We start from the raw sequence: 230686 nt of genomic DNA, 5'->3' as shown, positions 1-230686 counted from the left end.
GCCCTTATCGCGTAACAGGGTACGCAACGCCAGCATCAGATAAAACGCCACGCCCACACCGGCGAGAGATTTCGAGGGGAAATCGCAGTCGCGCAGGTTTGGGTTGATGATCGCTTCCGCAGCTGGCAGCGTTTCGCCCGGCAGGTGGTGATCGGTGACCAGTACCGGGATCCCCAGCTGATGGGCATGATCGACCCCCGCATGGGAGGAGATGCCGTTATCCACGGTCATGATCATCTGCGCACCGCGGGCGTGGGCCTGATCGACCACTTCCGGGCTGAGGCCGTAGCCGTCTTCAAAACGGTTCGGCACCAGATAAGTGACGTTATCGCAGCCCAGCGCGCGCAGGCTGAGTACGCTCAGCGCGGTGCTGGTTGCGCCGTCGGCATCGAAATCCCCTACCACCACAATGCGCGTGCCTTCGCGTAGCGCGTTGTAGAGCATTTCAGTGGCTTTTTCGATACCGTTCAGCTGCTGCCAGGGCAGCATCCCTTTCACGCTGCGTTCAAGATCCTCAGCGGAACGCACGCCACGGCTGGCGTAGAGGCGCTTCAGCAGCGCAGGGAGATCGTCCGGCAAATCAACCTGCTCAACCGCCTCGCGGCGGCGCAATTTTATGGGGGCTTTCACGCGGATTATTTACCACCAAACTGTTTCTGGTGCGCGTCGAGGAACTCTTTCATCTCTTTTGGTCCCTGATAGCCCGGAACAACATAGCCGTTGCTCAGGACAATCGCTGGAGTACCGCTCACGCCAAACTGCACGCCCAGCGCGTAGTGGTTAGCAATGTCAATGTCGCAGGAAGCGGGTTTAACCCCTTTACCGTTCATCGCATCATCAAACGCTTTGTTGCGGTCTTTCGCACACCAGATAGCCTTCATGTCCTGCTCCGGCTGGCTCTGCACGCCCGCGCGCGGGAAGGCCAGGTAACGCACGGTAATGCCCAGTGCGTTGTAATCTTTCATCTCTTCATGCAGCTTGTGGCAGTAGCCGCAGGTGATGTCGGTGAAGACGGTAATAACGTGCTTTTCCTGCGCCGCTTTATAAACGATCATCTCTTTTTCGAGCGCGTTCAGGTTTTTCATCAGCAGCTGGTTGGTGACGTTGACCGGCTGTGCGCCGCTCACGTCGTACATTGGCCCCTGAATAATGTGTTTGCCGTCTTCGGTGACGTACAGCACGCCGCTGTTGGTCAGTACTGTTTTCATGCCGGCAACCGGGGCTGGTTGAATATCGCTACCGGTGACGCCAAGCTTGGCCAGCGACTGTTTGATGGCGGCGTCGTCAGCATGGGCGAAACCGGTAAATGAGGCTGCCAGCAGGGTGAACAGCGCGAAAGACTTTTTCATATTTGATCCTGTTACAATTCGTCGGCACTCACGCACGAGGGTGGTGCTGTTGGTGTAGCTGCCGCAGGCGTTCCGTCGCGACATGGGTGTAAATTTGCGTCGTGGAAAGATCGCTGTGTCCCAGCAGCATCTGCACCACGCGTAAATCAGCGCCGTGGTTTAACAGATGCGTCGCGAAGGCATGACGCAATACGTGCGGCGACAGCTTTTCACTGTCGATACCGGCCAGTGTGGCGTAATGCTTAATGCGATGCCAGAACGTTTGCCGCGTCATCTGCTGCGCGCGCTGGCTCGGAAACAGAACGTCGATAGACACGCCATTGAGCAACCACGGGCGACCATGCTCCAGATACGTTTCCAGCCAGTAAACCGCCTCTTCCCCCAGCGGTACCAGTCTTTCCTTGTTTCCTTTACCGATGACGCGCACCACGCCCTGACGCAGGCTGATGTCGCTCATCGTCAGGCCAACCAGTTCCGAAACGCGCAAGCCGGTAGCATACAATAGCTCAAGCATGGCTTTATCGCGTAACTCCAGCGGCAGGTCAACAGCCGGTGACTGTAATAATCTCTCAACTTGTGCTTCGCTGAGATCTTTCGGCAGCCGCTGCGGGAGTTTGGGGGATGCCAGCAGCGCGCTGGGATCGTCTTCGCGAATTTTCTCACGGTAGAGGTGCTGGAACAGGCGACGCATTGCGCTGAGCAAACGCGCGGAGCTGGTGGCTTTGTAGCCCCCCGCGATACGTTCCCCGAGCAGCGCCTGCAGGTCGTCACTTTGCGCGCTCGCAAGGGATAACCCGCGGTGCGCAAGCCACTCCACCAGCATGGTGAGATCGCGACGGTAGGCACTGAGCGTATTCTCGGCCAGATTTTTCTCCAGCCACAGTGCATCGAGAAACTGTTCGATCAGTGCGAGATCCTTTTCCACATCAGCCCCTTTGATTCAGCAGTCAGGCCATTATGCCTGATTGCGACCTGTTTCTGGTACACTACGCGCAAAGTCAAAGCAAGAATTGAGATAGATACGCGATGAATATTGGTCTGTTTTATGGTTCCAGCACCTGCTACACCGAAATGGCGGCAGAGAAAATTCGCGACATCATTGGCCCGGAACTGGTGACGTTGCATAACCTGAAAGACGACGCGCTCACGCAGATGGAGCAGTACGACGTGTTGATCCTCGGCATCCCGACCTGGGATTTCGGCGAGATACAGGAAGACTGGGAAGCAATCTGGGACCAGCTTGATACGCTCAACCTCGACGGCAAAATCATTGCCATGTACGGCATGGGGGATCAGCTGGGTTACGGGGAATGGTTCCTGGATGCGCTCGGCATGCTGCACGACAAACTGGCACCGAAAGGGGTGTCGTTCATCGGCTACTGGCCAACTGAAGGCTACGAGTTCACCAGTAAAAAACCGATTATTGCCGACGGCGAGCTGTTTGTTGGACTCGCGCTGGATGAAACCAACCAGTACGATCTCAGTGATGAGCGCCTGCAAACCTGGTGCGAGCAGATTCTGGGCGAAATGGCAGAAAAGTTTAGCTAACGCGCATTACCCCTGCGTCGTCTGTTGCAATAACATCCGGCGCAGGTCTCGCCACTCGGCAGCATCCATACTGTCAGCCGCCAGCCACAAATGCTGGCAACGCCCGCCATCCACCTTGCGTAACCGTAACATCATGCCGGAGTTGAGCATCCAGGGCATACCGAGAATATCCCACTCTTTTCCCTGCCAGCGCAGGCGGGAATCCATCAGTAATTTGATCTCTCCCTGACGGGCATGGATGCGGCGCTGACTGCGTACGCTGTCAAAAACGACAAACGAGAGTAGCAGCAGCCACAGAGGCGTATAGCTCAGCGGCCATGGCATCAGTAACACAAAGGCCGCGACCAGGCCGTGGAGCAATAAAGACATCCACTGCGAGCGCCACGAGACGCGAAGATCAGATTGCCACAGGACCACGTTCCCGATTCCGTGTTTGAATTAATTGCACCATCCGTTGCAACTCGGTGTCGGCGGGTTTGCCGTGGTTCATCAGCCAGTTGAATAAATCCGGATCGTCAGACTCAAGCAGGCGAACAAACAGACGCTTATCCTCATCGCTTAAGCTGTCATACTCATATTCGAAGAAAGGCATGATGGAAATATCAAGTTCACGCATGCCGCGACGGCACGCCCAGTGAATACGGGCCTTGTTGTTAATATCCATGTTCAGTTTCCTGCATTACGTTTGGCACAGTCGGCACCCCGTTCCGTGTTCTTAATTTCTCTACGGGGACACCAGCTAGTGTAACGTGTTTTTGACCGTTTCTTTACTGGAATATTGCGATCAACGAGCAGCCTTCCAGAATAAACCCTACAAAGACAGCGGATTACATTATTTTGCGTGGCGCTACGCATAACGGGTTTATGGCACAAATGGCCTGCTGAAAGCGCTTGCATTGCCTGCAGGCTCTTTTACCATTAGGCATTATCAAAGCGTTAAGCAATTCAGGATATCGTTATGGCATTTACACCATTTTCTCCTCGCCAGCCCGCCGCCTCTGCGCGTCTGCCGCTGACGCTTATTTCTCTTGATGACTGGGCGCTGGCAACGCTCACCGGTGCCGACGCCGAAAAATACCTGCAGGGCCAGGTGACAGCGGACGTCAGCCAGATGACCGAACACCAGCACCTGCTGGCGGCGCATTGCGATCCAAAAGGCAAGATGTGGAGCAACCTGCGTCTGTTCCGTCGTCAGGACGGATTTGCCTTGATTGAGCGCCGCAGCCTGCGTGATGCACAGCTCAAAGAGCTGAAAAAGTACGCCGTCTTTTCCAAAGTCACCATCGCCGCGGACGACGAACATGTCCTGCTGGGCGTGGCGGGCTTCCAGGCTCGTGCAGCATTGAAAAATCTCTTCAGCGAACTGCCGGATGCAGAAAAGCAGGTGGTCAGTGAAGGCGCGACCTCGATCCTGTGGTTTGAACACCCGGCGGAGCGTTTCCTGTTAGTCACGGATACCGCCACTGCCGAACGCGTGACCGAGGCGCTGCGCGGCGAAGCGCAGCTGAACAACAGTCAGCAGTGGCTGGCACTGAACATTGAGGCGGGTTTGCCGGTCATTGACGCCGCAAACAGCGCGCAGTTTATTCCTCAGGCAACCAACCTGCAGGCGCTGGGCGGCATCAGCTTTAAAAAAGGCTGTTATACCGGCCAGGAGATGGTCGCGCGGGCAAAATTCCGCGGGGCAAACAAGCGTGCGCTATGGACGCTTGCGGGCCATGCCAGCCGTGTACCCGAAGCAGGTGAAGATTTAGAGCTGAAAATGGGTGAAAACTGGCGCCGTACCGGCACCGTTTTGGCCGCCGTACAGCTGGATGATGGACGTATTCTGGTGCAGGCCGTCATGAACAACGACATGGAAGCCGACAGCGTGTTCCGCGTGCGTGACGACGCGAATACGCTGAGTATTGAGCCGCTGCCGTATTCTCTGGAAGAGTGATGTTGTATCGCCCGGTGGCGCTGCGCTTACCGGGCCTACAGATCCCGTAGGTCGGGTAAGGCGAAGCCGCCACCCGACAAAAAACTACACCTGCCCCACATACAAATAAATCGCCAGAAAGTGGCACACGCTACCCCCAAGCACAAAGCCGTGCCAGATGGCATGGTTGTAGGGAATACGCTTGCAGACGTAGAAAATTACGCCGAGCGAATACACTACACCGCCTAAGGCCAGAAGCGTCACGCCCCCTACCGCCAGTTTGATTGCCAACTGATACACTACAATCAGCGACAGCCAGCCCATCGTCAGATAGGTGACCAGCGACAACACCTTAAAGCGGTGTGCAATGGTCAGCTTAAACAGGATCCCCAGCAGCGCCAGGCTCCAGATAACAATCATCAGGCCACGCGACAGCGGCGAATTGAGCCCCACCAGCAGAAACGGCGTGTAGGTGCCTGCAATAAGAAGATAGATAGCGCAGTGGTCAAATTTCTTGAGCCACATCTTGGCCCGCTGATGCGGAATCGCGTGATACAGGGTCGACGCCAGGAACAGCAGGATCATACTCCCGCCATACAGGCTGTAGCTGGTAATGGCCATCGCGCTGGCATTGGCGTCAACCGCCTGCACCAGCAATAACACTAAACCGACAATCCCAAACACCAGGCCAATGCCGTGGCTGATGCTGTTGGCTATTTCCTCAGCCAGAGAATATCCCTGTGCGATTAATGGTCTACTCACCATACAAAACTCCGGGAAAACAAAAGATGATTATTCATCGCAAGACTATGCTAACTGAGAATGATTCCAGTGAACACCTGTTAGCTAAAATAAAGTTAAACATAACATTTCTAAATTATAATCAGAGAGTTACATTTTAATTTCAGCGAACGCGCGTTTCTAATTAAATTATAGACGTTTAAAATCAATCACATAAAACTGGTTCTGGTTGGGGTAGATCTCTGCGATCACGCTTTTCAGTGTAGCCAGGGTCATATTCTCCTGTTCAGCATGTTTTTTCGTCAATGTGGCGAGCGTAACGGTTGACGTCCCTGTGACTTCAATGGTGCAAAAGTAACCATCATCCTCATAACGCCCCACCCGCAGGATATCGCCGGTTTTGAAATGGGATTCACTTTTATCCCGGATAGTGATGGTTTTACGCCCGGCCAGAATGTCGTCCTGAAAGCGCTGAAAAAAAGTGATGTCGTTTGGCTGCATGTTATTATTCCCTGAAGAAAAGTCTGATGAGTGAGTGTAGTCATTGTGAGCATGTTCTCCCATTCCGCCATTGCCAGCCTCAATAACCTGGAGATGATGGTCTACAACTATGTCATTAAAAACCGTGACAAAGTGATGTACATGACCATCCGCGAACTGGCGGATGCGGCGGGCGTCTCAACCACCACTATCCTGCGCTTTTGCCGCAAGCTCAACTGCGAAGGCTACTCGGAGTTTCGCGTACGCTTTAAGCTCTATTTAGAGCAAAATGAGCCACAGCAGGCTAATTTTGGTGCCAGTGAAATTATCAGCTTCTTTAAAAGCGTTAACAATGAAGAGTTCGATACATTATTAGATGAGGCGGTGGAGATTATATTGTCTTCCGAGCGAATTATATTTGTCGGTGCGGGAACATCGGGCTCGCTGGCAAAATATGGCGCACGCTTCTTTTCTAATATTGGCAAATTCAGCAACCATATTGACGACCCTTATTTCCCGGTCACCAATGATATGGCGAAAAATGCGCTGGCGATTGTGCTCTCTGTTTCGGGCGAGACCGAGGAGATCCTGCGCTTCGCCAGCCAGTTCAGCCTGCATCACTGCAAGGTGCTCTCCATTACCAGCCACGAGCACTCGCGTCTGGCAAAACTGGCGGACTTTAATCTCTCCTGGCATGTGCCCCAGACGCGTATTGGGGGCGTCTACGATATTACCACGCAAATTCCCGTCATCTATATTCTGGAATCGCTCGGGCGTAAACTGGCGAAGAAACTCACAGAATAAAACACCCTGTTTTTTAGATGTAACAAATCACATTATGCCCAATTTGTTATATCGTGACATTTAATTTCGCTTTGCTAGACTCGATGCCAATAAGCCATTTATTGAGAATAGCAGCGATGAAAAAATTGACCTTACCAAAAGATTTTTTATGGGGTGGCGCCGTTGCCGCTCACCAGGTTGAAGGCGGCTGGAACAAAGGCGGTAAAGGGCCCAGCATTTGCGACGTGCTTACCGGTGGTGCCCACGGCGTGCCGCGTGAAATCACGCAGGACGTGGTGCCGGGTAAATATTACCCGAACCATGAAGCCATCGACTTCCACGGCCACTATAAAGAAGACATCAAGCTGTTTGCCGAGATGGGTTTCAAGTGTTTCCGCACCTCTATTGCCTGGACGCGCATCTTCCCGAAGGGTGACGAAACACAGCCAAACGAAGAAGGGCTGAAGTTCTACGACGACATGTTCGATGAGCTGCTGAAATACAACATCGAACCGGTGATCACCCTCTCCCACTTCGAAATGCCCCTGCACCTGGTGCAGGAGTACGGTAGCTGGACCAACCGCAAAGTGGTCGATTTCTTTGTGCGTTTTGCGGAAGTGGTTTTTGAGCGCTACAAAAACAAGGTCAAATACTGGATGACCTTCAACGAAATCAACAACCAGCGCAACTGGCGTGCGCCGCTGTTCGGTTACTGCTGCTCCGGCGTGGTCTATACCGAACACGAAAATCCGGAAGAGACCATGTATCAGGTGCTGCACCACCAGTTTGTGGCCAGCGCCCTGGCGGTGAAAGCCGCGCGCCGTATTAACCCGGAGATGAAAGTCGGCTGCATGCTGGCCATGGTGGCGCTCTATCCGTTCTCCTGCAAACCGGAAGACGTGATGTTCGCCCAGGAATCGATGCGCGAGCGCTATGTCTTTACCGACGTCCAGCTTCGTGGTTACTACCCGTCTTACGTCCTGAATGAATGGGAGCGTCGCGGGTTCTCCATCAAGATGGAGGCAAATGACGAGCAGATCCTGCGTGAAGGCACCTGCGATTACCTGGGTTTCAGCTACTACATGACCAACGCGGTGAAAGCGGAAGGCGGTACCGGGGATGCGATTTCTGGCTTTGAAGGCAGCGTGCCAAACCCGCACGTGAAGGCGTCCGACTGGGGCTGGCAGATTGATCCGGTAGGCCTGCGCTATTCTCTGTGCGAACTGTATGAGCGTTACCAGAAGCCGCTGTTTATCGTGGAGAACGGTTTCGGCGCTTACGATAAAGTTGAAGAAGACGGCAGCATCAACGATGACTATCGTATCGACTACCTGCGTGCCCACGTAGAAGAGATGATCAAAGCCGTGACGCACGATGGCGTGGAGCTGATGGGCTATACGCCATGGGGATGTATCGACTGTGTGTCGTTCACTACCGGCCAGTACAGCAAGCGCTACGGCTTTATCTATGTAAACAAACACGACGACGGTACGGGCGACATGTCGCGCTCCCGCAAGAAAAGCTTCGAGTGGTATAAAAGCGTGATTGCCAGCAACGGCGAGACGCTGTGATTTTTGCCCGGTGGCGCTGCGCTTACCGGGCCTACGATTGATCCCCTCTCCCTTTGGGAGAGGGGTTTACTTCCCGCCCGCTAGCTCAATAAAACTTCCCGTCACGTACGACGCCTTCTCGCTCAACAGCCAGACAATCGCCTGGGCCACCTCTTCCGGCTGGCCGCCGCGCTGCATCGGCAGCAACGATTTCACGCGATCCACGCGCCCCGGTTCCCCACCTGAGGCATGAATGTCGGTATAAATCAGTCCCGGTCGCACGCAATTTACGCGAATGCCCTGCGCCGCAACCTCCAGCGCTAAACCGGTTGTCAGAGAGTCAACGGCACCCTTGGACGCGGCATAATCCACATACTCACCCGGCGCGCCCAGGCGGGACGCCGCCGATGAGACATTCACAATCGCCCCGCCCTTGCCGCCGTGTTTGTGCGACATACGCTTAACAGCTTCACGACAGCAGAGGAAATAGCCCGTGACGTTGGTCGCCAGTACGCGGTTAATGCGCTCTGCGGATAGATTTTCGATAGTCGATTGCTCAAACAGAATCCCCGCATTATTGACCAGCGCGGTAAGCGGCTCGCGTTCACGATCGAGGCTGTCAAACATCGCCAGCACCTGGGCTTCATCGCTAATGTCTGCGCGAACGGCGAAGGCTTTACCGCCCGCATCGACAATCTGCCTGATAACGTCCGTCGCAGCCTTAATGTTGTGATGATAATTCACCGCCACGGTATAGCCTTCGCGTGCCAGCTGCAGCGCGGTGGCTTTCCCAATGCCGCGGCTGGCGCCGGTCACAAGTGCAATGCCCATTCTTTTCTCCCAATAAAAAAGCCGGGTGGCGGCTTCGCCTTACCCGGCCTACGTTACTGCATAAGTGCGGTTACTGGTATTCGCTCATCGGTACGCAGGAGCAGAACAGGTTACGGTCGCCGTATACGTCATCAAGGCGCTTCACGGTCGGCCAGTATTTGTTTGCCACGCCTGCCGGGAAGACCGCCAGCTCGCGGGAATAGCCGTGGTTCCACTCTGCCACCATTTCGTGCTGGGTGTGCGGGGCGTTAACCAGCGGGTTATCTTCCAGCGTCCATTCGCCGTCCTGCACGCGGTCAATCTCCATGCGGATGGCCAGCATCGCGTCGATAAAGCGGTCCAGCTCGGCTTTGCTTTCAGACTCCGTTGGCTCCACCATCAGCGTACCCGCTACCGGGAACGACATGGTTGGCGCGTGGAATCCGTAGTCGATCAGGCGCTTGGCGATATCCAGCTCGCTAATGCCGGTCTGCTCTTTAAGCGGACGAATATCCAGAATGCACTCGTGCGCCACGCGACCATCGCGGCCGGTATAGAGCACCGGGAAGGCAGACTTCAGGCGAGTCGCAATGTAGTTGGCATTCAGGATCGCCACCTGGCTCGCCTGCTTCAGCCCTTCCGCGCCCATCATGCGGATGTACATCCAGCTGATTGGCAGAATAGAGGCGCTGCCGAACGGTGCCGCAGAGACCGCGCCCTGACGGGTCAGCATGCCTTCAATCTGCACAACGCTGTGGCCTGGGACAAACGGTGCCAGGTGCGCTTTCACGCCGATAGGCCCCATGCCCGGGCCGCCACCGCCGTGCGGGATGCAGAAGGTTTTGTGCAGGTTCAGGTGCGACACGTCTGCGCCGATAAAGCCTGGAGAGGTAATGCCCACCTGAGCGTTCATGTTCGCGCCGTCGAGGTAGACCTGACCGCCGAACTGATGCACCACTTCACACACTTCGCGGATGGTCTCTTCGTATACGCCGTGGGTGGACGGATAGGTCACCATGATGCAGGAAAGCTTGTCGCCCGCCTGCTCGGCTTTCGCACGCAGGTCGGTCAAATCGATGTTGCCATTCTTATCGCACGCCACGACCACCACTTCCATGCCCGCCATCTGGGCAGAGGCCGGGTTGGTGCCATGCGCGGAGCTTGGGATCAGGCAGATATCGCGGTGCCCTTCGTTGCGGCTTTCGTGATAATGACGGATCGCCAGCAGGCCCGCGTATTCCCCCTGCGCTCCTGAGTTTGGCTGCATGCAGAGCGCGTCATAGCCAGTCAGCTTCACCAGCCAGTCGGAAAGCTGGTTGATCATCATATGATAACCTTCCGCCTGCTCTGGCGGGCAGAACGGGTGCAGCTCGGAGAATTCAGGCCAGGTGATAGGGATCATCTCTGCCGCAGCGTTCAGCTTCATGGTGCAGGAGCCCAGCGGGATCATCGCCTGATTCAGCGCCAGATCCTTGCGCTCCAGAGAGTGCATATAACGCATCATCTCGGTTTCGCTGTGATAGCGATTAAAGACCGGGTGCGTCAGGATGGCATCATTACGCAGCATGCTTTCCGGAATGGAGCGGCTGTCGAGCGCGACCTCTTTGTCGAGCGCATCAATATCCAGACCGTGCGCGTCACCCAGCAGCACGCTGAACAGGTTCAGGATATCGTCACGGGTGGTGCTTTCATCCAGCGTAATGCCGACGGCGTTGTGGATGTCGCTGCGCAGGTTGATCTCTGCCGCATTCGCGCGGGCCAGCACTGCCGCTTTGTCTGCCACTTCCACACACAGCGTGTCGAAGTAGTGGGCATGGCGCAGCTTAAGGCCTTTCTGCTGCAGGCCGCAGGCCAGAATATCGGCCAGACGGTGAATGCGGCTGGCAATGCGTTTCAGGCCAGCCGGGCCGTGGAACACGGCGTACAGGCTGGCGATGTTTGCCAGCAGCACCTGAGAGGTACAGATGTTGGAGTTCGCTTTCTCGCGGCGGATGTGCTGCTCGCGAGTCTGCATCGCCATGCGCAGCGCGGTGTTACCGGCAGCATCTTTTGAGACGCCGATAATACGGCCAGGCATGGAGCGTTTGAATTCATCTTTTGCGCCGAAGAACGCCGCGTGCGGGCCACCGTAGCCCATCGGCACGCCGAAGCGCTGCGCTGAACCGAATACGATATCCGCGCCCTGTTTGCCCGGCGCCGTTAGCAGGACCAGCGCCATAAAATCGGCGGCGACGCTGACAACCACTTTGCGGGATTTCAGCTCGGCAATCAGCGCGCTGTAGTCGTGAACTTCGCCGGTGGTACCTACCTGCTGAAGCAGCACGCCGAAGACGTCCTGGTGATCCAGCACTTTGTCAGCATCGTCGACAATCACGTCAAAGCCGAAGGTTTCCGCACGGGTGCGCACCACGTCCAGCGTCTGCGGATGTACGTCCGCCGCGACGAAGAAGCGGTTGGCATTTTTCAGCTTGCTGACGCGCTTAGCCATCGCCATGGCTTCAGCGGCGGCGGTCGCTTCATCCAGCAAAGACGCGGAAGCGATATCCATACCGGTCAGATCCAGCGTTACCTGCTGGAAGTTCAGCAGCGCTTCCAGGCGGCCCTGGGAGACTTCTGGCTGATACGGGGTATAGGCGGTATACCAGCTCGGGTTTTCCAGCATGTTGCGCAGGATGACCGGCGGCAACTGCACGTTGGTATAGCCCATGCCAATGTAAGACTTAAAGCGCTTGTTCAGGCTGGCGATAGCCTTCAGCTCCGCCAGCGCGGCGAATTCCGTGGTAGCTTCACCCACCTGAGGCGGCGTGGCAAGCTGGATGTCTTTTGGCACAATCTGGCCGATCAGTGCGTTTAATGAATCCGCGCCAACTGTCTTCAGCATCTCCTGCTGTTGCTGAGCATCCGGCCCAATGTGACGTTCAATGAAGGCGCCACGGTTTTCAAGCTGGCTTAAAGTCTGTGTCATGAGCGATGGTTCCTGAAACGTGCAGTGAATCGTAGTTATCTGTAACGCTGTTGCCCGGTGGCGCTAACGCTTACCGGGCCTACGTTGACCTGTAGGCCGGATAAGCGCAGCGCCATCCGGCACAACGTTATTCGTCTTCCAGTAGTGCTTCGTACGCGGTCGCATCCAGCAGCGCGGCGACCTGAGATTCGTCACTGGCTTTGATCTTGAAGATCCAGCCGCCTTCATAAGGCTCGCTGTTGACCAGCTCCGGGGAGTCGCTCAGCGCGTCGTTGATGGCGACAATTTCACCGCTAACAGGTGCGTAGATATCGGATGCTGCTTTTACGGACTCCGCTACGGCGCAGTCGTCGCCCGCGCTAACGGTCGTGCCCACGTCAGGCAGGTCAACAAACACCATGTCGCCCAGCAGCTCTTGCGCGTGCTCGGTGATCCCTACGGTGTAAGTGCCGTCCGCCTCTTTGCGCAGCCACTCGTGTTCTTTGCTGTATTTCAGTTCTGCTGGCACATTGCTCATTGAAGTTCTCCTGATAAAAAATGATTAGGCGACCGGCTTACCGGCGCGAACAAAAATCGGTTTGGTCACGTTGACCGGCATTTCGCGGTTGCGGATTTGCACCACCGCCGTTTCGCCAATGCCCGCCGGCACGCGTGCCAGTGCAATACTGTAACCCAGCGTCGGAGAGAAGGACCCGCTGGTGATCACGCCTTCACGCGGATTGCCATCAGCATCGGTAAAACGTACAGGCAGTTCACCGCGCAGCACGCCCTTCTCGGTCATCACCAGACCCACCAGTTGTTCAGTGCCCTTCTCGCGCTGCATCTCCAGCGCTTCACGGCCAATAAATTCACGCTCAGCAGGTTCCCACGCGATGGTCCAGCCCATATTGGCCGCCAGCGGTGAGACGCCTTCATCCATCTCCTGACCGTAGAGGTTCATGCCCGCTTCCAGACGCAGCGTATCACGCGCGCCCAGGCCCGCTGGCTTCACGCCCGCTTCCACCAGCGCACGCCAGAAATCAGCAGCTTTTTCGTTTGGCATCGCAATTTCGTAGCCCGCTTCACCGGTGTAGCCGGTGGTGGCGATGAACAGATCCCCCGCCTGTACGCCGAAGAACGGCTTCATGCCTTCGGTGGCTTTACGCTGCTCGTCGTTGAACAGAGACGCGGCTTTCGCCTGCGCGTTTGGCCCCTGCACGGCGATCAGTGACAGATCGTCACGGACGGTGATGTCGATGGCATAAGGTTCGGCGTGTTGGGTGATCCAGGAGAGGTCTTTTTCGCGGGTGGCGGAGTTTACAACGAGGCGGAAGAAATCTTCAGTGAAGTAATAGACGATGAGGTCGTCAATCACGCCGCCGGAGGCATTCAGCATGCCGGTATAGAGCGCTTTACCCGGCGTCTTCAGTTTGGCGACGTCGTTTGCCAGCAGATAGCGTAAAAACTCCCGGGTGCGGCTGCCGCGCAGATCGACAATTGTCATGTGGGACACGTCGAACATACCGGCATCGGTGCGCACCGCGTGGTGCTCATCAATCTGCGAGCCGTAGTGCAGCGGCATCATCCAGCCGTGGAAGTCCACCATGCGGGCGCCGCATAACACGTGTTGTTCGTACAAAGGAGTCTGTTGAGCCATCTTGTCCTCGTTGAAAAAATTCACCGTGAAACCCGGTATCGGCCCCGTTATCAGGCACCGACGCAAACGTTCTCTTTAACCTGAACTTACCACCGAAATCGGCGGTTAACCATAAGGTAAAACGGGTCATCACATTAGCTTATGACCAAAAAACGCTAAAAAGCCTACAGAGTTATTCACTGGAAAAATGCGATTAAACCCGCACAAAATTAACAATGATCTAACAGGATTTAGCACATGGTGATATTTCATGCGGAAAAACGGGCCGAATTTCCGTGACGGGAAAAACACGACATTAGATTATCTAATGCGAAAAAAGCAGTGAAATTAGATTATTTCAAACGAGGGAATTTCCCCGGCGCAGAGGCCGGGAAAATAAAGTGTGACGGGGGTCTAAATTAACGTAGCCAGTCCGGGAGGTCGTTAAGACCCATTGCCTGACGAAGGAGCTGAGGCTTAACACCCGGAAGGGTGTCGGCAAGCTTGAGGCCGATGTCGCGCAGCAGTTTTTTCGCCGGATTGGCGCCGGCAAACAGCTCGCGGAAGCCCTGCATGCCCGCCAGCATCATCGCCGCGCTATGCTTGCGGCTGCGTTCGTAGCGACGCAGATAGAGATGCTGACCGATGTCCTTCCCTTCGCGATGCAGACGACGCAGTTCTTCCACCAGCTCCGCCGCGTCCATAAAGCCAAGGTTAACGCCCTGCCCGGCCAGCGGATGAATGGTATGTGCCGCATCCCCCACCAGCGCCAGACGGTGCGCCGCGAACTGACGCGCATAGCGGCCGGTTAACGGGAATACCTGCCGTTCGCTTTCAAGCGTGCACAAGCCAAGGCGGTTATCAAACGCCACGCACAGCGCCTGGTTAAAGGCGTCCGGTGTAGCCTCCTGCATCAGCCGGGCTTTTTCCGGCACCAGAGACCAGACAATCGAGCACAGGTGAGGATCGGCAAGCGGCAGGAATGCCAGAATACCGTCGTTGTGGAAAATCTGCCGCGCCACGCCCTCGTGCGGCTCTTCGGTACGGATCGTCGCCACCAGAGCATGATGACGGTAATCCCAGTAAGTCAGCGGAATATCGGCCTTGTTGCGCAGCCAGGAGTTCGCGCCATCAGCCCCCACCACCAGACGCGCAGTCAGCATGTCGCCGCTTTGCAGGGTGATAAACGCCTCGTTTTCGCCCCACGCCACCTGCTGGATTTGCGCGGGTGCCATCAGGGTGACATCGCTACAGGACTGCGCTTTTTGCCACAGCGCGTGGTGGATCACCGCGTTTTCGATGATGTGGCCCAGATGGCTATAGCCCATGCTTTCATCATCAAACGCAATATGACCAAAGCTGTCTTTATCCCACACTTCCATGCCGTGATAGCAGCTGGCGCGCTGCGCCACGATATCTGACCAGACGCCAAGGTGCGTCAGCAGCTTTTCGCTGGCCGCATTTATTGCCGAGACGCGGAGTTCCGGCGGTGCATCCTGGGCAACGGGCTGGGGCTGCTTTTGCTCCAGCACCGCTACTCGCAGGCCGCTGCCCTGTAAACCACAGGCCAGCGCCAGTCCTACCATTCCGCCGCCAACGATAGCGACATCAACATTTTGCACGGTGATAACTCCTTAACGCGCGACCCAACCGAGGGTCCGCTGCGCCAGCACGTCACGTGCCGGAATGAATAATTCCATCGCCATCAGCCCGAGGTTGCGGCCCGCAACCAGCGGCGCCCAGCGATTGGCAAACAGATGAACCAGGCCATCGGTGACACCAATCGTCGCCTCTTTATCCGCCTGGCGGCGCTTCTGGTAATGGCTGAGCACCGGGTATGCACCACAGTCTTTTTGCTCGCCCCACGCCTGAGAAAGCGTTTCCGCCAGACTCATCACGTCGCGTAACCCAAGGTTGAACCCCTGACCCGCGATGGGGTGCAGCGTCTGCGCAGCATTACCGACAAGCGCCAGGCGATGGGAGATGGACTGCGAGGATGTGGTCAGCGAGAGCGGGTATACCGTCCGCTTTCCGGCATGGGTAATACGCCCCAGCCGCCAGCCAAAGGCTTTTTGCAGCTCGGTACAAAAACGTTCGTCTGACCAGGCCTTAACCTCTTCAGCCCGATCCTGCGGGTGGCACCAGACCAGGGAGCAACGTCCATCCGACATCGGCAGCATCGCCAGCGGGCCGTGCTGCGTAAAGCGCTCAAACGCACGGCCGTTGTGTTCAGCTGCGGTAGAGACGTTCGCAATGACCGCCACCTGCCCGTAAGGCTGCTGACGCCATTCCACACCACACTGGGTGCCGAGCGTCGAGCGCGAACCGTCCGCAGCAACCAGAAGCTGGCCATCAAGCACGGTGCCGTTTTCCAGCGTCACGCTGACCGACGATTCACTGCGGCTCACGTTGGCCACGCGTGCCGGACAATGCAGCGTGACGCCCGGCGCGTCCTGAAGCAGACGGAACAGGCGTAATCCAACGTCGTGTAGCTCAACGACCTGACCCAGGGCATCAATACGGTAATCCTGCGCGTCCAGCGTGACAAAGCCAGCATGGCCGCGATCGCTGACGTGAACGGTACCGATCGCGGTGGCACGGTCGGCTATCGCCTGCCAGATACCAATGCGCGAAAGCTGCTGACATGTTCCCTGCGCCAGCGCAATGGCGCGGGCATCAAAACCAGGATGGTTAGACGCCTCTGGCGCAACGGCTTCCACCAGATGCACCGGAAGCTGGCCCTGCGTCAAATGCGAAATGGCCAGCGCCAGCGTGGCCCCGGTCATGCCGCCGCCAACGACGATCACGCTCATGCGCGCGCCGCTGCCATCAGCGCCTCGATATCGTCAGCGTTTTTCACGACGCTCGCGGTCAGGTTTTCGTTACCGGTTTCTGTAATAACGATGTCGTCTTCAATACGAATGCCAATCCCGCGGTACTCTTCAGGCACGTCGGCATCCGGGGCGATATACAGACCAGGCTCCACGGTTAACACCATGCCCGGCTCCAGCACGCGCGAGCGGTCGGTGCCATACGCCCCAACGTCATGCACATCCAGTCCCAGCCAGTGGCTCAGGCCGTGCATAAAGTACGGTCGATGCGCATTTTCAGCAATCAGGGTGTCCACATCGCCTTTCAGGATACCGAGCCTGACCAGACCGGTAATCATGATGCGCACCACTTCGCCGGTCACTTCCTGCATGGAGGTCCCGGGGCGATACAACCTGAGCGCCGTTTCAAGCGATTCCAGGACGATGTCGTAAATCGCGCGCTGTGCCGGTGAGAATTTACCGTTCACGGGGAAGGTACGGGTGATGTCCCCCGCGTAGCCCTGATACTCGCAACCGGCATCAATGAGTACCAGATCTCCGTCGCGCAGCGCACTTTCATTTTCGGTGTAGTGCAGAATGCAGCCGTTTTCTCCACCGCCGACAATGGTGTTGTAGGAGGGATAACGCGCACCGTGGCGGTTAAATTCGTGGAGGATTTCGCCTTCCAGCAGGTATTCGAACATACCGGGGCGGCACTTCTCCATGGCGCGAGTGTGCGCCAGGGCACTGATTTCGCCCGCACGACGCATCACGTTCAGCTCTTCTTCAGACTTGAACAGGCGCATCTCATGCACCACCGGACGCCAGTCCGTGAGGGTCGCGGGCGCGGACAGGTTCTGCCGCGAGCCTTTGCGCAGCTTATCCAGCGCGTTAAAGACAATCTCATCGGCATAGGCATATTCGCCCTGCGCGTGATAGAGCACGTCGAGGCCATTAAGCAGTTGATAGAGCTGCTGATTGATTTCGCTAAACGCCAGCGCCCGATCGACGCCGAGCTTCGCCGGTGCGGCCTCCTGGCCCAGGCGGCGGCCAAACCAGATTTCGGCCGTCAAATCGCGCACGCGGTTGAAAATCACGCTGTGGTTGTGGGTGTCATTGCTCTTAATCAGCACCAGTACCGCTTCCGGCTCGTTAAAGCCGGTGAAATACCAGAAATCGCTGCTCTGGCGATAGGGATATTCGCTGTCGGCGCTGCGCGTCACTTCGGGCGCAGCAAAAATCAGCGCGGCGCTGCCCGGCTGCATTTTCGCCAGCAGCGCCTGACGGCGGCGCGAATACTCTTGACTCAAGATAACCATGACACCCTCCTGTGCGTTATTTTTATTAATGTAAGGTTGGCTTGCGGACTTCCGGCGCGGTCGGCTGCGAGCGCGTAAAGTTGTCGTGGCACAGCAGTGCCGCCACACGCACGTACTCGATAATCTCTTCGAGAGACATTTCCAGCTCTTCCTGGTCTTCGTCTTCATCGTAGCCAAGCTGGGCAATGTTGCGCAGGTCGTCGATCGCTTCACCCGCTTCGCCGGTCACTTTATCCAGTTTAGGCTGCGTTACGCCCAGACCCAGCAGATAGTGGTTTACCCAACCCGCCAGCGCATCGGCGCGATCGAACACGCTGACGTCGTCGCCTTCAGGCAGATAAAGCTGAAAAAGGAAGCCATCGTCTTCCAGCGAATCGCTGATAGCGGCGTGCATTTTACGCAGCGCTTCCGCCAGCTCGTGACCAAACGCCAGCCCTTCATTCGTGAGGTCGTGGATCAGCGGCTGCCATGAGCTGTCGCTGTTTCCGCCACACAACATGCCACTGATCAGACCGTGCATTTCGGCAGAGGTTAAACCGATTCCCTGCTGGTTCAGTAACTGGTTTAAATCCTTGTAACCAGGCATTTCGTTCTGTATAGACATGAGCATTCGTCATCAAAGGGGGAAGTTTCATGATATGCTACCACTTTGGACCCTGGTGATACCAGAAAAGGGCTTGTATCTTCACATCAGGGTAGCTATAGTGTCGCCCCTTCGCAGCCCCCGGGGCAGTAAGCGAAGGCAGCGCAGTCAATCAGCAGGAAGGTGGCATGTCTGCACAACCCGTCGATCTCCAGATTTTTGGCCGTTCACTGCGAGTGAATTGTCCGCCTGAACAAAGGGATGCTTTGAATCAGGCAGCGGACGATTTGAATCAGCGGTTGCAAGATCTAAAAGAACGCACTAGAGTCACAAATACTGAGCAGCTGGTTTTCATCGCCGCGTTGAACATCAGCTATGAACTGACTCAGGAAAAAGCGAAGACCCGCGACTACGCGGCAAGCATGGAGCAACGCATTAAAATGCTCCAGCAGACCATAGAACAGGCATTGCTTGATCAAGGTCGCACTCCCGAAAGACCGGGACCAAAGTTTGAATAACACTTCTCAGTTGACTATGGTAGAGTAACTGTGAAGACAAAATTTCTCTGAGATGTTCGCAAGCGGGCCAGTCCCCTGAGCCGATATTTCATACCACAAGAATGTGGCGCTCCATGGTTGGTGAGCATGCTCGGTCCGTCCGAGAAGCCTTAAAACTATGACGACACATTCACCTTGAACCAAGGGTTCAAGGGTTACAGCCTGCGGCGGCATCTCGGAGATTCCCTCTCTTTTCTTCTACCGACTACCATGACTCAATTCCCTGAAGTTTCTGCTTCACGGCAGGACATCCGTCAGTTAATTCGTCAGCGCCGTCGTGCGTTAACCTCCGATCAGCAAGCGCATTTTGCCCAGCAGGCCGCCGCCCGTATGATGGCGTATCCCCCTGTCGTGATGGCGCACACCGTTGCTCTGTTTCTCTCATTTGACGGGGAACTGGACACCCAACCGCTCATCGAGCAGCTCTGGCGCGCCGGGAAAAAGGTGTATCTGCCGGTGCTGCACCCGTTCAGCGAAGGCAATCTGCTGTTCCTGCACTACCACCCGCACAGCGAGCTGGTGGTGAACCGTCTGAAAATCACCGAGCCGAAACTCGACGTGCGTGACGTGCTCCCGCTGTCACAGCTGGATGTGCTTATCACGCCGCTGGTGGCGTTTGATGAGCAGGGTCAGCGCCTCGGAATGGGCGGCGGTTTTTACGACAGAACGCTGCAAAACTGGCAGCAGTACGGGTTGCAGCCGGTGGGTTACGCACATGATTGCCAGGGCGTGGAGGCGTTGCCGGTGGAGAAGTGGGATGTGCCGCTGCCGGCTGTGGTGACGCCCAGTAAAACGTGGCTTTGGTAGAATTAAGCCGGGTGGCGGCTACGCCTTACCCGGCCTACATAAATCCTCGGACGTTGTAGGTCGGGTAAGCGTTAGCGCCACCCGACACCACAGACCGCACATTAGTAAAGCAGACGCGCGCGAATAGTCCCCTGAATCGCCTTCATGCTCTGCAACGCTTTCTCGGCAACATCTTCATCCGCTTCGATATCAATAACCACGTAACCCATCTGCGAATTGGTCTGCAGATACTGCGCGGCAATGTTGACGCCCTGCTCGGCAAAGATCTGGTTGATGGCGGTCAGCACGCCTGGACGGTTTTCGTGGATGTGCAGCAGACGACGGCCACCGTGCAGCGGCAGAGACACTTCCGGGAAGTTCACCGCAGAGAGCGTAGAACCGTTGTCGGAGTATTTGCTCAGTTTGCCCGCCACTTCCAGACCGATATTCTCCTGCGCTTCCTGAGTTGAACCACCAATGTGCGGCGTCAGGATCACGTTGTCGAACTCGCACAGCGGAGAGGTAAACGGATCGCTGTTGGTCGCTGGCTCCGTCGGGAACACGTCAATCGCCGCGCCCGCCAGATGCTTACGTTTTAGCGCATCCGCCAGTGCCGGGATATCGACAACCGTACCGCGCGCGGCGTTGATCAGCAGCGAACCTGGCTTCATCAGCGCCAGCTCTTCTGCACCCATCATGTTTTTGGTGGAGGCATTTTCCGGCACGTGCAGGCTCACCACGTCGCTCATGTTCAGCAGGTCAGAGAGGTGTTGAACCTGGGTCGCATTGCCCAGCGGCAGTTTGCTTTCAATGTCGTAGAAAAACACGTGCATACCCAAGGATTCTGCCAGAATGCCCAGCTGCGTACCGATGTGGCCGTAACCGATAATCCCCAGCTTTTTACCACGCGCTTCATAGGAGCCAGACGCCAGTTTGTTCCACACGCCACGGTGTGCCTTGGCGTTAGCTTCTGGAATACCGCGCAGCAGCAGCAGCAGTTCGCCAATCACCAGCTCCGCCACGGAACGGGTGTTGGAGAACGGGGCATTGAAGACGGGGATACCGCGTTTGGCGGCCGCATTCAGGTCAACCTGGTTGGTACCGATGCAGAAACAGCCGATAGCCACCAGCTTTTCCGCCGCAGCAATAACATCTTCAGTCAGATGAGTACGGGATCGCAGGCCAATGAAGTGGGCATCACGGATGGACGCTTTCAGCTCTTCAGTATCGAGCGCGCCTTTGTGAAATTCGATGTTGGTGTAACCTGCCGCACGAAGGCTATCGATTGCTTTTTGATGCACGCCCTCGACCAGCAGGAATTTAATCTTGTCTTTCTCCAGTGATACCTTTGCCATTTACCCGACCCTGTTTTTGTCTGAACTGATGTTGTGCTGGATATGAATCCGCTGTAGCCAACATATCAAAAAAAACTATTGCAGCAATATGAACGTTTGCGTCGGCACTCTGAAGAAAAGTCATACAGAGCAAAATGTCAGAGGAAAATGCTATGGAAATTTACAAACGCGGCAGGATCGGCAAAAGAGGCGGAAAAACGTGACACAAGTCACCGAATTTAGCTTTTCAAATTTTTTTTAGCGGGGGGAGGTCTCCCCCCGTCAGATCATTTTACGATGGTTTTCACGCCGTCAGCGGTGCCAATCAGCGCCACATCCGCGCCACGGTTGGCGAATAGCCCTACGGTCACTACGCCAGGAATGCCGTTGATGGCATTTTCCAGGGCAATCGCGTCGAGAATTTCCAGACCGTGAACGTCGAGGATCACGTTACCGTTGTCGGTGACTACGCCCTGACGATATTCCGGACGACCGCCCAGCTTCACCAGTTGACGGGCAACAGCGCTACGCGCCATCGGGATCACTTCGACCGGCAGCGGGAAATTACCCAGAATGTCGACCTGCTTGGAGGCGTCCGCGATGCAGATAAACTTGTCCGCAACGGAGGCGATGATTTTTTCGCGCGTCAGCGCCGCTCCGCCGCCTTTGATCATCTGCATGTGGCCGTTGATCTCATCCGCGCCATCAACGTAAATCCCCAGACGATCCACTTCGTTGAGATCGAAAACGGTAATGCCGAGGCTTTTCAGCTTTTCCGTGGAAGCATCAGAGCTGGACACCGCGCCCTCGATCTGCCCTTTCATCGTGCCAAGTGCATCGATAAAGTGTGCCGCGGTTGATCCCGTACCGACACCGACAATGGTACCCGGCTGTACGTACTGGAGAGCGGCCCATCCTACTGCTTTTTTCAGTTCATCCTGCGTCATGATCGTTTTGCCTGTGGTGTGAAAACTCAGGGCGCATTATAGAACACGTCGAATGGAATTCGTCTGCCACGAAGGGAAAATTGTGTCATAGTGCAGATTAAGCAAAATTAAGGAGTCAGCCAGAGCAATGAAACGTCCGGACTACAGAACACTACAGGCACTTGATGCAGTTATTCGTGAACGAGGTTTTGAGCGCGCGGCGCAAAAGCTTTGCATCACGCAGTCCGCCGTATCGCAGCGTATCAAACAGCTTGAAAACATGTTTGGCCAGCCACTGCTGGTGCGTACCGTGCCGCCTCGCCCAACGGAGCAAGGGCAAAAGCTCCTCGCCCTGCTGCGTCAGGTTGAACTGCTGGAAGATGAGTGGCTGGGTGACGAACAAACGGGCTCCACGCCGCTGCTGCTCTCTCTGGCGGTCAACGCCGACAGTCTGGCAACATGGCTGCTGCCGGCTCTTGCGCCGGTCTTAGCGGATTCCCCTATCCGCCTGAATTTGCAGGTTGAAGATGAAACCCGTACCCAGGAGCGCCTGCGTCGCGGTGAAGTGGTCGGGGCGGTCAGTATCCAGCCTCAGGCGCTGCCAAGCTGCCTGGTGGATCAGCTCGGCGCGCTGGATTACCTGTTTGTCGGTTCAAAAGCCTTTGCCGAGCGCTATTTCCCCAACGGCGTGACCCGCGCCGCGCTGCTGAAAGCACCTGCCGTGGCGTTCGACCATCTGGACGATATGCATCAGGCTTTCCTTCAGCAAAACTTCGATCTGCCGCCGGGCAGCGTGCCGTGTCATATCGTCAACTCATCCGAAGCGTTTGTGCAACTTGCGCGCCAGGGCACGACCTGCTGCATGATCCCGCATCTGCAGATTGAGAAAGAGTTGAAAAGCGGTGAGCTGATTGACCTGACGCCGGGGCTGTATCAGCGCCGGATGCTCTACTGGCACCGTTTCGCGCCAGAAAGCCGAATGATGCGCAACGTCACCGACGCGCTGCTGGCGTTTGGGCATAAGGTGTTGAGGCAGGATTAATCGCTTGAATTCCCTCTCCCTGTGGGAGAGGGTTAGGGTGAGGGCAAATTACTGCGCCTTAGCCGCCTCAGTTTGCTGAGTTTTAGTTGGCTCCAGCTGGAACACCACATCCACCTGATCGTCGAACTGGATCGTCGGCTGCTCGTAAGTTTCCTGAGCGGATACCGGCGCCGCATCGGCCTTCATCATCCGTACCATCGGGCTTGGCTGATAGTTAGAGACGTGGTAACGCACGCTGTATACCGGGCCGAGCTTGCTGTTAAACCCGGACGCCAGCTGCTGCGCCTGGTGAATTGCATCATCAATCGCCGCTTTACGCGCTTCGTCTTTGTATTTCTCCGGTTGCGCAACGCCCAGCGACACAGAACGGATTTCGTTCAGCCCCGCCTTCAGCGCGCCGTCCAGCAAGGCATTCAGCTTATCCAGCTGACGCACGGTCACTTCAACGGTGCGCACGGCACGGTAGCCTTTCAGGATGCTTTTGCCATTCTGATAGTCGTAATCGGGTTGAGTACGCAGGTTCGCCGAGTTGATATCTTTTTTACCGACGCCGTTCTGCTCGAGGAAAGAGAGATATTGCGCAACACGATCGTCAGCCTGCTTCTTGGCAGACGCCGCATCTTTCGCAGCCACATTCACTTCAATTGCCAGCGTTGCAACATCGGGTACCGCATCCACGCTTGCGGTGCCTGAAGTGACGATGTGCGGGCCATCCGGCAGTTCACTTGCCTGCACCGACACCGCACCTAAACTTACTAATGCCGCCAGGGCCATCACTTTAAACTTCACTGTTATTCCTCCATGTTGCAAAGAGTGCCCGATAACAGGGCGCATGCCAGCAAGCTTAGCGGGTCCTGGTCAGTTGTCCATAAGACAAGGATTAGTTGAACAATTCCTGAACGTGGTGAATGCCCTCTTTTGCCAGTTGAAAAGCAATAAACCACATCACCAGCCCCACCAGGGTATTAATGATGCGCTGGGCTTTGGCAGTCCGCAGACGAGGTGCCAGCCATGCCGCCAGAATGGCGAGACCAAAGAACCAGAGGAACGAGGCGCTGACCGTGCCGAGCGCAAACCAGCGTTTCGGCTCAACGTCCAGCTGCCCACCCAGGCTGCCCAGCACCACGAAGGTATCAAGATAGACATGCGGGTTAAGCCAGGTCACCGCCAGCATGGTGACGATGATCTTCCAGCGCCCCTGCTTCATCACTTCTGCACTCGCCAGTTCGAGATTGCTACTCATCGCCGTTTTCAGGGCACCAAATCCGTACCAGAGCAGAAACGCCACGCCGCCCCAGGTAACAAGCGCCAGCAGCCAGGGAGACTGCATCAGCAATGCGCTGCCGCCAAAAATCCCGGCGCAGATCAGGAGTAAATCGCTTACCGCACACAGCAGGGCAATCATCAGATGATACTGGCGGCGGATGCCCTGGTTCATCACGAACGCATTTTGCGGGCCAAGGGGAAGGATCATGGCCGCACCTAAGGCAAGCCCTTGAAAGTAATACGATAACATGACGAAACTCTCACAGTATTGTTCTGGAAGCAGACTATACTGCGGGAATAACATTAGAGGAAATGGATAATATTAATTGGGGATTAGCTAGTCTAATAAAAGAAAAGCCCGGTGGCGGTGGCGCTTACCGGGCCTACGGGAGACGTTATTCTGCTTCTTTGACTTTTTTGACGTTTACGTCCATCTGCGGGTACGGGAAGCTGATGCCGTTAGCGTCGAAGTCGCGCTTAATGCGTTCCAGCACGTCCCAGTAGACGTTTTGCAGATCGCTGCTCTTGCTCCAGATACGCACCACGAAGTTGATGGATGACGCGCCCAGCTCGTTGAGGCGAACGGTTTGCTCTTTATCTTTCAAAATACGATCGTCTGAGGCAATGATATTGCTAATCAGCGACTTCACCTGATCGATATCCGAATCATACGCCACGCTGATAATCAGCTCGTTACGACGCACCGGCTCACGGGAGAAGTTAATGATGTTGCCGGCGATGATTTTCCCGTTCGGCACCACCACGATGCGGCCATCGACGGTACGCATGGTCGTTGAGAAAATCTGTACCTGCAGCACGGTTCCGGCAATGCCACCAAGATCAACGTATTCGCCGGAGCGGAACGGACGGAAGGTCACCAGCAGCACGCCTGCCGCCAGGTTTGAAAGCGAGCCCTGCAGCGCCAGACCAATAGCCAGACCGGCAGCACCGAGAACGGCAATGACGGAGGCGGTCTGCACGCCCACACGGCCCAGCGCGGCAATCAGCGTAAAGGCGATAATACTGTAGCGCACAAGAGCAGAGAGGAAGTCAGCCACCGTGGCGTCAATGTGACGGGCCAGCATCACGCGGTTAACCGCGTTCGATACGATACGCGCAACAATCATCCCGACGATGATGATGGCAATCGCCGCGACGATGTTCACGGCGTAGCTCAGCAACAATGCCTGGTTACGCGCCAGCCAGTTACCGGCGTGATTGATGCTGTCTACAACATCGAGTTGTTCCATTTATTCTTCCTTTTGTTAAACCAAAACACAAAATCCATCCCCCATGGAGACAGGCAGGTCCGTAAAGGGTAAACAAAAAGCACCGGGTTTGCCAAACAGATCACAAAAACTGCTCTGGCAGGGTATTGAAAAAGCATAAAAAAAGGCCCGCATTTGCGGGCCTTCAGATGCTGTTAGCAGCTCAAATTACAGAACGTCAACCGCGTTCAGCTCTTTGAATGCCTGCTCCAGACGAGTAATCATTGAAGTCTGTGCAGCACGCAGCCATACGCGTGGATCGTAGTATTTCTTGTTCGGCTGGTCTTCGCCTTTCGGGTTGCCCAGCTGACCCTGCAGGTAAGCTTCGTTGGTTTTGTAGTATTGCAGGATGCCGTCCCAGGTTGCCCATTGGGTGTCGGTATCGATGTTCATTTTCACTACGCCGTAGCTTACGGAGTCTTTGATTTCCTGAGCAGAAGAACCGGAACCGCCGTGGAAGACGAAGTTCAGGCTGTTGTGCGGCAGGTTGTGTTTCTTGGAAACATATTCCTGAGAATCACGCAGGATGGTTGGGGTCAGAACCACGTTACCTGGTTTGTAAACGCCGTGCACGTTACCGAAGGACGCTGCAATCGTGAAGCGTGGGCTGATTTTGCTCAGCTCGGTGTAAGCGTAATCAACGTCTTCTGGCTGGGTGTACAGTGCAGAAGCGTCCATGTGGCTGTTGTCCACGCCGTCTTCTTCACCACCGGTGCAACCCAGTTCGATTTCCAGGGTCATGTCCATTTTGGACATACGCGCCAGGTATTTGGAGCAGATTTCGATGTTTTCGTGCAGTGACTCTTCAGACAGGTCGATCATGTGAGAAGAGAACAGTGGCTTACCGGTAGCTGCGAAGTGTTTTTCACCCGCATCCAGCAGACCGTCGATCCACGGCAGCAGTTTCTTCGCGCAGTGGTCAGTGTGCAGGATAACCGGAACACCGTAGTGCTCAGCCATCTGGTGTACGTGGTGCGCACCAGAGATAGCACCCAGGATTGCAGCGCCCTGAGGAACGTCAGTTTTCACGCCTTTACCTGCGATGAACGCAGCGCCGCCGTTAGAGAACTGAACGATAACCGGTGCTTTTACTTTTGCAGCGGTTTCCAGTACGGCGTTGATGGAGTCGGTACCCACGCAGTTAACTGCTGGCAGAGCGAAGTTGTTTTCTTTAGCTACCTGGAACACTTTCTGTACGTCATCACCAGTGATAACGCCAGGTTTTACGAAATCAAAAATTTTAGACATGTTGCTTAGTCCTGTATCTTCGGCCGTTAGAAAAGGTGCGAGCTCTTAAAAGCGCGCTGAAAATTGGGCAGGTTTCCCTGCCCTTGAATGGCTTACTTCTTAGCGCGCTCTTCGAGCATTGCTACTGCTGGCAGTACTTTGCCTTCCACGAATTCGAGGAATGCACCGCCACCAGTGGAGATGTAGGAGATCTTGTCAGCGATACCGAACAGATCGATTGCTGCCAGGGTGTCACCACCGCCTGCAATAGAGAACGCTTCGCTGTCTGCGATAGCGTTAGCAACGATTTCAGTACCTTTGCGGAAGTTCGGGAATTCGAACACGCCAACAGGGCCGTTCCACAGGATGGTTTTTGCGTTTTTCAGGATTTCAGCCAGTTTCTGTGCAGAAACGTCGCCCAGGTCCAGAATCTGCTCTTCATCTTTGATGTCGTTTACAGACTTCAGGGTCGCAGTCGCAGTTTCAGAGAACTCGGTCGCAACGCGAACGTCAGTTGGAACCGGGATATCGCAGGTGGTCAGCAGGCGTTTTGCTTCATCAACCAGGTCTGCTTCGTACAGGGATTTACCGACGTTATGGCCCTGAGCGGCAACGAAGGTGTTCGCGATACCACCGCCAACGATCAGCTGGTCAGCGATTTTAGACAGGGAATCCAGAACGGTCAGTTTGGTAGAAACTTTAGAACCACCAACGATAGCCACCATTGGACGAGCAGGTTCTTTCAGCGCTTTACCCAGTGCTTCCAGTTCGTCAGCCAGCAGAGGACCAGCACACGCAACGTCTGCAAATTTACCGATACCGTGGGTAGAAGCCTGTGCACGGTGAGCCGTACCGAATGCATCCATTACGAATACGTCGCACAGTGCAGCGTATTTTTTGGACAGCGCTTCGTCGTCTTTCTTCTCGCCTTTGTTGAAGCGAACGTTTTCCAGAACCACCAGTTCACCGGCAGCGACTTCAACGCCGTCCAGGTAATCTTTTACCAGGCGAACAGGGTTAGACAGTTTGTCTTTCAGGTAATTAACAACTGGCAGCAGAGAGAACTCTTCGTTGTACTCGCCTTCGGTTGGACGACCCAGGTGGGAGGTTACCATCACTTTAGCGCCCTGCTTCAGAGCCAGTTCGATGGTTGGCAGAGATGCACGAATACGCGCGTCGCTGGTCACTTTGCCATCTTTAACCGGTACGTTCAGATCGGCACGGATGAAAACGCGTTTACCAGCCAGATCCAGATCGGTCATCTTAATTACAGACATGGTGAATCCTCTCGTTGATTCTTAAAGTTTTGCAGACGCACGATGCGTCTTACCTGAAACCTTGAGCGGCCATTGCTAACGTGGTGTCGAGCATTCGGTTAGCAAAGCCCCATTCGTTATCACACCAGACCAGCGTCTTGATAAGGTGTGCGCCACTGACGCGCGTTTGAGTGCCATCAACAATGGCGCTATGCGGGTCGTGGTTAAAATCCACTGAGACCAACGGTAATTCCGTATAGTCAACTATACCATGAAATGCCCCCTGTGCCGCTTTTTGCAGCAACAGGTTGACTTCACAGGCTTTTACCGGTTTTTTTACCGTCACGCTAAGGTCGATTGCGGTGACGTTGATCGTCGGAACTCGCACGGCAATCGCTTCAAAACGGTCTTTAAACTGCGGAAAAATTCGGGTGATCCCTGCAGCCAGCTTTGTGTCCACCGGAATGATTGACTGGCTCGCTGCACGCGTGCGCCGTAAATCCGGGTGGTAAGCGTCAATTACCTGCTGATCGTGCATGGCGGAGTGAATCGTGGTCACGGTGCCAGATTCAATGCCATACGCATCGTCTAACAGTTTGATGACCGGAATAATGCAGTTAGTCGTGCAGGAGGCGTTGGAGACAATGCGGTGTTCGGCTTGCAGTTCATGCTGGTTGACGCCAAACACGACGGTCGCGTCGAGGTCGTTACTGCCGGGATGAGAAAACAGGACTTTCTTCGCACCTGCTGCCAGATGCGCTTCGCCATGTTCGCGGTTGCCGTACACACCGGTACAGTCAAGTACCACATCCACACCCAGTTCACGCCAGGGCAACCCGGAAATGCTGTTCTCATGCAGCACACGAATAGCATCGTCACCGACAAAAAGCTGATCTCGTTCCTGGCGTACATCCCAGGCAAAGCGTCCGTGGCTGGTATCATATTTCAACAAATGCGCCATGCCCGTAGCATCCGCCAGTTCATTGATTGCCACCACGGTCATCTCCGCTCGACGTCCGGATTCATACAAAGCACGAACCACATTACGCCCGATGCGACCGAAGCCATTAATCGCTACGCGTACGGTCATAGATCTCCTGCAAAGCTATCCCTGAATCTGAGGTGGCTGAAAGAGTAATCCAGCTACGCCCTAAGGGGAATCCTTGCTGTCACAAACTGCGATTGATTGGTCAATTGTCGAACATTTAATCGACTGAAACGCTTCAGCAAGAATAAGCGAATCGGGGAATAAAAGGAATGTCTGTCCAGATGAATAAGCGAGCTATATGACTTGCGTCACATTTTCGGTGGAATAATGCCGACAAAAAAGCCGGGCGGCGCGCTAGCGCTTACCCGGCCTACTTTCGTGCCATTTGTAGGCCCGGTAAGCGTAGCGCCACCGGGCAAAACAGCAATTACAGCAGTTCTTTCGCCTTCGCGACAACGTTCTCAACGGTGAAGCCGAACTCTTCAAACAGCAGTTCCGCCGGAGCAGATTCACCGAAGGTGGTCATGCCGACGATTGCGCCGTTCAGGCCCACATATTTGAACCAGTAGTCAGCGATACCCGCTTCCACTGCAACACGAGCAGAAACCGCTTTAGGCAGAACGGATTCACGGTAAGCAGCATCCTGCTTGTCGAACGCATCGGTAGACGGCATGGATACCACGCGCGCCTTCACGCCTTCGGCAGTCAGTTTGTCCCAGGCCGCGACAGCCAGCTCAACTTCAGAACCGGTTGCGATGAAGATCAGCTCAGGCTGGCCTGCGCAATCTTTCAGCACGTAGCCACCGCGAGCGATGTTCGCCAGCTGCTCTGGCGTACGATCCTGCTGCGCCAGGTTCTGACGGGAGAGGATCAGTGCGGTTGGGCCGTCATGACGCTCAACACCGTATTTCCACGCAACGGCAGATTCAACCTGGTCACATGGACGCCATGTGCTCATGTTCGGGGTCACACGCAGGGAAGCCACCTGCTCTACCGGCTGGTGGGTTGGACCGTCTTCGCCCAGACCGATTGAGTCGTGAGTGTAGACCATCACCTGACGCTGTTTCATCAGCGCAGCCATACGCACGGCATTACGTGCATATTCTACGAACATCAGGAAGGTAGACGTGTACGGCAGGAAACCGCCGTGCAGGGAGATACCGTTCGCAATAGCCGTCATACCGAATTCACGTACACCGTAATGGATGTAGTTGCCGGCAGTATTTTCGTTGATAGGCTTAGAACCAGACCACAGAGTCAGGTTAGAAGGTGCCAGGTCAGCGGAGCCGCCCAGGAATTCCGGAAGCAGTGGACCGAACGCTTCGATCGCATTCTGAGACGCTTTACGGCTGGCGATTTTAGATGGGTTCGCCTGCAGCTTAGCGATGAATTCGTTCGCTTTCGCGTCGAAGTTAGACGGCATGTCGCCTTTCATACGACGAGTGAATTCAGCCGCTTCCTGTGGGAAGGCTTTCGCGTAAGCAGAGAACTTCTCATTCCATGCAGCTTCTTTCGCCTGACCCGCTTCTTTTGCATCCCACTGAGCATAAATGTCAGATGGAATTTCGAATGCAGGGTGTTTCCAGCCCAGTGCTTCACGGGTCAGTGCGATTTCCGCGTCGCCCAGTGGTGCGCCGTGAGAGTCGTGAGTACCCGCTTTGTTCGGTGAACCGAAGCCGATGATGGTTTTGCACATCAGCAGGGACGGTTTGTCAGTGACCGCGCGCGCTTCTTCTACCGCACGTTTAATCGAGTCAGCATCGTGGCCATCAACGCCACGCACAACGTGCCAGCCGTAGGCTTCGAAACGTTTAGCGGTGTCATCAGTGAACCAGCCTTCAACGTGACCGTCGATGGAGATACCGTTGTCGTCATAGAACGCAACCAGTTTGCCCAGCTTCAGGGTACCTGCCAGGGAGCACACTTCGTGAGAAATGCCTTCCATCATGCAGCCGTCGCCCATGAACGCGTAGGTGAAGTGGTCTACGATGTCGTGACCAGGACGGTTGAACTGCGCCGCCAGCGTCTTCTCAGCAATCGCCATACCCACAGCGTTAGCAATACCCTGACCCAGCGGGCCGGTGGTGGTTTCTACGCCAGCGGTGTAGCCCACTTCCGGGTGACCTGGAGTTTTGGAGTGCAGTTGACGGAAGTTTTTCAGCTCTTCAATAGGCAGATCGTAACCAGTGAGGTGCAGCAGGCTATAGATCAGCATGGAGCCGTGGCCGTTGGACAGCACGAAGCGGTCGCGGTCAGCCCATGACGGGTTCTGCGGGTTGTGGTTCAGGAAATCACGCCACAGGACTTCGGCGATATCAGCCATACCCATAGGAGCCCCTGGGTGGCCGGATTTGGCTTTCTGTACTGCGTCCATGCTCAGCGCACGAATAGCATTAGCAAGCTCTTTACGTGAGGACATTTTAACTCCAGATCGGACTGTTAAAGGCCATGCCCTTGACGACAGCGCGTTTTGGGCTACGCCGGAAAAAAGTGCCAACAATGTAACCCAAGCGGCATGCCATGTACATGGACCATTCTTTTGCTTGTTAAGAAATCTCTGGATCATGCTCGCATGTTGCGCAATCTGCTCGCCCGGCCCTGTAGATATTCCTTATACTTAGCCCGACACCGGCTTCGCTGACGGTGCACTTTTCGGATTTTATTCAGATTAACGAGTACGGAAGCAACCTCATGAAAATGCGTGCAATAGTGCTGGCCTTGGGTACAACGCTCCTGCTGAGCGGCTGTCAGAATATGGATTCTAACGGCCTGATGACGTCAGGCGCAGAAGCCTTTCAGGCCTATTCCCTGAGCGATGCGCAGGTTAAAGCGCTGAGCGACCAGGCCTGTAAAGATATGGACGGAAAAGCCACGCTTGCGCCGGCTAACAGTACCTACACGCAGCGTCTGAATAAGATTGCTTCCGCGCTGGGCGACAACATCAACGGCCAGCCAGTGAACTACAAGGTTTACATGGCGAAAGACGTGAATGCGTTCGCCATGGCGAACGGCTGTATCCGCGTCTATAGCGGATTGATGGATATGATGACCGACAATGAAGTCGAAGCGGTTATCGGCCACGAAATGGGCCACGTTGCACTCGGCCACGTGAAGAAAGGGATGCAGGTTGCCTTAGGCACCAATGCCATCCGCGCTGCGGCGGCCTCAGCGGGCGGTATCGTTGGCAGCCTGTCCCAATCACAGCTTGGCGATGTCGGTGAAAAACTGGTTAACTCCCAGTTCTCACAGCGTCAGGAGTCCGAAGCGGATGACTACTCCTACGATCTGTTGCGCAAACGCGGTATTAATCCATCAGGTTTAGCCACCAGCTTTGAAAAGCTGGCCAAACTGGAAGCGGGACGCCAAAGCTCCATGTTTGACGATCACCCTGCCTCAGAAGAGCGTGCACAACATATTCGCGACCGTATGGCCGCAGACGGAATTAAATAATTTTGGAAGGAGGCAGATTTGCCTCCTTTTTATTTCGCATGAATTGTTAACTTAACCGCACATATCGACAATGCCCTGTAAAGCCCCGCCATATCTGCACTTAACCATTGAAATGTCTGGTCACATAATTATTGCAAACGTTACTTTTTCCGGTAATTATCACCCCCGCAGTTATTCAAATTAATATATCCAGACAGAGACGTTCCCTCCGTGAAAAAAGAATTATCATTAATTGCTTTAAGCTTATTTACCGCATTACCCGCCGCTGCAAGCCAGCAATCCGGCAGCCAGGGTTTTATTGACGACAGCCATCTGGATCTGTTTTTACGCAATGCGTATATCAGCCGCGACTACCATCAGGGCCAGCAGGACAAAGCCGAATGGGGCCAGGGTATTATTGCCACCTTTGAATCCGGTTATACCGAAGGGCTGGTGGGCTTTGGGGTCGATGGCATCGCGCAATACGGCGTGCGCCTGGACGGCGGCCGCGGCAAGAGTGGCGCTGGCGGCATCGACTTCTTTAAACAGGAAGACGACGGCCGGGCAAAATCCGATCTGGCAAAGTTTGGCGCAACCGCAAAAATGCGCATATCGAATACCGTACTGAGCTACGGAAATCAGCGTCCTGAGCTGCCCATCGTGAATGCCGACAGCTCTCGCCTGCTGTTTGAAAGCTACACCGGCGCCATGCTGACTTCAAAAGAGATCGACGGTCTGGAAATCAACGCCGGTTACTTCACCGATGAGCAGCGTAAAAGCGACGATCGCCACGACAGCGGGCTGAAGAGCCTCTCCTTCGGCGGTGCGAGCTACCAGTTCAACGACCAGTTCAGCGGCGCGCTGTACGCTTCTCATAATGAAGAGGTGATGAACAAGCAGTACCTGGGCATGAACTTCAAACAACCGTTCAGCACCGGCCAGCAGCTGGTGCTCGACTTCAACGGTTATAACTCCCGTCTTGATCAGGGTTACGCTGACAACCTCAACACGGGCCGAAGCAACACCATCTGGAGCCTGGCGGCGAGCTACATCTGGGACATTCATACGTTCAAAGTGGCGTACCAGCAGAGCAGCGGCAGCACCGGTTACAACTACGGCGGCTACCGTGACCAGGGCGGCGTGGGTGACGGCGGCAACACCATCTGGCTGGCGAACTCTTACTGGTCTGATTTCAACGGCGAAGACGAGCGTTCATGGCAGGCGTCTTACGGTCTGGACTTCGGCGGCCTGGGCTTGCCGGGGCTGAGCTGGACCACAGCCTACGTGCGTGGCGACAACATCAAAACGTCTGAAACCAGCAACGGCAAAGAGCATGAGTGGTTTAACCAGATCCAGTACCAGGTGCAGGATGGCCCGGCGAAAGACCTCAAGCTGAAACTGCGCTATTCCGTACTGCGCGTCTCAAGCAACGCCAGCGATTACAACGTGGGCGGGGACGAGATCCGCGCTTACGTGGAATACCCGTTTAACGTGTTCTGAAGACAATAAAAAACCTCTCCATGGAGAGGTTTTTTTTCACATCACGTAAGGCTTATTCGCCTTTTTTCGCCGCCTGGATGTAGAGCATTTCCAGTGCCAGGGTCGCCGCGGCCAGCGCGGTGATTTCGGACTGGTCATAGGCAGGCGCCACTTCCACCACGTCCATCCCGACAATGTTCAGATCCTTCAGGCCGCGCACCAGTTTGATGGCACGATCTGAGGTCAGGCCGCCGATCACCGGCGTGCCGGTGCCTGGAGCAAACGCCGGATCCAGACAGTCGATGTCGAAGGTCAGGTAAACAGGCATATCACCGACGATCTGCTTCACCTGAGCGATGATGTCATCAACGCTGCGATCGTTCACCTGGCCCGCATCCAGCACGGTGAAGCCGTTGTCTTTGTCGAACTCGGTACGGATGCCGATCTGCACCGAGTGGTTCGGGTCGATCAAGCCTTCGTTTGGCGCGGTGAAGAACATAGTACCGTGGTCAAACTCGCAGCCGTTCGCGTAGGTGTCGGTATGCGCATCGAAGTGCACCAGCGCCATTTTACCGAAATGCTTCGCGTGGGCGCGCAGCAGCGGCAGGGTCACGAAATGGTCGCCTCCGAAGGAGAGCATGCGCTTACCGGCAGCCAGCAGCTTCTCGGCGTGCTCCTGCAGCTTTTCGCTCATCTCACGCGCGTCGCCGAAGGCGTACACCAGGTCACCGCAGTCCACCACGTTCAGACGCTCGCGCATGTCAAAGTTCCACGGGAAGCGGTTATGCTCCCAGGCCAGGTTAGTGGATACCTGACGGATCGCTGCCGGGCCGTGACGACCACCCGCACGGCCGGAGGTTGCCATATCGAACGGCACACCGGTGATGACCCAGTCAGCGTCACTGTCGTACGGCTGGAAGTTCATCGGAAGGCGTAAAAAACCAAACGCGTTAGATACCAGAGAGTTATCGTACTGATGACCTAAAGTGCTCATGTCCTGACCTCTTTTAAAGTCGATACATTAAAAACAGATGAAAAAAAATCCCCTCCGCGTCGTTAAACCCGACGAGGAAGGGATTGATTCGTAAATCGCTAATTGGGGCGAATTATCGCCGGTAATGCATACGGGTTCAAGTGAGTATAGGGCATTGTGCGGTCCGATGCCCTTACCCCGCCCCTCTCCACAGGGAGAGGGAGATTTTCCTACTCATCTTCCAGGTAGGTGTACCCGTACAGACCCGCTTCAAACTCTTCCAGGAACTGCTGCTGCAATGCATCGTCCAGACCGGTGTTTTTCACCTGGTCGCGGAACTGAGTGAGCAGTTTTTTCGGATCCAACTGTACGTATTCCAGCATGTCCGCCACGGTGTCCCCTTCATCGGACAGCTCGATTTCCACGTTGCCGTCAGGGAAGACAAATACGTCAACCGCCTCGGTATCACCGAACAGGTTGTGCATGTTGCCGAGGATCTCCTGATACGCACCGACCATAAAGAAGCCCAGCATTGGCGGGTTCTCCGGGTCGTATTCCGGCATTGGCATCGTCGTTGCGATACCGTCGCCGTCAACGTAGTGGTCGATAGCACCGTCAGAGTCACAGGTGATGTCCAGCAGCACTGCACGGCGTTCCGGAGCGTGGTTCAGCCCTTCCAGCGGCAGAACCGGGAACAGCTGATCGATACCCCAGGCATCCGGCATCGACTGGAACAGCGAGAAGTTGACGTAGATCTTATCCGCCATGCGCTCCTGCAGCTCGTCGATAATCGGACGGTGCGCGCGGTTGCTTGGGTCGAGTTGCTTCTGCACTTCGTGGCACATGTTCAGATAAAGCTGCTCTGCCCACGCGCGCTCCTGCAGGCTAAAGGTGCCTGAAGAATAACCCACGTGAATGTCGTGCAGGTCCATCTGGCTGTCGTGCAGCCATTCGCGCAGGGAACGACGCGTGCCCGGCTCATGCATCTCCTGCCAGGTTTCCCACATGCTTTGCAGGGAACGCGGGGCATCATCTGCCGGAGGTGTCGCTTCGGTAGTTTCGCTGCGCTCAACGCCGATAATGTTAGAGACCAGCACCGTATGGTGCGCGGTCACCGCGCGACCGGATTCGGTAATCACCGTCGGGTGCGGCAGGCCGTTCTCTTCACAGGCGTCGCCGATCGCCCAGATGATGTTATTGGCGTATTCGTTCAGGCCGTAGTTCACGGAGCAGTCAGACTGCGAGCGGGTACCTTCATAGTCCACGCCCAGGCCGCCACCCACATCGAAGCACTGAATATTCACGCCAAGCTTGTGCAGCTCAACGTAAAAACGTGCAGATTCACGTACGCCGGTGGCGATATCGCGAATGTTGGCCATCTGCGAACCGAGGTGGAAGTGCAGCAGCTGAATGCTGTCCAGACGACCGCGCTCGCGGAGGATCTCCACCAGCTGCAGCACCTGGTTCGCCGCCAGGCCGAACTTGGATTTTTCGCCACCAGAGGACTGCCATTTACCGGAACCTTGCGAAGCCAGACGCGCACGCACGCCAAGGCGTGGCACCACGTTCAGACGTTCGGCCTCTTCCAGCACGATCGCGATTTCAGTCATCTTCTCGATAACCAGATAGACCTTATGGCCCATCTTCTCGCCAATCAGCGCCAGACGAATGTATTCACGGTCTTTATAGCCATTACAAACGATCACCGACCGGGTCATGCCCGCATGCGCCAGCACGGCCATCAGTTCCGCTTTAGAGCCCGCTTCCAGGCCCAGCGGTTCGCCGGAATGGATCAGGGATTCAATGACGCGACGGTGCTGGTTTACCTTGATCGGATAGACCAGGAAGTAGTCGCCTTTATAGCCGTAGGATTCACGCGCACGCTTAAACGCAGCGTTAATAGAACGCAGGCGATGTTGCAGGATCTGCGGGAAGCAGAACAGTGCAGGCAAACGCTGGCCCTGCGCTTCGCGGGCTTTCACCAGTTTGGCGAGATCCACGCGCGCGTCAGGGACGTCGGGATCCGGGCAGACGCTAATGTGGCCCAGTTCGTTGACGTCGTAGTAATTATTGCCCCACCAGGCAATATTGTAGGTGCGCAGCATCTTGCTGGCTTCCTCGGAGCTCATCGCAACCTCCTGCATAGAACGTAGTACACCCTGTTCGCCCGCTGACGAAGGCGAAAAAGAAGACATGTCGTCAGACATAGCGAACCTCAACTCTTTGTATTAAGTGTAAAACAGTTGACTACTATCGCAGCGTTATACGGCGATAACAACCCATAAACGGCTCCGTTTCCCAGCAGAGTATGCTGAAATCCAGACCGTGCGACCGGTTTCTTATTCATATCATTGTAAAACACGTATCCGAACTCTGTATGACAAGGTTCGGCGAAACCACGAGAAAACTCTTGTATTAACAAGAGCGCCCTTGTTCAGTTTTCACAGAGCGTAACCGGCCCTTGAATCCTGAGAAGCGCCGAGATGGGTATAACATCGGCAGGTTTGCAGATTAGAAATGCGGGTTGCGGGAATCAAATGCGCGCCAGAACGGCTGCGCTGAATGTGCGGAAAACGATGGTTCATTATCTCGTATCACCTCCACGGCCGCCTCTGCTGAAACGGACCACAAGCCAAAGCTAAAAGTTAACTGCTTAACCCGGCTGGAAGTGGCGACACGATGAGTTCATCGAGCGCTTATTTTATATGAGCCGCGCGCCGCGTTTTATACCGAGAAGGGGGCTAAAAAGCAAAACAAAAATGCGCGTGTTGCCGGCAGCGTCAGGAAAAATTTCCAGCCGCCATTTCAACGCAGTGAGAGATGAATCAAAAAAAACTGGAAATCGGGCGAACAAGTGACCTAAAATAGCCATCCAGATGTTAATCCATCTATACTGATTAACACTCATACTGCCAGTGTCATAAACCTGCAGGCCTTGGTAGAATTATCTCCTTTGGCTATTCCACACAGCAGCTTGAGCTAACCAAATTCCTCTTAGGTGAAATAAAACATGGCAAAACACCTGTTTACGTCCGAGTCCGTATCAGAAGGACATCCTGATAAAATTGCTGACCAAATCTCCGATGCGGTGCTGGATGCGATCCTGACCCAGGATCCAAAAGCGCGCGTAGCGTGTGAAACCTATGTCAAAACCGGCATGGTTCTGGTTGGCGGTGAGATCACCACCAGCGCATGGGTTGATATCGAAGAGATCACCCGTAACACGGTGCGTGAGATCGGCTATGTGCATTCTGATATGGGCTTTGATGCCAACTCCTGCGCGGTACTGAGCGCGATTGGCAAACAGTCTCCGGACATCAACCAGGGCGTTGACCGTGCCGATCCGCTGGAACAGGGCGCGGGTGACCAGGGTCTGATGTTCGGTTATGCAACCAACGAAACCGACGTGCTGATGCCAGCACCGGTAACCTACGCACACCGTCTGGTGCAGCGTCAGGCTGAAGTGCGTAAAAACGGCTCTCTGCCGTGGCTGCGCCCGGATGCGAAAAGCCAGGTGACCTTCCAGTACGACGACGGCAAAATCGTCGGTATTGACGCGGTGGTTCTGTCTACCCAGCATTCCGAAGATATCGATCAGAAATCCCTGCAGGAAGCAGTGATGGAAGAGATCATCAAGCCGGTGCTGCCTACCGAGTGGCTGAGCAGCGCGACCAAATACTTCATCAACCCAACCGGACGCTTCGTTATCGGCGGCCCAATGGGTGACTGCGGTCTGACCGGTCGTAAAATCATCGTTGATACCTACGGCGGCATGGCGCGTCACGGCGGCGGTGCATTCTCCGGTAAAGATCCGTCTAAAGTTGACCGCTCTGCTGCGTATGCAGCGCGTTATGTTGCGAAAAACATCGTTGCTGCCGGCCTGGCTGACCGTTGTGAGATCCAGGTTTCCTACGCTATCGGCGTGGCTGAGCCAACCTCCATCATGGTTGAAACCTTTGGTACTGAGAAAGTGCCTTCAGAGCAGCTGACCCTGCTGGTGCGCGAGTTCTTCGACCTGCGTCCATACGGCCTGATTCAGATGCTGGATCTGCTGCACCCAATCTACAAAGAAACCGCTGCATACGGTCACTTTGGTCGCGAACATTTCCCATGGGAAAAAACCGACAAAGCCGCTCTGCTGCGTGAAGCTGCCGGTCTGAAGTAATCGACTGACAACTGCTTTATAAAAGGCCAGCCTTCGGGCTGGCCTTTTGCATTTGTGCGGTCATCTTTGCCCGGTGGCGCTTCGCTTGCGCGGGCCTACAGGTTTTGCGGTATTTGTAGGCCGGGTAAGGCGCAGCCGACACCCGGCTGAAAGGCGCACTATTTGGAACCGATTACACCGCAGCGGATGCCTTCCGCTTTCAGAATATTCTCTTTGCACGATCGCTTTTCTTCTGCTGTTACATCCCCTTTCAGTTAAGTCTGAAATGTGTTCTTTCGCGATGCGCATCACCTCGTTTACCTCTATATTTTCAAAGCTTTAATTATTTTTACGGTTCCGCGCTAGTGTAACCGATTACACCAATGTGATTAATCTCACATATTTTTACGGGTCGCTCACCTACCCTTAACCTCGATAAAACTGATAACCCAACTGGAGGGCATAATGCCTGACAATAAAAAACAGGGGCGTACGTCCAACAAGGCGATGACATTCTTCGTCTGTTTCCTCGCAGCCCTGGCAGGATTACTTTTTGGCCTGGATATCGGCGTGATTGCCGGTGCATTACCTTTCATCACTGAAGAGTTCCAGATCAGCGCTCACACCCAGGAGTGGGTGGTCAGCTCCATGATGTTTGGTGCTGCCGTCGGGGCCGTCGGCAGCGGCTGGCTCTCCTTCAAGCTCGGGCGTAAAAAGAGCCTGATGATCGGCGCCATCCTGTTCGTTGCCGGTTCACTCTTCTCTGCCGCTGCGCCTAACGTTGAGGTCCTGCTGGTTTCCCGCGTTCTGCTCGGTCTGGCCGTGGGCGTGGCGTCCTATACCGCCCCGCTTTACCTGTCTGAAATCGCGCCGGAGAAAATCCGCGGCAGTATGATTTCGATGTACCAGCTGATGATCACCATCGGCATTTTGGGCGCATACCTTTCAGATACCGCGTTTAGCTACAGCGGCGCATGGCGCTGGATGCTCGGCGTGATCATCATCCCGGCCATTCTGCTGTTGATTGGCGTCTTCTTCCTGCCGGACAGCCCGCGCTGGTTTGCCGCTAAACGCCGCTTCGTTGATGCTGAACGCGTGCTGCTTCGCCTGCGTGATACCAGCGCAGAAGCGAAAAATGAGCTGGAAGAGATCCGCGAAAGCCTGAAGGTCAAACAGTCTGGCTGGGCGTTGTTTAAAGAGAATAGCAATTTCCGTCGCGCGGTTTTCCTCGGCGTACTGCTTCAGGTCATGCAGCAGTTCACCGGGATGAACGTCATTATGTATTACGCACCAAAAATCTTTGAGCTGGCGGGTTATACCAACACCACCGAGCAAATGTGGGGGACCGTCATCGTGGGTCTGACCAACGTGCTGGCGACCTTTATCGCCATCGGCCTGGTAGACCGCTGGGGACGTAAGCCAACGCTGACGCTGGGCTTCCTGGTGATGGCGGCCGGTATGGGTGTCCTCGGTACAATGATGCATGTGGGCATTCACTCACCAACCGCCCAGTACTTCGCGGTAGGCATGCTGCTGATGTTTATCGTCGGCTTTGCGATGAGCGCCGGCCCGCTGATTTGGGTGCTGTGCTCTGAGATCCAGCCGCTGAAAGGGCGTGATTTTGGTATCACCTGCTCGACCGCAACGAACTGGATTGCCAACATGATCGTCGGCGCAACGTTCCTGACCATGCTCAATACCCTGGGCAATGCCAACACCTTCTGGGTCTATGCGGGTCTGAACCTGTTCTTTATCGTTCTGACTATCTGGCTGGTTCCAGAAACCAAACATGTGTCCCTGGAACATATCGAACGTAACCTGATGAAAGGTCGTCCTCTGCGCGAAATCGGTGCCCACGACTAATCCTCCCATGGGAGGTGCCCCTTGCACCTCCCCGCTTCGCGCTTTATGCTCTGCCCCTATGAAAGCTCCCCGTCTCCCCATCGCCCTTCAGCAGGCCGTTATGCGCAGCCTGCGGGAAAAACTCGCCCAGGCGAACCTGAAGCTCGGTCGCAACTACCCTGAACCTAAGGTAGTTTATCAGCAGCGTGGCACCGCGGCCGGTACCGCCTGGCTCGAGTCTTATGAGATCCGCCTTAACCCGGTACTCATGATGGAAAACCAGCAGGCGTTTATTGAGGAAGTGGTGCCGCACGAGCTGGCGCATCTGCTGGTCTGGAAGCACTTCGGGCGCGTCGCTCCCCACGGAAAAGAGTGGAAATGGATGATGGAGGCAGTGCTCGGCGTTCCGGCGCGCCGTACCCATCAGTTCGAGCTGGAATCGGTGCGCCGCAATACCTTCCCCTACCGCTGCCAGTGTCAGCAGCACCAGCTTACCGTCCGCCGCCATAACCGGGTGGTACGCGGCGAGGCGACCTACCGCTGCGTCAAATGCGGCGAGCCACTGGTGGCGGACTAATCACCTGAACTTTCAGGAACTTTCCTGACCTGACTGATTGCATACAAGAACAACTTTCGTTACGTTGCGGGCTCGTTTTGACACGGAGTGTAAGATGTCCCGTAATTTTTCTCTCGCGGTCGCCTTTTTGACGACGGCGCTCTCAGGCCACGCGCTGGCCGACGGTATCAACAGTTTCTCTCAGGCCAAAGCGGCCGGTGTAAAGGTCAACGCTGACGTGCCTGGCGATTTCTACTGCGGCTGTAAAATTAACTGGCAGGGTAAAAAAGGGGTCGTTGACCTTGAGTCCTGCGGCTATAAGGTGCGTAAAAACGAAAACCGCGCCAGCCGTATTGAATGGGAACATGTCGTTCCGGCATGGCAGTTCGGCCACCAACGCCAGTGCTGGCAGGATGGTGGACGTAAAAACTGCGCCAAAGACCCGGTTTATCGCCAGATGGAAAGCGATATGCATAACCTGCAGCCCGCCGTGGGTGAAGTGAACGGTGACCGCGGCAATTTCATGTACAGCCAGTGGAACGGTGGCGAAGGCCAGTACGGCCAGTGCGGAATGAAGGTTGATTTTAAAGAGAAAGTCGCCGAGCCCCCTGCCCGCGCGCGCGGCAGCATTGCCCGCACCTATTTCTATATGCGTGACCGTTACGATCTCAACCTCTCCCGCCAGCAGACGCAACTGTTCAACGCCTGGGACAAGCAATACCCGGTGACGGAGTGGGAATGCCAGCGCGACGAACGCATCGCCAGGGTTCAGGGGAATCATAACCCTTACGTCCAGCGGGCTTGCCAGGCGCAAAAGAGCTAACCTACACTAGCGGCAATTTGCTTACATCGTATTACACACGGAATTTCTGACTATGCGCATTCCCCGCATTTACCATCCTGAACTGATTACCGCAGGTCGCGAAATCGCCCTGTCTGATGACGCCGCCAACCACGTTGGCCGAGTGCTGCGCATGGGCGCAGGTCAGACAATTCAGCTGTTCGACGGCTCTAACCAGGTTTTCGACGCACAAATTACGCGGTCCGATAAAAAAAGTGTGCACGTTAACGTGCTGCGTGGCGAAGTGGATGATCGCGAATCACCCCTGCACATTCATCTGGGCCAGGTGATGTCGCGCGGGGAAAAGATGGAGTTCACGATTCAGAAATCTATTGAACTGGGTGTAAGCCTCATTACGCCACTTTTTTCTGAGCGCTGTGGCGTTAAACTGGATGCGGAACGTCTGAACAAAAAGATCCAGCAGTGGCAGAAAATTGCCATCGCGGCTTGTGAACAGAGTGGTCGCAACCGTATTCCGGAGATCCGCCCGGCGATGGATCTGGAAGACTGGTGTGCAGAAGAGGAAAGTGGGCTGAAGCTCAATCTTCATCCACGCGCCAGCGCCAGCATCAATACGCTGCCCCTGCCCGTTGAGCGCGTACGCCTGCTGATTGGCCCCGAAGGTGGGCTTTCGGCGGACGAAATTGCGATGACGGCACGTTACCAGTTTACTGATATTCTGTTGGGACCTCGCGTTCTGCGCACTGAGACAACGGCACTCACGGCCATTACCGCGCTACAGGTACGGTTTGGCGATCTGGGTTGACGCATATTGGAGAGAAAGATGATCAAGCTCGGCATCGTGATGGACCCCATCGCAAACATTAACATCAAGAAAGATTCCAGCTTCGCTATGCTGCTGGAAGCGCAGCGTCGCGGTTATGAACTCCACTATATGGAGATGAACGATCTTTACCTGATCAACGGTGAAGCCCGCGCGCGCACCCGCATCGTTAACGTCGAGCAGAACTACGACAAATGGTACGAATTCGGCACAGAGCAGGACATTGCGCTTGCCGATCTCAACGTCATCCTGATGCGTAAAGATCCGCCGTTCGACACCGAGTACATCTACTGCACCTATATCCTTGAACGTGCAGAAGAGAAAGGGACGCTGATCGTCAATAAACCGCAGAGCCTGCGCGACTGCAACGAGAAGCTTTACACCGCCTGGTTCTCCGACCTGACGCCTGAAACGCTGGTGACCCGCAACAAAGCCCAGTTGAAGGAATTCTGGCAGAAGCACGGCGATATCATCATGAAGCCGCTGGACGGCATGGGCGGCGCGTCGATTTTCCGCGTGAAAGAGAGCGACCCGAACATTGGCGTGATTGCCGAAACACTGACCGAGCTGGGCACCCGTTACTGCATGGCGCAGAACTATATTCCGGCGATCAAAGACGGCGACAAACGCGTTCTGGTCGTGGATGGCGAACCGGTTCCTTACTGCCTGGCACGTATCCCGCAGGGTGGCGAAACCCGTGGTAATCTGGCGGCCGGTGGCCGTGGCGAACCGCGCCCGTTGACCGAAAGCGACTGGGAAATTGCCCGCCGCGTTGGTCCTACTCTTAAGGCTAAAGGCCTGATCTTCGTTGGCCTGGATATCATCGGCGACCGTCTGACGGAAGTGAACGTCACCAGCCCGACCTGCATTCGTGAAATTGAAGCGGTATTCCCGGTCTCCATTACCGGAATGCTGATGGAAGCTATCGAAAAACGCCTGCAGAAATAACCCACCAATGAGTGACAGCGCCCGGGTTTCTCCGCATACTGGTCGCTGTCGCTTTTTAAACCAGGAAACAGTACCTCTGACAATGAATTTACAGCATCACTTTCTTATTGCCATGCCTGCTCTCCAGGACCCGATTTTTCGCCGCGCTGTGGTTTATATTTGTGAATACAATGAAGACGGCGCGATGGGCATTATCATCAACAAACCGCTGGAAAACCTTCAGGTTGAAGGGATTCTGGACAAGCTGAAAATCCCGGCTGAAGCGCGCTTGCCGGAAATCCGGCTCGATAAACCCGTGATGCTGGGTGGACCTCTCGCAGAAGATCGCGGTTTTATCCTGCATACGCCGCCGGTATTCTCTTCCAGTATTCGAATTTCGGATAACACCGTCATCACCACCTCACGCGACGTGCTGGAGACGCTGGGCACCGCTGAGCAGCCTTCTGAAGTACTGGTGGCGCTGGGCTATTCGTCGTGGGAGAAAGGCCAGCTTGAGCAAGAGATCCTCGATAATGCCTGGCTCACCGCCCCTGCAGACATGAATATCCTGTTTAAAACCCCTATCGCCGATCGCTGGCGTGACGCGGCTAAGCTGATTGGCATTGATATTCTGACCATGCCTGGCGTCGCGGGGCACGCCTGATGAGCGGAACACTTCTGGCCTTCGATTTTGGCACCAAAAGCATTGGCGTCGCCATTGGTCAGCGCATTACCGGTACCGCCCGTCCGCTTACGGCCCTGAAGGCCAACGACGGCACGCCTGACTGGAATCTGATCGAGCGTCTGCTCAAAGAGTGGCAGCCGGATGACGTGATTGTTGGGCTGCCGCTGAACATGGATGGCACAGAACAGCCGCTTACCGCCCGGGCGCGTAAGTTCGCCAATAAAATCCATGGCCGCTTTGGCGTCTCCGTGAAGCTTCACGACGAGCGCCTCAGCACTGTCGAAGCGCGAGCGGGTCTGTTTGAACATGGCGGCTTCCGGGCGCTCAACAAAGGCAGCGTGGACTCCGCTTCTGCCGTCATCATCCTCGAAAGCTATTTCGAACAGGGCTATTGAACACAGGGGCCTACAGCCGCCCCTGCGCCCGTCTCTCCGCCAGGCTCTGGTCAAAGTTCTGCATTCCTGCCTGCTGACCGGTTTGAATAATGCCGGGCAACTGCCATGTTTTTCCTTCGCGAATGAGATTCGCCGCCGCTGCTGTGTTCACCAGCAGTTCATACAGCGCGACGCGGCCATCCTGGAGATCGGGAACCAGCTTCTGCGCCAGGACTGCCCGCAGGCTGCCGGCTAGCTGGTTACGCACCGGATCTTTCTCCTGCGCCGGGAACGTATCGACCAGCCGTTCAATCGCCTGCGATGCGCCGCGCGTATGCAGCGTCGCCAGCACCAGATGCCCGGTTTCGGCCGCCGTCAGCGCCAGGCGGATCGTTTCGCTGTCGCGCAGTTCCCCCAGCAAAATCACGTCCGGATCCTCACGCAACGCACTGCGCAGCGCTTCAGCAAATGACGGGCTGTGCTGACCTATCTCCCTCTGCTGTATCAGGCAACGTTCACTCTGGTAGATAAACTCCACCGGATCTTCGAGCGTGAGAATATGGCCGTCAGTATGGTGGTTGAGAAAATCGACCATTGCCGCGAGCGTAGTGGATTTGCCGCTGCCGGTCGCCCCCGTCACCAGAATCAACCCTGAGTCATTGGATAACAGTTCCGGGATTGCCCGTGGCACGGCCAACGAAGCGAGCTGCGGACAGGTACGCGGCAACAGCCGCAACGCCACAGAGACGCCGCTCATTTGCTTAAAGGCACTGCCGCGCAGACGCTGGCCCCCCGCCACTGTCGCGGCAAAATCCACCTGCCCGTTTGCCCACCATGTTCCCTGCTGCTCGTCGTTGAGCCACGCTTTTAACAACGCTTCGACGTCAGGAGGCGGAAACGGTGCCGGTTCAAGGCGGCCTGTTCTGCGCCAGCGGGGTGGCGAATCACTGCACAGGTGTAGATCGGAGACATTATGCTTTACACTAAGCGCCACCATTTCTTCCACATCCATAGACTACTCCTCGGAAAATGAACGACATTGCGCATAACCTGGCACAGGTCCGGGACAAAATCTCAGCCGCCGCAACGCGTTGCGGCCGTGCTTCAGAAGAAATTACGTTACTTGCAGTCAGCAAAACGAAGCCTGCGAGCGCCATCGCAGAAGCCATTGATGCTGGCCAGCGGGCGTTTGGTGAAAACTACGTCCAGGAGGGTGTGGATAAAATTCGCTACTTCCAGGAACAGGGGAATACCCGTCTGCAGTGGCACTTTATTGGTCCCCTGCAGTCGAACAAAAGCCGTCTGGTGGCAGAGCACTTCGACTGGTGCCACACCATTGACCGTCTGCGCATTGCTACCCGCCTGAATGACCAGCGTCCGGCAGAGATGCCTGCGCTTAACGTGCTGATTCAGGTCAACATCAGCGACGAAAACAGCAAGTCCGGCATTGCGCTGAGCGAGCTGGATGCGCTGACAGCAGAGGTAGCCGCACTGCCGCGCTTAACCCTGCGCGGGCTGATGGCAATTCCGGCACCTGAGTCAAGTTATGAAAGGCAGTTTGCCGTGGCACAGCAAATGGCTGTAGCATTTGAGGCGCTTAAAGCGCGCTATGACACGGTAGACACGCTTTCTCTGGGCATGTCGGATGATATGGAAGCCGCCATCGCGGCAGGCAGCACTATGGTGCGCATCGGTACAGCCATTTTCGGTGCGCGCGACTACACCCAATAATAAGGAAACCTGAGGAACGCCATGAAGACGTTGACTTTCCTGCTCTCAACGGTCATTGAGCTGTATACGATGGCGCTTTTGCTGCGCGTCTGGATGCAGTGGGCCCGCTGTGACTTTTACAATCCGTTCTCCCAGTTTGTCGTGAAAATCACGCAACCTATCGTCGGACCGTTGCGCCGTATTATTCCGGCAATGGGTCCCATCGACAGTTCGTCTCTGCTGGTGGCGTTTATTCTGAGCGTTATCAAAGCAATCGTGCTGTTTATGGTCATCACCTTCCAGCCGATTATCTGGATAGCCGCCGTCCTGATTCTGATCAAAACCGTCGGTCTGCTGATTTTCTGGGTGCTGCTGGTCATGGCCATCATGAGCTGGGTCAGCCAGGGGCGCAGCCCGGTGGAGTACGCATTGATTCAGTTGGCCGAACCGCTGCTGCGTCCGATCCGTAACCTGCTCCCGTCTATGGGCGGTATCGACTTTTCCCCGATGATCCTGGTTCTGCTGCTCTATGTGATCAACATGGGGATCGCAGAACTGTTACAGTCCACGGGCGATATGCTGCTGCCGGGGCTGTGGATGGCGCTATGAGTGCAGTAAGCACCTGCGCTGACGGGCTGGTTTTGCGGCTGTATATTCAGCCGAAAGCCAGCCGTGACAGTATTGTTGGACTGCATGGCGACGAGTTAAAAGTCGCCATCACTGCCCCACCCGTTGACGGCCAGGCGAACGCGCATCTGACCAAATATCTGGCAAAACAGTTTCGCGTGGCTAAAAGCCAGGTCATTATTGAAAAAGGCGAGCTGGGGCGGCATAAACAGGTAAAAATCCTCAACCCGCAATCGATCCCGACGGAAGTCGCGGCTTTGACAGAACAGGACTAAACCATGCAGAAAGTTGTTCTCGCGACCGGTAACGCCGGTAAAGTGCGCGAGCTGGCCTCGCTATTAAATGATTTTGGGCTGGACGTGGTCGCTCAGACCGATCTTGGCGTGGATTCCGCCGAAGAGACGGGGCTGACGTTTATCGAAAACGCGATCCTGAAAGCACGCCATGCCGCGCAGATTACGGGCCTGCCCGCGATTGCCGACGACTCCGGCCTGGCCGTTGATTTTCTCGGCGGCGCGCCGGGGATTTACTCTGCACGCTATTCCGGCGTTGACGCTACCGACCAGCAGAATCTGGAAAAGCTGCTTGTCTCACTGAAAGACGTGCCTGACGAACAGCGTACCGCGCAGTTCCACTGCGTGCTGGTCTATATGCGTCACGCTGAAGACCCAACACCCATCGTCTGCCACGGCAGCTGGCCGGGGGTGATTACCCGCGAAGCGGCAGGCAACGGCGGCTTTGGCTACGACCCGATTTTCTATGTCCCGTCCGAGGGCAAAACCGCTGCGGAACTGACCCGCGAAGAGAAAAGCGCGATTTCCCACCGTGGACGCGCGTTGAAACTGTTACTGGAAGCACTGCGTAATGGCTAATTTGCCACCCCTGAGTCTGTATATTCACATCCCGTGGTGCGTGCAGAAATGCCCGTACTGCGATTTCAACTCGCACGCGCTGAAAGGTGAAGTGCCACACGATGATTACGTTGCGCATCTGCTGGCCGACCTGGATGCCGATGTACCTTACGCACAGGGACGTGAAGTTAAGACCATTTTCATTGGTGGCGGTACGCCGAGCCTGCTGTCCGGCCCGGCGATGCAGACGCTGCTGGACGGCGTGCGTGCACGTCTGAACCTGGCAGCAGATGCTGAAATTACGATGGAAGCCAACCCCGGTACCGTTGAGGCCGACCGTTTTGTCGATTATCAGCGTGCGGGCGTGAACCGGATTTCCATCGGCGTACAGAGCTTTAGCGAGCCGAAGTTAAAACGTCTGGGGCGTATTCACGGCCCGGAAGAGGCGAAGCGTGCGGCAAATCTGGCAACAGGGCTGGGTCTGCGCAGCTTTAACCTCGATCTGATGCACGGTCTGCCTGACCAGTCACTGGAAGAGGCGCTGGACGATCTGCGTCAGGCGATTGCGCTGAATCCGCCGCACCTTTCGTGGTACCAGCTCACCATCGAGCCAAACACGCTGTTTGGCTCTCGTCCCCCGGTGCTGCCGGATGACGACGCGCTGTGGGATATCTTCGAGCAAGGCCACCAGCTGTTAACCGCGGCGGGCTATCAGCAGTATGAAACGTCGGCCTACGCGAAGCCGGGCTACCAGTGTCAGCACAACCTGAACTACTGGCGGTTTGGCGACTATCTGGGGATTGGCTGCGGCGCGCACGGTAAAGTGACTTTCCCGGACGGGCGCATTCTGCGCACGGCTAAGACTCGCCATCCGCGCGGGTATATGGAAGGCCGTTATCTTGAGCGTCAGCACGACGTAGAGGCGGCGGATAAGCCGTTTGAGTTCTTTATGAACCGCTTCCGCCTGCTGGAAGCTGCACCCCGTGCAGAGTTTGCGCGATACACCGGGCTGCCGGAGTCAGTGATTCGTCCACAAATTGACGAAGCGCTGGTGCAGGGGTATCTCACGGAATGTGAGGAATACTGGCAGATTACCGAGCACGGCAAACTGTTCTTAAACTCCCTTCTTGAGCTGTTCCTCGCAGAAGATTCCTGAAGGCTGATTCAGGATTTCGCATCCCGTCCTGCCGGCTGAGGGAAAGGCTGGTATGTCATTCGATTCTGGAACAACGAGCTCTGGAATAACGAAGAAGGGGTGTTAGAAAAATCCTTGAAACACTGCAAAGGCTGCTACCCTCTCCCTGAAAGGGAGAGGGTTAGGATGAGGGGTGAAGTTAATTACTTCAGCGTCCCCACCAGCGCCTTCCTGCTGTCTTCCAGCGACACCACGCGTTTACACACGTCTTTGCCGAACTTCTGGAAATCATCTTCCTGGTTCTTCCACTCGTTCTGAATGGAGGTCTGCAGGCCACCCAGACTGCCCAGCACGCCCTGAAGCGGGTTACCACCGCCTTTCAGTACCGCTTTGGCGCCCATCTCGTTGATGCTGTCCTGCAGGATACCGCCCATCGCCTGGTTCACCAGCTGCTGCCCGTCAGCACGGACCTGATCAATCGCTTTGTAGTGGAACGTCAGGCCGTCGGTACGCGTCTCGATAATCCGGTTCATCTGCTCTTTGAGCTGCTTATCGAGCTTGGTCAGGCGGGTGCGCATATTGCTGCTCTCACCCACCTCTTTGGTAATGATCTTGTCCAGCGCCACGCGGCTTTTCTCAACGCGCGTCAGTGCGCCTTCGTTAATCCACGGCAGCGCGGTACGCAAATCGGCCTGGTAGTCTTTCGCCTGCTCACGCTGTGCGGCAGTCAGGTTGTACTGTTTGCCGTTAAAGGTGACGTTCCCTTCCAGCGTAATCACCAGATTGCCGTTCTCGCCTTTGACCTGCACGGTTTGCGGGTTTAACACCACGTCGTCACGCGGGGTGACGCTACATTTATACTCCGCATGGGCGGTGGATCCGATTGCCAGTAAAGCAACCGCCAGCAACGTTTTGCGCATCTTAAACACTCCCTCAGACAAAATGGGCCAGCTAATGCTGGCCCTGTACTTGCTTTATTAGTCCCACCAAACGTCGAAAAGTTCGCTGACGCGGACATCTTCCAGCTTGCGGTCTTCAAGCCATTTACGTACCAGAGCCTGATGTTCTTCGGTGCATTTACCCACTTCCTGGGTGCAGATCAGACCTTCCCATGCCAGGTAGCCGCTACCGTCGAAGGCCAGTTTGTTGGGTTCGATCACGTCATTGATGAACGCATCTACTTCCTGATCGATCTGTTCTACGCTGGTGCCTTCCGGGAAACGCCACGCAACGGAGAAACCCACTTCCTGGAATTCTTCGATGTGCATCTTTTTACGCAGACGACGGCTACGATTCTTTGCCATTATTTCACCCTCTCGAACATTAAGTCCCATACACCGTGACCAAGACGATGGCCACGCTGTTCAAATTTCGTTACCGGACGCGATTCCGGACGCGGTACATAGTCGTTGCTTTCAGACTGGTTTTTATAGCCATCCAGCGACGACATCACTTCCAGCATATGTTCCGCATAAGGTTCCCAGTCGGTCGCCATGTGGAAGACGCCGCCCAGTTTTAACTTACTTTTCAGCAGCTCGGCAAACGGTGCCTGAACGATACGGCGTTTATTATGACGTGCTTTGTGCCACGGGTCAGGGAAAAAGAGCTGAACCATGGTTAAAGAATTGTCAGGAATCATTTTGTGCAGCACTTCCACCGCGTCGTGACACATCACGCGCAGGTTCTCAACGCCCTCTTCGTGGGCCGTTGCCAGGCATGCACCCACGCCCGGGGAGTGTACTTCGATACCGAGGAAGTTCTGCTCCGGGCGGGCTTTCGCCATGGCCACCAGCGAGGTGCCCATACCAAAGCCGATTTCCAGCGTGACTGGCGCCTCGCGACCAAACAGTTCAGTAAAGTCCAAAGGCTGCTCGCTGAACTCAACGCCCATCACCGGCCAGTAGTTGTCCAGCGCATGTTGCTGCCCTTTTGTCAGGCGGCCCTGACGGCGGACAAAGCTGCGAATACGGCGCAGCGGGCGACCGTTTTCATCAAATTCCGGTGAAATGACGTCGTTTTTCATAAAAGAGTTGTCTGCTTGTGAGAATGTTCGGGAAACGGGCATTATCCAAAGTTAAGGCTTCTATGCAAGCATGGGAAAGATCCGGTTTACAGCAGATTGACGCTGTGCTGCAATCGGCGTCCCTGATTATACGAATCGATGACCATGCAAGCCTCTCAATTTTCAGCCCAGGTGCTGGACTGGTACGACAAATACGGGCGTAAAACCCTGCCCTGGCAAATTGAAAAAACGCCTTATAAAGTATGGCTCTCCGAAGTGATGTTGCAACAAACGCAGGTCGCCACGGTGATCCCTTACTTTGAGCGTTTTATGGCACGCTTCCCGACGGTGACCGATCTGGCCAACGCGCCGCTGGACGAGGTGCTGCACCTGTGGACCGGGCTTGGCTACTACGCCCGCGCGCGTAATTTGCACAAAGCCGCACAGCAGGTCGCGACGCGCCACAACGGTAAATTCCCGGAAACCTTCGACGAAGTGGCGGATTTACCCGGCGTCGGGCGTTCAACCGCGGGCGCCATTCTCTCTTTGTCTTTAGGCAAACATTTCCCGATCCTCGACGGCAACGTTAAGCGCGTGCTGGCACGCTGCTATGCCGTCGACGGCTGGCCGGGGAAGAAGGACGTTGAAAAACGTCTTTGGGAGATCAGTGAAGACGTCACCCCAGCCAACGGCGTGGAGCGTTTTAATCAGGCGATGATGGACCTCGGCGCGATGGTCTGCACGCGCTCAAAACCAAAATGCGAACTCTGCCCGGTGAATAATCTCTGCATGGCGTATGCCAACCATTCGTGGGCGCAGTATCCGGGTAAGAAACCCAAGCAGACGCTGCCCGAGCGCACCGGCTATATGCTGCTGATGCAGCACGGCGACGACGTCTTCCTGGCCCAGCGTCCACCGAGCGGTCTGTGGGGCGGTCTATACTGCTTCCCACAGTTTGAAAAGGAAGCGCTGCTGCGTGAATGGCTTAAATCACGCGGGATTGCTGCCGATAACCTGACGCAGCTGACCGCGTTTCGCCACACCTTCAGCCATTTCCACCTGGATGTTGTGCCGATGTGGCTTCCCGTGTCCTCATTCACCTCGTGCATGGATGAAGGCACCGCTCTCTGGTATAACTTAGCGCAACCGCCATCAGTCGGACTGGCGGCTCCCGTGGAGCGCCTGTTACAGCAATTACGTGCCGGTGCAATGGTTTAGCATCGGCTAAAAAAGAGGAATGAGTATGGCCAGAACGATTTTTTGTACTTTCCTGCAGCGTGACGCTGAAGGCCAGGATTTCCAGCTTTATCCGGGCGACCTGGGTAAACGCATTTATAACGAAATCTCCAAAGAAGCCTGGGGACAGTGGCAGAAAAAGCAGACCATGCTGATCAACGAGAAGAAACTCAGCATGATGAACCCGGAACATCGCAAACTGCTGGAGCAGGAGATGGTGAGCTTCCTGTTCGAAGGCAAAGACGTGCACATCGAAGGCTATACGCCGCCGGAAAAATAATATCGCGCCGCTGTTGCCGGGTGGCGCTGCGCTTACCCGGCGAAAGCAACGACTAAGCAAACACAACACGCACTCCCGGAATGATGAAAAAACTTTTAGCGCTAGCCCTTGTTGCGCCGTTGCTTGCCTCGTGTTCGTCAAAAAAAGGCGATGATTACAACGAAGCCTGGATCAAGGACACCAACGGTTTTGACATTTTGATGGGGCAGTTTGCCCACAACATCGAGAATATATGGGGATTTAACGAAGTTCTTATTGCCGGACCTAAGGACTACGTTAAGTACACCGACGCCTATCTGACCCGTAGCCACATCAACTTTGATGAGGGTACGATCACGATTGAAACCATCGCAGGCACAGACCCTGCGGCACGACTCCGTCAGGCGATTATCAAAACCCTGCTGATGGGTGACGATCCAGGATCTATCGATCTCTACTCCGATGCCGACGATATCACTATCTCGAAAGAGCCGTTCCTGTACGGTCAGGTTGTCGATCAGACCGGCCAGCCGATCCGCTGGGAAGGTCGCGCCACGAAATTTGCCGACTATCTGCTGCAGACGCGCCTCAAAAGCCGCTCTAACGGTCTGAAGATTATCTACAGCGTCACCATCAACCTCGTCCCGAACCACCTCGACAAGCGTGCGCATAAGTACATTGGGATGGTGCGTCAGGCCTCGCGTAAGTACGGTGTGGATGAGTCGCTGATCCTGGCGATTATGCAAACCGAGTCGTCGTTTAACCCGTACGCGGTAAGCCGTTCCGACGCCCTGGGGCTGATGCAGGTTGTGCAGCACAGCGCCGGTAAAGACGTCTTCCGTGCGCAGGGTAAATCCGGGACGCCGAGCCGCAGCTATCTGTTCGATCCGCAGAGCAACATTGATACCGGCACGGCCTATCTGGCAATGCTAAACAATGTCTACCTTGGAGGGATTGATAACCCAACCTCGCGCCGCTATGCGGTGATCACCGCCTATAACGGCGGCGCGGGCAGCGTGCTGCGTGTGTTCTCGAATGACAAAGTGCAGGCCGCAAACATCATCAACAGCATGGCACCAGGGGATGTCTACTCAACCCTCACCACCCGCCACCCGTCTGCGGAATCCCGTCGCTATCTGTATAAGGTGAATTCGGCGCAGAAGAACTACCGTCGCCGATAATCAACACACCTTCTCCTGCAAGGAGAAGGTGTTCTGCTTTCCCTCTCCCCGTGGGAGAGGGTCTGGGTGAGGGCATCAGGCCGCACCTAATCTCCCACCCATACGAAAATGTTATTTGCATCACAATCCAAACTGCAAATTAATGTGGATTGCATTTTTTTGCGGGAGGTAACAAAACATATCGTTGCCAACTGATAGAATTGCATCAAATAACAACCCTGAATGTTCCCAAAACAACATATCTCCCGCTCACTTGTGAGGAAAGTAACATGAACCTTAAGCTGCAGCTTAAAATCTTGTCGTTTCTGCAGTTCTGCCTGTGGGGTAGCTGGCTAACCACACTCGGCTCCTATATGTTTGTGACGCTCAAGTTCGATGGTGCGTCAATCGGTGCCGTATACAGCTCGCTCGGTATTGCGGCTGTCTTCATGCCAACGCTGCTGGGGATCGTGGCGGATAAATGGTTAAGTGCGAAATGGCTGTACATGCTTTGCCATCTGGTAGGCGCGGGGACGCTGTTTATGGCAGCCCAGGTGACCACGCCGGGGGCGATGTTCATGGTGATCCTGCTTAACTCACTGGCCTACATGCCAACGCTTGGCCTGATCAACACCATCTCCTACCACCGCATCAAGTCTGCGGGAATGGATATCGTGACTGACTTCCCGCCAATCCGTATCTGGGGCACCATCGGCTTTATCATGGCGATGTGGGGCGTGAGCTTCGCAGGCTTTGAGTTGAGCCACATGCAGCTCTATATCGGCGCAGCGCTCTCTGTGGTACTGGCATTGTTCACCCTGACGCTGCCGCACATTCCGGTTTCTAACCAGCAGAAGAACCAGAGCTGGAGTTCAATGCTCGGTCTGGATGCGTTCGCATTGTTCAAAAACAAACGCATGGCGATCTTCTTTATCTTCTCCATGCTGCTGGGTGCGGAACTGCAGATCACCAACATGTTCGGCAATACCTTCCTGCACAGCTTCGATAACAACCCGCTGTTTACCGGAAGCTTTATTGTTGAGCACGCGTCGGTGATGATGTCCATCTCTCAGATCTCTGAGACGCTGTTCATCCTGACCATCCCGTTCTTCCTGAGCCGCTACGGTATCAAGAACGTCATGCTGATCAGTATCGCGGCATGGATGTTGCGCTTCGGTCTGTTCGCCTACGGCGACCCAAGCCCGTTCGGCACCGTGCTGCTGGTTCTGTCGATGATTGTTTACGGCTGCGCCTTCGACTTCTTCAACATCTCGGGTTCCGTGTTTGTAGAAAAAGAAGTGAAGCCTGAAATCCGCGCCAGCGCACAGGGTATGTTCCTGATGATGACCAACGGCTTCGGCTGTATTCTGGGCGGTGTGGTGAGCGGTAAAGTGGTTGAGATGTATACCACCAACGGCATCACCAACTGGCAGCCTGTGTGGCTGATCTTCGCCGCGTACTCGCTGGTGCTGTTCTTCGCGTTTATCGCGCTGTTCAAGTACAAGCATGTTCGCGTGCCGAATGGTGCACAGCCAGTCGCGCATTGATTGTTATGCCCGGTGGCGCTGCGCTTACCGGGCCTACAAAACCAGACCGTAGTCCGGGTAAGGCGTAGCCGCCACCCGGCTATTTTATTGCAGAAAGCACCCACCCCACCGACAGCAAATCCGCACTGCCGCCCGGACTCAGGTTTCGTTTAATCAATGCGTTATCCATTCTGAGCAACGCCTCGCGGTCCCAGCCGTCAGCCAGTAATTCCCGTGCGTAGCCCTGAACGTAGCGCAGCCCCTCAATGCCGCCGCGCGAAACCAGATTGCTGTCCTGATTTATCGCCATCAGGCGTAACAGCAGGCCGTGGAGGGAATGTCCGTTCCACTGCGCCAGCGCCTTACGCACCGTTGCAAAGCCACTCTCTGCCTCACCGCGCGCGCCCGTTAAGCCGTACTGCTGAAATTGCCGCTCGCCCGCGGTCGCCTGTCCGCTGCGTGCGACCAGCTCACGCGAAACCAGCCCGCTGCAGATGTTACTCACCTCACAACAGAGGTTGTCTGCGGAGACTTTTTTCACGCGCCCGGCGGCAAAGCACAGTAAGCCCAGGGCAAAAATACCGCCTTTATGCGTGTTCACCCCGTTCGTTGCAGCATACATCGCCTGCTCGCAGGCCATCCCCATCGGGCGGAGAACCCGTAACTGCTCGTCAGCGGGTTTATCTGCATGCGCATTAGCCAGTTCAGCAAAGCGCGAAAACCACGGCGTAATCGCCGCAATGCTGCGGACAAACAGCGCGTGGTCCATATCGCGATGGGAACCGTTATTGAGCTTGTCCACCAGCCCCGGCTTGGGCGTCAGCTCCAGTTCCTGCCACAGCGCCGCTTCGGCAAGCGCGGGCACGTCAACCGGGCGCGGTTTAGTCGCGAGCAAACCAGTCATCGATCATCTTCTCCACGCGGGAAACCACCAGCTCAACGGGATGGTTCCGCGAACGGGAGCAGGCATGCGCGGGCTCATCGCAAATCAGGCAGCGTCGGAGATTCGCCCCCAGCGACTGACGCCCTACATGACCGTGCTGAGGGCAGATCACATCCAGATCCCACAGTCTGCCGAGCGGGTGCGTTTGCTCCAGCTCCGCACAGTGCGCTTTGATTTCCACCGCAGGATGGGCCACGCACCACAGGGCTTCCGGCCCGGTCGGGAGCCACAGCACCTGGCGGTCCAGCACCTGCCAGCGGTTTTCCCACAGCAGCTGGTCGCACATCTGCAGCGCCACGCCCATGGTGTTGCGATAGCGCAGGCTGTCTTTGATTTCCCCTGGCGTAACCAGCGTGAGGGAAATCACCGGTTGTTGATAGTGCTCAAGCATGTCAACCTGACGCGCTGCGCGGCGCTCTTTCGCCGTCAGCAGTTCGTCCAGGCTGACACCCGTCCGCACGGGTGTCGCTGTTGTCATAACTACTCCTTCACCTGTCGTACGGTGTCGATCACGCTGCCGTCGCGGTAGCGGATCACCCCGACGATTTTGTCTGTAAATTCAATCGGTTTAGGTACGCCGGTCAGGGAAATCGCCCGCTCGTAAAGCGCGCTGATATCCACAACTTTGAGTCCTGCTTCCAGCAGCCGCTCGCGGATTTCCGGGCGCGCCGGGTTGACCGCAATGCCGTGGTCGGTGACCAGCACGTCAATGCTCTCCCCCGGCGTGAGGCGCGTGGTAACGCGCTTCACCACCGTTGGAATACGGCTGCGCAGCAGCGGCGCAACAACGATGGTCAGGTTTGCTGCGGCGGCGACGTCGCAGTGCCCGCCAGACGCGCCGCGCATCACGCCGTCGGAGCCGGTGATGACGTTAACGTTGAAATCGACGTCAATTTCCAGGGCGCTGAGGATCACCACGTCGAGCTGGTCGCAGCTCGCCGCTTTGCTGCCAGGGTTGGCGTAGACGTTGGTGGAAATCTCCACGTGGTTCGGGTTACGCGCCAGCGAGGCCGCCGCCTGGCCGTCAAAACACTGGGTATCCAGCAGCTTTTCGATAAGCCCCTTCTCGTGCAGATCCACCAGGCTGCCGGTGATGCCGCCGAGCGCAAAGCGTGCCTTGACGCCGCTGCGCTCCATCTTCTCTTCCATAAAGCGCGTGCAGGCGGTGGCCGCCGCACCGGAGCCGGTCTGCATCGAGAAGCCCGGTTTGAAATAGCCGGAGTGTTCAATAACGTCTGCTGCATAGCGGGCGATCATCAGCTCGCGCGGGTTACTGGTGACGCGCGCCGCACCGACGCTGATTTTCGCCGGGTCGCCGACGCTCTCGACCTGCACGATGTAGTCCACCTGGTCCTGCACCAGGCTGGCAGGCATATTGGGGAACGGCACCAGCTCTTCGGTCAGCAGCACCACCTTACGGGCGAAGTGCGCGTCCACCATGGCGTAGCCCAGCGAGCCGCAGCAGGATTTGCCGTGCGTGCCGTTGGCGTTGCCAAATTCATCGCTGCACGGCACGCCGAGAAACGCCACGTCGATATTCAGCTCGCCGTCCTGCAGCAGCTTGACGCGCCCGCCGTGAGAGTGAATTTGCACCGGCTCGTCCATCAGCCCGTGCGAGATGGCATCCGCCAGCTTGCCGCGCATGCCGGAGGTGTAAATCCGGGTGATGACGCCGCTCTCAATATGTTCGATCAGCGCGTCGTTACAGGTCATCAGCGAGCTGGAGGCCAGCGTCAGGTTTTTAAAGCCCATCCGTGCCAGCAGCGCCACAACGGTATTGATCACCCGGTCACCCTCGCGGAATGCGTGGTGGAAGGAGATGGTCATCCCGTCCTGCAGACCGCTGCGTAATACGGCCTCTTCAACGGTCGCACACAGTTTTCGGTTATGTTTAGCCTCGCTGTCTGCCAGCCACGGCGTCGCGCTGTGCGCAGTATCAAAGGGTTTTAAATCCCGCAAATGGGGAAAATTCACATGGAGAAGTTCTGTCTGATTCATTGTGTAATCCTTAACGACGCACGCCGGAGGCCGCTGCGCGCTCGAGCACTACCTGCGCGTGGTTAATTATCGGGGCATCGACCATTTTGCCGTTGAGCGACACCACGCCGAGACCGTTACGTTCGCCCTCTTCTGCGGCTTCAATCACGCGTTTCGCGTGATCCACCTCTTCCTGCGTCGGGGCATAGGCGTTATGCAGCAGGTCAATCTGGCGCGGGTTGATCAGCGATTTACCGTTAAAGCCCATCTTGCGGATCAGATCGACCTCGCGCAGGAACCCGGCCTCGTCGTTAACGTCTGACCACACCACGTCGAAGGCATCGATGCCCGCAGCGCGGGCGGCATGCAGTACGGCACAGCGGGCATAGAACAGCTCGGTGCCGTCGCCGCGTTCGGTCTGCATGTCCATGACGTAGTCAAAGGCCGCCAGCGCGATGCCAATTAAGCGCGGGGAGCTGCGGGCAATCGCCACGGCGTTGATGACGCCAATGGCCGACTCGATCGCCGCCATTACGCGGGTGGAGCCAACCTTGCGTCCGCATTCACGTTCAATGCGCTCCAGGTGGCCTTCCAGCTCGTAGATATCTTCCGGCGTGTCGGTTTTCGGCAGGCGGATCACGTCCACGCCAGCATGCACGGCGGCCTCCAGATCCAGCAGGCCAAACGGCGTGCTCAACGGGTTAATGCGCACCACGGTTTCGATATCCTGATACATCGGGTGCTGTAGCGCGTGGAACACCAGCATGCGTGCGGTGTCTTTTTCACGCAGGGCGACCGCATCTTCAAGGTCAAACATGATGGAGTCCGGGCGGTAGATAAACGCGGTGGAGAGCATGGCGGCGTTGGCGCCGGGCAGGAACAGCATACTGCGGCGGAGTTTGCTCATTTCAGCGCCCCCCAGTTGATGGCCTGGTCATCGGCGGCACGCATCAGCGCGCTTTGCAGGCGGGCGCGGATCACACAGTCCAGCGCCCCTTTGTCTTCAATAATGATTAATCCCTGGTGCACGTTCATGGCGCGCAATGTGTCGTTGACCACCTGGCGAATTTGCTCGCCAAACTGCTTAATCACTTCACTGTGGATGACTATCTCCAGCTCGCCGTGAGCGGGAGCGATTTTCACCATCAGGTCGCTGGACTCCTGCGTTCCGGCCAGCGCCTCCCTTACAATTTTCATGATAAATTCCTGGTAGTTAAGCGACTTCCGCACTCGCACGGTAATGTGTTTCGAGGTGCGCGAAGGTGGAGTCCGGGACAATCTCCCGGATCCGGGAAAACTGCTGTGTCTTCAGTAAGCGGCGCACTTCGGACGCTGAAATGGCGTTGCCGGTGGCCTTGATGCGCGGCATTTCCACAACTTCGATATGCGAGGCGAGCAGGTCGTGCAGCGTCTGGTTGTACTGACGGGTGATATCGCAAAACGGCTCCGAGCCAATAAAGCGATGGGTAATCCCCAGCGCCGGGGCGATGAAGTCCCGGAAGATCAGCACGTCGATTTCGCTCCACGCCTGCTGCACTTTGCCGGTCTCCTTCAGGAAGTAGGCCGGGAAGGTGGCGCGGGAGATGATGTACTGCGAGCCTTCGTGTACCACCACGTTCGGCAGATGCGCCACGCCCGCACGAACCATCTCGAGGCGCGCGCTAAACGGGAAGAACGAGGCATCTTCACGCACCACGAACAGGTGCAGGGCATCGCACTGCCCTGCCGCCTGCTCCACCAGATGGCGGTGGCCGAGGGTGAACGGATTGGCGTTCATCACTATCGCGCCAATTTTTTCCCCACATTTACGCATCCTGGAGAGGGACCGGCAGTAACGTTCGATGCCCTGCGGGGTGTTCTCCATCAGCACCGCATAGTTACCGCTCTGGGCAATCGGCCAGAAACCGCTGCGGGCAAAGCGCTCCCGGTTGCACGGACGCGTGCAGAGGAAAAGATGAAAATGGCCGCGCTCCAGCGCCGCATTTTGCACCTCTGCCAGCAGGCGCGCGCTGAGGTTCTCGCCACGAAGCTGCTCGTTGACCGCCACGCATTTGATGACGTTGGCGGCAAACCCTGCGCAACCCACCAGCTGCGAGCCGGACCAGGCTTCGACGAAAAGCGTGATGTCGTTGTCCAGGCCAAGGCCGCTGTCTGCCAGCAGGTAACGGATCTGGCTTAAACGTTCCGGGTGCTTCGCCACCAGCGTGTGGCGAAAATCGATGGGTTGCGATTGCATGCTGCCGCCTTACCTAGTGTGCTGCCGCAAGCCCGACGGCTGGCGCTTCCACGATCACGTTGCTCAGATGACCGATATGCTCGATCTCCACCTCAATGCGATCGCCCTCTTTCATAAACAGCGGCGGGTTACGCTTTTTACCCACGCCGCCAGGGGAGCCGGTGATGATCACATCGCCCGGGCTTAAGCGGGTGAAGGTGCTGATGTATTCGATAAGCTCCGCCACCTTGTGGATCATGCTGCTGGTGTTGTCTTCCTGCACCATGCGGCCGTTCAGCCAGGTGCGGATCGCAAGCTGGTGCGGGTCCGGGATCTCATCAGCCGTCGCCATCCACGGGCCGAACGCGCCGGTCTGACGCCAGTTTTTACCGGCCGTAAACCAGGTGTGCTGCCAGTCGCGGGCGGAGCCATCCATGTAGCAGCTGTAACCGGCCACGTGGCGCAGGGCGTCGTCGCGACTGATGTTCTCCCCGCCTTTACCGATGATCACCGCCAGCTCGCCTTCGTAGTCGAATTCGCTGGAGTGGCGCGGCTTCAGCACCGGCTCGTTGTGTCCAGTCTGTGAATCCGGGAAGCGGACAAACAGCGTCGGGGCCGGGTTATGCTGGTCAAACTCCTTGCGCTTGTCAGCGTAGTTCATGCCCACGCAGAGAATTTTTTCCGGCTGCTCAATCACCGGTAAGAAGGTGATGGCGCTCATCGGCACATCCACCGCATCGTTGATATAGCGGGTGGCCTGCGCCAGCCCGTTGCCCTGCAGCAGCGCTTTGAGGTCGCTGTACTGGTCGCCCAGACGGCGACGTAAATCAATCACACCTTCGGCCTGGACGATGCCGTAGCTGCGTTTTCCCTGGTATAAAAAGCTTGCGAGTTTCATTGTTCTTTCCTGAAAACTTAAACGAGGAAGTTGCCCAGAATCAGCAGTGAGATAGAGACGTTAATCGCGCCGCCGATACGGGTAGCAATCTGGGCGAACGGCATCAGGCTCATACGGTTGCCTGCGGTCAGGATCGCCACGTCGCCGGTACCGCCCTGGCCGCTCTGGCAGCAGGAAACGATGGCGACATCAATCGGGTGCATACCAATCTTTTTGCCGACGAAGAATCCCGTGGCGACCAGTGCAGAAACGGTGCTGACAATCACCAGCAGGTTGCTGACGGTGAAGGCCGCGACCAGTTCGTGCCACGGGGTAATAGCCACGCCGACGGCAAACAGGATTGGGTAGGTCACAGAGGTCTGGAAGAATTTGTACACTACCTGAGAGCCTTCAAGCAGACGCGGAGAGGCGCCGTTGCAGAGCTTCACCAGTACCGCCATAAACAGCATGCCAACCGGTGCAGGCAGGCCAATCAGCTTGTGGCCGAGCATGCCCAGCATGTAGAGCAGTACCGCCAGCAGCGCGCCGGAGGCGATAGTGGTCACGTCTGCTTTGCCAGAGAATGCAGGCTGAGAGACGGTGGTATCCGCATTCGCGCGGTTAGGCATCAGCTGGCCTTCACCGGTCAGGTGCGGGTAGCGTTTACCAAGCTGGTTCAGACAGCCGGAGATAATAATTGCGGTCAGACCGCCGAGCATTACCATCGGCAGCACGCGACCGAGCGCCACGCCCTGGTCCATATGGAGCAAAGTGGCATAGCCGATGGAAAGCGGGATCGCCCCTTCCCCCACGCCGCCCGCCATAATCGGCAGAATAATAAAGAAGAAGATCTGGAACGGTTCAAGGCCCAGGGCGATACCGACGCCCATACCGACAATCATGCCGACGATTTCACCGCACAGCATCGGGAAGAAGATGCGCAGGAAGCCCTGAATCAGCACGGTGCGGTTCATACTCATGATGCTGCCGACAATAATGCAGCAGATGTAGAGGTAGAGAATGTTGGTGGATTTGTAGAACTTGGTCGTGGACTCGACCACCACATCCGGCAGCAGGCCGTAGTAAACCAGTGCGGAAGGAATAAAGGTGGCGCAAATCGCCGCCGCGCCGAGCTTGCCGACAATCGGCAGGCGTTTACCAAACTCGCCGCAGGCGAAGCCGAAGAACGCCAGCGTGGCCACCATCACCACGATGTCGCTCGGCAGTTTTCCGCCCAGACAATCAATGGCAATCAGTACACCCGCCAGAACAAACAGTGGCAGAGGAATAATCCCGATTTTCCAGGTATCCATAATATGCCACCAGCGCTCTTTGAGCGAAGGTCGCTGAATTTCAATCGGGTCGTGGGTAACAGAGAAAGAATCGTCAGTTGTGCTCATAATAAGCCCCTTAGTTATTTTGTGCGTTCAGCTTAGAGTCACAAAGGCTTACTTTATGTGAGGAAAGGCATATTAAAAGCGAAGTTTTAATGGCCACTATGGTTTTAATGGTTTCTTTTATTTAATGTGATTTATGCCTTATTTATTCGCGTGGTTTTTATGGTTTCTTTTCCGAATTGAACAAACAAATAACATTTGTTCGCGCAGCCTGAAGCAGGCCAGCCTTTAAGATAAATCTTTTACAGCCCCTGCTGTGCAAGGGATCACAAGTTTTCGGCAAAGCGGGCATCCGCACGAAAAAAGATGATATATTGTCCATCTTTGCCGCTACCTCGCGTGATAGTTATGAAAGTCTCTTTCCAGATTAAGCTGTTTATTTCGCTGGTTGCCTTTTTCTCAGTACTTTTTGCGTTACTGGGCGGATATTATTATGTCGATGTCGGCAAACAGCTTTATCAGGAAATGAGCGCCCGCGCCAAAATACAGGCTGAAGAGATTGCGCTTATTCCGACATTGCGTAATGAAGTCGAACAAAAAAATATCAACGCCATCCATGATTTTATGCAGAAGATGTCTGCGCACAGTGACGCCAGCTTTATTGTGATTGGTGATAATAAGGGCCAGCATCTTTTTCACTCCGTCTTTGCCGACAGAGTAGGCACAACGCTGGTAGGCGGTGACAATGAAGCCGTTTTGCAGGGTAAAAGCACCACTACCATTCGCAAAGGGGGGCTGGGTATTTCGCTGCGCAGTAAAGCCCCCATTTTCAACGATGCCGGTCAGGTAGTAGGCATTGTCTCCGTAGGCTATCTCACCAGCTACCTAGATACCATTACCGTCAGTAAAGTGGTCAATATCCTGATTGCCGCCGTGCTGTTGCTGATTGCCCTCTTTATCTTCTCCTGGTTCTTTACCCGCAGTATTAAGAAGCAGATTTTCTCCCTTGAACCGCGAGAAATCGGGCTGCTGGTGCGCCAGCAAAAGGCGATGATGGAGTCTATTTATGAAGGAGTGATTGCCATTGACGATCGGCGACGGATTGAAGTGATCAACCAGGCGGCGCGCAAGCTGCTGGGCCTGAGCCAGCCAGCCCGGGAACTGCGCGGGCAGCTGATAAGCCAGGTTATCGATCCGGTCCCGTTCTTCGACACGCAGACGATGCTGGCGAAAGATACCCATGATGAGATTTGCCGTTTTAACGATCTCACGGTGATTGCCAGCCGGGTGCACATCATGCTTGAGGGGGCGCTGCAGGGCTGGGTGATCACCTTCCGCGATCGCAACGAGATCGACTCACTGAGCGCCCAGCTCAGCCAGGTAAAACGCTATGTCGATAACCTGCGCATTATGCGCCACGAACAGTTAAACCGGATGACCACCCTCTCCGGGCTGCTGCATATGGGCCGCTATGAGGAGGCGATTGGCTACATTCAGGCGCAGTCGGAGCATGCCCAGGAGCTGCTGGACTTTATCTCTTCGCGGTTCAGTTCCCCGACCCTGTGCGGCCTGCTGCTGGGCAAAGCCGCCCGCGCGCGGGAGAAAGGCGTCGAGCTGAGTTTCGACCCGGCCTGTCTTCTGGACAGGCCGTTCCTGCCGCTGGGAGAACAAGAGCTGATTTCGATTATTGGCAACCTGCTGGATAACGCCATCGAAGCGACACAGCGTTCACCGCTTCCCCACGCGCCGGTGGAGGTACTGATAAAACTCAGCGAACAGGAGCTGATTATTGAAGTGGCCGACCAGGGCGTTGGCATTAAACCGGAGATCCGTGACCAAATTTTTGAACGCGGCATCACCACCAAAACACGCGGCGATCATGGGATTGGCCTGTATCTAATCGAAAGCTATGTCACACAGGCTGGCGGCGCGATTGAAGTTGCCGATAATACGCCGCGCGGCGCCATTTTCTCATTGTTTATCCCTGCCACGGGAACCGCCCGGCAACTGGAAGACACCGACTATGCAACATGAACTTATCGACGTACTGATTGTTGAAGACGAAAACGAGCTGGCGCAACTGCACGCGGAGCTGATAAGTAAGCATCCGCGTCTGAGACTGGTAGGCATTGCCTCGTCGCTGGCAGCGGCCCAGGCTGAACTTGAAAGCAAACAGCCGCAGCTCATGCTGCTGGATAACTATCTGCCTGACGGCAAAGGGATCTCGCTGATTAATGATCCGATGCTGGCCCGCGCTAACTGCTCGGTGATTTTCATTACTGCCGCCAGCGATATGGACACCTGCAGCCAGGCGATTCGCAACGGCGCGTTCGACTACATCCTCAAACCCGTCTCCTGGAAGCGGCTCAGCCAGTCGCTGGAGCGGTTTGTGCAGTTTGCCGAACAGCAGCGCGTCTGGAAGATTGTCGACCAGCAGAACGTCGATTCGCTCTATCAGCTACAGGCGAAAAACTACCGCCAGGACAACGGCAGCAAAGGCATTGAGGAAAATACGCTGGCCCGCGTGCAGACGCTGTTTAACGACAAGGCGACGCACTGCTTTACCGTGGATGAGGTCGTGAGCGAGACGGGGTTGAGTAAAACCACCACCCGGCGCTATCTGGAACACTGCGTGGAGACCGGGTTTCTCAGCGTGGAGATGCTGTACGGGAAGATTGGGCATCCGAGGAGGATGTACCGCCGCGCAGAGGCCTGACGCAGTATTGTAGGCCCGGTAAGCTTGCGCCGCCGGGCAAATCGCCGGATGACGCTAACGCTTATCCGGCCTACGTTAGAGAGAGGCTCTACTTTAATACATACCCATACAGCCGCTTAATCCCGTCGGCATCCTTCTCGCTGTACACACCCTGCAGTTCCGGCGAGAAGCCGGGCAGCAGGTTGATGCCCTCCTCCAGCGCCAGGAAGTAACGCTGTACCGCCCCGCCCCAGACTTCACCCGGCACCACGCACAGCACGCCTGGCGGATAGGGCAGCGCCCCTTCAGCGGCGATACGCCCTGCAGCGTCACGAATACGCACTAACTCTACGTTTCCGCGAATGTACTCCTGATTGGCATCCTGCGGATTCATCACCACCTCCGGCAGGCTCTCCTTACGGAACATCGCCTTCTGCAAATCTTTCACGTCAAAGCTGACGTAGAGATCGTGCATCTCCTGGCACAGCTGTCGGAGCGTATAATCCCGGTAGCGCACCGGGTATTTCTGGAAGATAGTCGGCAGCACATCCGCCAGCGGCGTGTCGTCTTCAATATGCTGTTCAAACTGGCCCAGCATCGCCACCAGCTGCGCCAGCTTCTCGCTGCTTTCGGCAGGCGTCAGCAGGAACAGGATCGAGTTGAGGTCGCATTTTTCCGGCACGATGCCGTTTTCACGCAGATAGTGCGCCAGAATCGTCGCCGGAATACCGAAATCCGTGTACTCCCCCGTTTCGGCATCGATGCCCGGCGTGGTCAGCAGCAGCTTGCACGGGTCGACAAAGTACTGCTCGCGGGCATAGCCCTCAAACCCGTGCCATTTTGCTCCCGGCTCAAAGCTGAAGAAGCGCAGCTCGCTGGCAATGGCGTGAGTCGGATGATCCTGCCACGGCCGCCCCGCCACCACCGGTGGAATAAACGGTTTGATCATATGGCAATTCGCAACGATCGCCTTACGCGCTTCAATCCCCAGCTCGACGCACTCCGCCCACAGCCTGCGCCCGCTTTCCCCTTCGTGGATTTTTGCGTTCACATCCAGGGCCGCGAACAGCGGATAGAACGGGCTGGTTGAAGCATGCAGCATAAACGCGTTGTTAAGACGCTTGTGCGGGCAGAAACGCGCCTGGCCGCGAATGTGGTTATCCTTTTTATGGATCTGCGACGTTTGCGAGAACCCGGCCTGCTGTTTGTGCACTGACTGGGTAACAAAAATGCCCGGATCGTTCGCGTTCAGCTCCAGCAACAGCGGGGACGTTTCCGCCATCATCGGAATGAACTGCTCGTAGCCCACCCACGCGGAGTCAAACAGAATGTAGTCGCAAAGGTGGCCGATCTTGTCGATCACCTGACGGGCGTTGTAGATCGTCCCGTCGTAGGTGCCAAGCTGAATGATCGCCAGGCGGAACGGCCGTGCTTCGTCGGCCTTTTCCGGCGCCGTCTCGCGGATCAGCTCCCGCAGATACGCATCGTCAAAGCAGTGCTCGTCAATCCCGCCAATAAATCCAAACGGGTTACGTGCTGCCTCAAGATAAACCGGCGTAGCACCCGCCTGGATCAGCGCCCCATGGTGGTTGGATTTGTGGTTGTTACGATCGAACAGCACCAAATCGCCGCGAGTCAGCAGCGCGTTGGTCACCACCTTGTTGGCCGCCGACGTACCGTTCAGCACGAAGTAGGTTTTGTCCGCGTTGAACACTTTCGCGGCGAACTTTTGCGCATGCTTGGCGGACCCTTCGTGGATCAGCAGATCGCCCAGCTTCACGTCGGCATTGCACATGTCGGCGCGGAACACGTTCTCCCCGAAGAAATCATAGAACTGTCGCCCTGCCGGGTGCTTTTTGAAAAAAGCCCCATGCTGGTGGCCCGGGCAGGCAAAGGTGCTGTTGCCCATCTCCACATACTGGCTCAGGGTGTCGAAAAACGGCGGTAACAGGTTCTCTTCATAACGGCTGGCTGCGGTCTCCAGCTCCAGAAACTCCTGCGCTTTACCCGAGATGACCGCGGTGGCGCCGTCGGGCGCTTCCGTGGGCTCCTGCGAGAAAATGAACACCGGAAGCTGAAAGCCCGTGCGTTTCAGCAACGCAAGAATGCCGCTGCGACTTTCTGTCGTCGTCATGACGACGGCTGCCACATCGGTGAAATCCGTGTTATCCAGCGTCACCTTTTCGCGGTGCGTAGACACAGTAGAGAGCAGCTCGCGGCTGACAGCGATTTTCATGGTTTTCATAAGCGCAGTTACCCTCACCGAGCGGTGAGACAGGAGGAGAAAATTCGCGCAATAATGTCACCTTTTATTTTTAGCCGCAACAAAGAATCCTTATGCATTTAATCACCCAAAGCTAACGGCCATAAAGCAGAAGCATGTCATAATCATGCAATACCAATGAGTAAGTAACAGGAGTTAAGCGTGGTTATCGGGCCATTTATCAACGCAGGTGCCGTATTGCTGGGCGGCGTACTCGGCGCAGTGCTGAGCCAGCGGCTGCCGGAGCGTATTCGCACTTCCATGCCCTCAATATTCGGCCTGGCATCGCTAGGGATCGGTATTCTTTTAGTGATCAAATGTGCCAACCTGCCCGTGATGGTGCTGGCCACCCTTCTCGGCGCGCTCATTGGCGAATTTTGCTATCTGGAAAAAGGCATTAACAGCGCGGTGAGTAAAGCCAAAAACCTGATTGCCCGACCGGGCGGCAAGGCGAAACACGGCACGCACGAGTCGTTTATCCAGAACTATGTCGCCATCATCATTCTGTTTTGCGCCAGCGGCACCGGGATTTTCGGTTCGATGCAGGAAGGCATGACGGGCGATCCAAGCATATTGATTGCGAAAGCGTTTCTGGATTTCTTCACCGCCACTATTTTCGCCACCACCCTTGGCGTCGCCGTCGCGGCGATTTGCGTCCCGATGCTGCTTATCCAGCTGGCACTTGCTACCTGCGCCACCTTGATTCTCCCGCTGACCACGCCGGCGATGATGGCGGACTTCACCGCCGTCGGCGGCCTGCTGCTGCTGGCTACCGGGTTGCGCATTTGTGGGATTAAGATGTTTGCCGTGGTGAATATGCTGCCCGCGTTGCTGCTGGCCATGCCGCTCTCTGCGCTCTGGACGCACTTTTTCGCTTAAGGATGCGGCGAAACGGTGAGAGATTGCGCAGTCTGTAACGAAAACAACATTTTTCGTTGACGGCGGAGAGTGAATCGGGTTTAATGCGCCCCGTTGCCCGGATAGCTCAGTCGGTAGAGCAGGGGATTGAAAATCCCCGTGTCCTTGGTTCGATTCCGAGTCCGGGCACCACTATTTAAAGAACCCGCCTAAAAGGCGGGTTTTTGCTATATGGCTACGGCCGATTTCTGGGCGCTGATAAGCGTGGCTTTAATGCAGGCACGCTTACGCTAATAGCCCGGTAAGTTAATACAGGCGGTGGCTCTTTTTTATTACTTAATTTTGCCGGATAAATTGCTGACCTGATTTGAAAGGTTGTCGTTGCTCCGCTTCATGTCATCAAGGCTTCTTTGCAATCGCTCGATCTTACTCTCCTGCTCAGAATTCTTTCTCTCAAGCTGTAAAACCTTCTGAGTTAGCTCATCGACTTTGCGGTTGTCGGACTTCATCTTCCTCAGGCTATCCTGCATCTCCTGTAGATCCGACTCCCTGAAATCAGAAGGCTCGATTTCATCTGCATCAGAAATTACCGGGATATATCCTCTATTAGCGCTGCTGGGTTCGATACTAACCTGAACTTTATTTAGACCCGCAGAGTGCGCGTAACCTATTGAAGAAAAATAAAAAAAAGAAACAACACACAGACCAGACAGATATTTATTCATTTCTAACGTCCTTTTAAATTTTTCAATCACTTACAGGAGTCTCCTTCTGGTACCACCCGCTCAGGATAAAATACATGGCTTAGCCTCTGGCAGTTCATAAAAGGGGTTAAAGAGCAGAAGATACTATTCGTTTTTCATTATAATACGCGTTTCCTCTCCCCCAAAATCCAACCGCCACCCGCTCATTTTCTGCCACCTTATATCCGCCAGTATCGAGATAAGCGCGTTACCACGCACCTTATCAAAGGTATCTTCCATGCCCGTCAAAGAAATAATCCTGCTTAGCGCCTGCCTGTCAGGGCACCTTATCCGCTACAACGGTACCGATAAATCCTGTTCCTCAGATCTGCTGCAACACTGGCGCAAAGAAGGCCGTCTGGTCACCTACTGCCCGGAACTGGCGGCAGGGCTATCTACCCCACCCTTATCCGCAGAGAGGGTTAGCGGTCAGGGAATCGACGTGCTGAACGGGCACGCGCAGGTGGTAGAAAGCGATGGGCGCGACTGTACTCGCCTATGTTGGTCATTAAGGAATTCGATTGTTCAAGCCCATGCCTGTACAAAGCTGTTGCGACAGGTCAAAACCTGTCATCAGCTGAGATAAAGTGGTATCGGATAAATTACTCTGGCCTTGAAGAAGAGTATTTCAACATGTTGTCTGAAGACGTCAGGATAGTGTCGATTTCCCCTGCGATGACTACAGGCGATAACCCTAACGAAAACCCTATGGAAACCGTCGAACTCAGGTATGAGAAATCACCTGGAAGCATAACGATGGGAACATCATTTTTAGTGATGCATGGAACGAGCGTCAATCGGCGTAAACATTATAAGGGGCTTCCAGGCCCTTAGTCATACAGCCAGCGTCCGGCTTTTGCCGACTCAATAATCATCTCAAGCGATAGCGGTTTGTACTGCCGATCGCGGAATTTTTTTCTGAGCCGAAACTGAAATCAAAACAGCTCCGGTTCAAATAATGGTCCATCACAAAGTTGCTGTACTCAATTCCGTACCGGGTGAAAAGGTCAAGCAGCATGTCCTCAAGATCTTCAGGTATGAGATTGAAATGCTCCTGGAAGGTCCATTCTTTCTTTGCCGGAGATTTACGGTCACTGTAATGCTCAGTGAGGTAATCTAACAATTCTTGCTCATCATGTAGCATCAGAAAAATTTCCAACCAGTCTCTTCAACCGTGTCCATTACAACGTCCTTTCTCTCGTTTTGAGCCAGAGTAAATCCATAGCTAAAACAAGGATGTCGTCACCGTCCAGTTTTCTTAAAACTCAGAATACCGCCCGCAAGTCAGTTTTATGCTTTTGGTCTCTCCCCAACCTAGGGATCGTTCCCACCTGCGTCCAGCAGTTTGTTTTTAAAGATAAACAAACACGCCTCGTTGAAGTTCTCCGCCCCCAGCCGTTCCGAGAGTGCCGTTCGTTTGCGATAGAGGCTTTTCACCGACGTATTCAGCTCATCGGCGATGGCTTCCATCGACATACCTGCCCTCAGCAACCGCAGCATGATCGCTTCGTGCGTGCTAAGCCGTAAATTAAGCAGCCACTTCGTGGTCAGGCGCCTGCCCTTCATATTCAGAACCAGATTAAACAGCGAGGCCATATCCGGCACGGTGAGCGACGTGTTCATAAACAGCTTCATACTGAGCAGATTCTCCTCGCGATGGCGCATATCAAGCATAACGCAGCAGATCGTTTTTTTCGTTCTGGCCGGATGGCGTATCAGGTAATCATATAAACGGAGCGGAGAACGACTATCAATCAATACAGAATATTCATCTGCACCGTTATCAAATATGTTTCGGTCAATCGAGTCGAGCAGAATAATATCCGGGAAAAATATCCTCATCCCCCTGACAAGATAGCGATCCTGCGTCACTAACACTATTGAAGTTGCCACTAACCATCCCTTTTAGATTAAAGCAAGAACGATCCTTCGGAAAGAAGGCCGCCTTCGTTTTATAGCGCTGTTATATTAACGATAAATGTATTCCGGCTTTGGACATCCCTCAATACAGACATTGATGTGTAAGACTTCCTGTAGACTATCATTCAATGGCCGCCATTAATTATAAATAAAAAACAATCGCAGAAAAGTCACTTCTCTAAACATTAAGAATTTTTGTCATGAAACTTCCCAAACATGCACCAGAAAGTACTTTAATTGGCCCAGATAAACGTCATTAAAAATATAAACAAATCTGTCACAATAAAAATAAAAAAGATAATTTTCAATGAGTTATAAATAACCCACCAATTCAAAATAATCATCATTAACCGCTCAATCCAGAATTATCTCAAAACAACACAGCCGCTTTTCAACATATTTATCCGGCAAGATATCGGGTGTACATTACCTTCTACCCAGTCCACTGAGATAAGGATCCATAATTACCTTTAAGTAAGTACCCCATAACGTCACCGCATTCAGATTTAATGTTCTTCTTTATGGCCTTTAACGCGAGTTTAAAGGCGGCCGTGTTGTGCAATGGATTCATGATAAACAAATGGCAAATAGATATGGAAAGCTCACTTCGCTTCAATACGTTATTCTTTTATCGCACCCCAACATTATTGTTCCTGTTATTACTCTTTCCTGTTCTGGTTCAGGCTTCGGAATCCGTTTATCAGCAACAGATTCAACAGGCGCGTAACGGTAATTACACGTCGTTTCTTGATTATCTTCAGCGTTATCAGCAACAGCATGCTCTGACGCCGGAACAAGTTGCGGACTGGCTACAGGTGGCAGCGTGGGCAGGTCGCGATGACGAGGTGATTCAGGTCTGGCAGCGTTACGGTATTTATATGCCGCTGCCCGCCCGCGGCGTTGCGGCCGTCGCACAGTCCAGGCGAAACCAAAAAGCGTGGCAGCCGGCCTTAGCGCTCTGGAAAGAGGCCCGTAGCCTTGCGCCGGATAACGACGATTATCGTATCGGCTATATCAAAACCCTGGCCGATGCCCGTATGGATGCCCTCGCGCTGCAGGAAGCCCGGCAGCTGGTGAAGGAAAATCCGTCTCAGGCCCATCTACAAACGCTCTCTTACGTCTGGTTACGCCAGGGAAAAAGCTGGGATCGGCTTTTAGCGGACACGCGCGCACTAAACATCGCGCCAGAGAATAATGCCCTGCTCAGCGAGAAGATCGAGGCGCTGACGGATAACCGGGTGAATACCCCTGCGCTTCAGCTTTCACAAAGGGTGACGCTGTCCCCCACGCAGCGTCGCCGTCTTGAGCTGAATGCCGCTGCCGAAAAGGTTCGCCTTGCTGATGTGCCCTCGAGGACAGAAAAAGAGCGCCTGCAGCTTGCGCAAAGTGCACTGAATCGTTACGACACCCTGCTTGCTCGCTGGCAAAACGATCCGCAGGCGGCGGAAGACGTCGTTCTTGCGCGTATCGACAGGCTTGGCGCGCTGTATGCGCATGGTGATTACCCGCTGGTCATCCGTGAATATCAGGCATTGACGACAGCGCAGCATCCGGTGCCGGGCTGGGCAATCGGCTGGGCGATCTCCGCGTATCTGCAGGAGAAAAACGCTGCCGCCGCCTTCTCGCTTGTGCAGCGCTATCCGCAATACGCCTCGAACCCGCAGGACGAGGAACATGCGCTTTTCTACGCCTGGCTGGATACCGGGCAGTACCCGGCCGCCCGCCAGTACGTTGAGCGCCAGACCCGCAGCGTCCCCTGGACCCGCTATGATTTCGGCTCCCCTACCCCTCAGCCGAACGATCAATGGCTGATTGGGCAGTCGCTCCGCTTTAACTATTTGCTGGCGACGAATGCCCTGCCGGAGGCCGAAAAGCTGGCGCGAAGTCTGGCGACAACGGCGCCGGGCAACCAGGGATTGCAGATTGACTATGCCACCCTGCTGCAGGCGCGGGGCCTGCCGCGCGCGGCCGAGAAAAAGCTGAAAATGGCAGAAACGCTGGAGCCATCGAATCTGGAACTTGAGCAGCAGCAGGCCTACGTCGCTATGGATCTGCAGGAGTGGCGGCAGATGGATTTACTCACCGACGACGTGCTTGCTCGCGCGCCCGTCGATCGTAGCGCCCAACGTCTGGACAGGCTCAGAACGGTCCACCATATGTCCGAGCTGCGCCTCAACGCGGGAAAAGGGCTGCACTCCGATAACCCCGTCAGCGGTACACACGACCTGAGCTGGGACGCCACGCTCTATGGTCCACCCGTGGCGGATAGCTGGCGGCTATTTGCAGGCACCCGCTATGGGCAGGGCAATTTTGATGAAGGCAAAGGCTCCAGCCGTCACCTTTTTGGCGGCGTTGAATGGCGGCCTCGTGACCTTCAGCTTGAAGCCGAGCTCTCCAGCAACCGCTATCACGGGGAAAACAAGCCGGGGGCTCGCCTCTCAACCACATACAGCCTCACGGATAACTGGCAGGTCAGCGGTAGCCTCGAACGCCTGTCCCGCACCACGCCTCTGCGGGCGTTACGCAACGGGATTAGCGCAAACCGGGGTGAAGGCGGCGTGCGCTGGTATCAAAACGAACGGCGTGAGTACCAGTTCAGCGCCGCGGTCAGCCGCTTCTCAGATCATAACCGTCGCCAGGAATACACCCTCACGGGTAAAGAGCGTCTCTGGCAGGCCCCGTCCCTGACGCTGGATATCGAACCGGAGATAGCCGCCAGTAAAAACAGCCTGCGGGATACGCTCTATTACAACCCGGCGCGGGACCTGTCGGTGACGGCAGCCCTGTCCGTTGACCATGAGATGTACCGCCATTACGACACCCTCTGGAGCCAGCAGTTCGTGGCGGGAGGCGGCAGGTACTGGCAGAAAAATCAGTCCGCCGGAGCCATCACCCTGCTGGGTTACGGGCAGCGCGTTCAGTGGAACAACGTCATTGATACCGGCGTGATGCTGAACTGGGATAAACGCCCTTACGACGGCAAACGCGAGAGCAATCTCTCCGTCACGTTTGATGCGACTTTACGCTTTTAAGGATGAATATGCTGAATACACGTCTTTCCGTGAGCCTGATCGTCATCGGCTGGCTCTGCCTCAGCGCGAGCGCCTGCGCGCAGGCGATCTCGTTCATTGCGCCCAAAGCGCGGCCGCAGCTGGAGGCGACCAAACCCTGGCCAACAAACCAGTTTTTGGTCCTGGCCTACCACGACGTAGAAGATGATGCCGCCGATCAACGCTACCTCTCCGTTCGCACCAGCGCGTTAAACGAGCAGATTAGCTGGCTTGTGCACAACGGCTATCACGCGGTCAGCGTGCAGGACATTCTGGATGCCCATGACGGAAAAAAAACGCTGCCGCCAAAGGCCGTTTTGCTCAGCTTTGACGACGGCTACAGCAGCTTTTATACCCGCGTCTGGCCGCTGCTTCAGGCATGGAACGTTCCTGCCCTGTGGGCACCGGTGGGCAGTTGGGTGGATACGCCGGCAAATCAAAAGGTTAACTTCGGCGGTCTGATGACGCCCCGCGATCGCTTCGCGACGTGGGACATGGTGCGCGAGCTCAGCCGGTCCCCGCTGATTGAGATTGGCTCGCATACCTGGGCCTCGCATTACGGCATTCAGGCTAACCCGCAGGGCAGCCGCGAACCGGCGATCGCCAATCGCTTTTATGATAAAGCAACGGGACGCTATGAAACCGACCAGCAGTTCAACCAGCGGATCGGCGATGACGTTCGCAAAGTGACCGAAAAAATCACGCAGGTGACCGGAAAAGCACCGCGCGCCTGGGTCTGGCCGTATGGTGCCGCCAACGGGACATCGCTCGCGATAGCCAAAAACCAGGGCTATCAGCTGGCCTTTACCCTTGAGGACGGGCTGGGTGACGTGCGCAATCTCGGCAGCATTCCCCGTCTGCTGATCGCCGGTAATCCCTCGCTCAAAACCTTTGCCAGCACGGTCAGCCAGGTTCAGGAGTCAGAGCCGGTGCGCGTGATGCACGTCGATCTCGACTACGTTTACGATCCCGACCCGGCTCAGCAGACCAAAAACATCAACAGGCTGATCCAGCGGGTCTACGACATGAAAATCAGCCACGTTTTTCTGCAGGCGTTTGCCGATCCGCAGGGCGACGGCAGGATCAAGGCGCTTTATTTCCCCAATCGCCGGCTTCCGGTCCGGGCCGATCTCTTTAATTTTGTCTCCTGGCAGCTGCAAACCCGCGCGGGGGTAAAAGTCTTCGCGTGGATGCCGGTGCTCTCGTTCGATCTCGATCCCTCCCTGCCGCGCGTGCAGCGCCGGGATCGTCAGACCGGCCGGTTGAGCGACGCCACCGAGCCCTATATCCGGCTTGCCCCATGGAATCCGCAGGTGCGCCAGCAGGTGACCGACATCTATGAAGATCTGGCCCGCTATGCCAGCTTCAATGGGATCTTGTTCCATGACGACGCGGTGCTGACGGACGTGGACGATGTATCTCAGAACACCACGCGCCAGAAAAGCCAGATGCTTGTCGGGTTTACCCACGCCCTGAGCCTGGCGGTGAAGCACATCCGCGGCCCGCAGATTAAAACCGCGCGCAATATGTTCGCCTTACTCATTCTGCAGCCCGAAAGCGAAGCGTGGTTTGCGCAGAATCTTGATGACTTCCTGGCGGAGTATGACTGGACGGTGCCGATGGCCATGCCGCTGATGGAGTCCGTCCCGGTCGACGAGAGCAATGCCTGGCTGACGCGTTTGGTTAACGCCGTCGCCGCACGTCCCGGCGCGCTCGATAAAACCATTTTCGAGCTGCAGGCCAGGGACTGGGATCGGAAACCACAGCGCGCCGTTTCTGATAGCCAGCTTGTGCAGTGGATGCGCGTGCTCCAGCTGAACGGCGTCAAAAATTACGGTTACTACCCCGACGACTTCCTCAACAACCAACCTGATATTTCACGTATCAGGCCTGAATTTTCTTCGTACTGGTACCCTGACAATGACTGATCGCATTATCGCATTCTCTATTTTATGTCTGGTATTCGGGTTGCCGTTAGGCGTGGCCGCCCTCTTTACCGGGGAACTGATTCTGGATTTTGTGTTCTTCTGGCCGCTGTTTATGTCCGTACTCTGGATAACCGGCGGGCTCTATTTCTGGTTTCAGCTTGAACGGCACTGGTCGTGGGATAAAGACACGCCCGCCCCGACGCTCGCCGGTGAGCCGCTCATTTCCATCCTTATTCCCTGTTTCAATGAGGAAAGGAACGCCAGAGAGACCATCAGCGCCGCGCTGAATCAACGGTATGAAAATATAGAGGTTATCGCCATCAACGACGGTTCTTCTGACAACACCGCGCAGGTGCTGCAGACACTGGCACTGGAACAGCCGCGCCTGCGGGTGATTAACCTCGCGGAAAACCAGGGAAAAGCGCTGGCGCTCAAAGCCGGGGCAGCGGCGGCCCGGGGCGATCTGCTGGTCTGCATTGACGGCGACGCGCTGCTCGATCGCGATACCGCGGCTTATCTGGTGGCCCCGCTGATTCAGTACCCTCACGTCGGGGCGGTGACCGGCAATCCGCGCATTCGCACGCGCTCCACGCTGATTGGCCGCATTCAGGTGGGTGAGTTCTCATCCATCATTGGGCTCATTAAGCGGACGCAGCGGATCTATGGCCGGGTCTTTACCGTCTCCGGCGTCATCGCCGCCTTTCGCCGACAGGCGCTGGCGGACGTCGGCTACTGGAGCCCGGACATGATCACCGAAGACATCGACATCAGCTGGAAGCTCCAGCTGCGCCACTGGGATATCTTTTTCGAGCCGCGGGCGCTGTGCTGGATTTTGATGCCGGAGACGCTGAAGGGCCTGTGGAAACAGCGTCTGCGCTGGGCTCAGGGGGGAGCAGAGGTGTTTCTGGTCAACCTTCGCAGGATTGTGCGCTGGGAGCATCACCGCATGTGGCCCCTGTTTATGGAGTATGCGCTGTCAACGCTGTGGGCCTTTGCGTACGCGATGACGGTGCTGCTGTTTATCATTAGCTATGTCGCGCCCCTTCCCGCGAACCTGACCGTTGAGAGCCTCTTTCCCCCGGAGTTTACCGGGCTGCTGCTGGGCGTGATGTGCCTGCTGCAGTTCCTTGTCAGCCTGTACATCGAGCGGCGCTATGAGCGGAACGTGGCCAGCTCGCTCTTCTGGGTGATCTGGTTCCCGATGGTGTACTGGATGATTGGCCTGTTCACCACCCTCGTCGCATTTCCAAAAGTCATGCTTAAACGCCAGCGTGCCCGCGCGCGCTGGATCAGTCCGGACCGGGGAAAAGGAAGCCTTCAATGAACGAAAATACCTTAATTTTGACCGAGCATCGGCTCTTGCCACGTCTTTTCGATGCCGCATTAACGCTGGTGGCGTGGGGAGGATTTCTGTTTTTCCTGTATGCCAGGCTCTGGATGCAGTTAACCGAGGAGAGCGACTACCGCTGGGGCGCGATTATTGCGTCCTTTAATACGGTCCTGATCTATTTGCTGTTCGCCGCGCTCAACGGCTGGCTGCTGATTTTGTGGTACCAGTACAACCGCCGACGCGCCCACGTGAGACGGCGCCAGCCGGGCTATTTTCACCAGGAGGAGCTGGCCCGCAGCTTTAATGTCTCACCGCAGATCATCTCCGAGATGAGCCAGTACAACCTGCTGACGGTGTACCACGACCAGATTGGCCGCATCATCGATCTGAAGGTAAGCGAACAGCAGGAAGAGGAAGAACCGTAACAAAAAGCCCCCGCAGGATGCCCTGCGGGGGCTTCTTTAGAGCAGGTGTGCGTTACTTATCCTTCATCACAATCAGCGGCTCAATATCGCTCTCTTTTTTCACCACCAGCGAGTCATCGCCGCGCAGGCAGGTCCCGCCGTAGTTCCCGCCCACGGTAAAGGTGCAAACCTGAATATGCTTGCCGTCTACCTTTGGCAGGCACCACAGCTGCTGGTAGATATTTTTGCGGTCAACAAACTTACCGCTGGATTTATCCAGCAGTTCGTCCTGGGCGCTGATCAGGTCGATATTGCTGCCGCAGCGGCCGGCAATCGGCTTAACGGCATAGCCGGTCTGTTTCAGCAGATCGTTAACCTCGAAATCGGTGTCGAGCAGGTAACGGTGGTTCGGGAACAGCTGCCACAGTACCGGGAGAATCGCCTTGTTGCCGGGAATAACCGTCCACAGCGGTTCAAACACCAGCACTTCCGGGCGCAGCAGGACGTCAATCAGGCGTACCTCGCCCTCGGGATGTCCGGTGCGGATCGGTACCGCGGCGTATTCGGTTTCGCTGACCTCACGGATCTGCTCAATCGCCGTCTCCCACGCCCAGGTTTTCCACACGCAGTTGACGTGGCGACCTTCGTCGTCAATCAGCTGCCCGGCGGCATCCCAGCTCAGGGCGCCAAGCCCGTGCAGAATTTTGGTTTCAAACCCGGCCTGCAGCAGAGAACGCTGGATAAAGAGCGCGTGATAGTCCTCTTCGACATCGTTGTCCTGCATGATGTGCACAAACGGACGAGCGTGGCTGTGTTTCCACGCCCCGGTCAGCTCTTCCAGCAGGCCTTCCGCCGGGTTGTGCCCGTTGCCGCGATAGCCGTTTTTGACCCACTCTTCGAGGATCAACCCGCCTTCTGTGTGACAGGACGCGGAGTCGGCATTGTACTCGTAGACCTTAATCCCGCGCTCATCCATGCAGAAATCCATACGGCCGGTGATCATATGGTGACGACGCCATTGCCAGGAGAGACGCAGACGCGGCCAGAGGATTCTCGGGATATCGAAAAGAGCCAGCAGATTGTCGTCTTTCAGCACCTTGTCCGTCGCGTGCAGGTACATCAGGTGCAGTTCGTTGGTGGCTTTAATCAGCTCCTGCTCGGCGCTTTCGGTGATGGTGAAGTACTGGCAGGGATCTTTGTTGATCACATGGCCGTTGGCGCGGATATACGCCTGCTGCAGCGCGTCATTTTCGTTGAGCCATTTCCCGTCGAACTGGCGTTTGTTTTTCAGCCGCGCGCCGCTGATTTTCAGCAGTTCACCGTCGATTTCCGGCTGCGGAATGCTGTGCTCTGTGTCGTCGGTCTGGATCATCCAGCCGAGAATTTCCGTGTCGCTGAACGTGTCATGAAGGGTGTAACAGCCGTTCTCAACGCTCAGACGCAGCTCGCGCGTCCACTGCTGCCCGAGCGGCAGCGGGGCGTGAATGACGTTCTGCTCCGCAATACGCACCTTATCGTCCAGCAGCTGGGTGATCACCGCCACGTGGCCGGTTTCGTGAAACTCGCCGCCCTTTTGCCAGATCAGCAGCGCCCCGGCCCGCGGCGCGCGCTTCGAACCGTTGGCAAAGGCCTGAAGGGGCAGAATGTTATCGTTCACTACCTGACGCAAAAAGCGCAGGGAGAAGATCTCCCACGCCATGCCGACGTCGGTAAATACGACGCCATAGTTGAGGAACAGGAAACGGCGGGCGAACTCAACGCACTGCCACTTGTGGCCCATGTATTCGTTGCCGATATAGCTGCGGAAATCTGCGTCTTCCGGGTAGTTGCGCGGGTCCAGACTGCCGTAATTTGAAGAGTAAATCGCCACGCCACCGGGCGCATAGCCTAACAATGTCCCGAATGGCGCATCACTGCTTAACTTTCCTTTACGCATGTATCCAACCTAAAACAGGCAGGCGGCAATTTTTTTAGGGGTTGTCGTCGTCTGCACGTTGTAATTAACCTGACAGAGGGATATTTATCATACACCTGCGTGGCAAATTATTCGCCTTACCCGGCCTACGAAACACAAAACCTTTGAGGTCGGGTAAGCGAAGCGCCACCCGACACGTTTAAGGCTCAAATCTTAAACAACCAGCATGCCGCGAAATGCCCTGGCGCAATCTCCTGCATGGCAGGCTCCTGCGCCTGGCAAACCGGCATGGCGTGCGGGCAGCGGCTGCAGAACTTACAGCCCGGCAGCGCGGACGTGGGGCCCGGAATGTCGCCGCGCAGGGTGGCGTCGTCAAGGTGACGAATGCGCGGGTCGGGCCGGGGAACCGCTGCCAGCAGCGCGCGGGTGTAAGGGTGCGCCGGGCGCTGATACAGCTCATTCGCGGGGGCTACCTCCACCAGTTTACCGAGATACATCACCCCAATGCGGCTGGAGATATGGCGCACCATGGAAAGATCGTGGGCGATAAACAGATAGGTCAGCCCCAGCTCCTGCTGCAGATCCTGCAGAATATTCACCACCTGCGCCTGCACCGAGACGTCCAGCGCCGAGAGCGGTTCATCGCACAGCACAAATTCAGGATTCACGGACAGCGCGCGGGCAATACTGATGCGCTGGCGCTGCCCGCCGCTGAACTCGTGCGGGAACCGTTCAAGGTGTTCGTGCTTCAGCCCCACTTTGTAGAGCAGCGTTTCCGTACGCTCCTGCTGCGCTTCCCGGCTGTAGCCGTGGATCTGCATCGGTTCGGCCACCAGCTGTCGAACTGTCATACCGGGGTTGAGCGAGGAATAAGGATCCTGAAAGATCGCCTGCATCCGCTTGCGCAGCGGCTTGAGTTCTTTTTCACGGGCGTGGGCGATCGCCTGCCCGGCAAAGTGGATCTCGCCCGAGGTGATATCAAAAAGGCGCAGGATGGCGCGCCCGAGGGTGGATTTCCCGCAGCCGGACTCCCCCACCAGGCCAAACGTCTCGCCCGGCTGAATATCAAAGCTCACGCCATCCACCGCCTTCACGGCCACGCCTTTACGCAGCAAACCGCCGTTAAGCTGATAGTGTTTGCGCAGATCGCGCACGCTCACTAAAGGCGCCAGTCGTTCACTCATGCCTGAATCTCCTTATCGGCCCATAGCCAGCATGCGGCGCGATGGCCCTCGCCGGCGGGATAAAACTCGGGCTGCCGTTCACACTGTGGCATGCGCTTCGGACAGCGTTCGGCGAACGGGCAGCCCGGCGGCGGGTTAAGCAGGCCAGGCGGTGAACCTTCAATCGGCGATAAACGTTGATTCACCTCATCCGGGCGCGGCAGCGAGGCCAGCAGCCCCTGGGTGTAGGGATGCGCGGGGCGATAAAAAATGTCCTCCACGCTCCCCTCCTCCATCACCAGCCCGCCGTACATCACCACAACGCGGCTGCAGACCTGCGCCACGACGCCGAGATCGTGGGTGATCAGTAAAATCGCGGTTCGTGTCTGCTGTTGCAGACTTTTCAGCAGGCGCAGGATCTGCGCCTGAATGGTCACATCCAGCGCGGTGGTCGGCTCATCGGCAATAAGAAGCTTCGGGTTGCAGGAGAGCGCAATTGCGATCATTACCCGCTGGCGCATCCCGCCGCTGAACTCGTGCGGATACTGGTCGTACCGGCGTTCCGCCTCGGCAATACCCACCTGTTCCAGCATGGCGATGGCCGCCGCCCTGGCCGCTTTTTTGGTGAGCCCTTTATTGCGCATCAGGATCTCAGCCATCTGTTTGCCGATGGTCAACACCGGGTTCAGGGCGGTCATCGGATCCTGAAAAATCATCGCGATCTCGTTGCCGCGAATGGCGCGCATCTGCGCGGGGGTTTTCTGCGCCAGGTCCTCGTTCTGGAACCGGATACTGCCCCCGGCGATCCGTCCGTTGTTCCCCAGAAGCTGAATGATCGACTTACAGGTGACGCTTTTCCCGCAGCCCGACTCGCCAACAATGCCGACAAGTTCGCCCGGCTGAACCTGAAAGCTCACGCCGCGCACCGCGTGAACCTCGCCCTCGCGGGTGCGGAACGTGGTTTGCAGGTTCTCAAGCGCTAATAAGTTACTCATCGCGATTCGCTCCTGGCTCAAAGGCGGTACGAAATACATCGCCCAGCACGTTAAAGCTGAACACCGTCAGCAGGATCAGAATGCCGGGGAACATCGCCAGCCACGACGCCTCGCCAATATAAGACTGGGCGTTGTTAAGCATGCTTCCCCACGACGCCGCTGGCGCCTGCACGCCCAGCCCCAGGAAGCTGAGCGTCGACTCCATGAGAATGGCCGAGGCGATATTGAGCGTGGCTGCCACGATAATGGTCGGGAGCACGCCGGGAATGATATGGCGCACGATAATGCGCAGCGGATGCTCTCCCGACGCGCGGGCATAAAGCACATACTCGCGCTCTTTCACCGACAGCGTTTCAGCACGCACCAGCCGCGACATGTTCATCCACGTCAGCAGGCTGATGATCATGATGATGTTATCCACGCCCGGCTTGAGGTAAGCATTCACCACCAGCAGCAGGAAGAAGGCCGGAATGGCCATCAGAATATCCACTGCGCGCATCATCAGGTTATCCAGCCAGCCGCCAAAATAGCCGCTCACCGTTCCCACCACCGTGCCGATAAGCGTGGAAAAGAGCATGGCAAGAAAACCGACCATCAGGGAGATCTGGCCGCCATACAGCGCGCGGGTGAAGTAGTCGCGCCCGTATTCATCGGTGCCAAACCAGTGCGCGGCATCCGGCGGTAGCGTGCGTGCGCCGAGCGCCATCCGATCCGGATCGTACGGACTTAAGCCCGCACAGAGCGCGGCGACAACGAAAATAAAAAGCACAAACAGAGAGAACTGCGCCGGACGGTTGCGGCGCAGCTGGTGACGGACCTGCTGCCAGCGTCTGCTCATCCGGGTTACCTCAGCGTACGAATGCGGGGATCGGCGAAACGATAAAGCACATCGGCGATCAGGTTACCGACGATCAGCATCATCGACGAGAGCATGATGATCGCCATGATCAGCGGGTAGTCCAGCGAGGCGATCGACTGGATCCCAAGCAGCCCCATCCCCGGCCAGGAGAAGACGCTCTCGGTCACATAAGCTCCCACAATCAGCTCACCGAACGACAGGCCGAACAGGGTAATCACCGGCAGCAGCACGTTTTTCAGCACGTGGCGGAACAGAATACTGCCGCGCGTCGCGCCGTAGGCAAGCTGGGTCTGTACGTAGTCGGCGGAGAGCTGCGAGATGGTGTTAGAGCGGATGTAGCGCACGTAGCTGGAGAGGTTGTAGAACGTGAGCGCAATACACGGCAGCACGCCGTGGCGCAGCACATCCAGGCCGTTATCCTCCATGCCGATGGTGCGCATCCCCATGCTGGGAAACCAGTTAAGCTGCACGGCAAAAACGGTAATGAGCAAAATACCGAACCAGAAAATCGGTACCGAGATGCCGATATAGGCGAACAGGTTCAGCAGGTGATCCAGCCAGCGGTGCTTAAATGCGCCCGCCAGCAGGCCCAGCGGAATAGCCAGCACGATCGCCAGCAGCAATGACGCGCCCATCAGCCCCAGCGTGGCCGGAATGCGTTCGCCGATCATCTCCAGCACCGGGCGATGGTAAATCAGCGAATAGCCGAGATCGCCCTGCAGGACGTTTTTCAGCCACAGAACGTACTGCGTGACCAGCGGCTTATCCAGCCCCAGGCTCTGGCGAATACGTTCGATATCCTCCGGGGCCATACGCGGCGTGATGTACGCTGCCACCGGATCGCCGGGCGCGAGCTTGACCAGCAAAAACGCGACCAGTGAAATAAAGAACAGCATCGGCAGCAATTGCAGCAGCCGACGCGTGAGGAGTGTGTTCACGACGTGCCCTTACCAAAGCCCCGACCTGACGGCCGGGGCAATCACTTATTTCTGATAGATTTTTGACAGATCCTGGAACAGGTAGACCGGTTTCGGCTCCGCTTCCTGGGTGCCGCCGAAACGCTTGTCCACCGCGACGGTCGCGTTGGTGTAGGCAATCGGGTAGTAGGTCATGTCGTTCGCCACGGTCTGCTGAATTTGCTTGTAGATATCGGCACGTTTCGCGGCGTCGGTTTCCACGGCACCTTTATCCCACAGGGCATCGAACTGCGGATTTTTGTAGTGTGCGTAGTTATAGGCTTCGTTGCTCATGAACAGCGATTTGTAACCATCCGGCTCTGAGCCCATGATGTAGCCGCCCAGGTTCAGCTCCCACGCGGTGTTGTTCATGTCGAGACTGCGCTGAGACATCGCGTTGGAGTCCAGCGGCATCAGCTCCACGTTCACCCCAATGCCCTTCAGCGCCTGCTGAATGTAGAGCGCCATGCTCTCCTGGGTTTTGTTGGTGTTCACATACGCCAGGCGCAGCTTGAGATTATCCGGCGCGCCGGACGTCTTCAGCAGGTCTTTGGCTTTTTGCAGATCGAATTTGTACTGCTCGACGTCATCCGTCTTGTAAAGCGTATCTGGCGTCAGGAACGACGTTGCCGGTTTGGCGTAGTCGAGCGAGGTAAAGGCGGTCTGGGTCAGTTCATCCTTGTTGATGGCGTAAGCAATGGCCTGACGCAGTTCTTTGCTCTTCATCACCGGCACGTTCTGGTTGAATGTCATATAGGCCAGGCGGCCTTCCGGATAGACCACGAAGTCGAACTTACCGGTATTTTTCAGGCGATTCACATCCTGCGGGTCAACCATCTTGAGGTTGATTTCACCGTTTTGCAGCGCCAGGTTGGCGGCGTTACTGTCTTTGGCGAAACGGTAGGTCACGGAATCAAGCTTCGCTTTGCCGTTCCAGTAATCATCGAAACGGGTCAGGGCGTAATATTGCCCGGCGCGGTACTCTTTAAATTTGAACGGCCCGGAGCCTACCGGCGCATCGTTTTTGTTGCTCTTTTCCAGATCGCCTTCACTGGCAAATACGTGCTGCGGGATCGGGTAGATCTGCACCAGGGTTCCGGTAAAGGCGGCGCTAACCTGCGGTAAGGTGAATTTAACGGTGCGGTCGTCGACCTTGCTCACCTGTACCGGCTTATCGCCGTAGGTGAACATGCTGCGGAAGAAGCTGTGCTGTTTGGCATCCAGCAGCTTGTTGAACGTAAAGACCACGTCGTCCGCCGTCAGCGGCTGTCCGTCCTGCCATTTGAGGTTGGGTTTTAACGTCAGGGTATAGCTCAGGTTGTCGGCGGAAGGCGTCAGGCTTTCCGCCAGGCCCCACTCAATGTTGCCGTTATTAAAGCTGTACAGCGGGGCATAGAGCGCCTGCATGATGGTTAACGTTGTGCGGTCACTGGCGTAGAGCGGATTAACGGCTAACGGGTCGCCGGAGGTAATACCGATAATCAGCGAACCGCCCTCTTTTGGCGCGTCGCTTTTTGCCGCTGAGGGCGTATTTGTCTCTTTATTTTTCGCATCATCACAGCCCGCCAGGCCTAACGCGAGCGAAACCACCACTGCCGATAACAGAAGCTTGCGCATCTCACTAACTCCTTGCCTTATAAAGTGTTTATTACTGCATCTTTTATTTATGTTGAAGCATCATATGCAGCTTTATCCATTTACGCATTAATTATGAAAATGCGATTTTCGATTAAGCTTATGCCGGATTTGATATATATAAGCAGCAGAAGGAATAGCGGTTAATTGATTGCGCTCAGTTCGTTAAACGCTTCACAAATCTCCTGCTACACTGCCTCAACACATCACTAAAAAGGCAGGCCAACATGTCAGACAACACGTATCAGCCACCAAAAGTATGGGAATGGAAAAAGAACGGCGGCGGCGCGTTCGCCAACATCAACCGTCCGATTTCCGGCGCAACGCATGAGAAAGATCTTCCTGTCGGCTCTCACCCGCTGCAGCTCTACTCGCTGGGCACACCCAACGGCCAGAAAGTGACGATTATGCTCGAAGAGCTGCTGGCGCTGGGCGTGACGGGCGCGGAGTACGATGCGTGGTTGATTCGCATCGGCGAGGGCGATCAGTTCTCCAGCGGGTTTGTTGACGTGAACCCGAACTCGAAAATACCGGCACTTCGCGACTACTCCACGACCCCGCCAACGCGCGTGTTTGAATCCGGCAATATCCTGCTTTATCTGGCTGAGAAGTTCGGTCACTTCCTGCCGAAAGATCCGGCTGGCCGCACGGAAACCCTGAACTGGCTGTTCTGGCTCCAGGGTGCGGCGCCGTTCCTCGGCGGCGGCTTTGGTCACTTCTACAACTACGCACCGGTGAAAATTGAGTACGCGATTGACCGCTTCACGATGGAAGCCAAGCGCCTGTTCGACGTGCTGGATAAACAGCTGGCGCGGGGTCGCTACGTGGCGGGTGAGGAGTACACCATCGCGGATATCGCCATCTGGCCATGGTTCGGCTGCGTGGCGCTGGGTAGCGTCTATAACGCCGCCGAGTTCCTCGACGCAGAGAAGTACACTAACGTTCAGCGCTGGGCAAAAGATGTGGCGAGCCGCCATGCCGTCAAGCGCGGACGCATCGTTAACCGCACCAGCGGCGAGCTGAATGAGCAGCTCCACGAGCGCCATGCGGCGAGCGACTTCGAGACGAATACGGAAGACAAACGTCAGGCATGACGGCTGGCCGGGCGGTTAGCCGCCCGGCAGCACAGATCCTTGCTCAGGGCATGATTAGCCTAAAGGTTGAGGCGGTATTGCTGGCACTATCTGGCCGTTTCTCTCCTGCCAGATGCAGAGAAATGACGTATCAACCGACAGCAGTCACAAAGGATCTGTTATGAAACTGATTAAAACAACGCTGGTTATCAGCGCCCTCCTGTTTTCCACCTCGGGAATGGCCATCGACAAAACCGCCGCAGGCGCGGTAGCGGGTGCTGCCATTGGCGCGGCCACGGGCAAAGATCTGAAATCGACCGTTGGCGGCGCCGTTGTTGGCGCAGGCACAGGTGCCATGTTCAAAAACGGCGATAAAGGTAAAGCCGCGCGTAAAGGTGGCGCGGTAGGTGCTGCCGTGGGCGCAGGTGCAGCGGCGGTTACCGGTAAGAGCGTGCTGAAAGGTGCGGCCGTCGGTGCCGGTTCTGGCGCGCTGATTGGTGAAGCAACGCACTAAGGTGATGTGCCACCTTGTGAACAGGCATGAATAATAAACCCAGCGTGATTGCTGGGTTTTTTGTGTATTTTGAATCAGATACGCGCACGTTCGAACAACCGACGCGCGGCTGGCGTTAACCCTGACATATGAATGCAGGCATGCACCATTCCCGGCAACCGTTCACAGCGTACTGGTACCCCCGCCTCCTCAAGTCTCAGCGCATACTCTTCAGCCTCATCACGCAGGGGATCAAATTCACAACTCAGGATGGTTGCTGGCGGTCCCCCCCTCAGCGAGGCCATATGCAGCGGCTCGGCATAAGGGTGACGACGCTCTCCCAGATAGTTTTCCCAGCAAAACGCCATCGCATCGCGCGTTAAATAATAACCTTCAGCAAATTCACGATAGCTTTCGGTCGACATTTCGCGAGTTAACGCCGGGTAGAGCAGCAACTGATGCTCAATGTGAGGCCCGCCACGATCGCGGGCCAGCAGAGTTGTCGCTGCAGCAAGATTGCCGCCTGCACTGTCGCCACCCACCGCCAGACGGGTAGCATCAATACCCAGAAGCGCAGCCTGTTCACTGGCCCAGCACAGTGCCTGATAAACATCTTCTAACGGCCTTGGGAAGGGGAACTCCGGTGCCAGACGGTAATCCACGGAGAGTATTTTCCGGCCAGTGGCATTAGCCAATGCCTGACAGGGTCGATCGTACAGCGAGAGCGAACCCAGACACCATCCGCCGCCGTGAGCAAACAGCATTGCAGGCTGCGCGATGTCCGCGTTTGAGGCGGCGGGGGTATAGGCACGAAGGGTAATGGCGTAACCATCATCGGCGATGACAACGTAATCCTGCATGTCATCGCGTAATTCATCCTCTCCCTGCAGCCGCAACAAATCAACTTCGGTGGCGGCACGCAGTTCGGCTAACGACATCGGTAGCGGCGCGCCCGATAACGCTGCCAGAAAGTCAGCAATATGTTTATCAAGCGGCACGATCGGTGTCCTCTGAGAGAAATGGTACGATCAGCCCAATAAACGCCTCATGACACTCTTCGGTAATAAAATGCCCGCAGTCCGCCACCGTCTCGCCACGCAGATCAAGGGCATTGCCCTGCAGGGTTATCAGCGGCGCATCGCGCGTAGCATGTTCGGCTCCCACCGTTAACACCGGCATGGCTAAAGGCGTTTGCGCACGGCGCTGGTTCTGCCGAATGGTTTCCGGGATAGCGCGATAATAGTCGAAGCCCGCACGCAGCCCGCCGGGTGTTGAATAGGCGGCAATATACACCTCTGCGGCAACCCGTTCACGCCGATGAGACCAGCGGTCGAAAATATAGCTGAGATACTGTGATTCGCGCCCGCTGGTAAGGGTTTCGGGTAGATCCGCCAGTTGATTGAACATGAAGTGCCAGAGAAAGATGTTCTCTTCCGGTGCGACAAAAATCGGCGGTGGTGGTGCCAGTCCAGGGATAACCGCTTCTGTCAGCACAAGTTTTTCTATCGCCTGAGGAAAATCGCTCGCCATGGCATAACCAACCCACATGCCGATATCGTGACCCACTATGCTATAACGCGAATGGCCCAGCTGCTCCATCATGGTATGCAGCATGGCACCGACACGTCCGGTGTCATAGCCGTCGCGCGGTTTATCAGATTCCCCGATACCGGGCGGATCAACCGCTATCGCCTGAAAACCCGCCGCTGCCAGCGCCTGAAGGACATAGCGCCAGGTATACCAGGTCTGCGGCCAGCCCGGTATCAGTAATACCGGTTGACCTTTTCCCGCCACGACGCAGTGGATGCGCTGTCCGTTCACTTTCGTATAGACGTGTTCTGCCCTGAGATCCGCATGTGCGATCTCACCGTATTGTTGTTCCATGGGGACTCCCTGTAAGGTCGTGGCTTAGCGGATGCCGAGTAATGTGTTGATTTGTTGAGGGTTCACCGGTGCACCGGCGAAATCATCGAAGACTTTATCGGTGATGTGAATAATATGGTCGCGGATGAACGCAGCCCCTTCTCTGGCACCATCCAGCGGATTTTTCAGACAGCACTCCCATTCCAGGGTTGCCCAGCCGGCATAATCGTATTGAGTCAGCTTCGAGAAAATAGCCCTGAAATCCACCTGACCGTCACCTAATGAGCGAAAACGTCCTGCACGATCAACCCATGACTGATAGCCACCATAAATGCCCTGACGACCAGTTGGATTAAATTCAGCGTCTTTGACGTGGAACATGTTGATCATGTCCTTATAAATATCAACAAACTCCAGATAGTTAAGCTGCTGTAGCACCATGTGGCTGGGGTCGAAAAGTATCCGGCAGCGGGGATGCTCTTTCACCCTTTGATAAAACATTTCAAACGTCACCCCATCATGCAGATCTTCGCTCGGGTGGATCTCATAGCAGAGGTTAATACCCTGCTCGTCACAGGCGTTGAGCACCGGCATCCAGCGCCTGGCCAGCTCGTCAAAGGCGGTTTCAATTAACCCTTCCGGGCGCTGCGGGAATGGGAACAAATAGGGCCACGCCAGCGAGCCAGAGAAGGTGCCCAGATCGCTGAGTCCAAGCCTGGCGGAGGCCTTGACCGCCATCAGCATCTGTTGCTGTGCCCATTCACCGCGCGCTTGCGGGTTGCCGTGTACTTCCGGCGGCGCGAAGCTGTCACATAAGCTGTCGTAGGCCGGATGCACCGCCATCAATTGGCCGAAGATATGGCTGGTCAGTTCACTCACCACCAGGCCATGCTCCGCCAGCATACCGGTCAGATCGTCGCAGTAAGTCTGGCTTTCTGCCGCCGTCGCGACATCGAAAAGGCGGCGATCCCATGCTGGAATTTGCAAAGCGCTAAAACCCGTTTCCGCTGCCCACCTGGCTATCGCAGGTAAACTATTGAACGGGGTCGCATCATCGCTGAACTGAGCGAGATGGAGAGAGGGACCTTTAAGGGTTTTCATTGTATACTCCTATTGTTTGTCAATCGACAAACAATAGGAGTAAAGCCGGATAACCGCAAGCGAAAATTATAATTTCGTTGGTAATCCAGATGATTTAAGCGATCCTGTTGCACTGAATTCAGGACCAACCGGAGCAACAAAATGGCAGGCAGACCGCGCCAGTTCGATCGTGACCAGGCGCTTATCAAAGCGCGCAACCTGTTCTGGCGACAGGGTTATGAAGGAACCTCAATGTCTGATCTGGTAGCAGAGCTGGGGATTGCATCGGCACGTATTTACAAGGCGTTCGGTTCAAAAGAGCAGCTCTTTCGGGAAGCAATTGCAGATTACGAAAAACAGGAAGGCGGTTTTGCAGATCGGGCCTTATCCGCAGGGGGCAACGTGCGGGATACCATCCAGACGCTGTTAATGGATGCGGTTCACCTGTACTGCCATCCGGATTTGCCGCAAGGATGTATGGTAGTGGCCTCTGCAGCCAGCGTCAGTGCGGAAAATGAAACGCTCAAAACCTGGCTGGCACAGCATCGCCTGCAGCGTACGCAGCAGATCATCGACCGTCTCCATCAGGCAGTGCATAACGGTGAACTCCCGGATACGACCGATGCAGAGAGTTTGGGAGATTATTTTGCCGTCTTTTTACATGGTTTGTCGGTGCAGGCCCGGGACGGTGTTCCGGAATCACGATTGCAGGCGGCAGTTATGCAGGCGCTTAGCCTGCTGCCGCATTCCTGAATGTGAAGCATCAATGATGATCGTCATACTGATGCTCAATCACCATCCCTTCCGCCACGCTCGCCACATGTCGCGCACGCGGGTGATAAACCGGAGCAGGCGCTGGCGCGGCATAAACAGTTTGTGACGGTGCTGGCGAGATGCTTACCGCCTCCGGAACCGTGGTGGATGACGGGACAATCACCACTTTATAACCGCTCGGGACATCCACGGTGACGCTTTGCGCCATTGCTGAATTGACCATAGCCAAGCCTGCCATTGCGGCCAATACGATATAGAGCTTTTTCATAGACTGTATTATTTCCGATAAAATAAGAAAATTAATTATGTCGGGAGGAGCTTAAGACTATATTAATAATCATCGTTTTTACGGTGCAGAAAATGCCAAATATATTGTTACATTAACATATAAAAATAATAACGCAGGCCGGGTAAGGCGCAGCCGCTACCCGGCAACAGAAGACAATCTTAATTAATTGCGATATGACCTTCCGGCGTATTTATCCAGCGCGGCGCTTTCAGCGTATCGGCGTAATATCCCACCAGCTCACACAGCAAATCCTCTATCACGCGCGCCATCTCCTGTGGCAGAGCGCGGCCGATCAGCAACTGGGTTAAGACCTGGCAGTATTGCCCGAGTTGATCGCTCTCCGGTTCGAAAGCAGGCAGCCGTGCGGGAAGATCGTTCACGATAAAATGCGGGAGCAAATGCGCGGGAACAGGCTCGTGGAGCGTGGGTTGCAGCAGCGCCAGACAGGTGGAGAGACGCCCGCATAACGCCAGCTTCTCGGTGATGTCGTCACACTCCACCAGAGAATAAGCATAGTGCTCGCAGTTGTCTGCCAGCTCGGTGAAATCGGTGGTATGAGAAAACGGCGTGGTAAATAACGCGTGTGTCTGGGTTGGGGTTGTAGCCATGATGGCAGCCTCCTGTAACGGTATTTATATCCGCCATCGGAGAGGTCAATCTCACGGGTGGCGGAGCCAGACGAGGTTGACCTTACCGGCGTTACAGGAAACCGGCGCGTCTTTCGACGCCCCCGCCCGGTCCGCCATTGAGGTGAAACCGTGCGCGCGACATAGTAATCCATGTCACCTGTAACTTATACCAGGAGGTCAATCCCGACGCCTGATTTTGCAGGCGCGGCAAGAAGATACTGCGATTAGCACGAGGCGACAAGGGGCATTCCCGGAAGCCATCTCGCAAATCTGATTAATACTTAATGTCCCGCGCTTTCTGTCTTCCAGCCTGTTTCATCTGCCGTTTGTCCTGACGGCAGTCGTGATTGCTCTGGTTATTGTTCGCCACGCAGGTCTGTTTCACCTGTCGTGACGCGTCGCGGGTTTCCTGTCTGACATCACGCGCCACGCGCCGTTCCTGAGCCTGATCGGTCGCGCTGGCAGAAACCGGGAACAGCACAAGAAACGTGAAAGAAAGGAAAGGGATGACATATAACGATCTGTTCATAGCAACACCTCGCAGAAGGAGCCCAGAACGTCAGTGGGGTTAGCCAAAGAATAGCAGTTTCAGAGCGCGCTGAATGTGGAAGACGCTAATAAAGCAAGGCCGCACAGGGCGGCCTTGTAAAATTGCATTATGCCGTGAGGCGGAATTTTTGCACCGAGCGTTGAAGATCTTCGGTCTGCCGCTCCAGCGCCGCCGCCGCGGCGGAAACTTCCTCCACCAGCGAGGCGTTTTGCTGGGTGACGCCGTCCATCTGGGTAATGGCGATACCGACCTGAGAAATCCCCTTGCTTTGCTCCTCAGAAGCCGATGCGATTTGCTTCATAATGGTCGTCACTTCCGTCACGTCACGCAAAATCGCATCCATGGTGGTGCCCGTGTCGCTCACCAGCTTCGCCCCCTGCTCTACTCGGGAAACCGAATCGGTAATCAGCCCCTCAATCTCTTTGGCCGCGTTGGCGCTGCGGCTTGCCAGGTTGCGGACTTCACCTGCCACCACGGCGAAACCACGACCCTGCTCGCCCGCACGCGCTGCTTCAACCGCCGCGTTAAGCGCCAGAATGTTGGTCTGGAAAGCAATGCTGTTGATGACGTTAGTGATTTCAGCAATTTTCTTCGAGCTTTCAGAGATACCGCTCATGGTGCTCACCACCTCTTCCACCAGCGATCCGCCGCGGCTGGCGGTAGTTGAGGCCACATCGGCCAGCTGGCTTGCCTGACGCGCGCTTTCCGCGTTCAGTTTCACCGTGGCGGTCAGCTCTTCCATGCTGGCAGCCGTCTCTTCCAGCGCGGCCGCCTGCTCTTCGGTACGGGAAGAGAGATCGTTGTTACCGCTGGAGATTTCAGTTGCACCACGCCAGATATTTTCACTGCCGGAGCGAATCGTACTGACCGCTTCACGCAGGCTGTCCTGCATGGCGCTCAGGAGAGGCACCAGCTGTCCCACGCAGTTGCGACCAAACGGCTCAATGGGCTGGCTGAGATCGCCCTGAGCAATCTGGCGGAACTGCTGACGAATGCGGTCAAGCGGTTTGACCAGCATCGCGACCAGGTAGCGGTCGGTGAAGAGCAGGATCAGCAGGCCGACAATCGTGGCGGCGATAATCACCGTGCGGGTCATGCTGGTCAGGCCGTCCACCACCACGCGGGTGCTGTCGAGCGACTTCGCAGCGGCATTGTTGAACTCCTCAGCAGCCGCACCGAACGCGCGGCTCAGCGGTGGCGTAACGCTGTTGGCCTGCTGGCGATATCCCTCCAGAGCCCCCTGCTTCGCCTGCTGCATTTGCGGCGTGACGCCCTGTTCAAGCAGCGCCTGCCAGGTGCCGATCACCCGGGAGGAGATCTGCTCATCCATTGGGCCTGGGGAGATCGCTTTCATCTCGGCCAGTTTCTTGCCCATGTTATCCAGCGCCTGTTGGGCAGAGGCCAAATCCGGCGTGCCGCCTGCGGCTTTGACTTCCATTGCGCGGCTCAGACGGGTCACGAAGCGGAAATACTGATCGTTGCCCTGGCTGAGTACCGTCATCTGTTTAACCAACTGACGGTCCACTTCATTGCCATCAGAAACGCGAGAAAGAGACCAGGTGCTGTACAAGCCAACACCCGCCCACATTAAACAAAAGATCCCGAGAATCATCAGCATGACGAAGCGGATCGTGAAATTACGGAGCATATTCATAAGTCTTCCTTGCCGTGAGGGTGAGTTCGCCCAGAGGCGAGTACTACTCTCGTTATCGGCAGGAACGAGGGAAATTATAACGTTTTGTGATCATTTTTAATTAGCGTGGCTTCACTGGTCGCACAGCTACCGTTAACCATTATCTTCGCTCTTTGTGATGTGATAAGTTCAGAATGAAAACGACGTTTCAAAAAATTATCGATAAGAAAAGGAGACATCATGTCCTGGTACCCTTACCCCGGCCGCTATGAGAATATGCAATACCGTTATTGCGGGAAAAGTGGCCTGCGCCTGCCCGCACTGTCACTCGGACTGTGGCATAGCTTCGGCCACGTCCAGCCTCTTGATACCCAGCGCGCGCTGCTGCGCAAAGCCTTCGACCTCGGCATAACTCATTTCGATCTCGCCAATAACTACGGCCCGCCGGCAGGCAGCGCGGAAGAGAATTTCGGCCGCCTGCTGCGTGAGGATTTTTCCGCGTATCGCGACGAGCTGATTATCTCCACCAAGGCAGGTTACGACATGTGGCCGGGGCCGTACGGTTCAGGGGGGTCACGCAAATATCTGCTCGCCAGCCTCGACCAGAGCCTGATGCGTCTTGGCGTCGAATACGTAGATATTTTCTATTCCCATCGCGTGGATGAAAACACGCCGATGGAAGAGACTGCCGCTGCGCTGGCCCACGCCGTGCAGAGCGGTAAAGCGCTGTACGTCGGGATTTCGTCCTACTCAACGGAGCGCACTCAGAAAATGGCTGACCTGCTTCGCGAATGGAAAATCCCGCTACTTATTCATCAGCCATCCTATAACCTGCTCAACCGCTGGGTCGATAAGACCGGTTTGCTGGACGCGCTGGAAGCAAACGGTACGGGGTGTATCGCCTTTACCCCGCTGGCGCAGGGTCTGCTGACCGGAAAATACCTGAACGGTATTCCTGAAGGTTCACGCATGCAGCGCGAAGGGAATAAAGTGCGCGGCCTGACGCAGAAAATGCTGACCGACGCCAACCTGAGCAGCCTGCGTTTGCTGAATGAGATGGCACATGCCCGTGGTCAGACGATGGCGCAGATGGCGCTAAGCTGGCTGCTGAAAGATGCGCGGGTGACGTCAGTGCTGATTGGCGCAAGCCGTCCGGAACAGCTGGAAGAGAATGTTCAGGCGCTGGAAAACCTGCGCTTTACCGAGGACGAACTCAAGCGGATTGACCAGCATGTTGCGGATGGGGAGTTGAATCTTTGGCAGGCGTCGTCGGATAAATAGTGCGGTCTGATGCCCTCACCCACGGGGAGAGGGCCGGGGTGAGGGGAATTACTTCTTACTGATCTTATCCAGATACCCCATCACAAACGCAGACAGCACAAACGTCAGATGGATGATGACGTACCACATCAGTTTGTTATCCGGAACGTTCTTCGCGTCCATGAACACGCGCAGCAGGTGGATAGAGGAGATTGCCACAATCGACGCGGCCACTTTATTCTTCAGCGATGAAGCATCCATTTTGCCCAGCCAGCTGAGCTTCTCTTTACGCTCGTCGATATCAAGCTGGGAGACAAAATTCTCGTAGCCGGAGAACATCACCATCACCAGCAGTCCGCCCACCAGGGTCATATCTACCAGCGACAGCAGAACCAGAATCAAATCCGCTTCGGCAATGGAAAAAATGTTCGGCAGAACATGCCAGATTTCCTGAAAGAACTTAATCGTCAGTGCGACAAGTGCCAGCGAAAGGCCAAAATAGACGGGGGCCAGTATCCAGCGAGAGGCGTACATGGCGTTTTCAAAAAAGCGTTCCATAAAGTCCTGTTTGCAAAAGAAACCAGCGCCCAGTATAGCTCAACGGCGCTGACTGTTTGCAATAGCTAACCAGTACGTCACTCAGACGTTGTCTGGGTTAACCTCCGGACGGGCATACTCCGGCCAGACCAGCACCACCAGCTCCGGGTAGGCTTCCAGGCTGAACTCGCGAAAACACTGACGCAAATTTAATACGTCCAGGTCGGAATAAGAGACCTTCTCGCCGTTAAGACAGCGCTTTTTGATATTGTCATAATATTTATACACTGCTGAATTCAGGTCACTACAACGACGCTGCGCCTCAAACAGTCCGGGCGTGTCATTAATTTCCGACATTTTCATGCGCTTAATTGTCGCGTGTAAAAAGTCGATATATTCATGGTTCACCCGCCAGTACCAAACAGGCGTAACGGAGTTCATCAAAACAGAGAAATGGTCTTCACCTTCCTCTTTTGTCATGAGTTCCGGTTGCGGGGATTCACTGGTGTCTTTCGACACTTTCGTTTTATTGAACTCCTGCATCAATAAAAGAACACCAGCGGTCAGTAATAGTAATGTGATGACCGTAAAAAAGATGCTGTTCATGGGTTGGCTCCATTTTTTTTGATTTTAAATTTGCCTCATGATATTGTCAACGAATCTCACGCCTTTACCAACCCCACCCTGTTGAAATTAAAGGAAATTAAAAATGCTGCCCGACTATCTCGTCCCGGCTAAGTACCACATCACGCCTGTGGAACAGCAACCGACGGAAGCAGAAAAAGAGGTCAGTTTCACTCAGGGGAAAAGAAAGCTCTCTGATTTCGAGCCTGATATATTAATTGGTGTTTCCCAAACCGGCAAATCCCGTAATATGTTGCTGGAAGAGCACGATCGTCATATAAAAGACCGCTTATTTCGCGCCATAAAAATTGAAGCCCTTGTCCACCTGCTGAATGACCTGCAGGCCGAAGGTGAAATAGATGCCCAGAAACTAAGTCAAATAATGGCCGAAAAAACCAAAGAAATTAATGAGTCGGGCAATGAAATTTGGCTTAATTTAATTACACGAGAAAAAAACAACCCAATCTTTTATAGCCTGGGGGAAGATTAACGTGAAGGAAATTAAAAACAACGACGTTTATTTGACTTTAGATGATAAAAAAAGTGATGAATTTATCTTAAAGCAAAATCTCGACGCACTGCGAAAAACAAAAAATGCCGAGATGACGCGTATTACACAAGACCTGGTATCGATCCCGGCGACGCTGGTTCGTCTAAAATGGCAGAATCGCCGTGATATTTACCCGCTACAGGTCAAAGAAGAGATTTATGGTGCAGTGATGAACGCCATCATTGAACAGCGTCCAGAGCTGAAAGAGAAGCTTCTGGGACGTCTCGAGGCCAATTACCAGTATCTGCTTGCCAGAGAGATCGCCACCCTGCGTCTGACGCGCAAACTGTCAGAGGGTGAGTACCGTACCTCAAACGTCACCTGCGTTGCGCTTGATGAGGACGCGCTGACAACGTCCGTGGCCGCACCAACGGATAATAAAAACGAATAACTCGACAGACATAAAAAAAGCCGGCTTCCGCCAGCTTCTTTATCATTTCGCGGCCGCTTTCTCTTCGCCGACCAGTCCAATCTTCAGGTACCCCGCCTGATGCAGCGTGTCCATTACCTTCATCATGGTTTCGTAATCAACGGTTTTATCCGCACGGAAGAAGACCGTGGTGTCTTTCTTACCGCCAGTAAGCTGCTCCAGCGCCGGGATAACTGAGTCCGCCGTCACCGGGTCGTTCCCGAGGAACATGGATTTATCCGCCTTCACTGACAGGTAGATAGGCTTCTCCGGGCGCGGCTGTGGCTGGCTGGAAGAGGCCGGCAGGTTCACCTTCACGTCGACCGTCGCCAGCGGCGCAGCCACCATGAAGATAATCAGCAGAACCAGCATGACGTCGATAAACGGCGTCACGTTGATTTCATGCATTTCGCCGTTATCGTCCAGATTTTCGTTTAGACGCATCGCCATCGTATCAACCTGCGCGCAGTTTAGACGCCGCATGCACCGGCTTAACCGAGCTGGCATTCAGGTCGAGATCGCGACTTTGCAGCAGCAGAACCTGCGCGGCAACGTCACCGAGCGTAGCTTTGTAGCTGCCAATCATACGCGCGAAGATGTTGTAAATAACCACCGCCGGGATGGCGGCAACCAGACCGATTGCCGTCGCCAGCAGCGCTTCTGCGATGCCCGGCGCAACGACCGCCAGGTTGGTGGTTTGGGTCTGTGCAATGCCGATAAAGCTGTTCATGATGCCCCAGACCGTACCGAAAAGACCGATGAAGGGTGAGATCGCACCGATTGTCGCCAGATAACCATTGCCGCGCCCCATGTGTCGGCCAACGGCCGCAACGCGACGCTCCAGACGGAAACCGGTACGCTCTTTGATGCCTTCGTTATCTTCACTGCCCGCGGAGAGTTCCAGCTCGTTCTGAGCCTCGTTCACTAACAGGGTGGTCAGGCTTTTCGCGTGGAAGGATGAGGTCATGTCAGATGCCTGATCCAGAGAGCGGGCTTCGGCCAGCTGCTGCTGCTCCCGCTTGAGGCGGCGCTTTTGCGAAATAAGCTCGGCGCTCTTGCTAAAGAAGATAGCCCACGTGATCACGGACGCCAGAATCAGGCCGATCATCACAATCTTAACCACGATGTCAGCATGTTGATACATGCCCCAAACGGAGAGATCCGTCTGCATCAAATTATTACCCACTCTGTATCTCCAGGACGCAAATCACAAAATCTGACCGTAATAATATCAAAACGCCGTCGAATTGATAGTAGTTCTCATTAGTATTTGCATAGTGCCGCAATTTTCGTTCACTTTCCTTGCGCTTACGCAGTAAAAATTTCTTATGCGTATTTTTGCAAAAATTTTCTGCTTATTCGATAAGCCTCCGGGTGCAGTTTTTTCCAATCGTGGTAGTCTGGACGTCCAGACGTATAAAAACAGGGTTAGCGAACATGACAAAGAAGCATCTTGATACCACGCTGGTACAGGCAGGACGCAGCAAAAAATATACCCAGGGATCGGTGAACAGTGTGATTCAACGCGCCTCCTCGCTGGTGTTTGACACCGTTGAGGAGAAAAAAATCGCCACGCGTAACCGCGCAAAAGGCGGGCTGTTTTACGGCCGTCGCGGCACGCTAACCCATTTTTCTCTACAGGAAGCGATGTGCGAGCTGGAAGGCGGCGCAGGCTGCGCGCTGTTCCCGTGCGGGGCGGCGGCGGTGGCCAACACGATTCTGGCGTTTGTGGAACAGGGCGACCATATCCTGATGACCAACACCGCCTATGAACCCAGCCAGGACTTCTGTACCAAAATCCTCAACAAGCTCGGCGTAACGACCGGCTGGTTCGACCCGCTGATTGGTGAAGGCATTGCCGAACTTATTCAGCCAAACACGCGCATTGTGTTCCTGGAATCTCCGGGGTCGCTCACCATGGAAGTCCACGACGTGCCCGCTATCGTGAAAGCCGTGCGCAGTAAAGCGCCAGAGGCGATTGTCATGATCGACAACACCTGGGCGGCAGGCGTGCTGTTTAAAGCGCTGGAGTTCGACATCGACATCTCGATTCAGGCCGCGACGAAATACCTGATTGGCCACTCTGACGGCATGATAGGTACGGCGGTATCCAACGCGCGCTGCTGGGATCAACTGCGTGAAAATGCCTACCTGATGGGCCAGATGGTGGACGCAGACACAGCCTACATGACCAGCCGCGGACTCCGCACGCTGGGGGTTCGCCTGCGTCAGCACCATGAAAGCAGCCTGAAGGTGGCAGAATGGCTGGCGCAGCACCCTCTGGTTGAGCGCGTTAACCATCCCGCTCTACCCGGCAGTAAAGGTCATGAATTCTGGCAGCGTGACTTTACAGGCAGCAGCGGTCTGTTCTCGTTCGTGTTGAAAAAGCGGCTGAATAACGACGAGCTGGCAAGCTATCTGGATAACTTTACCCTCTTCAGCATGGCCTACTCCTGGGGCGGTTTTGAATCGCTGATCCTGCCTAACCAGCCGGAGCAGATCGCGGCCCTGCGCCCCGGTGGCGAAGTGGACTTCAGCGGCACCCTAATCCGGCTGCATATTGGTTTAGAAAATGTGGACGATTTAATTGCGGATTTAGCAGCAGGGTTCGAGCGTATCGTGTAGAGTGCTGGCTGAAAATGTACTCCCTGGACGCTTTTGTGGACACTGCAAGCAGAAAAGTCTGCATGAGTTGCGCCCGGGATCAAACCCGACGGGGGAATAAGGGAGTACAATAGCGCTATATCTGCTGTTCCACAGGAAAGTCCATGGCTGTTATTCAAGATATTATCGCGGCGCTCTGGCATCACGACTTTGCCGCGCTGGCAGATCCTCACGTCGTCGGTATCGTCTATCTCGTGATGTTCGCAACTCTGTTTCTGGAAAATGGATTACTGCCTGCCTCGTTTTTACCCGGTGACAGCCTGCTTTTACTTGCCGGGGCGTTAATCGGCAAAGGCGTCATGGACTTCACATCAACGATGGTTATCCTCACCTCCGCAGCCAGCCTGGGCTGCTGGCTGAGCTATCTGCAGGGCCGCTGGCTGGGGAATACGCGCGTCGTTAAAAGCTGGCTGGCGCAGTTACCGCATAAATATCATCAGCGTGCGACCTGCATGTTCGATCGGCACGGCCTGCTGGCGCTGCTGGCTGGGCGTTTCCTGGCGTTTGTTCGCACCCTTCTGCCGACAATGGCAGGCATTTCCGGTCTGTCGAACCGTCGCTTCCAGTTCTTCAACTGGCTGAGCGCGCTGCTGTGGGTTGGCGTGGTCACCACGCTCGGCTACGCGCTGAATATGATCCCCTTTGTGAAACACCATGAAGACCAGGTAATGACCTTCCTGATGGTGCTGCCGATGTTCCTGCTGGTGGCGGGGCTGGTAGGGACGATTGCGGTGGTGATTAAGAAAAAGTACTGCAGTGCATAAACAAAAGCCGGGTGGCGCTATCGCTTACCCGGCCTACGTTTCCCCTCAGGCTCCCTGCATGGTTCGGATACGTGACGCATCCTCTCCCGGCGTAACGCCGAAATACCGCTTAAATTCCCGACTGAACTGCGACGCACTTTCGTAGCCTACCCGCATCGCCGCCGCGCTGGCCTTCATGCCATCGTGGATCATCAGCATCCGCGCCTTATGCAGCCGGTAGGTTTTAAGGTATTGCAGGGGCGAAGTGCTGGTCACCGATTTAAAATTATGGTGAAACGCCGAGACGCTCATGTTCGCTTCCGCGGCGAGCTGGTCAACGCTGAGGTTTTCCGTGTACTGGCTTTCAATACGCTTGAGCACGCGGCTGATCAGGCTAAAGTGAGTTTGTCGGCTCACCAGAGCCAGTAACGCCCCGCCGCCTGGTCCCAGCAGCACGTGGTAAAGAATTTCGCGGATAATTTGCTTGCCCAGAATGCGTGCATCCAGCGGCCTCTCCATGACGTCCAGCAGACGCTCAATGGCGCAAAGGATCTCTTCCGATAACGTCGCCGAGTTAATCCCGCTCGACGCCATCGAAGGCTGGAAGAACTCATCTTCACCTATCTCCATCAGCAGTTCCTGCAACTGAAGGATATCGACATTGACGCGGATCCCTGCCAGCGGAACCGCCTCTGTCGCGAAAGTTTCACATTCAAAGGGTAAAGGTACTGTCAGGAGCAGGTATTCATTGGTGTCGTAGCGAAACACGCGCTCGTTGATATAGCCAATTTTATGGCCTGAAAAGAGAAAAACGATGCCCGGCTGGTACATCACTGGCGTACGCGTCCCGGGCTGCGTGCCGTAAAGCAGGCGAATATCCGGCAGCAGATCGCTGACATCTTTTGCGTTATCTATCAGTCTTTTAATCTGCGCAGTAAGCTGATGGCAGATCGCTTCACGGTTCATATTACGTTACTCCGGGTACGGTTTCCGACGTTAACAGTGTGCGTCGTTTCCCACGCTTTCTCCAGCGCTCTGTAGAAATGGGCAAGACATCGGCAGGAATGTGCATTGAGAGGATAGCCCCGGACAGCCACAATGTGCAGCATCAGGTTGCCCTCTGCGCCACCACGATTTTTCACCCACTAAAGGGAACGAGCAATGAACAACTTTAATCTTCACACCCCAACCCGCATTCTGTTTGGTAAAGACGCTATCGCTGACCTGCGCGCGCAGATCCCTGCTGACGCCCGCGTACTCATCACCTACGGTGGCGGCAGCGTGAAAAAAACCGGTGTGCTGGATCAGGTATATAGCGCCCTGAACGGTCTGGACGTGCGTGAGTTCGGCGGCATCGAGCCCAACCCGTCTTACGAAACGCTGATGAACGCGGTGAAAATCACCCGCGAAGAGAACATCACCTTCCTGCTGGCCGTCGGCGGCGGCTCCGTGCTGGACGGCACGAAATTCATCGCGGCGGCAGCCCACTACGCAGACGGCGTCGATCCGTGGCATATCCTGGAAACCCGCGGTAGCGACATTAAAAACGCGATCCCGATGGGCTCCGTGCTGACCCTCCCGGCTACCGGCTCTGAATCTAACAAGGGCGCGGTGATTTCCCGCAAAACCACCGGTGATAAGCAGGCCTTTATGAATGAACACGTTCAGCCCGTGTTCGCCATCCTGGACCCGGTTTACACCTACACCCTGCCTGCGCGTCAGGTGGCGAACGGCGTGGTGGACGCCTTTGTGCATACCGTTGAGCAATACGTAACGTACCCGGTCAATGCCAAAATTCAGGATCGCTTCGCGGAAGGCATTCTGCTGACGCTGGTTGAAGACGGTCCGAAAGCGCTGAAAGAGCCGGAAAACTATGACGTTCGCGCCAACGTGATGTGGGCCGCAACGCAGGCGCTGAACGGCCTGATCGGTGCTGGCGTGCCGCAGGACTGGGCGACCCACATGCTGGGCCACGAGCTGACGGCGATGCACGGTCTGGACCACGCACAGACGCTGGCCGTTGTTCTGCCTGCGTTGTGGAACGAAAAACGTGATACCAAACGTGCCAAACTGCTGCAGTACGCCGAGCGCGTGTGGAACATCACCGAGGGTTCAGACGATGCGCGTATTGACGCGGCAATCGAGGCGACCCGCAACTTCTTTGAAGGCCTGGGCGTGCCAACGCGTCTGTCCGGCTACGGTCTGGATGGCAGCTCCATCCCTGCCCTGCTGGCGAAACTCGAAGAACACGGCATGACCCAACTGGGCGAGCACGGCGACATCACGCTGGACGTGAGCCGTCGTATCTACGAAGCGGCACGCTAAGCGTTTTTGTCCTTCCGACTTTCGTTTTTTGACATTTCGTCCAGACTTAATGCACATCCCATCGCCGGAGTCCCCCTCCGGCGATGCGCACCTGAAGGAGGAAAAATGGCAAACCAAACCGTAATCAAGCTGCAGGACGGCAACGTGATGCCCCAACTGGGGCTAGGTGTATGGAAAGCCGGTAACGACGAGGTCGTCTCCGCCATTCATAAAGCACTGGAAGTGGGCTACCGGTCGATTGATACCGCCGCCGCATACAAAAATGAGGACGGCGTGGGTAAGGCACTGGCCAGCGCCGGCGTCTCCCGCGATGAGCTATTCATCACCACTAAACTCTGGAACGACGATCAAAAACGCCCCCGCGAAGCCCTGGAGGAGAGCCTGGAAAAACTCCAGCTCGACTTCGTCGATCTCTGGCTGATGCACTGGCCGGTTCCGGCCATCGATCACTACGTTGATGCCTGGAAAGGAATGATTGACCTGCAGAAAGAGGGGCTGGTGAAAAGCATCGGCGTCTGCAACTTCCAGGTTCATCACCTGCAGCGCCTGATTGACGAGACGGGCGTCGCGCCTGTGATTAACCAGATTGAGCTGCACCCGCTGATGCAGCAGCGTCAGCTTCACGCCTGGAACGCCACGCATAAAATCCAGACTGAATCCTGGAGCCCGCTGGCGCAGGGCGGCGAAGGGGTGTTTGATCAAAAGATTATCCGTGAGCTGGCGGATAAATACGGTAAAACCCCGGCGCAAATCGTCATTCGCTGGCATCTGGACAACGGCCTGGTGGTGATCCCGAAATCGGTCACGCCGTCCCGTATCGCCGAGAACTTCGACGTCTGGGATTTCCGTCTGGATAAAGACGAGCTGGGCGAAATTGCGAAGTTAGATAAGGGCAAACGTTTAGGGCCCGATCCGGATCAGTTTGGCGGCTAGCTGCCGGGTGGCGGCCTCGCCTTACCCGGCCTACAAAAAACCCCGGCTTGCCGGGGTTTTCTTTTACGCTTTGCGCTTCACGGGTTTCTTTACACTGGAATTACCATTCGAACGCTGATGCACAATCGGCGTGTGCTTGGTCAGCGCCGGGCGCGTATTGCGATTCTGGCGACGCGCTTCGCGCATCTCATCCAGCGTCGGGGCCGGTACCAGGCAGTCGCGACGCGAGCCGATAAGATGTTTTTTGCCCATCTCTTCCAGCGCCTGACGGATCAGCGGCCAGTTTTTCGGATCGTGATAACGCAGCAGCGCTTTGTGCAGACGACGCTGCTTATCCCCTTTCGGCACCACCACCTCTTCACTCTTATAGCCAATCTTACTCAGCGGGTTCTTGCCGGTGTAATACATGGTCGTCGAGTTGGCGAGCGGTGAAGGATAGAAGTTCTGCACCTGATCCAGACGGAAGCGACGCTGCTTCAGCCACAGCGCCAGGTTCACCATGTCCTCGTCGCGCGTGCCCGGGTGCGCAGAGATAAAGTAAGGGATCAGATACTGCTCTTTGCCCGCCTGCTTCGAATAAGTATCGAACAGCTCTTTAAAGCGGTCATAGCTGCCCATACCCGGCTTCATCATCTTCGACAGCGGGCCTTCTTCGGTGTGCTCCGGCGCAATCTTCAGGTAGCCGCCGACGTGGTGCGTTGCCAGCTCTTTGATGTAGCGCGGATCTTCCACGGCGATGTCGTAACGTACCCCGGAGGCGATCAGGATCTTCTTGATGCCTTTCAGGTCACGCGCGCGGCGATAGAGGTTGATCGTCGGCTCGTGGTTGGTGTCCATATGTTCGCAAATGCTCGGATAGACGCAGGACAGGCGGCGGCAGGTTTGCTCCGCCCGCGGCGACTTACAGCGCAGCATGTACATGTTCGCGGTCGGGCCGCCAAGATCGGATATCACGCCGGTAAAGCCCGGCACCGAGTCGCGAATCGCTTCGATCTCATTGATGATCGAATCTTCAGAGCGGCTCTGGATAATGCGCCCTTCGTGCTCGGTAATGGAGCAGAAGGAACAGCCACCGAAGCAGCCGCGCATGATGTTGATCGAGAAGCGGATCATCTCATACGCCGGGATACGGGCATTGCCGTACGCCGGGTGCGGCACGCGCTTGTACGGCAGCGCAAAGACGCTGTCCATCTCTTCGGTGGAAAGCGGGATCGCCGGCGGGTTGATCCAGATAAAGCGCTCGCCGTGCTTCTGCATCAACGCGCGGGCACAGCCCGGGTTGGTTTCATGGTGCAGAATACGGGACGCATGCGCGTAGAGCACCTTGTCGGCTTTGACCTTCTCGTAGGACGGCAGCAGCACGTAGGTCTTTTCCCACGGTTTCGGACGTGGCGGCTGCACAACGATAGCCTTCGCTTCCGCTTTCTTTGGCTCTACCGGCTTGTTATCGGCACACGGCAGATCTTCGCCGTACGGGTGTGGGATCGGGTCGATTTTGCCCGGCATGTCGATGATGCGGGAATCCACCCCGCTCCAGCCCGGCAGCGCCTCTTTCACCATGATGGCGGTATTGCGTACGTCGCGGATGCTGTTCACCGGTTCACCCTGCGACAGACGGTGCGCCACTTCCACCAGCGGACGCTCGCCGTTACCGTAAATCAGCATGTCGGCTTTGGAATCCACCAGCACCGAGCGGCGAACGGTATCTGACCAGTAGTCGTAGTGCGCGGTGCGGCGCAGGCTCGCCTCGATGCCGCCCAGGATCACCGGCACGTCTTTCCAGGCTTCTTTACAGCGCTGGGTATACACCAGGGTCGCGCGGTCAGGGCGTTTGCCCGCAACGTTATCCGGCGTGTAGGCGTCGTCATGGCGCAGCTTACGGTCGGCGGTATAGCGGTTGATCATCGAGTCCATGTTGCCTGCGGTCACGCCGAAGAACAGGTTGGGTTTACCCAGACGCATAAAGTCGTCTTTGCTGTTCCAGTCAGGCTGGGAGATGATCCCCACGCGGAAGCCCTGCGCTTCAAGCATACGGCCACAGATGGCCATCCCGAAGCTCGGATGGTCAACGTAGGCATCGCCCGTGACCAGAATGATATCGCAGCTGTCCCAGCCCAGTTGGTCCATCTCTTCACGGGACATCGGCAGGAATGGCGCCGGTCCAAAGCAGGCCGCCCAGTACTGGGGCCAGGAGAAGAGGTCACGATCCGGCTGGATCAGGGAAATTGCGCTCATAATGCTTCCGAAGAAAAAATAGACAAAAGGGCGGGGATTATACGCTGGATCATTGCGGGAAATGAAGGGGTATTTATTGCCCGGTGGCGCTACGCTTACCGGGCCTACGGGCCTGTAGGTCGGGTAAGGCGAAGCCGCCACCCGACTCGTTTTACGGTGCCGGATTCACCAGCATCTGCCCCACGGAGCCCCTGTCCATCATCTCCAGCGTCTGGCTGTGGAACAGGAACGGGAAGTGCGGCCACGAAGGCTGACCATAGTAGACGAGCAGCTCGACCTGGCCATCCACCCAGACGGTATCCTTCCAGCCGCGGTCTTCCGGGAACGGCATCGCGCCATTCACGTTGCGGATCAGGAAGCTTACACCTTCAATATGGAACGACTGCGGCATATCCGAGCGAACGGTCCAGCGCTCCCAGGTACCCTGCTGGGCGGTAATGTCGATACGGTTCACATCCCACAGCGCGCCGTTGATACCCGGATCGTCGCCCAGGCTGATATCACGGCTGCGCACCGGCGAGCCGCTCATGATCTCCTGCGGCAGCAGACGCATTGGCAGGCTATCGGTGACCAGCGGCAGCAGACCGGTTGGGCGCAGGGTCAGCACCAGGGTGGAGACAAGAATGCTCGACGGTTCAAAGAACCCGCGGATGCGATCCACAATGCTGGCTGCCTCGCCGCAGGTCAAAGACACTTCATCGCCATTGGTCATATCCACGAGGATTTCACGACGTTCACCCGGCGAGAGCGCCAGCTGTTTGACGGAAACCGGCGCCGGTAAAAAACCCTGGTCGCCGGAGATCACGTGTAGCGGGCGGCCATCGCTCATCTGGAGCTGATAGCGGCGCGAGTTAGAGGCATTGAGCAGGCGCAGGCGTACCCAACCACGCGAGACTTCAACGTAGGGGCTTTGTGCACCGTTGACCAGCAGCGTATCACCCACAAAGCCACCGCTGCCCGGCTCGCTGTATTCCGGCGTACCGAAATTATCCAGACGCTTGTCCTGAATAATAATCGGGAAGTCGTCCACACCGTAGTGGTTTGGGATCGGCAGAGATTTACTGACCTCATCCTCCACCAGCCACATTCCGGCCAGGCCATTATAGACCTGCTGAGCGGTACGGTTAGGGGTGCTAGCGTGATACCACAGCGTTGCCGCACTCTGGCGGATTGGCAGCACGGGCGCCCAGTCAGCGTTGGGTGACATCATGCGCGCGGCACCGCCCATCAACGGGCCAGGAACCTGTAAGCCGCTGACGGTCATGGCAACATTTTCAGCGGTACGGTTACTGTAGATGAGCTTAACGTCATCGCCATTCCACACGCGGATGGTCGGCCCAAGGTAGCGCCCGTTAATCCCCCAGATAGACGCACGCGTGCCCTGGGTAAAGGACCAGTGGCTACGCTGCAGGGTCAGGAAAAGTGGCTGCCCACGACGGGATTCAATCAACGGCGGAATGGGCAGCGGCTGCTGCTGCCCGGCGGCGCTGGCTGTCAGCGGCATCGCACCCGCACAAAGGGCGATCCCCGAAGCCTGAATAAACTGACGCCGACTGAGTGACATATAAGCTCCATCTGAAACGACTAACAACGCGGGAATTCGTTTTCCCTTCAACGCCGGATTAAATCTTACCGGCGGCTTCTCTCTCTGCGACTTCTTTGTCGAGCTGCGCAATATGCTGAGCCATCAGCTCACGGCAGTGTGCTGCCAGCTCGCGCACCTGATCTTTACCGTATTTGCTGGTATCGACGGGTGGCAGCATTTCGACAATCACCAGCCCGTTATTCAGGCGGTTAAGATTAATCTTATTCGATGTATTGGAAACGCACACGGGAATAATTGGAACGCCCGCCGCAATTGCGGCATGAAACGCACCGGTTTTAAAAGGCAGCAGGCCACGACCACGGCTGCGCGTCCCTTCCGGAAACATCCAGATAGAGATTTTGCGCTTTTTGAAGTGATTCACCACTTCGGCAATGGTGCTGTGCGCTTTTGCGCGATTATTGCGGTCGATCAGCAGGTTACCGGTAAGCCAGTACAGCAGGCCAAAAAACGGGACCCACAGCAGGCTCTTTTTCCCCACTGTCACGGTCGGTGGTAAAACGATGTTTGCGGCGGTCACCATATCGTAGTTGTTCTGATGGTTAGCGATATAGATAGCGTTGCCGAAATTCTCAGCCCCTTCAGGCAGACGTTTTTCAACTTTCAGGCCAAACAGCGGCGCAAGGCGACCAAACATATGGCCAAAGGTGGCAACATGCTTCGGATTACGCGGGCTGAACAGGCAATAGATGCAGCCGAAAATACAGACCAGAATGCAGTAAATAACGGTAAGAATAAGACGAACAATGTATAGCATAGCGACCTCTGAAGCCCCAACAGCTGACAATTATACTTCACCTGTGGCCAGGTAAGGACTTTATTACGAGCGCGTATTGTTAATCGCAACGCACGAATTAACAACGATTTTACGGGAAATTTTATTGAAATTCCCCCTCCGGACAGAGGGGGATATCACGACATTACTCTTCGCTGTCACCCGCGGTGCTGCGTGCAGGAGAGTCAATCTCCACGCGGTCGATACGCTGCAGACCGCGCATCAGCGAGCCACGGCGACCGCGCTCACCCACCACCTTCTGCAGCTCTTCCGGACGAAGTTTGATTTTACGCTTGCCGACATGAATGGTCAGCGTGCTCTGCGGCGGCAGTAGGAAGAGGTGCGCCAGGCTATCTTCGCCTTTCGCCGCTTCCGCCGACGGGATATTGATGATCTTGTTACCCTTGCCTTTTGACAGTTCCGGCAGGTCGCTGACTGGGAACATCAGCATACGGCCGGCGGTGGTGATCGCCAGCAGCATGTCGCTTTCGTTCTCGATCACCAGCGGCGCCATCACGTGAGCGTTGTCCGGCAGGCTAATCAGCGCCTTACCGGCACGGTTACGAGAGACAAGATCGTTAAAGGTACAGATAAAACCGTAACCCGCATCAGAAGCCAGGAGCAGCTTCTGGTCATCGGCTTCCATCAGCATATGGTCAACCGTTGCACCCGGCGGCAGCGTCAGCTTGCCGGTGAGCGGCTCACCCTGCCCGCGCGCGGAAGGCAGCGTGATCGGGTCGATGGCGTAGCTGCGACCGGTGGAGTCGATAAACGCCACCGGCTGGTTGCTCTTACCTTTCACCGCCGCTTTAAAGCTGTCGCCCGCTTTGTAGCTGAGCCCCGGCGCGTCGATATCGTGGCCCTTGGCGCTGCGCACCCAGCCGCTCTGAGACAGGACAATGGTCACCGGCTCGGATGGCTGCATGTCGTGCTCGTTCATCGCCTTCGCTTCTTCGCGCTCGTGCAGCGGAGAACGACGGTCGTCACCAAAAGCCTCGGCATCGGCCTGCAGCTCTTTCTTCAGCAGGTTGTTCATCTTGCGTTCGGACGCCAGGATCGCCTGCAGTTGATCGCGCTCTTTTTCCAGCTCGTTCTGCTCACCGCGGATCTTCATCTCTTCCAGTTTGGCGAGATGGCGCAGCTTCAGTTCGAGGATCGCTTCGGCCTGGGTTTCGCTGATGCCAAAGCGCGACATCAGAGCAGGCTTCGGTTCGTCCTCGGTACGGATGATCTCAATCACCTCGTCGATATTGAGGAACGCCACCAGCAAACCTTCGAGGATATGCAGGCGCTTAAGCACTTTCTCCAGACGGTGATTCAGACGACGGCGTACCGTATCGCGGCGGAAGGTCAGCCATTCGGTAAGGATCTCCAGCAGGTTTTTCACCGCCGGACGACCGTCGAGGCCGATCATGTTCAGGTTGATGCGGTAGCTTTTTTCCAGATCGGTGGTGGCGAACAGGTGGTTCATCACCTGCTCCATATCCACGCGGTTGGAACGCGGCACGATAACCAGACGGGTCGGGTTCTCGTGGTCGGATTCGTCGCGCAGGTCGTCCACCATCGGCAGCTTTTTATTGCGCATCTGGGAGGCGATCTGCTCCAGCACTTTCGCACCGGAGACCTGATGCGGCAGCGCGGTGATGACCACAGCGCCGTCCTCTTTGTTCCACACCGCGCGCATACGCACGGAGCCGCGACCGTTCTGATAGATTTTGCGGATTTCCGCGCGCGAGGTGATGATTTCGGCTTCGGTCGGGTAGTCCGGCCCCTGCACGATATCCAGGACATCATCCAGCGTGGTTTTTGGCTGTTCAATCAGGGTGATGGCGGCTTTCGCCACTTCACGCAGGTTGTGCGGCGGAATGTCCGTCGCCATACCAACGGCAATACCGGTGGTACCGTTCAGCAGGATGTTCGGCAGACGCGCAGGCAGCATCTTCGGCTCCTGCATCGTACCGTCGAAGTTGGGTACCCAGTCAACGGTTCCCTGACCCAGCTCGCCCAGCAGCACTTCGGCATATTTAGACAGACGGGATTCGGTATAACGCATCGCCGCGAAGGATTTCGGATCGTCCGGCGCACCCCAGTTCCCCTGGCCATCCACCAGCGGATAGCGGTAAGAGAACGGCTGCGCCATCAGCACCATCGCTTCATAACAGGCGCTGTCGCCGTGCGGATGGTATTTACCCAGCACGTCACCGACGGTACGGGCGGATTTCTTGAACTTGGCGGTGGCGCTCAGCCCCAGCTCGGACATCGCATAGACGATGCGGCGCTGAACGGGCTTCAGGCCATCCCCGATAAACGGCAACGCCCTGTCCATGATGACGTACATGGAGTAGTTCAGGTAGGCGTTTTCCGTGAATTCATGTAGCGCGAGGCGCTCTGCCATATCGCTCATTACGTGTGATTCCTCAACTCAGAAACCGATGGGTTTCAGGCAATATTGCCGCAGATACTACCCTATCTGGCGAGTTGAGTCACAAAGAAAAAGGGCCGCTTATGCGGCCCTTTCCGGGTTATTTGTTCAGCTTAATAACCTGCTTCACGTCGATTTCAAAATCGTTCCACTCTTTATCGACCTTGCCCTGGATTTCCACTTTATCCTGCGGGGTCACGGTCACGCCGTTCCAGCGCTTGTGGTCAATCTCCACGTTTACCGTGCCGGTCTCATCGCGGAAGGTGTAGCGGTCATCGGACAGGCGCTGGGTGATATTCCCGCGCAGCTTCACCCAACTGTCGTCCTTCAGGTCTTTCACCTTCACCGCAGTGGTGAGGTTAGCGTCATTATCGACGAAACCGCCTGCCTGGGTTTGGGTCTGGGTTTGTGCGGCAGACGGGCCGTTAAATCCGCCCTGCGCAGCAAAAACAGGGGCAGTGGTCATCATCATGATGGCGGCAATAGCAGCGAATTTTTTCATATTAACTCTCCCTTTAATTTGGTTTCGCAATCCATTTAACAGGGTAATCCTTAACAACTTCTTAAGGGAAAAATTTATTTATTATTGCTGTACAGCAGGCGCTTACAGAGGGTTTACTGACGGCATCAAGGAGGGAACATGCGCATTTTACTGGTAGAAGACGACACGTTAATCGGCGATGGCATCAAAGCTGGCTTAGGCAAAATGGGCTTTAGCGTGGACTGGTTTACCGACGGAAAAACCGGTCAGGCCGCGCTCTATTCCGCACCCTATGATGCCGTCGTGCTGGATCTGACGCTGCCGGAAATCGACGGGCTTGAGATCCTGCGCGCGTGGCGCGAAAGCGGGCGCAGTGAGCCGGTACTGATCCTGACCGCGCGGGATGCGCTGAACCAGCGCGTCGAAGGGCTGCGCCTTGGCGCGGATGATTATCTCTGTAAGCCGTTCGCGCTGATCGAAGTGGGGGCCCGCCTCGAAGCGCTGGTCCGCCGCAGCCACGGCCAGGCGTGCAGCGAGCTACGCCACGGCAAGGTCACGCTCGATCCGACCCGGCTCGTCGCCACGCTGGACGGTGCCCCCCTGACGCTAAAACCCAAAGAGTTCGCGCTGCTTGAGCTGTTAATGCGTAACGCGGGCCGGGTGCTGCCGCGAAAGCTTATCGAGGAAAAACTCTATACCTGGGACGATGACGTCTCCAGCAACGCCATCGAGGTTCACGTCCATCATCTGCGCCGCAAGCTTGGCAGCGAGTTTATCCGCACCGTGCACGGCATCGGTTATACCCTGGGTGACGCATGAAACTGACGCAACGCCTGAGCCTGAAGCTGCGCCTGACGCTTCTCTTTTTACTGCTGTCTCTGACGGCCTGGTTTGCCGCCAGTCTTGTTGCCTGGCAGCAAACGACGCACAAGCTCGACAAGCTCTTTGATACCCAGCAGATGCTGTTTGCCAAACGGCTGCTGACGATGGATCTTGACGAGATCCGCGCCCCCGAACGGATGCGTGAAATCCCTAAAAAAGTGAAGCATGGTCGTCTGGATGACGACGCGCTGGCTTTTGCCATCTACGCCGTCGACGGCAAAATGATCCTCAATGACGGTGAAAATGGCAGCGATATTCCGTACCACTATCGCCGCGACGGGTTCGATAACGGGCAGCTACAGGGTGACAACGACGAATGGCGCTTTTTATGGCTGACGTCGCCCGACGGAAAGTACCGCGTGGTGGTCGGCCAGGAGTGGGAGTATCGGCAGGATATGGCGCTGGACGTGGTCAGCTCGCAGCTCACACCGTGGCTGGTGGCCCTGCCCGTGATGCTGCTGTTGCTAATCGTACTGCTAAGCCGCGAACTGAAGCCGCTGAAAAAGCTGGCGCAGACGTTGCGTTCTCGCTCACCGGATGCCACCGATAAACTGCCGACGGAGGGTGTACCAACAGAAGTACGTCCCCTGCTCGACGCGCTGAATCATCTCTTCACGCGAACCCAGGAGATGATGACCCGCGAGCGTCGTTTTACTTCCGATGCTGCCCACGAATTACGCAGCCCGCTGGCGGCCCTGAAGGTGCAAACCGATGTGGCGCTGCTCTCTCAGGACGATCCGCAGGCGCGGGAAAAAGCGCTGATGCAGCTGCATGCGGGTATCGACCGCGCCTCCCGGCTGGTGGATCAGCTCCTCACGCTGTCGCGTCTGGACTCGCTGGATAACCTGGACGATGTGGAACCAATTATCCTGGCCGATTTACTGCAGTCGGCCGTGCTGGATACCTGGCACCCGGCCCGGCAGGCGGGCATTGATATTCGCCTGAACATCAATGCGCCAGAGGTTACACGCACGGGCCAGCAGTTGCTCCTGAGCCTGCTGGTGCGCAACCTGCTGGATAACGCGATTCGCTACAGCCCGCGCGGCAGCGAGGTAGACGTGACGCTGGACACGCGTAGCTTTACCGTGCGCGACAACGGCCCCGGTATTTCACCTGATGCGCTGGCGCGCATCGGCGAACGTTTTTATCGTCCCCCGGGCCAGGATGCCACGGGCAGTGGGTTGGGGATATCTATCGTCAGGCGCATTGCCGCCCTGCATGGTATGCACGTCTCGCTGAATAATGCACCTGAAGGGGGCTTTGAAGCGAAGGTCAGCTGGTAAGGGATTATTGCATTTAATGCAAAAGACTTTGCACATTTTGCTCATTTTAACGCACCGTCCTCGCGCGTAGAATACTCGCCATACTCTCATCACCGAGGACAAATAATGAGCAACATTCTGATTATCAATGGCGCAAAAGAATTCGCGCACTCTAAAGGCCAGCTGAATGACACCCTGACCGAGGTCGCGGACGGTTTCCTGCGCGACGCCGGGCATGATGTTAAGGTCGTGCGTGCGGACAGCAATTACGACGTGAAAGCCGAAGTGCAGAACTTCCTGTGGGCCGACGTGGTGATCTGGCAGATGCCTGGCTGGTGGATGGGCGCGCCGTGGACCGTGAAAAAATACATGGACGACGTGTTCACCGAAGGTCATGGCTCACTGTATGCCAGCGACGGCCGTACCCGCTCCGATGCCTCTAAAAAATATGGCTCCGGCGGCCTGATTCAGGGCAAAAAATACATGCTGTCCCTGACCTGGAACGCGCCGATGGAAGCGTTCACCGAGAAAGATCAGTTCTTCGAAGGCGTGGGCGTTGACGGCGCGTACCTGCCGTTCCACAAGGCTAACCAGTTCCTGGGTATGGATCCGCTGCCGACCTTTATCGTCAACGACGTGATTAAAATGCCTGATGTCCCGAACTATATCGCAGAATATCGCAAGCATCTCGCGGAAATTTTTGCTTAACTGGTACCCTGGAATTAAAGGAGTAGTCACAATGCTTACCGTTATTGCAGAAATCCGTACTCGTCCAGGTCAACATCACCGCCAGGCGGTGCTGGATCAGTTCGCGAAAATTATCCCGACCGTACTGAAAGAAGAAGGCTGCCACGGCTACGCGCCGATGGTGGATGCCGCCACTGACGCCAGCTTCCAGGCGACCGCACCAGACTCGATCATCATGGTTGAGCAGTGGGAAACCGTCGCGCATCTTGAAGCGCACCTGCAGACCGCGCACATGAAAGCGTGGAGCGACGCGGTGAAGGGTGACGTGCTGGAAACCCACATCCGCATTCTGGAGCAAGGGGTTTAAGTTCGTGGTATTTGCCGGGTGGCACTGCGTTTACCCGGCCTACAAAACCTGAACCGTAGGCCCGGTAAGCGTCAGCGCTACCGGGCTTTTTTTATCAGCTTAAAACTCAACTGCTATGCTTATTCTGACTTCATGATTAACAGGAGGATGGAATGGGTCTTTTTAACTTTGTAAAAGAAGCAGGCGAAAAGCTATGGGATAACCTGACCGATCATAAAGGCCAGAGCGACAAAATCACCGAGCATCTCAAGAAACTCAATATCCCCGGTTCAGATAAGGTTCAGGTTAACGTCACCGACGGCAAAGCCAGCGTGACGGGCGACGGGCTGACCCAGGAACAGAAAGAAAAAATCCAGGTCGCCGTCGGGAACATCGCGGGCGTGAGCGAGGTGGAGAACAACATCACCGCGACCGATGCCAAAGATGAAGCCACCTACTACACGGTGAAATCCGGCGATACCCTGAGCGCTATCTCCAAAACCGTGTATGGCGATGCCAACCAGTACAATAAGATTTTTGAAGCTAACCGCCCGATGCTTTCCAGCCCGGATAAAATCTATCCTGGCCAGACGCTGCGTATTCCTAAAGCGTGATCCGCGAGCCGGGGGGAAATCAACTGCTCTTCTTCCCCGGTTTTAAACCGCGATGTAACTCGTTGATGCGCTTCATTGACTTGATGGTGCGCTGCGGCTCGGTGGAGGCGACGGATAAAATAATCATCTCCAGACACAGCAGCACCGTGCCATGGAGCGGGATTTTGCCCTTTTCGCCGCCGCGCGGAACGTGGATCACCACGCTGGCCTCCTTACTGAAACGCGAATCAAGGGCGTTGGTCAGCAGGATCGTTGGGATACCCAGACGTTTTGCTTCACGCAGCGTGGTTTGCCCCTCCCGATGCGCGGACTTCTGCGCCATCATCACCAGCACGTCGCCGCGCTGAAGCGCAATCAGCTGTTCGGCAAGCCCTATCCCGGTGCGGTTAAGCGGCGTGGCGGGTAAACCCATGCGGCTGAACAGCCTGGCAGTGTACTCGGCCAAAATACCGGATGCGCCAATGCCAAATATGGCAACCTGCCTCGCCTGCGCCAGCAGTGAGACCGCCTGCGCCATCGCATAGCGGTTGTGGGGCTCGGATAGCACGTCGCAGGTGTGTTGATGCCCCTCCAGCACAAAATCAATGCTCGCATTGACGTCGCTGGCAAGCGTATTCACCGTGGTGGACATCTTTTCGCTGGACGTCACCACCGGGCCAAACCACTGCTCCAGGGTCTGCTTCAGATCGCGCAGCCCGGCGAACCCCAGCGCCTGAATGGCGCGGACCACCGTGGCGTCCGAGGTTTTCAGTTCCGCAGCAATCTCCATTGCAGTCTGTTCCATCACCGCTTCGCGGTTGTCATGGATATAGCGTGCGACCTGCAGCAGACGCGGCGTCAGCTGATGCGCGCGGGCGCGAAAGCGGTCGCCATAGACATCGACGCGACTTTTCTCTTTGCGGATCACCGTGACGCCTCCGGCAGCGGACGCCCGGCAATCTGCGACTGCACCTGCGCGGCCATCAGCCCTAACGAGGCAAACGAATTCGAGATCGCCTCTTCACGCGAGATCAGCACGTAATGCCCGGTCCGGCAGGCATTCAGAAACTGACACCACCCCGGCATCACCGCATCCATCGCCGCCAGCTCGTCCTGCGGTTTACCGCCGGTATCCCCGCGCCAGGTGGCGAAGACGAAGTCGGCATCCAGTTCCGGCAGGCGCTCGGCGCTGACGTCAATTCGTCCCCCTTCCGGAATGGACTCAATCAGCGGCGGGAAGGTGAACCCGGCATCACGGAGCACGCGGCCCAGCGAGTGATAGCTGTGCATGGCGTTAATCTTCCCCTGATTCGCCTGAATCACCGACACGCTAATTTTGCGGGTATCCACCGTCGCTTTCAGCGCCTTTATTTGCTCCTGATAGCGACGCTCAAGGATCGCCAGCCGCGCCTGCGTGCCTGTGAGCTGCGCCAGCTTGCGGTAGATCTCCGGCGCGCCGCCATCGAGATGATCGATGCTGACCGTCGGGGCAATTTTTTCCAGCTGTTCCACCGGGGTGTTGCGGGTCGGCTCGGTCACGATCAGGTCAGGTTTTGCGGCGGCGATAGCTTCAATGTCGATATCCGCCGTGCCGATAAATTTGATGTCGGAATTATCGAAGTCGACGCTCGTCAACATTCCGCTGGAGCGCAGAAAGTGGCTGCCGTCCGGCCGCGTGCGGCCATGGCTCGCGACCGGCGGCACGCCAAGCTCAATCAGCGGAATGGTGATATCCAGATCGTGTAACGAGACAATCCGTTTCGGATGAACCGGCACCACCACTTTTCGGTTCAGATCGTCAGTAAACGTCTGCGTCGACTCCGCCGCACTCACCGCGACCCCCACCAACAACAGCATCGAAAACACTACGCGCATCATAGTCCCCTAAAATCTGTCCCGACGCTGCCAGAGCAGCAGCAGGAAAAACGGTCCGCCAATTAATGAAATCACAATTCCCGCCGGCAGCTGCAGCGGGAGGAATGCCAGACGTCCGACGTTATCAGCCAGCAGCACCAGCAGCGCGCCCAGCACGGCGCTTCCCACCAGGAGCGCGGTTTGCCCACCGCGCAGCAGCAGGCGTGCCATATGCGGGGCAATCAGCCCCACGAAACCAATACTGCCCACGCAGGAGACGCTGGCTGCCGTCAGCACCACCGGGGCGAGAACCCGCAGCAGCGCCAGCCGGGTTGTGCGAACGCCAAGGCCCGTAGCGGCCTGATTGCCGAGCAACGCCACGTCCGCGGCTCGCGCGGTAAACAGCAACAGCACAAACGCGGGAGCCGCCCAGAGTGCGGCTAGCCCCACCAGCGTCCAGTTTGCCGCATGCAGGCTTCCCGCCAGCCAGAGCATCGCCGTCTGCACGTCGCGCACGTCAGCAGTGGTGATGAAGACGCCCATCGCCGCGGCAAACGCCCATGACACGCCGATGCCAATCAGGATGAATCGCGGGCGCGAGATATCGCGCGCCAGGGCTATGACCACAAGCGCGGTGAGCAGCCCGCCGGCCATCCCGACCAGCGGACGCCAGGCCAGACTCAGCGCCGGGAACTGAAAAATCAGCAGCAGTACCGCCGCGCTACAGCCCTCCTTCACGCCGATAAGCCCCGGGTCAGCCAGGCCATTGCGTGTAATAGACTGCATTGCCGCCCCAGCCATGCCGAGCATGGCGCCGCACAGTATCGCCATCAGCAGACGCGGCAGGCGGATGTCCATCACGATGTAGCGCGTCTCCGCCGTCAGGCTTTCAGGGTAAAACAGCGCGCGCCCGACATCTGAAGTGGGAATTGGCAGGGAACCGTGCGTCAGGCCAAAACCTGTCAGCAGGCAGGCGGCCAGCGCCAGGATGACCAGACACGCCAGCGCCTTTGGACGAATCAGCGCCGAGAAGGTGCCAACGCGCAGCGCACGCAGTCCGGCGCGGTTCATTTAAACATCCTCGTGGCCATGAAGATAAAGACGGGGGCACCAACCAGGGCAGTCATGATGCCTGTTGCCAGCTCCCAGGGCGTAAAAAGCGTGCGGGCGGCGATATCCGCCAGCAGCAAAACCACCGCGCCGCAGAGGGCAGACAGCGGTACCATCACTCGCAGATCAACCGACACCAGACGGCGAATGAGCTGCGGCACCACAAGGCCGATAAAGCCAATCGGCCCGGCGATGGCGACGGCCGCGCCGCAGAGCAGCGCGATGGCCAGCAGGGCGAGCAGGCGGGTTTTCAGCAGCGACACGCCAAGCCCCTGGGCCATTCTGTCCCCCAGCGCCAGCATGTTGAGCGAAGGCGACAGCCCGATAGCGAGAACAAAACCGGCTGATGCAGCCCACAGGGCGCTCCGGAGCGTCTGTGCGTTAACCCCGGCTAAATCCCCCGCCAGCCAGGTACGCAGGGAGAGCAGCGTCTGTTCGTCCAGAATCAGCACGGCGGCGGTGACTGACGAGGCAAATGCCGACATCGCGACACCGCACAGGGTGATTTTCATTGGCGTGAGCCCGGTACGTCCGGAAGAGGAGAACATCAGCACCAGCAAAAACAGCGTGGCGGCACCGGCGGCGGCAATAAGCGATTGACCAAATGGCAGGGTAAGACCCAGCGCGCTCGTCAGCACCACCGCCAGCGCCGCCCCGGCATTGAGACCCAGAATATGCGGCTCGCCCAGCGGGTTGCGGATGACTGACTGCAATAATACCCCCGCCACACCCAGCGCCGCGCCGGTAAGCGTGGCCGCCATAAGGCGTAACAGGCGCAGCCTGATGATGACGTTATGATCGAAATTATGCGGGTCGAAAGCGAAAAAAGCCTCGACCACCGTCCAGGGAGGAATAACGCGCGCGCCGATCCCGAGGTGTGCAACCGCGGCCGCCATCAGCAGGAACGCAAAAAGGATAAACGCCAGAGACGTGCGCATTATCATTTTTCAGCAGCCTGGCGAAAGGGCATAAAGAACGGTTTGCCGGTCAACGGGTTAACGGACATATGCACGTCGACATCAAATACTGCTTTGATCAGCTCCGGCGTGCAGACGTCGCCTTCATGTAATATCCCTTCGACTTTCCCCTGGCGTAAAAAGACCAGCGAATCGCCGTAGTTCACCGCGAAGTTGAGATCGTGCAGCACCACCACCACGGTACGTCCGTGCTGGCGGGTCAGGGCGTGTAGCAGTTCCAGGATCTCAACCTGATAGCGGAGATCGAGAAACGTCGTGGGTTCGTCAAGCAGGATATACGGCGTTTGCTGCGCCAGCGCCATGGCGATCCAGCAGCGCTGGCGCTGGCCGCCGGACAAGCTTTCGACCGGCAGATGCGCAAAGGCTGCCGTGCCGGTCAGGCGCAGCGCCTCTTCCACCGCCAGCTCGTCTTCGTCGCTCCACTGGCGCATAAAATTTTGCCAGGGAAACCGCCCGCGCGAGACCAGATCGAAGACGGTTAACCCTTCCGGCAGCAGCGGAGACTGGGGCAGAATACCAAGCTGACGGGCAACCGCTTTGGTTGGTTGCTCATGAATGGCTTTGCCGTCCAGCAGCGCGGTTCCCCCCAGCGGCTGCAGCAGCCGCGCGATAGTGCTCAACAGCGTGGATTTTCCACAGCCGTTCGCCCCTACCAGCACCGTCATTTTCTGCTGAGGGATCGCAAGGGAGATCTCATCAATGATGATTTTTTTCTGATAGCCCGCAGAGAGGTTCTCCAGAACCAGTCCCGGTTTGTTTGTGTTGTGTGCCACGTGAACGCCAACGTAATGAAAAAACAACAAATAAAAATAAAACTCATTCTCTTTTGAGAGTTTGACGCCGCGCCATGTAGTAGTCAAGAGAAGAAACACCCTGATAATCCCATGGGTAAACGGAAGGCATCAAAAAAACCAGAGGATAACAATAACTTTAATTTCAATTAGTTAACTGTTAATCCGTTGCGCTTTTACGTACCACTTATGGCTGTAGTCGATTTTTGCTTTTTTCCATTTACTACTACATCCATGCATGATTGAATGATTCTCAATTACAAGTTCGATGCTTTCAGGCTAACGAACAGACCGTAAGGGCAATGACTCATACCTTCTTCCACGAACTTTTATTCGTTGGATATTTCGGGAAAACAGATGTAATGGCTACGTTCACACCTTCTCTTTCTGGGATTAAAGGGCGCGCGCTCTTTTCGCTTTTGTTTATGGCACCTCTGGTACACGCAGCAGAGACCGCAGCAACAAAAGACGGCGAAACGCTCACCGTTACCGCCGATCCCAATGCCACGGTCGAGGCCACCAACGGCTATCAACCGCTGAACACCTCCACCGCCACGCTAACCAACATGCCGATGCTGGATATCCCGCAGGTGGTGAATACCGTCAGCGATAAAGTGCTGGAGGATCAGCACGCCACCACGCTGGATGAAGCGCTTTATAACGTCAGCAACGTGGTTCAGACCAACACCCTGGGGGGGACGCAGGATGCGTTTGTACGCCGAGGATTTGGCGCGAACCGCGACGGTTCGATCATGACCAACGGCCTGCGCACCGTACTGCCGCGCAGCTTTAATGCCGCAACCGAGCGCGTGGAGGTGCTGAAAGGCCCGGCCTCAACGCTTTACGGTATCCTCGATCCGGGCGGCCTGATTAACGTCGTCACCAAACGCCCGGAGAAGACCTTCGGCGGTTCGATTTCCGCCACCTCTTCCAGCTTTGGCGGCGGCACCGGACAGGTTGACGTGACCGGCCCGATTGACGGCACGCGCCTGGCGTATCGCCTTACGGGTGAATATCAGGACGAAGATTACTGGCGTAATTTTGGCAACGAACGCAGCACCTTTATCGCCCCATCGCTCACCTGGTTTGGCGATGATGCCACCGTGACCGTGCTCTATTCGCATCGCGACTATAAGACACCGTTCGATCGCGGAACGATCTTCGATCTCAACACTAAACAGCCGGTGAATGTGGATCGCAAAACCCGCTTCGATGAGCCGTTTAACGTGACCGACGGCCAGTCCGATCTCGCTCAGCTCAACGCAGAATATCGCCTCAACAGCCAGTGGACCGCGAAGTTTGACTACAGCTTCAGCCAGGATAAATACAGCGATAACCAGGCCCGCGTGATGGCCTACGATTCAAAAACCGGTAACCTGACCCGCCGCGTGGATGCGACCCAGGGCTCGACCCAGCGCATGCACAGCACCCGTGCGGACCTTCAGGGGAACGTGAATATCGCAGGCTTTTACAATGAGCTCCTGACCGGCGTGTCGTATGAGAATTACGATCTGCTGCGCACGGACATGATGCGCTGTAAAAACGTGAAAGATTTCAATATCTATCACCCGACGTATGGCAACCTCGGCAAATGCACCACCGTGTCGGCGTCCGACAGCGACCAGACGCTCAAGCAGGAGAGCTATTCCGCCTACGCGCAGGATGCCCTGTACCTGACCGATAACTGGATCGCCGTCGCAGGCATGCGCTATCAGTATTACACCCAGTACGCGGGCAAAGGCCGTCCTTTCAACGTTAATACCGACAGTCGCGACGAGCAGTGGACGCCGAAGCTGGGGCTGGTTTACAAGCTCACGCCATCCGTCTCGCTGTTTGCCAACTACTCACAAACGTTTATGCCGCAGTCGTCCATCGCGAGCTACATTGGTGACCTGCCGCCGGAAACATCGAATGCTTACGAAGTGGGCGCGAAGTTTGACCTGTTCAACGGCATTACCGCCAATATCGCTCTGTTTGATATTCACAAGCGCAACGTGCTGTACAACGAAAGCGTAGGGGGTGAAACCATCGCCAAAACTGCGGGCCGCGTGCGTTCCCAGGGGGTGGAGGTGGATGTTGCCGGGTCATTGACCGAAAACACCAATATCATCGCCAGCTATGGCTATACCGACGCGAAGGTGCTGGAAGATCCGGACTATGCCGGCAAACCGCTGCCGAACGTGCCGCGCCATACCGGCTCGCTGTTCCTGACCTACGATATTCACAATGCGTTTGCCGGAAACACCCTGACGCTCGGCGGCGGCGGGCACGGCGTGAGCCGTCGCTCAGCGACCAACGGAGCGGATTACTACCTGCCGGGGTATTTCGTGGCGGATGCGTTTGCGGCATATAAGATGAAGCTGCAGTATCCGGTGACGCTGCAGGTCAACGTGAAGAACCTGTTTGATAAGACCTACTACACCTCATCTATAGCGACCAACAACCTGGGTAACCAGATTGGCGACCCGCGCGAAGTGCAGCTGACGGTGAAGATGGAGTTTTGATGTAAAAAAGCCCTGCATCGCAGGGCTTTTTATCAGGCTTCAATATCCGCCATATCGCCTTTCTCCTGCAGCCAGTTACGTCGGTCTTCCGAACGTTTCTTGGCAAGAAGCATATCCATCATGGCATTGGTTTGCTGTTCGTCCTCGTCGCTGATCGTCAACTGCACCAGACGGCGGGTGTTCGGATCCAGCGTCGTTTCGCGCAGCTGCATCGGGTTCATCTCGCCCAGTCCTTTAAAGCGCTGAACGTTAGGTTTGCCCTTCTTACGCTTAAGCTGCTCCAGCACGCCCGCTTTCTCTTCTTCCGTCAGCGCGTAGTAAACCTCTTTGCCGAGGTCGATACGGTACAGCGGCGGCAACGCTACGTGGACGTGACCGTTTTTGACCAGCGTGCGGAAGTGCTTCACAAACAGCGCGCACAGCAGCGTGGCGATGTGCAGACCATCGGAGTCCGCATCCGCGAGGATACAGATCTTGCCGTAGCGCAGCTGGCTCAGATCGTCACTGTCGGGATCGATGCCGATCGCCACCGAGATATCGTGGACTTCCTGCGAGGCCAGCACTTCATCTGAAGAGACCTCCCAGGTGTTCAGGATCTTACCTTTGAGCGGCATGATCGCCTGATATTCGCGATCGCGCGCCTGCTTGGCCGACCCACCCGCCGAGTCCCCTTCCACGAGGAAGAGCTCAGTACGGTTGAGATCCTGTGCGGTACAGTCTGCCAGCTTGCCCGGCAGCGCAGGGCCGCTGGTCAGCTTTTTACGCACCACTTTCTTCGCAGCACGCAGACGACGCTGGGCGCTGGAAATGGCCATTTCAGCCAGCATCTCTGCCGCCTGAACGTTCTGGTTCAGCCACAGGGTAAACGCATCTTTCACCACGCCGGAGACAAACGCCGCGCACTGACGTGAAGAGAGGCGCTCTTTGGTCTGACCGGCAAACTGCGGATCCTGCATCTTCACGGAAAGCACGTAGGCGCAACGGTCCCAGATATCTTCCGCCGACAGCTTCACGCCGCGCGGCAGGATATTGCGGTATTCACAGAACTCGCGCATCGCATCCAGCAGCCCCTGACGCAGGCCGTTGACGTGGGTGCCGCCGAGCATGGTGGGGATCAGGTTGACGTAGCTTTCGGTCAGCAGCTCGCCGCCTTCCGGCAGCCACAGCAGCGCCCAGTCCACCGCTTCGGTGTCACCGGTGAAATTACCGACGAACGGTTTTTCCGGCAGCGTCGGCAGGCCGTTCACCGCTTCGCACAGATAGTCGTTAAGACCATCTTCATAGCGCCAGCTCTGCTCGGTATTGTTAACGTTGTCTTTAAACGTGATTTCCACGCCCGGACACAGCACCGCTTTGGCTTTCAGCAGGTGCGTCAGGCGAGAAACGGAAAAGCGTGGGCTGTCGAAGAAGCTTTCGTCCGGCCAGAAGTGGACGCTGGTGCCGGTATTGCGTTTACCGCACGTGCCGACAACCTGCAGATCCTGCACCTTATCGCCATTTTCAAACGCGATGTTATAGATCTGGCCGTCGCGACGGACGTTCACTTCCACGCGTTTGGATAGGGCGTTGACGACGGAAATGCCCACACCGTGCAAACCACCGGAGAACTGGTAGTTTTTGTTGGAGAACTTACCGCCCGCATGCAGACGACAGAGGATCAGCTCAACGGCAGGTACACCCTCTTCCGGGTGGATATCCACCGGCATGCCGCGCCCGTCGTCGATGACTTCCAGCGACTGATCGGCATGCAGGATAACGTCAACGCGTTTGGCATGGCCAGCCAGCGCTTCGTCCACACTGTTATCAATAACTTCCTGGCCCAGATGGTTTGGGCGCGTCGTATCGGTGTACATCCCCGGGCGGCGGCGAACCGGCTCAAGCCCGGTGAGGACCTCAATGGCATCAGCGTTATAGGTTTGCGTCATGATTTAAACTAGCAATTCGCATTGATTGTCAGTGGCTGTGCAGTCCAAGAAAATCGACAATCTGGGTGAAATGATTCTCAAAGCCCGTGAAAGCATGGTTTCCGCCCTCTTCTATAGTCTGGCGGCAGGATGCGTAATACGCCACTGCCTGGCGGTAATCCAGCACTTCATCTCCCGTCTGTTGCAGCAGCCAGATAAGATCCGGCGCCTCAAGCGGGTCGACCTGCATAACTTTGAGATCGTAAATATGGCGTGACTCTAGCACATATTGCTGGCCGGTGTAGGGGTTCTCGTTTTCGCCAAGAAAGTCCCGCAGCAGCTCAAATGGCCGCACCGCTGGATTAACCACTACGGCGGGCAGCATGAAGCATTGCGAGAGCCAGGTGGCGTAATACCCGCCCAGCGATGAGCCGACCACACCGAACGTTTCCCCGCCGTGCTCAAGCACGATAGATTCCAGCATCTCCGCGGCCAGAGCCGGATAAGGCGGCAGTTGCGGGATGATCATCTCAACATCGGGGTGATGCTCGCTCAGCCACTGGCGAAACTGTGTCGCTTTTGCGGAACGCGGCGAGCTGTTGAAGCCGTGCAGATAAAGGAGCGTAGACATCAATAGCCTTCTGAAGCGGTGTCCGGGCGGAATTGCGCGCCGGTTAAACGGCAGACTTCCGTGGCCAGCGTGCCATCGGCATGCAGTTCCAGCCAGCGCCAGCCTGGCGCGATGGTATCAAGCGTAAAATTGGCGCAGTGCGGCTTAAACTGAACGCAGGTCGATGGCGTCGCCAGCATGCGACGTCCATTCCAGTCGAGATCCTGTTCCTGATGAATGTGTCCACACAGCAGGTTCTTCACCCGCGGGAACTTCGCCAGCACGCGATCCAGCGCCGCGGAGTTGCGCAGGCTGTGTTGATCGAGCCAGCTGCATCCCGCTGGCAGAGGATGATGATGAAGCAGCAACAGCGTATGACGTTCAGGTTCAGCAGCCAGTTTGGTCTCTAGCCAGTCGAGTTGAAACTCGCTTAATTCACCGTGCGGGACGCCGAACACCTGGCTGTCCAGCAGCAAGATTTGCCACTGTTCACCCGCAAAAACACATTTCGCCGGAGAAATCCCCGCATCCTGGAGGGAACTGTACATCGCGGGCTGGAAATCATGGTTTCCTGGCAGCCAGACGCAAGGCACGCTAAAGCTCGCGATGCCTTCAGCAAAATGCTGATAGGCCGCGGAGGATTGATCCTGCGCCAGATCGCCAGTTGCGACAATCAGATCGCATGCACGATTTTCGTCGTGAATGGCGCTAAGTACCGCCTGATAACTCTCCCAGGTGTTGACCCCCAGTAGCGTCTCATGCTTTTCGGCAAAAAGGTGGGTATCGGTGATTTGTAATATCCTGACTGGCGCCCCACCAGCAACAGTCAGGTTCAACAGGCTTTCCAAATGGTGTCCTTAGGTAGGTTTATGACGCTAACAAACCGGAATCGCCATTGCTCCATGTGCTAAACAATATCTTAGCCAGTCGGCTAAAAACTGGTTAATTTGATGCTTTTCGTCGCGTTGATGCAACTTTTTATTCGGGTAATCATACCGCGCCTTGAAGCGAAAGATCTGCTGACTCGAACACACTTCAGCGACCATCGCGTCGTGATAGAGGCGCACCGTCATCGACGGCAGGCTCCAGTAGCTAATGCTGGGCGCCGTTTGCTCAATCTCCACCAGCGTAGTGTAGCGTGTTGATTCTGTTATCGTTAATCGATACTGCGCGTTACTCACCTGATAGCTTACCGTTTCGCCGGGTGCGTCGTTTTTCGGCAACAGGCGGCGCAATTGTGCGAAATTGGTTTCGCACAGGCGCATCATTTCTGGGAAGTCAGGTGTATAGCGCTTCATTTTTTCCACTCGTTTCGTAATGCCTGATAATGCAGCTGCAGCCATTGCAGGGCGATGACAGACGCTGCGTTGTCGATTGAACCCTCTTCTACCCACCGATAAGCCTGCTCCCGACTCACCACATGAACCCGAATATCTTCGTTTTCATCTGCCAGACCGTGGATCCCTTCCGCCGTCGTGGCGTCCACTTCACCCACCATAATGGACAAGCGCTCGCTGGTGCCTCCCGGGCTTGCCAGATAGCTCAGCACCGGTTTTGTGCGGCCCACCACCAGCCCCGCCTCTTCCAGCGCCTCGCGCCGGGCGACGTCTTCAACCGATTCACCTTCTTCGATCATCCCGGCCACCATCTCCAGCAGCCACGGGCTCTCGCTCACGTCATAAGCGGCTATGCGGATCTGCTCCACCAGCACAACTTCGTCACGCACTGGGTCAAAGGGTAGCAAGACTGCCGCATGCCCGCGCTCAAAAATTTCGCGTCTGATTTCGCCACTCATTTCACCGTTAAACAGGCGATGCCTGAAACGGTAAAGTTCCATTGAAAAAAAACCGCTATAAAGCGTTTCTCGTGCAATAATTTCTACATCGTTTTTGGCGAATGTCACGGGCAACTTTTCTGGTTTTTGCATGAGTCGAGTCCTGGTAGCAATGGTGATGAAATTGTGAATTTCAAGGCTGTTTGGCTGCCGTTTGTAAGGCTATATGATAGATTGGTGCAAATTACCGCCAGATGGCACGTAACGCCAACCTTTTGGTATGGAAGATTCTGTTAGAATCGGCAATTATTTTTTAATTAGATCAGCGCTAATACTGCTTCACAACAAGGAATGCAAATGAAGAAATTGCTCCCCATCCTTATCGGCCTGAGCCTGACGGGCTTCAGTGCAATGAGCCAGGCGGAAAACCTGTTACAGGTCTACCAGCAGGCACGTCTGGGCAACCCTGATTTACGTAAATCAGCGGCCGATCGTGATGCTGCGTTTGAAAAGATTAACGAAGCGCGTAGCCCCTTGCTGCCACAGTTAGGTCTGGGTGCAGATTATACCTATGGTAACGGTTATCGCGATAATAATGGCATTAACTCCAATGCTACCAGCGCCTCCCTGCAATTGACACAGACGCTGTTTGATATGTCCAAATGGCGCGCCCTGAGCCTGCAGGAAAAGAGCGCGGGCATTCAGGATGTAACCTATCAGACCGACCAGCAGACGCTGATCCTGAATACTGCCACGGCTTACTTCAATGTACTGAGCGCCATTGACGCGCTCTCCTACACCGAAGCGCAGAAACAGGCGATTTACCGCCAGTTAGATCAAACCACCCAGCGTTTCAACGTGGGTCTGGTGGCGATCACCGACGTGCAGAACGCCCGTTCACAGTACGACACCGTACTGGCCAACGAAGTGACCGCGCGTAACAACCTCGATAACGCGCTGGAATCCCTGCGTCAGGTCACCGGGAATTACTACCCTGAACTGGCGTCCCTGAACGTGGACAGCTTCAAAACGGATAAACCGCAGGCCGTTAACGCCCTGCTGAAAGAAGCGGAAAACCGCAATTTAAACTTGCTGCAGGCGCGTCTGAGCCAGGATCTGGCCCGCGAGCAAATTCGTCAGGCGCAGGACGGCCACCTGCCAACCCTGAGCCTGAGCGCATCAACCAGCGTATCGGATACCAGCTATAGCGGTTCCAAAACCCACGGAGCCAGCGCTTCAGCATACGACGATAAAAATATTGGACAGAACCAGGTTGGCCTGAGCTTCTCCCTGCCGCTGTATCAGGGCGGTCAGGTCAACTCCCAGGTGAAACAGGCGCAGTACAACTTTGTTGGCGCGAGCGAGCAGCTGGAAAGTGCCCACCGCAACGTGGTGCAGACCGTGCGTTCTTCCTTCAATAACGTGAACGCTTCGATCAGCAGCATCAACGCCTATAAACAGGCCGTTGTGTCTGCACAGAGCTCCCTGGACGCGATGGAAGCGGGTTACTCCGTTGGTACCCGTACCATCGTTGACGTGCTGGACGCGACCACCACGCTTTACAACGCGAAACAGCAGCTCTCCAGCGCGCGTTACCAGTACCTGATTAACCAGCTAAACATCAAACAGGCTCTGGGTACGCTGAACGAGCAAGACCTGCAGATGCTTAACAGCGCGCTGGGTAAACCGGTCTCCACCTCTCCGGACAGCGTTGCACCTGAGAACCCTGATCAGGTTGCCGCAGTTGATAACTTCAACGGTGACAGCAACACCCCTGCTGCACAGCCAGCCGCTGCGCGTACCACGACGTCCGCCAGCAAAGGCAATAATCCGTTCCGTCACTAAGCATTGCCCGATGGCGCTTCGCTTATCGGGCCTACTGAATCGTAGGCCGGGTAAGCGCAGCGCCACCCGGCGCAAAATCACACCCGAACGTAAGCCAACGTAAAGATCCCCCTGATTCCGCCCCTCTTCGCTTCATTTTCAACCACTCATCCTCTATCCTGAGCGTTATTACCACTGGGTCCTGGAAGACAAATATGAAACGGACAAAATCCATCAATCACGCGTCGTTCCGCAAAAGCTGGAACGCACGTCATCTCACTCCTGTTGCGCTGGCGGTCACGGCTGTCTTTATGCTGGCAGGCTGTGAGAAAAACGACGAAACGGTTTCGCTGTATCAAAACGCGGACGACTGCTCTGCCGCAACCGGTAAAGCTGCCGAATGTAAGACGGCATACACTGGCGCGCTGAAAGAAGCGGAACGCACCGCGCCGAAGTATGCATCACGCGAAGACTGCGTGGCGGAGTTCGGTGAAGGGCAATGCCAGCAGGCACCGGCTCAGGCGGGTACCGCACCTGAAAATCAGGCACAGGCGCAGTCCAGCGGCAGCTTCTGGATGCCGCTGATGGCAGGTTACATGATGGGTCGCCTGATGGGCGGCGGCGCGGGCTACCAGCAGCAACCACTCTTTAGCTCGAAAAACCCGGCCAGCCCGGCTTACGGTCAATATACCGATGCCAGCGGCAAAGGCTATGGTGCAGCCACCCCTGGCCGTACCGTGACGGTACCGAAAACGGCAATGGCACCGAAACCGGCGACCACCAGCACCATCACCCGCGGCGGGTTCGGTGAGTCTGTGGCGAAACAGACCAGTATGCAACGCAGCGCGACAGGCACCTCCTCTACTCGCTCAATGGGCGGCTGATCATGGAACGAGTCAGTATCACCGAGCGCCCGGACTGGCGTGAAAAAGCCACCGAATACGGCTTTAACTTCCACACCATGTACGGCGAGCCGTACTGGTGTGAAGACGCATATTACAAGCTCACGCTGGCCCAGGTTGAAAAACTGGAAGAAGTGACGGCAGAGCTGCACCAGATGTGTCTGAAGGTCGTGGAAAAAGTCATCGACAGCGACGAGCTGATGGCAAAATTCCGCATTCCAAAGCACACCTGGGGCTTTGTGCGCCAGTCGTGGAAAACCAGCCAGCCATCGCTCTATTCTCGCCTCGATCTGGCGTGGGACGGCGTGGGTGAACCTAAGCTTCTGGAAAACAACGCCGATACGCCGACGTCCCTGTACGAAGCGGCGTTCTTCCAGTGGATCTGGCTGGAAGACCAGGCCAATGCCGGAAACCTGCCGGAAGGCAGCGACCAGTTCAACAGCCTGCAGGAAAAGCTGATTGAGCGTTTTGCCGAGCTGCGCGAACAACATGGCTTCAACCTGCTGCATCTCGCCTGCTGCCGCGATACGGAAGAAGACCGTGGCACGGTTCAGTATCTGCAAGACTGCGCCGCAGAAGCGGAGGTGGCGACCGAGTTCCTCTATATCGAGGATATCGGCCTGGGTGAAAAAGGTCAGTTTACGGATATGCAGGATCAGGTCATCAGCAACCTGTTCAAGCTCTACCCGTGGGAATACATGCTGCGCGAGATGTTCTCCACCAAGCTGGAAGATGCTGGCGTGCGCTGGCTGGAACCGGCCTGGAAGAGCATTATCTCCAACAAAGCCCTGCTGCCGATGCTGTGGAAGATGTTCCCGAACCATCCGAACCTGTTGCCAGCCTACTTTGCGGAAGACGATTTCCCACAAATGGAAAAATACGTCGTTAAGCCGATCTTCTCCCGCGAAGGGGCAAACGTATCGATTATCGAAAACGGTAAGACGCTGGAAGCCGTTGAAGGGCCTTACGGCGAGGAAGGGATGATCGTCCAGGAGTTTTATCAACTGCCGAAATTTGGTGACAGCTATACGCTGATTGGCAGTTGGCTCATCAACGATCAACCTGCCGGGATTGGCATCCGCGAAGATCGCGCGCTGATCACGCAGGATCTGTCACGATTCTATCCGCATATTTTTATTGAGTAAGACTTGCCCGGTGGCGCTACGCTTACCGGGCCTACGCTCGACGTGTAGGCCCGGTAAGGCGAAGCCGCCACCCGGCATGTTTTTACCCCACCTGTACCGACAGCATACTCAAACTCCCCATCTCAATCCCGTCGACCGGGATCGTCACCGGTTCCTGGCCGTCCCACGCGCCAAGAACGTACAGCAGCGGCAGGAAATGTTCCGGCGTCGGGTTAGAGAGCGAACCGCCTTCGTGATCCAGATAGTTCACCAGCGGATGCTCTTCGACCGGGCCTTGCCATGTCAGGTTCGCTTTTACGTAGTCGTTAAAAGAGGCCGCCCACGGGTACGGGGTATTTTCACCGTACCAGCGTGCCGTGCGGAGGTTATGCACCACGTTGCCGCTCGCCACCAGCATGATGCCTTCATCACGAAGCGATGCCAGCTTACGGCCCATCTCCATGTGCCATGCCGCGGGTTTGGTGCTGTCGATACTTAACTGCACCATCGGGATATCCGCATCAGGATACATTTTAATCAGCACGCCCCACGAGCCATGGTCAAAGCCCCAGGCTTCTTTATCGAGCGCGACCGGGACAGGTGCCAGCAAATCAACCAGCTTCTGTGCCAGCTCGGGCGAGCCGGGGGCCGGATAATGCGTGTCATACAGCGCCTGCGGGAAACCACCGAAATCATGAATCGTTTTTGGCGTTTCCATGGCGGTCACGCCCGTCCCACGGGTAAACCAGTGCGCAGACACCACCACAATCGCTTTTGGACGCGGCAGCGTCTCGCCCAGATGATGCCATGCGCGGGTATAGACGTTGTCTTCCAGAACGTTCATTGGGCTACCGTGGCCTAAAAACAGGGCTGGCATACGGGAAGAAGTCATGGTGATATCCTTACAGAAGGTGTCAATTTAATGGTGCTACATTACGCGCAATCTGGCAAAGATGAACGCTGATAAGCGTGAAGATCATCATCAGGAAATTTGAATGTAAGGAATGTGTAAAACAGAGCCCCCTCTCTCGCTTTGCGCGCAATGAATCATTACCATTAATGAGAATCATTATCACAAGGAGCAATGCATGTCAGTCCCCTTGATCCTGACCATACTGGCGGGTGCCGCGACCTTCATTGGTGCGATCCTCGGCGTGCTTGGCCAGAAGCCGTCTAACCGCGTACTGGCTTTTTCGCTGGGCTTTGCTGCCGGGATCATGCTGCTCATCTCCCTGATGGAGATGCTACCTGCCGCGCTGGGCACAGAAGGCATGTCTCCGCTGCTGGGTTACGGCATGTTTGTCTTTGGCCTGCTGGGGTACTTTGCCCTCGACCGAATGCTACCGCACGCGCATCCGCAAGATTTAATGCAGAAAAACGTAACGCCTATACCGCGGAATATTAAGCGAACAGCGGTTCTGCTGACGCTGGGCATCAGCCTGCATAACTTCCCGGAAGGGGTCGCCACCTATGTGACGGCCAGCAGCAATCTGGAAATGGGCTTTGGCATCGCGCTGGCGGTTGCCTTACACAATATTCCTGAAGGACTGGCCGTCGCCGGCCCGGTTTATGCCGCCACCGGTTCAAAACGCACCGCCGTGTTCTGGGCAGGAATATCAGGCATGGCTGAGATTCTCGGCGGCGTGCTGGCCTGGCTGATCCTTGGCAGCCTTGTCTCGCCGGTGGTGATGGCGGCCATTATGGCAGCGGTAGCCGGGATTATGGTCGCGCTTTCGGTAGATGAACTGATGCCGCTGGCAAAAGAGATCGACCCCAATAACAACCCCAGCTATGGCGTGCTATGCGGTATGTCCGTAATGGGATTCAGCCTGGTGTTGTTACAAACGGCAGGGATTGGTTAATATTATATTATGGCGCTTATTTTTTCATAAGCGCCCGTATTTCAAGCTTAATTAACCACTCATCCATTCAATACACACATATATATAAGCCCTCTTAAATCAGGCTTAATAATTACTAACAACACATTGTTACATTTAGAATGTAAAATTTACCGAGAAAATTTTTGGCCGTTCAAAAATTCTCATGTAAAGGAAATTCTAATGAAAAATGGAAATAAAACCCTTCTCGCACTGACACTCGCCGCTTTCCTGTCTGCACCTGTTTTCGCCAACGATCAAGGCTCTGGAAAAATAACCTTCAAAGGGGTAGTCATTGATGCGCCCTGTAACATCGCGCCTGACAGCGTTGATAAAGAGATCGACCTTGGTCAGGTGACTACTGCAGTTATGAATGCCAACAAGAAATCAACGGCGGTTCCGGTTGATATCAATCTGGAAAATTGTCAGCTTGATGCTGCAGATGAAACCGCAACCCCTGTCACCAAGGTTGATGTCACCTTCAGCAGCACCGCGACGGACGCAGCCGATACCAGCCTGATGAGCAACACCTATGCGGGTGGCGCACAGAACGTCGGTGTTCGTCTGCTGGATAACGCAGAATCCCCAATCACCCTTGGCTCCGCTGAAACTGTTGATCTGTCAGCAGGCTCCACCACGCAGACGCTGCACTTCAAAGCGCAGATGGAAGTGGCCAATGGTAAAACAGCGACGGCCGGTCAGGTTGAATCTATCGCAAATTACGTCCTGCTGTATAAATAAGCTAACACCGTTAGATCTATTTCGGCTGGCAATATATTTGCCAGCCATTGCCGTAATTTTATTTGAGAGCTGAATGATGAAATACAGTTCACTATGGATCATCATCGCAGGCTTTCTCTCGCCCCTTTCTCTGCTCGCCGTTGAATTTAACATTAACGCCATCGATAAAGATCAGCGCAGCAATATTGATTTATCGCAGTTCAAAGATAAAAGCCGTGTTGCTCCGGGAAACTATTTCGTTACCGTCTCAATAAATAAGACCCCGCTTGCTAACGGCTGGCAGTTGGCCTGGCAAAAAAAAGATGACACTACGGAAGTCTGCATTCCGGCAGATCTGGCGGATACGTTCGGTCTGGACGATAAGTTCCGCAGCATGCTTACGGAAAACGCGGGCTGCGTCGATTTTTCCGCGCTGCCTCAGATTCATTTCGAGTTTATCCAGCAGACGCAGACGCTGGAGGTGACCATTCCTCAGGCCTGGCTACTGTACCGTGCCACCAACTGGATGCCGCCCGCCACCTGGGATAACGGCGTCTTCGGCGCACTGCTGGATTACAATCTCTTCGCCAGTCGCTGCCAGCCTGATGAAGGATCAAGCAGCGATAACGTGAACACCTACGGAACCGCCGGAGCCAACCTGGGCGCCTGGCGGCTACGGGGAGATTATCAGTACGCCCTCAATCGTACCGATGAGGGTTCGCAGAGCGAGGGACGCTTATCCCGCGCTTACCTTTTTCGCCCTCTGCCAGCATTTGGCGCAAAGCTGACGCTGGGTGAGTCTGATTTCCAGTCTGATATTTTCGACGGTTTTTCATATACCGGAGCCTCACTTGTCAGCGACGAGCGTATGCTCCCCTGGTCACTGCGCGGCTACGCACCGCAAATCACCGGTATCGCCCAGACCAATGCAACCGTGACCGTCAGCCAGTCTGACCGAATTATCTATCAGACCAACGTGCCGCCGGGCCCCTTTGTGATTCAGGATATCAACCAGTCCGTGCAGGGCACCCTGGACGTCAAGGTCGTTGAAGAAGATGGACGTACCAGCACATTCCAGGTTGCTGCGGCGTCAGTGCCATTTCTTACCCGCAAGGGCCAGGTTCGCTACAAACTGTCGGGAGGGAAAGCCCGTGAGGACAGCTCGCACCGCATTGAAAGCGATGCGTTTTTGAGCAGCGAATTTTCATGGGGCATTATGTCCCAAACCTCGCTGTACGGCGGCGTGCTGAATAGCGGCAATGATTATCGCTCGCTGGCCGCTGGCATCGGACAAAACATGGATGTGCTGGGGGCGCTCTCGTTTGATGTCACTCAGGCCACCAGCCAACTAATCGGTAAAGATCAGCAAACGGGCTACAGCTACCGCATCAACTACAGCAAACGTTTCGACACGACCGGCAGCCAGCTTACGCTTGCCAGCTACCGCTACTCCGACAGCCATTTTCTCAGCTACGCCCGTTTCCTTGAAAATGAGCAGGACAATCAGGAGACGGAAAAGCAGACGCTGAGCATTACCGCCAGCCAGTATATTCCCGCCCTGTCTTTGAACCTGTATATCGGCATGCTGCGCCAGACGTGGTGGGACAGATCCCCCTCCACCACAGGAACGCTAACAGCAGGATACAACTTCGACTTTGGCCGCTGGAAAAATCTCGGTGTAACGGTCTCGTGGAGCAAAACACATTATCAGGATCAGAGCGATGACACGCAGGCTTACCTCTCGTTAAGCATTCCCCTCGATCCGGAGCATCGCCTCAATTATGACCTGAGAAACAGTGACAATACGCGTCAGACGCTTTCCTGGTACGACACCTCAGACAGGAATAACACCTGGGGAATATCAGCGGGTACGGAAAGTGAAAAACCCGACGCCGGTGCGCAGCTCAGCGGTACCTATCAGCACTATGCCGGGACGGGAGACCTCAACCTTTCCGGAGGCTATAAGGCCAACGAATACCGTTCTGTTAGCGCAAGCTGGAATGGCTCGTTCACCGCGACCGCCCACGGTGCCGCACTGCATCGCCGAAGCTATGGCAACGAGCCGCGCGTCATGGTCAGCACGGAAGGCATCGGCAATATCCCATTAAATATGTCCCGTGACGCCACCAACGCGTTTGGCATTGGCGTTCTGCCTGCCTTTTCGAGCTATTTACCCGCCAGTGTGCAGGTCAATCTCAATGCTCTGCCGGAGGGTGTTGATGTCGACAATCGCATTATCCGCGCCACATGGACCGAGGGGGCCATTGGTTATCGAAAAATCGCGACCCGTAAGGGGCAGGATGTTGTTGGCATTCTGCGCACGCCCACCGGCATGCCGCCGCTCGGCGCGCGGGTTCACGACCAGGAGACCGGCGCCGAGGTTAGCATTGTTGCCGAAAACGGCCATCTCTGGCTGGGAGCGGTAAAAGCGGAACAACAGTTTACGGTGACGTGGGGAGACGGCCAGCAGTGCCGCTTCTCCCTGCCCGCTTCTCTGGAAAACACGACGCAGCTTATGCTGCCCTGCCAGTAGATATCATGATGAAATCACACCTGTTAGCAGCAATCCTTTTTCTCTTTGGCTCCTGCGCCTCGTTCGCGGCGATCAATCTGGATCGCACGCGGATTGTCTTTCCTGAAAACGACAAAGCCAGCAGCCTGACGATTGAAAACCAAAGCCATGCGCTTCCCTACCTGGCGCTCGCCTGGATTGAAGATAGTGAGGGGCGCAAAGAGAACAGCCATTTTATGGTGCTTCCTCCCGTGCAGCGCATTGAACCAGGCACCTCATCACAGGTGCGGGTGGTAAAACAGCAGGCAACACGCGAGCTGCCTAAAGACAGGGAGACCCTGTTCTTTTTCAACCTGCGCGAAGTGCCGCCTAAAAATGACAGCCTGAACGCAGAGCGCAGCGTCATGCAGGTGGCGATGCAAAGCCGAATCAAGCTTTTCTGGCGCCCGGAAGCCATTCGCAAGAAAGCAGGCGAAAACGCGGAAATGCGGCTGGCGGTCACGCTATCTGGCAAAACGATGACGATAAAAAACCCCACGCCGTATTTCATCACCCTGGCGTGGCTGAGCAATAACGGTAAAACCATGCTCCCGGGTTTCGACAGCCTGATGATTAGCCCTTTTGAAACCAGCTCCCTCTCACTAAGCGAAGCTGAAGGGAGTGGCTACAGCATTGGGTATATTGATGATTATGGTGCGCTACGTAAGGTCAATTTAACGTGTTCCGGGTCAACCCAATGCACACTGACGCCGCGCAAGGCAGGGCAACATGCGACATCTCGTTAAGCTTTTCTTTCTGATGTTGGTGATGTTGCCGCTTAAGCAGGCGCTGGCTCTGAACTGCTACCTTGCCACACAAAATGGTCCGGTTGAGCAAACCAAAACGGTGTCTGAATTTTCGATCCCCAGCAACGCAACGGTAGGTCAAAAAATTTGGGAATCCAATGACATCAAGATCCCGGTTTACTGCGACAGAAATACCGCCTCGAATCATGAGAATGAAGATGTATTCGCCTGGGTGAACCCTTACCCGTCGGTATCAGACCCTTATTACGAGTTGGGTGTAACCTACGAAGGTGCGGATTACGATGCTATCGGACAAAGTTTCGGCGTGGATACCCGTCAGTGTCTGGACAACAACAGCCTGAGCAATTACACGGCTGAACAGATAAAAGCGATGGGCTGGGAGCACTACGTCTGTTCAGGCAATCCGTCGGATGTCCATACCTCCCGAACGTTTGCGGCGCGCTTCAGGCTGTACGTCAAACTCAAAGCGGTGCCGCCTCAAGGGTACGTCAGCACGCTGGGAGATTACATCGTGGTGCAGTTTGACGGCAAAGGGGGTGTAAACACCCTTTCTGATGCGAAAAACCTTAAATATCATATTAACGGACTGGAAAATATTAAAGTGCTGGACTGCGGGGCAACGTTCAGTATTTATCCTGAAAATCAGGAGATCGATTTTGGCACCTTCAGCGCGCGAGACATAGTGAATCAGGGCACGCGAACCCGCACGTTTTCGGTAAAAACAACGAAGGTGCAGGATGCACAATGCTCTGACGGGTTTAAGATTGACTCTTCGTTTTATACCGATAAAACGCTCACGGCCAATGATACGGCACTGCTGATCGGCAACGGATTAAAGCTGCGTATTCTTAACGGCACACAGCCCTATACCTTCAATCAGTATGACGAGTATGCGGATTTTACCGGTTCGGTGCTGCAGTTCGAGACCACCTACACCGCCGAGCTTTCACATGCCGAAGGTTCGGGCATTGACTCAGGCCCTTTTGAAACCGTCGTACTGTTCAAAATTAACTACCACTAGATACAAAAAAGCCGGGTTTCCCCGGCTTTTCACATCAGCACTTTCAGCTGGCTTTACGCTCGTGCGCCTGGCGATACTCCACCAGATCTTCAATCGTCACCACCGGCATATTGTGCAGACGCGCAAAGGTGATGCACTCCGGCGCGCGCGCCATGGTGCCATCATCGTTGGTCAGTTCACAAAGCACACCAGCAGGTTTGAAGCCTGCCAGCGTCACCAGATCGATAGTCGCTTCGGTGTGGCCGCCACGGGTCAGCACGCCGCCCGCCTGCGCGCGCAGTGGGAAAACGTGGCCTGGACGATGCAGGTCGGATGGCTTCGCACCATCGGCAATCGCTGCACGTACGGTAGTCAGACGGTCAGCCGCAGACACACCGGTAGTCACGCCGTGCGCCGCTTCGATGGTCACGGTAAAACCGGTACCAAAAGCGCTGGTGTTGTTTTCGACCATCATCGGCAGGTCAAGCTGCTTACGACGGTCTTCGTTAATACACAGGCATACGATGCCGCTACCGTGACGGATGGTCAGCGCCATCTGTTCAACGGTCATGTTTTCGGCGGCGAAAATCATATCGCCTTCGTTTTCACGGTTTTCATCGTCAAGCACCATCACACCGCGGCCTTCGCGCAGTGCATCCAGTGCATGTTCAACACGTTGAGTTGAAGTGCCAAAAGAGGAAAGTAGCGTCTGATTCATGGTAAAAAAACCTCATTAACATTATGGTTACCAGAATCAGGGCAGTCTTAGGAGCGCCGTACAAGCGGCAAAAAGATAACGTGAGCGGGCCCATGCCCGACTGGATCGTTACTCTCTCCCATCCGGACTCTAACCGTCGGCCCCGGAATTACACCGGATCTGCTGACCTTTGAGTATTCACCCAAAGCGCTCGCGGGCTTTCAGCGTCACGCTGATTTACCGCCGGTGGGGAATTTCGCCCCGCCCTGAGAATAAGCGAGATAACTATAACGCTATTGATTATCCTGGGCAATGCATAAGCATCAAACAATTTTGTTTACCCCGGGGATGACGCGCTACAATGGACACTAACACCTTTCCATCAAGGGAAACGACAATGATTGACCCCAAGAAAATTGAGCAAATTGCGCGTCAGGTTCACGAGTCCATGCCAAAAGGCATTCGTGAATTTGGTGATGACGTTGAGAAGAAAATCCGCCAGACGCTGCAGGCACAGTTAGTTCGCCTTGATTTAGTGAGCCGCGAAGAGTTTGACGTGCAAACCCAGGTTCTGCTGCGCACCCGCGAGAAACTGGCGCTGCTGGAACAGCGTCTGACCGAGCTGGAAAACCGCAATACCCCGGAAGAAGTGAAGCCGGCACCGGCAATTCCACCGGTGGATGACCAGGCCTAAAATCAATGCAAAACGGCAACCTCGGTTGCCGTTTTTTTAGGTTTGCGCCCTCTCCCTGTGGGAGAGGGTTGGGGTGAGGGCATCAGCCCGCACGGACTACTGACTGTCTTTCTGGATCTTCTTGATGATGTTGGTGGTTGAACACCCGTCTTCAAAATTGAGCACCATCACTTCACCGCCGTTGGCCCAGACCTCTTCGCTACCCGCGATTTGCTCCGGTTTGTAATCCCCGCCTTTTACCAGCAGATCCGGCAGAATACCGGCAATCAGGCGCTGCGGTGTGTCTTCTTCAAACGACACCACCCAGTCCACGGCTTCCAGTGCGCCAAGAACGATCATACGCTGTTCCAGCGGGTTCACCGGACGCGTTTCACCCTTCAGGCGTTTCGTCGACGCATCGCTGTTGACCGCCACAATCAGGCGATCGCCAAGCTTGCGCGCATTCGCCAGATAAGAGACATGGCCCGCATGCAGGATGTCGAACACTCCGTTGGTCATCACCACTTTTTCACCGCGCTTGCGCGCAGCGGCGACGGCCACTTTCAACTCGTCTTCGCTCATGACGCCAAAACCGGTATCGGCACGACCGCGCACGGCGTTTTCCAGCTCGATTGGCGAAACGGTAGACGTCCCGAGTTTACCGACCACCACGCCCGCCGCAGCGTTCGCAAAGTAGCACGCTTCTTCCAGGGAATTACCCGCTGCCAGCGTTGCCGCCAGGACGCCAATCACCGTATCACCAGCACCGGTTACGTCGTACACTTCCTGCGCCTGAGTAGGCATATGCAGCGGCGCTTTACCCGGCTGCAGCAGCGTCATCCCCTGCTCGGAGCGGGTCACCAGCAGCGCAGACAGCTCGAAGTCAGCAATGATCTTCATGCCGCGCTCAACCAGCTCTTGCTCGTTTTTACACTTGCCCGCCACCGCTTCAAACTCTGACAGGTTTGGCGTCAGCAGCGTCGCGCCGCGATAGCGCTCAAAATCCGTCCCTTTCGGATCAATCAGCACCGGCACGCTGGCTTTACGCGCCAGCTGAATCATCGTCTGCACGCTGGCCAGCGCACCTTTCGCATAATCAGAGAGCACCAGCGCGCCGATATTGCCCAGCGCCTGGTTAATACGCTCGTGCAGCGGCTCAGGATCAACGCCTTCGAACCCTTCTTCAAAATCGAGGCGGATCAGCTGCTGGTTACGCGACAGCACGCGCAGTTTCGTGATCGTCGGGTGGGTCGGAACAGAAACGAAGTCGCACTTTACGTTCACGTCCGCCAGCGACTTGCTCAGCGCACGCGCCGCATCGTCAATGCCGGTCAGGCCCACCAGACGCGAATGCGCGCCCAGAGAAGCAATGTTCATCGCCACGTTTGCCGCGCCGCCGGGACGCTCTTCAATGGTGTCGACCTTAACCACCGGTACCGGTGCCTCCGGAGAGATGCGGCTGGTCGGCCCATACCAGTAGCGATCCAGCATCACATCCCCAACAACCATTACCCCAGCACGTTCAAACTCTGGCAGTGTTACTTTCATTCCTGACTCCAGAAAGATTCACAATTTGCGCGCGATAATATCACACTTGATTTGTTACGCACGGTTCCACCAGCCACTTCTGCCAGCTGGCCGTTACCTGAGCGCGTTCAGCGGTGAAACAGTCCAGCGCCACGTGTCCCGGCTGCTCCTGCAGCGCCAGATGATGCAGTTCATCGCGCAGCGTGGTGTAGGCGCGGGTTAAGGCCTGCGCCTCCTGCTCGTCCATAATGTCGTTTTGCGCCAGGAGTTCCAGAATGCGCACGTTATCCGACCAGCGCGTCAGCTTCGGCTTGTCATGCGCGTGCAGCAGCACCAGATACTGGGTAATAAACTCAATATCGGTAATACCGCCCTCATCAGCTTTAATATCAAAGCGATCGCGATGTTTATTGCCTAAGTGCGCGCGCATTTTCTCGCGCATTTCGCGCACTTCCGTTTGCAGCGTGCTGCCATCGCGCACGGTGGTCATGACTTCCTTACGAATCACGTCAAACTGCGTTTTCAGCAGCGGATCGCCATACACCACGCGGGCGCGCACCAGCGCCTGATGCTCCCACGTCCAGGCTTCATTCTTCTGGTAATCAGCGAAGGACTCCGTCGAGGTGACCAGCATGCCCGCCGCGCCGGACGGTCGCAGACGGGCATCCACTTCATACAAAATGCCCGACGAGGTGCGGGTGCTGAACAGGTGCATGATGCGCTGCGCCAGGCGCAGGTAGAACTGACGCCCGTCAATCTCGCGCTCGCCGTCGGTCATCACATCAACCGGGCAGTCGTGGAGGAAGATTAAATCCAGATCGGAGCTATAGCCCAGCTCCCAACCGCCGAGCTTACCGTAACCCACCACCGCGAAGCCGCGACCATCACGGTCGGCCAGATGTTTCGGCTGGCCATAGCGCGCCACCATCTGCACCCAGGCCTGATGCACCACCGCGTCGATAATCGCTTCCGCCAGCCAGGTTAAGTGATCGCTCACTTTCATCACCGGCAGCGTTCCGGCGATATCCGCGGCCGCCACGCGCAGCATCTGGGCCTGCTTAAACTGACGCAGCGCCTCCAGCTGTTGCTCTTCGTCTTCTTCCGGCACGCGCAGCAGATACTGACGCAGTTCGTCCCGGTAGGCGTCGGTCGCCGTCGGTTGATAAAGGGTATTCGGATCGAGCAGTTCATCCAGCAGCAGCGGGTAACGCGCCAGCTTGTTGGCCACCATCGGCGACGCGGCGCAGAGTGAAATCAGGTGCTTAAGCGCACCGGGGAACTCGCTCAGGAGTTCAAGGTAGGTGGTACGGGTGATAATCCCGCTCAGCAGGGGCATCATCCGCGACAGCGGCACCGGCGCATCGGCACGCGAGCAGACTTCGCTCAGCAGGTGCGGCATCAGGTGATCCAGCACCTGGCGACCACGCGGGCCGATGGCGCGTTTGTTCAGCTCAAGACGGAAATCAGCGATCAGCGCCACCACGCGATGGCGCGCGTCGTCGGTTAAGTGCGTCAGCACCGGCGTGGTGTCATCTTCCTGAAGCGCGTCCTGCCACAGCTCGCGCCAGTGCTCGGAGAGCGCATCGTCCTGCGACTCACTTTCGTCATCACCGATCAGTTCGTTAAAGATCCGGCGCACGCCTGCCATATGGGCATCGAGCCGTTCGGTCAGCGTTGACCAGTCTTCCACGCGCATTCCCCAGGCCAGACGCGCCCGGTTAAGGTCGTCGCCCGGCAGGGTCTGGGTCTGTTCGTCATTAATGCTTTGCAGCAGGTTTTCCAGACGACGCAGGAAAAGATAGGCCTCGCGCAGGGTTTGCGCGTCGCCGTCCGGCAAGAGATGCAGCTGCGCAATGGCGCTCAGCGTCGGTAATAAGGAACGGGACTGCAGCGACGGCTCGCGTCCGCCGCGAATAAGCTGGAAGACCTGGACGATAAATTCGATTTCGCGGATGCCGCCCGCACCGAGCTTGATATTGTCTTTCAGCCCACGGCGGCGCACCTCGCGGGCAATCATCCCTTTCATATTTCGCAGGGACTGGATGACGCTGAAGTCGATATAGCGACGGAACACGAACGGACGCAGCATGGCGCGCAGCTCGTTGGCGTAAGCGTCGTCGCTGTCGCCCATGATCCGCGCTTTGACCATCGCGTAACGCTCCCAGTCGCGACCTTGCTCCTGGTAATAATCTTCCAGCGCCGCAAAGCTCAGCACCAGCGGCCCGCTGTCGCCAAACGGACGCAGGCGCATGTCCACGCGGTAAACAAAACCGTCCTGCGTGGGCTGATCCAGCGCTTTAATCAGGCGCTGGCCGAGACGGGTAAAGAACTGCGCGTTGTCCAGCTCGCGGCGGCCTCCGCGCGTGGAGCCGTTCTCCGGCCAGGCAAAAATCAGGTCGATATCAGAGGAGAAGTTCAGCTCGCAGCCGCCCAGCTTGCCCATCCCCAGAATCAACAGCGGCTGAGGAACCCCTTCCTCGCTGCACGGCGTGCCCCACTCTTTACAGCAGGCGGCATAGAGCCAGTCTCGCGCGGCGACAATCAACGTTTGCGCCAGCTCGCTTAACTGCTGCAGCGTACTCTCTTCGCTCACCAGTTCCAGCGCCTGAGCCCAGGCAATGCGCACCATCACCCGACGACGGAACTGGCGCAGGACGCGCATCAGCGTGGCCTCATCCGTAACGTCTTCGAGTGCAGTTTGCAGCCAGCCAGCATAGTGCCGCCACTCTTCTGCCTGCGGTGGTGCGTTCTCAAGTTCCGCCAGCCAGTCCGGGTTGGCGGTGATACTTTCCTGCACAAAATCACTGAAGACGAGCACGCTCTTTGCCTGCTCGCTTAACGATGACGCCGGTAATGACTCAGGCAGACGTTCGCAAACGGTCTGCCACTGCTGCTGTAACTGCGAAGAAAGCGGCATTATTGGGGTTCCTTGCCAGAGTTATCGTTTTCCGCTGTGCAGCCAGAACGGCTCCTGCGAAATAGCTTCGTTACGGAAATGCTCAATCTCAATATGCTGACGGGTTTCAATGGCATGCTTCAGCCCCTGCCAGTTTTCCAGCCAGGCCTGGGCTTTCACGCCGTCATAAGCGCCGGAAAGCAGCAGCATGCTATCGACATTGCGCGAAAGACGGGGAAGCTGATCGCCATACTGGTCGCCCAGCGGATACGCAAAGGTGCTCTTCAGTTCAGCGGCATGGCGGGAAAGATGAATATCCGCGAAGCGTTTGAAATTTTCCGCGATTTTGGCCTCTGCCTTCGCATCCAGGAAGGCACGCCAGCCGCGCGTCACCAGAAACTCGGTCAGCGCCAGTTTTGCCGTCGCATTTTGCGGGCTGTAGATTGCCGTTTGCGCAGAGACGTCGGAGAGCATCAGCGTTTCGGTTTGCGTCAGCAGATCACGTAAGTGAGCGCTCGCTTTTCGAGGAACGATACCGCCGAAGAGCGTCAGGGCATGGCGCACCAGAGCAATGGCCGCCAGCACGTGGGATTTCGCGTTTTTCACATTTCGCACCCACAGTTCTTCGTGGTACTGCCACTGAGAAAGCGCCAGCTCGAGCGCGGCTTCCAGACCCTCTTCAACGCTGGCTTTCGGCGCAACGTGCAAAATGGTCGTCTCTTTCAGCACGCGCGGCGCATTCCCGGCGGCCAGATGGTAACCCCGCGCGGCTTTGCTCAGGCTCCCCTGACGTAATCCGGACTGGTTCACCAGCTTGCGCGCCAGCTTCAGCACGTCATTCGCATCACCTTCCAGCAGTTCAAGCTCCAGTTCACAAATCGGCTCCTGGAATTCCCCCGCCTTCACGTCGCCCAAATCCAGGGCGATTTCGATGCGGCTTTTGCCTTCCGTCACCAGCCATTTCTCGCGCCAGAAATCAGTGCTGAACAGCGGTTGCACCTGTTCCGCCAGCGTGGAAGGCAGCTCGCCTTCCGGCCAGACTTCCGCCGGGAAACGTTCCAGCTCAAGTTCTGGCTTACTGATGTCGATATTGTATTCCGGACGCTGATGTAAACCGCCGACCACGCGGCCGGCAATTTTCATCGTCATCTCGTAGCGACCGCTCGCGCCACGGATGCGCAGCCCCATATCGTGGCGGCGCAGCCAGTTGTCCGGCGTTTCGTAATAGATATTAAGCAGTTGTACCGGTGCATGGTGTTCGCCGGAAAGCGTGTGCAGATGCTGGCGGAGTGCGTCAACGCTGTCTTTTTCGACGATAAATTTTAATTCGATTTCCTGAGCCATAGCCTTGTACTTTTGCGGGCGTCACAGACGCGTCAATGAGGGCGAACTTCCTCGCCATTTGTTTGTCAGTACATAGTATTTTGCGCCAAATTGCCATGCAATGAGCAATTTGACGGGCGTAAATGTATAGAGTCGTGACACAGATGATTCTGATTGCTGACGAATGCTTTGCGTAGAGACACTGTTGCCACTACTATCGTTCCACTATTTATGAAAATAACGACTAATGATGCTTAAATTACGCCTGATTGGACTTACTTTACTCGCTTTTAGCGCCGCAACCGCAGTGCACGCTGAAGAGAAGCGTTACGTTTCTGACGAACTGAACACCTGGGTACGCAGTGGCCCTGGAGATAATTATCGCCTCGTGGGCACGGTGAATGCCGGCGAGGAAGTGACGCTGGTGCAGACCAACGCGGACACCAACTACGGCCAGGTGCGCGACAGTACCGGTCGTACCTCCTGGATCCCGCTGAAAGAGCTAAGCACCGTGCCTAGCCTGCGCACCCGCGTCCCGGACCTGGAAAACCAGGTGAAAACCCTGACCGACAAGCTGAACAACATCGACGGAACCTGGAACCAGCGCACCGCTGAAATGCAGCAGAAAGTCGCGCAAAGCGACGGTGTGATTAACGGTCTGAAAGAAGAGAACCAGAAACTGAAAAACGAGCTGATTGTCGCGCAGAAGAAAGTGAATGCCGCCAATCTGCAGCTTGATGACAAACAGCGCACCATCATCATGCAGTGGTTTATGTATGGCGGCGGCGTGCTGGGCGTCGGTCTGGTACTGGGTCTGGTTCTGCCGCATTTGATCCCAAGCCGTAAGCGTAAAGACCGCTGGATGAACTAATTCGTCTTCTCTGCCAGACTTACGTATTATCTTGCCAAAAGAGAAAACGGGAGTGTAGGCGTGAAGAGTTATCTGGTCGGTGGTGCGGTACGTGATGCGTTGTTAGGTCTGCCGGTCAAAGATAAAGACTGGGTGGTGGTTGGTGCCACCCCTGAAGAGATGCTCGACGCGGGCTACCAGCAGGTAGGCCGCGATTTCCCCGTGTTTTTGCACCCGCAAAGCCGCGAAGAGTATGCCCTGGCGCGTACCGAGCGGAAATCAGGTTCGGGCTATACCGGCTTCACCTGCTATGCCGCGCCGGATGTCACGCTAGAGCAAGATCTCCTGCGCCGCGATCTCACCATCAACGCGCTGGCGCAGGACGAGAACGGCCAGATCGTTGACTCTTATGGCGGCCAGGACGATCTACGCAACCGTCTTTTACGTCACGTCTCCCCGGCGTTTTCTGAAGATCCGCTCCGCGTACTGCGCGTGGCGCGCTTTGCCGCGCGTTATGCCCATCTCAGCTTCCGTATTGCCGATGAGACGATGGCGCTGATGACCGCCATGACCGAGGCGGGCGAGCTTGCACACCTGACGCCAGAACGCGTCTGGAAAGAGACGGAAAATGCCCTCACCACGCGTAACCCGCAGGTCTTTTTCCAGGTCCTGCGCGACTGCGGCGCACTGAAGGTGCTGTTCCCGGAAATAGACGCGCTGTTTGGCGTTCCTGCTCCGGCGAAATGGCATCCGGAAATTGATACCGGCGTGCACACGCTGATGACGCTCAGTATGGCGGCCATGCTCAGCCCCGACGTGGACGTGCGTTTTTCCACCCTGTGCCACGATCTCGGCAAAGGCTTAACGCCAAAAGAATTCTGGCCTCGCCACCACGGGCACGGCCCGGCTGGGGTGAAGCTGGTCGAAGGGCTGTGCCAGCGTCTGCGCGTCCCGAACGAGATCCGCGATCTGGCGAAACTGGTCGCCGAGTTCCACGACCTGATCCACACCTTCCCTATCCTGAAGCCGGCCACCATCGTCAAGCTGTTCGATAACATCGACGCCTGGCGCAAACCCCAGCGCGTGGAGCAAATTGCGCTCACCAGCGAAGCAGACGTGCGCGGTCGTACCGGGTTTGAAGCGTGCGATTACCCGCAGGGACGTTTACTGCGTAAAGCCTGGGACGTGGCGAAAGCGGTGCCGACGAAAGACGTTGTTGATGCGGGATTCAAAGGACCTGAGATTCGGGAAGAGCTCACGAAACGGCGAATTCAGGCGGTATCGGACTGGAAGGAACGGCACTGCCCTCAGCCAAAAGACTGAGGGCAATCGGTCAGAAGAAGACCACGTACACCGCAGCCGCCACGATAAAGCGATAGATCGCGAACGGAATAAACGAAATACGCTTAATCAACTGCAGGAAGGTTTTGATGGCAATCAGCGCCACGATAAACGCGGTGATGAAGCCAACGGCGAACATTGGAATATCGCCAGCCGTCAGGAAGTGATAGCTCTTATAGACGTCGAGTACGGTGGCCCCCATCATCATCGGCACCGCCAGCAGGAACGAAAACTCGGATGCGGCGTAACGGCTTACGCCCATCAGCATCCCGCCGGAGATGGTTGCGCCTGAACGCGAGAAGCCCGGCCACAGCGCCAGACACTGGAAGCAGCCAATGATAAATGCCTGACGATACGTCATATCGTCCAGACCTTCCGCGCGCGGCGTTTTTGGCTTCAGCACTTCTGCGGCGATCAGCAGGAAGCCCCCCACCACCAGCGCGTACATCACGTTAATCGGGTTAAACAGAGATTTAATGGCGTCGTGGAACACCAGACCCAGCACCACTGCAGGAACCATCCCGAGCAGAATATGGATCAGTGACAAACGCCCTTTACCGGCCCCTTCGTGCTGAGGCGGACGACCAAAATGGATGCCGATCAGACCAAACAGGCGACGCCAGAACATCACGACTACCGCCAGAATAGACCCCAGCTGAATCACCACTTCAAACGTTTTAGCGGTATCACCTTCAAAGCCCAGCAGATGGCCAACGATAATCATATGGCCCGTACTGGAAACCGGTAAAAATTCCGTCAATCCTTCGACCACACCCAGTATTGCCGCCACCAGCAGCGAGTGCATATCGCTCATCTATAAACCCCTAAAAAGATATAAAAAACGGTGTCCCTACAGACAACCGAGAAAGATACAGCCTTAAGACCGGTATAACCTACAATGGTTTAGCTATTATGACGTTAAATCTTTCCTTTCAGATTTGTGCCACGCTCGATGATAACGCCCACATTGGCGGCACGCGCCACCGCGCCCGGCTTGCTCAGCTTGATGCGCACCCACGGTGAGTTGAATTTATTCAGCAGTAATTCTGCGACTTCTTCAGCCACCCGTTCGACGAGCGCAAAACGTTGCCCTTCAACGTGGGCGATGACCGTTTCACTGATGTCGGCATAGCTCAGACAGTCATTCACGTCATCGCTTTTTGCCGATTTGCGGTTATCCCAGCCCATTTCGATATCGAACACCAGCTTCTGCTCGATGGTCTGTTCCCAGTCGTAAACACCAATTGTGGTGATTACCGAAAGTTGCTCTATAAATACAATATCCATCACGACCTGCCTGCTTTTTGGCTAAACCGGATACCACTTCCGGCGAATTATGCGTATTATCCACAGATGCTGAGAATACAGATACATTTTCAAAACGGAACAGCGTTATGAGTGCAATCGCGCCTGGAATGATCATCCTCGCCTATCTTTGCGGCTCAATCTCCAGCGCCATTCTGGTCTGCCGCATCGCCGGGTTACCTGACCCGCGTGAAAGTGGTTCCGGGAATCCGGGGGCGACCAACGTACTACGAATTGGCGGCAAGGGAGCAGCCGTAGCGGTTTTGATTTTTGATGTTCTGAAAGGAATGCTACCCGTCTGGGGCGCGTATGCGCTGGGCGTCACGCCGTTCTGGCTGGGGCTCATTGCTATTGCTGCCTGCGTCGGTCACATCTGGCCCGTATTCTTCGGCTTCAAAGGTGGCAAAGGCGTGGCTACCGCTTTTGGCGCCATTGCACCTATCGGCTGGGACTTAACCGGCGTTATGGCCGGCACCTGGCTGCTGACCATTCTTCTGAGCGGCTATTCGTCGCTCGGCGCCATTGTCAGCGCGCTGATCGCCCCGTTCTACGTCTGGTGGTTTAAACCTCAGTTTACCTTCCCGGTATCGATGCTCTCCTGCCTTATCCTGCTGCGCCATCACGATAATATTCAGCGCCTGTGGCGTCGTCAGGAGACCAAAATCTGGACGAAGCTCAAGAGGAAGAAAAAAGACGCTCCGAAAGGTTAGTTATGCCTTATAGCCAAATGTGATTTTGGCCACCTTCTGCCTGTGGTAACTGTTAGAGACACAACACAACCACATTAGAAGAAAATGGCAGACATTACAGACACCACTCCCCTTTCAACACCACAACATTCAGCGGATGGCGACGTCCAGTGGGTACGCAGCGCCGCTGACGTCTCGCGGCTGGTCAATCATGGTTCTCAGGGACGGGCGAATGCGCGTATCGTCATCGGTATCGCGCTGGGCGGTATTTTCCTCGATGCCTACGACCTCGGCGCGCTGGCCTTCGGCATAAAAGACATTACCCGCGAATTTAACCTCACGCCAGCAGGCACCGGCATGGTGGCCTCGGCCATTACCTTCGGGGCTATTGTCGGGGCGCTGCTCGGCGGATATCTTACGGACAAGATTGGCCGCTACCGGGTCTTTATGGCCGACATGCTCTTCTTCGTGGTGGCCGCCATCGCCTGTGCGCTGGCGCCCAACGAATACGCGCTGGCGGGCGCCCGCTTTGTGATGGGTCTCGGCGTGGGGATCGACCTTCCCGTGGCGATGGCGTTTCTGAGCGAGTTTGCCAAACTCAAAGGCCCGGGGAATAAGGCCTCCAGCGTCGCAATGTGGTGCCCTACCTGGTATGCCGCCATCAGCATCTCCTACCTGCTGGTGCTCTTCTTCTACGCCGTACTGCCGGAAAGCCACAGCGACTGGCTGTGGCGTTTGATTCTGGGCTTTGGCGCGGTGCCGGCGCTGGTGATTATCGCCATCCGCAGCCGCTATATGAGCGAATCGCCGGTCTGGGCGGCGAATCAGGGCAATCTGAAAGAAGCAGCCTCGATCCTGCGCCAGTCCTATAACATCAATGCCCACGTGCCGCAGGACGCGCTCAGCCAGCCAGCGCCCGTGGTCAACAAGGCAAAATGGTCAAACTACCTGAACCTGTTCCGCGGAATCTATTTACGCCGCACGACGCTCGCCACGCTGCTGTCTGTCGTCTCTTCCTTCGCCTATAACGCCGTAGCGTTTGGTCTGCCGGTGATCATCTCCAGCTTCTTTGTCCAGTCGATGCTCACCACCATTCTGATTTCTCTGGTACTTAACCTGCTGTTTGCCTTCGTCGGCGGGCTGCTGGCGGTACGCTACGTGCCTCGCTTCGGTGCCTGGCGGATGTCGCTTGCGGGCTATGCCTGCCAGCTGGTTGCGCTGCTCGGGCTGGCGCTGGTGGGACGGCCTGAAGGTGCAGAGGAAGGTGTGGTTGCCGTCGGGATGCTGGCGTTATTCCTGTTCGGCCAGGGCTTTGGGCCGGGCGCGCATACCATGACGTTTGCCTCGCTGAGCTACCCGACCTCGCTGCGCGGCGTCGGCGTGGGCCTCAACCAGACGCTGATGCGTAGCAGCTCGACGCTGTCGCTATTCCTGTTCCCGCTGCTGGTCGCCTCGCTGGATACCGCCGTGTTCTGGGTGATTGCGCTGGCGCCGTTTATCGGCCTGGCCTCGCTGCTGGCGATCCGCTGGGAGCCGTCCGGGTATGACGTGGATGCGGAGGATTACCGCTAATGACCTCGCTTCGGTGGGTTAACCCCACCGAAGGGTTCTTACAAATCATCCAGCAGCGTTCGGGAAAGTTTTTTCAGCATCTCAAGCTCTTCATCATTCATCCGCATGCTGCAGCGAATCTGGTCCGGCAGCGCCATCACCTGCTTTTTCAGTGCGTTAGCCTTCTCCGTCAGAACAACATTTTTCATTCTTTCGTCACCCACAACCGCGATACGGTTGAGAAACCCCTTTGCCTCAAGTTTTTGTACCAGCGGGGTCAATGTGCCCGAATCAAAAAATGTCTTATCGCTGAGATCGCGAAGTGGAATGTTGTCTTTCTCATAAAGCGCCATCAAAACAACAAATTGCGGATAGGTCAGATCCAGTTCCTGCAATAAGGGACGATATTGCCGAACGAACGCGTTGGTGACCGAGTACAGTGAGAAGCAAAGTAAATCATCTAATGTCTTGTTTTCTTTCATTTCTCTATCAACCCTAAGTCAGTTTTATAAAAAAATTATAAATAAAGTTTGACTAAAAGTATCTTGCGCGCAAGTATTACACCAACAACTTAATAGTGCGCTACTTAAATAACGTCACCGTTTAACACTCGCTTAAAGAGGTACTACCATGAAAACATTAACCGCCATCCTGGTTTCTTCCGTATTCGCGTCAGCCGCAGCGTCCGCTCACACCACCAATACCCCTACCCCGACCGCAGGCGTACAGGCATTTCTTAATGTTCTCAATTCAGGCAAGGGTAAGCCAATGGAACAGATGACTCCGCAGGAGGCCCGCCAGGTACTGATCGGCGCGCAGCAAGGCGCAAAACTACCCCCCGCTCAGGTTTCAGAAAAAACGATCCAGGTAAATGGTCAGGCGATCAAACTGAAAATAGTGAAACCTGAAAACGCAACCGGCACGCTCCCGGCATTTATGTTCTTCCACGGCGGCGGCTGGGTGCTGGGTGATTTCCCAACCCATGAGCGCTTGATCCGCGACCTCGTTCGCGCGTCGGGTGCCGCAGCGGTTTACGTTGATTACACGCCGTCACCTGAGGCCCATTTCCCGGTAGCCATTAATCAGGCCTATGAAGCGACAAAATGGGTAGCCGGGCACGGTCAGGAAATTGGCGTGGACGGTAGCCGTCTGGGTCTGGTCGGTAACAGCGTGGGCGGCAATATGGTGGCTTCCGTGGCGCTGCAGGCAAAACAGTTCAATGGGCCAAAAATTCGCTACAACGTCATGCTCTGGCCTGTTACCGATGCAAATTTTGATACTGCCTCGTATAACCAGTTCGAGAACGGCTATTTCTTGTCGAAAAACATGATGAAATGGTTCTGGGATAACTACACCACCAACGCAGCCGATCGCAACAATATCCTTGCCTCTCCGCTTCGCGCCAGCGCCGCGCAGTTGAAAGGCTTCCCGGAGACGCTGATTCAGACAGCAGAGCTGGACGTTCTGCGGGATGAAGGTGAGGCATTCGGGCGTAAACTGGATGCGGCTGGCGTTCCGGTGACCGTCACGCGCTATAACGGCATGATCCACGATTACGGCCTGCTCAATCCACTGAGCGAAGAGCCTACGGTCAAGGTTGCTCTGGAGCAGGCTGGCGCAGCGCTGCATGAGCACCTGAAATAACAGCATCGCGATGCTTGTCAGACAGCACGCCCCCCCGGGGCGTGCTTTTTTGTTTCGTCTTAACCGCCATCCATAAGCGACTCATATGACAGCCTTCAATTCTGCCAGGGCATACTGAAACGACCCCGATGATGAGCAGATGGATGCAGCATGTTAGCAGCTCAGGTCACTGATAATACGTATAAAGGCTGGCAGGCGTCGCTTGCCCTGCAGTTTTGTCATACCCCTGAGAAAACCCTCCTGCACTCTGCTCATCACCTCGGGCCGCTTACCGTTCAGCGTCCGTTTTATCCAGAAGGTGAAACCTGCCATCTCTATCTGCTGCACCCACCTGGTGGCGTTGTGGGCGGCGATACGCTGGATATTTCTGTCCGGCTGGACGCCAACAGCCACGCGCTCATCACCATGCCCGGCGCCAGCAAGTTCTATCGCAGCAGCGGCCCGCTGGCACGCCTTAATCAGCACTTTTATCTCGATGATGGCTCCACGCTCGAGTGGCTGCCGCAGGACACCATTGTCTTTCCCGGCGCGAATGCCGCGCTGCGTTCCATCTTCCACCTGAAGGCGTCCAGCACGCTGCTGGCGTGGGAGCTGTACTGCCTGGGGCGCCCGGTGATCGATGAGACCTTCAGCCACGGCACGCTGGAGAGCCGTCTTGAGGTCTGGGTCGACGACGCGCCGCGCCTGATTGAGCGCCAGCATCTCAGCGACGGCGATCTCACGCCTGTTGCCGGGCATCCGTGGCTCGGCACGCTGCTGTTCTATCCGGCCGGGGAAGCGCACCTCGACACGGTGCGCGAGCGGCTCGCCCCGCTGGGTACCTTTGCCGGCGCAACGCTCACTGACGATCTGCTGTCGGTGCGTTTTCTCTCCCACGATAACCTGATTTGTCAGCGGGTGATGCGCGACATCTGGCAGTCGCTTCGCCCGCTTCTCACCACAAAAACCGCCTGTTCGCCGCGTATCTGGCAGACATAAGAGAAACGTTATGGAACTGACCCCCAGAGAAAAAGACAAGCTGTTGCTGTTCACCGCCGCGCTGGTTGCCGAACGCCGCCTTGCGCGCGGGGTAAAGCTCAATTACCCGGAATCGGTCGCGCTGATCAGCGCTTTCATTATGGAAGGCGCGCGCGATGGCGAAACCGTCGCCTCACTGATGGAAGCGGGCCGCCACGTTCTGACGCGCGACCAGGTGATGGAGGGCGTGCCGGAGATGATCCCGGATATTCAGGTCGAAGCGACCTTCCCGGACGGATCCAAGCTCGTCACCGTCCACAACCCGATCGTCTAAGGAGCGCGTGATGATCCCAGGCGAATACCAGATCAAACCCGGCAATATCGCCCTCAACGTCGGGCGAGAAACCCGGCGTGTTATCGTCGAAAACCACGGTGACCGACCGATCCAGGTCGGATCGCACTACCACTTTTACGAGGTCAACCCGGCGCTGAAGTTTGACCGGGAAACCACCAAAGGCTACCGGCTGCATATTCCGGCGGGCACCGCCGTACGTTTTGAACCCGGCCAGAAGCGCGAAGTGACGCTGGTACAGGTTACAGGGGCGCAGCGCATAGTCGGTTTTCGCGGCGAGGTAATGGGAGAGGTGAAAAATGGCTGAGATTTCGCGCCAGGCTTACGCCGATATGTTCGGCCCTACCACCGGCGATAAGGTGCGGCTGGCCGACAGCGAGCTGTGGATCGAAGTGGAAGACGATCTCACTATCTACGGTGAAGAGGTCAAGTTCGGCGGCGGGAAAGTGATCCGCGACGGCATGGGTCAGGGGCAGATGACCGCAGACGACTGCGTGGATCTGGTGCTGACCAACGCGCTGATTGTCGATCACTGGGGGATCGTGAAAGCCGATATCGGCGTGAAGAACGGGCGGATCTTTGCCGTCGGTAAAGCCGGTAACCCGGATATTCAGCCCGGCGTAACGATCCCAATTGGCGCCGCGACGGAAGTGATTGCCGCCGAAGGGAAGATCGTCACCGCCGGCGGGATCGACACCCACATCCACTGGATCTGCCCGCAGCAGGCGGAAGAGGCGCTGGTCTCCGGCGTCACGACCATGATCGGCGGCGGTACCGGGCCCGCGGCGGGCACCAACGCCACCACCTGCACGCCGGGGCCGTGGTATATCGCCCGCATGCTGCAGGCTGCTGATACCTTGCCGGTCAATATCGGCCTGCTCGGCAAGGGCAACGGTTCAAACCCGGAGGCCCTGCGCGAGCAAATCGCAGCCGGCGCCATCGGGCTGAAGATCCACGAAGACTGGGGTGCGACACCTGCGGCAATCAACTGCTCGCTGGAGGTGGCTGAAGAGATGGATATTCAGGTGGCGCTGCACAGCGACACGCTGAACGAGTCCGGATTTGTGGAAGACACGCTGGCCGCCATTGGCGGGCGCACCATCCACACCTTTCACACCGAAGGGGCGGGCGGCGGCCATGCGCCGGATATTATTACCGCCTGCGCGCACCCGAATATTCTGCCCTCTTCTACCAACCCGACGCTACCCTACACGGTGAATACCATCGACGAGCATCTCGACATGCTGATGGTGTGTCATCACCTCGATCCGGATATCGCCGAAGATGTCGCCTTTGCCGAATCGCGCATTCGTCGGGAAACCATCGCCGCCGAAGACGTGCTGCACGATATCGGCGCGTTCTCGCTCACCTCGTCAGACTCTCAGGCAATGGGCCGCGTAGGGGAAGTGATTATCCGCACCTGGCAGGTGGCGCACCGCATGAAGGTCCAGCGCGGCGCCCTGCCGGAAGAGACTGGCGAAAACGACAATTTCCGCGTGAAGCGCTATGTCGCCAAATACACCATTAACCCGGCGCTGACGCACGGCATCGCCCATGAAGTGGGTTCCATCGAGACGGGCAAGCTGGCGGATTTAGTGGTCTGGTCCCCGGCGTTCTTCGGCGTCAAACCCGCCACCATCGTCAAGGGCGGGATGATCGCCTGCGCGCCGATGGGCGATATCAACGCCTCTATTCCCACGCCGCAGCCGGTGCATTATCGCCCGATGTTTGGCGCACTGGGTGCCGCGCGCCACGCCACCCGGCTGACGTTTGTCTCGCAGGCCGCCAGTGCCAACGGCATCCCGCAACAACTTAACCTGCAGAGCGCTACCGCGGTGGTGAAAGGCTGCCGGACGGTCAAAAAAGCGGACATGATCCACAACGGTCTGCAGCCGAATATTACCGTCGATTCGCAAACCTACGAGGTGCGCGTCGACGGCGAACTGATTACCAGCGAACCGGCTGACGTTCTGCCGATGGCGCAACGCTATTTCCTGTTTTGAGGAGTGATGATGATCTATTTAACCCAACGCCTGGACCATGCGCACCCGATTACCGCCAGCGTCACGCTGCCGATTGACGTGCGGGTGAAAAGCCGCGCCCGCGTATCGCTGAACGATGGCCGCGAAGCCGGACTGATGCTGCCGCGCGGCCTGCTGCTGCGCGGGGGCGACCTGCTGACCACCGACGACGGCAGCGAGGTGATCGAAGTGATCGCCGCCCCGGAGTCCGTCTCCGTGGTGCGCTGCGCCGATCCGTTCCTGCTCGCCCGCGCCTGCTACCACCTGGGCAACCGCCACGTGCCGTTGCAGATCATGCCCGGCGAGCTGCGCTATCACCACGATCACGTTCTCGACGACATGCTGCGCCAGCTCGGGCTGGAGGTGGCCTACGCCAGCCTGCCGTTTGAACCGGAAGCGGGCGCTTACACCAGCGATGCCCACAGCCATAGCCACTCTCACGCTCATTCACATTAAGGATCAATCATGCGTAAGTATTTACCGCTGTTACTGCTGGCTTTTTCCGTTCCCGCGCTCGCCCACCCCGGCCACGGCACCGACAGCTTTCAGGCCGGTTTTCTCCATCCGCTGACCGGGCTCGATCACCTGCTGATGCTGGCGGGCGCAGGCGTGCTCTCGGCGCTGAGCGGTCGCAAACTCCTGCTGCCGTTTGCCACCCTCGGGATGATGCTTGTCGGTGCCGTTGCGGGCAGCCTGCTCGGCGGCTTTAGCGGCATGGAGATGCTGATTATCGCCTCGCTGGCGGTCTGCGGCGTGATGATGTTTAAAACCGAAAACCGTCTGCTGCTGGCAGTGCCCGCGCTGGCGATGTTCCACGGCTGGGCGCACGGCGTGGAGATGTCCGGCCATAGCTTCTGGCTCTTCACCAGCGGGTTTATGCTCGCCAGCGCCACGGTGCTGTGCGCCAGTTTCGCCGCAGGATTGCTGCTGCGCCGTCACGACGGCCTGCGTAAAACCTTCGGCGGCGGGCTGATCGTCTCTGCCCTTCTGGCGTTGATGAGCTGATGGAACGCTCCCGCCAGTGGCTGCGCCTGATGCAGCTCTCGAGCAGCAGCCTGCCGGTTGGGTCGTTTACCTGGTCGCAGGGGCTGGAATGGGCCGTTGAAGCAGGCTGGGTTACTGACGCCGAGGCCTTTAAGCGCTGGCAAATCCAGCAGATGGAACAGAGCTTTTTCTGCGTCGATCTGCCGCTGTTTCACCGTCTCTGCCAGGCCTGCGTGCAGGACGATCTGCCGGCAGCCACGCGCTGGACGTCCTGGCTGCTCGCCTGCCGGGAAACGCGCGAGCTGCGCGACGAGGAGCGCAACCGTGGAGCGGCCTTTACGCGTCTCATCAAAAGCTGGGAGCCTGACTGTTCGCCCGCGTGGTTAGCGCTGTGTCTGCAAAGCCAGCTCTGTGGCATGGCGTGGCTCGGCGCACGCTGGGGCATTAGCGTGCGCGAGCTGGCTCTGAGCCTGGGCTACAGCTGGATTGAGAGCGCGGTGATGGCGGGCGTCAAGCTGGTGCCGTTTGGACAACAGGCCGCACAGCAGCTGATTATCGCGCTGAGCGACCATTTTGCCACGGGTTTTGAACGAGCATTTTTGCGCAGTGATGACGCGCTGGGGGCTGCTACGCCGCTGTCCGCCATCGCCTCTGCGCGGCACGAAACACAATATTCACGACTATTCCGTTCCTGAGGATGCAACATGGCTGATTACAAACATCCCCTGCGCGTAGGCGTGGGCGGCCCGGTGGGTTCGGGCAAAACCGCACTGCTGGAAGCGCTCTGCAAGGCAATGCGCGACACGTATCACCTGGCGGTGGTAACGAATGACATCTACACCAAAGAGGATCAGCGCATCCTCACCGAAGCAGGCGCACTGGAGCCGGAGCGCATCGTCGGCGTGGAGACCGGTGGCTGCCCGCATACCGCCATCCGCGAAGATGCCTCGATGAACCTCGCGGCAGTGGAAGCGCTCAGCGAGAAGTTCGGCAATCTGGATCTGATCTTCGTTGAAAGCGGCGGCGACAACCTGAGCGCGACCTTCAGCCCGGAGCTGGCGGATCTGACCATTTACGTGATTGACGTGGCCGAAGGGGAAAAAATCCCCCGTAAGGGCGGACCGGGGATCACCAAATCCGATTTTCTGGTGATCAACAAAACCGATCTCGCGCCGTATGTGGGTGCTTCGCTGGAGGTGATGGAGCGGGATACCAACCGCATGCGCGGCGAGCGTCCGTGGACGTTTACCAACCTGAAGGCGGGTGACGGTTTAGCGACGATAATTGCGTTTCTGGAAGAGAAAGGGATGTTGCGGGTGTAGTGTGGGTTATTGCACGTTGGCACATGTGGATGTTGTAGGCCCGGTAAGCGCAGCGCCACCGGGCAAAAAAACTCACGCCTCCGGCAGTTCCGCCAGCGGCCAGCGCGGACGCACGGACACGCTCAGGTCGGACGTTGCGCCCGCATTCAGGCGCACCATACCCGCGTAGGCGATCATCGCCCCGTTATCGGTACAGAATTCCGGACGCGCATAGAACACTTCCCCGCGACGCTTTTGCATCATCTCGGCAAGCTTCGCGCGCAGCGTGCGGTTGGCACTGACGCCACCGGCCATCACCAGACGCTTAAAGCCGGTCTGATCCAGCGCGCGCTTGCACTTGATCATCAGCGTATCCACCACCGCATCTTCGAACGCACGGGCGATATCAGCACGGGTCTGCTCGCTGTCGTCATTATTGCGGATAGTATTGGCCGCGAAGGTTTTCAGCCCGGAGAAACTAAAATCCAGCCCCGGACGGTCGGTCATCGGGCGCGGGAAGACAAAGCGCCCTTCCGTTCCCTGCGACGCCATTTTGGACAGCATCGGGCCACCAGGGTAATCCAGCCCCAGCAGCTTGGCGGTTTTATCGAACGCTTCACCGGCGGCATCGTCGATCGACTCGCCCAGCAGCTCGTACTTGCCAATGCCCGTTACGCTAATCAGCTGCGTATGACCGCCGGAGACCAGCAGCGCCACAAACGGAAACTCAGGCGGATTCTCTTCCAGCATCGGCGCCAGAAGATGCCCTTCCATATGGTGAACCGGAATGGCCGGAACATCCCACGCGAAGGCCAGCGAACGACCAACCGTAGCGCCGACCAGCAGCGCGCCGACCAGGCCCGGACCCGCGGTGTAGGCCACGGCATCAATATCGTTTGAACTCAACCCGGCCTCTTTCAGCGCCGCCTGAATCAGGGGAACCGTTTTACGCACGTGGTCACGAGAGGCCAGTTCAGGTACGACGCCGCCGTAGTCAGCGTGCAATTTCACCTGACTATACAGCTGGTTGGCCAGAAGGCCTTTTTCGTCGTCGTAAATGGCGATGCCGGTTTCATCGCAGGATGTTTCAATACCCAGTACACGCATGACTTGTTTTACCTCGTTTCAATACCGCGCAGTGTAGAGCCTGGGCGGGTTGATGTAAAACTTTGTTCGCCCCAGGAAGAAGGCTCGTGTATACTCCTCACCCTTATTAAAGTCCCTTTCAAAATCGCATCGGTGCTTTACAAAGCAGCAGCATTTGCAGTAAAATTCCGCACCATTTTGAAATAAGCTGGCGTTGATGCCAGCGGCAAACCGAATTTATTAAAGGTGAGAGTTACATGCCGGTAATTAAAGTACGTGAAAACGAGCCGTTCGACGTAGCACTGCGTCGCTTCAAACGTTCATGCGAGAAAGCAGGTGTTCTGGCTGAAGTTCGTCGTCGTGAGTTTTATGAAAAACCAACGACCGAACGTAAGCGCGCTAAAGCTTCCGCTGTGAAACGTCACGCGAAGAAACTGGCTCGCGAAAACGCACGCCGTACTCGTCTGTACTAATTGGTTGAGGGCCAAAGCCCTCAATTGACAGACAGAGTAATAGTCGTAAGGCCGTGCTTCCGGAAGGAATGCGCGGCTTGTTTTCGTTTATAAGTCGCTTAAAATTTTGGGGCATATGGCCGGAAGAATCCCACGCGTTTTCATCAATGACCTGCTTGCCAGAACCGACATCGTCGATCTCATCGACGCGCGGGTAAAGCTAAAAAAGCAGGGCAAGAACTACCATGCGTGCTGTCCGTTCCATAACGAAAAAACCCCCTCCTTCACCGTAAACGGTGAAAAGCAGTTCTACCATTGCTTCGGCTGTGGCGCACACGGTAATGCCGTCGATTTTTTGATGAACTACGACAAGCTCGAGTTCGTTGAAACCGTCGAAGAGCTGGCGGCGATGCATAACCTTGAAGTGCCGTATGAAGCAGGCAGTGGGCCAAGTCAGATCGAGCGCCATCAACGGCAAACGCTGTATCAACTGATGGATGGCCTGAATTCGTTTTACCAACAGTCTCTTAAGCACTCTGCGGCTGAGCCTGCGCGTCAGTATCTGAACAAGCGCGGACTGAGCGACGATGTCATTGCGCGTTTCGCTATTGGTTACGCCCCGCCCGGCTGGGACAACGTGTTAAAGCGTTTTGGCGGCAATAGCGAAGATCGTAAGTCTCTTATCGATGCAGGCATGCTGGTCACCAACGACCAGGGACGAAGCTACGACCGCTTCCGCGAACGGGTGATGTTCCCAATCCGCGACAAGCGTGGCCGGGTAATTGGTTTTGGTGGTCGCGTGCTGGGTGATGCCCTGCCGAAGTACCTCAACTCCCCGGAAACCGATATTTTCCATAAGGGCCGCCAGCTGTACGGTCTTTATGAGGCGCAGCAGGATAATGCGGAACCTCCGCGTCTGCTGGTCGTCGAAGGGTATATGGACGTCGTGGCGCTGGCGCAGTACGACATCAACTACGCGGTGGCGTCGTTAGGTACGTCCACTACTGCCGATCATATTCAGCTACTGTTCAGGGTGACCAACAACGTCATCTGCTGTTACGACGGTGACCGCGCAGGACGCGACGCCGCCTGGCGCGCGCTGGAAACCGCGCTGCCGTATATGACCGACGGCCGTCAGCTACGCTTTATGTTCCTGCCCGATGGTGAAGACCCGGATACGCTGGTGCGTAAAGAGGGCAAAGCGGCGTTTGAAGCGCGGATGGAGCAGGCACAGCCGCTCTCCACGTTTTTGTTTAACAGCCTGATGCCGCAGGTCGATTTGAGTACTCCTGACGGGCGCGCGCAGCTCAGTACGCTGGCGCTGCCGTTAATCAGCCAGGTGCCCGGCGAAACGCTACGCATCTATCTGCGTCAGGAATTAGGCAACAAGCTCGGCATTCTGGATGACAGCCAGCTTGAACGTTTAATGCCTAAACACGCTGAAAACGGCACGGTTCGCGCCGCGCCTCAGCTAAAACGCACAACCATGCGTATACTGATAGGGTTGCTGGTACAAAACCCCGAGCTTGCACCTCAGGTGCCGTCGCTGGCGGGTTTGAACCACGAAAAATTGCCCGGACTTGGCTTATTTTCAGAACTGGTCAACACTTGTTTGTCTCAGCCAGGTCTGACCACCGGACAACTTTTAGAGCATTATCGCGGCACAAAAGAGGCCGCTACCCTTGAAAAATTGTCGATGTGGGACGATATAGCAGATAAGGACATTGCAGAAAAAACGTTCACCGACTCACTCAACCATATGTTTGATTCGATGCTTGAGCTGCGCCAGGAAGAGTTGATTGCTCGCGAGCGCACACACGGTTTAAGCAGCGAAGAACGCCGGGAGCTCTGGATGATTAACCAGGAACTGGCGAAGAAATAAGTCAAAGACAACAGTATTTAACGGCTTAAGTGCCGAATATCGATCGGGAAGCCCCCGGCAGCCGCACTGAGAGGCAGCGGCAAAAATATAAGTACGCCCTCGCTTTAAATGTTGGTAGCCCCATCGCCGACACCAATCAAACGAATTAAGTGTGGATACCGTCTTATGGAGCAAAACCCGCAGTCACAGCTGAAACTTCTTGTCCAACGTGGTAAGGAGCAAGGCTATCTGACCTATGCCGAGGTCAATGACCATCTGCCGGAAGATATCGTCGATTCAGATCAAATCGAAGACATCATCCAAATGATCAATGACATGGGCATTCAGGTGATGGAAGAAGCACCGGATGCCGATGATCTGTTGCTGGCTGAAACCTCCAACAACACTGACGAAGATGCGGAAGAAGCTGCTGCACAGGTACTGTCCAGCGTGGAATCTGAAATCGGGCGTACTACTGACCCGGTCCGCATGTACATGCGCGAAATGGGTACCGTTGAACTGTTGACCCGCGAAGGCGAAATTGACATCGCAAAACGCATCGAAGACGGGATCAACCAGGTTCAGTGCTCTGTTGCCGAGTACCCGGAAGCGATCACCTATCTGCTGGAGCAGTACGATCGCGTTGAAGCGGAAGAAGCGCGCCTGTCTGACCTGATCACCGGTTTTGTCGACCCGAACGCTGAAGAAGATATGGCGCCTACCGCCACTCACGTCGGTTCTGAACTGTCTCAGGAAGAGATGGATGATGACGAAGACGAAGATGAGGAAGAGAGTGACGACGACACCGCGGATGATGACAACAGCATCGACCCGGAGCTGGCGCGTGAGAAGTTTGCCGAGCTGCGTACCCAGTACGAAGTGACGCGTGACACCATCAAAGCGAAAGGCCGCAGCCATGCCGCCGCTCAGGAAGAGATCCTGAAACTGTCTGAAGTGTTCAAACAGTTCCGCCTGGTGCCAAAACAGTTCGACTACCTGGTAAACAGCATGCGCGTGATGATGGATCGCGTACGTACCCAGGAACGCATCATCATGAAGCTGTGCGTTGAGCAGTGCAAAATGCCGAAGAAGAACTTCATCACCCTCTTCACCGGCAACGAAACCAGCGAAACCTGGTTCAACGCGGCTATCGCGATGAACAAGCCGTGGTCTGAAAAACTGCACGACGTGAAGGACGATGTGCATCGCGGCCTGCAGAAACTGCATCAGATTGAAGAAGAGACCGGCCTGACCATCGAGCAGGTTAAAGATATCAACCGTCGTATGTCCATCGGTGAAGCGAAAGCCCGCCGTGCGAAGAAAGAGATGGTTGAAGCGAACTTGCGTCTGGTTATCTCTATCGCCAAGAAATACACCAACCGTGGTCTGCAGTTCCTGGATCTGATTCAGGAAGGCAACATCGGTCTGATGAAAGCGGTAGATAAGTTTGAATACCGTCGTGGCTACAAGTTCTCCACCTACGCAACCTGGTGGATCCGTCAGGCTATCACCCGCTCTATCGCGGATCAGGCGCGCACCATCCGTATTCCGGTGCATATGATTGAGACCATCAACAAGCTCAACCGTATTTCCCGCCAAATGCTGCAGGAGATGGGCCGCGAGCCGACGCCGGAAGAGCTGGCCGAGCGTATGCTGATGCCGGAAGACAAGATCCGTAAAGTGCTGAAGATCGCCAAAGAGCCAATCTCCATGGAAACACCAATCGGTGATGATGAAGATTCGCATCTGGGTGATTTCATCGAGGATACCACCCTCGAGCTGCCGCTGGACTCTGCCACCACCGAGAGCCTGCGTGCCGCCACGCACGACGTTCTGGCTGGCCTGACCGCCCGTGAAGCGAAAGTACTGCGTATGCGTTTCGGTATTGATATGAACACCGACCACACGCTGGAAGAAGTGGGTAAACAGTTCGACGTGACCCGCGAACGTATCCGTCAGATCGAAGCGAAGGCGCTGCGTAAGCTGCGTCATCCAAGCCGCTCTGAAGTGCTGCGTAGCTTCCTGGACGATTAATCGGTCCTGACAGTGAAAAAGCTCCCAACCGGGAGCTTTTTTTTTGTTTATTCCCTCTCCCTGTGGGCTGAGGGTCAGGGCATCAGGCTGCAGAGGCCCCTAAAGCCCCCGCACTATCAGCGCCTCGTCGAGTTCCCGATACGCCTCCACCAGCTTATCCAGCGTTGCCCTGTTGAGCCCGCTCGGATTCGGCAGCACCCACACCTGCGTCACGCCGATGGTGATGGCCTGCTTGCCCCACTGCGCCCCACGCTGGCTGAACGCCTGCTCGTAGGCCTGCTTACCGAGGATCGCCAGCGCCGCCGGCTGATAATCCTCTATCTTTTTGACCAGTTCTCGCCCGCCGCTGCGCAGCTCATGCAGGTTGACCTCGCTCGCCTGCACCGTAGGCCGCTCGACCAGCATGGTGATCCCGCAGCGCGTATCCAGCAGGTGCTGCTCCTCTTCGGGCTTGAGTAGCTTGTCTGTAAACCCGGCCTGGTAGATCACCTTCCAGAAGCGATTGCCCGGATGAGCGAAGTGAAAACCGGTGTGCGCCGAGGATTTGCCCGGGTTAATTCCGCAGAACACAACCCTCAGGCCAGGGGCCAGAATATCGTTGATCATCTTTACTCCCGATCGATACATCGTGAGTGAAGTATAAAGGATTGATTATGCGTTGTTTATAAAAACAGCAGGCAGGTGTGAATGGCTGGATTGCTGCGGGGAGTTACTTTATAATTCACCGCCACGGCCCCTTAGCTCAGTGGTTAGAGCAGGCGACTCATAATCGCTTGGTCGCTGGTTCAAGTCCAGCAGGGGCCACCAAATTTAGCTGTAAATCATATGATTAAGCCACTCAATTGAGTGGCTTTTTTATTGGTTTTTAAACTGCTGGTAGCGAAGCTGTTCGGGCTTTGCCAGCCTCGCCAGGAATCGCAATCAGACGCTCCACGGACTCCATCGTCACGAACGTACAGCTGCAGTCCACATTGGTGCACTGGTGATAGCGCTCTTTGGTATTTTCACTTAAATAGCGACTGGTACGCGCATGCGCTGAATGCTTGCACTTAGGACAATGAAACATGTACCCCCTCCGTTTAATTCACAATTTGTGAATTAATAATACTCAAAAACAACGTAATGGCAAATGAATTACTCACTGTCGACAGAAAATTTTTCCTCAGCGACGTTAAGCTCAAGGTTCAGCTTCGTGGTATATCCACTCCCGCTGAGGGTATGAACCACCTCGCTGATGATCCAGGCCTGCTCGTCAATAACGCGTTTAAAGCCGTTGACCAGCACCGGCGTCTCGGGGAACAGATCGGCGCGTCCCAGCGCCAGCTGGATGGAAAAATTCACGGTACCCCGCTGCAGCGCGCGCCACTTCGACTCCGCAGCCCTCAGCGCCTGCTCTTCAGAGGCATACACCGTGGTGAGCTCAAATACGTTCTCCGCAGAGCCCACCAGCATCTCTTGCGGCTTCTGTTCCTTGCCCCCGGCTCCCGCAAACGGCGCAGCGGCATCCGGGTGCGGCAGTCCCTGTGTCGCCTGCCCCTCTGGCAAACGAGAAATGCTCAATTGAGGATTTTGTTTTTTGGGGTCGCGCGTTTGCAGCCATTTGGCCGTCACGCCGGAGTAATTTTCACGGTCAGCGACCGAAAAAAGGTGCTTATCGCCATCCCCACGTTCAATCACCATCAAGGGAATCGATGTGCCGCCAGCCGTCACGGCCTGGCCCGCTTTCATAAAAATAACCTTCCCGGCTTTGATTGAAACAAAGGCACCGTTACGTTCTGCCAGGCGGGTGAGAAACGCCGCGTCTGTCTCCTGAGACTGATCGATATGAGAAATAGCAATGGATGAAAGATCCGCCGCGACGCTGGCGGTCAGCCGGTTACGCTGAGCAATGGTATTCACGATCGCGCCGATCGTCGTGTCATGCCACGACTGTTCGCGCCGCACGTTTAGCTTTCCGCGAAAATCCGCGCTGCATCCCCGAATGGTCAGCGTGTCCGGCGCGCCCCGAAACTCAATGGTATCGATCGTAAAGTTCCCTTTCTGCTCGAGCGGGGTTCCCTCCCATCCCAGCCATAAGGAGAGCGTCGCCCCCCGGGCAGGCAAGTCTAATAGCCCGTCGGAATCATCCAGTTGAATATCCAGCTGATCGGCCTCCAGCCCGCGCTTGTCGGTCATGGTCAAACTGATAAGACGATGGCTGAAATTTTGCGTGATATCGCGATCGTCAAGCTTAAGCATAAAATCCGGGGCGATTTTCCCACCCGCCTGGATATTCATTTCAGCGATCATCCCACCAGCCCTCCAATGCTATTACGTGCGCTTTCCACCAGCTCTGAGGCCTGCGTTCTCAGGTCGCCAAACATCGTCATCAGCGATTCGTCCACGCGTTTTAGCGACAGGGTAAACTCGATTTTTCGGGCGGCACCATCGCTGTAAAAATCCGTGTGCGTGTGCGTGACTTTCTCAATGACAAACATGCCGTGAATGATGCCGGTACCGTCTATCAACGGCCATGCCCGCCCTTCATTCGCCATCAGCTCGATCGCCTTCAGGGAGAGTCGCCCGCCGGTGATTTCCGGATAGAGCGTCCCTGTGAGCAAATGAGAAGTCTCGCCTTCGCCAAGATACTGCCAGGCTTTGGGTTTTCCGATGCGCTCGTTGGACACCCAGCGGTAGTCCTTTGAAAATTGCATTGACTGATACGGTAAGGTTCGTCGTTCAAAGACAAACAGACCCAGCACCATTAACATTTTCTCTCTCCTCAAACATACATAAAGCTGGATTGCCGCTGTCTCGCTTTTTCACGTTCACTGTTCTCTATTTCCTCCCGGATTTGACGGGTCAGATCCGTTCCGGAGGCCGTGCTCCCCTGCAGCGTGATGTTGTATTCGCTTTTACTCTGATCGACGTAAGAGCGTCCTCCCGTCGCGAGGGCTGGCTGATATCCCTGGTAGCCGCCATAGGTCCCCGTCCCCGGAATATACGAACTGCCCGCAGGAGAGGATGCCGCGTCGGCTTTTGCCGCAGCGGAGTCGAGATTGCCCGACTCGTTTTTGATCAGTCCGAGTTTTTCCAACAGCCAGCTGGCCTTGCCGCTCAGGCTGTTAAAGAGATTAAGCGGTGCCATCAGCGCATCGCCCAGCGCCTGACCGAACGCCACGCCGACATTTTTGCAGCTGTCGAGCGTTTCCTGCGTCGCCTTGATCGGCGCAATAAGATCGGTAAACCATTGCCAGATCCCGCCCAGTTTTTCTGCGATGAAACCAAAGGCCTGTAACAGCGGAGCGAATAGCTCGCCCAGCGGCGCGAAGGCCGCAGAAAGCCCCTCAATCACTCCGCCAAAGAAGGCGCTGATAGGCTCCCAGTATTTAAAAATCAGCAAAGCACCGGCGGCAATCGCCGCGCCAAGGGCAATAACCGGCCAGCTAAGGGCACCCAGCACCGTCATGATGGCACCACCCACCACGCTGAATACCGTTCCCAACATTCCTGCGGCGGTCATGACCAGATTCAGGCCAGACAACACCGGCGCGACGACCATCCCTAAGGTGCCCAGTACGCCGGCAAATGCCTGTGCGCCGATAATCACGCTAACCAGGGTTTGCGTCAGCTCAGGGTTAGCGTTTACCCAAAGCGAAAGCGTGCCGACCCACCCCGTCGCGGTAGTGGTCAGATTGCGCAAAGCGCCATCCGATTTATCAAACACATCAATCTTCAACCCGTTCAACGCGGCCTGGAACCGGCTGATATCGCCGTCAAGATTATCGGTCTGAACGGAAGCCACGAGTGCGGTACTGCCCTTTGCCCCCTGCAGCTGCTGGCGTTTTTCATCAAGCGATCCATCACCCGCAGCGGAAGCCAGCACCCCCGCGGCTTTTATGGCATCCGGAGTCTGAACATGGCGCAGCATCGCGCTGAGCGCATCCCCGGCGGCGGCACCTTTCATCCCTTTTTCCGCCAGGACGCCAAGCAGCGCGGTGGTCTCTTCAAGCCCCATACCGGAAGCATCCGCAGCGGGCGCAGCGGAGGTGACGGCGGCCTCCATCTCAGCGAGGGTGGTATTTGAAGAGGTAAAACCGCGCGTAAGAACGTCTGCGATGCGCCCCGCATCCGTATTTGCCAGGTTATACGCGGCCTGCGTGCTGGCGATCGTATCGGCCGCTTTCGCCGCGTCGACATTCCCCGCCAGGCTGAGGTTGACCGCTGGCGCGGTGGCCGCAAGCAGCCCATCGGCGTCATAGCCTGAACGGGCCAGCTCGTTCTGAACCTGGACAACCGTATCCGCAGGTACGCCGGCGCTGACGCTAACCTCCCGCGCCTGCTGGCGAATGGCCTCAAGCCGGACGTCGCCCTTCTCCAGGCCAAGATTTGCCTGAATGGCCGACATCTGTTTTTCAAAACTGATGCCAGGCGCCATAAACCGGGACGTCTGGTCAAAGCCCGCTTTGGCCATGCCCACGCCCGCATTAGCCAGCTGATGCACCCGCGCGGCAGCGCGTTTGCCTGACTCATAGCGATTCTGAACGGTACTCAGCCGCTCCTGCTGCTGGTTGACGCGGGCCAGCGCATCCCGCTGTCGGTTAAGCTGCTGCGTTTTATCGCTGATGTGGGTGCGTAAACGACGCTCATCCGACGAGAGCGTGCGCGTGTTTATTCCCGCCTGGGCGAGTTCGGTGCGCTGGCGCTGTACCGAGTAGCGCAGGCTGTTGTACTCAAGCTTAAGGTCGGCTGCCGATTTTCGGGCTGCGGACAGCGCATCAGCCTGAGCCTGGGTGGGGTTTTGCGTGTTCTTAAGCTGCACCGCCAGCGCCGCTGCCTGCTGTTTCGCCCGGGCAAGCGACTGCTCCGTCACGGTGAGCCGAACATTTGCTTTCCTGAAGCCGTCAATATGCCCCGCCTGCTCATCGAGCGCTCCCAGCGCCGTCTGCGTATTGCGGATATCGCTCGCGAGGGTAAGGCTGGCGTTATGGAGAGCGTTAAGCGGTCGGGTTGCCCGGTCGACTGCCTTAAGCAGCTCCTGAAGACTGACATTATTACTCATGGTGGTTTCCGCTTCGCTGCAGCGCTTTTTCGCGCCATAAGAGGAGTTCGGTCACGCTCAGGGAGTACAGTTCTGACGGCGGCCAGTGAAAGATCACCGCGATATCCGCCATCAGATCGTCGACCGACAGTTTTTCGGGAAATTTCAGCGAGCCGAAGCCGGTGACAAAAAACCGATCACCTTACCTGCAAAAGAGAGCAGATCGCAGGCATCCAGGCGCGCAACCTCATGCTCGGTCAGCGCCGGCGAGGTCATTCGCGGCAGCACCTTAATCAGCGCATCGACGTCAGATTGCGCAAGCGACGCCAGCGATACCCCGCGCAGGGTCCCCGCATTGGGTTTTGCGACGGTCACTTTTTCAATTTTTTGCTCGCCGCGCATAACGGGGCTATCCAGCGTGACGATATGTGGGTTTTCACTTTCGTTCATGGCAGTCTCGTTGATATTGTCCATTTCGTTACTCTTCAGAAAGTTAACTTGCCGGCCGGTAGTCCCGGCCGGTTAAAGGGTTACAGGCCAATCGCCTTACGGTGTTCCGCCAGACGATCGACGCCGTCGACTTTCAGCACCATGTTGATGATGTCGATTTCGACGATCTCTTTGCCATCGATGGTCAGCTGGTAGTAAGCGCACTCGGTGGACATCTTGGTGGTGCCGCTCTCGCCCTGCTTGTTTTCACCGCCATCAAACTCTTTGTGACGGCCGCGCATGACGATTTCGACGGCGGAGATTTCGCCGGTGTCGTCACGCTGGAAAGAGCCGGTAAAGCGCAGAGGCACGCTGTCCGCGCCCGGAGAGGCATACTGCGCCCATAGCGCCACGTCCGGCAGACCACCAATGGTCCACTCCAGCGCCAGGGCATCATCGTCCAGGCCGAGGTCGATAGAGACCGAGCCAGGCATACCGCCGCCGCGATACTTCTCCAGCTTGCGGGTGAGCTTCGGTAAGGTGACAGACTCAACAACGCCCATATAGCTCAGGCCATCGTTGAACATATTCAGGTATTTAAGTTTGCGTGGTAACGCCATGCTTCAGCTCCTTAGCTATTAACCGAATCTGACAGGTCTGCCAGATAGGTATCGGTGATGCGCTGGCGCAGGGTCAGATTTTCCAGCGGCGGGACAGGGGTGTAGTCGTAATCGATATACAGCTTCCCCGCTTTCAGGGTGGATGCATCGTTCGATTCAGGGTCATACCAGCAGGTACCGTCGACGATATAACCGTTGGTTTTCAGCTCGCGGAACTTGGCGTTAATACCGGAAACAATGTCGCGGATAAGCGTTGGGGTGATAGGTTTATCCATCGCCCACGCATGCGCTTCCGCCATGGTATCGGCCAGCACCTGTGCGGTACGGGTGTAGTTTTCAAAGACGAATAACGGATCGTCTGAGCAGGTACGGTTACCCCAGAATTTGAAGCCGTCGTTGCGAATCAGCGTGGTGACACCAGCCTGGTTAAGCAGGTTCGCATCGGTGGCCTGTTCCTGAAGATCCCAGGAGACAGAAGCGCTTACGCCAGTAACACCGTTGACGCCAACGTTTGACAGGGTTTTATGCCAGCCGATTGTCTGGTCGATTTTGGCGCGCAGGCCAAGCGCACGGGCGGTAGCCCAGGCCGTTGTCGTTGCGTTCGTGGTGGTATCCCAAGCCAGAAAATCAGGATGGATAACCATCAGCTCGCGCTGGCTGAAGTTTTTGCGGTAGTCGATTGCTTCCGAAATGGTTTTACAGCCCCATGCGCTGACATAGCCGAATGCGCGCAGGCTCTGGCACATGGCGGCCAGTGCAGTCGCTACTTCCTGAGAATCCAGCCCCGGTACGCCGAGAATACGCGGCTTAACGCCGGTCACCGTTTTCGCGGTCAGAAGCGCCTTCAGACCGGTGTATTTGCCGTTTTCATCAGTGGTACCGATGATGTTGGAGATAGTCTTTTTCTGTGCCGCTTCCGGATCTTCCGGGTCGTCGATACCTTCAGCCACGCGCACAACAACGACAACCGGTTTGCACTGGTCAGCGATAGCCTGCAGAGAAGCGGACAGCGTCCCCGCCTTGCCGGCTTTCGCAATCGCATTTTGCACGTTGGTAATGAGCACAGGCTCGTTTAAAGGGAATGTCTTGTCGTCAGCATCGCTGGCCGTACAGACCATGCCGATGATTGCCGTCGAGACGGTGGAAATGGTGCGCGTGCCATCGTTGATTTCGATGACTTCCACGCCGTGGTGATAGTCGCCCATCCGGTTAACTCCTTCGTTTAGTGGTGAAGCTATTGTCTGTGGAGTGCGTGATTGATGCGACGTATTGGGGTTGGGGAAAGGATTACACAACAAACGAAAAACCCTCCGGATGGAGGGTTTGGGGTCAGGCAGGGAGTGCGGGCCATTGAATGTCCGGGGCGGCGCTCACATCTACCCGGTTAAGCATGACCCGGTATCGCTTCCAGCCTAAAAGCGAGGCTGCCTCTTCGTCGGTAGCTATACCGAGTTCAGCTGCATCCTCAAGTGGAGTAATAATGTCACTTGCCGTTTTCATTAAGGCGTTTTTTTGCATCGTTGCCTGGCTCACGTGCTCTTCATAGGTTGGTGCGGGAGGTTCCGCTAATACGGGATAGCCATTTTTATCTGGAATAATTATTTTCCCGTCTGCTTGCCCCTCCATCAGCGACACATAGTCTTCATCAAGCACGCTGACATAATTATCCGGCCACGTTTGGGCGGAACGATAATCAGCCTCCAGATCATCATTATAAAAAGCCCCGTTTTCAGGAGAGTATATATAACTCATATTAATAGCCTCGCGCTTCAAAATAAGCTTTAACTTCGCCACTGCCCGCTACGTAGGTGAAACCTGATCTATCAGGGTTTTGCACGTAAATATTTTGGTCGTGGAACCCATTGGTAAAAAGCAAGGTTAACTGCACGCTGAGACAGGCGTTAGGAAACGCCGTTGGGAAGGTAATACGCGTCGAATCAGCACTACGCGTTGCCACCCCCCACTGCTTTATCACGCCCGTAGAGTTATCCTTCTCCCAACCGCTCGCTGCCTTACTGGCTGCATTTTTCAGGTTATAGCGCGCATCGCTTTCGGCTTTTGTATAAGCAGAGACTTTAGGCATATAACCAGCGTCTGACTGGCTTTTAGTGTAATAACGCGCATCAAAATTGGCATAATCAGTTAACGCCAATCTACTCATCGTTGGATAACCCGTTGCCAGATTTACAGCAAATGGTCGGAGGTTGTTATATGCACCATACTGATCACCCGAGTTAGTGATCATCAGGTATAAATTAGAACCATCATTTCGCCAGAAAGTACCATAACTACCGTAAACAGAACGATAACCATTGGCAGACGTTGACTGATATTCATCTGAATTACGCAACGTACCCGTTATATTCTGACTGCCAGACAGTTTGATAAAGCGCCCGTCAAAGTTGCCGTAATCACCGGGAATAATTTGCCCTTTCATTTGCAAAAGGCCATTACGGGTGTTGATGTAGCCCGTCATTCCAGTTTCTTTACCAACTGAATCCAACAAGGTCGAATAAAAACCAATGCCATACCAAGATTTTAAAATCATATTAGCACTGTCAAAACTGGCTGCATCGTTCCCGCTCGTAATTCCCGTACGGCTTCGCACCTCAAGTCCTTCACTAAAACTAACTAATTTCCTGAATGTTCCTCCGTTCGAGGCGGATACCGAATCAACATCATCTGCAGAAGGTCTGTTCGCAGTATCGTATTGTTTTGACCAGGCAGACCATGTTCCATTATAAAGGGTACGAATATAGGACCGCGAGTTACTATAAATTCGATAAATTTGAGTGATACCTGCATGCTTATAAACCTCAAGTGAACCCGCAACCGCCTCAGGATAATTTTTACCCGTTTGTGCCTGAGCGTTGGCAGGTTGATAATAAAGACCCGGAGCAGTATAGGTGTTAAGGTCTGCACTTCCACCTATGCCTGATGTTGTCCCGAATATCTCCTGAGATGTCGGCTTATTAAATTCGCTATAGAGCTTTACCCATGAAATATCAACATTACCCTTTTTCCGGCCTACATAGGCATGTTGATTGGCACCATCTACTGCAAGATATGAAATCGTTGGGGTACCATCATAGGGGATGGTAATACCTGATTTTCCAATACTGGTATCACGCCAAAAAGAAGCAAAATTTTCATCTGCTACTTTCGTATCTCTTACACCGCCCAGACCCATCCAGCCGACCACTGGCAGGCGACCCGTCGTTAAGTCAATCGCGGATGTAACAATATTCAGTTTTGATGCAGTGCCAAGACTATCTTTTAGTTTTACCAGGTCATCACTAACGCTCTTTATCGCCTTCGGCGTCGCCGCCAGCACTTCAGACACACTGTCGGTAGCACTGCTAAGTTGAACAATCCCCTTGCGTGCAGTCGTCGCATCCACCGCCGTATACTTAGCGTTTGCCAGATCGTAAACCGCCTTCACCGCTTTCGGTGTTGCAGCGAATATCTCAGATACGCTGTCGGTTGCACTGCTTAATTGGGTAAAGCCCTTTGCGGTAAGCGTGGCGTCCGGATGGCGGCGCGACTGCTCATGCTCCGTCAGCTTCTCGTCGACATAATCCTTCGTCGCCATCACCGTTGACGCGTCAATAGAGAGTTCAACCGAAGCAATATCACTCACCATGATAACCATGCGTAAGGTTTGAGCACGCCCCGAACCTTCAGCAAGTGCAGGTTTGTAACTATCAGCCATATTCCCGACCGCAATCAGCGTCCCGGCATCGTCATACAGCCCCATCTCGCGCATCCAGAAACCGCCGACCTCAGGAGGGATCAGCAGCTCCGCCACGACATAGTTTTTATTCTTTTTGTCCTGGCTGATTTTATTCAGCGCATGACGCCAGACTTCATTGATGAGTTTCGTCTGGTTTGCGTTTGGCACCGGCAATGTGCCCCCACCGTCCCCCACGGCCATCGCCGTAAAATTGACTTTCTTACCGTTCGGGATGGTTGCTGCAGCCAGTTTTTCGGCACCGGCTTTGGTGATAACCGTTTTATATTTCACTGTCATTGTGCTCTCACTTATCCGGGATAAACCGTGATGATGTCGCCGTCATAGCTCAGGGCGCCGGTATAGAGATAACCCGGTATGTCCTGGATGATATTCAGGCCAATAAGGTGGCGGCTGGCAGGCTTCGCATCGGCGATAAGCCTCTCCATTTCGTAATACATCTCCTCGGTGATGCCCGTGTCTAACACACCGATATCAAGGCGGAAGGTGCCGGGCGGATCGTTGGTTTGCCACCACTCGGTAACGTTGATCAGATAGCCAAGCGGTTCCACCACGCGACGCACGGCGCCAATCGTTCCCTTGTGGGCATGAATAAACCACGCGGCGCGGATCACCTCCCGCTTGGTGGCCTCCGGCCAGTTCTCATCCCAGCGATCAACCGAAAACGCCCATGCCAGCCAGGGCAGCAGATCCGCCGGGCAGGTGTCTGCATTCCAGAGATGGCGCAGCGGAACAGGCGTCTTTTCGATATCCGCACAGGCCCGCGCCGCAGCGACCTCAAGCGGCGATGAGCCAACCGGTAAAAGGCGGGTATTACTCATCGTTTCCCCCCACGGTTACGCTGTAGTGGCTGCACCATGAGGCCTGAGTTTCATCAAGCACGATGTCAGCAGCAGGTGCGGTCAGTTCCACCCGCTGCACCCCTTCCACGTGAAGTGCTGCGTAAATGGCTGACTTGCGGATATCGCGTCCAAGCCGATGCTGGGCCGTGATATAGGCCTGTAGCCGGGCCCTTGCCGCGCTAAGCACAGGTTCACTTTCAGGGCCGGGGAAGAGAAATAGCGAGGCGGCAATGCTGTAGTCGACAATCCTCGCCGACTGGACGGTCACGCGGTCGGCGACGGGCCTGACGTCCTCATCGTTCAGCGCATTGCGAACAACGGCGAGCAGTTCCTCAGACGCCACGCCGTTATTCTCCCGGGAGAGCACGGAGACCGTGACGTTCGCCGGCTGTGGGCTGATCACAGAAATGTCCGCCACCCGGCCATCTGCACTGCGACCATGGAACTGATACGCCCCTGTTGAACCGGCCACGCTCAGCCCTTCCGGCGCCTGCTGGATGCGCAGACGAAAATCGGTATCGGACTCCATCACGGCCGACGTGGGCGGAAACGTGGTGTCGTCGGCAGGCGTAATCACCAGACGCTCAAGATTAGCGTTTGCCCCAATCTGGTCCAGATCGCTGCCCGCGGCGTAGGCCAGCATGACCGCACGTGCGGCCTCATTAACGCGCTGGCGCCAGATAACCTCCCGATACGCGTTCTCCTGCAGCAGCTTCACAATCGGCTCTGACTCCAGCGTCAGCGTCCGTGCAATCGCCTCTCGCTCCTCTTCCGGATAGAGCGAGACAAAGGTGGCCTTTCGTTCTGCCAACAGCGTTTCATAATCCACCTCCTCCACGACATCAGGCGCGGCGAGCTGGCTCAGATCAACAATAGCCATAGCGTTTAACTCAGTGAAATGGTGATAGAAAAGGATTGTCCGGAGGTCGGACGCGTGCCGGTGATATCGACATACAACGTCCCGTCGTTCTCCGAACGCTCGAAAGTGATGGCCGTCAGGCTTATCCGCGGCTCCCATTTCTGGATGGCGGAATAACAGGCGGCCATGATTTGCAGGCGCAGCGCCGGACTCTGCGGCCTGTCGATCATCGCCGCCAGCAGCGAGCCGTAATCCCGGCGCATGACCCGCGAGCCAATCGGCGTGACCAGAATGTCGCGCACGCTTTGCCGGATGTGGTCCGCCTCTGAAATGCTAAGCCCGGTCTGCCTGTTCATTCCCCTGTAACGCACCGTCATTGTGTCCCCTTAGTCCAGCTTCCGCCGCTTTGCACACCGCCGTGCGCATGGTTGTCCACCTGCACCCCGTTGGAGGTGAATTTGCCGCCGGAATGCTCAATATTTCCGGCCATCACACCGCCCTTCTGCACTTCAAGAGAGGCGGTAATTAACTTGTTAGTGCACACCACTTCTGGCGTATCCAGCGTGATGCGGGACGTTGACGTCACCCGCACTTCCGGCACGGTGGCGGTCAGCGATTCAGAGGCGGTAATGTCGGCCGTTTTAATGCCTGAAACCGTCAGCGCCCCGCGCCCGGGTTCGTACTCAATTACCGCGCCGTCAGGAAACGAGACGTGGAACGCGTCAGGCGACCCGGATGGCGCCGGATTGTCGTCCGAGAAAATGCCGGGCAGCACGAAGGCGGTATCAAGCTCCCCCCCGATGGCCAGCAGCAGCACCTGCTCTCCTTCGGAAGGGGCCCACCACACGCGCGAACGTCCCGCGCGGCAGGTTAGCCAGTTCAGCCAGGTGGTTTTCATCCCGCCGGTCTGGACACGACAAAGCCCTCTGTTGAGGTCAACATCGGTCACAACACCGATACGAATCAGATTGCGGATCGCGCGAGCGATACCGTTCATGGAAGTTAATGTATTCATGAGAAGAGAATGCCGTTCAGGAGGAACGGCAGCAACGAGACGGGGTTTTCTGCGGGATGAAACAACAAGCTGTCCAGACAGCAGGCTGCAAGCGGCCTTCAGCGTGGGGAAGTTAGTCCTCCCACTGGCTGACGAGCTCACCGTTGATGTACAGCGCCTTCGGACGCGTGACGGGCTCCGGCAGCGGCGGCTCCGGGGAATACGTGGCGTGCAGAGCGCCCTGCTCCTGGGAAACAAGAATGCGCTCGGTTACCTGCACGCTGATGCTGATGTCCGTCGTATCGTCATCGTTCAGGACGATCGCGAAGGTGTATCCGTTTTGGCGTCCCTCATCGAGGGTAAAAATGTCCGGCTGGTTTTCCCGAAGCCAGGCCAGCACCGGAACGAAAAATCCCTCGCTGTCTCCGGTAAAACCGCTGACCTTCGCGTTTAGCGCATACCGCTTTTCAAAGGAGAGCGAGGTGGCCAGCCGGGCGTCAATATTGCCGCTGCCGACCGACATCTGCAGGCGCTCCGGGTGAGCATTCAGCTGGGGGATCGCGTCAATTAATGCCTGACGCAGGCTCTTGAGTTTGTGCATCGAGTTTATCCTGACAGTCTTTAATGGTTTCCACCTGCAGCGCGCAGGCGATAAGGGCGTACTCAAGCCTGCGAATATCTGCGCTGAGATCGCCGTTAGTGGCGGGTTCGCTTCCCGGCATCGGACAGCGGCTCACCTTCGGGCAGGCGTTGTAAACAATGTGCTGCGGAAGCGCAGGCGGTGCGGGTGTGCAGCCTGCGGACAGCATCAGGCAGCTGAGCGGTATACCAGCGGCGTAACGCTTCATTTTCATTGAGTAATCTCCCGATAGTCGCTTCCCGTCTCGCCCTCTCCTCACCCGCAGTGAGCAACTCCTCTCGGAGCCTCACCTGGGCGTTTTCGTTGGCTCTAGCCATCCGCTGTGACAGGGAAAGCTGTTGATTAAGCGCGGCGAGAGCGTTTTTTTGCTCGCTGGCGACCCGGTTAGCGGTGGCTAAGGAACGGGACAGGGTCAGGTTGTCATGACGAAGCCACAGCGTGATAGCCAGCAGCCCGGCCAGCACCAGCATAAGCGCTCTCACGGCAGCCCCTTCGTGCACCAGGCTTTCTCGCGGACCCGGCGGTTTTCCAGCCCGGCATTTTTGACGCCATTGACGTACACCCAGCGGGTAAGCTCACCGCATGCCTGCGGCCACTGTTTACGCTTAATAAACGACACCAGGGTCGAACGGCAGGCGGCACCCGTGCCGACATTAAAGGTAAAGCTCACCAGCGCGTCGTAGACCCGGGGTGGCATCTCCACCGGCGCACACGCCGCCAGCCGCCGCTCAACGTTGAGCACATCAGCGACCAGGTTTACCGCAGCCTCACGCTCGGTAATGTCCCGCGTCGGCACGACGTTTGCCGTGTGGCCAATGCCTGACGTCCATACCCCAGCGCTACACCGGTAGGGCGAGAGGCGACATCCTTCGAGATCGGCAATCAACGCCAGCCCTTCCGGGGACGTTTTCAGTAACCGAAAGTCAGGCATCAACACCGCCAGGGCCAGCACGCCGGCGACGCTGCAACGCTTAATGATTGAGTTCACGAATGCTCTTCTTATCGAGGCCCAGAGACTGGAGATAGCGCCAGGTTTTTCGCTTAAACCAGTAATTCGTCAGCGCGGTAAAAATGGCGCAAAGACTCCCCACGTACAGCGCGACTTTTTCAGGAGACATCGCCCCGAACCAGGCCAGCGCCACGGCCAGCCAGTAGGCGATAAACGTGGTGATCTTCTCCAGGCTCAGTCCCATAGGTTTACGGATTCTTTTGTGGGGGCGCTATCCACCTCCGGCATCTCTACCGGCGTGCCGTGAGGCAAGATAACGCCTAACTCCGCGAGGCCAGAATTGGCCTTCAGAACGGCTTCAACCACGCCTGCCGTGCGCCCATAAAAGCGGGCGCAAACCGCATCAAGCGTGTCCCCCTGCATTGCATAGATTTTCATCAGACGCTCCCAACATCCGGTTTTCCAGGTACTGTAGAGTTTCCCGGGCCGGCAGCCTTTTCGCTATCGCTGAGAGATGGACAATCGCGGACACAACAGACCGTCCGCGAGCAGCGAAGCGTGGTTCAACGAAAGCGCAAAATCTGAATGAGGGTGTGGGTTCGGGTAATGAGCCGGGGCTAGCGCCAGCTCTCGTCTTCCCAGACTTCCCGGAGAATAGCGTCCAACGCCTCGCGATCGACCTCTCTTTCAAGCCCCTGGAGCTCGACCCCCGTCACAGACCCTATTTTCACGGTCACCCGGGATGACGGAAAAAGGGACCGTATTCTGCGGGTCAGCTCGCACTGGAAGGCCTCGACGACGGCAGGGCCAATCTGCCGATCTTTATCGAGGGTAATGTTCACCCGAACGTTACCCTCTTTTTTAATACGTTCCGGAACAGGCGATGCTGAGAAAACAACAGTAAACGCGTTGTTCTTGATTAAATTTCCCCGCGCAATCTCAGCGATCAAATTCAGGGCAATTTCACGATCTCTTTCCTGACACGTTCCTTCTGTCGTCAGTCGCGCAATCATCTCGACTCGTTCAATCATGACCTGCTCGTTCAACTCTCTGTTCACACACCCTCCACCACGAGATACTGTATAAACATACAGTAGCACGTATTCATAAAAAGAGTGAAGCGAAAAATCAGAACCCTTCACGGTATGTGCATGATATCGATGGAGATTAGCGTGCGCGCTGGGTTAACAGATTCGTTAAATGCCCAATACGTTCAAGGATTTTCCGCGCCTTTTCCTGATAAGAACGCGCCGCCGGAAAGAGCGATCCGTCAGCTGCGCCCCGGCACCATTTGTCGTTAAAGCGGCTGACGCCACCCGCCATAAGATGCAGAGCCTCTCCCCGGCTGATGGCTATTCCGGTGGCAAGCCGGATCTCGTCAATCACCCTCTCCGGGACCCCGTTCTGCGGATCCCTCTCATAGACAAAGGGCGACGCTGCACCGGGCCGGATGCGTTTGATGCGCTCGGTTAATGCCCGTCTCGCACGCCGGTTAAGGGGTTGAGAGAGATCGCTCAGCGTACAGTTATTGACAGAACTCCGAGGAGGCGCATCCTTCAGGTCCACGGCCCGCTTCGGCACAATTTTCCACTGCGTGAGTCGGGTTATAATCGGGCTGCCCGCACCAACGGCGGAATCGTACACGCCGCGAATGCGGACAGTTTCCTCGCCATACTGGTTAAACCCGGCACGCGGCGCATACAGCGTGCGCACCTGTAAATCATCGCGACGCACAAACGGCCCGCCCTGCGCGGCGACGTAACCCGCCCAGTCCCCGGCGTCCGCAGCGTCATGGACGGCGGCAAACTCGACGCTCAGACCGCGCGCGGCCTCGGTATCTGCCAGCCGGCGCAGCTCGCGGTAGACCGTTACCGGCGCCCCGCCGATAAACTGAAACTGGCGAATGTGCCAGCGCCCCGCCCAGGCCGACACGGCGGACGCCGTCTCCTTCAGCAGCCCGCCGCTTTCGTTATCGGTCTCGCCATCAAGCGCATAGCCGTCGATATTCTTTGAGATGTATTTGGCGATATAGCCGGTAGCGCTGCCTTTCTGCGGATCGATCGCTTCCGCGTGAAAACGCGCCTGTCTGGCGCTTTCGCTCTGCAGCTCAACGGCATCCTCCTGCCGCGCGTAGTCCCCTATAATCCGGCGAACGCTTTCGACATCTTCCGGCAGCATAAACATCAGCATGTGCCAGTGGGGCGTACCGTCGTGATGGGGTTCCGCGACGCGGATACCAAAAATACGCCGCCCCTCCCGGTGCAGCTTTGCGCGGATGCGCGCCCACAGCCGGGTGAAGTAGCTTTGCGTCTCCGCCGGGCTGGACCCGTTCCACTTCGCGTTGGGGTAGCCCGATTTCACGGTCGCGTGATACTGCGCGGGTGCGGTTAAGGTATAGAACTCACCCACATAGCCCAGCGCCTGGCAGATATTTTCAAACCCGCGAATGCGGGTCATCAGTTCACAGCGACGTATCGCCGGGTTGGCCACCGAGGTATCGTATTTTTCAATCAGGCTGATGCGGTTACCCTCTTCATCTTCCAGCTCCATGCCCTTGAGAAATTCGCGGGTGCGGCGCTTCTGCTCGCGCCACTCGGTCACGCAGCGCTTGCTCGCATACGCCGTTCTCTTTTTACTGACGTTGCCGAGGGCAATCTGCACATGCTCGCGCCAGGCAGCCGCGATCCGACGCAAACGCCCGCGCCACCACGCCTCGGAAAACATGCGGATCACCGCCGCGGCAACATCATCTTTGTTGAAAAACGTCTTCGACACCCGTTCCCAGTGCGGAGGCGACACGTTGAACTGCCGGGCGATCAGTCCGGCTCGCTGATACCAGACGTACAGCGTCTGGTATTCGCCCATATCAGCATCGTTAATATTCGCCAGCTCGCCGCGAATAAAGCTGGCGATATCGGCGGCCAGCAGGTCGATATCCGCGCAGGACATATCCGGGAGTCGGTTATAGCGGGCAACCAGCTCGACCATGCGCGAGGCCAGGTATTGCAGAAGCCGGGTGTCGAAATGGCCGTCAAACACGGCCCGGGAGACCGCGTCGTGCAGGCCCGCGCAGGCATAGCGTTCAGAGACCCGCCGCAGGCGGGGCAGCATCCTGTTGCAGAAGCGGATCAAAAAGGCATTGGCCTGCGGGCTGCCATGACGCTGTTCGAGGGCATCGACCGTGCGCCAGACGTCAAAGCGCACGCAGTCAGGCTGCTGTGAGAGGGCAATTCTTGCCTGCTGCAGCGCCGCGAAAAGGCGATCGCGGCGCTGCAGCTGGGCATGGGTAAGGTAAGGGCTGGCAATGGCCGACCGCGGAGCGTTCCACGGATAAGCAAATGACGTAGCCAACTCATCCTCCCCGGACGTGTTTATTTTTCATCTCCGCGATCTCCTGGCAGGTGACGCACAGGGCCACGCCGGGCACCGCCATGCGGCGTGCCTCTGGTATCGGGGCCTCGCACTCCTCGCAGAGGAAACGCGAAGGCGATGCAGGCCGTCTGCGGGCGTGATTAATGTGCCGCTCTCTGTCTTCCTGTTCGCGCGCCTGCGCAAGATCGATAAAATCGGCCATCAGTGCAGCTCCTGGGATTCACGCTCGTAGCGGGCCGCCTCGTGGCACAGCAGTTCAGCAACGTCTTCTCCGCTCAAGCCGGTTTTGAAGATATGGCTCGCCAGCGCCTCCAGGCGCAGGGAGACCGCTCGGGCTCGCGCGCATCGTTCCTCCGTTTTTGCCTCCATCAGCAGGCGTTTCAGTTCTTCACTTCCGATCGGATAAGGGCGGTTTTCACTGTTTCGCATCACGCGTTCTCCTTAAATTCAGGCAATAGAATGCCCGGCGGGTTTACGCCATTGGTTTTTTGGTTGGGTTACATCGGCATGGTCAGCCGTTCAGGAAATAAACTCACAACAGCACGAAAATGATTCATGGCGGTAATCAGCGCCCTTTTCTCCTCGGTCGTCAGCTCGCTGATATCGCACTCATGACGGGCAACGGGTAATCTCGCCAGGAAAAAGATGGCGGCCAGCGCCCTGCTGTTCTCCTCAAAACAGGGATCGCGCTTATCGCGCAGCTCAGCCATAAACCGCGCCAGCTCTTTTCCGCTATCGCTCCCGTATCGGGCGCGCAGTTCAGCGACGTGGTTAAGCCCGCTAAGACGAGCCCCCACGCTAAGTGGAACCCTTGCACGGGCAGCTTCTATCGCCATATCTCCCCTCGCGTAAATTCACGCACGCTAATGCGCTGAAAACGGGCACAGCACGGCTTTTTCCGCCGTTTGAGGATTGCGATTTCAGAAGCCATGCTGCATGATTCCCATTTTGATAATGTCTGCAATCATTAGCCTCTGTTTACCAACGTCTGCCGCTGATTGCCCGAATTTGCAATGATATTAATACCCAAATGAGTATTAGTAAACACCCAAAGGAATATATTTTGATTTTAGATTCTCAAGTGAATAATGAAGAGTTACTCGATAGAATCTGTCAGGTATATGGTTTCACGCAGAAAATCCAGCTGGCCCGGCACTTTAATATCGCCGCCAGCTCGCTTCAGAACCGCTACGCGCGCGGTACCATCTCTTACGACTTTGCGGTTCAGTGCGCGCTGGACACCGGTGCCAGCCTTCGCTGGCTGATGACCGGGCAAGGTGCACAGTTTGAAGGTCAGCCAACCCAAGGGGATCCCTTAACTGTTGCGCTATTCACTCTTAGTGATGGTCGACTGGAAGAAAATACTACTTTGAGCATTGACTCCCATTTCTTCAGCAAGCAGCTCACCCGTGGCATCGCCGTCCGGGCGGAGGGAAAACTTCACTTTGTTGAAAAAGACGCGTCGTTAACAGATGGGCTGTGGCTGGTTGAGATTGAAGGCACCACAAGCATCCGCGATTTGACGCTACTGCCAGGGAAAAAACTTCACGTTGCGGGTGGAAAGATTCCATTTGAATGCGTTATTGGCGAGATAAAAACGGTGGGTCGCGTGGTGGGTGTCTACAGCGAGGTAAACTGATGGCGTGCGGGTAATCAACATGCCACACGCACGAAATAAAAAAGCCAACCCCGCACTCCCACGGCGTTGGCCCTGTTTTTAAGGCAGTGACGCTTACAACAGGTTAAAAGACATAACGCATGCCAAGGGTAAATTCATTAGAGACGATATGCGCCTTCATCTGCTCATCTTTTAAGCCACGCATGTTCGCATAGTTGTTATATCCGCTTTCGATCTTACCCATATCGATATAGCGATAGCCCAGATCGACATACAAACGCTCAACCGGCGTGTAGCTTACGCCTGCACCTAACGCGTAAGTCAGGTTGTTTTGCGTCGTCGAGCCGTATTCACGGCCAGGATTGCCCTGCCAGCCGCCTGCTTTAATCCTGCTCACACCAAGTCCTGCGGTACCGTAAACAGAGACGCCATGGCCCAGCTCATAATCACGATAGACGTTCAACATCAGACGTTCAGTTTCGGTCTGAAGATGATCAAAACCGTTTGGGAACGCGCTGGAACCGTTGGTGTATTCCGTTTTCTGCTTAAAGGTGTATTCACCTTCCGTACGCCAGCCGTTGCCAAACTGATAGCCCGCAGCAATCGCCGCGCCGCCTAAATGCTCTTTCTGTTTACCGCCCACAAACTGCCCGACACCCGGACGGGAACTGGTATCCATCTCTTTGGCCCGCTGTTCAATCTGCAGATATTTTGCCGAACCGTAATACCCTTCTTCCTTATTTGCCGCCAGAACGGTAGCCGGGATCATCACGACAGGCAGGGCGACTACAATAGCTTTCATGTTCATCTACACTCCGTTGAAAAAACATTCCTCACGGCGAACAATCGTCTGCCGATATCAGGAAAAATAGTCAGTGAGACGAAGCATAAGCACTCCCGAAAGGGCAAACTATTCGGATGAATACGCGTTTTACCTGGTAATTTTACGTAGGGATTGGTCTCAATTTTTATCCCGTTCTTTTTACTTTCAATACCTTATCGGTTGTGGGAAACGCAGCAGGACAATTGCGCCGTCGGTCGGAACCGTTTCCAGTTCCGTCACATCCAGCGTGGTATTTTCCGGCAAGCTCTGGCTATCGACCGTAATTCTGTTCACCCGCCATGGCGTTAAGTAACTCACCAGCAGCTCGCCTTTGACATTGGTTGTTGAGCCAAACTGGTTATAGAAGCCCATTCCCGGCGAGTCCGGCACGTCCACCAGCGCAGCCGTGCTGCCGAGTTGTTGGCCCAGCGTCACACCTTCCGCGTGGACCAGAATGCTACCGCTGGTGTCGGCATGATAATCGCGGCGCGTTCCCCCGCGCACCATACTGAGATTCAGCTCGCCCGCGTTGTACTGATAGCCCAGGTTCGCAGAGAGCTCATCATCGCGGTGAACGGTATGCGTCGCCTGCAGATCGTAACGCAGGCTGTAATCACTTAACGCTGAACCGTATACATTCACCCCATGGCTATCTTCCCCCCGGCTGGCGAGCTCGGTGATATAGCCGACATTACTCGTCGCCCCCCAAAGGGATAAAGGCACACTGACGTTGATACCCACAGTGGTTTCATCCGGGTTTTTACCGTAGCGCTCGTATACGCCGTACACGCTTAAATCCACGTTGTGGAAGGTCGTATTCAGGCTCAGCGTCGTTCCCGTGTTGCCCGCGTCAGGTTCACGTGACTTCAACCATTGCCACGACAGGCTCAGGCTAGAGTCCTCGGCAAGATTCTGGTTAAGCTCCAGTTGCCCGCGAAGCGCCCGCCGGGTGACGTCATCGTCCCAGCCGTATCTCAGCAGTTCCGCCCGCGTGATTTTTTCTTCCAGCGACCGGTAATGCCCGCCACGCGGATACCACTGGAGCTGAGCGGTGAGGCTGGTTTCGGTCGTGAAGAACGCTTTGGCATAACGCACACGCCACACCTTGCCGCGCAGCGTCGCCGCCTCTTGCGTATAGCGGGCCGCGCTGACATCTCCGGAAAACGCGCCCCACAGCCCCAGGTTACCGCCGAAACCCGCGACCTGGCTGAAATAGTGCTCTCCTTGCTGTAGCCCGGCAAAAACGGTGACCTGCGGTGCAATCCCCCACGAGAAGGTACTCTGCCAGAAGCGGTCCTTATCCCTGTCGATACCGTGAAAAGGCTTATAACGTCCGGCGGCAACTTCATAGCTAAAGAGTCCCTGATGCACCAGATTGGGCATGCTGGAATAGGGCAGCAGACGGGTACGCTCTGTACCGTCGCTCTCCTGAATCGTCATTTCCAGGTTGCCGTTTGGGTCCGGCGGATAAAAATCGCGAATGGTAAATGGTCCGGGCGGGACGTGAATACGGTAAACACGTACGCCGTTCTGATGAATGGTGACTTCGGCCTCGGTGCGGGCATAGCCGTTGATCCAGGGTGAATAGGGTCGCCAGCTATCGGGGTACATCGCCTCATCACTGGCGAGTGATGCACCGCGAAACGCCAGGCTGTCGAACAAATTTGAAGACGTATTGCCGTCGCCAAAGGTCAACCGCGAACGCAGCGGCGTGATGCTACGCCAGAGCGACATCGCATTGCTGTACGAACCGTGTTGCCCCTCTTTATCGCGCCAGACGGTGTTTTGATAACGCAGCCGCCAGGGCCCAACGTTAAGGCCATTGTCCAGGTTCAGCGTGGCGTCAGTGCCGGAATGCTCCCAGTCGTACTGTGCCTGACTGTTATCCGCATCCAGACGATAGTTAATAAACAGTGCGTTGATGCCATCATCCCAGCGGCTGGTGCTGACCCCATTCTGCTGCGGACTAATGGCGTCTGTCGGGAACAGGAGCGTAAGCAGTTGCGCTTGCGGGCGGTACCAGTATTTGAGGTTAAACTGCTCGGCAGACTGGGGTGTCAGGCACCCTTTGGCATCCCAGACCAGACGCGCAAGCACCGCGTCACGCACGCCCCACTCCTCCATCAGCGGCTGGCTGAGGCAAGGCCCGGAGGCAGATACATCAAACGAGATCGCCCCTTTGTAGAGGTTATTGAGGATCACCCACGTCTTTTGAGGGGCCGCGCGGCTCTCTGCCAGAGTGAACAGCAGCATAAAACAGAGAAGACGGAGTAGAGTCATGATGGCAGGCAGCGCAAAAAGGTGAAGAGGCTAATGCCCCCTCACCTGTTTTACACAACAGCGTTATTTCTGCAGGGATGCGAGCGCAGCGCGAGCACGGTTCAGTTCTTGCTGAATACCGCTCATATCGCTCTGTTTTTCAGCCAGTTTGCGCTGGTATTTCGCCACTTTCTTGCTGTCACCTTTGGCTTTCGCTTCACGCAGGTCTGCCTGAACCTCGGCAATATCTTCACGCTTCTCTGCCAGTTTCTTCTCAAGCTTCTTCACATCTTTTTGCGCGTCAGCCTGTACGCTTGCCGGGGTGCAGTGCGCTTTGACTTCAGCCAGCGCTTTTTTCAGGCCGTTGATTTTGTAGGTATTACCGTACTGCTGGGCAATACGGATCTCTTTTTCCAGCGCGGCGGCTTTCGCGGTGCAGCTTTCTGCCGCCTGTGCGGAGGTGAACATACCAACAGATGCGATAACGGCCAGTGCGGATACAAATTTTTTCATCGGGATATCTCCTTTATATGTGAACTTCCTCGAATAAAAGAGTACCCCGGTGGACGGGAAGTTTACGCTGTACGCCCGTCCTCATTCTGCTGTAGGACGGTCTCGCCCGGTTGTAGTCCCGTCTCGCGCCAGTGCTGTAATGCGCCCCTCAATGCCAGAATGTCCTCCTCAAGCTGACGGATACCGCTGCTATCGGCAGCCTGCTCCTGCTCCAGACAGCGTGCTTCCAGCGTCGTCATACCCAGCAGTTGAATACCGCCCCGCAGCCGGTGCAGCGCTTCATTTAAGGATGTGCGGGGATCGCTTCGCCACCGCGCGATATCGCGCAGCGTCTCCTCCAGCACGGTTATCTGGAGATCCAGAAACGTTGCCAGATGCTCACCGTCCAGCAGCGCCGCGGGCAGCGTCATGGCGGGATGAGAAGCCACAGGGGATTTCCCGCAAGGGGTCAGGGATATAATCAGGTTTTCCAGCGCAACAAGCGTGACCGGCTTGAAGATACAGTCGCGCATACCCGCTTCCCGCGCCTCATCCCGAACGGATTCACGCGCGTCAGCCGTCATCCCAAACACCACGACATCCGGGTAACGTTCATTAATGATGCGCGATAACGCATAGCCACTCATTTCGGGCATGTTGCAGTCGGTGATCACCGCGTCTGGCCGTCGGGTCGCGAGGCTCTCGATCAGCATTTTCGGGGTGTCATACTGCGTAACAGCATGCCCCAGCCACTCAAGCTGCTGGGTCAGCAGCATCCGCCCGACCGGATTGTCGTCTACCACCATAATGGTCAAGGCAGCCCGTTCGCCGGGAGCCACAGAAGGAGCGGCCTCTTTCTCTGGCAGTGCGGCCATGATCGGCAGCCTGAGCGTCACCGTGACCGTCGAGCCCTCGCCCGGCACGCTGTTCAGTATGAGATCCCCTTCCATCATGTCGGCGAGCTGGCGACAAATATAGAGCCCCAGCCCGCTGCCCTGCGCCCTGGTACGGCTCTCTCCCTGACTAAAAGGCTGGAACAGGCGCTGTCGCGTCGCGTCATCAATCCCCTCGCCGGTGTCTGCTATCGTTAGCTCCAGCAGCATAAACTTGCCATCCTGCCATTGCGGCTGTGCGCGCAGCAGCACCTGACCGCGGTCGGTGAATTTTATGGCGTTACCCAGCAGGTTGGTGACGATTTGACGAAAACGCATTACGTCTATCAGTACGTCCCCTTTCAGGGCGGTATCCATTTCCAGCAACAGTTTCAATGACTTCTGCGCTGCCAGCCCCTCAAACTGCGACACCGTTCCTTCTATCAGGTTTCGAAGCGAGGCGCGCTCCGGGCGGAGCACCAGACGGCCAGACTCGATACGCTCCACATCCAGGATATTCCCGATAAGCAACAACAGCGACTGCGCCGCGTCCCAGGCGACCCGTATCGACTGCGGGTTTTGCGGGGCAGTATCCGGGCGTTTCATCACCAGCTCCAGCATGCCGATGATGGCGCTAACGGGCGTGCGAATTTCATGGCTCATGGTCGCCAGAAAGGCGCTTTTTCCCCGATGGGCTCGCTCTGCGCGATGTTTCGCCGCGAGCAGCGTCTGAATAAGCCCCAGGATGCGCGCCCGGCGGATGCGTCGCTGGCGGTAAATCCACCACACCACCAACACCAGCAATGCCGTACCGGCGGCGGTGAACGCCACCACCCACGTTATCGACAGCGCCGACGTCGACACAGAGGCAAACACATTGCCCGTATTGCCGCCGCGCGTCAGGGCGTGGAGGTCCTCCGGCGGGATGTTGATCAGTGCTTTATTCAGAATGGTGATCAGCGGCCAGGCCTGCCGCGATGCGCCAAAGGCAAAGCGCAGCGGATCGGCATCGATGCTGGCGAGAATTTTCAGTGACGCAAATTCCTTACGGGTGAGCTGGGCATTGGCAATGATAAGCGGCACAACCATCATGTCGTTTTTATTCTTCACCACGCTGTTAAAACCCTGCCACCAGGTATCGACCTTCGCCGTCTGGCCGCTGTTTTGTCTGCCAAGCCAGCCATCCGGCGCTTCACCGCGCAGGCTCACCACGCGGGGCTGAAGCACCTCCTTCCCCGGAAGCGCGTGTCCAACCATGACCCAGGAGTTATACAGCCAGGTTCGGGTGGTGAGGAGATCCGCCTGCCAGATCCCTTCCTGAGTCACGCCGGCAATCAGATCGGCCTCACCGCGACTAATGGCCCTGAAGGCGGCCTCCTGGTTCGGATAACGGCGGATTTCAAAGGTAAACCCGGTACGCAAACGAAGTGCGGTAAGGAGATCCGCAAGGATGCCGCGCAACTGCCCGCGCGCGTTGAAAAAGGCAATGGGGGCATTATCCTGCGCCACCGCGACGCGGATGCGGGAGTGTTCTTTGATCCATTTATGTTCAAGTGAAGTGTAACGCGGTGGCTCCTCGCTCAGGGAGAGCGGGATCCCCCCGCTCCAGCGGCGGTGGATCTCCACCCCCGCGTTCTCCGGCAGTGCCAGCAGCATCTTATCCAGAATCGCGATCCAGACCGCCATTTTCGGCATTGCGGCGAACGAGAATCCCGATGCCTCGAACGTGTCCGCCACCGGACGAATGCTGAGATTGCTTAAATTTGACTGACTCGCCAGGTAACGCGCGGTGATTGCATCGCTGAAGAACAGATCGATTTTGCGAAACGCCAGCGCCTCCAGCGCATGCCGCGTGGAGGTGAAGTTCACAATTTCAGCCTCCGGATAGCGAGCCAGCACCTCGCTGCTGCTGTAGACAGGCGAAACAGCGATCCTTTTCACCGGCTCATCGGGCGAGGCATCGGTGTTAACTACTTCAACCGCGATGTTGTCGCTGTAAGGCACACTCAGCACCAGCCCCTGTTTTTGCTGGTTCCCCCCTGCCTGAGGAATAAAATCTGCCTTACCTGCCCGCAATGCCAACAGGGCATCGTCATAGGTTGGATAGCGCACAACCTCGATCTCGACACCGAGATTTTCCGCCACCAGCCCGGTGAAATCCGCGTTAATACCGCCGTAATCGTTCAACCCTGTGGTGATGTCGTAAGGGGGCATCATCGGCTCCCAGACCGCCATACGGATTTTGCGATGCTCGCGTACCCAGCGCCATTCGCTGCCGCTGAGCCCCGGCTCGATCACCTCTTCATGACTACGCGCCAGCAAGCGAAGGGATTCCCCCTGTTGCGCGGCGCACACGGTGAATGCAATGCAAAAAAGCAGGATAAAGGTAACGGCTCTCACGTCTCTGGCTCTGAGGTATCAATAAGATCGAAAAGTTGTTCAAAATGCGCAAAACCGCTTTTTTTCATCATTCGTGCCTTATAAGTGCTGATGGTTTTGTTGCTGAGCGCCAGCCGATCGGCAATATCCTTGTTGCTTTTGCCCTGCTTCAGATAGTTCAGCACCGCAATTTCACGATCGGAGAAACTCGCCAGCAGCGACCGGGTGTCATGTTTTATTTCAGTAGCCTCAACGACTTTCGTGAACGTTTCTTCCGGGAAACAGTGATAGCCGTCCAGCAGCAGCTGACAAACAGGCTCGACGCGATCCAGCGCCAGGCTTTTATTAATAAACCCGCTCGCCCCGGCCTTCAGCGTACGCAGTGCGTAGATCTCCGCTGGCTGGTTGGTGTAAACCAGCACCCTGAGCGCAGGGAAGTGATGTTTGATGCGCGGAAGGAGATCCAGCCCGTCGGCATTTTTGAGTTCCAGATCGAGGATTAACAGCGACGGCAGCTCCCGATGCAGCAGCGCCAGCAGGTTCTCGCCGGAGGATGTCGTCACGGTAAAATCCGGATTTTTTTCTAGTAACACCTTGAGTGCAAAGCAGATTGCCGGATGGTCATCCACAAGCAGTATTTTCGTCATTGTTGTTTATTCTTTCCTGAGGCATTAACGGCTTCATTACGCGATGTACACCATAGCCTACCACGGGATGAATCTGGACAAGGTTTGTCTGGTTTGAGAATAATTCAGAAAATCCGAGGAGGAGGTAAGGTGCTGGTCGGGTGGATGGTGTGAAAACGCCGTAATTGATATTTTTCGAGTAGCATGACAATCACAACAATATTTTCTGAAGCCACCTCGCAATTTCCATATTAATATTGTTATCAGATACTGTATTTTTATTCAGTTAGATATAATAGGCGCGAGATTTAAAGAGAGTGAGATATCGCGATATGAAGGTGGTGGAACACCTCCATACCGCTAACCACATAGCAACTTATAAGGAGTTGAATATGGCTGAGACGAATTTTAAGCCAGAGTTTACTGTTTTCAAAACAGAATCAGATGCTTTTAACAGTATTACCGAAAACCGCGATCTGATACGCAAAAATGATATTCGCCGTTTGCACGGGAACCGGACTGATGCAGCCCCTGTTCACCCCCGAGCGGAAACGCAGAAAGATAGTTCTGCCTGCTGTGAGCTTTATTCACGAGTGGACTGTCGATACCTTCCTCTTAGCGGCAAGTGGCTCGCAAATGCAGGTTTTATCAACGGCATGCCAGTCAAAATCCGGGTTATGAAGGATTGTATTGTCATTACGCCACAGCATACACGTGAGTTATGGGGATGTCTTGAAGGCATGAGTGTGGTGAATATTAATAAAAAGAAAGTGGCGCAGTGGTTAAAGACGTTTCCGGGGGCGCTGAATGATTTGGGAGATTTACCGGTGATAAATCGAGGGTAAATGACGTTTAAAAAATAAAATCCCGGCGTTAAAACCGGGATTGGATAACTAAATAAAGATGCTATTTTTTAAGCAAGCGCGGGAGTTGATTATTTAACTCAAGGATACAGGCATCCATATACTTCTGCGTTTCAACAGTCACCTTCTTATAATTCTCACTTTCCCATTCTGACAGATTCGCTTCCACAGGAGCTGGGGAACATTCAGCTACAGTATAAGCGGAAAACATATTCCCATCCTCAGGTTTCTTATAGAAAAGTACCTTATATTTCAGCTGATAAACGGGAGTGGTTGCCGTAGCATCTTTAAAGATCAATGCCCAGGTAGCATGGCCAATATAGAGTTGCTCTTTATAAACATACCCACTGGATTGGGAGTCCATCCATTTACTGATAGTTTTCTTTGCAGCTTCAGCGAGATAGGTCTTAGTAGGGTTTTTGATCGAATCGATGATTTCCCCTTTATAATTTTCTTTATCAAAACTGCTGGGATTTATATTTCCGGTTAACACAGACAAAACGGCTAGCCCTTTCCCTACAGCGTTATGAGTCGGGGTAACTACGCGTAGTGAATTATCTGCGATACGATTATTATTAAGGTCTGCCTGTGCTGACACAGCCATAATCTCAATCGAACTACCATTTGAAGAGGTTACTTTTTCAGGTTTTATTTTGCTGGCACAACCCGTTAGCGCTATAACGCAAAGTAAAATAGTTGCTGTGAATTTTGTTACTTTCATTTTCTTTCCTTGAGATAAAATAATGAAGGAGAATATCCTTCTATATGCTTACGCTTACCACTCTTTCATACTTAGTTCAGGCCTAATTCGACGTTCCCTTACATTCTGCAATATCCACTGCCGTTAAATGCGGACAATCGGCTGGTGATCCAGCACAGAAAAGGGAATCCAGGGTAAAGCCTGATAGAACGCTCCCGGTTCGGTGGCCGGGAAATCATTCACTCAACGATACCGATCAGGAATATTTTGTAACTGCCTATCTAAGGACCAATTTTCTGGTTTATTTTTCTTTCTGAACAAGTTAGCACCACTGTCGAGCCATTTTTGTCTGTAGTGTTTGATCGACTCCAAATTCATATCTTCATACCCAAACTCAACACCACAACAGTCACAGATGTCATAACTTGGTATTTGACCATCTTCCCCCCAAGGAGGATCTAGCTGTTCAGCGCCACATACTCGGCATACATAAAATTCATGATTGTGCATTAAAGTAGTCCAGTTTCGATTTGTATCCACAATCAGCAGGGTCCGGCTTAAACATTGTCTTAGGAACCCCGTCTGCCGTTTTAACAGCAAAAGTATTTGTTGTTGGGTTGTAATACAACGTCTCCCCGTTAGAACGTGTTTTAGTAAACCTATCCGCTCCGCCGATATGCGCCTGTTTGCCCGCTGCAATGCTGACGTTACCGCCCGTCGAGAAGAAAGTGCTGAAACTTTCGCTCTGGCCCTGCGCCTGAACGGCAACTTGCTGGCAGAGGCGTGATTCAGCACCGCTCGGTCACGGTCAGCATGAAACAAGGATGGCTGGTGATCGAGCCGGTTGGCTGACGGATAAAAGGATCCCGGCCCGGTGGCCGGGATCCTTTTGCTATTGAGAATAGAAAATCTTTAATTCTTCCGGATCACGTTCAAGTATCCCAACATAATGTGAGTATGACCTTATTAGTTCAAGGTACCCACAGATAGAGTGGATACCAAAAGCCTCTGATAAATCAGCATATCCTTCACTTCTCTCAGTAAGAACACAGCCCCACCCTTGGGGGATTTCGTCATCTACTACATCAAATAAATTTGATGGAACCCACATTGGACCACCTGAAGCAGGACAGACTAAAAAATCGATCCTGGATGTGTAGAACATTACCCCATAAACTTTATATTGCTGGCCTATCTGCAAAGGTGAGAAATCTGTTTCATCCGTCTCCCCCATGATCCTTGCATTTTCAGGTAAAGATTTTCCTGAAACTGAGCGACATAGAACTAACATTTATGGGTTCCTATTTAAATTTGAAGTCATCAACCTGTCCTGTTTTTGTATTACGAACATAATGGACTTCAACGCCATTTATATTTTGAGCCATTTTTACCCATCCCTCAGACCTTGGCCATCTAGGATCAGTCATAGGTATTGGCAACTGACGGCCAGCAGTAGGATTAGACATTGCCTGTTCCATCGACAATTTTTCACCTAAAGAATTCGGAGTAGTTCTTCCAGTTGAACCTCTTCCTAATGGAAGAATACCTTTGCCACCCCCACCTTTCAGCGGGTCACCGTCAGCATCCAGCACATTTGGTTTCAGTGGATTGATGTCGAAGATATTGACCGGCAGCTTGTCCTTATCTCCCAGCGCATTATTCTCCGCCGCATTCTTCCCGCCCTGCGCACCCGCAACCGCTGAAGCCGCACTGTCTCCCGTCAGCCCGCCAGCCATCCCGGCCGATATCGTTGCCAGCGCACTGACCGTCTGCTTCTGCTCCTCGCTCAGCTTCGACAAATCTTTAACGTCAGGGTACAGCATACCCGCTATCACCTTCGCCGCAAGCTCACCCGTAGCCGCACCGGCCGCCCCTGCCGCTGCACTGTTCCCCTGCAGCGCCGCAACCGCACCGCCCAGGATGGCATGCGCCACCACCGCAGCCTCATCGCTCAGCCCGGAACCATGTCCGATATAGTTTGCCAGCTCCGGCGCCGATGCCCCCGCCAGCGCCGCCGTCAGATCGCTGCCCGCCAGCCCCTGAAGCGCGGCCGTCGCCGCCTGGATACCCCTCTGCAGGTCACTGCCCGTGCCATATTTCGCCGTCGTGGTTTTGTACGCATCGGTCCCGCGCAGGGCATCCTGATAGGCCTTTTTCAGTGCGTCGCTGGCATCCGCATCCGGCTCAGTCACGCCCTCTTTCGACAGCGCATCCCGCGCCGCCTTCAGCCCTTCTGTCTCTCCATAAGTGTTCGCAATATCCACCGCCTGCGAGCCAATCTCACCAATCAGCTGCACTTCCTGCAGGCGCTGCTGCTCCTTCTCCTTATCAAAAATCGGGCTGATGCTGCCGTTGGCATGCTCCGCGTCGCGGCTCAGGTCCGCCACATCCTGCTTCTGGTTCTCCTTATCGCGGATGATGAGCGTCCCCTCGCTCACCGCCGCCTGCGTCGTGCCTTCCGCGTGACCGCTGTTACCGCCTCCGGCCAGCAGAGCGTTCGCCATATTCCCGGCAAACTGCTCGCCGATGCTGCCGCCCGAACTGATGCCCGCGCCCTGATGTTCGGTCTTAAAGTCCGCCTGGTTGTGGATATCGCTGAAGCCCAGCGTCCCGGTATCGAGGCGGTTCTTATCCGCCGTCGCCGTGGAGGCAATCACCCCGCCGTCGAGCTGCGTATGGTTGCCCACCGTCACGTCAAACCCGCCGCTGCCTGCAAACAGCCCGCTCTGCTCCTGCACCGAGTCGTAGTCGCTGGTCATTTTGTCGCGACTGACGTTGATGCTGCCGGAGAAACCGCCAGCACCAAAGGTGTAACCCACACCGCCGCTGACGCTGTTCTGCTTGCTGTTGTAGTGGTCACTGTCCTGAGTGCTGGCAATCGTCAGGTCGCGCCCGATATCTGCCACCACGGTTTCGCCGCTCACCTGCGCCCCGGCAATCGTCGCGTCGCGCCCGGTGTTAATGGTCACGCGGTTACCTGCATCCACCGTGGTCTCGTTCTGCCAGACACCGTTGCCCTTCTCGTGCCCCTTGCTGCTGTTGGCATTCGCCGAGATGCTGATGCCCGCCCCACCGGAGCCGACGCCCACCCCGACACCCAGGCTACCACCGCTGCTGCTGTTTTTACCCGTCGTCTGCTGCGTGTCCTGCGAGGCAATCAGGTTAACGTCCCGCGCTGCATCAAGCGTCACGTCTTTCCCGGCCTTAATCTGACTGCCCGCCACGGTGATGTCGCTTCCGGTAGCCTTTATCGTGACGTTATTGCCCGCGCTCAGGGTGCTGCCCGTCGTCGTCTCGCTCTCCGTATGCGATGAGGATTTGGACGACTGTGACCCAATCGACGCGCTGATGCCGATGGTGTTGTTATTGCGTTTGTCAGAATCGCCCTTCGCCTGGTCCAGCGCCACGGCCTGGCCGGCCTGTACACCGGACAGCGCCGCCTGCGTATCCGCCCCGCCGATATGCGCCTGTTTGCCTGCCGTAATACTGACGTAGGGGAGACTGATGATCGAGCCGGTTAAGGGGTGACGGTTAAAAAGATCCCACCGCTGAGGCTGGGATCTTTTTATAAATGACAGTCTTTTAATCTGTTAATTACATTAAGAATTGTTCCAGGCGGGAGAACTGTTTCGTTTATACTATCGCTAGTGCTGGTACTCCATACAAGCCTATCTCCGATACTTGTCTTGATAAAGTAAAGATAGCAACGATTATCTTCCATCGGGACACATGTCATATCAAATAAGCCATCAATCAATTCTTCACCGTCACCAAGAAAATAATCTTTAGCATTCTTGTAAAGCTCATCCGAACAAATATCTAAATCGTTGATAACCAGATCATTAACTGGTGCTTTTGAATAAAAACTAAACGTAGTTCGTAACTCAACAGCATCTACGGCATCAAACAGTTTTTTACCCTCAATATATAAAGTAAAAAGGCCATTTTTCCAGATATCACCCGGATCGTTCCAGCATTCAACAACATCAAACTGGAGAGCAAAAAAAAAGGGATCGCCATAAATCATTTTATCCGGACTCCTAATTGTTTCTGGATTGAAGTTGGTATTTGATCACTGGTCAAAGCGTTTTTATCTGCGGTACTTCCGTTCCAGTGATACTCACCATTCGTACCAACAAAACGGTGTACATTACCCTGGCTATCAACTGCAAATCTAACTTCTTTATTCGGATATTGTTTTGTACTTGGAATAGATTGCTCAAAGAGGCTAATCGAATCCTTAGGTTCAATACCTGCATCAGGCCTGTTACTCGGCTGGCCTGGAGTATGTTTTGGATTCGATTTATACACCAAGCCATTAGCTGCAACAGTTGGTTGAGGCGTAGGTAATGGGCTTCCTTTCGCCCCTGACTTCCCGATTCCCGCTGCAATTCCTGCCGCGCTGGTTCCGGCCAACTGCGCTAACGAGTTTATCGCAAGTTGCTTCGCTTCCGGCGAATCACCAGACATCAGCGCATTGTGGATTGCTGCATTTCTGTCTGCTTCAAGCTGGATAGTTGTCACCTGAAGAATAGAAAGTTCATTCTGTTCTTCAGGACTCAGACTACCATCAACGCGAGCTTTTTCCAGAAGCTCATTAGTACGATTAGCATAATCAGCCTGTATCTTACCGACTTCATTTGCCTTATCTACACACTCTTGTGCACCTTTACAACCAACCACACTCTCATGCTGCTCAGCGTTGATTTTCTTGTACTTATCAACAACATCTTTCTCGCAAGCAGCAGCACCCTGGCACTGAGCCATTTCCTGAGAGCGGGATTTGTTTTGAGCAACACTTAGCGCATTATTCTCAACCGCATTCTTCCCGCCCTTCGCCCCCGAAGCTGCTGAAGCCGTGCTGTCTCCCGCTATTCCTCCGGCCATCCCCGCCGATATCGTCGCCAGCGTGCTGACCGTCTGCTTCTGCTCCTCGCTCAGGTCACTCACCGCTTTGCCCGGATACAGAGACGCCATTATCGCGTTCGCCGCAAGCTCCCCCGTGACCGCGCCCGCAGCACCCGCCGCCGCACTGTTGCCCTGCAACGCTGCAACCGTACCACCCAGTATGGCGTGAGCAATGGCTTTCGCCGCTGCGTTGTCGTCGATGCCCATACCGTGGCCGATATAATTTGCCAGTTCCGGCGCCGACGCCCCAGCCAGTGCTGCCGTCAGGTCTCCGCCCGCCAGCCCCTGAAGCGCCGCCGTTGCCGCCTGAATACCACGCTGAATGGTGCTACCCGTACCAAACTTCGCCTGCTCATCCCGGTACTCCGGCGTCTCTTTCAGTTGCTCGACCGTCAGGTCAGGGTGCGTCTTACGCGCTTCCTTCAGCGCATTCAGCTCGCCCTGCGTTCTGGCAATGTCGGCCACCTGTCCGCCGATATCGCTGATGGCGCTCACCTGCGCAAGCCGCTTCTGCTCCTTCTCCTTGTCAAATATCGGGCTGATGCTGTCGTTTGCGTGTTCTGTGTCCCGGCTCAGATTAGCCACATCCTGCTGCTGGTTCGCGGTATCACGGACGGTGATGTTACCCTCACCCACCGCCGCCTGCGTCGTGCCTTCCGCATGACCGCTGCTGCCCGCAGCCGATACCACGCCGCCCGGCAGGTTGCCCTTAAATGCGTCACCGCCAAAGTCACCGCCGCCGCTGAGGCTGATACCGCTGTGGCTGACCTTATAATCCGCCTCGTTGTGGATATCCCGGAAGCCCAGCGTTCCCGTATCGAGACTGTTTTTGTCCGCCGTCGCCGTCGAGGCAATCACCGCACCGTCAAGCTGCGTGTGCCGTCCCACCGTCACATCAAAGCCGCCTTCACCCGCGAAGAGCCCTGTCTGCTCCTGCACCGAGTCATACGTGCTCTTCATTTTGTCCTGGCTGGCGCTGATGTAGCCGGAACCCGTCATGCTGCCGAAAGAGAAGCTGCCGCCTGCCGCCGCGCTGTTCTGCGTCGATTTATAATCGTTGCTGTCCTGCTGGCTGCTCATCCACAGGTCACGTCCGATATCCGCAACGATTTTATCGCCACTTACCTGCGCGCCTTTCAGAATGGCGTCCCGACCGCTGGTCATGGAGACCATCCCGCCGCTGTCGAGCGTTGTTTCCGTCCACGCCGTACCGTCGCCCTTTTCACTGCCTTTCGAAGCATTCACATTCGCAAACACGCCGATGCCGTAACCGCTCTTGCCACCGCCAATGCTGACGCCTGCGCCGCCACCGCTGCTGCTGTTCTTTCCTGTCGTCTGCTGCGTGCTGGCCGCGCCGCCCAGCACAATGTCGTTCGCTGCGACAAGCGCGGTGTCGCCGCCCACCTTCAGCTGGCTGCCACCGATAAGAATGTCGCCGCTGTTATCACCTTTCCCTTTTCCGGTCGCGGTGATGGCAAGATTACTCCCCGCATTCAGCGTACTGCCCGCAACCGTGTCACTCTGCATGTGCTGCTCGGATTTCGATTTCTGCGAGGAGAGCGAAACGCTTACGCCGATACCGCTGTTAGGATCGCCGTTAATCTGCGCCATTTCCGCACCCTGCGAGGCCTGTACGCCTGACAGTGCCGCTTTGGTGGCCTTCAGCGCCGCAAGGCGGTCATCGCTCTCGCCTTTCGCGTCGCGTGCCGTGGTGACAGCATTATTCACCGCGCTCCCCGCCGCCCCCGACAATGCCACCGTCAGACCGCTGCTCTTCTGCTCAAACCTCTCATCGCGGGTGCGTTTGTCATGCCCCGGCTCAATCACCACGCTGTCGCCGGTCAGGCTGATATCCTTCTGCGCGATGATATCCGCCCCGCCGATATGCGCCTGTTTGCCCGCGGTAATGCTGACGTTACCGCCCGTTGAGCCGACAGTGCTGAAGCTCTCGCTCTGCGTCGTGCCCTGCTCGCGAAGGTCGTGGGTGGTTTTGCTGCTGCCGATGGTGAAGCCGATGCCGCCCGTACCCATCAGGCCGGACTTTTTGGTCTCCTTGAAGCGCCATGAGGTGTCGGTGTTGGTCGCCGCCACGATGTCCACGTTATTGCCTGCGGACAGGGACACGTCGCCGTCTCCGGCAACCGCAGAACCTTTCACCAGCAGGTTGTTCCCTGCCGACACCGTCACGTTGTCGCCGCTCAGCAGCGAGCCTTTCTCCCGCGTCACGCTGTCTTCCTCAATGGTGTGGGTGGTCTTTTTGCTGAGGAACCCGCTGCTGGTTTTGGTTTGCTCCCGGTAGCGGTAATCGCTCTCCGTTGCCGTCGTCAGGTTCACGTCGCGGCCTGCCGCCACGCCGATATCGCCCTGCGCCGTTACGTCAGCCGCCTGCGCGGTCACGTCGCGCCCGGCGATGATCGCCGTATTCCCCCCGCTGGCAATTTCCGTTCCCTGCTGACGAACAGACTCATCGATGGCGGTCTTTTTCTTCGCCTGGCTGCTGGAGCGTTCCGTTGACGCTTCCGCCAGCAGATTCACATCCCGCCCGGCCTGAATGCCCACATCCCCTTCCGCCGCTATCGCTGCCGCACGGGCATTCACATCGTTACCTGCCTGCAGGGTGAGGTCACCGCCCGCGCTCAGGGTGCTGCCCTGATGCGTAACGGACGCCGTCTCCGTAGTGGCGCGGTTGCGCCCGGCACGTCCCTCGCTCGTCGCAATCTCGTTGGCGGTGATGTTGATGTCATTCCCCGCCGCCATGGCCAGGCTGCCGCCCGCCGACACGTTTGCGCCGGTCACGTTGATATCCTGTCCGGCGCGCATCGTCAGCCCGTCGGTGGCGGTGATGGAGGCCGTCTTGCCGATATCCGTGCCACTGAAATGCACATTTCCCGCATCGACATTCCATTGCTGTACGCGGGTAACGTTGTTAACGCTGCCCGTGACGCTCTCAAGCCCTACCGTTTTACCGCTGATGGTGGAACCGATGTTGTTGATGTCCCCCAGCGCGCTCAGGTTCAGCCCACCGCCTGCGCTCAACAGCCCGGCGTTGAGATTGCTCAGGCTGTTGCTGCTGTCGATTGTAAGGCCATTCTGCGCCGCGATCGTACTGCCGCTGTTGATGACGTTACCGCCCGCCAGCTGGACGTTATTACCGCTAATCACGCTGCCGCTGTGAACGGTGACATCCTTCGGTGAGAGGTAGACTTTCGGGATCATCACCGTCTGACCGTTAATGGTCGCCGCTTCCCACCACAGCAGGCTGTGGTCAAGCGCGGCAACCTGAGCCGCAGTGAGCGCCACGCCGAATTTCAGCCCCAGCGTTTTCTGCTGCTCTGCGGCGCTGTCCATCAGGTAGCGCATCTGATCGAGATCGGAACCGATGCCGTTGATATAGCGGCTACCGGTCTGGTTGAGAATGGCGTTGGTGACGTAACGGGTATCAAATGCCGCGTCGCCGAGGAAACGGTAGTCGCGGTCCGGGTTCAGGCCCAGACGGTCAAGGAAATAGGCCGAGCCGAGGAACTGGTTCCGATCGGTATACGCGCTGTTGGTTTCACGCGGCGCATTGCCGGGTTTTATGCCGAGCAGGTCATACAGTCCGTCAAACAGGCTGTCGTCCATATTGCCGAGGCCATCAAGCTTCGGGTTCACCGTAATCAGATACGGACTATCGGGATCGGTTGACGGGACAAAATAGCCGTTGTTGCCGGACGGCAGTGGATAGTTTCCGCTGCTGCCGTTTTGGTCGGAAAGTGATGAACCACCGGAAATATCTTTCAGGGCGTCGCTTAACGCATCACGCCATTGCGGCGTGGTGATGTCCTGCGTATCGGTTTCGACAAGAGACTGCGCCTGCTCGCCGTTGGCGATGGACTGGTTGCTGAGTGGGGTCAGCGTTGGGGTCGAGATGTTATTGGCAATCTCTCCTGTTAATGGTGAGAAATCGCCATTATTCACACCTTCTGTGAAGTTCGCCTGAACATTACCGCCCGCCTGAATAACTGCGCGGACAACCTCTCCAGTTCTTTCAGTAACTTCATTATCTGAAAGTTCATAGATGAAGTAGATTTCTTCTGGCTTGGGGATCCAGTTAGAGTAAAAACCTGCTTTTGAAAAGGTATAAGTGCGCCAGGTTTCAATCACTTTGTCCTGGTAGCTTAAATTATCGAAACGATTTCCCGATAAGAGAATATCTCTGCCTGCCAGAATCTGGGATGCATTATTGAGGAAATAGTCAGCCCCAATAGTCAAATCTCTGCCAGAGGAAATACGTCCCGCCGTCCCGGAAAGATCTACCGATTCGGTTTTTCTTTCAACCAGGTATTTTTTTGTACTCGTTGTTTCATCGGGTTTAACAACGAGCATAGGCGCTGGTCCGGCGTTACCCCCACCAACAAAAATTTCGTAATCCGGGTGACCATCTTCATTTCCCCAAATTGTAATTGTGCTTCCACTCGTGTCGGGCAGTTGATCGTAAAAAGTTTCCTCAACGACTTTTGAGGTTAATTCATCTCTGTTATTTTCAAAATGCCGGGTTTGAATCGTAATATCGCCCTTTTGCGTCTCAATATTCCCGGACGTGTTCACCACTTCACTGCTCGCCGCACCCGCCGCATTTTTCTGCATCCACAGGCTATTCCCTGCCAGGATATCACCGTAGACGTTATGAATACGGTCGGCAAAGAGCTGCATATTATTGGCGGTATAAATCAATGCGGTATTGAGCAAGGTGCCCGCCGCATTCATCGTCAGGCTACCTGCCGTACCGGTAAACCCATTTACGGTAATGTCGCTCAGGCTGTTAAACGCCACGTCGCCGCCTGCAGAGAGGCTACCTGCTGAATTGAGCAAAATACGTTGCGCGCTGAACGTGCTGTGACCGTTACCTGCAGTGACCTGTCCGTTATTGGTGAGCACGCCACCGGCGCTCAGAACGAGGCCGTTCCCCTGCATCGTACCGTTATTGGTAATGTCCCCCTGAGCGGTGAGAGACAGGTTGTTGCTGGCGGCCAGCGTTCCACTGAACTCCAGCGCACTTAACAGATGCAGCGTGACATCCCCCAGCGCCACAATCTGACCCGCGTTATTCAGCGTGCCGCTGTTGAGGGTGAGATTACCTGCGCTGAGCAGCTTCCCGCTGGTACTATTCGCAATCGCATCGCCCTTCACCGTGAGCGCTGACGTACCGAGCGCCGTACCGCCGTTAGTAAGACGTTGATAGTTAACCAGCAGGTCTGCACCCTGCAGCGTGCCGTCGTTTGTGAGAGTCGTTCCCCGTAGCTCGGCGTTGTCGGTCGCAAGTATCCGGCCATTATTCACGGCGTTCACCACATCCAGCAGCAACCTTACCGCCTGAACCAGCCCACTGCTGCTGTTCGCCAGCTCCGGCGCGGTCAGCGTAAGACTGTCGCCAGAGAGCAGTTTGCCGTCGTTCTGCATGCGGGTGGTGGCTTTCACCACAGATTCTCCACCGCCCTGTATCGTTCCCTGATTATTCAGCGTGGCAGCCGATACCGTCAGCGCGTTCTCACTCAGCAGCACGCCGCTGGCGGTATTGCTCAGAGCCCCTGAGGCATTCAGCGTCAGCGCTTCCCCCTGAAGCCGTCCGCTGTTGATCAGTTGCCCGCTGGTAACAAAGGTCGTTTTCCCCTGGATTTGCCCGGCGTTGGTCGCATTACCCGTATCAAGGGCCAGCGCGCCCGCACTCAGCAGTTTTCCTCCGGCCTGGTTATTCATCTGGTTAACGGCAACCGAAAGCGTATCAACACCGGTGATTTCACCGCTGTTGGTCAGCGTATTCGCCTGCAGCGTGAGGTGCTTTGCAATCCACTGACCGCTGTTCACCAGCGTCAGTGCTGAGAGCGCCAGTTCTCCATTGGAGGTGACTTTGCTCCCCGTGGTGCCGGTAAGGGTGCTGTCGATTTGCGCATCCAGTAAATCTTCTGCCTGGATCGCACCGCCGTTCGTAAGCGCCTGCGCATGAATAAGTACCCGTTTCCCCTGCCATTTCCCTGTATTTCTCAGTTCGCCGCCCGTCACGGACAGGTCGCCCGCTGTCAGCAACGATCCCGACGCGTCATTCACCAAATCCAGTAACGGTGCCGCCATCTCCAGGCGGGCAGCCAGCGTCAGGGCGGCGATCCCGGTCAGCGTTCCGCTGTTGGTGATGCTGTCCTGATGCGCGGTGACGCGGTTCCCCTGAACCGTGCCGTTGTTACGTAGCGTTTTACCGGTGAGCGAGAGTTCACCTGCCGACAACATGTTGCCGTTGTTAACGGTATTGACCGCATTCAGCGTGCTGTTGCCCTGACTCATCAGATCGCCAGTATTGCTGAGTGTGCCGCTGGTCGAGGCGTTAAGTGAACCGGTCGCGAGTGAACTTCCGCTGTTATTCCAGTCACGCCCCCGGATGCTGAGGTTCTCTCCCTGTAGCTGTCCTGCGGTGGTCAGCGTGGTGCCTGAAAGGCTGAGCGCCCCACCCGTGAGCGTGCGGGAGCCTGCCAGTAAATCCAGTATTCCAGCGGTCAGGGACAGTGCGCTGTCGCCCTGTAACAGACCGGCACTTTCGAGGCGATCGGCATTCAGCGTCAGCGTGTTGCCCACGATGCTACCCGCGCTGGAAACCGACCGCGCCGTGATGCGGTTTGCCCCGTGAGCCAGCAGCAGACCACCCGCGCTGTTACTTAGCGTGTCGTAATCAATAGCCAGTGAGGCACCGCTCAGTTCACCGCCGTTGGTCAGGGTTGAGCCAGACAGGGAAAGCGCGGCGTCGCTGGTGATAATGCCGGCGTTTTTCAGTTCAGCGAGTGAAAGCGACAGCGCGGCCGGACTGTACAGCACCCCGCTGCTGCGGTTATCCAGCAGACGGGTGACCAGTGAAAGCGTTGCTTCGGCGTGGATCAGGCCACTGTTAATGACGTCAGGGCTGTTAATCGCGAGCGAGGAGGCCGTCAGCGTCCCGCTGTTGCTGAGATGCCCGGTTTCCACCTTAAGCACTGAGGCTGACGATTTCCCCGTGTGAATAAGGGTGTTATCAGCCTTCAGGACGAGGCTGTCTTTGGCTGCCTGAGAGCCTTCAAGCTTGGCATTTAGCACGTCCAGGCTGATGCCGTTGCCCTGCGTCTGTGCCGTTGCCGTAGTGTTGAGACTGCGCCCCTGCAGGGTAAGAGTGCCACCCGCACTGGTTTCACCCGCAAGCGTGGTATCGGTATTGTTCAGCGCCAGATCCCCCTCGCTGTGGGTAACTGACTTTTCGCTGGCGGTGAACGTCTTAGCGGAGGTCGTGAGCCCCCGGGCACCGGAAAGCGTACCGCTGTTGACGATCTGCTCCGCGTTCAGCGTCAGCGTGTCGTCGCTGACCAGCTCCCCACTATTTTCCAGCTTTCCGCTGGCGATGATGTTCGCTGTTCCTTTAGCACCCGTATTGCCCTGAAGCGTGACGGTGCTGGCGGCGATATCAAGCGTGCTCCCGCTGGTCAGACTCCCCGAGCTGGTTACGCTGTCGGCCATGACCGTCAGGCTTTTGCCCTGCACAGCGCCGAGGTTCTCAACGCGCTGTGCGTTAATCGCTACCGCTTCCGCCGCTGCCCACTGGCCTTCATTTTTCAGCGTACCTGCGGTAATGTTCAACTGCGTTCCGGCTGTCAGTTGCCCCTTCAATACTGCGCTATCGCTGCTCGTCAGGGCGATCGCGTTAGCCGCATTTGCCTGGCCGGTGCGGTTCTGTTGTATCTGTTTTCCGCTTAACGTCATGTTTTGCCCCGACGTCAGCTTTCCGCCATTCAGGGCCAGATTATTCCCCGCATTTAAATGCAGATTTTTATCACTCAGGAGCGTCGACTGGTTAAGTTCGATATCTCCCTGACTGGCGATACTCAACTCCCCGCCCGCTTTGTGATCCCCCGTCAGGGTGACGCTTTGCCCTTTCGCCGTGATGGCTCCGCTGGACAAGCTGTTGTTAACCGCAAGCCGACCACGGGTATCAAGGTTAATTTCCCCCTGACGCGCGTTAAGGTTGCCCAGGTTTACGCCCACCCCCGTTTCACTGGAGACCAGACGAATGCGGTTGGCGTACATCCCGCCCAGCGCGCCGGTGTCTACCGCCACTTTCGGGGCTTCACCTTCACCTTTTAACGCACTGACGCTACCGTCCGCCGCGACGCGGTTCGCCCCTGTAACGATACGTAAATCTTTCGCGTGCAGTTGCGCATTAATCTCGGTTGCGCGGGAGATGATCGACACCGCATCGCTCTGGCTACCATTCAGCCCTGCGCCTTCGATGGTGACGGCGCCTTTGGTCACATCAAGCGATTGCAGCTTACCGCTGGCATCGAGCACCGGTTTACCCGTAGTGAGCGTCACATTCGGCGTATTGATAAACCCGCAGCCGTTACAGGTTATGCCGTAGGGGTTCGCCACAATGACGTTGGCCGCCTTGCCCGCCACTTCTGTGTAGCCCTGCAACGTCGAGCGGTTAGCACCGGTGACTTCGTTGATGATGCCTTTGGCTTCCTGCCCGGCTTTCAGGTTGGGGTTATTCTGGATCAGGCCGCCAAGCTGGGTCTGGTTGAGCTGCCCGGTCGCGTTATTGAGGATCAGCCCCTCTTTCCCGACGTTGTAATCGTTGTACTTGTTATGGGAAATACCGGATTGATTCGGCGTGGCAATATTCACCACCGGAACGCCGTTGGCCGCCTTGTCCATCTGCGTATTGCCGGACGGGGTGAGGGTTGCTGCCATCGCGGGCAGCAGCGGCTGCGTCGCCAGCAGCACGCTCAGTAACGCGCTCAGCGCGCGCTGCGAAAAACGAACCTGATCCTTTTTCATCATCCCTGTCCCTTAGAAAGCCACTGATACGCGGTAATAAATCGTGAGGTGGTCCGGCCCCAGCCAGTCCGGGTACGCCATCGGTGTGCCAACGGTAAACTGGCTTGAGTAGTTACGATGAGCCGTCGTAAGACCCAGTGCAGCGCCCCACAGCGTGCCGGAGGCGTAACGGTCAACACCGTCCTTCTTCAGCCAGCCGCCATCGATGGCCGCCAGCAGGCCGACATCCCCCACCCACGGCAGGGTAAAGAGCGAATAATTCAGCTCATTTCGCCAGTAGCCGCCGTTATCGCCGGAGATGTACTGCTCCTTAAAGCCGCGCACGGAGGCTTCACCGCCCAGCGTCAGACGCTCGCTGCCGTACAACCTGTCCGGCGACCACTGAAAGTAGACGCTGGTCAGCCACCACAGTTTGTCGGCAACAGGGCGCTGAAAACTGCCGTTCACGCTCCATTTGCGAAATTCGGCTTTCGGTACATCGCCATGCTTGTCGCTATCATCTTCTGCGCCAAACCACGGTACCCCCTGAGTGAAGGTCGGGTTCAGGGTCGCCACGCCGGAAGCGATTTTTTGCGTGTGGTTAAGGCCCAGTGAGAAACTGGAGAGTTTGCGGCTGCTGGTGGCCAGCAGAACATCGTCGAGATAGTTATGGTTGATGCGGTGCGTGATGCCCGCCGACACGCCGGTTTTGATATCGCCATTGCGGAACAGCACCCAGGAGCCTGTCAGGCGGTGCGTCCCGGTATCCCCCGTCGAACGCCAGAGATAGCCGTTATTGTCGATGGTGCTGAGGTAGTTGCTCCAGCTGTAGCTGTAGTCCAGCAAGCCGTAGCCGTAAGGTACGCTGATCCCGGCGGCAAAATTCTGCGCATCCTGGCTATTCGAGAAATCGCTGCTGCGCCCGCCGCTGATAAACCATTTATCCGCCAGACCTAGCAGGTTATTGCCGTACAGCGCGCCATTGAGTTGCCCGGTCCCGGTGCTCTTTTGCCCGCTGTTATCGAAACTCACTGTTCCGCTGAGCGGGAATTCAGGCGAAGCCGTCAGATTGACGACAGAGTAGCCCTGCCTGTCGCCGGGCAAAATTTCAATTTCTACAGGCGTCTGGCGCACGCGATTGAGTTGCTCCATGCCCTGTTCGATATCGCGCAGGTTGAGAATTTTTCCTTCGAGGCCGGGGAAGGTCATGCTCAGGGTGCGGGCCGGCACGCCTTCAAGGCGTATTTGCTGGAGCTTACCTTCCAGAACCGCAAGCTGGAGGACGCCACCAGAGAGATCCTGTTCGGTTAAAAATGCGCGGCTGGTGATATACCCCCGGCTGATGTACCAGTCAGACACGGCGTTAGTCAGGGTATTTAAACGGGCAATATCAAGGCACTGATTCAGCCATGGCGCGATCAACTGCTTTTCAGCAGAAGGCGAAAGCAGGGTCGCTCCCGACAGCTCAATGCGGCTGATGAAGAAACACGGGCCTTGTGACGCAGAGGTATCGTCTGCCCTGACAGGAGGCGGTAATACCACGCTGCGCTCCAGCGATTCGCGCTGACGCTGGTTCTCATCCAGCAACTGCTGCTGTTGCTGCTGGCTGGTATTACGGTCGGCCGGTGACAACGGGGCGGCGAGTGTGATGCCGGGCGCCAGTAACATAATGGCTGCCAGCAGCATGATTGCTGATGTTTTCCCTAACACTGTTTACTCTCCGCTCAAAGTCCGCTTTCAAACTTGACTGTTAAAAAACGCGCAACTTATGTCAAAAAGTAAACAGTGTAAATATCAGTAAAAAGAATAAGGATATTTCTGGCGCATTTTCAGATTTTTGCAGGGGTAAATCTGAAGCAATATTAAAGAAATCCCCCATCGCGCCGATCATCATCCGTGTGTATTATTTCCTGTAGCATTTCCAACAACTAACCTTAACTCAAATACTTAAGCGCCAAAGCGAAAGGCATCATGAGCACACCGATCAAACGGCTAGAAATCATTAAAAATGCCATTGAACTGGAAGATGACGACATCATCCAGAGCCAGCTGACACGCCTGAAAAATGAAGCGTTTGACGATGAGCTACAGGCAATCGTCGTGGCGCTTGAGGAGAAGAACTACACCGCTGCTATAGCGGCGATCGCCGCCTGGTTGCAGAGCCAGCGCGCCGTGACCCCATGGCGCGACCCACAGGTGGCCGCCAGCAAGCTGGAGCTGAAAGCGCTGGAAGAGCGTCTGCGCGATCTGATAGACCGCCGCAACGCGCGCGTGCAGCAGCTTGACGAGTTCAACGATCTCTACTTCTCCCGCCTCGGGCCGCTGATGCAGCAGATCCTCGCCCTGCGTAAAACCCTGGCGGAGCTGAACCTGCGTCGTCAGCAGGCGGAGGCGCGTCGTCGCGAGGAAGATTACCGCCGCTGCCAGCGCTATATGGCGCAGGCGGTAGAGGTGCTGGCGACGCTCACCCAGCGCTGGCGCGATCTGCCTGCGGATTCCGTGCAGGCCGCCGAGGCGCGTAAGCACCTGGAGCAGCAAAGCGATCTGATTGCCAACCTGCTGGCCGAGGCGCTGGAGCTGGAAAGCGGCTTAACGCGCGAAGAAGAGCCTGCGCGTCAGGCACGCGACGAGGCCAACGAAGAGTACGAGAAGTATCGCGAGCAGCATCACGATGCCGAGGTGCGGCTGCGCAAAGGCAAAGATCTCTCGGAAGAGGATCGGAACGAGCTGAAGCGTCTCTGGCGGCAGGCGAGCAAGCTGTGCCATCCGGATCTGGTCGCAGACGATCTGAAAGAAGAAGCCAACGCGATGATGGTCCAGCTCAACCAGGCAAAGCAGCGTGGCGACGTTAAAACCATTCGCTCACTGGTGGCCCGGCTGCAGCAGGGCTTCGAGCCATTGATGGCCAGCGACAGGCTGAACGATCTGGAGCGTATCCGCAAGAAGATGGCGCAGGTGCGCGAGCAAATCGACATTTTAGTGAACGAGCTGGCGGAACTCGAGAAAGAGGAGTCCTGGCTTCTGGTCTCGTCGCTGAGCAATATGGAAGCGTACTTCGCTCAGCAGGAGAAAGCGCTGCACGAGGTCCGCGCCTCGCTCGAACATCAGGTGAGCGAAGCGCAGCTGGATTCCGCCGCCTGATTATTTGGCGTGCCAGTATGCGCTGGCACGCACCAGTTGCGGGTCAATCGCGTCGGTTTCAAACTGACGGCTCAGCGTTTTCACCACCTTCCCTTCCCCGGTCAGCCAGATGAAGTAATCGTCCCCCGGGACGGTCAGCGCCGCCAAATGGTCCGCTACCGCCTGCTCGCTGTGGCCCACCACCCAGGTGATGTCGAACGCACTCAGGTGCGCCAGATACTCTTTATAAGACTCGTCCCCGACCGTCACTACCGCATGAACCTCCGGGCGAACCGGCAGTTTAGCAATGCTCTCTAAGCGTCGACGCAGCGCAGGCATACCGGATTCATCGCACACGTACAGCTGCCAGGCGTAATCTTCCGGCACCACCAGCGAACCGCGCGGGCCGCCGATGGTCAGCCTGTCGCCCACTTTCGCCTCGACCGCCCAGCGGCTGGCAATGCCGCCGTCATGAATGAAGAAATCGAGCACCAGTTCATGGCTGGACTCATCGTACAGCGGCGTATAGTCGCGCGTCTGCGGACGTACGCCGTCGCCCCAGTCGATGCCGTCATCGGTAACCACCGGCGGCACAAACGTTGCCCCGGGCGCCGGGAAAAAGACTTTGGTGTGGTCGTCAAAACCGCGGGAGCTAAAGCCCTCCAGTGCCTCGCCGCCTAAAACAATGCGCTGAAAACCCGCGCTGGCGCGCTCAACGCGGAGCACCGTCAGCTCGCGAAAACGCAGGTCATTACGAACACGCTGTGGGTAACGGATAGATGTCATTTTTAGACCCTTCTCTGATGAATACGATATATCTAAATCGTTTTTCAAATGATAATGATTACTAATAATAGAAAATGCAAGATCTTTTAGATTGCATCTGAATATATCTTAGATATAGTTTAGATATATCAAATTGAAGGGGATGCTATGCGACACGAACACGATGGCGGCGGTCGGCGACCGCGCTTTTTCGGGCACGGCGATCTGCGGCTGGTGATTCTGGATATCCTGACCCGCAGCGCGAGCCACGGCTATGAGCTGATCAAAGAGATCGAGAACCTGACGCAGGGGAATTACACTCCCAGTCCTGGGGTGATCTATCCGACCCTGGATTATCTTCAGGATCAGACCCTTATCACTATTATGGAAGAAGAGAGCGGGCGTAAGCGAATTACGATTACCGCTGCAGGCCAGCAGTGGCTGGATGAAAACCAGGAGCAGCTTGAGCACATACGGGCACGTATCAAAGCGCGTTCCGTCGGCTTCCAGCTGCGCAAAAACCCGCAGATGAAGCGGGCGCTGGATAACTTCAAAGCGGTGCTGGACCTGAAGGTGAATCAGGGAGAACTCAGCGACGCGCAGCTCAGGCAGATCGTCGGGGTGATCGACCGCGCGGCGCTGGAGATCTCCCAGCTGGATTAAGCCGGCGCGTGCTCGCTCACGCGGAAGACGCGTACCAGCTCTTTCAGGTGCATCGCCTGTTCGTTAAGCGATGCTGCCGCCGCGACGGACTCCTCGACCAGCGCGGAGTTTTGCTGGGTGGTGGCATCTATCAGGCCAATCGCGCTGTTGATCTGGGAGATCCCTTCCGTCTGCTCATGGCTGGCCTGGCGGATCTCACGCAGGATCACATCCATCTCCTCCACGTTGCCGACCATCCCGTTAATCAGCGCGCTGGCTTTTTCGACCAGGTTCATCCCGTCCTGAGTCTGGCTGGTTGAGCTCTCAATCAGTTCACGGATTTCGCTGGCAGACGACGCGCTCTTCTGGGCAAGCTGGCGCACCTCACCGGCCACCACCGCAAAACCGCGACCGTGTTCGCCGGCGCGTGCCGCTTCCACCGCCGCGTTCAGCGCCAGAATATTGGTCTGGAAGGCAATGGCGTCGATCAGGTCGATAATGTCGGACATCCGGTTCGACGTCTCGTTAATCAGGCGCATTTTGCTGGTCACCTGCTTCATCATCTCACCGTTGTTTTTGACCACCGTGGCGGCATCTGCCGAGAGGTTGGTCGCTTCCCCGGTGTGCGAGGCCGTATTTTTCACCGTGGCGGTGATCTGCTCCATCGAGGCGGCGGTCTGTTCAACGGAGCTTGCCTGCTCTTCCGTACGCGCGGCCAGATCCTGGTTGCCGGCGACAATCTGCGCGGCTGCGCTGGAGATATTCTCCGAGCCGGTTTGCACCTGCTGCACAATGTCCAGCAGACGCGTCTTCATCTCCATCAGCGCATGCAGCAGCAGACCCGTTTCGTCTTTGCCGTGTGGCGTAATGCTACCCGTCAGATCGCCCTCGGAAATGGCTTTTGCAAAATGCACCGCCTCGCCGAGCGGACGGGTGATAGAACGAACGATAAACCAGCCAATCAGGCTGCCGACCGCGACGCTAAAGAGGGTGATCAGGATCAGCAGCAGACGGTTAGACCTGAAATCCCCTTCCACCTGCGCGCCTGCACTCTGCATCTCGCTGTTTTGAATGGCAATCAGCTCCTTCACCTTCGCTTTGTAAGCCTGCTGCACGGCGAGGGTCGTGGTCATCATCTCCTGAATGGCGCCCGCACGATTGTTGTTCTGCACCGCCTGCAAAATGCGGTAGCGCGAGTCCAGATACTGCTGGCGCACGCTGCGGATATCCGCCAGCACCTGCTGTGATTTTTGATCCTGCAACGCATTGTTCAGCTCGCCCAGGATCACCGTAATGTGCTCGCTGATCTCTTTCAGGTGCTGCTGAGATTGCCCTGTGTAGGTGCCCTGTTCGTCCAGCAGCATCAGCTGTTGAGTGCTAATAAATTCCTGGAAGTTATCGATTAACTGGTTCGCTTTTACCGTGGTTGGATAGTCACTGGTAATAATGGATTGCATCCCATTATTTGCCCGGTTCAGGCTCAGCAATGATAAGCTCGCGCTGATCGCCATCAGGACAATAAAGAACCCAAACGCCAGAAATAATTTTGTGCCGATCTTTACGTCATGTAAGAACATATTTTCTCCATCGATGTGATTATTTCTCAGACGATCGCTGTTATCGGTAACGAATCCGCTAACTTTATGACTTTGATCGTTTTTTTATTTCATAACCATAACAATGGATAGGTAGAGGCTATTAATATTGCCCCATCGATCGTTACCAGACCACCGGACGGGGCTTTTTCAAAATAGCATTCTGGAAAACTGACTTAGGCAGGGATAAATAACCGAGGCACTTTCTTTAGTTATTTAATGTAGTGTTAACAATAAAACACATTAATAGTCACATCCACACAAAAAAAAGCCGCTTATGCCTTACGGTATAAACGGCTTTTCCGGAACATGACGGCTTAATGGAGCACGGTCACTGCATCTTTAAGACGTCCGGCGCGGTGTTTCACCATCGCAGAAATGTGCGCGCTTTCCTCGACCAGGTTGGCGTTTTTCTGCGTGATGCTGTCGAGCTCGGCCACCGCGCGGGTTAACTCTGACAACCCGGTTGCCTGCTCGGACGTCGAGTGGCTGATCTGGGCGATAAGCTGCGTCACGTTTTTCACCTGCTCGACAATATCATCCATCGTGCGGCCTGCGGCGTGCACCTGCTCAGAGCCGGACTGCACTTTGCTGGCGCTGGCATCAATCAGTTTACGAATATCATTCGCTGCGCTGGCGCTGCGGCTGGCGAGATGGCGGACTTCACCCGCGACCACTGCAAAACCTTTCCCCTGCTCGCCTGCCCTTGCCGCTTCAACTGCCGCATTCAGCGCCAGAATATTGGTCTGGAAAGCGATATCGTTAATCAGGGAAGTGATCGAGCCAATTCGCTGCGTGCTGTCGGCGATGTCATCCATGGTCTTGACGACGGTCTGCATCGCATTGCCCCCTTTCGTCGCCGCGCTGCTGGCGGCCACGGAGAGTTTATCCACCTCGGCGGCGGTTTCAGAGTTACTCTGAACGGAAGCGGCCATCTGGTTCATTGTCGCGACGGTCTGCTGCACGTTCGCCACCGTCTGACGCGTACGATCGTTCAGATCTTCATTTCCCTGCGCCAGCCTGTCGCTGCCGTCACGAACGCTCACCACCTGGCTCGATACGTCATTGATCAACCAGCGGCACATCAGGCCCAGCTGCCCTACCGCGCGCAGCGTCAGCCCCAGCTCGTCGCTGCGGTTCAGATGCTGCACGCTGTTGCGCTCACCGGTTGCGACCTTCAGCGCCTGTCGCGCCACATTCTCAACCGGGCGGACAATTTGTTGTTCAAACAGCAGTGTCCCGAACAGCATCACCACCGCGGCAGCAACGAGCGGTATCCAACCTGCGGAGGTCGCGACCAGCGAGGCGGCGAGAACGGCAAAGAGCACCGCCATCACGCTGCGCACGCGCCAGCGCAGCGGCATGGCCGGCAGTTTACCGAGCCAGCCCTTTCCAACGACCAGCCCTTTATGAACACGTTTCTTACAGCTCCCGTCATTCAGCGCCCGGTAAAGCGGCTCCACGGTAGCAATCTCATCCGCTGTGGCCTTCGTGCGAATCGACATATAGCCCGTTACCTGCCCGTGGCGCACCATCGGCACCGCGTTAGCACGCACCCAGTAATGGTCGCCATTTTTGCGCCGGTTTTTGACGATCCCACTCCACGGCTCGCCCTGCTGCAGCGTGTACCACATATCGGCAAACGCGGCTTTTGGCATATCGGGGTGGCGCACCAGATTGTGCGGCTGGCCCGTCAGCTCATCAAGCTGGTAGCCGCTCACCTGCACAAATGTGTCGTTGGCGTGGGTAATGTAGCTGTGGACGTCTGTGGTAGACATTAAGGTGGTGTCATCGTCCAGAGGATATTCATTCTGGGTGACATAAGTTGGAGAGGACATCGTGGGCATCCCTTGCAGGTTATTTGAATGTTAATTTTGTGGGTTAATGTTTTTTCGGCGATAAACAATTTATCTTTAATTGTTAAACTTGATAGAGATCGCAGATTTGACTTAAACCGTACTTTTTGTACGATTTTATAATTCATTGATTTCAAATACTTTCACTAAGAAATTACCCACAAAGCATGACCCGTTAATGCCCGCTTAAGTCGCAGCAAACGCACTTCTTTGGTGCAGTTGCGCGTTTCCGCTCTTTTTAAGGCTCTCTACCGCGTACCGCTGAACCCCGTTTCGGTTGTATCGGCATGATTAAATATTGCGCAACATTATTTTAACCTGGCGTTTATCCCGATTTTCGTTAAGTCATCTGAAGTGGCGTAATCCCTGCAATACTTAAATCAGTATCATGTGATACGCGATCCCCGGGAGCACATTTTGAACAGGTTACCTTCCAGCGCCTCGGCTCTTGCCTGTACCGCGCACGCACTGAATCTCATTGAGAAGCGAACGCTTGATCATGAGGAGATGAAACAACTTAACCGAGAGGTCATCGATTACTTTAAAGAGCACGTCAATCCAGGGTTTCTGGAGTATCGCAAATCTGTTACCGCCGGCGGGGATTACGGAGCCGTAGAGTGGCAAGCGGGAAGTCTGAACACGCTTGTCGACACCCAGGGACAGGAGTTTATAGATTGCCTGGGAGGTTTTGGAATTTTCAACGTGGGGCACCGTAATCCAGTTGTGGTTTCCGCCGTACAGAATCAACTTGCGAAACAACCTCTCCATAGCCAGGAGCTGCTCGACCCGCTTCGCGCCATGCTCGCGAAAACGCTGGCGGCCTTAACGCCCGGCAAACTGAAATACAGCTTCTTTAGCAACAGCGGCACGGAATCGGTCGAAGCGGCGATTAAACTCGCCAAAGCGTACCAGTCGCCGCGCGGGAAATTCACCTTTATCGCCACCAGCGGCGCGTTCCACGGGAAATCCCTGGGCGCACTGTCTGCTACCGCCAAATCCACCTTCCGCAAACCGTTTATGCCGCTGCTGCCGGGCTTCCGCCACGTGCCGTTCGGCGACATTAACGCCATGCGCACCGTGCTGAGCGAATGCCGTAAAACCGGCGATGACGTGGCCGCGGTGATCCTGGAGCCGATTCAGGGCGAAGGCGGCGTGATCCTCCCTCCGCAGGGCTATCTGCCTGCCGTGCGTCAGCTGTGCGATGAGTTTGGCGCGCTGCTGATCCTCGACGAAGTTCAGACCGGGATGGGGCGCACCGGCAAGATGTTTGCCTGCGAGCACGAGAACGTTCAGCCGGACATCCTGTGCCTGGCGAAAGCGTTGGGCGGCGGCGTCATGCCGATTGGTGCGACGGTTGCTACCGAAGAAGTGTTCTCGGTGCTGTTCGACAATCCGTTCCTGCACACCACCACCTTTGGCGGTAACCCGCTGGCCTGTGCGGCGGCGCTGGCGACCATCAACGTGCTGCTGGAGCAAAACCTGCCCGCGCAGGCGGAGCAGAAAGGCGACATGCTGCTGGACGGCTTCCGTCAGTTAGGCCGGGAGTATCCGGACCTGGTGCAGGACGCGCGTGGGAAAGGGATGCTGATGGCGATTGAGTTTGTCGATAACGAAACCGGCTATAGCTTCGCGAGCGAGATGTTCCGCCAGCGTGTGCTGGTGGCCGGAACGCTCAACAACTCGAAAACCATCCGCATTGAACCGCCGCTGACGCTGACGATTGAGCAATGTGAGCAGGTGCTGAAAGCGGCGCGTAAAGCACTGGCAGCGCTGCGCGTGAGCGTGGAAGAGGCGTAATCAACGCCGGGTGGCGCTACGCTTACCCGGCCGACAAAATACTGCATATGTAGGCCCGGTAAGCGTAGCGCCACCGGGCTACTTTTTATCGGTGAAACTCCGCCACCGTCATGGTGAAGCGCAGCACGTTTTTTCCCTCATTGGCATAGCCGTGCGCCGCTTCGGTTTTCGCTACCGCCGATGCCCCGGCAGCAACCTGCGTCACCGTCTCATCGACCATCAGGGTTAACACACCCTCGTTAACATGCAGTAGCTCGAAGGTTCCCGCCGGGTGGCCTGGAGAGGTGAACCGTTCCCCCGGATGCATCTCCCACTGCCAGAGTTCAATCATATCCGGTCCCTCGGTACCCGCCAGCAGTCTGGCGCGTCCGCCCAGTTCACCCTGCCACAGTACCGGAATCGCCTCTTCTTCGATAACGTGCACCAGCGGCTCGCTGGAGACGTTAACGATATCCGCCACTGAGATACCGAGCGCGGCGGCCAGTTTGCACAAAATGGCGATGCTGGGGTTGGCTGCGCCCTTTTCAATCTCCACCAGCATGCCTTTGCTGACGCTGGCGCGGCGGGACAGCTCATCCAGCGACAGTTTTTTCTCTTTGCGCCAGTTGCGGATGCGGTTCGCGACGGCCAGGCTTACCTGGGCAACATCAGCCCCCTGCGTAGTCATTATATTGACTTTATCAGTCATTGGTCACTACCATGGTATAAAACAGTCAATACAGGATTATTTATGTCTCTCGTTACGCCGTCAATAGACTCGCGTCTTGCCGGGATTGCCCCAGGCTTTCGGGCGCTGAGCATTCTGGTTGAAGCTGCGCCGATTACCCACCCGGACGTGGCGGCTACCTCACTGGCACAGGCCTGTCAGCAGATGCTTAATGATGATGTGCCCTGGGCTGATGCACACTTTTCAGACTGGGATGAGGTGTTTAAAGCCTTCGGCGCGAAACCGAAACGCACGCCCTGTTCGGCATCCGCCCTGCGTAAGCGGGTTCTGAAAGACGGCTCGCTGCCGCCGCTGGATCCGGTGGTGGATATCTATAATGCGGTGAGTATTCGCTACGCCATTCCGGTTGGCGGAGAAAACCTGGCGGCTTACTCGGGCGCGCCGCGTCTGACGCTGGCCGACGGCAGCGAGCCGTTTGATACCTTCAAAGAGGGACAGCCGGTGGTGGAACATCCGGAACCTGGCGAGGTTATCTGGCGCGACGATCTCGGCGTCACCTGCCGTCGCTGGAACTGGCGCCAGGGGATACGGACTCGTCTGGATAGCCAGGCGCAAACCATGTGGTTTATTCTTGAAAGCCTGCCGTCGATGCCGCTTGCGGCGCTGGAAGAGGCGGGAGAAGAGCTGGTCAACAACCTTCAGCGTCTGATGCCGGGGGCCAAGGCTCAGGTACAACTGCTGGAGCTGTAAGAGGACAACACGATGTTTCACGGATTAAGCGCCTTTCCGTTAACGCCCCTGAAAGAGGGGATATTTGACGAGCAGTCCTTCATCAATCTTCTGCGCCCCGTGGTCGACGCAGGCGTGGATTCCCTGGGCATTCTCGGCTCAACGGGAAGCTATGCCTATCTGACCGTTGAAGAGCGCGGCCGGATCGCACGCTGCGCGGTGGCGCATGCTGATGACATTCCGGTCATCGTCAGCATCGGTGCACTACGGCTTGACGATATTCTGCGTCTGGCTGACGACGCGCAGGCGGCAGGAGTCTCCGGCGTGCTGCTGGCACCCGTGTCGTACCAGCGATTAACGGAAGATGAAGTGTTTAATCTCTATGAAAAGGTGACCCGCCAGCTCTCCGTACCGCTATGCATTTACGATAATCCCGCCACGACCGGTTTTGCGTTTAGCGATGAATTGTTATTTGCCGTCGCGGCCCTGCCGAATGTGGGATCCATTAAGCTTGGTCGCGTGCCGGAGGACCTGTCGCAGGTACGCGCCCGTCTTCCTGATACAGTCACGCTGGGCATCGCCGGTGACTGGCGAGCAGCCTCAGCCCTGCAGGCCGGGTTTGACGTCTGGTACTCGGTTCTCGCGGGGTTGTTCCCTCAGGCGGCGCTGGCGATTGCACGTTCGAAAGAGGCGGCACAATCCGAGCGGTTAGAGCCGCTGTGGGAATTATTCCGTCGATACGGCAGCTTACGGGTTATCGCGGCGGCAGCAGAGATGATGGGAAAAGTGGCTGCACCTGCATTGCCATTTCCGTTACAGGCGGTTCAGGGGGAGCCGCGCGAGGCTCTTTCAGCGATCCTTGCGGAATTAGAGCTGGCCTGAAAAACGCCGGGTGGCGCTGCGCTTACCCGGCCTACCGCACAGTCCCGCATCCCGTAGGCCCGGTAAGCGTTAGCGCCACCGGGCAAAGCCCTTACTCCGGCAACAATCCGACAAAACTGCGTTTCTTACGCGGCTCTGACATCAATTCCTCAAGCTTATCCACGCAAGCCAGATAGTGCGGGGTTTTCTTGTGCGCCAGCACCGCCTCGTCGTCTTTATAGGCTTCGTAGATAAAGAACCGGGTTTTCACCCGAGGATCCTGCAATACGTCAAATCGCAGGTTTCCCGGCTCCTTGATTGCTCCCTCGTGGTTGGCGCGAAACACCTCCAGAAACTCGTCCACCCGCTCGGGTTTGATGTTGATCTCCACTAGCGTCACATTCATTTTGCTTCTCCCTGTTTCTCTTCCTGCCAGAACTGGAACGCGTCCCGGGCGCTCATGTTCTCGTGTACCACTTTCTTCACCGCCTTCAGCATGGCGAGCGGCGCGCTGGACTGGAAGATATTGCGCCCCATGTCCACGCCGGAGGCTCCCTGGTCGATTGCGCGCCAGCACATCTCCAGCGCCTCGTGCTCCGGCAGCTTTTTGCCTCCGGCAATGACGATCGGTACCGGGCAGCTGGCGGTCACTTTTTCAAAGCCCTCGTCCACGTAATAGGTTTTGACGAACTGCGCCCCCATTTCGGCGGCGATGCGACTGGCCAGCGAGAAATACCGTGCGTCGCGCGCCATCTCTTTCCCCACGCCCGTCACCGCCAGCGTCGGCACACCGTAGCGCGCCCCGGCGTCGACCAGCTTGATGATGTTATTAATCGACTGATGCTCAAACTCGCTGCCAATGTACACCTGCGCGGCCACCGCGCAGACGTTGAGGCGAAGCGCGTCCTCCATCGCCACCGCCACGCACTCGTTGGACAACTCGCCCAGGATCGAGTTACCGCCGGAGGCACGCAGCACAACCGGTTTATTCGTCGCGGCAGGTACCTGGCTCCTGAGGATGCCGCGGGTACACATCAGCACGTCCGTTTCGCCAAACAGCGGGGCGATAGAGAGATCGATACGCTCAAGGCCGGTGGTCGGCCCCTGAAAGTAGCCGTGGTCAAAGGCCAGCATCACCGTGCGGTTGCTTTGCGGGTTGAAGATGCGCGCCAGCCGGGACTGCATGCCCCAGTCCAGCGAGCCACATCCCTTCAGCGTGAACGGCACATTCTGCTGCGGCGTGCCGATGCCAAAATCCTTGCCGTCTTTGATGTCGTCTAAATCAGCCATGTATTCCCCCGTCAGAAATCGTATTTGTTGATGTTCTCTTTGGTGAACACCACGCGCTCCGGCAGCAGCACGATGCCGTTGCCCTTCGCCTCATACTGGTAGCCCTGCACGCTGTTCGGCTCGACCTTCAGCGCGCCGATGTTTTTTACGTCCACGCTGTCGCCCACGTTAAGATCGCCTTTTTTCAGTAAACGATCGGCGACATTGACCGCAATTTTGCCCTGCTGCACCACGTCCCACAGGCCGAAGGCTTTTACCGTGCCGCGCTCAACGTACGGGCGCATCACGTTCGGCGTGCTGAACCCGACAATCGCTACCCCTTCGCGCTTCAGGTTTTCTGCTGCCTGGGCGGCGGCTGGAAGCGCATTGGCGTCCGGCGCGATGATCGCATCCAGATCCGGATACGCTTTTAAGATCCCTTCGGCGGTTTGCAGAGATTTGGTGGCGTCGTTATAGCCAAACTGCGTCGTCACGACCTGCCACTGAGGATGGTCTTTCTCGATTTTGGCCTTCGCCTCCTTCACCCACTGGTTCTGGTCGGTGACGGTGGGGCTGGAGTAGAAGAACGCGACTTTGGCATTCGGTTTGGTGACCTGCCTGCCCGCCATCTCCACCAGCAGGCCGCCCAGCTGTTCCGGGGTGCCCTGGTTGATGTAGATGCTGCGGCACTCCGGTTTGGTGTCGGAATCCCAGGTCAGCACTTTTACCCCGCGCTGCATCGCACGCTTCAGCGCCGGGCAGAGGCCGTCCGGCGACACGGCGGAGACGATGATGGCGTTATAGCCCTGGTTGACGAAGTTATTGATGAGCTGCACCTGGCCGGAGACGCTCGGCTCGGTTGGGCCGTCATAGGTGACGTCCACGCCAAGATCTTTCCCCGCCTCTTTGGCCCCGTTGCCGCCGCTGGTGAAGAAGCCGACGCCCACCAGTTTCGGGATAAAGGCAATGCGGTCTGCCGCCTGCGCCGAGGCAAAGCTGAGGGCCATCGCCAGGACTATCAGTTTTGTTTTCATCTTACGCTCCGGGTAGTTTTCAGGAAGATATTGCGCACCCATTCACGGTGCAGACTCAGCGAACGTCCCATCACCACCACAACCAGCAGCGCCCCTGACAGCGCGCTCGACACCTGGTTGGGGATGCCGACCATCTGTAAACCCTGTTGCAGGTAGCCGACCAGCAGCGCCGCCAGCGCGGTGCCGACAACCGAACCGGAACCGCCGTAGATATTCGCCCCACCGAGCACCGCGGCGGTGAGCGCAGGCATCAGCAGATCGCGCCCCAGATCCGAACGCGCGGAACCGAAATAGGAGACCATCACCAGCGCGGCAATGGCCGAAGCCACGCCCACCAGGCCGTACAGCGCGTAGGGCATGCCGTTCACCGACAGCGCTGCGTAGCGTGCCGCGCGCGGGTTTTGCCCAATCAAAAAAAGATGGCGGCCAAAGCGTCCGCGGTGGGTAATCAGCCAGAAGAAGGCGGTGATGACCGCGAACAGCACCAGCGGGATCGGCAGCCCTAAAACGGTGAGATTAGCGAACGCGGTAAAGCTGTCCGGGAAGCCGCCGATGCCCTCGTAGCCCGTCGCGCCAGCCATGCCGGAGAGCAGCAGCGCCCCGCCGCCGTAGAGGTACAACGTGCCGAGGGTAATCACCAGGGGGCTGATGCCGGTGTAGTGGATCAGCGCCGCGTTCACCAGCCCGCACAGCAGGCCGAGCAGCAGCGTGAGCGGAATGGCGACCGCCATCGGCCAGCCCGACTGCATCATCACCCCAAGCGCAATGGCGCACAGGCCAATGGTTGAGCCCAGCGAAATGTCGATCCCGCCGCTGATGATCACCAGCGTCAGCGGCAGCGCCACAATGCCGATGCAGATAAAATCGCTGGTGCTGAACAGCAGCATGTTGATGTCGAGCATGCGCGGGTTGATGGCGCCAAAGAGCAGGATCTCCAGCACCAGCAAAATCAGCAGCGCGCTTTCCCAGTTAAGCTTCATTTACGCCACCTCTTTTTTGCGTTTTGGAAACGGGGTGACGTGCTTTCCCCCTTTATTGCCCGGCTGGAAGCGACTGTATTTCAACGCCCGCTGATGACGCGCCAGCGCCTGGCGCAGACGTCCGTCGAGCACCAGCACGCCCAGCAGCACAAGGCCGGCGATAAAGTCGTTCCACCAGGCCGGAAGCCGGAACAGCACCAGCACGGTGTCGATTTGGGTCAGGAAAAAGGCACCGAGCAATGCGCCGATCAGCGTGCCCGTCCCGCCCAAAAGCGAAATGCCGCCCAGCACGCAGGCGGCGATAGCTTTCATCTCCAGCCCGCTGCCGGTCTGGTTCGGTACAAAGCCAATCTGCGAGGCAAAAACGATCCCGGCGCAGGCCGCCAGCATGCCGTTAAGGGTAAAGGCGATCATCCGCGTGCGGTTCACCGCCACGCCCAGCTGGCGCGCGGCGGCGAGGTTATCGCCCACGGCATAAAAATCACGACCAAAGGCGGTGCGCGACAGCGTCCACGCGCCTGTGGCCGCTAAAAACAGCACCACCATACCGAGCGGTGAAACGCCAGGGGCAACCGGTTCTGAGAGGGATTTCAGCCCCGGCGGCAGCCCTTCAATCCACTTCCCGCCCGTCCAGAGCAGCATCCCCCCGCGATACAGCCCCAACGTACCGAGGGTGGCGACAATCGCCGGAATGCGCAGCCCCACCACCAGAAAACCGTTGAATGCCCCCGCCAGTGCGCCAATCGACAGTGCGAAAAGGATCGCCACCGGCAGGCTGTAGCCGCTGTTCAGCGCCACGCCGACGGCAATGGCAGCAAGCCCCACGGTGGAGCCAACAGACACGTCAATATTGCGGGTTAACATCACCAGCGCGGCGCCGAGCGCCAGCAGGATCAGGATCTGCGAGCTGGCGAAAATCATCCCCAGCGTCTGCAAACTCAGGTAGGAAGGATTCAGCGCCACCAGCACGGCAAACAGCGCCAGAATGGCGAGAAACGCGCTCAGCTCGCGGTTCTTCAGTAAGGTCTTCATGATTGCCCTCCAAATGCCAGCGCCATCATTTTGTCGAGGCTGACGGCGTGGCGCGGCAGCTCGCCGCTGAGTACGCCCTGGTGCATCACCAGCACGCGGTCCGCCAGTCCCGGAAACTCATCGAGATCGCTTGAGATCATCAGTACCGCCACGTTCTGCGCCGCCACGCTTTTGAGCAGCTGATAGATATCGGCGCGCGCCGCCACGTCCACGCCGCGCGTCGGTTCATCGACGATCAGCAGCAGCGGATTGGCCTCAAGACAGCGCGCCAGCAGCACCTTCTGCTGGTTGCCGCCGGAAAGCGTGCGCACGGGTTGATCCGCATGGTTGAGCTTGATCCCCAGCGCCCGGTGATAGCGTTCCACCACCGCAGACTCCCGCTTGCGCTGCTGCCAGAGAGATGGCTCGTTCAGGGCCACCGTGTTCCAGCGAACCGGCGCATCCAGGAACAAGCCGGAAACCTGCCGGTCTTCCGGCAGGTAGACCAGGCCTTTGTCCAGCCGGGAAAACACCGGATCGCCGGTGATCTCCTGGTTTTCCAGCCAGATGCGCCCCCCGCGCGCCGGACGCAGGCCATAAAGGGTTTCGGCAAATTCGGTGCGCCCGGATCCCACCAGCCCGGCCAGACCAACGATCTCCCCGGCGTAGATCTCAAGACTGAGATCGATAAACCCCTCCCCGGTAAGATCGTCCACGCGCAGCACCGGGAAATCCTGCGGCTGGGTGCGGCGGTTGCCCGGCAGCGCCAGCCACAGTTTTTGCGCGTCGCTTAAGCCTTTATCCCGACTCACGGGCGTCATCGCCGCGATAAGCGCGTTATCATCGAACTGCGCCGTTTCGCCGCTGAGCACCACCGCGCCGTCGCGCATCACCGAGACGTGGCTCGCCAGCTGGCGGATTTCCGGCAATTTATGAGAGATAAAGACAATGCCAACGCCGAGCGCCTGCAGCGCGCGGATCTGGCGGAACAGGCGTTCGGTTTCGCCCGGCGTGAGCGACGCCGTGGGTTCATCGAGGATCAGGATCTTTGCGTTGCGCATGAGCCCGCGCAGGATCTCCACCATCTGCTGATCCGCCACTTCCAGGGTGCTGGCGGCGGCATCGAGATTAAGCGGGCACTGCAGCTGCTGGAGTTTCTCCGCCAGCCGCTTTTCCAGATCGCGTTCGCGCGGCAGGCGGAAAAGAATGTTTTCCCTGACCGTCAGGTTGGGGAACAGCAGCGGCTCCTGCGGCACCAGGTAAATGCCTAACCTGTGCGCCTGAGCAGGCGTGAGCCGCGCATATGACTGTCCCTCGACGGAAAATTCACCGCTATCCGGCGTCTCGACCCCGGCGATGATCTTCATCAGGGTCGATTTACCCGCGCCGTTACCGCCCATCAGCGCATGCACCTGACCCGCAAGCAGCGTGAAATCAATGCCTTTTAGAACCGGCACGCCGGAGAACTGCTTGCAGATATCGTGCGCTTCAAGAAGTGAGGTCATCATCGCTCCGCTATTGAACAAATGATTTTTAGATTTAATAATGTTCAAAAGCGTAGACGGTGAACTATATTTACAACCGTGCAGGGATCACAGTTTTATCGATTAAGATCCAGACAGGCCTCAAACAATCTAAAAGATCCGTTTTGTCGCGTGGCTCACACTTTCAAGGCGCGCCATCACGAACATATGATCTAAATTTTTATAAGAGTTCAATTATGAGCGATAAACGCACTGCGGAAGAAGGACGGTTTGCCGGGCTGGCACTGGCGGAAGAGGAGCTGGTAGCGCGCGTGGCATGGTGTTACTACCACGACGGATTAACCCAGAACGACATTGGTGAGCGGCTCGGGCTGCCGCGCCTGAAGATTTCACGCCTGCTGGAGAAAGGCCGCCAGTCCGGGGTCATCCGGGTGCAGATCAACTCCCGTTACGAGGGCTGTCTGGCGCTGGAAACCGAGCTCCAGCAGCGCTTTGGCCTGAAGCTGGTGCGCGTGATGCCGGCCCTGAATACCCCGCCGATGAACGTGCGGTTAGGCATAGGCGCAGCGCAGTCGCTGATGGGCGTGCTGGAGCCCGGCCAGCTGTTAGCGGTTGGGTTTGGTGAAACCACCATGAGCAGCCTGCAGCACTTAAGCGGGTTTATCAGCTCGCAGCAGATCCGCCTGGTGACGCTCTCCGGCGGCGTCGGACCGTATATGACCGGTATCGGCCAGCTGGATGCGGCCTGCAGCGTGAGCATGATCCCCGCCCCGCTTCGCGTGTCATCCGCTGAAGTCGCCGGGATCTTAAAACGCGAAACCAGCGTGCGGGACGTGATCCTCGCCGCCACTGCTGCCGACGTGGCTGTGGTCGGCATTGGTTCGGTGAACCAGCGCCGTGACGCCACCATCCTGCGCTCCGGCTACATCAGCGAAGGCGAGCAGCTGATGTACGCCCGCAAAGGCGCGGTCGGCGACATCCTCGGCTATTTCCTCAATGCCGAAGGCGAATGCGTAGAGGAGCTGGAGATCCACAAAGAATTACTGGGCGTCACCCTCGATGAACTGGCGCAGCTGCCGACCATCGTTGGCGTGGCCGGAGGTGAAGAGAAAGCCGATGCGATTTATGCCGCACTGAAAGGTCGCCGTATCAATGGCCTGGTGACGGAAGAGACGACAGCCCGCGCGGTGCTGGCTCTGGCCGGATAAGAGCAGCCCTGCGCCTGACACGAGGCAAGCTCATGAGTTACCTTTTAGCGTTAGATGCAGGGACAGGCAGCGTTCGCGCCGTTATTTTCGATTTACAGGGCAACCAGATTGCCGTTGGTCAGGCCGAGTGGAAGCACCTGAGCGTGGAAAATGTGCCGGGCTCGATGGAGTTTGATCTGCAGACCAACTGGCGGCTGGCCTGTCAGTGCATTCATCAGGCGCTGGCACGTGCGGACCTGAGCGCGGCGGATATCCAGTCCGTGGCCTGCTGCTCCATGCGCGAAGGCATTGTGCTGTATGACCGCAACGGCGAGGCCATCTGGGCCTGCGCCAACGTCGACGCCCGCGCCAGCCGCGAGGTGTCGGAGCTCAAAGAGATCCACGACGACCGTTTCGAATCCGAGGTGTACGAGGTCTCCGGGCAAACGCTAGCCCTGAGCGCGATGCCGCGCCTGCTGTGGCTGGCACACCATCGTCCGGATATTTACCGCAAGGCCGCCACCATCACCATGATCAGCGACTGGCTGGCAGCGAAGCTTTCCGGCGAGCTGGCGGTCGACCCGTCCAATGCGGGCACCACCGGCATGCTGGACCTCTTCTCCCGCGACTGGCGTCCGGCGCTGCTGGACATGGCCGGGCTGCGGGCCGATATCCTCTCACCGGTGAAAGAGACCGGCACCGTGCTGGGTGCCATTACCCATGAAGCCGCACAGCAGAGCGGCCTGCGCGAGGGCACGCCGGTGGTGATGGGCGGCGGCGACGTGCAGCTGGGCTGTCTGGGGCTGGGCGTGGCGCGCGCCGGGCAAACGGCGGTGCTGGGCGGCACCTTCTGGCAGCAGGTAGTGAACCTGCCGCAGGTGCGCACCGACCCTGACATGAACATCCGCGTGAACCCGCATGTGATCCCGGGTATGGCGCAGGCGGAGTCAATCAGCTTCTTTACCGGGCTGACCATGCGCTGGTTCCGCGACGCCTTTTGTGCCGAAGAAAAACTGATTGCCGAGCGGATGGGGATGGACACTTACTCCCTGCTGGAAGAGATGGCCAGCCGGGTGCCGGCGGGGTCTCACGGAGTGATGCCGATCTTCTCCGACGCGATGCATTTTAAGCAGTGGTACCATGCCGCACCGTCGTTTATTAACCTCTCCATCGACCCGGAAAAATGCAACAAAGCGACGCTGTTCCGCGCGCTGGAAGAGAACGCGGCGATTGTCTCGGCCTGTAACCTGGCGCAGATATCGCGCTTTTCCGGCGTGACGTTTGAAAGCCTGGTCTTTGCGGGCGGCGGGTCAAAAGGTGCTCTGTGGAGCCAGATTTTAAGCGACGTGACCGGCCTGCCGGTGCGCGTTCCGGAAGTGAAAGAGGCAACGGCGCTGGGCTGCGCCATCGCGGCCGGAACAGGCGCGGGGCTGTTTGCGGATATGGCCTCGACGGGCGAGCAGCTGGTGAAATGGAGCCGCGAGTTTACGCCGAACCCGCAGCACCGCGAGCTGTACGACGGCATGATGCAGAAGTGGCAGGCGGTGTACGCCGACCAGCTTGGGCTGGTGGACAGCGGGCTGACGACGTCAATGTGGCAGGCTCCGGGGCTGGTGCGGGCATCCCCCTCACCCCGACCCTCTCCCTAAGGGAGAGGGAGATTACGTCCCCTCTCCCTGCGGGAGAGGGTTAGGGTGAGGGCATCAGGCCACACCAATATTTGAATCCCATCACAATCACTGCATTCCCCTTTTCCCTTTTACTCCCTGCTGGCTAAATTAGTAACTCATCCGACCACATAACAATAATTTTACACTGGAAGAGACTATGAGCCGCTACCCGTCGTTATTCGCCCCCCTCGATCTGGGGTTCACCACACTCAAAAACCGCGTGTTGATGGGTTCGATGCACACCGGGCTGGAGGAGCATCCGGACGGGGCCGAGCGTCTGGCGGCCTTCTACGCCGAGCGCGCGCGCCACGGGGTGGCGCTGATAGTCACCGGCGGCGTGGCCCCTGCCCCTTCCGGAGTGGGCATGGAGGGCGGCGCGGTATTGAACGATGCGTCACAGCTGCCGCACCACCGCATTGTGACCGACGCCGTTCACAAAGAGGGCGGGAAAATCGCCCTGCAAATTCTGCACACCGGGCGCTACAGCTATCAGCCGAATCTGGTTGCCCCTTCAGCCATTCAGGCACCGATTAACCGTTTTAAACCGCATGCTCTGAGCCACGACGAGATCCTGGCGCTGATTAACGACTTCGCCCGCTGCGCCGCGCTGGCGCGTGAGGCGGGCTATGACGGCGTCGAGATAATGGGATCCGAAGGCTATCTGATTAACGAATTCCTCGCTGCCCGCACCAACCAGCGAGACGACGAATGGGGCGGCGACTATGCTCGCCGCATGCGCTTTGCTGTGGAGGTAGTACGCGCCGTGCGTGAACGTGCGGGAGCTGATTTTATTATTGTCTTCCGCCTGTCGATGCTCGACCTGGTAGAGGGAGGCGGCACGTTCGACGAAACCGTGCAGCTGGCGCAGGCGATTGAAGCTGCCGGCGCCACCATTATCAACACCGGTATCGGCTGGCACGAGGCGCGTATCCCGACCATCGCCACGCCGGTGCCGCGCGCGGCGTTTAGCTGGGTGACGCGCAGGCTGAAAGGCAAAGTGTCTGTTCCACTGGTGACAACCAACCGCATTAACGACCCGCAGGTGGCGGACGATGTGATATCACGCGGCGATGCCGATATGGTGTCGATGGCGCGGCCGTTCCTGGCCGATGCCGAACTGCTGTCCAAAGCGCAAAGCGGACGCGCGGATGAGATCAACACCTGCATCGGCTGTAACCAGGCCTGCCTGGATCAAATCTTCGTCGGCAAGGTCACCTCTTGTCTCGTGAATCCGCGCGCCTGCCATGAAACCAAAATGCCCGTGGTGCCAGCGACAACGAAAAAGCGCCTGGCGGTTGTGGGGGCGGGACCCGCGGGTCTGGCGTTTGCGGTAAATGCCGCCGGACGCGGGCACAGCGTGACGCTGTTTGATGCGCTGGCGGAGATTGGCGGGCAGTTTAATATCGCCAAGCAGATCCCCGGCAAAGAGGAGTTCTATGAAACCCTGCGCTACTACCGCCGGATGATCGAGCTTACAGGCGTCGAGCTGCGGCTTAACCAGTTTGTGAATGCGGCGGATCTGACCGGTTTCGACGAGGTGATCCTGGCGAGCGGGATCGTACCGCGCCTGCCTGCGATCGAGGGTATCGATCATCCGAAGGTGTTGAGCTATCTGGATGTATTGCGTGACAAAACGCCGGTTGGCGAGAGGGTGGCGATTATTGGCTGCGGTGGGATCGGCTTTGATACCGCCATGTACTTAAGCCAGCCGGGCGAGGCCACCAGCCAGAACATTGCCGAGTTTTGCGTGGAATGGGGTATCGACACCAGCCTGAGCCAGTCCGGCGGGCTTCGCCCTGAAGGACCGCAACTGCCAAAAAGCCCGCGGCAGATAGTGATGCTCCAGCGTAAAGCCAGCAAGCCGGGCGAAGGGCTGGGCAAAACAACGGGCTGGATCCATCGCGCCACCCTGCTCTCGCGCGGCGTGAAGATGATCCCGGCGGTGAGTTATCAGAAGATCGACGATGACGGGCTACACGTGACGATCGGCGGTGAGCCACAGCTGCTGCGGGTGGATCATGTCATTTTATGTGCCGGGCAGGAGCCGAAGCGCGATCTGGCAGATCCGCTGCGCGAGGCGGGGAAAACGGTGCATTTGATCGGCGGGTGCGACGTGGCGATGGAGCTGGACGCGCGGCGGGCAATTGCGCAGGGGACGAAGTTAGCTCTGGCGATCTAGGGCATTGCCGGGCGGCGCTGCGCTTGCCCGGCCTACGGGTTCAAGGCCGTTGTAGGCCCGGTAAGCGAAGCGCCACCGGGCATCAGGCCGCACATACCTAATCTTAGCGACGACGACCCAGCTTCACTGCTTTCAGCACCACAAACTTGTTGTTGGTCGCAATGGTGACGCAGTTACCGAAAATCTTCTTCAGCTTGTGGAAGTAGTCCAGGTGGCGGTTTGCCACGATGTACAGCTCGCCGTTAATCTTCAGGCAGCGGCGCGCATGGTGGAACATCTCCCAGGCGACGTTATCCGTCAGGGCATGCTTCTGGTGGAACGGCGGGTTACAGAACACCGCGTTGAAGCGGAAAGGCTCTACGCCCGACAGCGCGTTGTTGATCATAAACTCGCAGCGATCCAGCGCCTCTGGCATGTTGGTTTCCACATTCAGACGGCTCGACGCCACCGCCATTGGCGATTCGTCGCTGAACACCACGCTGGCTTCCGGGTTCTTCGCCAGCAGCGTCAGGCCAATCACGCCGTTACCACAGCCCAGGTCGACGATTTCCCCTTCCAGGTTTTCCGGCAGATTTTCAATAAAGAAACGCGCGCCGATATCCAGACCGGTGCGGGAGAAGACGTTTGCGTGGTTGTGGATGGTCCAGTCTGTGCCTTCCAGCTTCCAGCTCAGCGTCTCTGGCGCGTCAGCCAGCGCTGGCGCACTGAAGGTACAGTTGATCAGGCGCGCTTTTTTCCAGGCCAGCGTCGTGGTGGTTGGGCCAAGGACTTTCTCAAACAGCTCCAGCGTCGAGGTGTGGATATCGCGCGCTTTGGCGCCCGCGATGATGCGGGTTTCTGGCGTCACGACCTTACGCAGCGCGCGCAGCTGTTGTTCCAGCAGCGCCATGGTTTTTGGTACTTTAATCAGTACCACGCCCGGCGCCTGCGGGTACTCCGCGGTGCTGTCGAGAAACTTCACGCTGGATTCTTCGATATCGTTATGGCGCAGGTTTTCACGCGTCGCCAGCTCGCTCAGGTAGGAATCGCCGATGCTGTAAGGCGCGTGTTCCGCCAGCGCACAGCCCAACGCGCCAAAGGCATCATTCAGGATCAGAACCGGGCCGCGGATTTCAGTCTCATCCAACTGCTGCAGCAGATATTCATCCGCCGCTTCCCACGCCATAAGCGGGTTGACGTCGTCCGTTTCCGGGAAACGTTTAAGGTTGAGTGAACGGAAACCGTTGTCTAAGTGGCTCATCGGCCCTCCTGAATGGTAAAATTTGGCGTATCCCTGAAAAGGGTGCGTGAGTATACCCGTTTTATTGTCGATTTGGGGCGTTGATGAACCAACTTACTTATCTCCAGGGCTACCCGGAGCATTTACTTTCTCAGGTTCGCAGCCTGATTGCCGAGCAGAAGCTCGGCGCGGTGCTGGAAAAACGCTATCCCGGCACCCACGATTTCGCGACCGATAAAGCCCTCTGGCAGTATACGCAGGATCTGAAAAGCCGCTATCTGAAGAGCGCGCCGCCGATCAACAAGGTGATGTATGACAACAAGATCCACGTGCTGAAAAACGCGCTCGGCCTGCACACCGCCATCTCCCGCGTACAGGGCGGTAAGCTGAAAGCGAAGGCCGAGATCCGCGTCGCGACGGTGTTCCGTAACGCACCGGAAGCCTTTCTGCGGATGATCGTCGTCCATGAGCTGGCGCACCTGAAAGAGAAAGAGCACGACAAAGCGTTCTACTCCCTCTGCTGCCACATGGAGCCGCAGTATCATCAGCTGGAGTTTGATACCCGCTTGTGGCTTACGCATTTATCGTTAAATGGTAATGCGGAATAGCGCACGCGAATTGTCATGATGACGTGCTACAGTGGCTAAAGGTTCCCCGCTACGGAGTACGTAAACGTTTATGATACGTTTCGCAGTCATTGGTACGAACTGGATCACACGCCAGTTCGTCGACGCCGCCCACGAAACCGGCAAACTTAAACTTACCGCAGTCTATTCCCGCAGCCTTGAGCAGGCGCAGAGTTTTGCCAACGATTACCTCGTTGAGCATCTCTTCACTTCGCTTGATGAAATGGCGCAAAGCGACGCCATTGACGCGGTGTATATCGCCAGCCCGAATTCCCTGCACTTCCCGCAAACGAAGCTGTTCCTCAGCCATAAAAAGCATGTGATTTGCGAGAAGCCGCTGGCGTCGAATATCCAGGAAGTGGAAGCCGCCATCGCACTTGCCCGCGAAAACCAGGTGGTGCTGTTCGAAGCGTTCAAAACCGCCAGCCTGCCGAATTTCCTGCTGTTGCAGCAGTCGCTGCCGAAAATTGGCAAAGTGCGTAAAGCCTTTATCAACTACTGCCAGTACTCGTCGCGCTACCAGCGCTACCTCGACGGTGAAAATCCAAATACCTTTAACCCGGCCTTCTCTAACGGCTCGATTATGGATATCGGTTTCTATTGCCTGGCCTCCGCCGTGGCGCTGTGGGGCGAGCCGCACGGCGTCACCGCCACCGCCAGCCTGCTGGAGAGCGGCGTGGATGCGCACGGGCTCGTGGTGCTGGATTACGGTGATTTCAGCGTCACGCTGCAGCACTCCAAAGTCAGTGATTCCGTACTGCCAAGCGAGATTCAGGGCGAAGCCGGCTCGCTGGTTATCGAGAAGATCTCCGAATGCCAGAAAGTAAGCGTGGTACCGCGCGGCGGTAAAGCGCAGGAGCTGACGCAACCTCAGCATATTAACACTATGCTCTATGAGG

Annotated in this window: 221 protein-coding genes, 2 tRNA genes, 1 other RNA gene, 4 pseudogenes and 1 riboswitch (2 of these 229 cut by a window edge); of the genes and pseudogenes, 92 read left to right on the top strand and 136 right to left on the bottom strand. The window is 56.3% G+C overall.

Annotated features, from left to right (window positions below):
- The 3 genes in view from recJ to xerD are tightly spaced (at most 28 nt apart) and all read right to left on the bottom strand, a layout consistent with a single transcriptional unit that may run on beyond the window.
- Window positions 1-630: the beginning of a single-stranded-DNA-specific exonuclease RecJ gene (recJ, locus tag PYW49_RS11270; protein ID WP_134348822.1), read on the bottom strand. It extends 1104 nt beyond the left edge of the window; the window shows 630 of its 1734 coding nt (coding positions 1-630); the start codon lies at window positions 628-630; its stop codon lies off the left edge, out of view.
- Window positions 631-635: 5 nt separating this feature from the next.
- Window positions 636-1349, bottom strand: a complete 714-nt coding sequence (gene dsbC, locus PYW49_RS11265; RefSeq protein WP_029740340.1) for a bifunctional protein-disulfide isomerase/oxidoreductase DsbC — start codon at window positions 1347-1349, stop codon at window positions 636-638.
- 28 nt (window positions 1350-1377) lie between these two features.
- The gene (gene xerD / locus PYW49_RS11260; protein ID WP_047347949.1) at window positions 1378-2274 is read right to left on the bottom strand and encodes a site-specific tyrosine recombinase XerD; all 897 of its coding nucleotides are present in this window, start codon (window positions 2272-2274) and stop codon (window positions 1378-1380) included.
- A 101-nt stretch (window positions 2275-2375) separates the two neighbouring features.
- Here xerD and fldB point away from each other — a divergent pair, with 101 nt between their 5' ends.
- On the top strand, window positions 2376-2897 hold the full coding sequence (gene fldB / locus PYW49_RS11255; RefSeq protein ID WP_134348821.1) for a flavodoxin FldB: 522 nt from the start codon (window positions 2376-2378) through the stop codon (window positions 2895-2897).
- Between the two features lie 6 nt (window positions 2898-2903).
- Here the strand turns inward: fldB and PYW49_RS11250 are convergent, their stop codons facing one another.
- On the bottom strand, window positions 2904-3314 hold the full coding sequence (locus PYW49_RS11250) for a protein YgfX (RefSeq protein WP_134348820.1): 411 nt from the start codon (window positions 3312-3314) through the stop codon (window positions 2904-2906).
- Window positions 3295-3561 carry an FAD assembly factor SdhE gene (gene sdhE, locus PYW49_RS11245; protein ID WP_013098615.1) on the bottom strand — a complete coding sequence of 89 codons (267 nt, stop codon included), beginning with the start codon at window positions 3559-3561 and terminating at the stop codon, window positions 3295-3297. The genes PYW49_RS11250 and sdhE overlap by 20 nt, the downstream gene beginning before the upstream one ends.
- Window positions 3562-3855: 294 nt before the next feature.
- On the opposite strand from sdhE, the gene ygfZ reads away from it, so the two are divergent.
- Window positions 3856-4836: a tRNA-modifying protein YgfZ gene (gene ygfZ / locus PYW49_RS11240; protein WP_320386450.1), complete on the top strand. Its 981-nt coding sequence runs from the start codon at window positions 3856-3858 to the stop codon at window positions 4834-4836.
- Window positions 4837-4920: 84 nt separating this feature from the next.
- Here ygfZ and trhA read toward each other — a convergent pair whose 3' ends face one another.
- Complete coding sequence (trhA, locus tag PYW49_RS11235; protein WP_134348818.1) at window positions 4921-5580, bottom strand: PAQR family membrane homeostasis protein TrhA; 660 nt, start codon at window positions 5578-5580, stop codon at window positions 4921-4923.
- A 165-nt stretch (window positions 5581-5745) separates the two neighbouring features.
- Complete coding sequence (gene yqfB, locus PYW49_RS11230; RefSeq protein ID WP_134348817.1) at window positions 5746-6057, bottom strand: N(4)-acetylcytidine aminohydrolase; 312 nt, start codon at window positions 6055-6057, stop codon at window positions 5746-5748.
- Window positions 6058-6108: 51 nt separating this feature from the next.
- Between yqfB and PYW49_RS11225 the strand changes: the two genes are divergently transcribed.
- Both PYW49_RS11225 and bglA read left to right on the top strand, forming a co-directional pair.
- Window positions 6109-6840: a MurR/RpiR family transcriptional regulator gene (locus tag PYW49_RS11225; protein WP_047347943.1), complete on the top strand. Its 732-nt coding sequence runs from the start codon at window positions 6109-6111 to the stop codon at window positions 6838-6840.
- 116 nt (window positions 6841-6956) lie between these two features.
- Window positions 6957-8390, top strand: coding sequence for a 6-phospho-beta-glucosidase BglA (bglA, locus tag PYW49_RS11220; RefSeq protein WP_320386449.1), 1434 nt, complete (start codon window positions 6957-6959; stop codon window positions 8388-8390).
- Window positions 8391-8456: 66 nt separating this feature from the next.
- On the opposite strand, the gene PYW49_RS11215 is transcribed toward bglA, so the two are convergent.
- The 8 genes from PYW49_RS11215 to PYW49_RS11180 all read right to left on the bottom strand — a co-directional run bounded on the left by PYW49_RS11215 (window position 8457) and on the right by PYW49_RS11180 (window position 18492).
- Window positions 8457-9200: an SDR family oxidoreductase gene (locus PYW49_RS11215; RefSeq protein ID WP_320386448.1), complete on the bottom strand. Its 744-nt coding sequence runs from the start codon at window positions 9198-9200 to the stop codon at window positions 8457-8459.
- Window positions 9201-9270: 70 nt separating this feature from the next.
- Window positions 9271-12144, bottom strand: coding sequence for an aminomethyl-transferring glycine dehydrogenase (gene gcvP / locus PYW49_RS11210; protein WP_320386447.1), 2874 nt, complete (start codon window positions 12142-12144; stop codon window positions 9271-9273).
- A 127-nt stretch (window positions 12145-12271) separates the two neighbouring features.
- Window positions 12272-12661 (bottom strand): glycine cleavage system protein GcvH, encoded by a 390-nt coding sequence (gene gcvH / locus PYW49_RS11205; RefSeq protein WP_257260180.1) that lies wholly within the window; start codon window positions 12659-12661, stop codon window positions 12272-12274.
- 24 nt (window positions 12662-12685) lie between these two features.
- Window positions 12686-13780 (bottom strand): glycine cleavage system aminomethyltransferase GcvT, encoded by a 1095-nt coding sequence (gene gcvT, locus PYW49_RS11200; protein ID WP_320386446.1) that lies wholly within the window; start codon window positions 13778-13780, stop codon window positions 12686-12688.
- A 398-nt stretch (window positions 13781-14178) separates the two neighbouring features.
- Entirely contained in the window at window positions 14179-15381 is a 1203-nt protein-coding gene (ubiI, locus tag PYW49_RS11195; protein WP_320386445.1) for an FAD-dependent 2-octaprenylphenol hydroxylase, read from the bottom strand.
- A 12-nt stretch (window positions 15382-15393) separates the two neighbouring features.
- Window positions 15394-16572, bottom strand: a complete 1179-nt coding sequence (gene ubiH, locus PYW49_RS11190; RefSeq protein WP_320386444.1) for a 2-octaprenyl-6-methoxyphenyl hydroxylase — start codon at window positions 16570-16572, stop codon at window positions 15394-15396.
- A complete protein-coding gene (pepP, locus tag PYW49_RS11185; RefSeq protein WP_320386442.1) occupies window positions 16569-17888 on the bottom strand; it encodes a Xaa-Pro aminopeptidase in 1320 nt (439 codons plus the stop codon). The genes ubiH and pepP overlap by 4 nt, the downstream gene beginning before the upstream one ends.
- Window positions 17889-17913: 25 nt before the next feature.
- Complete coding sequence (locus PYW49_RS11180) at window positions 17914-18492, bottom strand: YecA/YgfB family protein (RefSeq protein ID WP_072250677.1); 579 nt, start codon at window positions 18490-18492, stop codon at window positions 17914-17916.
- Between the two features lie 167 nt (window positions 18493-18659).
- Here PYW49_RS11180 and zapA point away from each other — a divergent pair, with 167 nt between their 5' ends.
- From zapA to PYW49_RS11165, 3 genes are all read left to right on the top strand, one after another.
- Window positions 18660-18989, top strand: a complete 330-nt coding sequence (zapA, locus tag PYW49_RS11175) for a cell division protein ZapA (protein WP_014071673.1) — start codon at window positions 18660-18662, stop codon at window positions 18987-18989.
- Window positions 18990-19030: 41 nt separating this feature from the next.
- Window positions 19031-19214: non-coding RNA, 6S RNA (gene ssrS, locus PYW49_RS11170), on the top strand.
- Between the two features lie 24 nt (window positions 19215-19238).
- Window positions 19239-19835: a 5-formyltetrahydrofolate cyclo-ligase gene (locus PYW49_RS11165; RefSeq protein WP_320386441.1), complete on the top strand. Its 597-nt coding sequence runs from the start codon at window positions 19239-19241 to the stop codon at window positions 19833-19835.
- Between the two features lie 101 nt (window positions 19836-19936).
- Here the strand turns inward: PYW49_RS11165 and serA are convergent, their stop codons facing one another.
- Together serA and rpiA are read right to left on the bottom strand one after the other, a co-directional pair.
- Complete coding sequence (gene serA, locus PYW49_RS11160; protein WP_134348809.1) at window positions 19937-21169, bottom strand: phosphoglycerate dehydrogenase; 1233 nt, start codon at window positions 21167-21169, stop codon at window positions 19937-19939.
- 266 nt (window positions 21170-21435) lie between these two features.
- Window positions 21436-22095 (bottom strand): ribose-5-phosphate isomerase RpiA, encoded by a 660-nt coding sequence (gene rpiA, locus PYW49_RS11155; RefSeq protein ID WP_003860091.1) that lies wholly within the window; start codon window positions 22093-22095, stop codon window positions 21436-21438.
- 127 nt (window positions 22096-22222) lie between these two features.
- Here rpiA and argP point away from each other — a divergent pair, with 127 nt between their 5' ends.
- The gene (gene argP, locus PYW49_RS11150; protein WP_003860089.1) at window positions 22223-23116 is read left to right on the top strand and encodes a DNA-binding transcriptional regulator ArgP; all 894 of its coding nucleotides are present in this window, start codon (window positions 22223-22225) and stop codon (window positions 23114-23116) included.
- A gap of 48 nt (window positions 23117-23164) precedes the next feature.
- Here argP and PYW49_RS11145 read toward each other — a convergent pair whose 3' ends face one another.
- The 7 genes from PYW49_RS11145 to tkt all read right to left on the bottom strand — a co-directional run bounded on the left by PYW49_RS11145 (window position 23165) and on the right by tkt (window position 31540).
- Window positions 23165-23905: an oxidative stress defense protein gene (locus PYW49_RS11145; RefSeq protein ID WP_134348808.1), complete on the bottom strand. Its 741-nt coding sequence runs from the start codon at window positions 23903-23905 to the stop codon at window positions 23165-23167.
- A 91-nt stretch (window positions 23906-23996) separates the two neighbouring features.
- Window positions 23997-24632 (bottom strand): arginine exporter ArgO, encoded by a 636-nt coding sequence (gene argO / locus PYW49_RS11140; protein WP_021242063.1) that lies wholly within the window; start codon window positions 24630-24632, stop codon window positions 23997-23999.
- 145 nt (window positions 24633-24777) lie between these two features.
- Window positions 24778-25632 carry a small-conductance mechanosensitive channel MscS gene (mscS, locus tag PYW49_RS11135; protein ID WP_320386440.1) on the bottom strand — a complete coding sequence of 285 codons (855 nt, stop codon included), beginning with the start codon at window positions 25630-25632 and terminating at the stop codon, window positions 24778-24780.
- Between the two features lie 186 nt (window positions 25633-25818).
- Window positions 25819-26898, bottom strand: coding sequence for a class II fructose-bisphosphate aldolase (gene fbaA / locus PYW49_RS11130; protein WP_134348806.1), 1080 nt, complete (start codon window positions 26896-26898; stop codon window positions 25819-25821).
- Between the two features lie 92 nt (window positions 26899-26990).
- A complete protein-coding gene (pgk, locus tag PYW49_RS11125; protein ID WP_134348805.1) occupies window positions 26991-28154 on the bottom strand; it encodes a phosphoglycerate kinase in 1164 nt (387 codons plus the stop codon).
- A gap of 49 nt (window positions 28155-28203) precedes the next feature.
- Window positions 28204-29223 (bottom strand): erythrose-4-phosphate dehydrogenase, encoded by a 1020-nt coding sequence (gene epd / locus PYW49_RS11120; protein ID WP_134348804.1) that lies wholly within the window; start codon window positions 29221-29223, stop codon window positions 28204-28206.
- Window positions 29224-29548: 325 nt separating this feature from the next.
- Complete coding sequence (gene tkt / locus PYW49_RS11115) at window positions 29549-31540, bottom strand: transketolase (protein WP_320386439.1); 1992 nt, start codon at window positions 31538-31540, stop codon at window positions 29549-29551.
- Window positions 31541-31812: 272 nt separating this feature from the next.
- On the opposite strand from tkt, the gene loiP reads away from it, so the two are divergent.
- The gene (loiP, locus tag PYW49_RS11110) at window positions 31813-32571 is read left to right on the top strand and encodes a metalloprotease LoiP (protein ID WP_021242066.1); all 759 of its coding nucleotides are present in this window, start codon (window positions 31813-31815) and stop codon (window positions 32569-32571) included.
- Window positions 32572-32781: 210 nt separating this feature from the next.
- Window positions 32782-34050: an OprD family outer membrane porin gene (locus PYW49_RS11105; RefSeq protein ID WP_320386438.1), complete on the top strand. Its 1269-nt coding sequence runs from the start codon at window positions 32782-32784 to the stop codon at window positions 34048-34050.
- A gap of 52 nt (window positions 34051-34102) precedes the next feature.
- On the opposite strand, the gene speB is transcribed toward PYW49_RS11105, so the two are convergent.
- From speB to PYW49_RS23425, 4 genes are all read right to left on the bottom strand, one after another.
- Window positions 34103-35023 carry an agmatinase gene (gene speB, locus PYW49_RS11100; RefSeq protein WP_134348800.1) on the bottom strand — a complete coding sequence of 307 codons (921 nt, stop codon included), beginning with the start codon at window positions 35021-35023 and terminating at the stop codon, window positions 34103-34105.
- Window positions 35024-35232: 209 nt separating this feature from the next.
- Complete coding sequence (gene speA, locus PYW49_RS11095) at window positions 35233-37209, bottom strand: biosynthetic arginine decarboxylase (protein ID WP_134348799.1); 1977 nt, start codon at window positions 37207-37209, stop codon at window positions 35233-35235.
- Between the two features lie 8 nt (window positions 37210-37217).
- Window positions 37218-37349 (bottom strand): acid stress response protein YqgB, encoded by a 132-nt coding sequence (gene yqgB, locus PYW49_RS11090; RefSeq protein ID WP_127312443.1) that lies wholly within the window; start codon window positions 37347-37349, stop codon window positions 37218-37220.
- A 94-nt stretch (window positions 37350-37443) separates the two neighbouring features.
- Window positions 37444-37587 (bottom strand): hypothetical protein, encoded by a 144-nt coding sequence (locus PYW49_RS23425; protein ID WP_435659344.1) that lies wholly within the window; start codon window positions 37585-37587, stop codon window positions 37444-37446.
- A 425-nt stretch (window positions 37588-38012) separates the two neighbouring features.
- Here PYW49_RS23425 and metK point away from each other — a divergent pair, with 425 nt between their 5' ends.
- The 8 genes from metK (at window position 38013) to ruvX (ending at window position 45176) form a co-directional block, all read left to right on the top strand.
- A complete protein-coding gene (gene metK / locus PYW49_RS11080; RefSeq protein WP_134348797.1) occupies window positions 38013-39167 on the top strand; it encodes a methionine adenosyltransferase in 1155 nt (384 codons plus the stop codon).
- Window positions 39168-39611: 444 nt separating this feature from the next.
- A complete protein-coding gene (galP, locus tag PYW49_RS11075; protein WP_134348796.1) occupies window positions 39612-41009 on the top strand; it encodes a galactose/proton symporter in 1398 nt (465 codons plus the stop codon).
- A 58-nt stretch (window positions 41010-41067) separates the two neighbouring features.
- Window positions 41068-41565 carry a SprT family zinc-dependent metalloprotease gene (locus PYW49_RS11070; protein ID WP_320386437.1) on the top strand — a complete coding sequence of 166 codons (498 nt, stop codon included), beginning with the start codon at window positions 41068-41070 and terminating at the stop codon, window positions 41563-41565.
- Between the two features lie 94 nt (window positions 41566-41659).
- Window positions 41660-42367: a deoxyribonuclease I gene (gene endA, locus PYW49_RS11065; protein ID WP_023333343.1), complete on the top strand. Its 708-nt coding sequence runs from the start codon at window positions 41660-41662 to the stop codon at window positions 42365-42367.
- A 52-nt stretch (window positions 42368-42419) separates the two neighbouring features.
- Entirely contained in the window at window positions 42420-43151 is a 732-nt protein-coding gene (rsmE, locus tag PYW49_RS11060; protein WP_134348793.1) for a 16S rRNA (uracil(1498)-N(3))-methyltransferase, read from the top strand.
- Window positions 43152-43169: 18 nt separating this feature from the next.
- Window positions 43170-44117 carry a glutathione synthase gene (gene gshB, locus PYW49_RS11055; RefSeq protein ID WP_320386436.1) on the top strand — a complete coding sequence of 316 codons (948 nt, stop codon included), beginning with the start codon at window positions 43170-43172 and terminating at the stop codon, window positions 44115-44117.
- Between the two features lie 82 nt (window positions 44118-44199).
- The gene (locus PYW49_RS11050; RefSeq protein WP_008499752.1) at window positions 44200-44760 is read left to right on the top strand and encodes a YqgE/AlgH family protein; all 561 of its coding nucleotides are present in this window, start codon (window positions 44200-44202) and stop codon (window positions 44758-44760) included.
- A complete protein-coding gene (gene ruvX / locus PYW49_RS11045; protein ID WP_047347906.1) occupies window positions 44760-45176 on the top strand; it encodes a Holliday junction resolvase RuvX in 417 nt (138 codons plus the stop codon). The genes PYW49_RS11050 and ruvX overlap by 1 nt, the downstream gene beginning before the upstream one ends.
- 10 nt (window positions 45177-45186) lie before the next feature.
- On the opposite strand, the gene PYW49_RS11040 is transcribed toward ruvX, so the two are convergent.
- Window positions 45187-46167 carry a type IV pilus twitching motility protein PilT gene (locus tag PYW49_RS11040; RefSeq protein WP_320386434.1) on the bottom strand — a complete coding sequence of 327 codons (981 nt, stop codon included), beginning with the start codon at window positions 46165-46167 and terminating at the stop codon, window positions 45187-45189.
- 17 nt (window positions 46168-46184) lie between these two features.
- Here PYW49_RS11040 and PYW49_RS11035 point away from each other — a divergent pair, with 17 nt between their 5' ends.
- The 6 genes and pseudogenes from PYW49_RS11035 to PYW49_RS23380 form a co-directional block, all read left to right on the top strand.
- Complete coding sequence (locus PYW49_RS11035) at window positions 46185-46886, top strand: YggS family pyridoxal phosphate-dependent enzyme (protein ID WP_320386433.1); 702 nt, start codon at window positions 46185-46187, stop codon at window positions 46884-46886.
- A gap of 21 nt (window positions 46887-46907) precedes the next feature.
- Window positions 46908-47474, top strand: a complete 567-nt coding sequence (locus PYW49_RS11030; RefSeq protein WP_134348789.1) for a YggT family protein — start codon at window positions 46908-46910, stop codon at window positions 47472-47474.
- On the top strand, window positions 47471-47767 hold the full coding sequence (gene yggU / locus PYW49_RS11025; RefSeq protein WP_014885193.1) for a DUF167 family protein YggU: 297 nt from the start codon (window positions 47471-47473) through the stop codon (window positions 47765-47767). The genes PYW49_RS11030 and yggU overlap by 4 nt, the downstream gene beginning before the upstream one ends.
- A gap of 3 nt (window positions 47768-47770) precedes the next feature.
- A complete protein-coding gene (locus PYW49_RS11020; RefSeq protein WP_134348788.1) occupies window positions 47771-48364 on the top strand; it encodes an XTP/dITP diphosphatase in 594 nt (197 codons plus the stop codon).
- Window positions 48357-49499, top strand: coding sequence for a radical SAM family heme chaperone HemW (hemW, locus tag PYW49_RS11015; RefSeq protein WP_320386432.1), 1143 nt, complete (start codon window positions 48357-48359; stop codon window positions 49497-49499). Before PYW49_RS11020 ends, hemW begins: the two co-directional genes overlap by 8 nt.
- Before the next feature lie 42 nt (window positions 49500-49541).
- Window positions 49542-49648 (top strand): annotated as a pseudogene (locus tag PYW49_RS23380) (DUF559 domain-containing protein); the annotation flags it as partial.
- A gap of 33 nt (window positions 49649-49681) precedes the next feature.
- Here PYW49_RS23380 and PYW49_RS11005 read toward each other — a convergent pair.
- Genes PYW49_RS11005 through trmB form a run of 3 tightly spaced genes read right to left on the bottom strand, consistent with a single transcriptional unit; the run spans window position 49682 to window position 51501 of the window.
- Window positions 49682-50398 carry a YggN family protein gene (locus tag PYW49_RS11005; protein ID WP_320386431.1) on the bottom strand — a complete coding sequence of 239 codons (717 nt, stop codon included), beginning with the start codon at window positions 50396-50398 and terminating at the stop codon, window positions 49682-49684.
- A gap of 57 nt (window positions 50399-50455) precedes the next feature.
- Window positions 50456-50782, bottom strand: a complete 327-nt coding sequence (locus tag PYW49_RS11000) for a YggL family protein (protein WP_134348786.1) — start codon at window positions 50780-50782, stop codon at window positions 50456-50458.
- Window positions 50782-51501: a tRNA (guanosine(46)-N7)-methyltransferase TrmB gene (gene trmB, locus PYW49_RS10995; RefSeq protein ID WP_248190354.1), complete on the bottom strand. Its 720-nt coding sequence runs from the start codon at window positions 51499-51501 to the stop codon at window positions 50782-50784. The genes PYW49_RS11000 and trmB overlap by 1 nt, the downstream gene beginning before the upstream one ends.
- 138 nt (window positions 51502-51639) lie before the next feature.
- Here trmB and mutY point away from each other — a divergent pair, with 138 nt between their 5' ends.
- The 4 genes from mutY to PYW49_RS10975 all read left to right on the top strand — a co-directional run bounded on the left by mutY (window position 51640) and on the right by PYW49_RS10975 (window position 55682).
- A complete protein-coding gene (mutY, locus tag PYW49_RS10990; protein ID WP_320386430.1) occupies window positions 51640-52698 on the top strand; it encodes an A/G-specific adenine glycosylase in 1059 nt (352 codons plus the stop codon).
- Between the two features lie 25 nt (window positions 52699-52723).
- On the top strand, window positions 52724-52996 hold the full coding sequence (locus PYW49_RS10985; protein ID WP_023309138.1) for an oxidative damage protection protein: 273 nt from the start codon (window positions 52724-52726) through the stop codon (window positions 52994-52996).
- A gap of 83 nt (window positions 52997-53079) precedes the next feature.
- Window positions 53080-54156: a membrane-bound lytic murein transglycosylase MltC gene (mltC, locus tag PYW49_RS10980; RefSeq protein ID WP_320386603.1), complete on the top strand. Its 1077-nt coding sequence runs from the start codon at window positions 53080-53082 to the stop codon at window positions 54154-54156.
- A 269-nt stretch (window positions 54157-54425) separates the two neighbouring features.
- The gene (locus PYW49_RS10975; RefSeq protein WP_134348783.1) at window positions 54426-55682 is read left to right on the top strand and encodes a nucleoside permease; all 1257 of its coding nucleotides are present in this window, start codon (window positions 54426-54428) and stop codon (window positions 55680-55682) included.
- 79 nt (window positions 55683-55761) lie between these two features.
- On the opposite strand, the gene citG is transcribed toward PYW49_RS10975, so the two are convergent.
- Genes citG through PYW49_RS10935 form a run of 8 tightly spaced genes read right to left on the bottom strand, consistent with a single transcriptional unit; the run spans window position 55762 to window position 63073 of the window.
- Window positions 55762-56565 carry a triphosphoribosyl-dephospho-CoA synthase CitG gene (gene citG, locus PYW49_RS10970; protein ID WP_320386429.1) on the bottom strand — a complete coding sequence of 268 codons (804 nt, stop codon included), beginning with the start codon at window positions 56563-56565 and terminating at the stop codon, window positions 55762-55764.
- Window positions 56543-57082 carry a citrate lyase holo-[acyl-carrier protein] synthase gene (gene citX, locus PYW49_RS10965; protein WP_134348781.1) on the bottom strand — a complete coding sequence of 180 codons (540 nt, stop codon included), beginning with the start codon at window positions 57080-57082 and terminating at the stop codon, window positions 56543-56545. The genes citG and citX overlap by 23 nt, the downstream gene beginning before the upstream one ends.
- A 2-nt stretch (window positions 57083-57084) precedes the next feature.
- A complete protein-coding gene (gene citF / locus PYW49_RS10960; RefSeq protein ID WP_134348780.1) occupies window positions 57085-58602 on the bottom strand; it encodes a citrate lyase subunit alpha in 1518 nt (505 codons plus the stop codon).
- 10 nt (window positions 58603-58612) lie between these two features.
- Window positions 58613-59488 (bottom strand): citrate (pro-3S)-lyase subunit beta, encoded by an 876-nt coding sequence (citE, locus tag PYW49_RS10955; RefSeq protein WP_134348779.1) that lies wholly within the window; start codon window positions 59486-59488, stop codon window positions 58613-58615.
- Entirely contained in the window at window positions 59485-59778 is a 294-nt protein-coding gene (gene citD, locus PYW49_RS10950) for a citrate lyase acyl carrier protein (RefSeq protein ID WP_023333363.1), read from the bottom strand. The genes citE and citD overlap by 4 nt, the downstream gene beginning before the upstream one ends.
- 16 nt (window positions 59779-59794) lie before the next feature.
- Window positions 59795-60817, bottom strand: a complete 1023-nt coding sequence (gene citC / locus PYW49_RS10945; protein WP_320386428.1) for a [citrate (pro-3S)-lyase] ligase — start codon at window positions 60815-60817, stop codon at window positions 59795-59797.
- Window positions 60818-60830: 13 nt separating this feature from the next.
- Window positions 60831-61694 carry a fumarylacetoacetate hydrolase family protein gene (locus PYW49_RS10940; RefSeq protein WP_320386427.1) on the bottom strand — a complete coding sequence of 288 codons (864 nt, stop codon included), beginning with the start codon at window positions 61692-61694 and terminating at the stop codon, window positions 60831-60833.
- 17 nt (window positions 61695-61711) lie between these two features.
- On the bottom strand, window positions 61712-63073 hold the full coding sequence (locus PYW49_RS10935; protein ID WP_134348776.1) for a 2-hydroxycarboxylate transporter family protein: 1362 nt from the start codon (window positions 63071-63073) through the stop codon (window positions 61712-61714).
- Between the two features lie 345 nt (window positions 63074-63418).
- On the opposite strand from PYW49_RS10935, the gene PYW49_RS10930 reads away from it, so the two are divergent.
- Window positions 63419-65044 (top strand): ATP-binding protein, encoded by a 1626-nt coding sequence (locus PYW49_RS10930; RefSeq protein WP_166790926.1) that lies wholly within the window; start codon window positions 63419-63421, stop codon window positions 65042-65044.
- Window positions 65034-65726 (top strand): response regulator, encoded by a 693-nt coding sequence (locus PYW49_RS10925; protein WP_320386426.1) that lies wholly within the window; start codon window positions 65034-65036, stop codon window positions 65724-65726. The genes PYW49_RS10930 and PYW49_RS10925 overlap by 11 nt, the downstream gene beginning before the upstream one ends.
- Before the next feature lie 88 nt (window positions 65727-65814).
- Here the strand turns inward: PYW49_RS10925 and PYW49_RS10920 are convergent, their stop codons facing one another.
- Entirely contained in the window at window positions 65815-67950 is a 2136-nt protein-coding gene (locus tag PYW49_RS10920) for an ornithine decarboxylase (RefSeq protein WP_320386425.1), read from the bottom strand.
- A gap of 180 nt (window positions 67951-68130) precedes the next feature.
- Between PYW49_RS10920 and PYW49_RS10915 the strand changes: the two genes are divergently transcribed.
- Window positions 68131-68847 (top strand): DUF554 domain-containing protein, encoded by a 717-nt coding sequence (locus PYW49_RS10915; protein WP_094935400.1) that lies wholly within the window; start codon window positions 68131-68133, stop codon window positions 68845-68847.
- A gap of 95 nt (window positions 68848-68942) precedes the next feature.
- Window positions 68943-69018: transfer RNA gene (locus tag PYW49_RS10910), tRNA-Phe, on the top strand.
- A 140-nt stretch (window positions 69019-69158) separates the two neighbouring features.
- On the opposite strand, the gene PYW49_RS10905 is transcribed toward PYW49_RS10910, so the two are convergent.
- On the bottom strand, window positions 69159-69581 hold the full coding sequence (locus tag PYW49_RS10905) for a hypothetical protein (protein WP_286164287.1): 423 nt from the start codon (window positions 69579-69581) through the stop codon (window positions 69159-69161).
- A gap of 226 nt (window positions 69582-69807) precedes the next feature.
- Here PYW49_RS10905 and PYW49_RS10900 point away from each other — a divergent pair, with 226 nt between their 5' ends.
- The gene (locus PYW49_RS10900) at window positions 69808-70155 is read left to right on the top strand and encodes a DUF523 domain-containing protein (RefSeq protein WP_320386424.1); all 348 of its coding nucleotides are present in this window, start codon (window positions 69808-69810) and stop codon (window positions 70153-70155) included.
- A pseudogene (tssD, locus tag PYW49_RS10895) lies at window positions 70053-70375 on the top strand (type VI secretion system tube protein TssD); the annotation flags it as partial. The gene PYW49_RS10900 and the pseudogene tssD, both read left to right, overlap by 103 nt.
- Window positions 70376-70399: 24 nt before the next feature.
- On the opposite strand, the pseudogene PYW49_RS10890 reads toward tssD, so the two are convergent.
- The 3 genes and pseudogenes from PYW49_RS10890 to PYW49_RS10880 form a co-directional block, all read right to left on the bottom strand.
- Window positions 70400-70453: pseudogene (locus PYW49_RS10890) on the bottom strand (DUF1493 family protein); the annotation flags it as partial.
- On the bottom strand, window positions 70441-70728 hold the full coding sequence (locus PYW49_RS10885; RefSeq protein WP_407057608.1) for a hypothetical protein: 288 nt from the start codon (window positions 70726-70728) through the stop codon (window positions 70441-70443). The pseudogene PYW49_RS10890 and the gene PYW49_RS10885, both read right to left, overlap by 13 nt.
- A gap of 155 nt (window positions 70729-70883) precedes the next feature.
- Window positions 70884-71411 carry a helix-turn-helix domain-containing protein gene (locus PYW49_RS10880; protein ID WP_134348917.1) on the bottom strand — a complete coding sequence of 176 codons (528 nt, stop codon included), beginning with the start codon at window positions 71409-71411 and terminating at the stop codon, window positions 70884-70886.
- Between the two features lie 671 nt (window positions 71412-72082).
- On the opposite strand from PYW49_RS10880, the gene pgaA reads away from it, so the two are divergent.
- The 4 genes from pgaA to pgaD are packed head-to-tail and all read left to right on the top strand — an operon-like array spanning window position 72083 to window position 78222.
- On the top strand, window positions 72083-74521 hold the full coding sequence (gene pgaA, locus PYW49_RS10875) for a poly-beta-1,6 N-acetyl-D-glucosamine export porin PgaA (RefSeq protein WP_320386423.1): 2439 nt from the start codon (window positions 72083-72085) through the stop codon (window positions 74519-74521).
- Window positions 74522-74529: 8 nt separating this feature from the next.
- Entirely contained in the window at window positions 74530-76467 is a 1938-nt protein-coding gene (gene pgaB, locus PYW49_RS10870) for a poly-beta-1,6-N-acetyl-D-glucosamine N-deacetylase PgaB (RefSeq protein ID WP_320386422.1), read from the top strand.
- Window positions 76460-77791 (top strand): poly-beta-1,6-N-acetyl-D-glucosamine synthase, encoded by a 1332-nt coding sequence (gene pgaC / locus PYW49_RS10865; protein WP_320386421.1) that lies wholly within the window; start codon window positions 76460-76462, stop codon window positions 77789-77791. Before pgaB ends, pgaC begins: the two co-directional genes overlap by 8 nt.
- Window positions 77788-78222 carry a poly-beta-1,6-N-acetyl-D-glucosamine biosynthesis protein PgaD gene (gene pgaD / locus PYW49_RS10860; RefSeq protein WP_134348770.1) on the top strand — a complete coding sequence of 145 codons (435 nt, stop codon included), beginning with the start codon at window positions 77788-77790 and terminating at the stop codon, window positions 78220-78222. The genes pgaC and pgaD overlap by 4 nt, the downstream gene beginning before the upstream one ends.
- Window positions 78223-78274: 52 nt before the next feature.
- Here pgaD and gss read toward each other — a convergent pair whose 3' ends face one another.
- The 6 genes from gss to PYW49_RS10830 form a co-directional block, all read right to left on the bottom strand.
- Entirely contained in the window at window positions 78275-80137 is a 1863-nt protein-coding gene (gss, locus tag PYW49_RS10855) for a bifunctional glutathionylspermidine amidase/synthase (protein ID WP_320386420.1), read from the bottom strand.
- Window positions 80138-80322: 185 nt separating this feature from the next.
- Complete coding sequence (locus PYW49_RS10850; protein ID WP_320386419.1) at window positions 80323-81300, bottom strand: ABC transporter ATP-binding protein; 978 nt, start codon at window positions 81298-81300, stop codon at window positions 80323-80325.
- On the bottom strand, window positions 81297-82274 hold the full coding sequence (locus PYW49_RS10845) for an ABC transporter ATP-binding protein (protein WP_134348767.1): 978 nt from the start codon (window positions 82272-82274) through the stop codon (window positions 81297-81299). Before PYW49_RS10845 ends, PYW49_RS10850 begins: the two co-directional genes overlap by 4 nt.
- Window positions 82267-83112, bottom strand: coding sequence for an ABC transporter permease subunit (locus PYW49_RS10840; protein WP_320386418.1), 846 nt, complete (start codon window positions 83110-83112; stop codon window positions 82267-82269). The genes PYW49_RS10845 and PYW49_RS10840 overlap by 8 nt, the downstream gene beginning before the upstream one ends.
- 5 nt (window positions 83113-83117) lie before the next feature.
- On the bottom strand, window positions 83118-84071 hold the full coding sequence (locus PYW49_RS10835; RefSeq protein ID WP_134348766.1) for an ABC transporter permease: 954 nt from the start codon (window positions 84069-84071) through the stop codon (window positions 83118-83120).
- Between the two features lie 45 nt (window positions 84072-84116).
- Window positions 84117-85706: an ABC transporter substrate-binding protein gene (locus PYW49_RS10830; protein WP_320386417.1), complete on the bottom strand. Its 1590-nt coding sequence runs from the start codon at window positions 85704-85706 to the stop codon at window positions 84117-84119.
- 245 nt (window positions 85707-85951) lie between these two features.
- On the opposite strand from PYW49_RS10830, the gene yghU reads away from it, so the two are divergent.
- A complete protein-coding gene (yghU, locus tag PYW49_RS10825; RefSeq protein ID WP_134348764.1) occupies window positions 85952-86818 on the top strand; it encodes a glutathione-dependent disulfide-bond oxidoreductase in 867 nt (288 codons plus the stop codon).
- A 160-nt stretch (window positions 86819-86978) separates the two neighbouring features.
- Window positions 86979-87311: a glycine zipper domain-containing protein gene (locus tag PYW49_RS10820; protein ID WP_320386416.1), complete on the top strand. Its 333-nt coding sequence runs from the start codon at window positions 86979-86981 to the stop codon at window positions 87309-87311.
- Between the two features lie 74 nt (window positions 87312-87385).
- Here PYW49_RS10820 and PYW49_RS10815 read toward each other — a convergent pair whose 3' ends face one another.
- The 3 genes from PYW49_RS10815 to PYW49_RS10805 are packed head-to-tail and all read right to left on the bottom strand — an operon-like array spanning window position 87386 to window position 90254.
- Window positions 87386-88288 carry an alpha/beta hydrolase gene (locus PYW49_RS10815; protein ID WP_320386415.1) on the bottom strand — a complete coding sequence of 301 codons (903 nt, stop codon included), beginning with the start codon at window positions 88286-88288 and terminating at the stop codon, window positions 87386-87388.
- Window positions 88278-89174 (bottom strand): alpha/beta fold hydrolase, encoded by an 897-nt coding sequence (locus PYW49_RS10810; RefSeq protein WP_134348759.1) that lies wholly within the window; start codon window positions 89172-89174, stop codon window positions 88278-88280. The genes PYW49_RS10815 and PYW49_RS10810 overlap by 11 nt, the downstream gene beginning before the upstream one ends.
- Before the next feature lie 24 nt (window positions 89175-89198).
- Window positions 89199-90254: a sugar phosphate isomerase/epimerase family protein gene (locus tag PYW49_RS10805; protein ID WP_134348758.1), complete on the bottom strand. Its 1056-nt coding sequence runs from the start codon at window positions 90252-90254 to the stop codon at window positions 89199-89201.
- Between the two features lie 141 nt (window positions 90255-90395).
- Between PYW49_RS10805 and PYW49_RS10800 the strand changes: the two genes are divergently transcribed.
- The gene (locus PYW49_RS10800; RefSeq protein WP_134348757.1) at window positions 90396-90986 is read left to right on the top strand and encodes a TetR/AcrR family transcriptional regulator; all 591 of its coding nucleotides are present in this window, start codon (window positions 90396-90398) and stop codon (window positions 90984-90986) included.
- A gap of 10 nt (window positions 90987-90996) precedes the next feature.
- Here PYW49_RS10800 and PYW49_RS10795 read toward each other — a convergent pair whose 3' ends face one another.
- The 4 genes from PYW49_RS10795 to PYW49_RS10780 form a co-directional block, all read right to left on the bottom strand.
- Window positions 90997-91275, bottom strand: coding sequence for a hypothetical protein (locus PYW49_RS10795; RefSeq protein ID WP_134348756.1), 279 nt, complete (start codon window positions 91273-91275; stop codon window positions 90997-90999).
- A gap of 179 nt (window positions 91276-91454) precedes the next feature.
- A complete protein-coding gene (locus PYW49_RS10790) occupies window positions 91455-91904 on the bottom strand; it encodes a hypothetical protein (protein ID WP_134348755.1) in 450 nt (149 codons plus the stop codon).
- Between the two features lie 295 nt (window positions 91905-92199).
- The gene (locus PYW49_RS10785; RefSeq protein ID WP_134348754.1) at window positions 92200-92454 is read right to left on the bottom strand and encodes a hypothetical protein; all 255 of its coding nucleotides are present in this window, start codon (window positions 92452-92454) and stop codon (window positions 92200-92202) included.
- 127 nt (window positions 92455-92581) lie between these two features.
- The gene (locus PYW49_RS10780; protein ID WP_134348753.1) at window positions 92582-94129 is read right to left on the bottom strand and encodes a methyl-accepting chemotaxis protein; all 1548 of its coding nucleotides are present in this window, start codon (window positions 94127-94129) and stop codon (window positions 92582-92584) included.
- A 219-nt stretch (window positions 94130-94348) separates the two neighbouring features.
- Here PYW49_RS10780 and PYW49_RS10775 point away from each other — a divergent pair, with 219 nt between their 5' ends.
- Window positions 94349-95389, top strand: coding sequence for an aldo/keto reductase (locus PYW49_RS10775; protein WP_134348752.1), 1041 nt, complete (start codon window positions 94349-94351; stop codon window positions 95387-95389).
- Between the two features lie 48 nt (window positions 95390-95437).
- Here the strand turns inward: PYW49_RS10775 and PYW49_RS10770 are convergent, their stop codons facing one another.
- Window positions 95438-95926, bottom strand: a complete 489-nt coding sequence (locus tag PYW49_RS10770) for a TIGR00645 family protein (RefSeq protein ID WP_047347852.1) — start codon at window positions 95924-95926, stop codon at window positions 95438-95440.
- A gap of 81 nt (window positions 95927-96007) precedes the next feature.
- Window positions 96008-96511 carry an ESA_00282 family adhesion-associated protein gene (locus PYW49_RS10765; RefSeq protein ID WP_134348751.1) on the bottom strand — a complete coding sequence of 168 codons (504 nt, stop codon included), beginning with the start codon at window positions 96509-96511 and terminating at the stop codon, window positions 96008-96010.
- Between the two features lie 103 nt (window positions 96512-96614).
- Between PYW49_RS10765 and PYW49_RS10760 the strand changes: the two genes are divergently transcribed.
- Entirely contained in the window at window positions 96615-97019 is a 405-nt protein-coding gene (locus PYW49_RS10760; protein WP_134348750.1) for a hypothetical protein, read from the top strand.
- 1 nt (window position 97020) lies between these two features.
- Window positions 97021-97470, top strand: coding sequence for a cytoplasmic protein (locus tag PYW49_RS10755; RefSeq protein WP_134348749.1), 450 nt, complete (start codon window positions 97021-97023; stop codon window positions 97468-97470).
- 42 nt (window positions 97471-97512) lie between these two features.
- Here the strand turns inward: PYW49_RS10755 and exbD are convergent, their stop codons facing one another.
- A complete protein-coding gene (gene exbD / locus PYW49_RS10750) occupies window positions 97513-97938 on the bottom strand; it encodes a TonB system transport protein ExbD (protein WP_134348748.1) in 426 nt (141 codons plus the stop codon).
- A gap of 4 nt (window positions 97939-97942) precedes the next feature.
- Complete coding sequence (exbB, locus tag PYW49_RS10745; RefSeq protein WP_134348747.1) at window positions 97943-98674, bottom strand: tol-pal system-associated acyl-CoA thioesterase; 732 nt, start codon at window positions 98672-98674, stop codon at window positions 97943-97945.
- Between the two features lie 251 nt (window positions 98675-98925).
- On the opposite strand from exbB, the gene metC reads away from it, so the two are divergent.
- Both metC and PYW49_RS10735 read left to right on the top strand, forming a co-directional pair.
- Entirely contained in the window at window positions 98926-100113 is a 1188-nt protein-coding gene (metC, locus tag PYW49_RS10740; RefSeq protein ID WP_320386414.1) for a cystathionine beta-lyase, read from the top strand.
- Between the two features lie 143 nt (window positions 100114-100256).
- Complete coding sequence (locus PYW49_RS10735; protein WP_320386413.1) at window positions 100257-100916, top strand: VTT domain-containing protein; 660 nt, start codon at window positions 100257-100259, stop codon at window positions 100914-100916.
- 45 nt (window positions 100917-100961) lie between these two features.
- On the opposite strand, the gene PYW49_RS10730 is transcribed toward PYW49_RS10735, so the two are convergent.
- Window positions 100962-101861: an AraC family transcriptional regulator gene (locus tag PYW49_RS10730; protein WP_320386412.1), complete on the bottom strand. Its 900-nt coding sequence runs from the start codon at window positions 101859-101861 to the stop codon at window positions 100962-100964.
- A gap of 195 nt (window positions 101862-102056) precedes the next feature.
- Between PYW49_RS10730 and yqhD the strand changes: the two genes are divergently transcribed.
- Together yqhD and dkgA are read left to right on the top strand one after the other, a co-directional pair.
- The gene (yqhD, locus tag PYW49_RS10725; protein ID WP_320386411.1) at window positions 102057-103220 is read left to right on the top strand and encodes an alcohol dehydrogenase; all 1164 of its coding nucleotides are present in this window, start codon (window positions 102057-102059) and stop codon (window positions 103218-103220) included.
- Window positions 103221-103325: 105 nt separating this feature from the next.
- Window positions 103326-104153: a 2,5-didehydrogluconate reductase DkgA gene (dkgA, locus tag PYW49_RS10720; RefSeq protein WP_134348742.1), complete on the top strand. Its 828-nt coding sequence runs from the start codon at window positions 103326-103328 to the stop codon at window positions 104151-104153.
- A 63-nt stretch (window positions 104154-104216) separates the two neighbouring features.
- Here dkgA and PYW49_RS10715 read toward each other — a convergent pair whose 3' ends face one another.
- The 5 genes from PYW49_RS10715 to PYW49_RS10695 form a co-directional block, all read right to left on the bottom strand.
- Entirely contained in the window at window positions 104217-106388 is a 2172-nt protein-coding gene (locus tag PYW49_RS10715) for a YgiQ family radical SAM protein (RefSeq protein WP_134348741.1), read from the bottom strand.
- Between the two features lie 151 nt (window positions 106389-106539).
- Window positions 106540-107952: a cell division protein FtsP gene (gene ftsP, locus PYW49_RS10710; protein WP_134348740.1), complete on the bottom strand. Its 1413-nt coding sequence runs from the start codon at window positions 107950-107952 to the stop codon at window positions 106540-106542.
- A gap of 58 nt (window positions 107953-108010) precedes the next feature.
- Window positions 108011-108748, bottom strand: coding sequence for a 1-acylglycerol-3-phosphate O-acyltransferase (gene plsC / locus PYW49_RS10705; RefSeq protein WP_134348739.1), 738 nt, complete (start codon window positions 108746-108748; stop codon window positions 108011-108013).
- A gap of 163 nt (window positions 108749-108911) precedes the next feature.
- Entirely contained in the window at window positions 108912-111170 is a 2259-nt protein-coding gene (parC, locus tag PYW49_RS10700) for a DNA topoisomerase IV subunit A (protein WP_320386410.1), read from the bottom strand.
- A gap of 118 nt (window positions 111171-111288) precedes the next feature.
- On the bottom strand, window positions 111289-111690 hold the full coding sequence (locus PYW49_RS10695) for a YgiW/YdeI family stress tolerance OB fold protein (protein ID WP_134348737.1): 402 nt from the start codon (window positions 111688-111690) through the stop codon (window positions 111289-111291).
- Between the two features lie 138 nt (window positions 111691-111828).
- Between PYW49_RS10695 and qseB the strand changes: the two genes are divergently transcribed.
- The 5 genes from qseB to lysM all read left to right on the top strand — a co-directional run bounded on the left by qseB (window position 111829) and on the right by lysM (window position 115460).
- Complete coding sequence (gene qseB, locus PYW49_RS10690; protein WP_134348736.1) at window positions 111829-112488, top strand: quorum sensing response regulator transcription factor QseB; 660 nt, start codon at window positions 111829-111831, stop codon at window positions 112486-112488.
- On the top strand, window positions 112485-113834 hold the full coding sequence (gene qseC / locus PYW49_RS10685; RefSeq protein ID WP_320386409.1) for a quorum sensing histidine kinase QseC: 1350 nt from the start codon (window positions 112485-112487) through the stop codon (window positions 113832-113834). Before qseB ends, qseC begins: the two co-directional genes overlap by 4 nt.
- Before the next feature lie 105 nt (window positions 113835-113939).
- A complete protein-coding gene (locus tag PYW49_RS10680) occupies window positions 113940-114521 on the top strand; it encodes an NAD(P)H-dependent oxidoreductase (RefSeq protein ID WP_320386408.1) in 582 nt (193 codons plus the stop codon).
- A gap of 31 nt (window positions 114522-114552) precedes the next feature.
- Complete coding sequence (locus tag PYW49_RS10675) at window positions 114553-114867, top strand: putative quinol monooxygenase (RefSeq protein ID WP_008502984.1); 315 nt, start codon at window positions 114553-114555, stop codon at window positions 114865-114867.
- Between the two features lie 152 nt (window positions 114868-115019).
- On the top strand, window positions 115020-115460 hold the full coding sequence (gene lysM / locus PYW49_RS10670; RefSeq protein ID WP_003862507.1) for a peptidoglycan-binding protein LysM: 441 nt from the start codon (window positions 115020-115022) through the stop codon (window positions 115458-115460).
- Window positions 115461-115479: 19 nt separating this feature from the next.
- Here the strand turns inward: lysM and PYW49_RS10665 are convergent, their stop codons facing one another.
- The 5 genes from PYW49_RS10665 to PYW49_RS10645 are packed head-to-tail and all read right to left on the bottom strand — an operon-like array spanning window position 115480 to window position 120153.
- Window positions 115480-116367 carry a MurR/RpiR family transcriptional regulator gene (locus tag PYW49_RS10665; RefSeq protein WP_320386407.1) on the bottom strand — a complete coding sequence of 296 codons (888 nt, stop codon included), beginning with the start codon at window positions 116365-116367 and terminating at the stop codon, window positions 115480-115482.
- Entirely contained in the window at window positions 116364-117314 is a 951-nt protein-coding gene (locus tag PYW49_RS10660) for an iron-siderophore ABC transporter substrate-binding protein (protein WP_320386601.1), read from the bottom strand. Before PYW49_RS10660 ends, PYW49_RS10665 begins: the two co-directional genes overlap by 4 nt.
- A gap of 9 nt (window positions 117315-117323) precedes the next feature.
- The gene (locus PYW49_RS10655; RefSeq protein WP_320386406.1) at window positions 117324-118364 is read right to left on the bottom strand and encodes a FecCD family ABC transporter permease; all 1041 of its coding nucleotides are present in this window, start codon (window positions 118362-118364) and stop codon (window positions 117324-117326) included.
- Window positions 118361-119344 carry a FecCD family ABC transporter permease gene (locus PYW49_RS10650; RefSeq protein ID WP_320386600.1) on the bottom strand — a complete coding sequence of 328 codons (984 nt, stop codon included), beginning with the start codon at window positions 119342-119344 and terminating at the stop codon, window positions 118361-118363. Before PYW49_RS10650 ends, PYW49_RS10655 begins: the two co-directional genes overlap by 4 nt.
- A complete protein-coding gene (locus PYW49_RS10645; protein WP_320386405.1) occupies window positions 119344-120153 on the bottom strand; it encodes an ABC transporter ATP-binding protein in 810 nt (269 codons plus the stop codon). The genes PYW49_RS10650 and PYW49_RS10645 overlap by 1 nt, the downstream gene beginning before the upstream one ends.
- A gap of 380 nt (window positions 120154-120533) precedes the next feature.
- On the opposite strand from PYW49_RS10645, the gene PYW49_RS10640 reads away from it, so the two are divergent.
- Entirely contained in the window at window positions 120534-122675 is a 2142-nt protein-coding gene (locus tag PYW49_RS10640) for a TonB-dependent siderophore receptor (RefSeq protein WP_320386404.1), read from the top strand.
- A 32-nt stretch (window positions 122676-122707) separates the two neighbouring features.
- On the opposite strand, the gene parE is transcribed toward PYW49_RS10640, so the two are convergent.
- From parE to nudF, 5 genes are read right to left on the bottom strand one after another with little or no spacing between them, the layout of a single operon-like run.
- A complete protein-coding gene (gene parE, locus PYW49_RS10635) occupies window positions 122708-124600 on the bottom strand; it encodes a DNA topoisomerase IV subunit B (RefSeq protein ID WP_320386403.1) in 1893 nt (630 codons plus the stop codon).
- Between the two features lie 28 nt (window positions 124601-124628).
- The gene (gene yqiA / locus PYW49_RS10630) at window positions 124629-125210 is read right to left on the bottom strand and encodes an esterase YqiA (protein WP_320386402.1); all 582 of its coding nucleotides are present in this window, start codon (window positions 125208-125210) and stop codon (window positions 124629-124631) included.
- Window positions 125210-126037, bottom strand: a complete 828-nt coding sequence (gene cpdA, locus PYW49_RS10625; RefSeq protein ID WP_320386401.1) for a 3',5'-cyclic-AMP phosphodiesterase — start codon at window positions 126035-126037, stop codon at window positions 125210-125212. The genes yqiA and cpdA overlap by 1 nt, the downstream gene beginning before the upstream one ends.
- A 27-nt stretch (window positions 126038-126064) precedes the next feature.
- Entirely contained in the window at window positions 126065-126487 is a 423-nt protein-coding gene (locus PYW49_RS10620) for a DUF1249 family protein (protein WP_014833293.1), read from the bottom strand.
- Window positions 126484-127116, bottom strand: a complete 633-nt coding sequence (nudF, locus tag PYW49_RS10615) for an ADP-ribose diphosphatase (RefSeq protein WP_320386400.1) — start codon at window positions 127114-127116, stop codon at window positions 126484-126486. The genes PYW49_RS10620 and nudF overlap by 4 nt, the downstream gene beginning before the upstream one ends.
- A 204-nt stretch (window positions 127117-127320) precedes the next feature.
- On the opposite strand from nudF, the gene tolC reads away from it, so the two are divergent.
- The 3 genes from tolC (at window position 127321) to PYW49_RS10600 (ending at window position 130834) form a co-directional block, all read left to right on the top strand.
- Entirely contained in the window at window positions 127321-128808 is a 1488-nt protein-coding gene (tolC, locus tag PYW49_RS10610; protein ID WP_134348726.1) for an outer membrane channel protein TolC, read from the top strand.
- Between the two features lie 194 nt (window positions 128809-129002).
- Window positions 129003-129671 (top strand): DUF1190 family protein, encoded by a 669-nt coding sequence (locus tag PYW49_RS10605; protein ID WP_134348725.1) that lies wholly within the window; start codon window positions 129003-129005, stop codon window positions 129669-129671.
- A 2-nt stretch (window positions 129672-129673) separates the two neighbouring features.
- Window positions 129674-130834, top strand: a complete 1161-nt coding sequence (locus PYW49_RS10600; protein ID WP_320386399.1) for a glutathionylspermidine synthase family protein — start codon at window positions 129674-129676, stop codon at window positions 130832-130834.
- Between the two features lie 82 nt (window positions 130835-130916).
- On the opposite strand, the gene ygiD is transcribed toward PYW49_RS10600, so the two are convergent.
- Window positions 130917-131705 (bottom strand): 4,5-DOPA-extradiol-dioxygenase, encoded by a 789-nt coding sequence (gene ygiD, locus PYW49_RS10595; RefSeq protein ID WP_320386398.1) that lies wholly within the window; start codon window positions 131703-131705, stop codon window positions 130917-130919.
- 196 nt (window positions 131706-131901) lie between these two features.
- On the opposite strand from ygiD, the gene zupT reads away from it, so the two are divergent.
- The 5 genes from zupT (at window position 131902) to PYW49_RS10570 (ending at window position 137752) form a co-directional block, all read left to right on the top strand.
- Window positions 131902-132675, top strand: coding sequence for a zinc transporter ZupT (gene zupT / locus PYW49_RS10590; RefSeq protein ID WP_134348722.1), 774 nt, complete (start codon window positions 131902-131904; stop codon window positions 132673-132675).
- Between the two features lie 201 nt (window positions 132676-132876).
- The gene (locus PYW49_RS10585) at window positions 132877-133434 is read left to right on the top strand and encodes a fimbrial protein (RefSeq protein ID WP_320386397.1); all 558 of its coding nucleotides are present in this window, start codon (window positions 132877-132879) and stop codon (window positions 133432-133434) included.
- A gap of 73 nt (window positions 133435-133507) precedes the next feature.
- A complete protein-coding gene (locus PYW49_RS10580; protein ID WP_320386396.1) occupies window positions 133508-135946 on the top strand; it encodes a fimbria/pilus outer membrane usher protein in 2439 nt (812 codons plus the stop codon).
- Window positions 135947-135951: 5 nt separating this feature from the next.
- Window positions 135952-136710, top strand: coding sequence for a fimbrial biogenesis chaperone (locus tag PYW49_RS10575; RefSeq protein ID WP_320386395.1), 759 nt, complete (start codon window positions 135952-135954; stop codon window positions 136708-136710).
- Window positions 136694-137752: a type 1 fimbrial protein gene (locus PYW49_RS10570; RefSeq protein WP_320386394.1), complete on the top strand. Its 1059-nt coding sequence runs from the start codon at window positions 136694-136696 to the stop codon at window positions 137750-137752. The genes PYW49_RS10575 and PYW49_RS10570 overlap by 17 nt, the downstream gene beginning before the upstream one ends.
- Before the next feature lie 43 nt (window positions 137753-137795).
- On the opposite strand, the gene ribB is transcribed toward PYW49_RS10570, so the two are convergent.
- Window positions 137796-138449, bottom strand: coding sequence for a 3,4-dihydroxy-2-butanone-4-phosphate synthase (gene ribB / locus PYW49_RS10565; protein ID WP_023309208.1), 654 nt, complete (start codon window positions 138447-138449; stop codon window positions 137796-137798).
- A gap of 106 nt (window positions 138450-138555) precedes the next feature.
- Window positions 138556-138706: riboswitch (FMN riboswitch) on the bottom strand.
- Between the two features lie 119 nt (window positions 138707-138825).
- Here ribB and ubiK point away from each other — a divergent pair.
- Window positions 138826-139122 (top strand): ubiquinone biosynthesis accessory factor UbiK, encoded by a 297-nt coding sequence (gene ubiK / locus PYW49_RS10560; protein ID WP_013098757.1) that lies wholly within the window; start codon window positions 138826-138828, stop codon window positions 139120-139122.
- A 96-nt stretch (window positions 139123-139218) separates the two neighbouring features.
- Here the strand turns inward: ubiK and hldE are convergent, their stop codons facing one another.
- The 3 genes from hldE to PYW49_RS10545 are packed head-to-tail and all read right to left on the bottom strand — an operon-like array spanning window position 139219 to window position 144868.
- Complete coding sequence (hldE, locus tag PYW49_RS10555; protein WP_134348717.1) at window positions 139219-140649, bottom strand: bifunctional D-glycero-beta-D-manno-heptose-7-phosphate kinase/D-glycero-beta-D-manno-heptose 1-phosphate adenylyltransferase HldE; 1431 nt, start codon at window positions 140647-140649, stop codon at window positions 139219-139221.
- A 40-nt stretch (window positions 140650-140689) separates the two neighbouring features.
- Window positions 140690-143545, bottom strand: coding sequence for a bifunctional [glutamate--ammonia ligase]-adenylyl-L-tyrosine phosphorylase/[glutamate--ammonia-ligase] adenylyltransferase (glnE, locus tag PYW49_RS10550; RefSeq protein ID WP_134348716.1), 2856 nt, complete (start codon window positions 143543-143545; stop codon window positions 140690-140692).
- Window positions 143546-143566: 21 nt separating this feature from the next.
- Window positions 143567-144868, bottom strand: coding sequence for a CYTH domain-containing protein (locus tag PYW49_RS10545; protein ID WP_320386393.1), 1302 nt, complete (start codon window positions 144866-144868; stop codon window positions 143567-143569).
- 229 nt (window positions 144869-145097) lie between these two features.
- Between PYW49_RS10545 and PYW49_RS10540 the strand changes: the two genes are divergently transcribed.
- Both PYW49_RS10540 and PYW49_RS10535 read left to right on the top strand, forming a co-directional pair.
- On the top strand, window positions 145098-145718 hold the full coding sequence (locus PYW49_RS10540; protein ID WP_134348914.1) for a TIGR04211 family SH3 domain-containing protein: 621 nt from the start codon (window positions 145098-145100) through the stop codon (window positions 145716-145718).
- Window positions 145719-145778: 60 nt separating this feature from the next.
- Entirely contained in the window at window positions 145779-147020 is a 1242-nt protein-coding gene (locus PYW49_RS10535; RefSeq protein ID WP_320386392.1) for a multifunctional CCA addition/repair protein, read from the top strand.
- A 10-nt stretch (window positions 147021-147030) separates the two neighbouring features.
- On the opposite strand, the gene bacA is transcribed toward PYW49_RS10535, so the two are convergent.
- Entirely contained in the window at window positions 147031-147852 is an 822-nt protein-coding gene (bacA, locus tag PYW49_RS10530; protein ID WP_134348713.1) for an undecaprenyl-diphosphate phosphatase, read from the bottom strand.
- Between the two features lie 104 nt (window positions 147853-147956).
- Window positions 147957-148325, bottom strand: a complete 369-nt coding sequence (gene folB / locus PYW49_RS10525; RefSeq protein WP_134348712.1) for a bifunctional dihydroneopterin aldolase/7,8-dihydroneopterin epimerase — start codon at window positions 148323-148325, stop codon at window positions 147957-147959.
- Window positions 148326-148432: 107 nt separating this feature from the next.
- Between folB and plsY the strand changes: the two genes are divergently transcribed.
- Both plsY and PYW49_RS10515 read left to right on the top strand, forming a co-directional pair.
- The gene (gene plsY, locus PYW49_RS10520; protein ID WP_134348711.1) at window positions 148433-149053 is read left to right on the top strand and encodes a glycerol-3-phosphate 1-O-acyltransferase PlsY; all 621 of its coding nucleotides are present in this window, start codon (window positions 148433-148435) and stop codon (window positions 149051-149053) included.
- An 84-nt stretch (window positions 149054-149137) separates the two neighbouring features.
- On the top strand, window positions 149138-150604 hold the full coding sequence (locus PYW49_RS10515; protein WP_320386391.1) for an MFS transporter: 1467 nt from the start codon (window positions 149138-149140) through the stop codon (window positions 150602-150604).
- Between the two features lie 38 nt (window positions 150605-150642).
- On the opposite strand, the gene PYW49_RS10510 is transcribed toward PYW49_RS10515, so the two are convergent.
- Window positions 150643-151065, bottom strand: a complete 423-nt coding sequence (locus PYW49_RS10510) for a MarR family winged helix-turn-helix transcriptional regulator (RefSeq protein WP_320386390.1) — start codon at window positions 151063-151065, stop codon at window positions 150643-150645.
- A 148-nt stretch (window positions 151066-151213) separates the two neighbouring features.
- Here PYW49_RS10510 and PYW49_RS10505 point away from each other — a divergent pair, with 148 nt between their 5' ends.
- The 9 genes from PYW49_RS10505 to ureG all read left to right on the top strand — a co-directional run bounded on the left by PYW49_RS10505 (window position 151214) and on the right by ureG (window position 157863).
- The gene (locus PYW49_RS10505; protein ID WP_059310575.1) at window positions 151214-152227 is read left to right on the top strand and encodes an alpha/beta hydrolase; all 1014 of its coding nucleotides are present in this window, start codon (window positions 151214-151216) and stop codon (window positions 152225-152227) included.
- A 150-nt stretch (window positions 152228-152377) separates the two neighbouring features.
- A complete protein-coding gene (locus PYW49_RS10500) occupies window positions 152378-153205 on the top strand; it encodes an urease accessory protein UreD (RefSeq protein ID WP_320386389.1) in 828 nt (275 codons plus the stop codon).
- Window positions 153206-153215: 10 nt separating this feature from the next.
- Window positions 153216-153518, top strand: coding sequence for an urease subunit gamma (locus tag PYW49_RS10495; RefSeq protein WP_003862556.1), 303 nt, complete (start codon window positions 153216-153218; stop codon window positions 153516-153518).
- Window positions 153519-153528: 10 nt separating this feature from the next.
- The gene (locus PYW49_RS10490; protein ID WP_320386388.1) at window positions 153529-153843 is read left to right on the top strand and encodes an urease subunit beta; all 315 of its coding nucleotides are present in this window, start codon (window positions 153529-153531) and stop codon (window positions 153841-153843) included.
- The gene (gene ureC / locus PYW49_RS10485) at window positions 153836-155539 is read left to right on the top strand and encodes an urease subunit alpha (protein ID WP_320386387.1); all 1704 of its coding nucleotides are present in this window, start codon (window positions 153836-153838) and stop codon (window positions 155537-155539) included. The genes PYW49_RS10490 and ureC overlap by 8 nt, the downstream gene beginning before the upstream one ends.
- Window positions 155540-155548: 9 nt before the next feature.
- Window positions 155549-156013: an urease accessory protein UreE gene (gene ureE / locus PYW49_RS10480; protein ID WP_320386599.1), complete on the top strand. Its 465-nt coding sequence runs from the start codon at window positions 155549-155551 to the stop codon at window positions 156011-156013.
- A gap of 9 nt (window positions 156014-156022) precedes the next feature.
- Window positions 156023-156562 (top strand): HupE/UreJ family protein, encoded by a 540-nt coding sequence (locus PYW49_RS10475; RefSeq protein ID WP_320386386.1) that lies wholly within the window; start codon window positions 156023-156025, stop codon window positions 156560-156562.
- Window positions 156562-157236, top strand: a complete 675-nt coding sequence (locus PYW49_RS10470) for an urease accessory protein UreF (RefSeq protein ID WP_320386385.1) — start codon at window positions 156562-156564, stop codon at window positions 157234-157236. The genes PYW49_RS10475 and PYW49_RS10470 overlap by 1 nt, the downstream gene beginning before the upstream one ends.
- 9 nt (window positions 157237-157245) lie before the next feature.
- On the top strand, window positions 157246-157863 hold the full coding sequence (gene ureG, locus PYW49_RS10465; RefSeq protein ID WP_014071813.1) for an urease accessory protein UreG: 618 nt from the start codon (window positions 157246-157248) through the stop codon (window positions 157861-157863).
- A 72-nt stretch (window positions 157864-157935) separates the two neighbouring features.
- On the opposite strand, the gene tsaD is transcribed toward ureG, so the two are convergent.
- Entirely contained in the window at window positions 157936-158949 is a 1014-nt protein-coding gene (gene tsaD / locus PYW49_RS10460; RefSeq protein WP_029741753.1) for a tRNA (adenosine(37)-N6)-threonylcarbamoyltransferase complex transferase subunit TsaD, read from the bottom strand.
- 236 nt (window positions 158950-159185) lie between these two features.
- Between tsaD and rpsU the strand changes: the two genes are divergently transcribed.
- The 3 genes from rpsU (at window position 159186) to rpoD (ending at window position 163275) form a co-directional block, all read left to right on the top strand.
- Window positions 159186-159401: a 30S ribosomal protein S21 gene (gene rpsU / locus PYW49_RS10455; RefSeq protein ID WP_001144069.1), complete on the top strand. Its 216-nt coding sequence runs from the start codon at window positions 159186-159188 to the stop codon at window positions 159399-159401.
- A gap of 115 nt (window positions 159402-159516) precedes the next feature.
- Window positions 159517-161262: a DNA primase gene (gene dnaG, locus PYW49_RS10450; protein WP_134348700.1), complete on the top strand. Its 1746-nt coding sequence runs from the start codon at window positions 159517-159519 to the stop codon at window positions 161260-161262.
- 165 nt (window positions 161263-161427) lie between these two features.
- Window positions 161428-163275 carry an RNA polymerase sigma factor RpoD gene (gene rpoD, locus PYW49_RS10445; protein WP_023309228.1) on the top strand — a complete coding sequence of 616 codons (1848 nt, stop codon included), beginning with the start codon at window positions 161428-161430 and terminating at the stop codon, window positions 163273-163275.
- Between the two features lie 99 nt (window positions 163276-163374).
- Here rpoD and mug read toward each other — a convergent pair whose 3' ends face one another.
- Window positions 163375-163881 carry a G/U mismatch-specific DNA glycosylase gene (mug, locus tag PYW49_RS10440; RefSeq protein WP_320386598.1) on the bottom strand — a complete coding sequence of 169 codons (507 nt, stop codon included), beginning with the start codon at window positions 163879-163881 and terminating at the stop codon, window positions 163375-163377.
- Window positions 163882-164006: 125 nt separating this feature from the next.
- On the opposite strand from mug, the gene PYW49_RS10435 reads away from it, so the two are divergent.
- Window positions 164007-164082, top strand: a tRNA-Ile gene (locus PYW49_RS10435).
- A gap of 58 nt (window positions 164083-164140) precedes the next feature.
- Here PYW49_RS10435 and PYW49_RS10430 read toward each other — a convergent pair.
- The 25 genes from PYW49_RS10430 to PYW49_RS10310 all read right to left on the bottom strand — a co-directional run bounded on the left by PYW49_RS10430 (window position 164141) and on the right by PYW49_RS10310 (window position 181587).
- On the bottom strand, window positions 164141-164341 hold the full coding sequence (locus tag PYW49_RS10430) for an ogr/Delta-like zinc finger family protein (RefSeq protein WP_320386384.1): 201 nt from the start codon (window positions 164339-164341) through the stop codon (window positions 164141-164143).
- Between the two features lie 68 nt (window positions 164342-164409).
- Window positions 164410-165564, bottom strand: coding sequence for a phage late control D family protein (locus PYW49_RS10425; RefSeq protein WP_320386383.1), 1155 nt, complete (start codon window positions 165562-165564; stop codon window positions 164410-164412).
- The gene (locus tag PYW49_RS10420) at window positions 165561-166025 is read right to left on the bottom strand and encodes a phage tail protein (RefSeq protein ID WP_134348681.1); all 465 of its coding nucleotides are present in this window, start codon (window positions 166023-166025) and stop codon (window positions 165561-165563) included. The genes PYW49_RS10425 and PYW49_RS10420 overlap by 4 nt, the downstream gene beginning before the upstream one ends.
- 11 nt (window positions 166026-166036) lie before the next feature.
- Window positions 166037-168316, bottom strand: coding sequence for a phage tail tape measure protein (locus tag PYW49_RS10415; protein ID WP_320386382.1), 2280 nt, complete (start codon window positions 168314-168316; stop codon window positions 166037-166039).
- The gene (locus tag PYW49_RS10410) at window positions 168309-168428 is read right to left on the bottom strand and encodes a GpE family phage tail protein (protein WP_023616176.1); all 120 of its coding nucleotides are present in this window, start codon (window positions 168426-168428) and stop codon (window positions 168309-168311) included. The genes PYW49_RS10415 and PYW49_RS10410 overlap by 8 nt, the downstream gene beginning before the upstream one ends.
- A gap of 32 nt (window positions 168429-168460) precedes the next feature.
- On the bottom strand, window positions 168461-168769 hold the full coding sequence (locus PYW49_RS10405) for a phage tail assembly protein (RefSeq protein WP_320386381.1): 309 nt from the start codon (window positions 168767-168769) through the stop codon (window positions 168461-168463).
- 56 nt (window positions 168770-168825) lie between these two features.
- On the bottom strand, window positions 168826-169344 hold the full coding sequence (locus PYW49_RS10400) for a phage major tail tube protein (protein ID WP_047347797.1): 519 nt from the start codon (window positions 169342-169344) through the stop codon (window positions 168826-168828).
- An 11-nt stretch (window positions 169345-169355) separates the two neighbouring features.
- Window positions 169356-170549 (bottom strand): phage tail sheath protein, encoded by a 1194-nt coding sequence (locus tag PYW49_RS10395; RefSeq protein WP_134348677.1) that lies wholly within the window; start codon window positions 170547-170549, stop codon window positions 169356-169358.
- A 124-nt stretch (window positions 170550-170673) separates the two neighbouring features.
- Window positions 170674-171096 (bottom strand): tail fiber assembly protein, encoded by a 423-nt coding sequence (locus tag PYW49_RS10390; protein ID WP_320386380.1) that lies wholly within the window; start codon window positions 171094-171096, stop codon window positions 170674-170676.
- A gap of 1 nt (window position 171097) precedes the next feature.
- Window positions 171098-173374, bottom strand: a complete 2277-nt coding sequence (locus tag PYW49_RS10385; RefSeq protein WP_134348675.1) for a phage tail-collar fiber domain-containing protein — start codon at window positions 173372-173374, stop codon at window positions 171098-171100.
- 11 nt (window positions 173375-173385) lie between these two features.
- Entirely contained in the window at window positions 173386-173916 is a 531-nt protein-coding gene (locus PYW49_RS10380) for a phage tail protein I (RefSeq protein WP_134348674.1), read from the bottom strand.
- Complete coding sequence (locus PYW49_RS10375) at window positions 173909-174817, bottom strand: baseplate assembly protein (RefSeq protein WP_134348673.1); 909 nt, start codon at window positions 174815-174817, stop codon at window positions 173909-173911. The genes PYW49_RS10380 and PYW49_RS10375 overlap by 8 nt, the downstream gene beginning before the upstream one ends.
- Window positions 174818-174822: 5 nt before the next feature.
- Window positions 174823-175173 (bottom strand): GPW/gp25 family protein, encoded by a 351-nt coding sequence (locus tag PYW49_RS10370; RefSeq protein ID WP_047347791.1) that lies wholly within the window; start codon window positions 175171-175173, stop codon window positions 174823-174825.
- A complete protein-coding gene (locus PYW49_RS10365) occupies window positions 175170-175811 on the bottom strand; it encodes a phage baseplate assembly protein V (protein ID WP_320386379.1) in 642 nt (213 codons plus the stop codon). Before PYW49_RS10365 ends, PYW49_RS10370 begins: the two co-directional genes overlap by 4 nt.
- 112 nt (window positions 175812-175923) lie before the next feature.
- Window positions 175924-176391 carry a phage tail protein gene (locus PYW49_RS10360; protein ID WP_320386378.1) on the bottom strand — a complete coding sequence of 156 codons (468 nt, stop codon included), beginning with the start codon at window positions 176389-176391 and terminating at the stop codon, window positions 175924-175926.
- Window positions 176354-176599 carry an Rz1-like lysis system protein LysC gene (gene lysC / locus PYW49_RS10355; protein WP_320386377.1) on the bottom strand — a complete coding sequence of 82 codons (246 nt, stop codon included), beginning with the start codon at window positions 176597-176599 and terminating at the stop codon, window positions 176354-176356. Before lysC ends, PYW49_RS10360 begins: the two co-directional genes overlap by 38 nt.
- Window positions 176487-176912, bottom strand: a complete 426-nt coding sequence (gene lysB / locus PYW49_RS10350) for an Rz-like lysis system protein LysB (protein WP_320386376.1) — start codon at window positions 176910-176912, stop codon at window positions 176487-176489. Before lysB ends, lysC begins: the two co-directional genes overlap by 113 nt.
- Window positions 176909-177418, bottom strand: a complete 510-nt coding sequence (locus PYW49_RS10345; RefSeq protein ID WP_063957150.1) for a lysozyme — start codon at window positions 177416-177418, stop codon at window positions 176909-176911. The genes lysB and PYW49_RS10345 overlap by 4 nt, the downstream gene beginning before the upstream one ends.
- On the bottom strand, window positions 177402-177623 hold the full coding sequence (locus tag PYW49_RS10340; RefSeq protein WP_029741404.1) for a phage holin family protein: 222 nt from the start codon (window positions 177621-177623) through the stop codon (window positions 177402-177404). The genes PYW49_RS10345 and PYW49_RS10340 overlap by 17 nt, the downstream gene beginning before the upstream one ends.
- Window positions 177614-177817, bottom strand: coding sequence for a tail protein X (locus tag PYW49_RS10335; RefSeq protein ID WP_042715252.1), 204 nt, complete (start codon window positions 177815-177817; stop codon window positions 177614-177616). Before PYW49_RS10335 ends, PYW49_RS10340 begins: the two co-directional genes overlap by 10 nt.
- Window positions 177818-177996: 179 nt before the next feature.
- Window positions 177997-178437, bottom strand: coding sequence for a DinI-like family protein (locus PYW49_RS10330; RefSeq protein WP_320386375.1), 441 nt, complete (start codon window positions 178435-178437; stop codon window positions 177997-177999).
- Window positions 178438-178546: 109 nt separating this feature from the next.
- Complete coding sequence (locus tag PYW49_RS10325; protein WP_320386374.1) at window positions 178547-180730, bottom strand: replication endonuclease; 2184 nt, start codon at window positions 180728-180730, stop codon at window positions 178547-178549.
- 1 nt (window position 180731) lies between these two features.
- Entirely contained in the window at window positions 180732-180953 is a 222-nt protein-coding gene (locus PYW49_RS10320; RefSeq protein WP_134347517.1) for a TraR/DksA family transcriptional regulator, read from the bottom strand.
- A complete protein-coding gene (locus PYW49_RS10315; RefSeq protein WP_320386373.1) occupies window positions 180953-181180 on the bottom strand; it encodes a DUF2732 family protein in 228 nt (75 codons plus the stop codon). The genes PYW49_RS10320 and PYW49_RS10315 overlap by 1 nt, the downstream gene beginning before the upstream one ends.
- Window positions 181181-181248: 68 nt before the next feature.
- Complete coding sequence (locus tag PYW49_RS10310) at window positions 181249-181587, bottom strand: DUF5347 domain-containing protein (RefSeq protein ID WP_042714015.1); 339 nt, start codon at window positions 181585-181587, stop codon at window positions 181249-181251.
- Window positions 181588-181814: 227 nt separating this feature from the next.
- On the opposite strand from PYW49_RS10310, the gene PYW49_RS10305 reads away from it, so the two are divergent.
- The gene (locus PYW49_RS10305) at window positions 181815-182390 is read left to right on the top strand and encodes a phage repressor protein CI (protein ID WP_134347521.1); all 576 of its coding nucleotides are present in this window, start codon (window positions 181815-181817) and stop codon (window positions 182388-182390) included.
- A 103-nt stretch (window positions 182391-182493) separates the two neighbouring features.
- On the opposite strand, the gene PYW49_RS10300 is transcribed toward PYW49_RS10305, so the two are convergent.
- The 5 genes from PYW49_RS10300 to PYW49_RS10280 all read right to left on the bottom strand — a co-directional run bounded on the left by PYW49_RS10300 (window position 182494) and on the right by PYW49_RS10280 (window position 189841).
- Complete coding sequence (locus tag PYW49_RS10300; RefSeq protein WP_320386372.1) at window positions 182494-183177, bottom strand: outer membrane protein; 684 nt, start codon at window positions 183175-183177, stop codon at window positions 182494-182496.
- A gap of 180 nt (window positions 183178-183357) precedes the next feature.
- Window positions 183358-185472: a fimbria/pilus outer membrane usher protein gene (locus PYW49_RS10295; RefSeq protein WP_320386371.1), complete on the bottom strand. Its 2115-nt coding sequence runs from the start codon at window positions 185470-185472 to the stop codon at window positions 183358-183360.
- A gap of 63 nt (window positions 185473-185535) precedes the next feature.
- Window positions 185536-185964, bottom strand: coding sequence for a DUF1090 domain-containing protein (locus PYW49_RS10290; RefSeq protein WP_320386370.1), 429 nt, complete (start codon window positions 185962-185964; stop codon window positions 185536-185538).
- Window positions 185965-186026: 62 nt separating this feature from the next.
- Window positions 186027-189215, bottom strand: coding sequence for an ATP-binding protein (locus PYW49_RS10285; protein ID WP_320386369.1), 3189 nt, complete (start codon window positions 189213-189215; stop codon window positions 186027-186029).
- A complete protein-coding gene (locus tag PYW49_RS10280) occupies window positions 189212-189841 on the bottom strand; it encodes a response regulator transcription factor (protein WP_134347510.1) in 630 nt (209 codons plus the stop codon). Before PYW49_RS10280 ends, PYW49_RS10285 begins: the two co-directional genes overlap by 4 nt.
- A 371-nt stretch (window positions 189842-190212) precedes the next feature.
- Between PYW49_RS10280 and PYW49_RS10275 the strand changes: the two genes are divergently transcribed.
- Window positions 190213-190665 (top strand): SymE family type I addiction module toxin, encoded by a 453-nt coding sequence (locus PYW49_RS10275; protein ID WP_320386368.1) that lies wholly within the window; start codon window positions 190213-190215, stop codon window positions 190663-190665.
- Between the two features lie 61 nt (window positions 190666-190726).
- On the opposite strand, the gene PYW49_RS10270 is transcribed toward PYW49_RS10275, so the two are convergent.
- From PYW49_RS10270 to PYW49_RS10240, 7 genes and pseudogenes are all read right to left on the bottom strand, one after another.
- Complete coding sequence (locus PYW49_RS10270; RefSeq protein ID WP_320386367.1) at window positions 190727-191404, bottom strand: hypothetical protein; 678 nt, start codon at window positions 191402-191404, stop codon at window positions 190727-190729.
- A gap of 222 nt (window positions 191405-191626) precedes the next feature.
- Entirely contained in the window at window positions 191627-191893 is a 267-nt protein-coding gene (locus PYW49_RS10265; RefSeq protein WP_320386366.1) for a hypothetical protein, read from the bottom strand.
- Window positions 191894-192275: 382 nt separating this feature from the next.
- Window positions 192276-192674 carry a hypothetical protein gene (locus PYW49_RS10260; RefSeq protein WP_320386365.1) on the bottom strand — a complete coding sequence of 133 codons (399 nt, stop codon included), beginning with the start codon at window positions 192672-192674 and terminating at the stop codon, window positions 192276-192278.
- Between the two features lie 358 nt (window positions 192675-193032).
- A pseudogene (locus PYW49_RS10255) lies at window positions 193033-194829 on the bottom strand (hemagglutinin repeat-containing protein); the annotation flags it as partial.
- 119 nt (window positions 194830-194948) lie between these two features.
- Window positions 194949-195410, bottom strand: coding sequence for an immunity 42 family protein (locus PYW49_RS10250; RefSeq protein ID WP_134347505.1), 462 nt, complete (start codon window positions 195408-195410; stop codon window positions 194949-194951).
- Window positions 195407-205117, bottom strand: coding sequence for a hemagglutinin repeat-containing protein (locus PYW49_RS10245; protein WP_320386597.1), 9711 nt, complete (start codon window positions 205115-205117; stop codon window positions 195407-195409). The genes PYW49_RS10250 and PYW49_RS10245 overlap by 4 nt, the downstream gene beginning before the upstream one ends.
- Window positions 205118-205129: 12 nt before the next feature.
- Window positions 205130-206782: a ShlB/FhaC/HecB family hemolysin secretion/activation protein gene (locus PYW49_RS10240; RefSeq protein ID WP_320386596.1), complete on the bottom strand. Its 1653-nt coding sequence runs from the start codon at window positions 206780-206782 to the stop codon at window positions 205130-205132.
- A gap of 285 nt (window positions 206783-207067) precedes the next feature.
- On the opposite strand from PYW49_RS10240, the gene PYW49_RS10235 reads away from it, so the two are divergent.
- Window positions 207068-208237 (top strand): coiled-coil domain-containing protein, encoded by a 1170-nt coding sequence (locus PYW49_RS10235; RefSeq protein ID WP_320386364.1) that lies wholly within the window; start codon window positions 207068-207070, stop codon window positions 208235-208237.
- On the opposite strand, the gene PYW49_RS10230 is transcribed toward PYW49_RS10235, so the two are convergent.
- Complete coding sequence (locus tag PYW49_RS10230) at window positions 208238-209002, bottom strand: siderophore-interacting protein (protein ID WP_320386363.1); 765 nt, start codon at window positions 209000-209002, stop codon at window positions 208238-208240.
- Window positions 209003-209149: 147 nt separating this feature from the next.
- Here PYW49_RS10230 and PYW49_RS10225 point away from each other — a divergent pair, with 147 nt between their 5' ends.
- Window positions 209150-209644: a PadR family transcriptional regulator gene (locus tag PYW49_RS10225; protein ID WP_320386362.1), complete on the top strand. Its 495-nt coding sequence runs from the start codon at window positions 209150-209152 to the stop codon at window positions 209642-209644.
- Here PYW49_RS10225 and PYW49_RS10220 read toward each other — a convergent pair.
- Window positions 209641-211200 carry a methyl-accepting chemotaxis protein gene (locus PYW49_RS10220; protein ID WP_134347500.1) on the bottom strand — a complete coding sequence of 520 codons (1560 nt, stop codon included), beginning with the start codon at window positions 211198-211200 and terminating at the stop codon, window positions 209641-209643. The two genes, PYW49_RS10225 and PYW49_RS10220, sit on opposite strands and share 4 nt — an antisense overlap.
- Window positions 211201-211535: 335 nt before the next feature.
- A complete protein-coding gene (locus PYW49_RS10215; protein WP_134347499.1) occupies window positions 211536-213056 on the bottom strand; it encodes a methyl-accepting chemotaxis protein in 1521 nt (506 codons plus the stop codon).
- A 435-nt stretch (window positions 213057-213491) separates the two neighbouring features.
- Here PYW49_RS10215 and ygjG point away from each other — a divergent pair, with 435 nt between their 5' ends.
- Window positions 213492-214871 (top strand): putrescine aminotransferase, encoded by a 1380-nt coding sequence (ygjG, locus tag PYW49_RS10210; protein WP_032660397.1) that lies wholly within the window; start codon window positions 213492-213494, stop codon window positions 214869-214871.
- Window positions 214872-214956: 85 nt separating this feature from the next.
- Here ygjG and PYW49_RS10205 read toward each other — a convergent pair whose 3' ends face one another.
- Window positions 214957-215559 (bottom strand): helix-turn-helix domain-containing protein, encoded by a 603-nt coding sequence (locus PYW49_RS10205; RefSeq protein WP_320386361.1) that lies wholly within the window; start codon window positions 215557-215559, stop codon window positions 214957-214959.
- Between the two features lie 42 nt (window positions 215560-215601).
- On the opposite strand from PYW49_RS10205, the gene PYW49_RS10200 reads away from it, so the two are divergent.
- Both PYW49_RS10200 and PYW49_RS10195 read left to right on the top strand, forming a co-directional pair.
- Window positions 215602-216288, top strand: a complete 687-nt coding sequence (locus PYW49_RS10200; protein WP_320386360.1) for a B3/B4 domain-containing protein — start codon at window positions 215602-215604, stop codon at window positions 216286-216288.
- Between the two features lie 12 nt (window positions 216289-216300).
- Window positions 216301-217149 (top strand): dihydrodipicolinate synthase family protein, encoded by an 849-nt coding sequence (locus tag PYW49_RS10195; RefSeq protein WP_320386359.1) that lies wholly within the window; start codon window positions 216301-216303, stop codon window positions 217147-217149.
- 91 nt (window positions 217150-217240) lie between these two features.
- On the opposite strand, the gene lsrG is transcribed toward PYW49_RS10195, so the two are convergent.
- The 6 genes from lsrG to lsrA are packed head-to-tail and all read right to left on the bottom strand — an operon-like array spanning window position 217241 to window position 222927.
- Window positions 217241-217534, bottom strand: coding sequence for a (4S)-4-hydroxy-5-phosphonooxypentane-2,3-dione isomerase (gene lsrG, locus PYW49_RS10190; protein ID WP_134347494.1), 294 nt, complete (start codon window positions 217532-217534; stop codon window positions 217241-217243).
- On the bottom strand, window positions 217531-218418 hold the full coding sequence (lsrF, locus tag PYW49_RS10185) for a 3-hydroxy-5-phosphonooxypentane-2,4-dione thiolase (protein ID WP_134347493.1): 888 nt from the start codon (window positions 218416-218418) through the stop codon (window positions 217531-217533). The genes lsrG and lsrF overlap by 4 nt, the downstream gene beginning before the upstream one ends.
- An 11-nt stretch (window positions 218419-218429) precedes the next feature.
- A complete protein-coding gene (gene lsrB / locus PYW49_RS10180; RefSeq protein WP_134347492.1) occupies window positions 218430-219431 on the bottom strand; it encodes an autoinducer 2 ABC transporter substrate-binding protein LsrB in 1002 nt (333 codons plus the stop codon).
- The gene (gene lsrD, locus PYW49_RS10175; protein WP_320386358.1) at window positions 219428-220411 is read right to left on the bottom strand and encodes an autoinducer 2 ABC transporter permease LsrD; all 984 of its coding nucleotides are present in this window, start codon (window positions 220409-220411) and stop codon (window positions 219428-219430) included. Before lsrD ends, lsrB begins: the two co-directional genes overlap by 4 nt.
- The gene (gene lsrC, locus PYW49_RS10170; RefSeq protein ID WP_320386357.1) at window positions 220412-221443 is read right to left on the bottom strand and encodes an autoinducer 2 ABC transporter permease LsrC; all 1032 of its coding nucleotides are present in this window, start codon (window positions 221441-221443) and stop codon (window positions 220412-220414) included. It abuts the gene before it with no gap.
- On the bottom strand, window positions 221440-222927 hold the full coding sequence (gene lsrA / locus PYW49_RS10165) for an autoinducer 2 ABC transporter ATP-binding protein LsrA (RefSeq protein ID WP_320386595.1): 1488 nt from the start codon (window positions 222925-222927) through the stop codon (window positions 221440-221442). The genes lsrC and lsrA overlap by 4 nt, the downstream gene beginning before the upstream one ends.
- A 215-nt stretch (window positions 222928-223142) precedes the next feature.
- Here lsrA and lsrR point away from each other — a divergent pair, with 215 nt between their 5' ends.
- The 3 genes from lsrR to PYW49_RS10150 all read left to right on the top strand — a co-directional run bounded on the left by lsrR (window position 223143) and on the right by PYW49_RS10150 (window position 227942).
- The gene (lsrR, locus tag PYW49_RS10160; protein WP_023295481.1) at window positions 223143-224114 is read left to right on the top strand and encodes a transcriptional regulator LsrR; all 972 of its coding nucleotides are present in this window, start codon (window positions 223143-223145) and stop codon (window positions 224112-224114) included.
- A gap of 32 nt (window positions 224115-224146) precedes the next feature.
- On the top strand, window positions 224147-225742 hold the full coding sequence (gene lsrK / locus PYW49_RS10155) for an autoinducer-2 kinase (RefSeq protein ID WP_320386356.1): 1596 nt from the start codon (window positions 224147-224149) through the stop codon (window positions 225740-225742).
- 178 nt (window positions 225743-225920) lie between these two features.
- Window positions 225921-227942, top strand: a complete 2022-nt coding sequence (locus tag PYW49_RS10150; RefSeq protein ID WP_320386355.1) for an NADPH-dependent 2,4-dienoyl-CoA reductase — start codon at window positions 225921-225923, stop codon at window positions 227940-227942.
- 103 nt (window positions 227943-228045) lie between these two features.
- Here PYW49_RS10150 and rlmG read toward each other — a convergent pair whose 3' ends face one another.
- Entirely contained in the window at window positions 228046-229182 is a 1137-nt protein-coding gene (gene rlmG, locus PYW49_RS10145; RefSeq protein ID WP_320386354.1) for a 23S rRNA (guanine(1835)-N(2))-methyltransferase RlmG, read from the bottom strand.
- 83 nt (window positions 229183-229265) lie between these two features.
- On the opposite strand from rlmG, the gene PYW49_RS10140 reads away from it, so the two are divergent.
- Complete coding sequence (locus PYW49_RS10140) at window positions 229266-229769, top strand: YgjP-like metallopeptidase domain-containing protein (protein ID WP_193066168.1); 504 nt, start codon at window positions 229266-229268, stop codon at window positions 229767-229769.
- A 70-nt stretch (window positions 229770-229839) separates the two neighbouring features.
- On the top strand, window positions 229840-230686 hold the 5' portion of the coding sequence (locus PYW49_RS10135; protein ID WP_134347484.1) for a Gfo/Idh/MocA family protein. 152 nt of this gene lie beyond the right edge of the window; only the first 847 of its 999 coding nucleotides appear in the window; the start codon lies at window positions 229840-229842; its stop codon lies off the right edge, out of view.

Source organism: Enterobacter chinensis (assembly GCF_034008295.1).
GTDB classification, from domain to species: domain Bacteria; phylum Pseudomonadota; class Gammaproteobacteria; order Enterobacterales; family Enterobacteriaceae; genus Enterobacter; species Enterobacter chinensis.
This window is presented reverse-complemented; position numbering and strand designations above follow the sequence as displayed.

Coding starts and splice junctions, on each gene's coding strand:
- dsbC (WP_029740340.1), bottom strand. CDS start 1,349: ATGAAAAAGTCTTTCGCGCTGTTCACCCTGCTGGCAGCCTCATTTACC.
- fldB (WP_134348821.1), top strand. CDS start 2,376: ATGAATATTGGTCTGTTTTATGGTTCCAGCACCTGCTACACCGAAATG.
- sdhE (WP_013098615.1), bottom strand. CDS start 3,561: ATGGATATTAACAACAAGGCCCGTATTCACTGGGCGTGCCGTCGCGGC.
- ygfZ (WP_320386450.1), top strand. CDS start 3,856: ATGGCATTTACACCATTTTCTCCTCGCCAGCCCGCCGCCTCTGCGCGT.
- trhA (WP_134348818.1), bottom strand. CDS start 5,580: ATGGTGAGTAGACCATTAATCGCACAGGGATATTCTCTGGCTGAGGAA.
- yqfB (WP_134348817.1), bottom strand. CDS start 6,057: ATGCAGCCAAACGACATCACTTTTTTTCAGCGCTTTCAGGACGACATT.
- PYW49_RS11225 (WP_047347943.1), top strand. CDS start 6,109: ATGTTCTCCCATTCCGCCATTGCCAGCCTCAATAACCTGGAGATGATG.
- bglA (WP_320386449.1), top strand. CDS start 6,957: ATGAAAAAATTGACCTTACCAAAAGATTTTTTATGGGGTGGCGCCGTT.
- PYW49_RS11215 (WP_320386448.1), bottom strand. CDS start 9,200: ATGGGCATTGCACTTGTGACCGGCGCCAGCCGCGGCATTGGGAAAGCC.
- gcvP (WP_320386447.1), bottom strand. CDS start 12,144: ATGACACAGACTTTAAGCCAGCTTGAAAACCGTGGCGCCTTCATTGAA.
- gcvH (WP_257260180.1), bottom strand. CDS start 12,661: ATGAGCAATGTGCCAGCAGAACTGAAATACAGCAAAGAACACGAGTGG.
- gcvT (WP_320386446.1), bottom strand. CDS start 13,780: ATGGCTCAACAGACTCCTTTGTACGAACAACACGTGTTATGCGGCGCC.
- ubiH (WP_320386444.1), bottom strand. CDS start 16,572: ATGAGCGTGATCGTCGTTGGCGGCGGCATGACCGGGGCCACGCTGGCG.
- pepP (WP_320386442.1), bottom strand. CDS start 17,888: ATGGTTATCTTGAGTCAAGAGTATTCGCGCCGCCGTCAGGCGCTGCTG.
- PYW49_RS11180 (WP_072250677.1), bottom strand. CDS start 18,492: ATGTCTATACAGAACGAAATGCCTGGTTACAAGGATTTAAACCAGTTA.
- zapA (WP_014071673.1), top strand. CDS start 18,660: ATGTCTGCACAACCCGTCGATCTCCAGATTTTTGGCCGTTCACTGCGA.
- PYW49_RS11165 (WP_320386441.1), top strand. CDS start 19,239: ATGACTCAATTCCCTGAAGTTTCTGCTTCACGGCAGGACATCCGTCAG.
- serA (WP_134348809.1), bottom strand. CDS start 21,169: ATGGCAAAGGTATCACTGGAGAAAGACAAGATTAAATTCCTGCTGGTC.
- rpiA (WP_003860091.1), bottom strand. CDS start 22,095: ATGACGCAGGATGAACTGAAAAAAGCAGTAGGATGGGCCGCTCTCCAG.
- argP (WP_003860089.1), top strand. CDS start 22,223: ATGAAACGTCCGGACTACAGAACACTACAGGCACTTGATGCAGTTATT.
- argO (WP_021242063.1), bottom strand. CDS start 24,632: ATGTTATCGTATTACTTTCAAGGGCTTGCCTTAGGTGCGGCCATGATC.
- mscS (WP_320386440.1), bottom strand. CDS start 25,632: ATGGAACAACTCGATGTTGTAGACAGCATCAATCACGCCGGTAACTGG.
- fbaA (WP_134348806.1), bottom strand. CDS start 26,898: ATGTCTAAAATTTTTGATTTCGTAAAACCTGGCGTTATCACTGGTGAT.
- pgk (WP_134348805.1), bottom strand. CDS start 28,154: ATGTCTGTAATTAAGATGACCGATCTGGATCTGGCTGGTAAACGCGTT.
- epd (WP_134348804.1), bottom strand. CDS start 29,223: ATGACCGTACGCGTAGCGATTAATGGCTTCGGTCGCATCGGGCGTAAT.
- tkt (WP_320386439.1), bottom strand. CDS start 31,540: ATGTCCTCACGTAAAGAGCTTGCTAATGCTATTCGTGCGCTGAGCATG.
- loiP (WP_021242066.1), top strand. CDS start 31,813: ATGAAAATGCGTGCAATAGTGCTGGCCTTGGGTACAACGCTCCTGCTG.
- speB (WP_134348800.1), bottom strand. CDS start 35,023: ATGAGCACTTTAGGTCATCAGTACGATAACTCTCTGGTATCTAACGCG.
- speA (WP_134348799.1), bottom strand. CDS start 37,209: ATGTCTGACGACATGTCTTCTTTTTCGCCTTCGTCAGCGGGCGAACAG.
- yqgB (WP_127312443.1), bottom strand. CDS start 37,349: ATGAATAAGAAACCGGTCGCACGGTCTGGATTTCAGCATACTCTGCTG.
- PYW49_RS23425 (WP_435659344.1), bottom strand. CDS start 37,587: ATGAACCATCGTTTTCCGCACATTCAGCGCAGCCGTTCTGGCGCGCAT.
- metK (WP_134348797.1), top strand. CDS start 38,013: ATGGCAAAACACCTGTTTACGTCCGAGTCCGTATCAGAAGGACATCCT.
- galP (WP_134348796.1), top strand. CDS start 39,612: ATGCCTGACAATAAAAAACAGGGGCGTACGTCCAACAAGGCGATGACA.
- PYW49_RS11070 (WP_320386437.1), top strand. CDS start 41,068: ATGAAAGCTCCCCGTCTCCCCATCGCCCTTCAGCAGGCCGTTATGCGC.
- endA (WP_023333343.1), top strand. CDS start 41,660: ATGTCCCGTAATTTTTCTCTCGCGGTCGCCTTTTTGACGACGGCGCTC.
- rsmE (WP_134348793.1), top strand. CDS start 42,420: ATGCGCATTCCCCGCATTTACCATCCTGAACTGATTACCGCAGGTCGC.
- gshB (WP_320386436.1), top strand. CDS start 43,170: ATGATCAAGCTCGGCATCGTGATGGACCCCATCGCAAACATTAACATC.
- PYW49_RS11050 (WP_008499752.1), top strand. CDS start 44,200: ATGAATTTACAGCATCACTTTCTTATTGCCATGCCTGCTCTCCAGGAC.
- ruvX (WP_047347906.1), top strand. CDS start 44,760: ATGAGCGGAACACTTCTGGCCTTCGATTTTGGCACCAAAAGCATTGGC.
- PYW49_RS11040 (WP_320386434.1), bottom strand. CDS start 46,167: ATGGATGTGGAAGAAATGGTGGCGCTTAGTGTAAAGCATAATGTCTCC.
- PYW49_RS11035 (WP_320386433.1), top strand. CDS start 46,185: ATGAACGACATTGCGCATAACCTGGCACAGGTCCGGGACAAAATCTCA.
- PYW49_RS11030 (WP_134348789.1), top strand. CDS start 46,908: ATGAAGACGTTGACTTTCCTGCTCTCAACGGTCATTGAGCTGTATACG.
- yggU (WP_014885193.1), top strand. CDS start 47,471: ATGAGTGCAGTAAGCACCTGCGCTGACGGGCTGGTTTTGCGGCTGTAT.
- PYW49_RS11020 (WP_134348788.1), top strand. CDS start 47,771: ATGCAGAAAGTTGTTCTCGCGACCGGTAACGCCGGTAAAGTGCGCGAG.
- hemW (WP_320386432.1), top strand. CDS start 48,357: ATGGCTAATTTGCCACCCCTGAGTCTGTATATTCACATCCCGTGGTGC.
- PYW49_RS11005 (WP_320386431.1), bottom strand. CDS start 50,398: ATGCGCAAAACGTTGCTGGCGGTTGCTTTACTGGCAATCGGATCCACC.
- PYW49_RS11000 (WP_134348786.1), bottom strand. CDS start 50,782: ATGGCAAAGAATCGTAGCCGTCGTCTGCGTAAAAAGATGCACATCGAA.
- trmB (WP_248190354.1), bottom strand. CDS start 51,501: ATGAAAAACGACGTCATTTCACCGGAATTTGATGAAAACGGTCGCCCG.
- mutY (WP_320386430.1), top strand. CDS start 51,640: ATGACCATGCAAGCCTCTCAATTTTCAGCCCAGGTGCTGGACTGGTAC.
- PYW49_RS10985 (WP_023309138.1), top strand. CDS start 52,724: ATGGCCAGAACGATTTTTTGTACTTTCCTGCAGCGTGACGCTGAAGGC.
- mltC (WP_320386603.1), top strand. CDS start 53,080: ATGAAAAAACTTTTAGCGCTAGCCCTTGTTGCGCCGTTGCTTGCCTCG.
- PYW49_RS10975 (WP_134348783.1), top strand. CDS start 54,426: ATGAACCTTAAGCTGCAGCTTAAAATCTTGTCGTTTCTGCAGTTCTGC.
- citG (WP_320386429.1), bottom strand. CDS start 56,565: ATGACTGGTTTGCTCGCGACTAAACCGCGCCCGGTTGACGTGCCCGCG.
- citX (WP_134348781.1), bottom strand. CDS start 57,082: ATGACAACAGCGACACCCGTGCGGACGGGTGTCAGCCTGGACGAACTG.
- citF (WP_134348780.1), bottom strand. CDS start 58,602: ATGAATCAGACAGAACTTCTCCATGTGAATTTTCCCCATTTGCGGGAT.
- citE (WP_134348779.1), bottom strand. CDS start 59,488: ATGAGCAAACTCCGCCGCAGTATGCTGTTCCTGCCCGGCGCCAACGCC.
- citD (WP_023333363.1), bottom strand. CDS start 59,778: ATGAAAATTGTAAGGGAGGCGCTGGCCGGAACGCAGGAGTCCAGCGAC.
- citC (WP_320386428.1), bottom strand. CDS start 60,817: ATGCAATCGCAACCCATCGATTTTCGCCACACGCTGGTGGCGAAGCAC.
- PYW49_RS10940 (WP_320386427.1), bottom strand. CDS start 61,694: ATGAAACTCGCAAGCTTTTTATACCAGGGAAAACGCAGCTACGGCATC.
- PYW49_RS10935 (WP_134348776.1), bottom strand. CDS start 63,073: ATGAGCACAACTGACGATTCTTTCTCTGTTACCCACGACCCGATTGAA.
- PYW49_RS10930 (WP_166790926.1), top strand. CDS start 63,419: ATGAAAGTCTCTTTCCAGATTAAGCTGTTTATTTCGCTGGTTGCCTTT.
- PYW49_RS10925 (WP_320386426.1), top strand. CDS start 65,034: ATGCAACATGAACTTATCGACGTACTGATTGTTGAAGACGAAAACGAG.
- PYW49_RS10920 (WP_320386425.1), bottom strand. CDS start 67,950: ATGAAAACCATGAAAATCGCTGTCAGCCGCGAGCTGCTCTCTACTGTG.
- PYW49_RS10900 (WP_320386424.1), top strand. CDS start 69,808: ATGCCCGTCAAAGAAATAATCCTGCTTAGCGCCTGCCTGTCAGGGCAC.
- PYW49_RS10880 (WP_134348917.1), bottom strand. CDS start 71,411: ATGAGGATATTTTTCCCGGATATTATTCTGCTCGACTCGATTGACCGA.
- pgaA (WP_320386423.1), top strand. CDS start 72,083: ATGGAAAGCTCACTTCGCTTCAATACGTTATTCTTTTATCGCACCCCA.
- pgaB (WP_320386422.1), top strand. CDS start 74,530: ATGCTGAATACACGTCTTTCCGTGAGCCTGATCGTCATCGGCTGGCTC.
- pgaC (WP_320386421.1), top strand. CDS start 76,460: ATGACTGATCGCATTATCGCATTCTCTATTTTATGTCTGGTATTCGGG.
- pgaD (WP_134348770.1), top strand. CDS start 77,788: ATGAACGAAAATACCTTAATTTTGACCGAGCATCGGCTCTTGCCACGT.
- gss (WP_320386420.1), bottom strand. CDS start 80,137: ATGCGTAAAGGAAAGTTAAGCAGTGATGCGCCATTCGGGACATTGTTA.
- PYW49_RS10850 (WP_320386419.1), bottom strand. CDS start 81,300: ATGAGTGAACGACTGGCGCCTTTAGTGAGCGTGCGCGATCTGCGCAAA.
- PYW49_RS10845 (WP_134348767.1), bottom strand. CDS start 82,274: ATGAGTAACTTATTAGCGCTTGAGAACCTGCAAACCACGTTCCGCACC.
- PYW49_RS10840 (WP_320386418.1), bottom strand. CDS start 83,112: ATGAGCAGACGCTGGCAGCAGGTCCGTCACCAGCTGCGCCGCAACCGT.
- PYW49_RS10830 (WP_320386417.1), bottom strand. CDS start 85,706: ATGCGCAAGCTTCTGTTATCGGCAGTGGTGGTTTCGCTCGCGTTAGGC.
- yghU (WP_134348764.1), top strand. CDS start 85,952: ATGTCAGACAACACGTATCAGCCACCAAAAGTATGGGAATGGAAAAAG.
- PYW49_RS10820 (WP_320386416.1), top strand. CDS start 86,979: ATGAAACTGATTAAAACAACGCTGGTTATCAGCGCCCTCCTGTTTTCC.
- PYW49_RS10810 (WP_134348759.1), bottom strand. CDS start 89,174: ATGGAACAACAATACGGTGAGATCGCACATGCGGATCTCAGGGCAGAA.
- PYW49_RS10805 (WP_134348758.1), bottom strand. CDS start 90,254: ATGAAAACCCTTAAAGGTCCCTCTCTCCATCTCGCTCAGTTCAGCGAT.
- PYW49_RS10800 (WP_134348757.1), top strand. CDS start 90,396: ATGGCAGGCAGACCGCGCCAGTTCGATCGTGACCAGGCGCTTATCAAA.
- PYW49_RS10795 (WP_134348756.1), bottom strand. CDS start 91,275: ATGAAAAAGCTCTATATCGTATTGGCCGCAATGGCAGGCTTGGCTATG.
- PYW49_RS10790 (WP_134348755.1), bottom strand. CDS start 91,904: ATGGCTACAACCCCAACCCAGACACACGCGTTATTTACCACGCCGTTT.
- PYW49_RS10785 (WP_134348754.1), bottom strand. CDS start 92,454: ATGAACAGATCGTTATATGTCATCCCTTTCCTTTCTTTCACGTTTCTT.
- PYW49_RS10780 (WP_134348753.1), bottom strand. CDS start 94,129: ATGAATATGCTCCGTAATTTCACGATCCGCTTCGTCATGCTGATGATT.
- PYW49_RS10775 (WP_134348752.1), top strand. CDS start 94,349: ATGTCCTGGTACCCTTACCCCGGCCGCTATGAGAATATGCAATACCGT.
- PYW49_RS10770 (WP_047347852.1), bottom strand. CDS start 95,926: ATGGAACGCTTTTTTGAAAACGCCATGTACGCCTCTCGCTGGATACTG.
- PYW49_RS10765 (WP_134348751.1), bottom strand. CDS start 96,511: ATGAACAGCATCTTTTTTACGGTCATCACATTACTATTACTGACCGCT.
- PYW49_RS10760 (WP_134348750.1), top strand. CDS start 96,615: ATGCTGCCCGACTATCTCGTCCCGGCTAAGTACCACATCACGCCTGTG.
- exbD (WP_134348748.1), bottom strand. CDS start 97,938: ATGGCGATGCGTCTAAACGAAAATCTGGACGATAACGGCGAAATGCAT.
- metC (WP_320386414.1), top strand. CDS start 98,926: ATGACAAAGAAGCATCTTGATACCACGCTGGTACAGGCAGGACGCAGC.
- PYW49_RS10735 (WP_320386413.1), top strand. CDS start 100,257: ATGGCTGTTATTCAAGATATTATCGCGGCGCTCTGGCATCACGACTTT.
- PYW49_RS10730 (WP_320386412.1), bottom strand. CDS start 101,861: ATGAACCGTGAAGCGATCTGCCATCAGCTTACTGCGCAGATTAAAAGA.
- yqhD (WP_320386411.1), top strand. CDS start 102,057: ATGAACAACTTTAATCTTCACACCCCAACCCGCATTCTGTTTGGTAAA.
- dkgA (WP_134348742.1), top strand. CDS start 103,326: ATGGCAAACCAAACCGTAATCAAGCTGCAGGACGGCAACGTGATGCCC.
- PYW49_RS10715 (WP_134348741.1), bottom strand. CDS start 106,388: ATGAGCGCAATTTCCCTGATCCAGCCGGATCGTGACCTCTTCTCCTGG.
- ftsP (WP_134348740.1), bottom strand. CDS start 107,952: ATGTCACTCAGTCGGCGTCAGTTTATTCAGGCTTCGGGGATCGCCCTT.
- plsC (WP_134348739.1), bottom strand. CDS start 108,748: ATGCTATACATTGTTCGTCTTATTCTTACCGTTATTTACTGCATTCTG.
- parC (WP_320386410.1), bottom strand. CDS start 111,170: ATGAGCGATATGGCAGAGCGCCTCGCGCTACATGAATTCACGGAAAAC.
- PYW49_RS10695 (WP_134348737.1), bottom strand. CDS start 111,690: ATGAAAAAATTCGCTGCTATTGCCGCCATCATGATGATGACCACTGCC.
- qseB (WP_134348736.1), top strand. CDS start 111,829: ATGCGCATTTTACTGGTAGAAGACGACACGTTAATCGGCGATGGCATC.
- qseC (WP_320386409.1), top strand. CDS start 112,485: ATGAAACTGACGCAACGCCTGAGCCTGAAGCTGCGCCTGACGCTTCTC.
- PYW49_RS10680 (WP_320386408.1), top strand. CDS start 113,940: ATGAGCAACATTCTGATTATCAATGGCGCAAAAGAATTCGCGCACTCT.
- PYW49_RS10675 (WP_008502984.1), top strand. CDS start 114,553: ATGCTTACCGTTATTGCAGAAATCCGTACTCGTCCAGGTCAACATCAC.
- lysM (WP_003862507.1), top strand. CDS start 115,020: ATGGGTCTTTTTAACTTTGTAAAAGAAGCAGGCGAAAAGCTATGGGAT.
- PYW49_RS10660 (WP_320386601.1), bottom strand. CDS start 117,314: ATGCGCGTAGTGTTTTCGATGCTGTTGTTGGTGGGGGTCGCGGTGAGT.
- PYW49_RS10655 (WP_320386406.1), bottom strand. CDS start 118,364: ATGAACCGCGCCGGACTGCGTGCGCTGCGCGTTGGCACCTTCTCGGCG.
- PYW49_RS10640 (WP_320386404.1), top strand. CDS start 120,534: ATGGCTACGTTCACACCTTCTCTTTCTGGGATTAAAGGGCGCGCGCTC.
- parE (WP_320386403.1), bottom strand. CDS start 124,600: ATGACGCAAACCTATAACGCTGATGCCATTGAGGTCCTCACCGGGCTT.
- yqiA (WP_320386402.1), bottom strand. CDS start 125,210: ATGTCTACGCTCCTTTATCTGCACGGCTTCAACAGCTCGCCGCGTTCC.
- PYW49_RS10620 (WP_014833293.1), bottom strand. CDS start 126,487: ATGAAGCGCTATACACCTGACTTCCCAGAAATGATGCGCCTGTGCGAA.
- nudF (WP_320386400.1), bottom strand. CDS start 127,116: ATGCAAAAACCAGAAAAGTTGCCCGTGACATTCGCCAAAAACGATGTA.
- tolC (WP_134348726.1), top strand. CDS start 127,321: ATGAAGAAATTGCTCCCCATCCTTATCGGCCTGAGCCTGACGGGCTTC.
- PYW49_RS10605 (WP_134348725.1), top strand. CDS start 129,003: ATGAAACGGACAAAATCCATCAATCACGCGTCGTTCCGCAAAAGCTGG.
- PYW49_RS10600 (WP_320386399.1), top strand. CDS start 129,674: ATGGAACGAGTCAGTATCACCGAGCGCCCGGACTGGCGTGAAAAAGCC.
- ygiD (WP_320386398.1), bottom strand. CDS start 131,705: ATGACTTCTTCCCGTATGCCAGCCCTGTTTTTAGGCCACGGTAGCCCA.
- zupT (WP_134348722.1), top strand. CDS start 131,902: ATGTCAGTCCCCTTGATCCTGACCATACTGGCGGGTGCCGCGACCTTC.
- PYW49_RS10585 (WP_320386397.1), top strand. CDS start 132,877: ATGAAAAATGGAAATAAAACCCTTCTCGCACTGACACTCGCCGCTTTC.
- PYW49_RS10580 (WP_320386396.1), top strand. CDS start 133,508: ATGATGAAATACAGTTCACTATGGATCATCATCGCAGGCTTTCTCTCG.
- PYW49_RS10575 (WP_320386395.1), top strand. CDS start 135,952: ATGATGAAATCACACCTGTTAGCAGCAATCCTTTTTCTCTTTGGCTCC.
- PYW49_RS10570 (WP_320386394.1), top strand. CDS start 136,694: ATGCGACATCTCGTTAAGCTTTTCTTTCTGATGTTGGTGATGTTGCCG.
- ribB (WP_023309208.1), bottom strand. CDS start 138,449: ATGAATCAGACGCTACTTTCCTCTTTTGGCACTTCAACTCAACGTGTT.
- ubiK (WP_013098757.1), top strand. CDS start 138,826: ATGATTGACCCCAAGAAAATTGAGCAAATTGCGCGTCAGGTTCACGAG.
- hldE (WP_134348717.1), bottom strand. CDS start 140,649: ATGAAAGTAACACTGCCAGAGTTTGAACGTGCTGGGGTAATGGTTGTT.
- glnE (WP_134348716.1), bottom strand. CDS start 143,545: ATGCCGCTTTCTTCGCAGTTACAGCAGCAGTGGCAGACCGTTTGCGAA.
- PYW49_RS10545 (WP_320386393.1), bottom strand. CDS start 144,868: ATGGCTCAGGAAATCGAATTAAAATTTATCGTCGAAAAAGACAGCGTT.
- PYW49_RS10540 (WP_134348914.1), top strand. CDS start 145,098: ATGCTTAAATTACGCCTGATTGGACTTACTTTACTCGCTTTTAGCGCC.
- bacA (WP_134348713.1), bottom strand. CDS start 147,852: ATGAGCGATATGCACTCGCTGCTGGTGGCGGCAATACTGGGTGTGGTC.
- folB (WP_134348712.1), bottom strand. CDS start 148,325: ATGGATATTGTATTTATAGAGCAACTTTCGGTAATCACCACAATTGGT.
- plsY (WP_134348711.1), top strand. CDS start 148,433: ATGAGTGCAATCGCGCCTGGAATGATCATCCTCGCCTATCTTTGCGGC.
- PYW49_RS10515 (WP_320386391.1), top strand. CDS start 149,138: ATGGCAGACATTACAGACACCACTCCCCTTTCAACACCACAACATTCA.
- PYW49_RS10510 (WP_320386390.1), bottom strand. CDS start 151,065: ATGAAAGAAAACAAGACATTAGATGATTTACTTTGCTTCTCACTGTAC.
- PYW49_RS10505 (WP_059310575.1), top strand. CDS start 151,214: ATGAAAACATTAACCGCCATCCTGGTTTCTTCCGTATTCGCGTCAGCC.
- PYW49_RS10500 (WP_320386389.1), top strand. CDS start 152,378: ATGTTAGCAGCTCAGGTCACTGATAATACGTATAAAGGCTGGCAGGCG.
- PYW49_RS10495 (WP_003862556.1), top strand. CDS start 153,216: ATGGAACTGACCCCCAGAGAAAAAGACAAGCTGTTGCTGTTCACCGCC.
- PYW49_RS10490 (WP_320386388.1), top strand. CDS start 153,529: ATGATCCCAGGCGAATACCAGATCAAACCCGGCAATATCGCCCTCAAC.
- ureC (WP_320386387.1), top strand. CDS start 153,836: ATGGCTGAGATTTCGCGCCAGGCTTACGCCGATATGTTCGGCCCTACC.
- ureE (WP_320386599.1), top strand. CDS start 155,549: ATGATCTATTTAACCCAACGCCTGGACCATGCGCACCCGATTACCGCC.
- PYW49_RS10475 (WP_320386386.1), top strand. CDS start 156,023: ATGCGTAAGTATTTACCGCTGTTACTGCTGGCTTTTTCCGTTCCCGCG.
- PYW49_RS10470 (WP_320386385.1), top strand. CDS start 156,562: ATGGAACGCTCCCGCCAGTGGCTGCGCCTGATGCAGCTCTCGAGCAGC.
- ureG (WP_014071813.1), top strand. CDS start 157,246: ATGGCTGATTACAAACATCCCCTGCGCGTAGGCGTGGGCGGCCCGGTG.
- tsaD (WP_029741753.1), bottom strand. CDS start 158,949: ATGCGTGTACTGGGTATTGAAACATCCTGCGATGAAACCGGCATCGCC.
- rpsU (WP_001144069.1), top strand. CDS start 159,186: ATGCCGGTAATTAAAGTACGTGAAAACGAGCCGTTCGACGTAGCACTG.
- dnaG (WP_134348700.1), top strand. CDS start 159,517: ATGGCCGGAAGAATCCCACGCGTTTTCATCAATGACCTGCTTGCCAGA.
- rpoD (WP_023309228.1), top strand. CDS start 161,428: ATGGAGCAAAACCCGCAGTCACAGCTGAAACTTCTTGTCCAACGTGGT.
- mug (WP_320386598.1), bottom strand. CDS start 163,881: ATGATCAACGATATTCTGGCCCCTGGCCTGAGGGTTGTGTTCTGCGGA.
- PYW49_RS10430 (WP_320386384.1), bottom strand. CDS start 164,341: ATGTTTCATTGTCCTAAGTGCAAGCATTCAGCGCATGCGCGTACCAGT.
- PYW49_RS10425 (WP_320386383.1), bottom strand. CDS start 165,564: ATGATCGCTGAAATGAATATCCAGGCGGGTGGGAAAATCGCCCCGGAT.
- PYW49_RS10420 (WP_134348681.1), bottom strand. CDS start 166,025: ATGTTAATGGTGCTGGGTCTGTTTGTCTTTGAACGACGAACCTTACCG.
- PYW49_RS10415 (WP_320386382.1), bottom strand. CDS start 168,316: ATGAGTAATAATGTCAGTCTTCAGGAGCTGCTTAAGGCAGTCGACCGG.
- PYW49_RS10410 (WP_023616176.1), bottom strand. CDS start 168,428: ATGGCGGATATCGCGGTGATCTTTCACTGGCCGCCGTCAGAACTGTAC.
- PYW49_RS10405 (WP_320386381.1), bottom strand. CDS start 168,769: ATGGACAATATCAACGAGACTGCCATGAACGAAAGTGAAAACCCACAT.
- PYW49_RS10400 (WP_047347797.1), bottom strand. CDS start 169,344: ATGGCGTTACCACGCAAACTTAAATACCTGAATATGTTCAACGATGGC.
- PYW49_RS10395 (WP_134348677.1), bottom strand. CDS start 170,549: ATGGGCGACTATCACCACGGCGTGGAAGTCATCGAAATCAACGATGGC.
- PYW49_RS10390 (WP_320386380.1), bottom strand. CDS start 171,096: ATGAGTTATATATACTCTCCTGAAAACGGGGCTTTTTATAATGATGAT.
- PYW49_RS10385 (WP_134348675.1), bottom strand. CDS start 173,374: ATGACAGTGAAATATAAAACGGTTATCACCAAAGCCGGTGCCGAAAAA.
- PYW49_RS10380 (WP_134348674.1), bottom strand. CDS start 173,916: ATGAGTAATACCCGCCTTTTACCGGTTGGCTCATCGCCGCTTGAGGTC.
- PYW49_RS10375 (WP_134348673.1), bottom strand. CDS start 174,817: ATGGCTATTGTTGATCTGAGCCAGCTCGCCGCGCCTGATGTCGTGGAG.
- PYW49_RS10370 (WP_047347791.1), bottom strand. CDS start 175,173: ATGACGGTGCGTTACAGGGGAATGAACAGGCAGACCGGGCTTAGCATT.
- PYW49_RS10365 (WP_320386379.1), bottom strand. CDS start 175,811: ATGAATACATTAACTTCCATGAACGGTATCGCTCGCGCGATCCGCAAT.
- PYW49_RS10360 (WP_320386378.1), bottom strand. CDS start 176,391: ATGCACAAACTCAAGAGCCTGCGTCAGGCATTAATTGACGCGATCCCC.
- lysC (WP_320386377.1), bottom strand. CDS start 176,599: ATGCTGTCCGCAGGCTGCACACCCGCACCGCCTGCGCTTCCGCAGCAC.
- PYW49_RS10340 (WP_029741404.1), bottom strand. CDS start 177,623: ATGGGACTGAGCCTGGAGAAGATCACCACGTTTATCGCCTACTGGCTG.
- PYW49_RS10335 (WP_042715252.1), bottom strand. CDS start 177,817: ATGAAAATCTATGCAATGCAGGGGGACACGCTTGATGCGGTTTGCGCC.
- PYW49_RS10320 (WP_134347517.1), bottom strand. CDS start 180,953: ATGGCCGATTTTATCGATCTTGCGCAGGCGCGCGAACAGGAAGACAGA.
- PYW49_RS10315 (WP_320386373.1), bottom strand. CDS start 181,180: ATGCGAAACAGTGAAAACCGCCCTTATCCGATCGGAAGTGAAGAACTG.
- PYW49_RS10310 (WP_042714015.1), bottom strand. CDS start 181,587: ATGGCGATAGAAGCTGCCCGTGCAAGGGTTCCACTTAGCGTGGGGGCT.
- PYW49_RS10300 (WP_320386372.1), bottom strand. CDS start 183,177: ATGAACATGAAAGCTATTGTAGTCGCCCTGCCTGTCGTGATGATCCCG.
- PYW49_RS10295 (WP_320386371.1), bottom strand. CDS start 185,472: ATGACTCTACTCCGTCTTCTCTGTTTTATGCTGCTGTTCACTCTGGCA.
- PYW49_RS10290 (WP_320386370.1), bottom strand. CDS start 185,964: ATGAAAAAATTTGTATCCGCACTGGCCGTTATCGCATCTGTTGGTATG.
- PYW49_RS10280 (WP_134347510.1), bottom strand. CDS start 189,841: ATGACGAAAATACTGCTTGTGGATGACCATCCGGCAATCTGCTTTGCA.
- PYW49_RS10275 (WP_320386368.1), top strand. CDS start 190,213: ATGGCTGAGACGAATTTTAAGCCAGAGTTTACTGTTTTCAAAACAGAA.
- PYW49_RS10270 (WP_320386367.1), bottom strand. CDS start 191,404: ATGAAAGTAACAAAATTCACAGCAACTATTTTACTTTGCGTTATAGCG.
- PYW49_RS10265 (WP_320386366.1), bottom strand. CDS start 191,893: ATGCACAATCATGAATTTTATGTATGCCGAGTATGTGGCGCTGAACAG.
- PYW49_RS10260 (WP_320386365.1), bottom strand. CDS start 192,674: ATGTTAGTTCTATGTCGCTCAGTTTCAGGAAAATCTTTACCTGAAAAT.
- PYW49_RS10250 (WP_134347505.1), bottom strand. CDS start 195,410: ATGATTTATGGCGATCCCTTTTTTTTTGCTCTCCAGTTTGATGTTGTT.
- PYW49_RS10245 (WP_320386597.1), bottom strand. CDS start 205,117: ATGAAAAAGGATCAGGTTCGTTTTTCGCAGCGCGCGCTGAGCGCGTTA.
- PYW49_RS10240 (WP_320386596.1), bottom strand. CDS start 206,782: ATGCTGCTGGCAGCCATTATGTTACTGGCGCCCGGCATCACACTCGCC.
- PYW49_RS10235 (WP_320386364.1), top strand. CDS start 207,068: ATGAGCACACCGATCAAACGGCTAGAAATCATTAAAAATGCCATTGAA.
- PYW49_RS10230 (WP_320386363.1), bottom strand. CDS start 209,002: ATGACATCTATCCGTTACCCACAGCGTGTTCGTAATGACCTGCGTTTT.
- PYW49_RS10225 (WP_320386362.1), top strand. CDS start 209,150: ATGCGACACGAACACGATGGCGGCGGTCGGCGACCGCGCTTTTTCGGG.
- PYW49_RS10220 (WP_134347500.1), bottom strand. CDS start 211,200: ATGTTCTTACATGACGTAAAGATCGGCACAAAATTATTTCTGGCGTTT.
- PYW49_RS10215 (WP_134347499.1), bottom strand. CDS start 213,056: ATGTCCTCTCCAACTTATGTCACCCAGAATGAATATCCTCTGGACGAT.
- PYW49_RS10205 (WP_320386361.1), bottom strand. CDS start 215,559: ATGACTGATAAAGTCAATATAATGACTACGCAGGGGGCTGATGTTGCC.
- PYW49_RS10200 (WP_320386360.1), top strand. CDS start 215,602: ATGTCTCTCGTTACGCCGTCAATAGACTCGCGTCTTGCCGGGATTGCC.
- PYW49_RS10195 (WP_320386359.1), top strand. CDS start 216,301: ATGTTTCACGGATTAAGCGCCTTTCCGTTAACGCCCCTGAAAGAGGGG.
- lsrG (WP_134347494.1), bottom strand. CDS start 217,534: ATGAATGTGACGCTAGTGGAGATCAACATCAAACCCGAGCGGGTGGAC.
- lsrF (WP_134347493.1), bottom strand. CDS start 218,418: ATGGCTGATTTAGACGACATCAAAGACGGCAAGGATTTTGGCATCGGC.
- lsrB (WP_134347492.1), bottom strand. CDS start 219,431: ATGAAAACAAAACTGATAGTCCTGGCGATGGCCCTCAGCTTTGCCTCG.
- lsrD (WP_320386358.1), bottom strand. CDS start 220,411: ATGAAGCTTAACTGGGAAAGCGCGCTGCTGATTTTGCTGGTGCTGGAG.
- lsrC (WP_320386357.1), bottom strand. CDS start 221,443: ATGAAGACCTTACTGAAGAACCGCGAGCTGAGCGCGTTTCTCGCCATT.
- lsrA (WP_320386595.1), bottom strand. CDS start 222,927: ATGACCTCACTTCTTGAAGCGCACGATATCTGCAAGCAGTTCTCCGGC.
- lsrR (WP_023295481.1), top strand. CDS start 223,143: ATGAGCGATAAACGCACTGCGGAAGAAGGACGGTTTGCCGGGCTGGCA.
- lsrK (WP_320386356.1), top strand. CDS start 224,147: ATGAGTTACCTTTTAGCGTTAGATGCAGGGACAGGCAGCGTTCGCGCC.
- PYW49_RS10150 (WP_320386355.1), top strand. CDS start 225,921: ATGAGCCGCTACCCGTCGTTATTCGCCCCCCTCGATCTGGGGTTCACC.
- rlmG (WP_320386354.1), bottom strand. CDS start 229,182: ATGAGCCACTTAGACAACGGTTTCCGTTCACTCAACCTTAAACGTTTC.
- PYW49_RS10140 (WP_193066168.1), top strand. CDS start 229,266: ATGAACCAACTTACTTATCTCCAGGGCTACCCGGAGCATTTACTTTCT.